We start from the raw sequence: 230,686 nt of genomic DNA on the forward strand, positions 1-230,686 counted from the left end.
GTAAACCTGACGCTTGGTAAAAACGGTATACATGGTAATGTGGGTGACTCAACATACTTGGACAAGATGTCATTTGACATGGTAATGCGTACTGGTCAATTTGTGACGAATGACGCATTCAACGTCGTTGTCACTGCAACGTATTATGGACGACGTGTCCAAAAATTAAGCAATGGAGTTAGGATTATTAGTCAAGAAACTGGACAGAAATATTTAGATTTAAGAAAAATTAAAGAAGACGTTTCATTTATTTTAGGGGCTGACTCTTTTGAAGGCATAAGCGATTTCAGTGCTGTTCGGACTGGGGTAGGAAATGATAATATTACCATTTCGACAGATATTAGTTCATTAGTAAAAGCTGGGAAAGGGAATGATAAGGTGTCCGGTGGAGTTGGAAATGACCGAGTTTTTGGTAATGCTGGGAATGATGAACTGTTTGGAGGCAATGGGAAAGATACGTTATACGGAAATACAGGTAACGATTTATTATTTGGCGGTGCCGATGATGATGGCCTGTTCGGTGGCGGTCATGATGACGAACTAAATGGTGGAGATGGTAATGACTATCTCCACGGTGGTCCTGGGCGAGATACATTTGTCTTGAGTTCAGGATTCGACACTGTTGCAGATTTTAACGTCAAAAAGGATAAATTGAAAGTTCTGGGTATTGCTGCTGGTGATGCTGAAAAGATGATTAAAACAGCAAAAGACACTCAGCATGGCGTAGTTATCACGAGTAATTTAGGGAGAATGATTTTATTGAACGTAAAGTCTTCTGATTTAACATTCGATAATTTTGTTACTAACTAGAAAATTAAGTGGCGCTCATCCCTGAACCAACAGGTCAGGGATGAGCAAATGGAGTTAATATGGAACTGATTTTTAATAGAAGTAAGAAGTCTATATTTATTGCAATATTTCTGCTTTTTCCTTTTTTTCTACTTAGTTTGAAAATGATTTTTAATTTACTGGTTTATGACCTTCAACCTGTGTCTGAGAAATACTACGCGGCATATCCAACCTCTGTTATTCTAGGATTAATACTCTACATTATTTTCTTTAACGAAATAAAAAATAAAGGAAAATACTTAACGTTTAATTACGAAGGCTTTGGAGCAGGATTAAATAAAAGTGATTTTTTCAGTTGGGAAAATGTAAGCCTTGTCCGTTTAAATACTCATCAACATACTATCAGTTTATATAGACCAAACGAGATAATTATAATAGAACAACGTTTAGGAGAGTATTCCGTAGATTACGAAAAACTTTCGTTGTTACTAGAAAAGGTAAGCGCTAAACATATGTTTAAATTTGAGGTTTTTTAATGCCCTGTCCAAACTGCCACTCATTTAAGTTTTCGCTAAAGATGTTTGGGCGTGAAGGAACCGTCTGTAGTAAGTGTGAGTGCTTGTATATTACATTCTTCTCGTTGAATAGGTTCTTTGCAGCTGTAGCGATTATAGCTGTGTTGTATTTTCTGTTAAAATACGTAATCGGTGTAGAGTTTAGAAACATTGACACAGGTTTTATTATACTAATAAGTGCATTTATTTCAGTAAAAAGTAAAGTGGTGAAATTGCCTGGTTAAGTCGAGACCAATACAGCTTATTCGTTTTATTTGGCGTTATTACAGCCGCTTTACTTGTTACTCTTTACAAAAAAGTAACGGCTGCAACCGGCACATATCGGCTGTTTCTATCTAATCCTGATGGCCTAACGTGATACTGTACTGAGCTATAACGCTCGGTATAGCCGCGTTGCTCGGTATTAATATTAGCCAGTTTATGTAACTCGTTTGTCGCACGCTGTGCGGTATAGCCCACTACATCGGCAATAATTTGCTCTATTGGCGCAACTTCAATCACAACCTGTCTGTCAGCACTCACCGAAGTCGCTGAACACATTAGCATTGTTGCTAATAACAATTTTTTTAACACTGCTGATTGCATAGCAAATACCTTATTCGATGATAAAGCGGCCATTGTTACCGATGCAGCTGAATCGCTCCTGAAGCGGCTTACTCCTGAGGGGGTAAGCAGGTCACTAAAACCGCGCCTTAGCGCCCTATGCGCTATTCAACTAAGGCTAAAACTTGATCTAGATCAAGCTTTTTACGGCCAAGCAGATTAAGCTAAAACACAACATATAGTGCAAATATTAAATAACAACACTAGATGAAGGGTTTTATGCTTAACTTTACTGACGAAAACATTGTATTTCAGGAAGTGCCAGATGAAGTGTCACTGGCGTTTACCATTAGCGGTTGCCCTGTTGGCTGCAAAGGCTGCCACAGCAGCTACAGTTGGAATGCTAACCAAGGCACGCCGTTAACCACTGGTTATTTTCAGCAGCGCTTACAAAGCTATCAAGGGCTGATTAGCTGTGTATTGTTTTTAGGCGGCGAGTGGCATCACGATGCCTTAGTCGAGCTATTACACATTGCCCAATCTGCTGGGCTAAATACCTGCTTATACACCGGCTTAGATCAAGTTTCCGCCAAGCTTAAAAACCGTCTTACCTATTTAAAAACCGGCCGCTGGCTCGCAGAGCTTGGCGGTTTAGATAGCCCGAACACTAATCAAAAATTTATTGATTTACGCTCAGGCCACTGCCTAAACCATCGTTTTATTCGTTAATAACCAGCTGAGGGATCATTCATGCACGCGCTTAATTCTAACCAAATTCAACATAAGCTTAACTTTATCGATAAATACTTAAAGGCTAATAATGCTGCCGATGGCTCTACTTTAGATGCCAATGCCAACGTAACGCAAAAAAATATTGCTACGCTTGAAGCCGAAATAATGAAAGACCATTTTATTCAGGTGAATAGAGCTTTAGTCAGTAAAAAAATTAGCCAGCTATTCGGCCAAGACTTAGCAGTAGAATATGTAAGGCAAATAGAACAACATGAAATTTATGTGCATGATGAAACCAGTTTAAAACCGTATTGTGTGTCGGTAACTATGTATCCATTTTTGCGTGATGGTTTAACCAAGCTGGGTGGTGAGTCTAAAGCGCCTAAGCATTTAGAATCCTTTTGCGGCTGCTTTGTTAACTTTGTTTTTGCCGTGTCTAGCCAGTTTGCTGGTGCGGTGGCAACGGTAGAGTTTTTAACCTATTTCGACTACTTTGCCCGTAAAGACTATGGCGACAATTACCTAAACACCCACCGTAAACAAATTGAAAACCATCTACAGCACGTGGTGTATGCATTAAACCAACCTGCAGCAGCTCGCGGCTACCAAAGCGTATTTTGGAATATTTCGGTGTACGACCAGCATTACTTCGATAGTATGTTTGGTAACTTTGTGTTTCCCGATTTTGTTAAGCCAGAATGGCAATCAGTATCAGCTTTGCAGCAATTTTTCTTAAGCTGGTTTAATGCCGAGCGCGAAAAAACTGTACTCACCTTCCCTGTGGTTACCGTAGCCATGTTAACCGAAAACGGTAAATGTAAAGATCAGGCCTTTGCTAATGATATGGCCAAAGAGCTAGCCGCCGGTAATGCGTTTTTTGTTTATCAGTCAGACAATGCCGACTCGCTCGCTAGCTGCTGCCGATTACGCAGCGAAATTAGCGATAACACCTTCTCTTATTCGTTAGGGGCTGGCGGCGTGGCTACCGGTTCAATTAACGTAATTACTATTAATATGAACCGGCTTATTCAAGACGGCCGTGATATTGCGACAGAAATAAGCAAAATTCATAAATACCAAGTGGCCTATCGCAAATTGATGGAAGAGTACAAAGACGCGGGGTTACTAACGGTGTATGACGCCGGTTTTATTTCGCTTGATAAGCAATTTTTAACCATTGGTATTAACGGCATGGTTGAAGCGGCTGAATCGCAAGGTATCACCGCAAGCAATAACCCAGACTATATTGCCTTTGTGCAACAACAGTTAAAGGTTATTTTCGACGCCAACAAAGCGGCCAAAGCTGAATATGGTTATATGTTTAACACCGAATTTGTACCAGCAGAAAACCTTGGTGTTAAAAATGCGAAATGGGATCGCGAAGACGGCTACATTGTTAAGCGCGACTGCTATAACTCATATTTTTATGTCGTTGAAGATGATAACTGCAACACCTTAGATAAATTTCAAATGCATGGCCGCCAGTTACTCGACTATTTAGATGGCGGCTCGGCGCTGCATCTAAATTTAGAAGAACGCTTAGACCAAGCTGGTTACTTAAACTTGTTAAATATTGCGGCGAATACTGGTTGTAATTACTTTTGTATCAATGTAAAAATTACCATTTGTAATCAGTGCGAAACTATTGATAAACGCACGCTATGCGCCTGCCCACGCTGCGGGAGCAAAGATATTGACTATGGCACCCGAGTTATTGGTTACTTAAAACGTGTATCAGCCTTTAGCAGCGGCCGGCGTTTAGAGCATAGCTTGCGCCATTACGAGCGCACCAGTAGCGATATAACCGCACATAAACCACTGACAATGCAACGCCAAGCTTAACTTAATTTAGCTTAGCTTAGCGCACTAAGCCGCCGTATTGCCCAGCTACTAGGCAATACGGCTTAAATTTACCATTAACTAATTTAATATAAAAACGACAACTATTTTCGCTAGATTACTAAGCAAATAGTGTGGGTTTAAACATCGCTAAATAAAAAATACCCGCCAACTGCAGTAATGCAAGTATGGCAGTAACGGAGCGCACCACGGCACTTAGTGTTGGCTTTAACGCCATGATGCCAAAAAGGATATAGCCAATAAGCAGTAAAATTTTAAAGCCTAACCACTGATGGGCAAAAGGCTGCCACGGGCCAATAGCTAACAAGGTAAAAGCCATGGTTAACAATAAGGTATCATTGATATGCGGCAAACGCCGCCACTTGCTATTACGCCAACCGGGCTTGCCGGCCACATCGAGAGCTAAACGCAGCATAAATAATGTGGCGCTTAAATAGGCAAAGGCCATATGCCAATGCTTGACGGGTAAATAAAACTCCATTGCAGCGCCTTTAACAAAGCTATTTTCGCCGCACCTTAAACTAAATGCGCCAACCTGCCTATACAACTAAAGGGGTAGTTTACACCCTGCACCAATAGCATATAGGGTGAATGCAACCCAGATGGTAAAATAAACCCAAATTAAGTTAGGTTTAAATTACCCAGAAAACATTAGACCCCTTATTTAACCAGTAAAAACAAAGCTGTAAATGTCGGCCTAGTTTTTGCTTATACAACAAAAGCTAGGTAAGTACCTGGTAGTAAGTAAAAAAACAGGAGTGAAACATGACACTTTGGCGCGAATTTTTTGGGATCAGGAGGCAGTATGGCTGCATATCGTAAACTCTGGTGGGTGTTAATTTGCACCTTGGCAATAACCTTTGGCTTTTTAGGTTATTTTGGTACGGAAGTATATCGTTCGGCGCCGCCTATTCCGGCAAAGGTAGTTAACGCGCAAGGCAATGTGGTAATGACCAATGAGACCATTTTAAATGGTCAAACCGCATGGCAATCTGTTGGTGGTATGCAGTTAGGTTCTATCTGGGGCCATGGTGCTTATCAAGCGCCAGATTGGACTGCTGATTGGTTACACCGTGAATTGCTCGCCTGGTTAGAACTAGCCGCACAGGACACCTATAGCGCGAGCTATGCGTCATTAACCCCTGCGCAGCAAAACGGCTTACAGTTTGAATTAAAGCAAGCCTATCGCACTAATACTTATGACGTAGCATCTGATACGTTGCAGTTAACTGACCGTCGCATAACAGCCATTGAGCAAACCGCTGAGCACTATATTGCGCTATTTGGTGACGACCCAACGTTAACCGAAACTCGCAATAACTATGCGATGAAAAACAATACGCTACCTTCATTGTCTCGTCGCCAAGAGATGACACAGTTTTTCTTCTGGACGGCATGGGCCGCATCTACTGAGCGCACACCAGATGCAGCAACCTATACCAACAACTGGCCGCATGAGCCGTTAATTGATAATAAGCCGACGGCTGAAAACCTAATATGGTCTTTAATCAGTATTATTATATTAATAGCCGGTGTTGGCGCACTAGTATGGGCGTGGGCTTTCCTTCGCAAACATGATGATGAACAGCCGGTATCGCCTAAAAAAGATCCTATTGCTAGCCTTAAACTAACGCCGTCACAAAAGTCGTTAGGTAAATATATTGTAGTAGTAGTTGCGCTATTTACACTGCAAGTGTTCTTGGGTGGTTTTACCGCGCACTATACTGTTGAAGGTGACGGCTTCTATGGCTTAAATACCACTGAGTGGATCCCTTATACTTTAGCCCGTACTTGGCACTTACAAGCCGCCATGTTCTGGATTGCCACCGGCTTTTTAGCCGCAGGCTTATTTTTAGCGCCGATTATCAACGGTGGTAAAGATCCTAAGTTCCAAAAACTCGGTGTCGACATACTGTTTTGGGCATTGGTGGTGTTAGTTGCAGGCTCGTTTGCCGGTAACTACTTCGCTATTATGCAAATAATGCCGCATGAATATAGCTTCTGGTTTGGTCATCAGGGTTATGAGTACATTGATATTGGCCGATTCTGGCAGATCATTAAATACATCGGAATCTTATTCTGGTTAGTATTAATGCTGCGCGCCATCGTTCCGGCGCTTAAAGCACCAGGTGATAAAAACCTATTGGCTTTATTTGCCGCATCAGTTATCTGTGTTGGTATGTTCTACGGTGCCGGTTTATTTTACGGCGAGCGTACACATTTATCAGTTATGGAATACTGGCGTTGGTGGGTAGTTCACCTGTGGGTAGAAGGCTTCTTTGAAGTGTTCGCCACGGTATCTTTAGCCTTTATTTTCCATAGTATGGGCTTGGTATCACGCACTATGGCTACCAGTGCTAGTTTAGCCTCAGCATCGTTATTTATGCTGGGTGGTATTCCTGGTACGTTCCATCACCTGTACTTCTCAGGCACTACTACACCGGTAATGGCTGTTGGCGCTACCTTTAGTGCGCTAGAAGTTGTACCTCTAGTAGTGTTAGGTTATGAAGCCTTTGAACAATGGCGTATGAAAAATCAGGCACCGTGGATGGCTGACTTAAAATGGCCTCTGATGTTTTTTGTTGCGGTATCGTTTTGGAATATGCTTGGTGCCGGTGTGTTAGGCTTTATGATTAACCCACCTATCGCGCTTTACTATATTCAAGGCTTAAACACTACACCAACCCATGCTCACGCGGCACTGTTTGGTGTATATGGTTTCTTAGCCTTAGGTTTCTGTTTATTGATACTGCGTTATATTCGCCCGCAGCTAAAATTTGATGAAAAACTAATGAAAACCGCCTTCTGGTGGATGAACGGTGGCTTGGTACTTATGCTATTTACCAGCTTGCTACCTATTGGTTTTATTCAGTTTTATGCCAGTGCTAGCCAAGGCTTATGGTATGCCCGTAGCGAAGCCTTTATGCAAAGTGATTTACTGCATACGCTACGCTGGGTTCGTACCATCGGTGACGTTATCTTTATCGTTGGTGCGTTAGCGGTAAGCTGGCAGGTAGTTAAAGGTGTGTTTAATACTAAAGCTGCAGAGCAGAAGCTTTAACCACTAAGTTAGGCATAAAAATTATAAGACACCACGGCCTTTGCTGTGGTGTCTTTTTTTAAATTCTTTATAATTGCCGCCCTTGCTCGCACATTCTGGACACTTAGGTGCAAACCAACGTTAAAAACCTGCTTCGCAACCTTGCCGCACAGTTAGGATTAGTTAAACAAGACAGCCAAACATTATCAGCCATTCCGCTTAGCGAACGCTTAAAAGTAGCGTTAGCGGCTTTTATTGCCCTGTTTGTGGTTACCTTTACCTGCTTACAATTAGCCGATACTACCAGTACTGTCGTGTTACTCGCTTCTATGGGCGCATCATCAGTATTGCTATTTGGTTTACCTAACAGCCCGCTCGCTAAACCTTGGTCGTTTGTCGGTGGCCATTTAATTTCGGCTACGGTTGGCCTCATTTGCTCGCACTTATTTACTGATTTAGCACTAATGGCCGCCACCACTATTGGTTTAGTGCTATTTGTTATGTACATTTTTGAGTGTATGCATCCGCCCGGCGGCGCTACCGCCTTAGTACCGGTTATTGCTGCCAGTGATAAAATTTTAGGCTATGATTTTTTGCTGTATCCGGTAGCGCTTAGCGTGTTTGTCATGCTGGCGGTATCACTAGTATTAAACAAAGTGTTGTTAAAACGTGGCTTACAAAAGCCCAGCCAAAAATTCGACCCCGTGCATTTGCATCATGATAAATCACCGTTAAAACGCCTAGGCTTACAAACCGAAGATTTACTTAGCGCACTTAATAGCTTTGACACAGTAATTGACGTAAGCGAACAAGACTTAGAACGCTTATATCGCCAAGCACAGTTAAATGCGTATCAACGTAAAAGTGGTGAAATTCGCTGTCGCGATATTATGTCGCGCGACCTTATTACCGTAACCCCCGACACTGCCGTTGCTAGCGCATGGCAACTGCTGCGTAAACATAAAATAAGTATGCTGCCCGTAACCGATAGCAATACGCAGTTACTAGGTGTTATCGCCACCGTCGATTTTCTGAAAAACTTAAAGGTGCCGCATTACTGGGGTTTATTGCGTCATCTCAATAACTTATTACTGAAAAACCGCCACAACAAACACTACAAACGTAAAGTAGAAGAAATTATGGTGAGTAACCTTACCGTAGTGCATGAAGATGACCATATTGTCGCTTTGGTACCCATATTATCTGATCAGGGTTTACACCATATTCCGGTGCTTAATGCCCAGCAACAACTGGTGGGTATTATTACCCAATCTGATCTAATTGCTGCACTCTTTAGCAACCAAGTTGCCAGTGCTTAACACTAAGGAACTTACCGCAACAACAAGCGGTGGTCATACCACCCATTCAGAGGTATAGCCACTACTCCCAACTACCATTATTCACCCTGCCTATTTACATTATCATTGCAACTAATAGCTCAGTAGTCGTTCAATGATAAGAGGTAACCTATGAAAAATTTAGCCATATCGCAACTTGCAGCAGGCATTTTACTTGGGCTGGCATCAGTGGCCGCTTGCGCAGCGCCCACATTAAAACATCCCAGCGAATTTATTATTGATGGCATGGTGTTTGGCATGCCTAAGGCCAAAGTTTATACCGAAGATTACCAAGGCCCAGCTGTGGTTGGTGACTACGTTACGGCATTACCAAATTTGAAAAAACTCGACTATCGCGGCAATCGAGAACACCAAGTACGAATGGACGTATTTGCCCAGCAAGTAGAAGTTGCGCCAGGGCAAAGCTATGCCGCTTGGTCATTTGGCGGTTCAGTACCCGGGCCAACATTGCATGTGCGTGAAGGCGACCGCGTGGTATTTACCATGAAAAACCGTTCGGACGAAGAAGTATCGGTCACTAACCCCATTAAAGGTGGTGCGCCTTACTTTGCGCAACTGCAAGCTAACTTATACCAAAACAATAAACCGGTAATAAGCCCCATGCCGCACTCAATGGACTTTCATGCCGGCACAGTAGCCGCTGATGATAAATGGCAAAGCATAGCCCCAGGTGAAACCATTCAGTTTGAATGGGTTGCCAACTATCCCGGCGTTTATATGTACCACTGCGGCACACCAAGCGTGCTAATGCACACAGCCATGGGCCAGTATGGTGCGGTAGTGGTATCACCGAAAAATGGTTATCCAACAGATAAAAAAGTGGACCATGAATATGTCATCGTGCAATCCGAGTTTTATCTAGAAAAATTTGAAAATAACTACATTTACAATCACGACGCGGCCATGGCGCGCAACCCAAGCCACGTTACCTTTAATGGCCATGTTAGTGCGTTATCCGATACACCATTAAAAGCCAATGCTGGTGATCGGGTGCGTATTTATATGCTAAACGCTGGGCCAAGCGGTACCTCTAGCTTCCACGTTATTGGTGCCATTTTTGACCGCGTTTGGTACGAAGGCAATATTGAAAACGAATGGCGTGGTATGCAAACCGTGTTACTTGGCGCCAGCAACAGCGCAGTAATGGAGTTTATTGTGCCAGAAGCCGGAGTATATAAATTGGTAGACCACGAGTTTGCCGATGCCGAACGCGGCGCAGCTGGCGCATTAGTCGCTGGGCCGCGTAAAGCCAAGTAAATGCAGAGGTGCCTACTGATGAAAGCATTAATAACAACGCTAGCTTTTGCCCTTAGTACTGTCGCAGTTGCTGCCGATACTGTTGTCATTGACGCAGGCACCTTTAAACCAGCAATTAGGCTTAATAAAACAGAACAAAATATAAACATTGCTGCTTTTGCCTTAGACCGTAACTCGGTGTCAGAGCAGCAGTTTGCTAATTTTGTGCTAGCTAACCCACAGTGGCAACGTAGCCAAGTACCGATTATTTTTGCCGATAAAGATTATTTACGCCATTGGCAAGATGAAGTAACACCGGCCCACTCTGCCAACGCAGATACGCCAGTAACACGGGTATCTTGGTTTGCCGCCCGCGCTTATTGTCAGGCGCAAGGCGGCCGCCTACCCACACTAAATGAATGGGAATACAGCGTACAACAGTGGCGCGAACAGCAACAATTATCCGACGCTAACTATGCCAAGCTGGTATTTAGCTGGTTTAGCAACCCGCAGCAAACCCTGTTTGCCGAGCAAATAACGGCTGGGCCAGCAGGTTTAATAGGCAAAGTTAATGAATGGGTTGACGATTTTCAGCTACTGCTCACCAATGGTGATGACGTAGACGCCCTTAGTGGTTCGTGTGGTGACACTGCTCGCTTTATGGCCGAGTTTGATACCGCGCACTACGCCAGCTTTTTACGCTATCAATCCCGCAGCAATTACCGCCCACAAAGCACTACCAGCACTCTGGGCTTTCGTTGTGCTTACTCAGTAAGGAGCAACAAATGAATAAACTAGTATTAGCCGTAAGTTTAGCGGCAGCATTTGGTATAACCACCAACGCTGTGGCACAGCAACGCGATGCGCATAGCCAACATCAGGCCGCTGCTACACATAACGAACATAACGAACATAACGCGCACACTATGCACCATACTGCGCTTAAACCTGCAGCGGTTAATTTTGACGACTCGCTGTATCACTTTAACGCCAACTGGCAAAGCCAACGCCAGCAGCATGTTCAGTTAAGCCAGTTTCAAGGCAAGCCAGTAATTATCAGCATGATTTACGGTAATTGCCGTACCGCCTGCCCGCTTTTGGTATTAGATGCTAAAACGCTGATTGAAGCCTTACCTGCGCAGATACGCGCCGATATTAACGTGGTGTTTGTTAGCTTTGACCATGAACGCGATCAGCCACAGGCTTTAGCCGAATACGCAGAGCGCGTGGGCGCACTGGACGATAACTGGCATTTTTTACATGGCGACGCTAACGACATTCGTACCCTCGCAGCCCTGCTTGGTATTAGATACAATAAAAACGATGACGGTAATTTTAACCACAGTAATGTGCTAACCGTGCTTGATCAAGAAGGCCGCATTACCGCACGCCAAGAAGGTTTACGCCAAGATCCAGCACCCGCTGTAGCGCGCATTTCACAACTTATGCACCATTAAGAGGTAAAACTTATGAAACTCCTACTCTCTGGACTCGCCGCCCTCGCCCTTATTTTTACTTTACCAGCACAAGCTGAAGGCAATGCCGAGGCTGGCCAAGCCAAAGCCGGTATCTGTGCCGGTTGTCATGGCCGCGATGGTAATAGCCCAATGCCGAAGATGTACCCAACACTCGCCGGACAAAGCAGTGACGAGCTACAAGCTAAGTTGCATGCTTATCGTAAAGGTGAAGGCAGCGGGCCTATGGTTGCATCTATGATTGCCATGGCTAAACCACTGAGCGAAGAAGATGTTGCTAATTTAGCCGCCTACTTTAGTCAGCAACAACGTCGTTAAACGTCAATTAAATAAAAAACACCGCAACATTTGCGGTGTTTTTTATGCCTATTTTAACAACATAGTTAACCTGTCAAATTAAGCCAACTTAAACCGGTTAACTAACATTTGTAACTGCTCAGCTAAATCGGCTAGCTCATGGCTAGTGCTGGCCATTTGTGTTGCACCGGCGCTAGTTTGTGCAGCAACATCACTAATGCTAAGTATTTTGCGATTAATATCTTCAGCGACGGTACTTTGTTGCTCAGCAGCCGAGGCTATTTGCATATTTTTGTCATTAATACTGTTAATACCTAACAACACACTGGCGAGTATTTCTCCGGTTTCAGCCACCTTATCACTGCCCTCGTGCGCTTGGTCTAAACTTAAACGCATGGCATCCGAGGCTTTTATCGCGCCTTGCTGCAATACTTCTATCATGCGTTGAATGTCGCCGGTCGATTGTGCCGTACGCTGCGCTAACGTTCTAACTTCATCCGCCACCACAGCAAAACCACGGCCTTGCTCTCCAGCACGCGCGGCTTCTATGGCGGCGTTTAGCGCCAATAAGTTAGTTTGGTCGGCAATACCACGAATTACGTCAAGCACAGAAGCGATGGCTTCACTGTCGTGTTTAACACTATCAATTACCGTCGCGGTGCTATCTACCTGAGCCGACAAACGCTCAATCAGTTTAATCGTTTGCTCTAGCTTAGTTTGGCCGTCTGCCGAGCCTTGCTGCACGGTTTCAGACAGCTCTGCCGCTTCTGCCGTGCTGCTGGCCACATCGCGCACAGTTGCGCTCATTTCATGCATGGCAGTAGCTACCATTTCGGTATCTTGTTGCTGCTGTTGCACGCCTTTACTGGTTTGCAAGGTTACCGCTGACGACTCTTCTGCCGCAGTAGCAATTTGAGCGGTAGCTGCACCAATTTCATTAAGTATGCGCTGTAGCTCTTGCGCCATAGTGTTGGTACTTTGGGCAATACGGCCAAACTCATCTTTACTTGCATAATTACTACGTACGGTTAAATTACGCTGCGATAACGCAATTATCGTCGTTTCGATACTGTGTACCGCTTCAGCAATACTGCGCACAGTAATAGTGGCTACCGTTGCCAGTAGGCTAACAATTAACACTATTGCTAAGGCAAATAGCCATAATTTACGTTGTGCTTGCTGATAAAGCTGCATCGCCTCAGCAACAATATGTTGGCTTAACAGCTGTTCAAACTCGCTCATTTTTGCCAAGCGCAGCGTGGCTAAATCAAACCATTGGCCACCATCAACCTGTAAGCTTTGTTCCAATGGCGACGTAGTTGTAAGTTGCTGCAAGCGTGTAACTTCAGTAAAACTATTATGCTGGCTTAGCTGTTGCCAAGCGCTTAACTGCACTGGGCTAAGCATGCGGGTAAAGTTCTCGTAATACGCATTAAAAGCGCCCATATTGCTGCTAACCCGCGCTAGCAATGCACTGTTGGCACTACCACGGTTGAATACTTCACCTAAAATAGCGCGTTCGCGGCCAGCGCGTTCTTTCATTTGGGTGAACTGGTTTAATGTTGCCAGCTGTTGCGCCATGCCTAAATGCGTTACCTCGCTTTCTAGCTTTTGGTTTACGTTAATTAATGCACTAATTAAGGCGGTATAACGTTCGGCCGACAAGGCACCCGTAATAGCTAACTTATCTACCTGGCTGCGCAGCGCCGATAATTGTTGTAACTGTTGCTGTGCCGCTTGCAGTTGCGGCTGCTTTAGCGCAAAAAAAGCCTGTAGTTGCTGATCACTTTGCTGGCGAAGTTGCACCACCCGCTGCTTAAGCTTGTTACCAGAACTCGCTAAGAACACCCCGCTTGCACCGCGCTCAGCTTGTAACGCACTGACTAAATGATTAGTAACAACCGAGGTATCGATCGATGCTCTAACATGTTGTGCTAGGCTAACCTGTTGCCAACTTTGCGTGAGTTGGCTAACTAACAACCATAACGCTATGACTACTGGCAAAAAAAGTAGCAACATCAGCTTTTGGCTGATGCTCAAGTTTCGAACGAATTGCGCCATTATGTTTGTCCTTTAGTGAATATCCTAACTATTTTAGGTGAAAAATACCCAACCGCCTAACAGGTAATGGTAGCTACCTCTTTATGGTTAGCCTTCTACCCTAGTGGGGTCAATGTAAGCAGTAAGTGGGTTTGTTACACTAACAAAAATAGTTACTGGGGCTTAAATATGAATATTGAATCTTATGCCGACTTAATTCGCGAAGCGAGCGTGCAGCCTGAGCCGCAGCGCCTAATGTTTGTATTCGCTAAAGCTGAATTACCACGAGGCTATACCGAAGCGCAGCAGGAAAGGTTCGCCAACCAGCAAGGCGGTACGCTAGCGCCTGTGCTTTGCGTTGATAAATTACCTGAAGAAATCGAAGATTTTTCAGTACTGGTTGAAGAATCTACTCACACCGGTATTGACTGGGATATCGCTTTTGTTGCCGCTTTAGGTGGCCGCGGTGGTTTTGCCCCCAACAGCGATGAAGCTGCTCAGCCATTAAAAATGATGATGGAAAAAATTCAAGGCGGCATGATTGCCGATTTTCTAACTTTTAATAAGCATGGCGAACTCGTCGCGTTGTATTAAGCTGGTTGGTAAATTTACGGAAAAATTTAATAGGGCGCATATTTACGCCCTATTAAATTGGCTTTAAATTCCAATGTTTATCACAGTCTCAGATTTTAAGCGCAATCTTGGCGTAGTTACTCCGACCATACCGCATACTCGTTACTACTGGGATCGCTAAAATGAAATCGGCGACCACCAGGAAAACTAAAAATTTGCTTCACAATCTGCCCTCCAGCGGCTTCTACTTTTACTAGCGTAGCTTCAAGGTTGGAACTATAAAGCACAACCAAGGCACTACCCTTCGCAGTTTCAACAACCAGTTCCGACCTATAAAAGCCGCCATCAAGACCCGCATTCTGCATGGCAATATAGTCAGAGCCATAATCTATAAATTGCCAGCCAAAAGCATCAGAGAAAAACTGCTTAGTACCTTCAAGATTTCTGGCCGGTAATTCGATGTAGTTGATTTTTACAGATGTCATAATTAACCTCGTAGCGCTGAAGAGCTGCTATAACTTGCACAAAATCGCAGAGTTATCTGGGCCAAGTTATTAGCTGTCGCCGGCAATATAAAACTGCCCCACCTTAACCAAATCTACCTCAGCACAAGCTGTTTGTTATATTTGGCTATCGGGTAGCTCAAGCTGCCTCTCACTTCGCCATACTCGAATAAGTACAATCTCGGTCTCTTGCCTCAAGTAAACAACTCGAAAAGGCGAATGAATTAATTCTCGGATATGGTTCGAACCAAACTCGGGGACAATCCGGCCGGCATCAGGGTGACGCAAAAGTATTTCAGCGTGTTTCAGAATGGCTATCACATATTCATCACCGATATGCGGCACACTCTCTTCAATGTAGTGCACTTGAATAGCTTGCAAATCTTCAAGAGCGGACTGTGCAATGCGTAGCTCCATTTAGTTAATGCCCAGTGCTTTCTTCGCATCGGCTAAAGAAACAGTATTGCCCTCACGGACATCCATAAGGCCTTTAGCCACGGCCTTAACGAACCGAAGCTCCTCAGCAGTTTTTTCAAACTCCTCAAGCCCTTGAACAACAGCTACGCCACGACCTCGGCTCGTAAGCAAGATTGGGCGATGTGTATCCTGAGCTCGGTTAACCACCTTTCCCGGATTAATTTTTAGATCTGAAAGAGGAACGACATCTTCTGAAAATTTCACTTGCATGACGCATACTCCAAAGCAAAACAGGCACCATTAATAGCACCAGTTAACAGGTGCGGTCAAGGCAATGTGACGCCAAAATTTAGCGCACAGCGGGTTGACGTCCCAGCGATCAACGGGAGCGAGTGTTACGTATGGTTAGGTGAACACTCATTTACAACCGCAAGCCCAAGATCTATGTATGCAACAATATAACCATAGTGCTTCTTTGATAGTAAACCTTCTTTAAATTTAGCTTTTGCTAGATCGCGGTTCCAAGCATGACCACATGGCGCCTCAGGAACTGATGTATCTAGGTTTACAAGATATTGCTGATTACCATCCAGTTGATGACCTTTATGGACCACACTTTTAGCGCAAAGACTTAACGCATATTCGACAGCAAACTTGTCTACACTGGGAAGGCCAACAAATTCCACATCGCAACCCAGAATACGATTACCAGACTGCTCGGTGTAATAAAGTTTTCCTGTGGTACAGGCTGACATGAAAAATGCGACAGCGAGAACTATTAAAAATCTAAGAATCAAAAAACACTCTTTGTTCACTTAACGCCCAAATTTAGCGCGAAAAACCGCGCAGCGGGTTGACGTCGCAGCCGGCGCTTTTTGCTGGCGATAATATTTGTTTGTTAGTTTTTACAACTTACGATACTGATAACTTACTTTTAAATCAGCACTTTTTCTACCATTAGGATTTATAGTCCGAGCTTTATAAAGATCAGAGACACTGATAACAAGCTCGTTGTCATTAACCCAATGTACCTCAAGCCCTGTTTCTTCAGGACGACCCACAAAGGTAAATAAGTTTTCAGCACGCAGTTTCGGATTGTTACTTTTTACATCAACACTACCAAAAAAGTCTGTAGTCGCCCCACCGCAATCGCCGATGCTTATTTCTGCTACTTGCTCACCATTTGGTGACGAAACCGCATTTACAACGGTATGGTGACAGAGCGTTTGACAACTTTTAAGGATAAGGAATAAAAAACCCCAGCAAACCAATAAAATCCAAAAAGAATAGCCACCAATATTAAACAATATTTTTTTAATTGTAGATTGCATCAACTAACCCTATAAAACTAACGCCGCGCTCTGCAGCAATTTTGTAGCGCAGCGTAAAAATTGTCCGCCAGCAGCGCTTTGTTAGGCATTGTTCTCTCTAACCTGCGCCAAGCAAAGGACTACGTGCACAATTCTATCTGCCGTAGAATAATTAAAAGCACCTACCGGGCTGATTCCATGACATACATCATTTCGCATATTCCAACCGCGTTGGTCAGTAAGTAGCATCCTGAAATAGAACGATGAATCAGTACCAAAACAGTCTTCTACCCTTTCGTCCCTTAGTAAATCGTCAAACGTCCTCAACTGTAGCCCACCCTGCCTATTCTTCCTTAAAGTAGCGCCCCCCATTAACTCCACTAACGTTCGAATAGCTGCCTCTGCCTGGGGAACCAGTATATGTATTGCAGAGATATAATCCTCGGCAAGGTAAGCTTGGATACCAGCATTAACAAGATCCTTTTTAGACTCTTCGAATATAGGTGACTGATATATATATTCGGTCAATTCTTGATCGTCAAATTCGTAAACTTCAGAAGCTTTTCTAAATGAATGCCTGAGAAAAAATGAGTCAATATTCAAATTTTGTGAAAGCTGGTGAATAATATTGCCTTCTAGATCTTCTTCTATACCTCCAATCCTCGCCACAGGTCTTCCCTTGTGATCCTGCAGCGTCTTCGTAAATAAATATGTCAATGGATGATTTTTTGCCAGTTCCAAGACCTGCTGTTCTACTTGACCCTTCTTCGGAATAAATTGCGCTGCAATTCTACTAAGTGTTTTATGAAGCCCACCTTCCGTCATCGAAGCTAGATATGCTTCTAATTTTTCCTTGGGAATCTCCATACTATGAGATAATTCTTGCATACTCTCTACGACACCTGGCCCTACCTCAGATATCTTCTTCGAAACGCGCTCTGCGTTTTCGACCATGTTGAAGCCTATATAAATGTCGTGCACATGTTGGAGCCAAGAAGAGACCTGAATTGGAGCCAAGCCATCACACGCGTCTTCAAAACACTTCCCAACAACTCCAATCACTCGAGTGACATCGTCGTTCATTCCCTTGCTACGATAATAAGTGGCTAAGGGGATAACCGCCGATTCACACACCCATGGTGAATGCCCTTTGGAGACACGTGTTAAACGGGACTCGAGGTCATCCACAAGCTTCTGCTCTTGCGCCTCAGACAAATTCCTATATTTACCTAGAACAAAAAGCTCAAAGCAAAACCCCCAAAGGCCCGCCTTATCATCTTCAGCAATTCTGTCTTCTAGTTTAATCGCGCTTTCAACACATCTTTCTGCCAATTCTCTGTTATTCAGTGCGGTCGCAACTTTGAAAGCCCTAGTGATTTTCGTTATTGCTTCGGTTGGGTGTTCGCAGAGATCGTTATCAGTCACATCAAGAAGTGCATTTAAATAGTCAATAGCAATCCTATAATCAGGCTTTTCGCCCACGGCAGTTTCAGAGAGGTCCCAAACAAGCCCAGCATAGCGAGCTTTCATCAATGGATTATTGGTTTCTTGTGACCGGCTTCTCCAGTGCTCAATAATTTCTTTGGTTACCAATGCAATACTGGGACTTTCATACGCTTTACCGTCATCCCCTACCCAAACCATCATAGGCCCAAAATATGTGCCCCAGCCATTTTGCTTATCCAAATATTCTTCGCAGAATCCAAACGCAATTCTTTCGGCTATGGCCTTTGAGCTTTGATCATTTTCGGTGGCACGATTTATTTTTGACGAAATAGAATGTTCGCTAGTTGCCTCCTTAGAATGATCCAGCTCTTCCATTAATCTTGCTAGCTCTTCATTCATGATAGCTCCTCGTTAAAGTTGCCTAACGCGCGCAGCACGCGCGGCTTTGTAGTGAAGGCGAAGCCGCAACGGAAAAGCCGTCGCCGTGCCTGCGATTGTTAGGCCACATGCTTACATCAAATAGCATGACAGCACCACTAACGAACTCTGTAGTTGGAATCTAGACCAGACGGCCTTTTACGCATTAAGAACAGATCTAAGAATTTATGTTGCTCAATATCCTGATTTTGAAACGTAAACGAAATTAGCTCCTTTTTTTTGTCGTAATTAAGATATCGACACAAGACATTTTCTCGCACTTTTCCAATTCTGCCATCGTATGTCACATCGAGGCTCACAAATGTCTGTGATACATCAATATTTTCTTTCTCATATAAATCCAGAAGACCTTGAGTACCTGAAGGAATATTGCCACCAAATCGCTTGCTATATAACGTTCTTAAATCATCCAAGCCAGCCTTGCCTTCTGTGCGCTCAACACGATTAATAACAAGACCCTCAGGGCTAGGCACAACCTCTTTGAGAAGATCAGCACAAACTTCTTCATCCTTTGGCGTCGATAGTCCACACCCAGATAAAGCAAATGCCACACAGAAAAAAAGTAGAAATCTTCTCATTCGACATCTCCAGATTCGTAAATTGCCTAACGCTTAGCTAAGCGGTGCCCTGCCAAGGGCATCCGGTGTACGGCCGTAGGCCGGGAACGTACTTGAGCGTATTGTTAAGTTACGTCTTTTTGGTAGCTTCCCATTCATCTTTAAGTACCTTCCGACTTAGCTCAAGCAACTTCGTTTTGTTTTCGTCAGATACAAAAGAATCATGATACTGTTTAACAACGATAGATATTAGTTCTACAAGATCCGTATGATCGGACTCACTGGCATTAATATGTAAGCTAATCGAAGCCTCTAGCAACATTAGCTTCTCATAATTTTCGAGATCTCTTTTATTAGCTTTTTCTTTTCTTTCATCATTCCAATGCGTAGACGGGCAATAATTTAGCCTATTAATCGATACAATTGCCAAAATTTCTGAAATTTTATCACGCAAGCTATTTATCCAAGCTTGGCGCATAGGGGCAATAACCTGTCTTTTTGAAATCCTGGCATTTACTATCGGAGCAATAAATAGAGCTAAGAAAGCAATACCTAATGCCCCAATAGAAATAATATCTTTTACCTCCAACTCCAGAAATATGATTTTTTCAGCTTCCAAAATAGTCTCCATGGCGAGGAAAGTAACTTAACGCCGCAATCAACTGCGTAGTAAGCTGGCGCGTCTTTATGCGGTACGCATAAAACGTGACAGTTTACGGAGTCAGATTGGATTGCCTTGTTAGTTTCTGCTATTCGCAATTGCATTTTTTATATATTGAAGCATATCAAATTTCTCCGACCAATCAGCATAATCACTATTTTTGAGATTGCCTTTTACATATTCACCAATAGCAATGGTTTCTGGCGAAATTGTTTCTCCCATAGACCAGCTAATATCCGTCAAAAGAGACAGTGGTTTGAGCAGTATTAGAAAATGTGCCTGGAGGAAATCATTAACTTCTTCAGTTTCATTGAACCACTCTAAATGGGAATGGCTAGATTTTAAAAGTGGATGAATATCTTTATCGGTGTCAAATGTGCCAAAATGAACTCCAACTAATTCAAGCTCATCAGCAGAACCTGTTTGATGTGAGCGTATTCGATAGAATAGTGAATGTGCATTTGATTCGCCTATTTTTACTTTATTTAAAGAAACGCTGCGAACGGCGTATATTACTTTACCCACTTTATTATCTTTAGTCATTTTACCTATCAAGATTTTCAGTGTTCTTTTCGTTTATATGCTGAACCATTGAATTCCAGTCTCTTATTTGTAGGGTATATGAATCTTGATTGAGCTCAGCCTCTACTACTTTATAGTCCAATCCTTGTTCACACATTGAATATATACGCTGCATGATCTCTTGATTCTCTTCCCATGCCAGAACTAAATACTTTGGCTTTACCCTAGAAGGAAGATTGGAATCTTTCAGCTCTAAAAAGGCATCTTTAACCATAACTAACAGCATAAATATACCAAAACATACTGTAAGTATAGATAGCCCTCCAACCCCTAACGTTATTTTATGGGCTATTCGACTGGTGTGTCGATATCCATCATCCAAGTGGTTAGCCAACAATATCCCTAAAATCCCGACAATTATAATCCCTGCTATTGGAAGAATTGCTTTAAAATAATATTTCATGAAACCTCATTCTGATAAGGGAAACTAACGCCCAAAGCAAGCGCGCGGTACGCGTCGCCGTGCCTTTGTTTGTTAGCAGCCTACACCAAAACTTGCGCGGCTTGCCGCACTAGCAAACCTAAACAATGGCAGACTGCTTTTAATTAAAACTAAACCAGTTAACTGCGAAACAGCGAGCCAACCGGAACCTGTAAAACTGTTAAGCGAAGCCAAAAAGAACAACGCTACTGCCACAACCGTTTGCAGCAGACCGACAAACTGGCGAACTTAACCTTTTGGCGCAGCCGCTAAGAAAACGAAACCCGAGCAAGGCCTGAACAAAACTACTGACTAAAATCGTTAAAACCCGAAAACCTGCTAACGCCGCAATAAGCGGACAGAGAAGCTTGGCTATAATTGTGAGCGCAGCGAAACAAGCCAAGCTTTATTGTTCCGTCTTGATTGCTTTGTTATATTTTGCCCATAATAAACCCAAGAATTTTTTCATTGATTCATTGTAATGTGGCGCTTTATTAATAATCTCTTGTTTATCTGTTGCTGACAGGCTATGTAAATAACCATTTCTTAATTGTCTAGCTGATTTTTTGCCAACTAACCCTTTACCACCAGAGAATACAGATTTTAATTCAGAATTATCAAAAGTAAGTGAGAAATATTTTAAGGATGCCGTTAACGCCTGTATTTGAATTTTATCCAGCTCTGGTTTGTTATTATCAGCCCTGTAGTAATTTTGAAGTTTAGTTGCAAGAACCTCACATAATAAGTAAAAACCTATAAATTCACCTACAGCTCCAGCTAAATGAAAATTTGGGTCGAGTGACTGCACATTTTTAAGTGCAGTCAATCTCTTAGAAGAAAGTAGCTCCTTAGTCATAGATAATTACAAATAATCTTTTACGCCAAGCAATAGCTGTTCAACTTGGTATGAAGCAACGGTTACGACTTGTTTTTGATTACCTTCAAACTGAACTTCAAAACCATTTTTGTTTTTTTGTAAAAAAGAAATTGGTAATTCTAAGCCTACATACTCATATAAAGTACAGCCATATTGAGAGCAATTAGTATCAGAACCTATTTTAGTAATATCGTATTTAGCTCCAGTTTCATCGTAAGCCCTGTCAACATGTGCCCATTCACCAAAAACTAACCTTGTGTATAGCTGAACCGTTGGTGTTAAGAGTTTATTTGTCTCAGAGCTTGCCCATGTCCTAAAAAATCTGCCTTTATATTCTGTACCTTTAAATGTAATCGTTTTCTTAAATTTATCACTTTCTAGTTCAAGTGGGCGCATTTCTAATGGTGTTAGATTATTAGCCCCGTATATCAAAATATTATCTGAGAGTGTTAATTTTTCACCGTTTACTCTGGTTAAGTCATCAAAATTAAGATTATCTTTTTTTAACCAGTATGTACTACAACTGGAAGTTACTACCTGAGTAACTTCATTGGGCAAAGTTAATTTATACAAAGTATTATTCTCTAAGCTTAAGTACTCTTTACCTTTATGCAGTATGTCATAGGATGAATATTTATCTTTTTTTTCTGCACTCACGCCTGTTAATTTGAAAGGTTCAGTCTCGATAGCTTTATAATAGTCACCATATTTATATCCTTTACCATCTGGGGAATGAGTAAAGTAACTACTTGTATATAGATCTTTTGATAATTTAAATTCAGGTGAATCAATATTCTCATAGTTACACCCAACAGTATCATTTTTATTAGCTAGCTTTGGCGGCTGGTTACTTGTTGATTGGCACCCTATTAAAGTAATTGAGCTTGCTATCATTAGTGGTAAGATTTTGAATATTTTCATTTAAGTCCCTATTTGAAGTGTAAAAATTTTCTAAGCAAAATATAACGCCTCAATAACCGGCGGCTGTAACGAAGCAAAGCGTAGTGCAAGCCGTCCGGCGCCGAGGGCGCGCAGTTCATTGATTTGTTATGTGTTCTTCAATTGGTCTGGTTAACATCTGCCATATACTAATGCCATAGACGAAAACAATAACTAAGCCAATGACGAGCAACCTTTGGTCCGGAAAGGTAAACCAAGCCGCGACTACCAAGAATGTGCGTAAGATCGCATGAATTATGCCCAGTGGGTGTTGGATTATCCACGACCAAACAACCCAATGCAGACCAAGTCCAATACCCAGGCTCAATGGAACAAATGTTGGGGCATAAAGAAAGAGCGGGATATGAACCGCCCACAGTAAATTAACCATCAGTACACAAATCCCCATCAGCTTTGCTAAAGGGTTATCAGAAGCTAAGAGGCTTTCTCCCCTAAATTTTGCTATTAAAAGAGCTATAGGGAAAATAGCCCCCGACCCGAATAGCAGGACAAGCACACCTATTCGTTCATCAAGCCGCACAGAAAGTAGTGCGATTATAAACCAGACACATGCGCCAGCGATTGGCATCGATACCGATCTTTTTGTGGACGCTTCGAAATCCCTTCTGTACTCTTCTAATGTCATTTCCTTTAATCCTTGTGCGGAGCTGCGCTCACACATAACGCAAAGCACACGGGTGACGACCGCGCAGCGGTTGGCATCCCAGCGGCCGCAGGCCGCGAGTGATGCGCCTTGTTAGCAGCTTAAATTAAAACCCGCGCGGCTTGCCGCACTAGCAAACCTAAACAATGGCAGACTGCTTTTAATTAAAACTAAGCCAGTTAACTGCGAAACAACGCGCCAACTGGAACCTGTAAAACTGTTTAAACGAAGCCTCAAAGAACAACGCCATTGTGCCAACAAAGATTGCACCAAACCAACAAACTAGCGTACTTTAATGGCTTGGTTTTGCTGCTATAGAAAACTAAACACGAGCAATGCCAAAATAAAACTACAAACTAAAACCGTTAAAACCCGAAAACCTGCTAACGCCCAAAGCAAGCGCGCGGTACGCGTCGCCGTGCCTTTGTTTGTTAGCAGCCTACACCAAACTTGCGCGGCTTGCCGCACTGGCAAACCTAAACAACGGCAGACTGCTTTTAATTAAAACTAAACCAGTAAGCTGCGAAACGGTGCGCCAACTGGAACCTGTAAAACAATTTAAGCGAAGTCACAAAGAACAACGCCGCTGTGCCAACAAAGATTGCACCAAACCAACAAACTGGCGCACGTTAACTTTTGGCGCTGCCGCTAAGAAAACTAAACACGAGCAAAGCCAAAATAAAACTACAAACTAAAACCGTTAAAACCCGAAAACCTGCTAACGCCGGAGTTAAGCCGCCGCGCGTAGCGCGGTCGGCTTGAACGAATTGTTAGACATCATTTACCAACTGACTTGATGATCTCGCCTTTCACAAAGCGAATAAATTCTTCCAAGTGATCTGCGCGTGAGGCCAAGTGATCTTCTTTTTGTCCCAGATAAGCTTGCTTAGCTTCAAGTAAGACGGGCTGATACTGGGCAGGTAGGCGTTTTATTGCCCAGTCGGCAGCGACATCCTTCGGCGCGATTTTGCCGGTTATTGCGCTGTACCAAATGCGGGACAACGTAAGCACTACATTTCGCTCATCGCCGGCCCAGTCGGGCTGCGAGTTCCATAGCTTCAAGGTTTCCCTCAGCGCCTCGAATAGATCCTGTTCAGGAACCGGGTCAAAGAATTCCTCCGCTGCCGGACCTACCAAGGCAACGCTATGTTCTCTTGCTTTTGTAAGCAGGATAGCTAGATCAATGTCGATCATGGCTGGCTCGAAGATACCCGCAAGAATGTCATTGCGCTGCCATTCTCCAAATTGCAGCTCGCGCTTAGCCGGATAACGCCACGGGATGATGTCGTCATGCACGACAAGGGTGACTTCTATAGCGCGGAGCGTCTCGCTCTCGCCAGGGAAAGCCGAAGCCTCCATAAGGTCATTGAGCAATGCTCGCCGCGTCGTTTCATCAAGCTTTACGGCCACAGTAACCAACAAATCAATATCGCTGTATGGCTTCAGGCCGCCATCCACTGCGGAGCCGTACAAATGCACGGCCAGCAACGTTGATTCCAGATGGCGCTCAATGACGCTTAGCACCTCTGATAGTTGGTTCGAAATTTCGATGGTCACCGCTACCCTCATGATGTCTAACGCTTATTGGGCGGAAACATCCGTATTTAAACACGGACTTTTCCGCTTTTGTAAATTTAGTGTTCACGACATTACAATGATTTTATATTGGGCACAATAGGTTATAGGAACAACTGAATTTTATGTGGTGGCAAATACGGAAATGTCGGTCTAACAACGCTAATTACGCATTTATAAGCGCATGTATGAAATCACAGCTCTTAGCGATAAAATAAAATATTGAATCACCGCTTTTAATAAAAACGGTGATTCAACTATTGGCGGGGGTTTAATTTACACTACTTTTGAATAGCGCTGCTGGCCTTGGCTTAAATATGCGTCGAAGCAGGCACAAATGCTGCGTACCCATAAGCGCCCGGCGTCACTTACGTTAATGCCTTGGGCATTTACTTCAACTAAGCCGTCTTCAATAAAGGGTTCTAGCCGGGTTAAGGCGTCAGCGAAATATTGCCAAAAATCAGGCAACTGCCATTGCTTGCTAAAAGTAGCGGTATCTAACTTAAAGTGACAAATTAGCTGGCTAATTAATGCCGCTCGTAGCTTATCGTCGGCATTTAAACTAAAGCCGCGATCTATAGGTATGTCGCCCTGCGCTATCGCTTGGTAATATTCTGGTAGCTCTTTGGTATTTTGCCACAGTACGCCCTTAACTTGGCTAATGCTGGATACACCCAAACCAATTAGTGCATCTTGTCCGGCGGTGGTGTAACCCTGAAAATTACGTTGTAACTTACCGGCTTGTTGCGCTTTGGCTAAGGCGTCAGAGGGTTTGGCAAAGTGGTCCATGCCGATAAACTGATAACCCGCATCAACAAAAGCAGCGATGCCCATGCTTTGCAATTGCAACTTAATATCGGGCGTGGGTAAGCTGTCGTTGTCGAGTTTGCGCTGGGCTGGGAAACGCTCTGGCAAGTGCGCATAGCTAAATAGCGAGATACGATCTGGGCTTAAGCGCACAATTTCATCTAAGGTTTGCTGAAAACTTTCCGGATGTTGAAATGGCAAGCCGTAAATTAAATCTAAGTTTATTGAGCTAAAGCCTAGCTGGCGACATAGTTGTACTTGATGGCGAATTAAATCGGTGTCTTGTACCCGATTAATCGCAATTTGTACTTTTTCATCTAAATCTTGCACACCAAAACTAACGCGATTAAAGCCTAAGTAACGTAAATGGCCTAACTTGGCATCGCTACAGGTGCGGGGGTCAATTTCAATACTAATTTCAGCATCAGCGTTAATACTAAAGTGTTTATGCAACAACGCCATTAATTGGCTAAGCTGCACTTCAGTTAAAAAGGTTGGCGTGCCACCACCTAAATGCAATTGATTAATGCGCTTATTAACTAATAAGGGCGCATATAAGGCCATTTCTTGTGCCAGTGCCGTTAAATAGGTATCAGCTTTGTCTTGGTGGCGAGTAATAACTTTATTGCAGCCACAGTAGTAACATAGCTTTTGGCAAAACGGGATATGGATATATAGGCTTAGCTCGTCGGCGCTTTCGCCAATGGCGCGAGTAATTAATGTGCGGTCAAACTCGGTGCTTAATGCCAGCGCAGTAGGGTACGAGGTGTAACGTGGGCCATTAATATTGTACTTACTGATTAACTTTGCATCCCACTGTATTGCGCTCATATTTACCTCTGTTATTTAGTACGCTTGGCTATTAAGCGCCGTTATTATAGTGGTGCCCGTGGTGCTAAACTTTGATCTGCCGCAGCTGTAACTACTTCGCGTTGTTGTTGCACCAGCCAATTTAAACAAGCGGGTAATGGTTTTGGCAAACGCGCAATACCAATGCTATCTAGCAAGTTTTTGCAATACAAACCCAACTCGGTGTCACCTAGCATTAATAAGCGGCGGCGAAAAAACAGCGTATCAGGGTCAACGCTATTGTTAATCATTGCCAAGAAATCTGCCGAGCTAGCACGTATTAGCAAATCTTGCTGCGGGCTTTGCATATCAACCTTAAGCTGCTTGCCTTGTAACTGTATGGCAAAGCTTAACTGATAGTCGCTTACCTCGATTACTACCGTTTTACCGGTTAAAAATGCCAGCTCGCCGGTTTTACATTCTGGGCGAAAAAAGCTGTTCAGCGCCAAGGATAACAGGCTGGCTTGCAGCGGTTTGGGTGCATAGCGGTTAAGTTGTTGCATCAAAGTGGGTATACCCGCTACCAAATTATGGTTAACTCTTTTTATATCAATCATATAGGCTTACTCCGGCGATATAGCACCCTATAATAAAACCACAGTTAACCCCGCCTGCGCTATAACCTGTCAGAGGTAGCAAGGTGGCAGCAACCTCAGGAACACTATGGAACTGTTATGTCCGGCCGGAAGCATGCCAGCCTTAATCGCCGCAATTGAAAACGGTGCCGACGCGGTGTATGTGGGTTTAAAAGACGATACTAATGCTCGCCATTTTGCCGGCTTAAATTTTGATCAAGGCAAATTAGAACAGGCGGTGCGTTATGTGCACCAGCATGGCAAAAAAATACATGTCGCTATTAATACTTTTGCCCACCCCGATAACTGGCAGCGCTGGCAACATGCGGTAGATAGCGCGGTTGCCGCCGGTGTTGACGTGCTTATTATTGCCGACATGGCCGTATTGGCCTACGCCGCCGAACGATACCCTTATGTAGAACGGCATTTATCGGTGCAAGCGTCGGCCACCAATGCCGCTGCTATTGAGTTTTATCGCCAGTTTGGCGTTAGCCGCGTGGTGCTACCGCGGGTGTTATCGTTACAACAAGTGCGCGCTTTGGCCCGTAGCTGCGATGTCGATTTAGAAGTATTTGCCTTTGGTAGCTTATGCATTATGGCCGAAGGCCGTTGTTATTTAAGCTCGTATATGACCGGTGAATCACCCAATACTGCGGGTGCCTGTTCGCCCGCTGCTTTTGTGCGCTGGGACGAGCAAGATGGCCATTTAGAGTCACGTTTAAACGGCATTTTAATTGACCGTTTTGCGCCATATGAAACTGCAGGTTACCCTACGTTGTGCAAAGGCCGTTTTACGGTCGGCGAAGACACCTATCACGCGCTGGAAGAACCTACCAGCTTGAATACCCTAGATATTTTGCCGCAATTACACGCCGAGGGCATTAAGTCGTTAAAAATAGAAGGCCGGCAGCGCAGCCCGGCTTATGTCGCGCAAATTACTCAAGTATGGCGCGCCGCCATTGATGCGGTAATGAAAGATCCTGAGCATTTCGCGGTGCAAAACCATTGGCAGCAAACCTTAGCCGGTTTATCTGAAGGCAGCCAAACTACCCTTGGCGCTTATCATCGAAAATGGAAATAACGCTATGAAATTCTCATTAGGGCCGGTGCAATATTTTTGGCCTAAAGCGCAAATGCAGCAATTTTATCAAGATGCCGCCGATAGCAGTGTAGATATTGTTTACCTAGGCGAAACCGTATGCAGCAAACGGCGTGAATTAAAATTTGAAGACTATATGGCCATAGGCCATATGTTACGTGACGCTGGCAAGCAAGTGTGCTTATCGTCGATGACCTTGTACGAAGCACCGAATGAGCTGCGCGAGCTGCGTAAATATATCGACAATGGTGAGTTTTCAGTTGAAGCCAATGACGTTGGCGCAATTGCTATGTTGCAAGAAAAAGCCTTGCCGTTTGTCGCAGGTGCGGCCATTAACTGTTATAACCAGCATAGCCTGCGCCGCTTAGTTGGCATGGGCTTAACCCGCTGGGTAATGCCGGTAGAGTTATCGCAACATTGGTTAGATACGCTATTAAGCCAAAGTGTTATTCAAGATATTCGCGATTGCTTTGAAACCGAAGTATTGGCCTTTGGCCATTTGCCGTTAGCATGGAGCGGCCGTTGCTTTACTGCACGTTCAGAAAACCGCGCCAAAGATCAATGTGAGCTGTGCTGCATTAAATACCCACAAGGGCGCGAAGTGGCTAGCCAAGATGGGACCTCGGTATTTGTGTTAAACGGCATTCAAACCCAGTCTGGTTACTGTTATAACCTTATAAACCAATTACCTACTATGCAGGGCATGGTAGATGTAGTACGGTTAAGCCCACAAGTAACAGGCACCTTTGCTTGGTTAGAGAAATTTAAAGCCAATCTTAACGGTAACGCCCCCCAAGCACTTTCAAAAACCGATAGCAATGGCTATTGGCTTAGCTTAGCCGGCATGGCCAGTGGTTAATTTTCAGGATAAATAATGACTCAACATAGTACTAAAATTGGCATAGTCACGGTAAGTGACCGTGCTAGCGCGGGCGAGTATCAAGACTTATCGGGCCAAGCAATTATCGACACCTTAAACGACTATTTAACCAGTGAATGGCAGGCGGAATATCGGCTTATTCCGGATGAGCGTGAGCTAATAGAACAAACCCTAATAGAACTGGCTGATGAGTCTGGTTGCTGTTTAATTGTTACCACCGGTGGCACTGGGCCATCAAAGCGTGACGTTACCCCAGAAGCTACCGAAGCGGTGTGTGATCGCCTAATGCCAGGTTTTGGCGAGCTAATGCGTACTGAGTCATTAAAGTATGTGCCAACGGCCATTTTATCACGGCAAACGGCGGGCCTACGTGGCAGCTGCTTAATGATTAACTTACCGGGTAAGCCCAAGGCAATTCGCCAATGCTTAGATGCGGTGTTCCCTGCGGTGCCTTATTGCATTGATTTAATGGATGGGCCCTATTTAACCTGCAACGAGCAAGTAATAAAACCATTTCGGCCGAAAAGCTAATTAGCCCTATTAGCGTCTAATTAAAAATAGAGATATTAACGGCGAATTAAAAATAGCCATACCAATAACAGCAAGGTTACAAACCAAAAGCCTGATAATAGTTGCCAAAACAATAGCGGGTTAGCTTTGCGTTCTTGCTTTACCTCTTCGTGCAAAAATGCGGGGTTTGGCTGCTGCAAGTCACGCAGTAAGCTAGTAATACTTTGATAGCGTTCAGCGAGATCTAGGCTTACACCTTTTTGTAACGCACGGTCAAACCAGGTTGGTATAACGGGGTTAAATTGGCTAGCACTTAGGTAGCGTAATTTGTCGTAATCGCGTGCAGTGCGACACTGCTCTACCTTATCGCCATAGGGTAAATATCCACCGCTAAATAGCTCATAGGTAATGGTGGCTAAAGCGTAAATATCGCCCTGAACACCCGAGTTGTGGCCTAATAAATAATGTGGATCAGAATATACCGCTGTGCCTAAGGCAGCGTCTTGCTGCAGTGGGCTGTATATTTCGGCTAGCCCCGCCACATATACCGAGCCAAAATCGACAATTTTTAAACTGCCATCGGCTAGATAAATAATATTACCCGGTTTTAAATCTTGATGTACCGCGCCCATCCGATGAAAAGCTTTTAAGCCTTCGGCTATCTGTTTTACCAGCTTTATTGCCTGTGACGGTTTTAACGGTTTGGCTTGCAACTCTAGCCACTGCTCAAGATCTTGGCCGTTTAAATGCTCCATTAAATAATATAAAAACGTGCGTGGCCGACATTGGCGAATAACCTTAACCACGTATGGGCTTTGAATGCGCAGGCCAATCCATTCTTCGCGAATAAAACGGTCAATATATAAGGCATCATCGTCGTAGTTTATCGACGGGCATTTCAGCACGTACTCTTTGCCATCAAGTTCATCTGCAACCAAATACAAATGGCTGCGGCTACTGGCAAATAAGGTTTTTATTACTTTATAGCCATCCAGTTTCATGCCAGGGTTTAATGCTGGAGGAAAGGGTAAACGGGTTAGGGTTTGGTTTAAATCATCAAAGCTTTGTTCGGGTATGGCTTCTACGTTTATCACTATGGCACTTAAGTTATCATCGCTGCGATTTGTTTTAGCCAAGGCGAGCAAGCTATCGCAGCACTGCTTGGCATCACTAATTTGCGATAATTGCTGCTGTAAAACACTATCGTTAATAAAGTCGCTGATACCGTCAGAGCATAGTAAAAACCGATCGCCGGCTTGAATGCTAATGCTGCCCTGCTGCGCTTTTACTTGCGCATCCATACCTAGCGCGCGGCCTAAAAACTGGCGCTGTTCAGACAATACCGTGGTGTGATCTTCTGATAACTGCTTTAAAACGCCAGTACGCCAATGGTATAGCCGACTGTCGCCGATATGAAAAAAGTGCGCGGTTTGTGATTTCAACACTAGCGCAGTAAAGGTAGTAAGAAAGCCTTTTTGTTGCTGACTAAAACTATGACTTAGCTCGTATAATTCATTATTAATGGTCGCCAGTAGCTGCTCGGCACTGTAAGTTACCGACCAGCTATCAGGCGTTTGCATATACTCTTGGCAAAAACGCTGCACTGCCGTTTTACTGGCTTGTTGCCCCGCCTCTGCAGTACTAACCCCGTCGGCGACCACAAAACAGGCGCCCTTAAAGGTAAGCAAGTGGGTATCGTCAGGCACATTACAGGCAACCGCATCTTCATTTATCGGCTTGATACCTGCGTTAGTGCCGCTGGCTAGGCTTAGTTTAAGCTGTTGCATACCCACCTTTATTGTTGCTGTTAAAACGGTTATTTATTCCACACTGATTTAGCCTACACTAATACGGTGCACTGTGCCGTCTTCACCAACTTCAGTAATATGACCTTTGGGGTCGTCTAAAAACATTACCGCAAATAGCCCTACCAGTGCTGAAGCTGCAATAACATAGAAAAAGTTACTGTAGCTCACGTAACTTAACACCGTTAAATAAATTACCGCACCAACGTTACCATAAGCACCGGCCATACCAGCAATTTGGCCGGTCATGCTGCGTTTAATCAGTGGCACTATAGCAAATACCGCGCCTTCACCGGCTTGCACAAAGAAGCTACAAGCCATAGTGGCAAATACCGCTAGTGGGATCCACCAATGGCTGTCCATTAAACCCATTACAAAATAGCCCGATGCCAAACCAGCAATTAAAATTAACATACTTTTGCGGCGGCCAAATTTGTCAGAAAACCAGCCGCCCATCGGCCGTGAGACTAAATTCATAAAGGCAAAGCCTGATGCCAACAAACCCGCTTCAATTGCGGTTAAGCCTTCAAAAGTTTCTAAGAAATACAGCGGTAACATTGACACTACCGCTAGCTCAGAGCCAAAGGTAGCAAAATAGGCCACGTTAAGTATGGCGACCTGTTTAAAGCTGTATTTATCGGCCTCGGGTACGCCAGCACGCAAATTCTCGGCGTTAATACGCCATGCTTGTTGCGTTTGTACCAGTAACAAAAAGGCTAACACCGCCCATAATGCATACATCATATTAGTGGAAAATAAATTTACGCCGGCTGGTGATAAGCGCCATGCCAACATACCCAGTGCCAAGTGCATAGGAATATTCATTAGCATAAGCAAATACAGATCGCGCCAGCTGGTTACCACCATAGCGCCAGTTTTTTTCGGTTTAAAATACACCGAGCCTTTTGGCGTATTGCGGGCAAAATAGTAGAAAACTAAGGCGTAAACGGCACTGATCACACCAACAGACGCAATAGCATAGCGCCAGCCATCGGCACCACCAAAGGTTAGCGCTAATGCAGGTAGTGTCATCGCAGCAGCGGCCGAACCAAAGTTACCCCAGCCACCATAGATACCTTCCGCCGTACCTACTTGATGATGCGGAAACCACTCGCCCACTAAGCGAATGCCGATAACAAAACCTGCACCGACAAAGCCAAGTAAAAAACGGAACATCGCAAGTGCTGTATAAGTTTGCGCAAAGGCAAAACCAATACACAGCAGCGCTGAAATAAACAGCACTACGGTATAAATAATACGCGGACCGTAACGGTCAACCAGCATACCCACCACAATACGCGCCGGAATGGTCATCGCTACGTTTAAAATAAGTAAGGCTTTAATTTGCGCATCGGTTAAGGCTAGCGCTTCTTTAATATGAATAAGTAAAGGCGCATGGGCAAACCAGATAACAAAGGTTAAAAAGAATGCAAACCAAGTAAGGTGTAACATTTTGATTTTTTGCTCGGCAAAGTTCAGCAGCTTTATGCCACCGTTATCTTGCCCAGAAGCTGCAGTGCCCATAATATCCTCCTACGGATACCTAAATAAACTTTAGCAAGTGTAAAGACTAAATAAGCCGAAATCATTGATGCAAAACAAAGCCACAACATCACTTTTATTAATAAAAATAGGCAGATACCACTAATTTGGTAAGCAATAACCTAACGTACAGCCACAGTTAATCGCCAGCCGCTACCCACAAAGTGATAGTTAAAAACACTGACGTTTAGTAAATTGCGCGTTAGAGGTACACCCTTAGAAGCTGCTGCGCTACTGCGTTTAGGCGTTAGAATAAAACCACTTACACTGTAGGAGCCAACTATGCTTCTTTCTGCACCGGCCAATACTCTGCCCCAAGCCACGCTTAACGGTGCGCGGCGTGCATTGCTTATGGCAACTTTGGCGTTTGCAGCCTGCTTTTCGGTTTGGACGTTATACGCAGTAATGGGCTTAACACTGCGTCAGCAATTGGCACTATCGGCAACGGAGTACGGCATTTTATTAGCCACACCGATATTAAGTGGCGCGCTGTTTCGCATTCCGCTGGGGCTAATGGCCGACCGCTACCGCGCACGAAACTTATGGGGCTATTTAATGCTCGCCGTATTACCGGCTTTAGCATTGCTGCCACAAATTAGCAGTTACAGCGGCTATTTATGCTTGGGTTTATGGTTTGGTATTAGCGGCGGCGCGTTTACGCTGGGTATACGCTATGTCTCAGACTGGTTTAGTTCAGACCGGCAAGGCTTAGCACTGGGGTTATTTGGTGTGGGTAATGCCGGTGTAGCACTTACCTTTATTTTAGTTCCATTAATACAACATTATGCTGGCTGGAACTGGATTGGCCCCATATACGCAGCAGGTTTAGCTTTTATTGCACTACTGTTTTTCGTACTAGCGCCAACCTTACCCCTAGCCTATCGCGCCACAACCGCACAGCCTAACGCTTCGGCATTAAACTTAAAGCAATTAGTTAGCGATGCTAGAATTTGGCGTTTTGGCCTGTATTATTACTTTGTATTTGGTAGTTTTTTAGCCCTACTGTTGTGGCTACCGCAGTATTATATGCAGGCGTATCAAATGACTGAGCCGCAAGCAATGGCATTTACGCTGTTTTTTGTTGCTACCTCCAGTATGATACGCGCACTGGGTGGCTGGTTTGCCGATCGCTACGGTGGCCGTGCGGTAAACTGGGGCGTATTCTGGGTATGCATTGTCTGTTTGTTTTTCTTGAGTTATCCCCCCACTACTTTAGTGATCCACGGTGTAGAAAAGGACGTGCAACTCGAAATTTCCATGAATGTCTGGTGGTTTACGCTACTTATTTTTATTATTGGCGTAGCCCAAGGGCTGGGCCGAGCTAGTGTGTATAAAGTACTGCACGATTATTATCCGCGCCATATGGGCGCTGCTGGCGGCTTTGTCGGTGCCATTGGTGCACTAGGTGGCTGCACGCTGCCAATATTATTTGGTATGGCACAAGATATTCTCGGTATTGTTACCGGCTGCTTTATGATTTTGTATGGCGTGTTAGCGCTGTGCATGATTACCATGTTTTTTGCTAATCAGGCTGCGCGCTATCAATATAAGCTACACCGCGCTCGCGAACATAATTTTTTACTGGACGAGGATGACTAATGCAAATCACCGATCTCGCCACTGAGCAAAAGCTAACACCGCTGCTGCGTCAGGCGTTTAGACCCATGTTTTTATTTGGCGCAGCTTTTAGCGCCATTGCTATATTACTTTGGGTATTAGCGCTCACTGGCAATATTCAGTTAACGCCATTTCGTGACGTAATGTTTTGGCATAGCCATGAAATGATCTTTGGCTTTGTTAGCGCCATCATCGTAGGCTTTTTACTTACAGCGGTGCAAAACTGGAGTGGCCTGCGCGCCACTCACGGTAAAACACTCTTCGTTATTGTTGCACTGTGGTTTAGCGCTAGGTTGTTGCTGTTATTTGGCGCCGGCTTACCACTATGGTTAGTGGCTGGCGTTGACCTACTATTTTTACCGTTATCCGCCGTTTTACTCGCGATACCGCTAGTTAAAACTGGGCAAAAACGTAACCTGTTTTTTATACCGGTATTATTACTAATCACCGCATGTAACGCGTTAATGTATATCGGCGTGGCGTACAACCGTTATGACATTCAGCAACTGGGCAGCCAAAACGCGGTGTGGTTAATTACCTTGTTAATGGCAATTGTCGGTGGCCGTGTGCTGCCAATGTTTACCGCTAATGGCACACAAACGAAAAAAGCGAAAGCCATAATTTGGGTAGACCGCATTGCACTAACTTCGTTATGGCTTATTTTTGCGCTGCACTTTTTAAACATAGCGACACGCTTACCTAGTTTGGCAATCAGTATCTTGTTTGCTATTAGTGCCATTTTTACTGCGATACGCTGTTTTCGCTGGAAATTTTGGCTCACCGTTAAGGTGCCATTACTATGGTCGTTACATATTGCCTATTGGTGTATTCCGATTGGCTTAGCCTTATACAGCGCACGTTATGCTGGTGTTAATATTAGCAATAGCATAGCGCTACACACACTGACTGCCGGCGCTATGGGTTCAATGATTCTGTCGATGATGGCGCGGGTATCATTAGGCCACAGTGGCCGAGTATTAAAACCTAAAGCTATTATGTCGCTGGCGTTTATCTTAGTTATTATTGCCGCCATTAGCCGCACCGTGCTGATTGGCTTTTGGCCAGAGCAAACCATGCAATGGTTATGGTTAGCGGCTATTGGCTGGGTAACCGCCTATACCTTGTATGTGATAGTGTATTTTCCAGTGCTGACGACACCAAGACCCGATGGTCGTCCGGGTTAAGCCGACAAGACAAAACGCAGTAGCTTACCTATGAAGAGGTAAACACTACTGCGCTTTGATTTATATCAAGCCGCTAGCCTGTAGCGGCTTTACACTGAAATTCATCGTTATATTGCATGGAATTCAGTATGAACACCGAACAGCACCACAAACCCTTGGTTTATTCATGCTCAGGTTGCTCTAATGTAGCGCAGCTAGCTAATGATCTTGCCGTAGTACTAGACCGTGAAGGCTCAGCCGAGATGTCTTGCATTGCGGGTATCGGCGGTAACGTTAAACAACTGGTTAAGTTGGCGAAATCTGGGCGGCCGATTCTAGCCGTGGATGGTTGTGCTTTAAACTGCGTTAAAAAAACACTCGCAACAATAGATGTAGTGCCAACCTGGCATCTTGAATTAACGTCGTTAGGGTATAAAAAACGCGAGCGTGAAGACTGCGGTTTAGCCGAAACCTATGCGCTAATGAAAATGGTACACCAAGATATTCTAGCGCCGATGGCGAACCCTAATTAAACCTGAGCACACACACTGCAAGCAGGATCTTTAGCTAAATTGAATTGCCGCCACTGGCTGTGCATGGCATCGAACAGTTGTAGCTTGCCAAACAACGGGCTACCTAGTTTTGCCAGTATTTTTACGGCTTCAAGCGCTTGCATAGTGCCAACTATGCCTACGACGGGGCTTAAAATTCCGGCTTCCATACAACTCAGTTGCTGTTCACCAAATAACTGACTTAAACAGTGATAACAGGCTTGTTCGCCATTCATGCTAAAGCTAGCAACTTGGCCTTCCAGACGAATGGCTGCGCCTGATACCAGCGGTACTTTAGCGACCACACAGGCCGCATTAATGGCATTGCGGGTGGCTAAATTGTCGCTGCAATCTAATACCAAAGAAAACTGCGGTATTAGCGTTAACAAGTCCTCTGCCGTTAGGCGTTTATTGATTGCTGTTAATGTAATGCCACTGTTCAATGTGGTTAAACGTTGTCGCGCTTGCTCAACTTTTGCCAAACCAATATCGGTTTCACTATATAAAATTTGCCGCTGCAAGTTTGAGCTATCAATATTGTCATCATCAACCAGTGTAATATTGCCGACACCCGACGCCACCAAATAGGGGGCTGCGGCACAGCCCAAGCCGCCCATGCCGATAACAAGCACCTTGCTGGCTAATAGTGCTTCTTGGCCGTGAAAATCTAGCGCCGGCAGCATCAGTTGTCGGCTGTAACGCATCGCCTGCGCAGGGGTTAAAATATCAGTCATGGTTTTGCTCTATCTGTTCGGGTCGGCACCATAGCCATACTGCTACGGCAAGTAAAAATAACGGCAATGCCAGCTTCATGCCCCAAGGCGCGGCCGAAAACTGGAGCATTATGGCACTTAATGCCATCATTATGCTGGCCAGATATTTAGCGCGCCGCGACACGATACCGTGCGCTCGCCATTGTTGTATTGGTGGGCCAAGTGTGGGATGAGCTAATAGCTTTTGCTCTAATGCTGGCCAGCCTTTGCCGGCGGCCCAAGCACTTAATAATACAAAAGGTACCGTGGGCAAACCCGGTAAAGGTATACCAATTAACCCCAGTATTAGGCTAACAATAGCCAGTGTGCGCCATGCTAACACTCGTGTAAACTGCCACATTATTTTAAACCCAGCCGCTGTGCTAATTTATGCAGGTTACTGGGATCTAACTCTAGCTGTCGTGCGGCTTGCGACCAACTCCCGCTATGTTGTTGCAACGCGGCTTCTATCATTTGTCGTTGTAGCTGGCTTACTGCTAACTTAAGTGGAATAGCTAGGTTGTTGCTAGGTATTAAATTTTGCGCACTATGCTGCACCGCTGCTGTTACGCTATCAATATCAAGAAGTTCCGCACCTAGAGTAACAATGTCGGTGCGCGCCACGCCTTGGCTTAAAGCTTTTATCGCCGCGCGGCTAATAACATGCTCTAGCTCTCGCACATTACCCGGCCAATCGTAACTGAGTAACGCCAGTTCAGCTTCTGGCGACAAACGCAGCGCTCTTAAGCCTAAGCGTCCACGGTTTTGCTCAAGAAAATGCCCAGCTAATAGCGGAATATCGTCTCGCCGTTCCCGCAGAGGTGGAATAGGCAGCGGATATACCGACAAACGGTGATACAAGTCAGCACGAAACTCACCCTGCTTTACTTGCTGCTTTAAATCACGGTTAGTGGCCGCAACTAAACGCACGTTTACTTGGCGTGGTTTATCAGAGCCTAAGCGTTGTATTTCACCGTTTTGTAGTACTCGCAGTAATTTAGCCTGCACGCCAAGTGGCAACTCACCCACTTCATCTAAAAATAAGGTGCCGCCATCTGCGGCTTCAAACCGACCAGCGCGTTCAGTATGGGCACCAGAAAATGCGCCCTTGTTATGACCAAATAATTCACTTTCAGCCAAGCTTTCTGGCAAAGCAGCGCAGTTAATGTAAATAAGTGGTTTACCCGAGCGTGACGAACTGCGATGTAAATGCCGAGCAAACAGTTCTTTACCTACACCCGTTTCACCCAGCAACAACACCGGCAAATCGGAGGTGGCTACCACGGTTAACTCTTGCAGAATTTGCTGTAATACTTTGCTTTGTCCTATTAGCTCATAACGCTGTTGTGCTGCAGGCTCAAATTGCTGGCTACCATTTTGATGGTTTAACCTAAGCGCACGATTGGCCTGCTCTAGCTCAGTAATGCGCACCGCCGCTTCGACAAATAAGCTAAAACGTTGTAATTCGAATAGGGTGGCTTGAGAAAAGCTACCGGCTTGTAACGCGTCTAAAGTTAATACACCCCAGCAACGGCCTTCTATGTATAACGAAATGCCCATGCAATCATGCACCGGCAAGGCGTGGCCTGGCTTTTCTGCCAGCAAGCCATCGTACGGATCCGGCAATTCAGAGTCAGGTTCAAACCGCACCGGATTGCGACTGGCTAATATTGCCGCCAACCTTGGGTGTTCAGCCACCGTAAAACGTCGGCCCAACGCATCACGCACTAAACCATACATAGCCACTGGCTTTAACACATCATGTTCTAGCTTTAATAAGCCAACCGCACCGCACGTAAAATGGTTGCATAGCGTGGTTACCAAACGCTGCAACCTAACTGCTGCTGGTAAATCAGTTACCAAATCAACAACTAAAATTTCTTCCAGCATGGTAGTTTTTACCTTTGGGTAAATTAAACCCGAAATTGAGTGGGTGTAATGTACCATGACACATAATAAAGCTATATAAATCAAAGGTGGTAGTTTTGGCCTGACTCTTGCTCTTTAACTGTAGTCGCGTGCAGGACGCGGAATATTTCGTTAAGTATGCAGGAGTTAGTATGCAATTATTAGATCAGTCTTTAGGCCAAATTGCCACATCAGTAGCCGGTGCCACAGCGGTATTTCATCAGCATAAATTAGATTTTTGTTGTGGTGGCCAGCACAGCTTACGCGACGCATTAGCGAAAAAAGGCCTGCCAGAACAGGACATCGTTAATGCGTTAACCGCATTAACGTTACAGCCAGTTCAGTTTACCGATTGGCGCAAAGCACCAACTAAAGAGCTAATCACGCATATTTTAGAACGTTTTCATCAACGTCATCGTTTACAGTTACCAGAGCTTAGCCGCTTAGCGCGTAGGGTTGAGCATGTGCACGGTGATGATCCAAGCTGCCCTACCGGTTTAACGGATCACCTTGATGATATGTATCAAGAATTAGAAAGCCATATGATGAAAGAAGAACAAATTTTGTTTCCAATGCTAGCTGGCGGTATTTATCCTGCTGGCCCGATAAGCGTAATGGAAGAAGAACATATACAGCACGGTGATGCGTTAGAAAAACTTGAGCTATTAACTAACAACATTACGCTGCCAGCACACGCATGTAATACTTGGACGGCGTTATACATTGGTTTAAAAGAGCTTAAAGAAGATTTAATGCAGCACATTTTATTAGAAAACGAAATTTTGTTTGTGCAACCTAAAGCCAAAGCGCACGGCGAAGGTGGTGTGTGCTGCGGTGGTTGTCAGTAGTTTTTAGCCGTATCTAACCTGTGTTAGTGCTTAAGCATTAACACAGGTTTATTCCACTGTTTAGGTCCGCTTATTAACTTAATAATTGCAGTTTGGCTAACTCGCTATACAGCTCGCTAGTTTGCATTAGCTCTTGGTGGGTGCCGCTGGCAATAATCTGGCCTTTATCTAATAACAAAATACGATCAGCGTTAATCACTGTCGCTAAGCGATGGGCAATAATTAATGTGGTTTTACCCTGCATCAGATGATCTAGCGCTTGTTTAACCTGCAGCTCGCTTAACGCATCTAATGCGCTGGTGGCTTCATCTAACAGCAATACAGGTCGGTCGGCTAATATAGCTCTGGCAATAGCAATACGCTGCTTTTGCCCACCCGATAACCTTACTCCTCGCTCACCAAGCTCGGTGGCATAACCAGCACTAAACTCCTGAATAAACTCATCAGCGCGCGCAGCAATACAGGCTTGGCGCACTTCAGCTTCACTAGCATCGGGCCGGCCATAACGCACGTTTTCTAACACAGAGCTGGCAAAAATAACCGAGTCTTGCGGTACTAAAGCAAATTGTGCCCGTAGCGTGGCTAAATCTAATAAGCTGATATCGGTATCATCGAGTAAAATTTGCCCTGAACTTGGCAAGTAAAAGCGCTGTAACAACTGAAATAACGTGGTTTTACCGGCGCCGCTGGGGCCAACTAATGCTACCCGCTCACCGCGTTGTATCGTTAAATTAAGCTGATGCAGCACGGTTCTATCTGCTACTTGTGGGTAAGCAAAGCTAAGTTGCTGCAAACGAATATTCCCTTGCACCGGCAAGCTAAGTGATACTGGCTGCGCTGGTGAGCCAATGTCTACCGGTGCACTGACTAACTCAATTAGGCGATCGGCGGCACCCGCCGCCCGTTGAATGTCGCCAATTACCTCGCTGATGGTCGCGGCTGCACCTGCCACCATCACCGCATAAAACATAAAAGCCGTAAGCTGACCGGCCGTAACGTTACCGTGCATCACATCTCGTGCGCCGACCCAGCTAATTAATACCATGGCACTAATACTTAATAACATAACGCCAGCAATAAGCATGGCACGGTATAAAATACGCCCTTCTGCTGCCTGCATTACTTGCTCAATACGCCCAGCAAACAGCTGTTGATCACGTGGTTCGTGGCCGTATGATTGCACGGTATGAATTTCGTGTATGCTTTCATCAACGTACGCACCAACATCGGCTAGCCTATCTTGGCTAGCGCGTGACAATTTACGCACCTTGCGGCCAAGTAAAATAATCGGCAGCAGCACCAAAGGCACGGCCAGTAGCACCAAGCCGGTCATTTTAAAACTGGTTAATGCCATCATAACCAAGCCACCGACTGCGGTAACAGCCGAGCGTAACGCCATGGATAAACTCGAACCAACCACACTTTGTAATAATGTGGTGTCGGCGGTAAAACGCGAAATGACTTCGCCCGTGCGCATTTGGCTATAAAACGTTGGCGAGAGCTTTAACATATGCTGATATAGCTTATTACGAATATCGGCACTAACCCGCTCACCTAGCCAGCTCATTAAGTAAAATCGGCAGAAAATAGCGGCAGAAGAGAGTAAACACAGCAGTAAGATCAGCAGCGTGATTTGATTAAGCTTATCGGTATTATTGGCAACAAAGCCATCATCTACCAACATGCGCACGCCCTGCCCCAGCGCCAACCAGCCGAGTGAACCAATTAGTAAAAATAATAATGCCAGCAACACACGTTTACGATACGGCTGTAAAAAGCCAACAATCCAGGGCAATACCTTTGGCTGCGACATTAATTAGGTGTCCTTTGTTTATTCGGTATCGGGAATATACCAGTCTGTCCAGCTATAGGTCAGTGAATATACGGCAAAGCTAGAGAACTCAGAGATCAGCTTGCTATAAAAATCAAAGTTAGACAGGTTGACGGTAAACATACAGTTACCGTTACAGTTTAGCTCGCGAAAGGTTTGGCTGGACGTCGATAACACCTTGCTGTGCATATTGTGTTGTTTAACCAGCTGATTTACCCGCCACGCATGAAAATCGCTAGTAACAATATAATCGGGTTTTAATTCAGTTCTTGCCGCTAGGCTATTAAACTCTTGATAAGTATTTTCGCCGCCATCAATACAGTCTACCGCAACTTGTTTATGTTCAATTAACGACTTCAGCTTATTTAAATACGGCTTACAATGCTTACTGGTCATCAGTACGCTTGCGCCCTCTGCTGGTAATAATTCGGCCAAATGTTGTATACGTGCACTAGCGCAGGCCGTTAATTTATCGTCTGTGCCACCGCAGCCCAATAATACCACTGCACTGCCAGGTGCTATAGCATGGCTAACCGTTTGGCCGACATAAAGGCTACGAAATTGATTAGCAATAAAATTATTACCACTTAAATAATAAAACAATAACAACACCAGCAAACCTTTCTTACGATAGCAGATATAGGCTGCCACCAAGCCTAACAACGTAAGATTATGTGGATATAAAAACGGTTCAAAAAAATCTTTCACGCGCTCTCCTTCTGTTGGCGTAAATGATGGCTAACGCCAAGCTTATCCGGTTGCAATAGCAATACCGCGGTTAACGCCCAAGGCAGCCAGAGCATACCGGATGTCATAATATGCCCCACTACCGAGGAGACGGTTAATAACAAAACGTTAAGTAAGATTAGACAACGAGCCATACCGCTCGCCCGGGCTTGCCAGCTACGACGAATAAATAGGCTAAAGGTGAGTAAGAAAGCGAACAATCCGGGTAAACCATGAAATATCAGTAAGTCAAACCAGTCTAATTCAGCAAAGTATTTTTTAAGATACAAACCTACTCCACCCTGACCAACGCCAAGATAGCGCTGCCATTCGCTATAATGTTGGCTGGTAGTTTGCCAAATTTTGCCGGCATAATAATCGCGTGATGACAGCAAGATGCCGCTAATGCCGCGCTGGTGGTAAACAAACGTTAACTTGTCGTAGATACCTAGGCTACGAAGCAAATATTCGCCATTAAGCCATACCAGTAATAATACTAACGCCAGAACTACTGCTCCTGCTAGCAAGCCAAGCCGCTTTTGCTGCCAAAATGGCGCAGGCTGCAACAGTAGCGGAACAAACAACACCAACACTAAAACACCAAAGAGGCCGGTTTTAGTGAGCATAAGTGCCGCTGCCGCCACGGCTAATAAGCTAATGATGAGATAACGTGGTTTGTGTTGGGGCCAACTGAGCGCCAGCACGGCCGCAGATAGCACCAATAGCACTGCAGATAGCTCGTTGGTTGAGTAGAAAAAACCTTTAATACCCAAAAACGATTGCGCTACGCCCTCTAGCGGTTGGTAAGCATTAAAACCCAAACCAGCCAGCCCAGCCAATATGTTCACTAACAAGACTAAGGCGGAAAAATACAAACTGCGTTGGCACAATAACCGACAGTGTTCTGGCATGCGCTGTGACAACGCCGACAAATAAGCAAACGCCAGTAACGGACTAATGATTTTTAGCGCTAACTGTAAATCAGCCTGTATCCAGCGCATTGGTAGCGCTGACCAATGTAACCCTGGGCCGATTAGCAGCAAAACCAACAACAGCGCTAAACCAGCCACGAGCTTTGGCTTTTGTGCTACTAACGAAACCGTCATTAAGCTTAACAGTAGTAATTTATAAATACTGGCTAAGACAAAACTGCTACCGGTATATTGCAGTAATGCGCCATTGACGCAGTCAACTAATAGAAACAGCGGAATAATACGCAGCAGCAGCGCATCACTGTTGCGCTGCCAGTTAGACACGAAATGAATTGGCATTATTTTTTAAATAGCCCACTAACGCCTTTACTAAACATTTTAATACGCCAGCGACTAAGCACACCAAGCTTATGTTTTATATAGTAACGCCACTTTAGCTTTACTAAGCCAAAACGTGTGCTATTTATCAGCTGCATAAAACTAAGCGGAATATGCTCCATACTTTGGCGATAAAACATTTGGTTATGTAAATTACGCTCATTCATTAAAGCTCGGTGTTTCGACACAAACTGCTTATGTGCATCTAAACGCTTTGGTGAATTAGTAATGCGACCTAGTTCATGGCCAACATTAACTTTATACGTCGGCTCGGCAATACGCAGCGCAGGGCCAAAACCTAGCACCACACGCACCCACATGTCATAGTCTTGAAACGCCGCTAACGACACATCAAAACCGCCAAGTTGCATCATACGCTCGCGCCGCACTAAAGCTTGATTAGATAAGCTATGTAAATCAAGCAATTGTGGCAAACTAACCACTTCTCTTGTCGCAAACAGTTGTTTTTGCACTGTGCCGTAATCCCAAATATAGCCCGAGCAGACGCAGCTATATTTGTCATCATAGGCCTGATATAAACTGGTTAAACGATTAGGTAAAAACTCATCGTCGTCGTCAATGCCGGTAACAAAATCGCCTTTAGCCTGTTCAATTGCTCGATTACGCGCAGCACAGGCGCCTTGACCGGTACTCTGACGAAAAAAACGTAGGCGCTCGTCATTAATATATTTATTAGTCAGTACCTGCCAAGTATCGTCGGTTGACGCATCGTCCACCACCAATAGCTCTATATTCGGGTAATCTTGTGCTAATACCGATTCAATGGCGCGAATAGCCATATTCACTCGATTAAAGGTTGGCATGTAAACGCTGATCAAAGGTAAGTTTTGCTGAGTCATATCATTTCATCCGTGACATTAAATTTTGCCAGTCCAGTACCACCACAAATATCGTAGTAAACCTAATTGCCGGCCAATACGGCTGGGCTGAGACAACAAGCGGTAGGCCCATTCTAAATTAAGCTTACACCACAGTTCTGGTGCCCGTTTTACATTACCGGTATAAACATCATAAGTACCACCAACACCCATATAAAAACAATTTGGGTGTTGCGCTCGAATACGCTGGATCAGCAGTTCTTGTTTAGGTGAGCCCATAGCTATACTGACAAAACGCGCACCACTTTGCTTTATTTGCGCAATAAGTTCAGCTTCATCTTTAAAGTAGCCATCTACGGCGCCGACTAAATTGACCTGTTCTGCACGCAGTTTTTCTGCCGTTTGCTGATTTACGTCCGGTTTGGCACCAACAATAAATACTGGCACCTTAAATTGTGCCGCGCGCTTTACCAACTGCTGCCAAAGCTCACACCCCGGAATACGCTGTACGTTTTTCTTTAAACGCTTACGCATTACCTTTACTACACCAATACCATCGGCATAGCGGATATCAGCCGCGTTAATTACCGCTTCAATATCAGGGCTACGCATCGCCGTGAGCACTTTCTCAGGGTTTATCGCAATAGCTGAACCGGCATAAACGCTACCATCAGGGCGAATAATAAATTCCATTAATTGCTGCATATCGGCAAATGCAGATACCATTACTGGGCCAATTTTTACTTCAGCAATAGGTTGCTGTAATTCTGCTACCGCTTGGTTCATAACACAACTCTCTGATATATCTGTTGTAATTCGTTAACTACCTGACCTAGCAAATACTGCTCCGCACTGGTGCGACTATGCAGTTGCATAGTGTGATACTGCTGTGGCGTTTGCTGAAAAAACTGTTCTAACGCGTATGAAAACCGGTTAATTACTGTGACGTCGTCGCCTTGTTGGCTTATAAGTACGCCGTTAACACCGCTAACTAATTGCTCAGCACTGCCATCCGTTTGGCTGGCAATCACTGGCGTATAACAGGCCATTGCCTCTGCCATGACTAAACCAAAGGCTTCATGGCGCGATAAACTAATAAAACACCGCGCTTGCCGATATAGCTCTTTTAACGCTGCGCTATCTTTTGGCCCAACCACCAACACATTAGGAAACTGCTGCGCTGCAAGCTGTAATTTTTCCAACCACGGCCCAGAACCGGCAATGACTACTTTCTTATCTTTTACTACCGGCAATAAAGCTAATAAGCGGTCCATGCCTTTATTCTGATCTAAGCTACCTACATATAAAATATCAATCGTTTTATCCTGCCAAGATACCGGCTCAACCACGCGAAACAACTCGCTAATGCCAGCGGGTAATACCTGAGCCTGTTTTACTGGCAAACTAAAATGTTGCGCCAAGGCTTTACTGGCGAAAATCCACTGGTCAACCTTGGTTGCACACCACGTATACAACTTGCCTGGTGGTTGATATTTATAAATATCACTGCCATGACAGGTAACAACAATTTTAACTTTAGGGTTACGCAGTGCTTTATACAATAATGCTAGCCAAATCGTCGGATAATAAAAATGTACATGGACAATATCAAAACGACGCCGACTAAGCATATAACGCCAAATAAAATCGAGTATAAAAACAGGGTATTTCAATAACTTGTTCAGCAAAGAGTCACTGTGCCAGCGCATATAATGATAACTAGGATGAAGCGCCGCCAGGGCCCACACTTGGTTATGCACAAACTTCCCCTGAAACGGTGAAGATGGCTTGGGCCCCATGTTGCTCACAATCAAGATATTATTATTTATGCTTTGCACGCTGAACTTTCACCCTGACAGCCTGACAGACTGTGTACAATACTTGTTGCTTGATAAAAAAACACTTAGTTTATATCGCTTTGCGTATTAAACCCTGAACTATAGTAATAACCGATTTCAGCTGACGCTTGGCTGAATAAACACTAACACTTGTTAACAACCGGATCGGTAAATGCCAACACACTTACTTTTCGCTATCAGCGCTTTTTTCGCGGCCTGCGCCGCCATCTGGCTATTATATCCATTATCGGTGCGCGTCGGCTTAGTTGATGTTCCGCGTGGCCGTAAACAACATCAAGGTGCGGTGCCGTTAATTGGCGGCATTGCTACCTACTGCGGCCTTTGTATCGCTATGCTTTTATTTGCCGACTCCAGCGTTGAGCCACTATATTACTTAGCCTGCGCCGGTGTTATTGTTATTTTAGGTGCCTTTGATGACTACCTAGATTTAAGCGTAAAGCTGCGTTTAGCGGTACAAACCTTAGTCGGTTTAGCCATGACCTACAGCCTAGATTTACATCTTGCCAGCTTAGGTAATTTATTTGGTATGGGCCAAGTAGAGCTAGGCGTGCTGGGTTTGCCTATTACGCTGGTTGCAGTTATTGCCGCAATTAACGCTTTTAACATGACCGATGGCATCGACGGCTTAGCCGGCATGCTAAGCTTAGTCAGTTTTAGCGCTATCGCGATTTTTATGGCATTGTGGGGGCAGCCTTTACATGCCATGTTCGCTATGGTGATTGTGCTGGCAATGCTGCCTTATTTAGCCTGCAATTTAAATTTAATACCCGGTAAACGTATTTTTCTCGGTGATGCCGGCAGTATGCTGATTGGGTTAAGTGTAATTTGGTTGCTTATTGTTGGCACCCAAAGTGAAAGCGCCAGCTTTCGTCCAGTGACGGCACTGTGGATCATTGCCATTCCACTAATGGATATGATAGCGATAATGGTACGCCGCATCCGCAAAGGTCAGTCGCCATTTCAAGCCGACCGTGAGCATTTGCACCATATTTCGCTGCGTTTAGGCCTAAGCTCGCGTGAATCATTAGCATTAATAACCGCTTTGGCTAGTATTTTTGCCTGTATTGGCATTATTGGTGAGTATTTATTAGTACCCGATATCGTTATGTTGCTGCTATTTTTACTGGTATTTACCGGTTATTTATATTTGCTACAAAACATCTGGCGTATTATTTCGCACGTTCGTAGACAACGGCTACAGCACAAATTTCCTAGGGTTATTAAGTAGTGAAAATAATTAAGAAAATTTTACTGGCTCGCGCCAGCGCAACCAATTATGGCAATTATGGCGCGCACGTAAATCCACTTCACCTAGCTAAAGGTTACTTATGAGCAAACCGTTTTACGTCGAAATTAAAGGTGTTCAGTTTCGCAATAAAGGCGCCTATTTAATGTTACTGGCCTGCCTTGATGGCTTAAAGCAACTGCCGCACCCGATTGAACTGGTGCTATCACCCGGCCCTAACTTGCCCTATCCAGAACGCGCCCGCTTAGGCGCTTGGCAAAAGCTGTCGTTTCGCCGTGGCGGCTTAGATTTAACGGCAGTGATTGGTAAGTTACCAAGCGCAATGCAACGCCTATTTAATCGCTACGGCATGGTAACCGAGCAGCAAATAGATTTAGCACTCGAAGCCAGTGGCTTTGCCTATGGTGATCAGTGGCCACTGCGTTTTTTACAAAACACCGCCAAAGAAGTAGTGCGTTTTGCTAAAGCCGGTAAGCCGTTTATTTTTATGCCCCAAGCTTTTGGCCCGTTTAAAAGCGAAGCCAGTAAAGCGGCGATGCGCGACATTGTTAACCATGCCACACTGGTATTTGTGCGCGATCCAGTATCTCTAGAACACGTAAAAGGCTGTGTTGGCACCCTACCCGATACTGTGGTGTTAACGCCTGATTTCACTGTAGGTTTAACCGCGCGCGCCAATGATGAAATACCGGCAATAACGCAGCCTTATGCTGCACTTATTCCCAATAATAAAGTGGTGTCTAAGTTTAACCACGCCAATGCTGAACAACTACGCAGTAATTATATTAATGCCTTTGCCGGCGCAGCGAATAAACTAAGAGCACAAGGCATGCAATGCGTGCTGGTAAACCATGAGGGCAAAGAAGATGCGCTGTTATGTGACGAAATTGCTGCCAAAGCGCCCTGCACTATAGTGCAAATAGAAGATCCGCTAGCGGTTAAAGCGTTTATTGGTAAAGCCGAGCTGGCTATTAGTTCGCGGTTTCATGGTGCAGTAAATGCACTAAGCCAAGGCGTACCTTGCATTGCTACCAGTTGGAGCCATAAATATCACGCGATGATGAGCGATTTTGGTATGGGCGAATATTGTGTTGCCGAACTAACAGAGCAAAGCTTACTTACGGCGCTAGAGCAGCTATTAACCCACAAAGTCGAACTGGCCAGTGAAATAAAAGTTAAAGCCGCAGCGTTAAAACAGCAAAACCAACAAATGTGGCAGAAGTTATATCAAGCTGTTAGTAAAACACACTAACAGCAACTAAGGCCGGCGCTTTTGCAGTTTACGCTGCAACGTGCGCCGGTGCATGCCAAGCAAACGCGCAGTTTGCGATACATTCCCCTCGTGCTGTTGTAATACTCGCTGAATATGTTCCCATTCAACCTGTTCTGGGCTTAACATTAACGTAGTTTCTTGCTCTGTTGTTAACGTGTTTGTACCGGCTAAACTTTGCAACAAGGTGCTAAAATCGACCGGTTTAGTGAGAAAGTCATCTGCACCTAACTTAATGGCCTGCACCGCACTGGCGATACTGGCAAACCCAGTTAACATAACAATACGTGCTTGCGGTAAGGCTTGACGCAACGGCGCAACAAAATGTAAGCCCGACTGTGCGGCAAAACGCATGTCTAACAAAAAGCAGTGTGCATTGGTGTGTATTAATTGCTGCTCAGTAACAGGTTCAGTAAACACAACCACACTATAATCGTTTGCCGTTAAACGCCGCGCCAATACCTGGGTTAAAGCAATGTCGTCATCAACAATACATAGCTTAGGCAAATCAGTCATATTTTACCTTTACACTGGTAAAGATGATCTGAGTAAGCATGCCACCTTCGGGCAAGTTACTACGGGTAATTTCCCCGCCTAGACTTTCAATGGTCAGGTTAGCTAAGTACTGGCCTAAACCTAAACCTTGCGTGCTTGGCTGCGGTATATGCCCTAGTTCAGCTAAACGCGCATCAGATAAACCTTCACCAAAATCACGAATACTTAGCACTATTTGTTGATACTGCTGTTGCAGTGTTAATTCAAGCTGCGCGTTACCTTGCGCTAAACTGGCGTCAGCCGCGTTATTTAAAATGTTATAAATGGCAGCCGGCAAGTGACAATTTGCATAGTGCTTTTGCCCGTGTTGAACACAAACTAGCTAACACATCAGCACTGGTTTACTTTGGTATTGGCCACACTGAACGCTTTCCCGATTACTGGGAGCTAATAGCCAAAGAAGCGGAACAAAGCATTAGTGGCTTTAATATTAAACCCGAACAAACCACGCAGCTTGATACCGGCATAATGTACCGTAACGAAAAAACTGAGTTTTCCGTATCTGCATTTTATAATCAAGTAGACGATTTTATCTTAGTAAACTACAGCAACATGATGAAAGCCAACGGCTTTGTGCAAAACATTGATACAAGAAGTTACGGCGCCGAGTTAAGTATTGCACACGCGTTAAGTACCACGTGGAAGGCAGAATCCGCGCTATCCTATGTGCATGCCACTAACACTAGCGATAACACGCCGCTACCGCAAATATCGCCATTAGAATGGCGTACTGGGCTAAGTTATAGCCGCGACAACTGGTCAGTAGGCTCGCTAATGCGGGTAGTCGATAGGCAAAATCGTTATACGTTAAACCAAGGTAATATTGTTGGCAAAGACTTAGGTGCCGCGGCCGGTTTTGTTATTTATTCACTTAATGCTAGCTGGCAACTAACCGATAGCACACTGTTTAGCGCGGGTGCCGACAACCTATTTGATAAGAATTATGCCGAGTTTGTTAGCCGTGCAGGCGGCAATGGTATGGGTGGCGGTATTCCAGGGTTTATTCAAACCGAACGTGTTAACGAGCCCGGCCGCACCTTTTGGCTGAAGTTACAACTAACCTTGTAAAGCTAGCCATAGCACCTATAAATTAAGGCTAGCATAGCAATATTTACCGCTACGCTAGCCTTTTATATACCCAGCTACTTAATGCCTTTATCACTATCACTCACTTGCACTTTCTGTTGCATTACCTGCATTTCAATATCGGCTTTTAAACGACATACCGCCAATTGTGCCAAGCGCATGGCTTTAATTTCTGCTAGAGGGTCAACCGTTTGCAGCCGATTATTTTCAGTAGCATAAGATAAACCGTCATTCTTTGTTGGCGCATTATTTTGGTTTTCCATCATCGAAAAATATCTCTTACATCGTTATTTACTGGCATTAAAAGTACTTAGCTACATAGTTAGGTACAACACACTCAACGCGTATTATTGAGTAAGCTCACGCACTAACGGCTTATCAGTAAAGGGTTTAATACCAAGTTTTGGATAAACTTCTGTCGGGTAATAAAACACGCCACTGCGCGAAACTAAGCTAATCGTTTTAATGGCTTTAAGATCTTCAGTTGGGTTACCCGGCACTAAAAAGAAGTCAGCCAATTTACCGGCTTCAATACTACCTCGGTCGCTATGCCCCAAATAGTTCGCCATATCATAGCTGCCTAGTTTTAGTAATTCTGCGGCGCTATAACCCAACTGTTGAAAAAGCTCTAGTTCACGATGCAACGTAAAGGCCCCGCCCAAGTCTGTCGGTAGAGTATTTTGCTGAAAGCTGACGTAACTGCGCTTCTTCAGCTTCAAAACCTTGTCTAATAACAATATATTGTGGTGTTATAAAGGCAAAAAACTGCTGTTTGCTGTCAACCACTAAATAATCAGGGTTTACGTTAGCGCCGGCTAAAGCGTAAGTCATTAAATTCAGTTTACTACCATCGGTATCTATATTCAGGCTTTCTAACTTTTCTAGCGATAACTGCCCAGCTGGCAGTGCCGGCATAGTCTTATTCTCAGTCTGCATTAGCGCTTTAGCTAAGATGTATTGGGTATAAGGGCTACTGTTTTGTGGCACGTACAATGCGCTTTGTTGCAGAGTTTTCTCACCAGAACCGGTTGCATCTTGCCAACTCACTTTCTCCCCTAGGCTGTGCATGTATTCGGTAATGCTATTACCAAAGGTAGTATTACCGCTAATTTGCCAATTGGTTGGCACGCCTTGTTGATCTAAAGTTAGGCTTTCCTGAGAGCCAGGCCCACGGCCATTACTCTTATAGTCAAAATCGACCTTTATCTGGCTGCCACTTGGGATCAGGTTAGTGGTCACATTTAAATGCCCCACTGTATTGCCATTAAGCATTACTGTATAGTTATCCTGACTCGCAACGGGTTCTTTGGTTTGTTCTACTGGATCAGAACAACCCAATACTAAGCCTAACATAGCGCCATATATTAACACTCGCATTACCTAGCTCCTTTAAAGCGGATTATCGTGGTATCAGCTCAAACCAATAGTTAAAGCCCAAGTTGCTGCCCACAGTCAAATATTTAAAATAATTAGTTATTTTTTATCGTGTTAAGCCAACCAACATAGCCTTGTATATATTTATCGAGAAATTCTGCAGTTTTTTGATCAGCTAGTTTACCGTTTTCATCAAATGCTTTATGTGCCGACGCGAGTAAAAATTCAGGCGCCAAATATACCGGTGATAAAGTGCCAAACAAGATATCTCGTAAGTGTATTTGCGCCCTAGCACCCCCTAGCGTACTCATGGACGCACTTACTATACCGCAAGGTTTCTTGGTTAGTGCGGCATTAAAACCCGGCCGTGACGCCCAATCGATGGCATTTTTAAGTACACCAGAAATGCTGTAGTTATATTCTGGCGTTGAAAATAGTAGGCCATCAGCGCTTTTTATCGCAGCATTAAATTTGACTACAGCGTCAGGCTTATTATCAGCATCCAGATCAGAATTATAAAATGGAATGTCAGAAATATCGTATATCTCGAATTTTACACCGGCTTTTTGCGCTAATTCAGCAGCGACCTTTAATAAAGCCGTATTAAAAGAACCTGCTCTTAAGCTGCCACTTATACCTAATATTTTCATCTGTTGTCCTTAGATGTTATCAATGATGGAATCACAATTTTCGTGCTGTTCTAGGTGATAAAATACTGCCGTAATTAAAGCTTTAAAATACGCCTCCATACTGACATTGTCTGTATTTACTTGCATGGCAATGGCAATTTTCTTATCTGGGAAATACGCTAACACACTATTATATCCAGGAAAAAAACCATCATGCCGATAACAGGTGCCAAACGCTGACTTTACGATGTTAACACCTAAACCGTAGCCTAACATGCAACCGGTGTCATCGGCTAACGGCTTGGGGCGCGCTATGGATGTCAGCATCTGTGTTAATAAAACGGGTGTAAGCACCGAGCCCTCAAACAACGCTTTGGCCCAGCGCACCAAATCTGCCGTAGTACTAACTATGCCGCCACCTGTCCATTCCAACGAGGGATGCAGCACTAGCTGCCCATGCTCAAGCATGCGTTTGGGGATCCCGAATAAGCGTCGACTCTGCTGCGCATAGCCTTGAACTAAACGGGGCATGTCAATGCAGTCAAATGCCAAGGTGTCAGCTAGGTGGCGTGGTTTAAGCAAGCGCTGCGATAACGTGGCGTAATAGCTAGCTGAGCTTGCGCGTTCAATTAGCATACCTATCAACACATAGCCTGTATCGCTGTAATGAAAGCCCATACCGGCTAAAAACAACGGCGGGCGATCCAGCGCAAATTGTATTAGTTCTTCGGCTGCAATGGGTTGATGTAGCATTTCATCTACTAATTTTTGTTTAATAAAATTTGAAAAACCGACTCCAGTATCAAAAACGTGGTCGATAAGGCCACTGCTGTGATTGAGCAAATGCCGTAAGGTTATGGTTTTATAATTTGGTAGCCGACAAAACCAGTTGGTATTAGCAAACCATGGTGCAATCGGCGCATCTAATACTAAGATGCCATCAGCAACCATGCTAAGCACCACCGCAGCAACAAAGGTTTTACCAATACTGCCCGCAGGCATTTTTGCAGAAATTGTCATAGGTCGTTGTAATTGCCTATCGGCGTACCCCGCGGCAGCGCTTGCCAGCATGCCATCTGGCATAGCAACTGACACAGTAACACCTGGCAGCCGCTTATTGCTTTGCAGCATGAGTTCACATTGCGTGCGCAAGATTTGTGCTATTTGTGCAGCCAAATGTAATCCACTCCTATCTATTACTCATCTCTAGAGGCATACTGAAATCGTCATACACCAAGTTGTCGGGTTGAAAAGGTCATGACGTAGCTACAGCCATTAAGTTGGCTCAGTTTGCTTTAGATTAAAGAGGGAAATATCATGAGCAAAGGCAAAGACAGTAAGAAAGACGTTAAAAAGAAACCACTTTTAACAGCAAAAGAGAAAAAAGCGGCGAAAGAGTCCAAGAAATCCTCAAAAAATGTTCTAGGCAATTAAACGTAGCATAGCCATCGCAATGTGTTGATGGCTTTTATTTTTTGTAGCATTAATAATATTATTCGCCATCATTAAATTTGCCTTATCCTCACGCTATTTTAAATCAGCATCTTGATCGATTATCTCAGCTATTAGTATAAATTTCAGCTGTTACGGATAGTACTCGAATTCTGCTTTGGAATATCACTATAGCTTGTTTGTATTTATTCTATAGAATCAATGCCTAATCAATATGCCAAGCTAGCGGCAACGAAGATGGATAGAGAAAATTGACGACAGTTGTTGTTACCCTGCATTTGCTTTTAGTTTTAAGCTTTACCACGCGAATTTTACTACGTGATGATTTATCACCACCGGGCCGCTTGGCGTGGTTTATTGTGTTAAACGTAATGCCTTATTTTGGTGTAGTGATATATTTTCTGTTTGGCGAAATTGATATTGGCCACCGAGCAATTAAACGCATTTAAACTCAATGCCACTGCTGCCGCAGCTGGATTTCCCGCACAGGTCATGGGCGTTGGCCCTACTGAACGTCGAGCTGCAACACCTCAACTGTTTGCTAATTTGATTGCCAGTGCAGAAACCCAACTTACTATTTCTACACCCTACTTTGTGCCTGACGCAACGTTACTAGATTCTTTATGCGCGGCGTCACATCGTGGCGTTCGGGTTACATTAATTTATCCCAAAGCGAACGACAGCTGGATTGTCTCAGCCGCCAGTCGTAGTTACTACCATCAACTGCTCGATGCTGGGTGTATTATCTATGAGTTCAACGCCGGCTTGTTACATGCAAAAACGCTGACTATTGATAATTGTGTTAGCTTAATTGGCTCGTCAAATCTTGACCTGCGCAGCTTTGATCTAAATTACGAAAACAATATTTTGCTACAAGACAGTACAATTACCACGGCAATTCGCGAGCGGCAGCAAAGTTATATTACCGATTCTGAGTTGGTTGAACTAAATACCGTGCTTAAATGGCGCTATTCGCGGCGCATCTGGAATAACATTATTGCCACTATTGGGCCTATTCTATAGCAACCCAATTAAAGTAAAATGCCATAAAACAGTTAAGTGGCTTTTGATTATGTTGGCTCAGTAACTTATAGGCTTCGCCATTAATTAACTGTAAAAAGCTTCAACTGTGCCTTTTAGGGTCATTAATAACGGTTGACCACGACGGTCTAACGCTTTTGGTGACGCTGCTTTTACCCAGCCTTCGCTGATGCAATATTCTTCAATATCAAAACGTTCTTTACCGTTAAGGCGAATACCAATGCTATGTTCGAAAACCTCAGCGACATAATGCGGGCTGCGTGGGTTGCTAGAAAGGCGATCGGGTAGCGCCGGTAGAGATTTAGTATCGTTCATGTTTAACCTATAATAAATAAAAGTGCGCTATTGTAGACAATATAGGCCAATCGCTCAATAAGCTAGGCTAACCTCGCGCCATTGGGTAAATTCAGATCAACCGTCGATAGCACCACCGAACCGTCAGCACGATGTAATCCGGTAACTAAACACTCTGACATCATTGGGCCAATTTGTTTAGGTTTAAAATTTACTACAGCCAATACCTGCTTACCTAAAAGCGATTCTTTGGTATATAGCTCTGTTATTTGCGCGCTAGATTTTTTAATACCCAGCTCTGGGCCAAAATCTATCTGTAATTTATATGCCGGGCGGCGGGCTTCTGGAAAATCTTCCACGGCAACTATAGTACCGACACGGATATCAACTTTCTGAAAGTCGCCCCACTCAATATAATGCATCTGCTAGTAAGGCCTCCTAATCCAGTTATAATTTTACATCTAGCCAAGCTAACTAATATTTATCACTAATTCAATGGTGTATTGTTATCGCTATATAAGTAGCTGCGCTGACATAACTGCTGGTAATCGGTTAGTATCGGCGTTTTAAATGTATAAGGCTTACACTTTGACACCTAGGGTAACAACACAACGTTTAGCAAAATGGATTGCACAAAGCGGTTATTGCTCGCGCCGTGCGGCCGAGCGTTTAATTAGCGAGGGCAGCGTTAGCTGTAATGGTCAGCTGGGCAAGCATACCGATTTGGTAGGTAACGCCGATACTATTACCATTGCCGGAAAAGCGTTACCCGCACAAGCCGAGCACCAATACTTGCTATACCACAAGCCAATTGGTATTGACTGTAATAACCGTCCTAGCGATCCAGCCAGTTTATATCAGTTACTAAAAACCTTGCCGCAACGTTTATTCGCCGTCGGCCGGTTAGATAAAGACTCTAGTGGTTTATTATTACTTACCAATGACGGCGAGTTAAGCCAACGCCTAATGCATCCGGATTACTACCATGAAAAAACCTATCAGGTTGATGTCGATAAAGATATTAACGCAGAATTTATACAAAAAATGGCTAATGGCGTTAGCTGGCGATTGGGCGAAACGCAGTATTATTCTCGCCCGTGTCTGGTGCAACAAACTACTACGCGGCAGTTTAATATCACGCTAACTCAAGGCCTGCATCGGCAAATTCGCTACATGTGTAAAACACTAGGCTATCGGGTTACTGCATTGCAGCGCCTTAGTCTACATAACTTACAACTAGGCAATTTGGCCGCCGGTGAACTGCGTGAGCTCAGCGTGGCTGAATTAACTCAGCTGCAAGCGCTTAGCCTGTTGCCACAACCAAAGACATAACAGCAAGGTAACGCTATACATTAATAGCGCGCCAACTACGATGCCAGGCCAGTGTAACCATTGCCAAAACGGCTGCAAATATAAGCTGCCAGTGCTGGCCCCCAGATAATAAAACACCAAATACAACGCACTGGCGCTAGCTTTAGCGCGTGTGGCACATTGGTTTACCCAACTGCTAGCCAATGAATGGGTTAGGAAAAAGCCAAACGCGTTGATAAAGAAGCCTAGCACAATACCCAATAGACTTGGGCTTAACGTTATCAAAGTACCAAACACAAGAATAACAATGCCCAAAGCCATACCCAAAGGTACAGGCATTTTAGCCGCAACCTTACCTGAGATGGCAGAGCCTATGGTGCCGGTAAAGTAGGTGACAAATAACAGGCCAATCCAAAAGCTGGATAAATAATAAGGCGCTTCTGACAACACAAAAGCAATATAGGTATATTGATTTAAAAAAATAAAAAAGCTAAGTCCACCAATAAGATAGGTTAACAGCAATAAAGGCTGGCGTAAGTGATACCAGTTATCGGCTATTGCTTGGCGTGCGTTAAATGAGCTTGCCACAAAACGTCGTGCTGGCGGCAAGGTTCGCCAAACAAGCAGGCAACTAAGAATGCCAAGCACAGTAACCGGCCAAAACACCCACTGCCAATGGCCAATATCAGCCAGCGCGCCAGCCATTAATCGACCACTAATACCGCCTAGCGAGCTAGCACTAATATAAAAGCCGACCGCCGCCACTAATGCCGGCTTAGTATATTCTTCGCCCATATAGGCAATGGCAATAGCTGGCAAGCCACCTAAAAATATCCCTTGTATCGCCCGCCAAAATAATAATGCGGAAAAGCTATCTACCTGAGTTAATGCCAATGTACTTAAGTTCATACCCACTAAGGTGATTAACAGCAGCTTTTTTCGGCCCCAAGCATCTGATAATGCAGCGTAAACTAATAACGACAAGCCGAGAAACAACGTACTAATGGTATAAGCCCAAGAGGTTTGTAACAGGCTTAAGCCAAATTTACGGCTTAATTCAGGCAGTAATGGCTGCATTAAATGCAAATTAGCAAACACCACTACTGCGGCTAAGCACAAGGCAAAGGTACTGCGATAAAACATCGCACTTTTGTACTCAATCACAGCATTAAACCTATTAAAAAATAATGCCTAGTATAAAGCCTATTAGTTTATAAATATAAAAATTAAAGTTTTATTAGTTGCTACCGATAACCTGATAAGCACTATACTAAGGTAAAATTTTAGGAGCATATTATGGCTATCACATCAGGTGGTAATACGTCGATTACAAACGCGGCGAAACCCAGCACTGCGCCGGTTAAACCCGAAGAAAATCAAGAAATTAAAAATCAAGCGGCGCAAGCTAAGCAAGTGCAAAACATCGCCATTATGCGCGCTAATGAACAGGTATCATTGCGCAGTAATAACGATTCGTTAAGTTTATTATATAAAACCGCACTAGATGGTATTAACGCAGAGCTTGAACCTGTTATGGGTGCAAATGCTGCACAAAAAATTTACGACTCGGGTATAGACACGTCACCAGAAGCGACAGCGGATCGCATTGTTGCCTTTGCCACTGGTTTTTATAGCCGCTATAAAGAGCAAAACCCCAATAAATCGGAAGAAGAAAACCTTGATAACTTTTTAAAGGTTATTGGTGGTGGCATTGAAAAAGGCTTTGCTGATGCTAAAAATATCCTTAAAGGTTTACAAGTATACGAAGGTGAAGTGGAAACGGGTGTAGATAAAACTTATGGCTTAGTGATGAAAGGCTTAACCAGTTTTCGCGAAAAAATGCTAGAACTGGCGACCAATCCCGAAAAGGCTGCTGCGGATAATACGCAATAGCAGCCTTACGGCTGCTATGTTATTTAGGCTTTATCGCTAGTTTCAATTGGTGCAATGCGGGTTACTAACAGCTGATCTATCTTGTAGCTGTCAATATCAACTACCTCAAATTTATAATCGCCGTGTAACACAAAGTCGGTACGTTTGGGTATTTTACGCAAAGTAAACATCATAAAACCAGCAATGGTTTCATAGTTTTCTGAATTAGGAAAACCGTCTATATCGAGTACACGCATTACATCTTGTAACGGTGTAAGCCCTTCTACTAGCCAAGAGTTTTCATCACGAGCAACAATCTGGTCTTCCTCTGAATTTACCAGCTCACCCATCACAATACTCATTACGTCTTTTAGCGTAATAATACCCACCACCAACGCGTACTCATTCATAATGATGGCAAAATCAACACCAGCCGATTTAAAATGCTCTAGCACTTCGTATAGTGACAAGGTATCAGGAATAATTAACGGTGCTCGAACTATACCTTCTTTTTTTAGCGATATAGGTTGGTCATGCAATACCTGCATTAAAATATCTCGGGTATCAATATAACCAACCACTTTATCCAGTACGCCTTCTACCACTAAAAACTTTGCATGTGGATGCTCGGCAAGCTTAGCTTTAATACCTTCTTGCGTTTCATCAGCGGTAAAATAAATAAGGCTTTCACGCGCTGTCATTGCTGAGGTTACGGTGCGAGATTCCATATCAAATACATTTTCTAGTAACTGATGCTCATGCTCTTGTAATACACCAGCCTGCGCGCCAGCTTCCATCATGGCAATAATATCATCTGGCGTAATATCATCTTTACGCATCGTTGGCACTTTAAATAAGCTAAAAAACAGGTTGGCTAAGCCGTTAAATAACCAGACAAAAGGCTTAAGTACGGTAATTAAAAACAACATTGGTGTAACAACACGCACGGCAATTTTTTCAGGTGAAATCATCGCCAAACGTTTTGGCATTAAGTCAGCAAATAAAATAAATAATGAGGTAACAAAAAATACTGATAAAGCGAAACCGGCTTTAGGCACCCAACTGCCGCTAAAAAATAATGATAATAAGTGACTAAAGTATGGCGTGAATGCCGACTCACCTAAAATACCGCCCAAAATAGCTACCGCATTTAAACCAATTTGCACAATAGTAAAAAAGTTACCTGGGTGTTCTTGCAGCGCTAATACCTTTTCAGCGTCCACATTACCCTCGGTAGCCATTAGGCGTAAGCGCATTTTACGCGATGCCGCTAAGGCTATTTCTGATACCGAAAAAAACGCACTGCTTGCAACCAATAAAATGATTAGCAGCATATACTCTAGCGTGGACATGTTCACTCCTGTAACAACGAGTCAGCACCATAAACTGAACTACTGCGCTATTATAGCGTTGTTCTGGCATAATCTTGCTAACTTACTGAAAATATTCAAACAGAATTTAGCTTAGCACCAAGCTTACGCCCTAAAGTCAGTCTATACTTTGTCAGCAAATAACGAATTTGCTTGCCATAACATATTCCCTGGAGGGATTTATGCAGAAAGTTGTATTGGGTATTGCCGCTTTACTGTTAACGTCAGCGTTTCATCTGCACGCTAATGATCAGTTAGCAGGCACAATGTGTAGCTATATCAAAGAAGACAACCGTAACCAATTACGCAAGATATTGGCAGATAATAAAATAAACGTACGAACGGTGTTTGGAAGCGTTTTCTGTAACAACGAAAATATGCTGCAGTTTGCTATCAGAAATGATGCCTATGAATCAGGCACTTTTATTGTAAAGCAAATGCCATCAAAAACCCTTGGCGAGTTTGATTACGCAAAATGGGCCAGCGAAAACAATTTTACCGCCTCACCTTTAGTTAACGAAATACGTACCCGTATTGGCGAATAATTTATTAACAAGCAAAGCAGCGTTTGTGCTGCTTTGCTTAATAGCATTGTACTGTGAGCGCCGATTATAATAAGGCAAAGGCTAACGCAAGGCTTCGCCAACTCAATAGTAAACTTACCAACAGCACCAGCAAGCCCAATATATTTTGCTTGCGGTTATTTTTATATTGTCCTAACACCGCATGGTTCATCGCTAACAATAAACACAGACAAATTATGGGTAATAAAATACCGTTTGCAACCTGCGCAAACCAAATAATGCTTACCGGTTTAATTCCCAAAGATGACAACACTACGCCGCAAATAATGATAAATAACCACGTAAGTCGAAATACCGGCTGCTTTAAATTTAGCGGTTTACCTAAGATGCCCGCTAACGCATAGGCGGCAGCCAAAGGTGCAGTAATCGCCGATGATAAACCCGCCGCCATTAACCCTAATGCTAAACACCAGGTTGCCGCGCTACCAAATAACGGCGTTAGTGCCTGCGCTAATTGCGCGACATTATCTAATTGCAATTTACTACCAAAAAAAGCGGAGGCAGCCGTTGAGACAATAGCAATAGAAATTAAACCGCCTAAAGGAATGGCGATGGCGATATCTTGTCGTGCGGCATGCAAAGCTTCGTTAGTGTCTATGCCGTGCCGCGGCCATTTTTGTGCAGCTGCAGCAGCGTGTAAAAATAGCGAATATGGCACAACAGTGGTACCAACTAAGGCCACCACCGTTAATACCGCACCATCTGGCATAGTTGGCCAAAGCGCACCTTGTAACAAGGCAAGCAAATTTGGCTGAGTTAACACCATAGTACCAATAAAGGCCAAACTCATTAGTAGCACTAAGATGATAAGGCTGCGTTCTATTAACTTGTACTGGCCGAACCACAAGATCAATGCGGCTAGCGCGCCAAGCAATAGTGCCCAAAGATTAACGCCGGTAGCAATGCCCCATGTATAAATAACGCTATTATCAGCAAATAGCGCTTCTGCACCTAATGCTGCCCCACTAATATTACCGCCTTGATAAGCCGCATTGCCCACAACAATGGCAACCACCACTAACAATAGTAGTGGCCAACGCAACAAAGGTTGCTGCACCAGCTCACGTAAATTCTCACCCAAGCCTCTGCCTGTAACAATACCTAACCTTGCCGCCATTTCTTGCAACACCATAGTCGCAAATACCGAAAACAACAGTGCCCAAACTAAAGCATAACCGTAATTAGCACCTGCTAATGACGCGGTAATCACTGTGCCTGGGCCGATAAATGCCGCGGTAACTAAGGTCGCTGGGCCAAACAAGGTCTTCTTATGCGTTGCAACTGTTGACATAGATAATAACTGACAAAGATAGTGTGGTATCACCTTAGCATACGCAGGCTGCAATACGATAAACAGAAATATATTTAAAAACCTTGGCTAATTCAGAACAATTACCTCATGCTATTTTTAACGTTTCAACATTTGTATTTAGACAATTTGTTGCAATAATCAAAGGTATATAACAATAAAATAGGTAGTAGATATTATGGTTCAACGCCTAATGACGCTCGTGTTTGCAGTAATACTACTTATCTTTGCGCTGTCGGTAGCGCTAGTGTTTCACCTAAAAACCCAAGTCAATAATCTTGGCGATATGTCGCAATTACGCTACAAATCGTATCAAGCTGCCGATGAATTAAGGCATAGTTCGGATGAACTTACCCGTTTTTCCCGCACTTATGTGGCCACCGGCAATGCGCAATATAAAAAGATGTATAACGACGTCGTTGCTATTCGTAGCGGCAATAAAAATCGGCCCGAAGGTTATGAAGGTATCTATTGAGACCTAGTACTTGATTACGGCGATAAGCCCAGACAAGACGGTAAGACTCAGTCGTTACAAGCGCAGATGCGCGAACTGAACTTTAGCGCTAAAGAATTTGAGCTATTACAACAAGCAGAAAACAATTCAAACCAGTTAGTTGAGCTTGAAGTTAACGCAATGAACATTATTGATAACCCTGCGCACAGCGAACAACAGCAATTAGAGGCTATTAGCTTACTAAATGGCGAAAAACATCATCAAGAAAAAGCGCGTGTCATGCAGCCAATAAATGAGTTTTTTCTAGCACTTGAACAACGAACTAAAACACAATATGAAGCGGCAATGGCATCTGTTGCCTGGTTTGTTATGCTAACCACACTCGTGGTTTGTCTTGGTATCTTGGGCTGTATTATTGGTTATATAATTGTAAAAACCAAAATAACCACACCGATCAGTACCATTTCTCAAGAACTGTTAAATATCAATAAAAGTAAAGATTTAACTAGCCGTTTATCAGACAAAAGCCAATCTGAAATTGGTGCTATTGCTGGAAATTTCAATGAGTTGCTACAGTTATTTCAATCTAGCTATAAAGCTATTAATACCGCAACTAACCAAGTTGCTATTGTTACCGACGTGGTCGCGTCCTTAGCCCGTGATAGTAGCCAACAGGCAACCTCGCAAATGGAAGAGCTAGAAATGGCCGCTGTCGCGATAGAGCAAATGACTACAGCCCTTGCTTCGGTGTCAGAAAGCACGCAAAATGCCGAAATTCAGGCCGCTAAAAGTGAAGATCATGTCGACTCCGGCTTACGCTTATTCTCGGTAGCAGTTAATGAAATGCAGTCACTATCAACCAACTTGGCACATAACAGCTCGTTAATTCAGGCATTATCTGATGAAAGTAAAAATGTAGGTAATGTGCTCGATGTTATTAAGTCTATTGCTGAACAAACTAATCTGTTAGCACTAAATGCGGCAATTGAAGCGGCCAGAGCCGGAGAACAAGGCCGCGGTTTTGCTGTCGTTGCCGACGAAGTAAGAACCCTAGCGCAACGTACTTCTCAATCTACGAAAGAAATTGAGCAAATGATTGCCAATTTACAACAAAAATCTGAACAAACGCGAATTGCCATTAACGACAGTAATAGCTTGATGTTAAGCACCCAAGATAAGGTACAACAAGCATCGGATTCACTATCCGAAATTGGTAATGCCTCAGCCGAAATTCATAATTTAAATACATCGATCGCAGCAGCAACGGAAGAGCAACTCGCTGTATCAAGCGAAATTTCTAGTAATATTACCCGAGTCAAAGATCTGTCGTTAAATATGAAAACAGCCATCACCGGCTTGCCGACAAAATTACATGAGTTAAGTAACAGCATGACGCAGCTGGTAAAAATATCCTCTGAATTTAAAGTGTAAATGCACAAAATAGCGTGCTTGCACCGTAACAATAAAATACCTCGTCGCTGTTTTCGACTTTAAATAACAGCGACTTTACAGTGCCAGTAATAGTCGGTTAAAACTAGCTGTGGTATAACATTACAATAAAAACAACCTTGTAATGGGATACAGGCTATGACGCTGGGTCAATGTTTATCTGCTGCCACACTGCTAGTATTTACCCCACAAAGCTATGCAACCAGTGCTACCGAGCAGCTACAGCAGTTGCTTGCTGAGCACTGGGCACAGGCTAATAAAGAACAAATTTTCTTTCGCAAAGACCCTGACGCATTTCGCATGAATGGCAAATTACCGGATATGTCCAAAGCGGGACGTGAGCGGCGTGAAGCCTTTAATCAACGTATGTTGCAACAGCTCGCGAAAATTAAGCCTGATACGCTCTCAGCCGCGGATAGCATCACTTTACGCTTATTTAAATACGAGCGAGAAACGGAAGCCCAAAGCTATCAGCAATTTGATTATATGTTTCCAATGCAGGCGTATTCTGGTTACCACAGTTATTTTGCCGGCGCACCAGATAATATGTCGTTTTTAACTAAGCAAGATTACGATAACTATCTTATTAGCTTGGCTGATTTTCCGCGCTACAATCAGCAACATATTGACGATATGCGTCAAGCTATTAAGAAAGGTTACACCCAGTACTGTGATAGCTTTGCTAATTACGATAAAACCATTAGCCAGCATATGGTAAACAAGGTTACTGACAGCGTATTTTATGCACCTTTAGCCAAGCAACCGGCCCAGTTTAGCCAAGCACAGCAAGATTATTATCAAGCTAACGGTAAAAAGCTGATTACTGAAACAGTAATTCCTGAGTACGCCAAGCTATATACGTTCTTTAGCCAAGAATATATGCCGGCTTGTCGTAAAGAGGTCGGCATTACTGCTCTAGAAGATGGCAAAGCGTATTATCAGTACCTGATTAACTTTTACACTACAACCAATATGACGCCAGAGCAGATCCATCAGCTTGGTATAGATGAGGTAAAACGTATTCGTTTACAGATGACGAAAATTATTAAAGACGTTGGATTTAAAGGCGATTTTAAAGCCTTTATTAACTTTTTACGTACTGATGATCAGTTTTATGCCAATTCACCACAGCAGTTACTGGAAAAAACCAGCTACATTACCCGTAAAATGGCCGGTCAGTTGCCCAAATGGTTTGCCACCCTGCCCAGAAATACCTTTGACGTTAAAGCCAGCCCAAATAGTGGCGCGTATTATGTGGCATCAGATGGCAGTGGCACCACATCAGGCACCTACTTTATTGGTGCAAATGACTTGCGCAGTGCGCCACTCTATAACTTAGAAGCCCTTACATTTCATGAAGCAGAGCCCGGTCATCATTTGCAAAGTGCTTTAGCACAAGAAATGGATATGCCCGAATTTCGCAAAACCCTATACCATAGTGCTTATGGTGAAGGCTGGGGCTTATATGCCGAAAGCTTAGGGAAAGAAATGGGTTTTTATCAAGATCCGTACAGCGACTTTGGCCGACTAACCTATGAGACGTGGCGTGCTTGTCGTTTAGTGGTAGACACTGGCATGCATGCGATGGGCTGGAGCCGTCAACAAGCTATAGATTATCTAGCCGATAATACTGCGCTAACAATGCCCGAAGTGGAAGCACAAATTGACCGTTATATAACTTGGCCAGCGCAAGCCTTGTCGTACAAAATTGGTGAAATAAAAATTCGCCAATTGCGCCAGCAAGCTGAACAACAACTCGGTGATAAATTTGATATTCGTTTGTTTCACCAACAAATCTTACAATCCGGTAGCCTGCCACTAGAGCTATTAGAACAGCTAACGTTAGAATGGATAGCCAAGCAACAATAAGCAGCCTGTTAGCACAGCACCGGCATATTACACACCATCGAGTAATTGCCGGTGTAACTGTTTTAGCTGCTTAATATCACCGCTATCTGTCATAGCCTGCTCGGTACCTCTATTTGCGGCAACTAAACCACGCTAAGTAATTAAGTACGGTTTATATAAGGCTACACATGCTTGGAATGCGGTAGTTGTTGCCACCACTGTAGCAGCTGCTCAGCATTGCCGCGCATAATTATCGGCACATTGCGTTTTTTTAGCTGATACGCATACATAGGATCGTAATAATCGGTTAATAACCGCTTGATCCAAAGCCGATGTAAATGGATATCGCCGCTTTGCTGCTGCTCAAGCAATGCCTGTTGTAACAATGTTTGTAACTGCGCATATAGTGCCCCGCCTAAACGCTTACGAATACGCAGCATGGCTTGTTGCAACATGTCGCTATAGATAGCAAAGCCTTGCTCTGCATTATGTTGCTGAGCTTCCAGTTGTAAATCGATAATATAGTCTTGCAGTATCACTTCAACCCGCTCGGCTAAAGGCTCTTCTAATAACAATAATGGCCCACGCTGCATAGCTTGGTGTAACAGCGCGGGAATATTACGCTGGCCAATTAATAAGCTTTCATCTTCTAATAACAAGTAGCTGGGGTTGGTTGCCATTACCTGCAAAATAGCGCCGGCTAAATCGTTTTCAAAGCGTATTTGTTCGGGCTGTGCTGATAGCCGGCGGCCAAATGACGAGCCACGATGATTAGCAAGTGCTTCTAAATCTACGGCCTGTAATTGTTGTAACAAACGGGTTTTACCACTGCCAGTTGGCCCGCCCAGTAACAGCAAGTTTTCATACGCAGCTTGGTTAATAACACTTATTGCCTCGTTGCGTAGGGCTTTAAAGCCGCCTTTAATACGCGGGTAAATTATGCCGTTGTCAGCTAACCATTGCTGTGCAATTTGTGAGCGCAACCCGCCTCTGGCGCAATACAGCATGCCATTCGGGTTAGCTTGCGCAAATTGCTGCCAGCTGGCTATTCTAGCTTGCTTAACTTCACCAGTAACCAGCTGATAGCCCAGTTCTATGGCAGCCTGTTGGCCTTGCTGTTTATAGCAAGTACCAACGGCAGCCCGCTCGCTATCGCTCATCAATGGTAAATTATAGCTATGCTTAAATGCGCCTTTACTAAACTCTATTGGTGCACGTAAATCCAGCAGCGCGGGCTGCTGGCGTAAAATGTCATGATAATTGTCAAGCAATGGCAAGTGGTTAGGCTGTTTAGCGAACACGAATAAGGTGGCCTTTTCTCGCTGACTTTAACTCGCCAATTGGGCTCAGTACTAAATCGTGGGCTACCGCCAAATGAATAAACGCCGCTTCAGCTTCGGGGCTTACCGCCACTAGCAAGCCACCACTGGTTTGTGGATCACACAATAACGCTTGTTGTTCTACAGTTAACGCCGAAACTTTACCGCCATAGCTGGCAAAATTACGACCGCTACCACCCGGAATGCAACCCAGCTTAATGTATTCGTTAATATGTGGTAAAACCGGCACAGTATGGCTATCAATCTCGGCGCGCACACCACTGCCTTCACACATTTCAACCAAATGGCCCAGCAAACCAAAGCCAGTAACATCGGTCATGGCCGAAATGCCCTCCAGCTGCGCTATTTCGGCACCAATACTATTGAGTTGCACCATAGAATCGCGCGCAAGGTTCGCATGTTCTGGTTGCAGCTTTTTCTGCTTTTGCGCTGTAGTTAAAATACCTACGCCTAGCGGCTTAGTTAAATATAACCTATCACCGGCTTTGGCCGTATTGTTACGTTTTAACTGAGCAATATTTACTCGGCCAGTAACGGCTAAACCAAAAATAGGTTCAGGTGCATCAATACTATGGCCACCTGCTAACATTATGCCGGCGTCTTTACAGGCTTGTCGCCCACCTTCCAGTACTTGTTGCGCTAACTCTGGCGGTAATTTATTGACTGGCCAGCCTAAAATAGCAATAGCCAGCATCGGCTTGCCGCCCATAGCGTAAATGTCACTTATGGCGTTAGTTGCAGCAATGCGGCCAAAATCAAAGGCGTCGTCAACTATTGGCATAAAAAAATCGGTCGTGCTTAGCACCGCACTGCCGTCACCTAAATCGTATGCTGCCGCATCATCTTTACTGCTATTGCCTACCAGTAAATTAGGATCGGTAAATTGCAGTGAAGAAACGAGTATTTTATCCAATACCTGAGGCGAGATTTTACACCCGCAACCGGCACCGTGACTGTATTCTGTTAAATTAATAGAGGAAAAATCAGACATATATAAACTTGGCTATAACCTAGTGGCGGTAACATAACGAAAGCATGGCTCAAGCACAAGAGCCAGCAGCAATTTCTGATATAGCGGCTAAGGCAAAACCCTAGCCGCTAGTCTATTTAGTGTGTAGCCCTCAGTGAATGGTCCCGAATGGTGCGAAACTCTTTACCCTGATGCCAATTCGGCCAGCTAGAGCTATTGGCTAGCTCGGTGCCTACCTGAAAAAACAAATATAGATCTTGTTGGCTGCCACGTAAATCCCAGTTTGGGTCAAACTCGTCGGTAACTTTATGATAATAATCGCGCACATAAATACGGCGCTGTTCTAAACCCCAATCTTTACCATTAACAAAGCTATCCACACCGCCGCGCGCATATAACATCGGCACGCCTTTTTTCGCTAAATTAAAATGGTCTGAGCGATAATAAAAACCGTCTTGCGGTGTTGGCTCTGGCGCAATATAGCGGTTTTGTTGCTTAGCATATTTCGCTAGTATTGGTTCAAGTTCGGAGCTGCCATAGCCAAATACTAAAACATCACGCATTGGACCGTAGACGTTAAGCACATCCATATTAATACCGGCGACGGTTTTATTCACCGGAAATAGAGGGTTATCAGCATACCAGGCAGAACCTAGCAAACCACGCTCTTCTGCAGTAACAGCAACAAAAGCAACTGAGCGCTTCGGCGGCGGGCCAGCTTTAAATTTTTCTGCTAAAGCTAACAAAGCTGCAACACCACCGGCGTTATCTTGCGCGCCGTTAAATATTTTATCGTCTGGACGACTAAAATCTAAACCGAAATGATCCCAATGTGCCATATAAATAATGGCTTCATCAGGCTGCTCAGTGCCTTTAATATAACCAATCACATTGCTTGAAGTTAACTCACGCAGGTTATTGCTAATACTTACTGCGGCTTTAGCATTTAATGGCACAGGTTTAAAATCGCGTTTCAATGCTTGCTGACGTAGTTGCTCTAATGAGGTGTTATTAGCAGCAAATAGTTGCTCTGCAGCATCTAACGACAACCAGCCATAGACTTCTGAGCGGTCCATGTTTTTATTATCATTTGCTAGCTCAAAGCGTATTGGGCTAGTGCCCGCAACCACGTTCCAACCATAACTGGCAGCGTCGGTTTCGTGCACAATAAGCGCCATTGCTGCGCCTTGGCGCGCGGCCTCTTCATATTTGTAGGTCCAGCGGCCGTAGTAAGTCATGGCATTGCCGGTAAACAGCGCGTCATCTTGCGTGGCATAACCGGGGTCGTTAACTAATATCACCACGGTTTTACCTTTTACGTCTAAACCGGCGTAATCGTTCCAGTTATACTCCGGCGCTACTATGCCGTAACCCACAAACACCACGTCACTATTGGCAACATCAACTTGCGGTACCATCCGCGTAGACCAAGCCATCATATCGGTTTTATAACCTAAGCTACGGGTTTTGCCGCTACTATCCGTTAGCGTTAATGCTGATACCTTAACCGGATCAATTTGCACAACGGGTACTGGCTGGCGATAGCTATCACCGCTGTATGGCGTTAAACCAATACGAGCAAACTGCTGTTCAAGGTAACTTACGGTAACTTCTTCACCCTTGGTTGCAGGTGCTCGCCCCAACATTTCATCTGAGGCGATATGCTGAAAATAACCAGCAAAATTATCACTAAAGTCAGTTTGTACTATTTCCTTATCCGCTAAGAGTGCGGTTTTTTGCTCGGCGCATGACACCGATAACAACGCAGCAGCACCAATTAGTGCTAGCGTATAACCAGAAGGGTGTTTCATTTATTTTCCTTTTACAACAGAAAAAGCCAACGCTTACCTTAACGTATAATGCCAGTGGAAACGACAAAATTGCGACTAGCTGTTACCTTGTAATTATTATTAGTTTGCCAGTACACTGCTTATTCTTATCGTTGCAAGGAAAGAACAACCATGTCTGCTCGACTTATTCCCCTCGCCGCCGGCTTGCTATGCAGCAGCTATGTTATGGCTAATACCGATGCTCATAGCTATGCCAATTATGAGGCTGTTGTCGTAAATCATCTGCATTTAGATTTAAATCTAAATTTTGCCCAAAAAGCCTTAACCGGCTTCGCTGATTTACAACTTAAGTGGCTAGATAACAGCGCTAACAACATCTACTTAGATACGCGAGATCTATTAATAGATCGCATTTACGCAAAACGGGCCGACGGTAACTGGGTAAAAGTGCCATTTTCATTGGCAAAGCGGGACGACATACTCGGCAGCAAATTAAGTATTACGCCGTCATTTAAAGCTCAAACGCTGCGCATTTACTATAGTTCAACCGATAAGGCGTCGGGTTTGCAATGGCTAACACCGGAACAAACTGCCGGTAAAACCACACCCTTTATGTTCAGCCAAAATCAGGCTATTCATGCTCGTAGCTGGATGCCAATTCAAGATACACCAGCAGTGCGCATGACGTACACCGCGCGTATTCATGCGCCTGATAACATACTGGCCATCATGAGCGCCAGCAATGAACCTGGTATGGTTCGCGATGGCGATTACCAATTTGTCATGTCTAAAGCGATACCTGCCTATTTAATTGCCATCGCCGCAGGCGACTTACAATTTAAAGCCATGAGCCAGCAAACTGGTGTTTATGCTGAGCCCTATATTTTAACTGCAGCGGCCGACGAGTTCGCAAGTACGCAAGCAATGATTAATGCTACTGAAAAACTGTACGGAGATTACCGCTGGGGACGTTACGATTTATTAATGCTGCCGCCCAGCTTTCCTTTTGGCGGCATGGAAAACCCAGAACTGTCATTTATTACCCCTACCGCAGTAGCGGGCGATAGCAGCCTAGTCAGTTTAATTGCGCATGAGTTATCACACTCTTGGTCAGGTAATTTAGTGACTAATGCGAGCTGGCGAGATCTGTGGCTAAATGAAGGTTTTACCTCCTACGTAGAAAACCGCATTATGGAGCAGGTATTTGGTACCGACCGTGCGGTAATGGAACAAGCCCTGGCGATACAAGGTTTAAAAGAAGAGATCGCCAATTTGCCGCCAGCCGACACGATGTTGTACATCGATTTAGCCGGTCGCGATCCTGATGATGCGTTTAGTGGTATCCCTTATACCAAAGGTCAGATGTTCTTAATGTTTTTAGAGCAACAGTTTGGCCGAGACAAGTTTGACCCCTTTGTACAGCAGTATTTTAACGATCATGCGTTTCAAAGTATTAATACCGAAGAGTTTATTCAGTATTTACAGCTTAATTTACTGCAAAAGTATCCCAATACGGTAACGCTAGAGCAGGTAAAAGAGTGGATATACGGCACAGGTCTGCCAGCTAACGCGCCAGATCCTAAATCAGATGCATTTAATCAGGTGCAACAACAAGCCAGAGCTTGGCTTAACGGCGAGCAGCCCTTGGCTGATGTTCCGACCAGCAATTGGACGGTGCATGAGTGGTTGTATTTTATTAATAATTTGCCGCTAAATATTAGCGCCGAGCAAATGGCCGAGTTAGATAACACCTTTGATCTTACCCATTCCACTAATGCTGAAATTGCTCATGCCTGGTTTTTAATCTCACTTAAAACTGGCTATCAAGAAATTGCCCCAGCGTTAGAGCAATACTTAATTAAGATTGGTCGTCGTAAACTGATCATCCCGTTATATAAACAACTTGCAGTAACGCCAGAAGGTTTAGCCTTTGCCCGTGCAGTATATGAAAAGGCTCGTCCAGGTTATCACCCGCTATCACAAAGCACGGTTGATGAGCTACTAAAATAGTAAACCAGAGGCCGGCACCATTAAATGGGTGCCGGCGCTGATCCAAGCCCGCCAATAAGCGTATACCCGTTAGCAAAATACGTTTTTCACTTGTATTACGTTTAACCTAACGGGCATAACGATGAAAAAACTTTTTTTTGATGGCAGCTGTAAACTCTGCTTACGCGAAATTTCTTGGTTGGCAGCTAAACTTAGCCCTCACCTGCAGTTGGTGGATATTAGCGACGCTAGCTTTATTGGTTTTGCTGGTGTTACTAAAGCTCAAATGATGCAGCAAATTCATTTATGGAACCATGACCACTTTGTTACAGGTGTAGATGCGACCTTATTCTATTGGCACGTGGCTGGTTATACCCGCTTAGTGCGTTTTTTACGTTTTACGCCCTGCTATTGGTTAGCCAGTGTCGGCTATAAATTTGGGGCGATAAAACGCATACAGTGCAGTGATGGCCAGTGCGAGTTACTTAAAAAGTTAAACCACGCCGATAAAGCAGAATAACGGCATGCTAGGTTACTACTTAATGCGACAGTAAGTACTGCTTGATCCATTGTGCAGTATCAGCGGCTGGTGCGGGTTTAGCATACAGATAGCCTTGGTAACAACGACAACCGCTTTGTTGTAATAGTTGTTGTTGCTCATGAGTTTCGACACCTTCTGCTACTAGTTTCATGCCATAAGTATTCGCAATACCGACAATAGCATCAATAATAACCCAGTCTCGGGGCTGGCCGGTGCTGCCACTGCGGACAAAGTACTGATCTATTTTTACTTCATCAAACGGTAAGCGCGATAAGTACGATAACGACGAATAGCCTGTGCCAAAATCATCCATCGAAAACTTAACACCTAACTGCTTAATTTGCTGCATACGTGCTACAGCATCGTCTAAATCAGCCAATACCAAGCTTTCGGTTAGTTCTAACATTAGGTATTCGGGTGTCAGGTTATATTGGCGTAAACACTGTTCTACTAAGCTAACAAACTCCGGCAAATAGAACTGCTGGGCACTAATATTAACTGACATGGTGATACCGACTAGTTGGGGATCAGTTTGCCATTTTTGTAATTGCTGACAAGCCTGATGTAATACCCAAAACCCGATATCTTCAATTAGCCCTGTTTCTTCTGCCACCGGTATAAAAGTGGCTGGTGATACGGTGCCCAGTTCAGGATGAAACCAGCGTAACAACGCTTCAACCCCGATAACTCTGCCGGTGTCGGTTATTTGTGGTTGATAATGCAAACTAAACTGTTGCTGCTCTATGGCATTAACTAATGCCTGCTCCATATTAAAGCGCTGCTGAATATTCTGATACATTTGTGGTGCAAACATCGACTGGCTATTACCGCCAGCCGTTTTGGCATGAGAAACCGCAATGTCCGCTTGCTTTAATAATTCATCCGCATTGGCGTGCAAATTGTTAAACACCGAATAGCCTAAACTGACGCTACTACTATAGTAATGGCCGCTAATCGCATAAGGCTGTTGCAGCGTTTTACGCAGCTCTGCGGCAAACTGCTTAAGTTGTTGCTCAGCCAGCGGTAACTGCGACGGTAAACTGTTTACTAGCAATACAAACTCATCACTACCTAAACGACCACAAATACTGCCCACCGGCGCAAATTGCGCCAACCTAGCCGCCACTTGTTTTAATAATTCATCGCCTGCTTTATGGCCTTGGGTATCATTTATTCGTTTAAAATCATCAATATCTACCAAAATTACTGAGCCACTTTGCGCCTCACCATCAAATTGTTCGAGTAAATCTTGTAAACATTGCTGAATTTTACGCCGATTAAATAAGCCGGTTAAACCGTCAAAAAAGGCCAGCTGATAAATATGTTGCTCGGTGGCTTTACGCTGCGAAATATCGGTAATAAAGCCGCTCCAACTCACACCAGTTTCATCACGCTCTGGCATGGCATTACCGAGTAACCAACGGATATCACCATTAGTATTTTGTACCCGATATTCGTGATGCCACGGCGACAACTGTTGGGCTGAGTCATAAATAGACTGACGCATAGCGTCGCGATCATCCGGATGTATCGCTAGCATTATCGGCATAGCATCAAGCTGAGCTTGTTCTGGGCTAACACCGTAGTAATCTTGTATAGCATCACTGGCGTAAGGAAAGGTAAAGCTGCCATTATCGTCTAATCTGAATTCATACACTAAGCCTGGCACCCTAGAGGCAATACGCTGTAACCTAATAGCAAGCATTTTGGCATGTTCATTAGCTTTATCTGTGTTGTGCTCGGCACTACTAACGCGTTGTCGCATAATAACGGCAACCGTAGCCAATAATAAAATAGCCACAGCAACCACTACGGCTAATGTGCCTAAAGTAGCTTTGTTCAGTACAATACTGCTAATGGTGTTAGGCGATAATGTTGGTACAAATACCGTAGCGTGCATCGCCACATAATGCATACTGGCAATGGCCATGCCCATCACAACCGAGCTAATAATCTCTAATAGCAGCTTATTGCGCAGTATATTATTAAGACAAGGCCGAACGGCTAACGCCAATACTGCCATGAGTACGGCAACCAAAATAGATAACGCAAAAATTTCCGGCACATATAAACGTTCAGCTTGCAGCACCATCGCTGCCATGCCGATATAATGCATACAGCCGATACCTGCGCCCATTAATACGCCACCCACCAGAATACGCCCGGCACTTTGCTGTGGTGCAGCCACAACATTAAGCGTAACAAAAGCGGCAATAATTGCGGGTAATACTGAGATAAGCGTTAAATCGAGGCGGTAATTTACGTCGACTGGCAGTTGTAGCGACATCATACCGGTAAAGTGCATAGCCCAAACACCCAAGCCCATAGCTATGGCGCCACTGGTATGCCATAAATAACGTGACACCGGCTTAGCAGCCCCCTGCATTAGGTGGCGATGGCTAAAACTAGTATAAGCAGCCAGTATGGCAATGAGTAATGATAATAATACTAAAGCCATCGCATGATGGCCATGATAAGCAACAGACAAGTTAGTGGTGTCAGAGGTAAAGGCAAGCAGCATAGTACGACTCATAAACACGGCTATAGAATTTGACGTCCAGTATTGCCCAGCCTTGGTCTTACCACAAGCGAGAAACTATAAATCACATTGTTAACGAGACCAGCATCAAAACGGTAAGCTATGTTGACGCAAAAACAGCGCGATATCATCTTGTATTGCTGGCGTTAAGTTCAGGGTAAAGGCAGCAATGTTTTGCTGCAATTGCTTCATATTAGTTGCGCCAATAATAGTAGAGGTAACACCGTCTACCTGATTAACCCAAGCTAAAGCTAAACTTGTTGCCGCTAAACCGTGATCTTGAGCCACTCGACTAAATGCCGCTATCGCCTGCTCCGACTGCGGTGTATCGCGAAACAAGCCATTGCGCTGCAACATGCTCCAGCGCGTGCCTTCAGGGCGTTTACCCTGTAAATATTTACCGCTTAATGCACCACCCGCTAATGGCGACCAAGGTAAATAAGCAATATCTTCATGCACACATTGCTCAATTAAATATGGCCAATCTTTAGTGTGTAGCGCACTAAATTCATTTTGAATAGACACCATGCGCGGCAAGTTATGCTCTGCACTTAGTTTAAGATACTGATTTATTCCCCAGGGCGTATCATTAGACAAACCACAATACCGAATTTTTCCAGCATTAACGCAACTTTGCAACGCTTGTAGCAGGCCTAACATCTGTTCGGTGTGCTGCTGTGCATTAACACTAGAAAAATTAAGCCTATTTACGCTGTGACGCGCAAAATGTGGTGTCGCTCTATTGGGCCAGTGTAGCTGATACAGGTCAATATAGTCAGTTTGCAATCTAATAAGCGAGTCATCAACCGCTTGCAGTAAGGTTTCTGGCGTCATATCACCGCCGCCGCGAATATGCGCTAAACCATTACCCGACATTTTGCTTGCCAGCACTAACTCGTGGCGCTTACCAGAACGCGCTAACCAATTACCAATAATACGTTCAGTTGCACCATAGGTTTGTGGTGATGGCGGCACCGAATACATCTCGGCAGTATCGACAAAATTTATACCCTGAGCTAAAGCATACTCTAGCTGGGCATCAGCATCGGTTTGCGTATTTTGACAGCCCCAAGTCATTGACCCCAAGCACACCCGAGATACCCTAACCTTACTACTACCTAATACTGAATATTGCATCTAAAACCCTATTATTCTATTAACTACTGCGTTAACGCGTATTGTGGCACCAGTTTAGTGTTACAACACTAGCAGTGTCGTAACGTTTTGTATCATAATCACAACCATTATTCTTACAGAAAAGAGTTAACCATGAAATTAATCCATTTACTCACCGCCGTTATCTTAACCCTTAGCTTAGCGGCATGCTCTGACAAACCTACCGAAGCCAAATTAGAAAACATTCTTCAGCAACAAGTTGATGAGCGTTACAACGGACTCATATCGGTAGACGATGTAAAAAAACTAAATGGTTGGCAAGACAACGACAAGCATTATGCCGCCGAGGTGTCGTACACTATTACCTTTAAACAATCTTTTAAAGATTATATTGATGCACAAACCACGAAACCCGGTAACCCATTGGAAAAAATGGCTAACGGTATGTCGGCGGGTATGTTGAAGCTGCAATACGGCGATTTTAAAGCCGGCGATCACTATCAGGTGGCCAAAGAAATTATTACACTACGTAAAAGTGAAAACGGCTGGATATTAGATAACTAAAGCCGCTAATCGGGCCATAATGTCGTCGCTACAGGATTGAACTTTAGCGCGTAATCTACTATGGTATCGCTATGCAAACCCTGTTAGTTATTCCAGCCACAATGTTAATTGTGTGCTACCAATCATATATCGCTATTGCCTTCCATTCCTAGGCCGGTTTTGCCCTGCGCGAAACCGGCTGAACAGTTTTAATTTTTAATTTCTTTGCTGTCACAGCTGGCTACTATGCTACTTAGCAACACTTTACAAAGAGAACTCGAACTAACCCTGCTTCGTCAGCGCTCATATTTTGCGTACTAACGAAGCAACATGTAACACATACTTTAAAAGGATTGAATAAATGAACACACCAGAAATAACGCTTTCTATTACAGACAGTGACCGTTTAGAACAGTTATTAGACAACCTAAGCCCAGACGCTGTTGGTGCAGCGACCTTGCGTCAAGAACTAGACCGCGCCAATATTGTGCCAACGGCTGAACTTCCTGCCGATGTTGTGAGCATGAACTCTACCGTTCGCTTTAGCTTCGCCGATGGTAAAAGTAGTTGCTTAACCTTGGTTTATCCAAAAGATTTAGATCAAAGTGGCAGCAAAATTTCTGTGCTAGCCCCAGTTGGTAGTGCCCTGCTTGGCCTGCGTATTGGTAACAGCATTAATTGGCCCTTACCACACGGTGAAATGTCGACTATTACCGTTGACGAAATTGTTTATCAACCAGAACGTGAAGGTGCATTGCATCGCTAAGCTTAACCACTGCCATCGGCCGGGGTTAACCCGGCTACCGCTTTTACGAGGCTTATTGTTAGCTTATTTTTCACGCTTCGCTTATCTAGTAAACTACTATAGAATGCGCCACCGAAAACTGGCCTTAGGTGTGGCGTCGCTATGTTGTTATCTACCTTGTTGCCCAATGCGTTATATACCGATCTGTCCGGTTATTACGATCTTATGTGTGCCGATATTGATTATCAGGCGCAAACCAACACGGTACTAAGGCTGGCTCAAGCACTGGGTAATGGTGGCAAAACGCACCTAGATTTAGCCTGCGGCACCGCACCACATATCTATCATTTTCTTAAGGCTGGTTATCAAAGCATTGGCTTAGATATTAATCAGCCGATGTTAGACATAGCTCAGCAACGCTGCCCACAAGCACAGTTTATGCTACAAAACATGTGTGATTTTACGCTAAACCAACCGGTTGATTTAGTAACCTGCTTTTTATACTCAATTCATTACAGCGCTAGCATTTTACAACTACAACACTGTATTAGTCGCGTGTACCAAGCGCTTAAGCTGGGTGGTGTATTTTGTTTTAATGCGGTAGATAAAGATAAAATTTGTAATAACAGTTCTGTGCGACACAGCGCGCAGCATGATGGTAGCCAGTTTGTGTTTGAGTCAGGCTGGCATTACAGCGGCCAAGGCGAACAACAAGCCTTAAACCTTAGCATCAGCAAAACCTGCAACGTACAAACACAACATTGGCAAGACCAGCACACCATGGTAGCAATCAGCTTTACTGAACTTGAAGCCATACTCCTACCCTACTTTGAAGTGCACATATTGGCGCACGACTACGACAAGCTCACGCCTTGGGACACCCAATCAGGTAACGCCTTGTTTGCCTGCGTAAAACGTTAACGACAAACAAATTCGTAATCTACATATTTTGTATTTACGTATAATCAAAACATAAATTTACGTTTATCATAAAATAATTATTGATAAACATAATTTATTGCGCTAAATTAACCGCATGAACATACAAATTAATCTTGATATACAACTTGCTAAAAACAAGATGTCACTTACCGAATTGTCGCAACAAGTTGGTGTGTCGCTAACGAATTTGTCGCTATTAAAAACAGGCAAGGTAAAGGCTATCCGCTTTAGTACATTAGAAGCAATTTGTCAGGCTTTAAACTGTCAGCCTGGTGATATTTTGCAATACCTACCACAGGACACTAACGCCCAATAGGCATAGTTTAAAAACTCGGAGCTTTTATGATTAAACATAATTATGTTTTACCCGGAATTGCCGCTTTGCTGCTGGCCGTATTATTTCCGGTTTATTGGCTTTATGCCTTTGACGTTGGCGTAGAAAATTTTATTGAAGTATATCGTGCTGACTTACTTAGCCTTAGCTTATCAGACTTAGCTTTTGTACTGATTGGTGCATTAGAAGTGTATATTTACCTGTGTTTACGCCACAGTTTTAATCAGCGTTTAGCAACCAATACGGCCGGTATATTACTGTTACTAATGGCAATATTGGTGGCTATATTTCATGCCACCGTATTAGTTGACGTAGTACTAACGTTTAACGGCTCAGGCATCTCTGAGCAGACCATTAACACTATTTGTGAGCTAACAATAGTTGTTGCATTAGGTGTGCTATTTGCCTATGCGGTAGTGGGTTTCATTCTTAGTATAGTATTGCTACTTAACCGCACTGGCGCACCGAGTGTACTGAAATACTTTTCCGCGGTGTTATTGGTATGCTGCATACTGCAATTAAGTGTTATTTTAAGCCCTATCAATACTTTTGTCTTTCCAGTTGCACTGCTGTTGCTAGCCGTTTATTTTTTAAAACCACCACAGATGCTAGAAGTGGTTTAACCTATACATGAGATAGTACGAAAGCATATCGTACTATCTTGTTTATAGTATTTATTGTGCCGCAAGCTCAGCTTCTAGCATATTATTACAATCAAATGTTTGCCGGTGTAACGTTACACTAACGTCATCACCCAATTCTACTTGATATAACATGCTGAAGTCTTGCTCACTAAGTGGCGCGATATCGATACCACTTAACTGAGTAATAAGCTGTGGAATAGTATTACTATGCCCTACTACCAACACGGGGTTTTCTGCCGCACGTAATAAACCCAATAAGGTGCTGGGATCTCTTGCATCATATAAATAAATTTTACTCTGATGCTGCCGTGCTACCGGGGCACCCGTTTGCTGTGTGCGCTGATAAGCTGTTGCATATACTGCACTTATATCAGCATTAGCAAAATAACCGGCTAAAGCGTCGGCTCTGGCTTGGCCACAGCTGGTTAGCTCTGGATCAGCACCGACATTTTGCTTTTCTGCATGACGCACAAAATACAAAGTATTAGCTGTTACCTGTAGCGATATTAAACACAAAGCACCGCTAAGCAGACCCAACAAGCTAATTTTGCCAAACATAATAATATCTCCCTAGCACACTGATTTAATTCATAGTATGACAGAATAACTAGCGTAAAAAATATCGATGTGTGGTTTGAAGCGAAAAATAACCCGCTAAAATGCTACACGGTTACGGCCTTCACGTTTCGCCTGCATCATTGCTTGATCAGCACTATTTAACAGCTCATCAAACGCATTTTGTGGTAATACATCGCTTGTCGCTTGGGTTAAATCAAGCGTAGCTATGCCAAAGCTTGCGGTGCAATGTATGGTATCGCCCTTAAGACTTATACTTTGTGCATCAAAAGCAAACCGCATGCGCTGCGCCAATTGCTTAGCCTGCTTAAGCATAGTATTGGGGAGTATTATGGCAAACTCCTCACCACCAATTCTTGCTAGCGTATCTGCGGCTCTAACCAGCTGTGTTGCCAAAGCGGCAATATTCACCAACACAGTATCGCCAGCGACATGCCCAAATTGGTCATTAATCTGTTTGAAGTTGTCTAAGTCAAACATAATTAGCGAAAGGTGAGTTTTGCTACGTTGGGTTTGTTGTACTACGCGCTTACCTTGATTAAAAAACGCACGTCGATTATTTAATTGGGTTAACTCGTCAGTATCAGCCAGCTTTTCGGCCAGCGCTTTTGCATCGTATAATGCTTGCTCCATCAATTTACGCTCGGTAATATCAGTGGCTATTTCTAGCCGCACCGTTCGGCCATCAATCCAAGTAATGGCTTGATCTCGACATTGATACCAACGATTATCTTTTGGGTTTTGAATTTCCCAAACATGCGCTCCAAGCAGGCCACCGCTTTCATCGACAAGTTTCTTGTTAGTGCAAAAATCGCAAGGGCCAGTCTGACCAGGCTGAAAAACTTGATAACATTTGCGCCTTGCGATAGCACCCCAAATAGATACACCATAGTCATTTAAATACACTAACTCATGTGTCTGCAGATCTGCGACATATACCAGTGCATCGAGGCTATTAAGCACTCTATCTACGGCTTTATAGCTTTGCGCCGCTTCAGCTGGCAGCAATAATGTACTGTCAATCTCGACGTTACTGGTATCTGGGTTCATGCTTTGAAAACCATCCATGTGAATTCAATAAAAATAACATTTAACAACTGTAGCATACTTTGTATTTGTACTCAGCGGTCCTTAAATTGGAGCGCCTGGCGGTAAGGCTTTGGGTACAAAATTCGCTTGCCAAACGCCTGTATTTACATAACTTTGCCAATCACTGAGTAATTTTTGATGATCGGCATCTTTTTGTTTAGCCAGCCAAACTGCTGTATCAACCAGCTTACTATGCAATAGTGCCCTTGCTTCTGGCGCCAATTCTTTTGCATTAAGACTTTGCATTAGCTGATAAAAAGCAACATGTGCCACTCGCTGCTGTACTAGTAAATCTGCCCCTGTTAATTTTTGCTTAATAGTTGCAGTCAATACGGCATCTACCACATTACCTAATTGCTGCTGGCCGCTAATTCGGTTTAACCGTTGTGGATGCAATATTAGCTTTAGCGTATGGTTTGCCGAGGCCTCGGCTGCTGACAGTGGATCAAACGCTAACCCATAGCGGCCGTTAAAACTTTCGCGGCCGTTACTATCGCCAAATATTTTCGGCGGTATTAGCGCTAACAAACTGTCTGATAACGCCAAATACTCTGCGCTTAGGGTATTAAGCAACGCCTGCAGTGCCTGTTGTTGAGTGTTACTATCGACCCAACGAAAGCCCTTGGGTGTTTTATAATCACCTTTTAGCTCGTACTCATAATAAGCGCCGCCAAGCAATTTACTTACTGCTTCTACTTGGTACCGGTGCAATAAATAAACTGGTACTAACGCTTCTTGTAGCGACGACAGCGCCTGCCCATTAGCAAGGTTATTTAAACCGAAGTTAGCCAGCGCGACTTTACGCACATCGGCTAAGCGGTTTAGCTCAGCTACCGCATCAGCGCCACTATCCCATAAATGGCCAATAGCGCTAACACCGCCTTCTGGTCGTGCATCTTCGTCGGCCATAAACTCTAGCCCTTTAGTTCTAACCTGCGTTACAAGCTGCTGCAGCTGCGTTGTAGAATAGTCACCATAACCATAGGAAATAGCATAGTTGTCCCACTCGGCTAAACCTTCGCGATACGCGTTTTCTAAGCTTATTTTGCCATCGGTTAGTGTTACCTGCGGATGCGGGTAATCCATTACTGTGGATTGGCCGTTAGCACTGCCGGCAAAGTTATGAATAAGCCCAAGGGTGTGGCCTACTTCGTGCGCTGATAGCTGGCGAATTCGCGCCAATGCCATCGCTTTTTGCTTTTCTAGATCAACATTATCGCCAGTAAAAGGTGCCGTAAGGCCGGTGGCAATTAAAAAATCTTGCCGTACCCGCAATGAGCCTAAAGTAACATGGCCTTTAATAATTTCACCGGTGCGAGGGTCAGTAACACTGGCACCATAAGACCAACCGCGAGTGGCACGATGCACCCACTGAATCACGTTATAGCGCACGTCCATAGGGTCGGCATCAGACGGCAAATCTTTTACTTGAAACGCGTTTTTATAGCCTATTTTTTCATACGCGCTATTCCACCACGTTGCACCTTCAATTAGTGCCGTGCGCACAGGCTCTGGCACTCCTGGGTCTAAGTAATACACTATCGGCTCAACCGCTTCACTTAACGCGGCACTAGGGTCTTTTTTTACTAAACGGTGGCGAGGTAATAGCTTTTTCACTATAGGTGCATCAAAGCTAGTGGCGTAATCCATATATTCTACCGGCCAATAACCCGAGTAAGGATGAAACTCACGGCTTTGATAGCCTTCTTCAGGCAAAGCAATTAACGAATGATGTAAATGCACGCTAATAGCATGCGAAGCCGGTGTTACTTGCCTGACATACTCACCGGCATTAGTGCCGCTGTAAGTCACCAAGGCTTCAAGTTCAGTGTTTCGCTCAAAGGCTTTACTACGCGGTAAATATACACCGCTACGTTTACTATCAACGCTATAGCTACCCTGTTTTTGTGCAGCAAGGCTAGCACTTACTTGATGAATATCACTTTGCAAGAAATCGGTATAATCAACTAATACGCTTTTACCATCAGAGGCGACTACCGATAAGCCCGCAATAACCGAGCTAGCAAAGGCTTCTTCGATACTTAAACGCTCAGCACTATTATTAGATTCGGCGCGATAATAGGTGTTCAACTGCTTTAGCATCACTTTATTGCCAAAGCGTTCAAACTGCACTAACCGCGTATCGCCTAGCTGGCCACGGTCTAAACCAATATCGTTTGAACCAATGCCGCGCGGTAATGAACTTTGAAAAATAAACGGTTGGGCTAATTTATCTACTTTTAAATACAGCTTATCGTTAGTGTTATCGTGATAAAAATCAAAATAGCCGCTTTGGTGTGTCATGCCACGGGTAAAGCTAGCAATAGAGGTAAGGTTATTTACACTGGTTTTATCACTATTATTAGCGTTTGCCGCATGTACAGCAGTAACAGGTAACATTCCTGATGCTAGCAATAACAGACTTAGCAGACTGACAATCTTCATGCCTATTCCCTTTATTTTTCTAGTTAGTCGTTATAATTAGTTATCTATATCACGCAGACAGTAGCTCGCGCATTAGCGAACTACTATATAACGACTGGCGCTAGGTTAACAGACACAAAACCGCAGCTGGCCAATGGCAGTAAAATTTATTACGGTAAGTAAGATTAAGCTTAATCAGCTTATTTTTTATTCGCTAACATTCGACGCAGCGTATTATCTTTAAAGCCATAATGGTGAACTAACGCCGCAAAAGCGTGCAAGCCAATTAAATAATAACCAAGAGTACCAATCGTTTCGTGGATCTCTTTTATCTGTTTAGATAAGTCTTTATTTTCTGCTACCAATGCCGGTAGCTCAAGGCCAAAAAATGGAATAGGTTTACCGGCAAAACTGAGTATTAACCAACCGGCTATTGGCATACCCAACATTAAGCCGTACAACGCATAATGCATTAACGCAGCCACTAGTGTCTGCCAGCGCTCTATGGGTGGTGTGATGGTAGGTTTAATGCCCCCAATAAACCGAGCAACTACGCGTAATAACACTAATAACAATACCGACAAGCCCAGCATAAAATGCCAAGTTTTTAGCAGTTCACGTAATTCACTGCCTTTAGGATAAAGTTCACGTAATTCGATACAAGCATAAACCGCCGCTATTAAAATAAACATTAACCAATGTAAGCCAATTGATACCGAACTATAACGTTCAGAGGTATTTTTCCAGATCATAGTTTGCCCAACATGCTCAATAATTAAGATATAAATTTAGTGAACAAAAAGACAAAAAGCGAACCTAGCTGTATTTTTTATGATTTACATCAAACATTAATCTTATTTAATAAAGATATAAAAAAACCCAGCCTTGCAGCTGGGTTTTGTTGTTTTAACCTATTATTTAAACCTTACCGATACGCCTCTGGGCTTGGGCAAGAGCAAATTAGGTTACGGTCGCCGTAAACATCATCGATACGTGATACTGCTGGCCAAAACTTGTTTTCACTAACATAGCTAGCTGGAAACGCCGCATATTGACGCTCGTAAGCACGGTCCCACTCTGGGTCGAAAATGTCTTGCATAGAGTGCGGTGCAAACGCCAATGGGTTGTTATCCACTGTCCATTCACCGGCTACTACTTTGTCAATTTCGGCACGGATGGTGCTCATCGCTTCGATAAACTTGTCCATTTCAGCTTTGCTTTCAGACTCGGTTGGCTCAATCATCAGCGTGCCGGCTACCGGGAAGCTCATGGTCGGCGAGTGATAACCAAAGTCCATTAAGCGTTTAGCAATGTCCATTTCGGTAATGCCGCTGGCTTCTTTTAATGGACGAATGTCGATAATACACTCGTGCGCCACGCGATCGTTTGCGCCGCGGTATAATACCGGGAATAACGGATCAAGCTTATTCGCCATATAGTTAGCGTTTAAAATAGCGTATTCAGTCGCCTGTTTTAAACCCTCGCCGCCCATCATGGCAATATACATCCAGCTGATAGGTAAAATACCGGCACTACCATAAGGTGCAGCTGAAACAGCACCATTACTAGCGCCGGTACCGGCAATATTCACTACTGTGTGGTTAGGTAAAAATGGCGCTAAATGGCTTTTCACACCGATTGGTCCCATACCTGGGCCGCCACCGCCGTGTGGAATACAAAACGTTTTATGCAGGTTTAAGTGCGATACGTCTGAGCCGATGAAGCCAGGTGAAGTTAAGCCAACCTGCGCGTTCATGTTAGCACCGTCCATATACACTTGGCCGCCGTAACTGTGCACTATGTCACACAGCTCGCGAATGTTTTGTTCAAACACACCGTGCGTTGATGGATAGGTAACCATAATTGCTGCTAAGCGATCGCCCACTTCTGCGGCTTTGGCTTTTAAGTCAGCCATATCAATATTGCCGCGTTTATCGCAGTCAACCAATACCACTTCGTAGCTAGTCATAGACGCTGTAGCTGGGTTAGTACCGTGTGCAGACACCGGAATTAAACAGATATTACGATGACCTTCGCCACGGCTTTCATGGTATTTACGAATAGCTACCATACCAGCGTATTCACCCTGTGCGCCCGAGTTTGGCTGCATAGAGATATTGTCATAACCGGTAATATTAACTAACCAATCGCCCAGTTGGCTGATCATTTCGTCATAACCTTGGGCTTGGTCGCGCGGTACAAATGGGTGCAACGAGCCAAATTCAGGCCAAGTGATTGGAATCATCTCAGCGGTTGCGTTTAGCTTCATGGTGCACGAACCCAAAGATATCATTGAATGGTTTAATGATAAGTCTTTGTTTTCCAGCTTTTTGATATAACGCAGCATTTCAGTTTCACTGTGATACTGGTTAAATACTGGGTGGCCCAATACACTGCTGTTACGCACCAAATCGGCTGGAATAGACTTGCTGCCATCTTTAACAATAGCCGCATCTAACGCGTCTACGTTTAAACCGTGACCTGTGCCTAATACAATATCAAACAACTCAGCAATATCATTGCTGTTAGTGGTTTCGTTAAAGCTTACCGCTAAAGTATCGGCAACATCGGTACGCAAGTTAACACCAGCAGCTAAAGCACGCTTAATAACACCAGCGCGGTCGGTAACCTTAAAGGTAATAGTATCAAACCAATGCGCGTTAACAATTTCTATTGCTTTAGCTTTTAAGCCAGCAGCAAAAATATCGGTGCTACGGTGAATACGCTCAGCAATATTCTTCAGGCCTACTGGGCCATGATACACCGCATAAAACGACGCCATATTGGCTAACAATACTTGTGCCGTACAGATATTCGAGTTGGCTTTCTCGCGACGAATATGTTGCTCACGGGTTTGCATTGCCATACGCAGGGCCTGATTGCCGCGACGGTCTTTCGACACACCAATAATACGGCCTGGCATAGAGCGCTTATACGCATCACGGGTAGCAAAAAATGCCGCGTGTGGGCCGCCGTAAGCCATAGGTACGCCAAAACGCTGGGCAGAACCTAATACTACGTCGGCACCTAATTGACCAGGCGCTTTTAATAGCATTAATGCCATAGGATCTGTGGCTACCGCAACAATGGCTTTATTTGCCTGTAACTGGGCAATTAATGCGCTGTCGTTACGAATATCGCCATTAGTCGTTGGGTACTGAATTAATGCACCAAACACGTCATGCGCTGCCGCATCTGCCGCTTTACCTACGATGATGTCAAAGCCAAACATTTCGGCACGCGTTTTCACTACGTCGATAGTTTGCGGGTGTACATCATCGGCAATAAAGTACTGATTAGATTTGCTCTTAGTTACACGTTTAGCCAACGCCATCGCTTCTGCCGCAGCCGTTGCTTCGTCTAACAGTGACGCACTGGCTAATTCCATCGCGGTTAAATCCAGTGTTATTTGCTGGAAATTCAACAACGACTCTAACCGGCCTTGCGCAATTTCTGGTTGATATGGCGTATACGCAGTATACCAACCCGGGTTTTCTAACACATTACGCAGAATAACATTAGGCGTTAACGTCGGGTGATAACCCATGCCAATGTACGATTTGAACATTTTATTCTTGCTAGCGGCTTTTTTAATATGGGCCAGCGCGTTAGCTTCTGTCGTTGCTGGGCCAGTGGCCAGCGGCGTTTTCAAGCGAATGTCAGCTGGTAAGGTTTGCGCAATCAGTGCCTCTAGACTATCAACGCCTAGTTCACTTAACATTGCGGCCGTTTCGGCAGCATCTGGGCCGATATGGCGCTGAATAAATTCTTCGTGATTCGCAAGTTGCGACAGGGTTTTCACAGCGGAGTTGGTCATGCCTTGAATGTCCTGATAATGGTTCTAGAACGACTAAAATTAAACCCCGTGCAATACGGGGTTTAAACGAGGTGTATTTATTGGCTTACTCGTCAATAGAGTTTTTATAGCCGTCTGCATCTAACAACGCAGCAAGCTCAGCACTATCTGATACTTTAATTTTAAAGAACCAGCCATCTTCGTATGGGCTGCTGTTTACCAATTCTGGTGCATCAGCTAAAGCTTCGTTAATTTCAACAATTTCACCCGATAAAGGAGCATAAATGTCTGATGCCGCTTTTACTGACTCAGCAACGGCACAATCGTTACCTTGAGTTACGCTATCGCCTACGCTTGGTAATTCAACAAATACCATGTCGCCTAACAAACCTTGCGCATGTTCACTGATACCAACAGCATAAACGCCGTTACCTTCGTCGCGCACCCACTCGTGGCTGCTGGCATACTTTAAATTATTAGGAATTGAGCTCATTATTTAACCCTCAGATAGTCATTTATTTAATATAGTTCGTTTAGATTACGCTTTTTCCCATACGGACAAAAGCTGGCTTAATGACCTTAACTGGGATCATTTTACCGCGAATATCAACTTCTGCCACATCAGCCGTATTAGCTGGAACACGGGCAATGGCAATGCTAAAGCCTAGCGTTGGCGAGAAAGTACCTGAGGTAATTTCGCCTTCGCCGCCTGCAACCACAACGCGTTGGCCGTGGCGCAATACGCCTTTTTGTTCCATTACTAAGCCAACTAGCTTAAAGGTGCCATCGGCTTTGTGTTGTTCAATGGCTTTACGGCCAATAAAATCACGATCTTCCGGTGCCCAAGCAATAGTCCAGCCCATATTGGCTGCCAGTGGCGATACCGTTTCATCCATATCTTGGCCGTATAAATTCATACCGGCTTCTAAGCGCAGCGTATCACGCGCACCTAAACCTGCAGGTGCAACACCTGCGTCAATTAATTTTTGCCAAAAATCTGCGGCTTGCTCATTTGGTAATACGATTTCATAGCCATCTTCACCAGTGTAACCGGTAGTAGCAATAAATAAATCACCTGCTTGCTGGCCAAAAAACGGCTTCATACCATCGATGGCCTTGCGCTGCTCTGCCGTTAGTAAGGTTGCAACTTTAGCTTTAGCATTAGGACCTTGTACGGCGATATTAGCAAACTCGGTACGCTCAGTTACCTTAACATCAAAGGCTTTAGCATGGGCATTGATATGCGCTAAGTCTTTATCACGGGTAGCTGAGTTTGCCACTACACGGAATAAATCTTCTTGCAGAAAATACACGATTAAGTCATCAATGATGCCGCCAGTTTCGTTTAGCATAGGGCTATAAAGCGCTTTACCTGGCACAGTTAATTTAGCCACATCGTTGGCTAATAAATAACGCAAGAACTCGCGCGTTCTAGCACCGTGTAAATCAATGATATTCATGTGAGAGACGTCAAACATACCCGCGTCACGGCGTACCGCGTGGTGTTCTTCGATTTGTGAACCGTAATTGATTGGCATGTCCCAACTAAAGAAGTCGACCATTTTGGCACCGGCTTCTAGGTGTTTGCCATGTAACGCAGTTTGCTTAGCCATTGTTATTTCCTGCTTATTGTAAGGCCGGTACGGCGCCAAAACGTAGCGCCGCAGCACAGTCTAACTTTATGTTATGCTGCCCTGGCGGATAAAAAGGCGTCTGGATTATAGCGCAAGGTTGCGCCGGTCAACAGCCCCTAATTAATTAGTTTTTGTAATGCGACAACTACTATTACAAAAAAAACTAACTCAGGCATGGTGGCTGGTTTTGCTTTGCTCGCAGGCCAATTTAGGTAAGTCGCCACTATTACCAAGGGCTGCAGCAATGATCTTAGCTTTAAGCCACGGCCATTGATTTACGCCACTCATACCAACAGCTCGAACCAGCTTAAGTAACGGCTGTGAATTGCTGAAACCGCGTTTGAAAACTTCCATACTAGCAATTAAGGTTTGGGCTTCCGCTTTACGCCAACGCTCATAGCGCCGTAATAACCGGTTGTCGGTAAAGTCTTTGTTTTGTTCAACAGCCTCATTTATTAGTTCTGCTAATGCAGTTACATCCATTAAACCCAGGTTCATACCCTGACCAGCAAGCGGATGTACGCTGTGTGCCGCATCGGCTACCAATACTACTCGACCACGCAACCAAGTGCTGGCATAGCGCATTTTTAAGTCAAATGCCGTTGGTTGGTTTTCTAAACTGAGTACACCAAGTACTGAATTGCTCGCCGCTGTGAGTGCTTGATTAAAACCCTGAGCATCGAGCAATAATAACTCAGCAGCACGCTGTGGATTACAGCTCCAAACAATAGAGCACTGCTTAGTATTAGGCAGAGGTAATAGCGCCAGCGGGCCAGTAGGTAAAAATACCTGCCGAGCAATGGCCTGATGTGGCAGCTCGGTATTAATAGTGGCAACTATGGCTTGCTGATCATAATCCCAGTGCGTAACGGGCAGTTGCATAGCTTTACGCACCATAGAGTTAACACCATCAGCACCGACTAATAAACGGCTAAGTAATAACTGCTGCTGATTAATATTTACTAATACATCGCGCTCGCTTTGCACCACACTATTAATAGTGCAGTTAAATTCGCAGCGCACGTTAGTAAAGCTTTTAAGCTGCTGGTATAAGGCCAGGCGAATATTTTCGTTATCGCAAATCCAGCCTAAACTTTCGACGCGCTCGGTTAGCGCATCAAATTCAATGCGGGCGAAGCTGTCGGCATCCCATACCTGCATTTTGTCATACGCTTGCGCCGTTGCGACAATAGCTGGCCAAGCACCAACATGAGCAAGCACACGCTGCGAGGCCAAATTAAGCGCACTAACGCGATGTTGCTCACCTTTGCGCCCTGCTGGTTCGCTGCCCTGCTCTAACACGGCTAACGATAAACCTAACGGCGCTAACAGCAGCGCTAGCGTTAAACCCGCACTACCAGCACCAACAATAGTAATATCGACGTTTTGCATTTTAGCTCCGCAGCCCCATAGCTTGTTCAGCTAATGGGCGTTTTAATTCATCACATAAGGTCATGGCAAGCAGGCCAACATTTCTGGCGAGCGCAACGGTGCGTGAACGATTTGAAAACAGCCGCACCAAGGCATCAGTGGCGGTAGTAACCCGTTCAATATCGTGCTGACGCGCTTGCTGATATGCCCGCAACATAGTGTAACCACCAATATCATCTGGTTTAGCGGTAACTTGCCGCACTAACTCGGCGATATCTCTAAGTGCAAGATTAAAGCCTTGTCCGGCAATGGGGTGTAAATTATGCAAACTGTTGCCTAACAGTGCAACGCGATGGCGTACTATATCACCACTTACGCGCAAGCTAAGCGGGTAACTAGCGCGCGCGCCACTGGCTTTAAAAATACCGGCACGATAACCAAAGGCTTGCTGCACGCTGTGTAAAAAAGCGTCATCGTCAAGTTGCATTAAGCTGCTGGCCATTTCGGCAGTAGTGGTAAACACCAATGAAAATCGTTGTTTAGATAAGGGTAACAAGGCAATGGGGCCGTGTTCGGTAAAGCGCTCGAAAGCGCGGTGTTGATGACTGTGATTAAGCGCTAAGTTAGTAATAACCGCATGTTGCTGATAGTGGCGTTCAGTCACACTAAAGCCGGCCAATGTTCGGCTTGGCGATGCCCCACCTTCAGCAATAAGCAATAAGCTAGTTTTTATGATCACGCCACTATTTAAGGTTAACTGTTGATGTTGCTCAGTAGGCGTTATCTGGCTTATGGTATTGGGCGCAAAGCGTTTAAGTTGCTTACAGTTCGCCAGTTTTTGGCTGAGTAACGCACCTAAATAGTCTACTTCAAGCACATAACCTAATGCATGCTGCTGATATTCGGCAGCGGTTAGCTGGGTTTTACCAAAATGACCACGATCTGATACATGAATATGCTTAATAGCACAGGCGTTAGCCGCTAATTCTGGCCATAGCCCCCATTGCTGCAGTTTATTTACACTACCGGCAGCCAGCGCAATGCTACGGCTGTCAAAACTAACGGGGCTAACCTGTTCAGCTTGCTGCTCAATAATAGCCAGCTTTAACCTCGGCTGCGCGTGCAGTAACGCCCAAGCTAAGGTACTGCCGGCCATACCACCGCCGCTAATAACAATATCGAAATGCTCAGACTCAAACTGTTTATCGGCCAATTCGGCGGGCTCAAGTGGTTTATCACTCAATAGTGCGGGTTCAAACTGCTCATGAGCAAAGGGTTCTGGGCTAGGTTTACTCATTTAATGCAGTGTCTTATTGCTAGCGGTTTGGTGGCCAAACTTTTGCCCAACCTCGGTATAACAGGCCAAAACCATAATCCGAATATGCTCTAACACCAGAAAATAGGCCTCATCATTTTCTTCAACGCTACCATCATCGGTAGTATGAATATCAATACGGGTTACTTCGCTTAATTGATCCAGCGCTTCGCGAACATCGTCAGATACCAATGACAAGTCCGTTTGCTGAATGGCAAAACCAACCAAAAATGCCTGCGTCCACTCTACCATCGCGTCTAAGCGCTCAGGCAAGCTATCGTCATCACTAGGTAATAACAGGCTAAAGCTAAAGTCATTTTGTGCTAATTCTTTGGCGGTACTTTCAATTAAGCTAATTACGTGTTGTTTTACATCTTGGCTTAGCGCTTGACCGTCATGCAAAAAGTCGCTTAACACTGGCAGTATTTGCTGTGGGCTAGCCTCAACGCCAGCGCTAAGTAAACCGGCAATAATGCCGTGTACTTCAGCGGCCGACGCCATCACATAAGATTGATCTAGCTTGTACATCCACTCATCGTATGTCAGTAAAAATGGGCTATTCATATCAGTATTCATGCTTGTATTAACTGCTGTTATGCTACCACCACAGAGAAAAAGCGCCAACTTTCGCGCTAGAGTTTTAATTGCCAGTTTAAAACCTAAACAAAAGTTGCTGTAAAACCATGCAACTAGCAGCAATAATAGCAAAACTGCGATGAATGGCCTTATACAGCTAGAAATGCGGTGTTATACTCAAGCCAGTTCTCTGAATTGTTAGTGATCAGGTGAATGTCCCTGAGCCGATAATTTTTTTCACCCAGGGATTTTTTTGCGTTACCAGTGTGCAAGCCCAGCTAGTACTGGGAAGCCTGAGGTAGCCATCTGACTCCCGCCTTGAACCTAGGGTTCAAGGGCTGACATCAGACACGGCAATTTGGAGAACCCTTTTATTTTTTGCCCATTCAGGCATACTCGATAGTATTCGTTATTAAGCCATTATTACTATTGTGTCTACTCGCATAACCTTACGCCAACAGCTTAGACAACTGATCCGTCAACGACGAAAGCAACTTTCAGTGTTAGAGCAAGCAAGCGCCGCCGCAGATTTAGCAGCACAACTTACACAGAGTACACTTATTCAGCAAAGCCAGCATATTGCGCTGTATTTAGCTAATGATGGCGAACTCGATCCTTTTGCCTTAATTCAGGCGTTATGGCAGCTTAATAAGCAGGTTTATTTACCGGTATTACACCCCGTTGTTGCTGGCTATTTATTATTTGTTAAATACGACCGCGACACACTGCTTTATCCTAACCGTTTTGGCATTCCAGAGCCGCTAGTACAGTGCCATCATATTATGCCGGTGCAACTGCTCGATATTATATTTACGCCGTTGGTGGCGTTTGACGCTGCAGGTAATAGATTAGGTATGGGTGGTGGGTTTTATGACCGTACACTTTCGCAACTGCCGGCTAGCGCGCAGTGTAAAGTAATAGGTTTAGCGCATAACTGTCAGCAAGTAGATAGCGTGCCTACCGAAGCCTGGGATATTCCGTTAACGCAAATTATAACGCCGTCCAAACATTGGAAATTTAGCTAACCACTATTGTCTTGTGTATCATTTCGGCCACAACACCCGCTCTGGCTCGTCACAGCAACTCGCCCTTCTGCCGTTGGCAGGGCTCAGACACTCTGTGACGCCCAGATCGTGTTTCTGGCCTTCATTAAATGCCTGCGATATCCATTGAATTAAAACCGCAGAAAATTGTTTTCATGTTTATTCTACTTTTACCCTTTTGTCGGCAAGCCCTTTCGATATAATATCCATCTGTATGGCTAAATACTCCGCAATACCTGCACATAATAAAGAGACTGCAATGACACAAGATGAGATGAAAAAAAACGCCGCTTGGGCAGCATTAGAATTTATTCCACGCAACACTATCGTGGGTGTTGGCACTGGCTCTACGGTTAATCACTTTATCGATGCCTTAGCCAGTATTAAACAGGATATTAAAGGTGCGGTATCAAGCTCAGTGCAGTCTACCGAAAAACTTATCGCGCTAGGCATTGAAGTACTTGATTTAAACGATATTGCCAGCTTTAGCGTATACGTTGATGGTGCCGATGAAATTAACCGGCAAAAACAGATGATCAAAGGTGGTGGTGCCGCCCTTACCCGAGAAAAAATTGTCGCCGCCGTTGCTGATAGCTTTATATGTATTGTCGATTCAAGCAAGCAAGTTGAGGTACTCGGTAAATTCCCGCTACCGGTAGAAGTTATTCCTATGGCTAGCGCCTATGTTAGCCGGCAACTCATTAAACTTGGCGGCCGCCCTGTTTTGCGTACTGGTGTAACTACCGATAACGGCAATGTTATTCTTGACGTGCACGACTTAGAAATTACTCAACCACAACAGCTAGAACAGCACATTAATAGCATTGTTGGCGTCGTAACCAATGGCATCTTTGCCCAGCGCGCCGCAGATATCGTGTTAGTTGGCAGTGCCGATGGTACCCAGATTATACGCTAGCGTACCGTATTTTAACTTATTAAAGAGACCTAACATGAGCAAGTTTTCGCTAACCAAAGATAAAATTAAAATACTGTTGTTGGAAGGTTTACATCAAAGCGCGGTGCAAAGCTTTAAAAGCCAAGGCTACAGCAATATTGAGTATTTGAAAACCTCGTTACCAGAAGCTGAATTAATAGAGCGAATTAAAGATGCACATTTTATTGGTATTCGCTCTGGCACCCAATTAAATGAGCGCGTACTTGATGCAGCCCAAAAACTCGTTGCCATTGGTTGTTTTTGCATAGGCACTAATCAGGTTGATCTAACCGCTGCATTAAAGCGCGCCATTCCGGTATTTAATGCCCCGTTTTCAAATACACGTTCGGTCGCCGAGCTTGTGCTTGGCCAAATTATTATGCTACTGCGCGGTATTCCGCAGCGTAATGCGGCTGCGCATCGCGGCCAATGGCAAAAAACCGCCACTAACTCGTTTGAAGCTCGCGGCAAAACCTTGGGTATTATTGGTTATGGCCACATTGGTACGCAGCTCAGTATCATGGCAGAGAACATTGGTATGCGGGTGCAGTTTTACGATATTGAAGACAAGTTAGTTTTAGGTAATGCTACCCAAGTTGATTTTGGCACCCTACTTAAAACCTCTGATGTCATTAGCCTGCATGTGCCAGAAACGGCGCAAACTAAAAATATGATTAGCGAGGCTGAGCTAGAACTGATGAAAGCCGGCTGCGTACTCATTAACGCCTCACGTGGCACTGTTGTGGATATTAACGCACTAACCGATGCCCTGCGTAATGCTAAGTTAGCCGGTGCAGCAATTGACGTATTTCCAATAGAGCCCAAGGGTAACGATGATGAATTTATCTCGCCACTGCGTGAGTTTGATAACGTTATCCTAACCCCGCACATTGGTGGCTCTACCCAAGAAGCGCAAGAAAACATTGGCTTTGAAGTCGCAGGTAAATTAGTGAAGTACAGCGATAACGGTTCTACCTTGTCAGCGGTTAACTTTCCTGAAGTATCTTTACCTGAGCATAAAGGCCGCTCTCGCCTGCTGCATATTCATATTAACCAGCCCGGCGTGCTAACTAAAATTAACGAAGCCTTTGCCAAACACAATATCAATATTGCTGGCCAGTATTTACAAACTAATGCAGAAATCGGCTATGTAGTAATAGATATTGATTCAGACGACGTAGAGCAAGCACTTAACGAATTAAAAGCCATACCCGGCACGCTACGCGCCCGAGTATTACATTAAATAGCGCATTAAAATAAAAAACCTGCTTTATGCAGGTTTTTTTGATCTTACAATTAACGCGATATGGTAGATGAACTGATATGTTCTAAGCTGACCGTTGAAGCCCTGGACGGGTGGAAACGAGCCCCCATGGATGGGTTTACGGCGTGTCAACGTGAGCATGTCAGTTCAACCAACTCAGTTAACTTAAATTAAATTAATCTTCCTGCATTTCACTCATTAGCGTGTCGGCTAGCTCTTCTGGTAACACCACCACACCTGGGCCATCAGTGTCTGGTAACACGGCAATCGCCAGTTCATCGCCATTTAAACCAGAGGTCCACTTTTCTAACCAGGTTTCAACATCTACTGCTTGCGCAGTGCAATGTGACCATTCACCTTCAATCCACTGCTCAGCTAGCTCCGCATGCGGCCATACCGGTACACAACGCTCGTCTTCTGCGCTAACTAACACAAAGCCTTCGTCGTCAGTTAAAATCCAGATCTGCTGCAAATCGACTACTGCTTGAATAAAATAAGCATAACGCTGCTCCGCATCTAATGCGGTAATGCGGCTTAGTTCTTCAGTAGTTAATTGGTATTCCATAAATTGTTCCTGTGTTTAAATCAATAATTGCGCTAATGATGACGGATTTAACCGGTTTTTACCAACAATTATTCAGTAACCAAACCACACTAGGCCAAACAAACTTGCCACATAATTCGCAACCATATTGCCCATAACACCGCACAACCAAGCAAAAACACATTAAAGCGTAGTCTCACATTGTTAGTGCCTATATGAATAAAGGTGTGCGCCACCCGCAAAAAGACAAACGCAGCACCTAATGCAACATAAGCGGTATCAGCCAGCCCCAGCTGCAAGGTAAACAATACACTAAACAGATACAGCATCGGCATTTGAAACTGATTATCAAAATTACGGCTAGTCGCAATAACTTGCTCGTTTGCACCGGTTAAATTCATCGTTTTAAATGCGGCTATGCTAATTTCTTTATTTTTTGCTGCGCGGATCCTGCGCCGTCCCATCAGTATCATTACAACGCTGGTTAGCAGTACCTGCACAAATACCGGCAACAATATTAGTTTTTCCATTATTTACTCCTCTAAAAGCTGGCCTGAGCTTAATGTAGTATTGCTAAAGACGCTAGCGCGTTTCAGTAATTGCGCCGCACTTTTATATTTTTATTGCCAATGTTGCTATACTGCGGCGTCTTTTATTAGGTGATGCTATGGCACAATTATATTTTTATTATTCAGCGATGAATGCGGGTAAATCTACCTCACTATTACAAAGCGCGTACAACTATCAAGAAAAAGGCATGACCGTTGCTATTTATACCGCGGCGTTAGATAACCGCTATGGCCTAGGTAAAGTAAGCTCGCGTATTGGCCTAACGATGGACGCCTACATATTTGACCCACACTTTGATTTCGTAGCCCACATTCAGCAATTAAAAACGCAAGGTGCATTAGATTGTGTGCTACTTGATGAAGCGCAGTTCTTATCTAAAACTCAGGTGCGCCAACTTACCACCGTTGTTGATAAGCTAAACATTCCAGTATTAGCCTTTGGCTTACGTACTGATTTTTTGGGTGAAACCTTCGCCGGCAGCGCAGCGTTATTGGCCTGGGCCGATAAGCTAATTGAACTTAAAACTATTTGTCACTGTGGCCGCAAAGCCAACTTTGTGGTGCGGTTAGATGAAAAAGGCAATGCCGCCACTCAAGGCTCGCAAGTGCAAATTGGCGGCAACGAAAGCTATGTTTCAATGTGCCGCGAGCACTTTAAAGCCTTAGTGTGGCAAGATTGCTAATTTAGTTAATCATAAAACGGTGACGTTTGCTCGGTAGCATTAATCAGCGTATTCGGTCGATTAAGTGGTTGACCACCGTCACGGCTAATTGGGATCCACGGCAATTTACCTCGGCCTTTAGACGGGCGTAGTGAGAATAAATCAAAGGGTATAGACACATAAAAGCCTTTGCTAAAACTCCCCTCACCATATTGCTCAGACGACACATCGGTAATAGCAGCATAAGCGCCAACAATAATACCGCTATCAAAACGCTTAGCAAAATCGATATTAACGCCTTTATCTTTAGCTAAAAACTGACCGATGTTAAACGTCAACTGAGTATCAGGTAAAAACTCTGGCTGCCAGTACACATTAATATGCCCGGTAAAGGTTTTGTAATCAAAGAAATCAAAATTGTTTTCATACGAGCGTTGTTGCACGTAGTTAACGTCAAAACCAATAGCAAAACGTGAATCAACTGGTCGGTATAACATCTCGCCGCCAACACCGCCAAACATGGTTTCTAAATAACCGCCGTAGGCTTGAGCATAAATGTTCGGGGCTATTTTGTCTTGCCATTGCAAGTATAGGTTTTCCATACTGATGGTACTGCCAGTTACATACTCGCGCACGTAAGTTCTTACGCGGGGCAAGCTAACCGTTTCTGCGTCAACCTTGTAATTAAACTTATCGAAGTTTTCTAGCAAGGTTACTTTGGCCGTACCATTTAACATCAGGCTACGGTTTAACCTATAGCCGGCGTTAGCAAAAACACCACCTTGATACATATAAAACGCTTCTGGGTTGCCAAAGGTTTGGATCCAAAAGGTTTCAACCCCAGTAAAAAAGCCTGAGTTAGATGGGTAACTAATATGCGCTACGGTATCTGGCTGCAGTTGCTGGCGCACATAAGTTGAGGTTATATCGGGTTGCAACACATCGTAGCGTGCCGCCGCTGTAAAATCTTTAGCGTCAATTACCGTTTCTACTAGTGGTAAATTACCGGCATAATTAACCACGCGATAACGGCTAATATGTGCAGGCACCTCGTTAACCATAATACGGCCAATACGCTCAATGGCTTCTTTGTTATCGCGATATGACACTTGTTCGCCGTAAATAACAAATTCATCATCACTCATATACGAGGTTTGCAATACAAAACCGGCTTCGTACAGCAAGGCCGTAGCTAGTGCACTGCGGTCAGTGATTTCGCTACGGTTTAGCACTTGGGGTATCACGCGCGGTGCCGGTTTTATTTTAACCTGAGTGGCGTTATGCAAATTCATTGCATAGTGCACACCAAAACCAAAGGTATTGCCGCGTTGATAATTAACGTCAAAATTAAAATCACCCCAGCGGTATACCGCGCCAAAATTCCAATTTGAATCTTGTACTAAAGCCCCAGCAAAATCGTTCTGATAATTATTGCCTTCGTACTCTAGTTTTAAGCGCAGCGGTTGCCAAGGTGTTTGGTATTCAATACCACCAAACAGCGATGCTGGGCCTTTAAAAAATTTATCATAATCTATTTTGCCGCCTCGACCGCCATAGCCTTGTGGCCGCTGACAAAAGCTGTCTTTTAGCTCGCAAAACGGATTACTGGTATTTGCACTGGTGCCTAAATAACCCCAGCCCATACCCAAATGAAAATCAAAATTATGCCACTTTTTACTTACACTAATAAATTCGCTTTCAAATAAGCCGGTGCCACCAAAATCGCGAACACCCACCGACACTTGTGGTAAATACATGCCCTCTTGTAACAGGCGAAATTTTACATCAATGCCTTTATCTTTATAGGTTTGCGTGCCACTAAAGCCAGGATCATCACTATATAATCGGTTACGCACATCGGTGTAGCGTACGGTAGATTCCATCCAATCAAATAACTGAATACTTACCGACCATAATCTGTATTCTTGGTTGTCGGTATAGTTTATCGATAAGTCACCCGCCTGTGCCATGCGTGCGGTGGGCGTTTGAATTAAGCCAACGCCACCATGTGCCATTTGCGACACGCCAGCGCCTTGCTGTTGCCAACTACTTGCATTGGCAGCATGCAATGAGGCTGATAGCAAAGCTAGCGTTAATAAAGATAACGTAAAAGAAGTACGAACAACCATCATGGCAAAATCCTATACACAGCAAGTTGCTGTAGCAACGTGTTTAGCTGAGTAATATTACTATCAGCAGTAAGCCTATCTAACAATGGCGGCGCAAATAACACCAATAACTGAGCGCCAGGCATGGCTTCTATTTGTTCAAGGTTCCAATAACTTACTCCGGCTATTTGCACTTGTCCGTTGGTTTGCACCACAGCTAGCTGGCTGCTATCTGCACCGTTAAGCAGTTTAGCACTGGCAAGGTATTCTTTTACTGGCGCACCCGCTTTATGAGGCACAGCGCCAAACTGGGCAATACCCCCCGTTAAATACACCTGCTCAGGTCGTAATTTTAGCTGCAGTAAATACTCGCCATCATCTAAACGCGGGTTTAACTCTGGTTTTACGCGTGCAGCGTCGTAATCTATGGCTAAAACAACACGCTCAGCTAGCTGCCAACTTAACAGTTCAGTACCTAAACTCGCATAGGTTTCGCGTAAACCCAAATCAGAGGTTTGCTGACCAAGCGTATTTAATAATTGCAAAACTCGCTGGCGCAGCTGTTCAGGTTTGTTGCTATCGGTACGATACAGCGTAGCTGCGGGCCAATACCAAGGTTGCTGCAATGCATAAGGCTGTAACACCTCACTAATACGCGGGTTAGTGTCATAACGGCGTGTATCAGTATTTACGGTTACCGTAACGGCCGCATTGGCGTTAATTACAAATATTAACGCTAATAATAAAAGGCTTACTTTACTCATGGGTTATCGCCTTATCTGCTGGCAGTAAACGCGCAATACGGCTGATATAAATCATTTCAATGGGCTCTGCAAAAGGGGCCAGTGTTTGTATGCTTTTTATTAACGTGCCACTGGCTGTGTCGAACCAAAAGTAATTTTTCCAGTTGCGGTCTGTACGCAAAAAATTAGCATCGCTAGCGTAATATACATCTTCGGTCACTAATATCGTGTCAAAACTGTGTTGAAAAAACGGCAAAGCGTGCTGCTCTTGGCGCAAAAATGTCGACTGCAGTGCATAGCCATATTCGCCATGTTGCCAATCGGCAATGCGGTGCCAACTGCTGTTAGGTGTAATAGCTGCAACATTGCGTATGGCATCTGCGCCAGTATTACTAAGGTAAAGTAAATTATCACTAAAGCCGGTAGTTCGCACAATACGGCCCTGCTCTATTATTAACAATGCCTTATCACCCGACACCCATTTATGTTGGCCTGCTTCAATGTGTAGCAATGCCATAGCCGCTTGGCTACGTTCACCGCGCTTTACATACAACAAGTCTGATTTTGCCGCTTGCACGTCAGCTAACGTAAGGCTAATGTCAGTCGGTTTGGCAAATGCTAGCGTTAAGGTATCAATATAGGCATTGTAGGTGCCAGCGCAGGCACTTAACATAGATAGCGCGATAACCGCGACTACACCTTTAATTACTGTCATGAAAATGAGCCTGTTAAGTCAGTGTGAAACCTAATATATAGCAATAAAAAAGCCGCCAACAGGCGGCTTTTTTCTAACTAACTAATTACTTAGCAGCATAAGTAAAGGTTGCTGTTGCAGTAACTGAACCGGTATTGGTGCCAGTACCTGTAACAGTAGTGCCAGTACAAACACCATTAACCGGCGCTGCATCGCCTACATTACAAGTTGGGTCAACTGGGCCTGCGTTAACCGACGTACCACGGTTATTAGAAATAATAGCTGCTGCCACTGCAACACCTACTGCACCCGCAGCAATAGTACTAACGGCTACGCCACCAATTGTACCTTCGCCGCCAGTGTTTTCTTGAGCATTTACGTTAAGCGCTAAGGTTAAAGCTGCAGCCGCAATTAATAATGTTTTCATAGTCATTCCTTTAAAAGACGTTGTGCAAAAAATTTATCCAAGACTATACCAAAATACCACTAAACATCAAGCACTAAATAGCCATCATTTAGTTAACAGGCACCTTGTTCAACATGGCTGCCGCGCTTTGCTGAAATACAATGCCATTAGCGTAAAAATAGCACTGTGCATCACGCCTACCATAGCAAAGGCAGCAATAGCCTTGATCGGATCACCGGTGTGGCTGCCCACAAACCATAACAGGGCCAAACGTAAACTTAATGTCAGCACATTTAATGCTATAGCCCAGTGCTGAACTTGCAGTACCATAACGGCTTTAACGCTTGGCGTATTTACAAAAGCAAAATATAACCAAACCGCCATCCAGCGTGCATAGTCACCACTTTGCTGCCACTGGGCGCCAAATACCCAATCAAATAGCCAGGGGCCGGCAACAATAAACACACTAAACGGAATAAGACCGACAGCCGCCAGGCCTAAGGTTGCCTTAACTAAAATCCCCGCTAATGGCTTACCTTGTTGATATGCTTTGGTGAAATGCGGATAAAATACATCCCCCACAGCTCGCCCCAGCAGTATGGCGGGTAACATCAGAACAGTTTTTGCCAGTGTATAAAAACCTGCGGCGGTACTGCCATACAAAGCTGCCAAAATTAATACCGGTGCGCTTTGCGCTGCAGCATTTAACAAGGCCTGTGGTGTCTGAAACAGCGGAAAGGCCCTGAACTTGCGCAAAGTCCGACGCAGACCCAGCCAATAGCGACGTGAGCCGAGGTGGCGTATTAGGCTAACTGGCTGCCAACTGGGTTCAGCGCGACCACTAAACAGTTGCAAAAGGATGGCATGCAACATGTACCCAAATGCCGCTATGGTAATAAGCACTGCCGAAATACTTTGCCACAAGCCAAATAACAGCCGCGACAGATTAACAAGCAGCGCTTGTAAAACATCGGCTTTTGCCAACACCTTAAATTGCTGTTGCTTAATCAGTATTTGCTGGGCAATCTGCAAACGGGCGGCAAACAACATGGCAAGCGGTAGCAAAAACACCAGATTGCCAATATTCTCTACCGACAACAATACCAACAACGGCTGTTTGAACAGTAACAACAACACAAACAGCAAGCTGCTAAACCCCAAGGCAACCAGCCAGGCTAAGCTGGCAATATGGCGACTTTGTGTACGGTTACGCCCCTGGACCACTGCCATTGGCAGGCACAGCGCAGCCAAGGGAAACAGTATTAACAGCAAAGCATTAAAAGTACCTAGCTCACCAAACTCCGCCGGACCATAAATACGTAGCACCAGCGGCATAAAGCCAAAGTTAATCAGCTGCACCAGCATAGTACCGCTTAACAGCAGGGAAACCTGGCGCACCAGTTTATTAGCAACAATGGATTTTAACACCATCAATCCTGTAAATTAGCAAACAATCTGCGATAAGCGCACACAGACAATTCTCACGCGCGGCAAGCCGCTTAAGTATAAACTGAGTCTGCTTTATCAGCGCAGGCTCGTTAACGATTTATAAGCTCTACAACATGCTGCCACATATCAGCTGAGCGCTGCATTAACGACTCCCGGCCGTTTTTTAACAGTGGCGAATCACTTTGATTGATGGCATGACGTAACTTTTGCTCAAACTCATCCGGTGTCGTCTCTGGAGGCAATATACAATTTTCCAGCTGATACTCCTCGAACAGTCGCTCATATTTATGGCTCCAGCTGGTACTCAGGCAAGGCACCCCCTGAGACAAGGCGCTGACACAACCATGAAAGCGGGAGCATATAACAGCTTTGCTACTAGCAATAATGCCTTTAACGGCAACGGGGTCGCTCTCGTTGATTAGCATTACATCTAAATCACGTTTTAATTGCTGACAAATGGCATCATCAGCGGCCCCCTCGTGGTTAAGCAAAACCGGAGTAAACCCGAAACGTCTTATGCTCTGGATCGCATGTTGCAGCATTGGAATATAGGTTTGTTGCCAAAGCGCCTGTTTATTGCGGCTGCTTACCATATTGCTGTTAGGGATAATTAATACTGTATCAGCAGGCACCATTTGCTCGTCGGCAAGATCTGCTTTCACCAAATTAGTAAAATCAGGGTACTGCACTACATTTTGCGCATCGCCAAGTAATGTTCTCAGGTACTGATAGCTGGTATGTTCACGGGCACAAACTAATGTTGCCAGCGGTAAGGCAGCCTTTAGCTGGCTGATATCTGCCGCTCGGGTAAAAGGGCCAAACGCCTGCGGCAGTAAAATGTATTTTTTACCATGTTTATCTGCGCGCTTAATTTCGTTGCACAGTTGAGTAATCAGCGCAGAAGGCCATTGATCACTGTAAGCAAAACCTGAGACATCTAAAACTACATCTATGTCTGCCTCAGTCACTAACCCCAAACGGCTTTTTAACCAGTTACGCAAGCGTGCCGGTAAAAAAAAACTCAAACCGTTTAAATCCAGCCGCCCTTTACTCAAAGGCAACTTTTGGTAAGCGGCAAGTCGGGCTCTGGCTTTGTAAGGTGAATTAGGGCCCGGCGCCAACGCAATATCAGCTTCTGGCCAGTGCTGTTGTAATTGTTGTAATACTGCGTGTAGCATCAGCTCGGCACCTTTATTTACAAATTGCACGCCTTTTACTTCTATCATCATTTAACAAACATCCTTTACCAGCAACCTATCTGGTTTTTTTTGTGAATAAGCAATGCCCCCTTCAGGATCGGCGTAACCCACAGCCAACAACATAACTACCCGCTGATGATATTCCAAACCAAGTATTTTACTTAACTGTTGCTCGCGCAGTTCTATATCAGGCCAGTTAATTGGGCAACTGGCTAGTCCCAGGGTTTCGAGCGCCAGCATAAACTGCATAGCAGCAAGAGACGCATCAATATAAATAACGTGCCGGTCGCGTTCTGCCGGGTAAGCTGATAAATCTGCAACTATTGCTATTACACAAGGAAAATTCTCGGCAAAACCAATAGTCCCCATAGCGCAATTTGCCATCGCTATGGCTTTTTCACCATGGGCGACCATAAACTGGTATGGCTGGCGGTTACAGGCGGAAGGTGCCAACGACGCAGCCTGAGCCGCAAGTTTAATATTATTGGCATCTACAGCTTTAGGTAAAAACCAACGCACCGACCGCCTGCGCTGTAATAACGTCATCAGTTGGTTGTAAGAGCAATCTGACCTGATTAGTTCTGCATAACAATATGGCACTGCATTAGTGCGATCTGGCTTAAGTACCTGCTGAAATTGCTTTTTAGCCGCCGTAATAGTTGGATGCTCTGCTACTACGGCGAAATATTCATCCAACACGTCAGTGGCCCATTGAAATTCATCGCGGCAAAACTGTGGACTGGCGGCTACTTTTATAAAACAATCTATCGTTTCACCGAGATAGTCCAACGCAAACACTGGCCGGCGCGGACGCATAATCAGGCCCTTTTCCAGCCGGTGGATATTTCGGCGTAACAATGCCGAGCTGAATTTTATGTCGCTGAGTGTGCGCTGGTAAGCTAAACGGCCCTGCAGTACCGCCTTGTGCTCGCGATAAAACTGCCGACTAAAAAAAGTGTAGTAAATAGAAGCTAAAAAGCCGTTAAAGGCGAACAGCCGTAAAAAAACCAGTTCAAGCTGATTGAGCTGGGATTTAATACCAATTCGCCATGAATGCGGGATCAGACGCTTTAACTTATTTAGCAAAGTCAGCCCCTTATTTGACAGAATAAATGCTTGTCTTGCTGAAATCTGTTGAGTACTTGCAGGACTGCGCTGCAGCTCGACGCGGATGGCGAAAACTCAACAAAAAAAAACCCTTAACTACAATATAAGGGTTATAAGGTTTCTTAGAAATTGAGATCTGGCCTAACGAAGAATATTACTACAGCAGATAAGCAAAAGCATCCAAAATATACTGATAAATTGTCAGTTTTTGTCAATTTCCTTTTGCAGGTATTTTTTTATCAATATACCAAACGGCGTTGCTGGCGCTTTACGCAACTTTAGCCGGCAAGCCAGCCAGTGGCTAAAAGGCACAAGGGCATACAAAGCATTGTCGTCGGTAAAGTAATTAAATAACATAGTAATACGCCGCCATAGCGGGTTATTAATAGTTGCCGCATTGCCGGTTACAGCTTTGCCAGGCGCCAGGGCTTGCATTTTCTGGTCAATAAATTGCTTCCATAATTTTTTGCCTAAGCGTTGCTCTAATGGCACTTGCTGCCAAAATGCCAGCAAGGCGTCATCCCACAAGGGCATCCACCAGTCCAACTGTAAATAGTCATAATAACGGTTTGAATTAACAATAAACTTAGCTTGGCGCTCTTGCCAATTCCAGGTTTCAGCAAGTGAAAACATTGGACAATTTAATGGTGAGCTACCGGCTAACAGTTCGGTTAATGATTGTTGCAAATGCTGATATAATTGCTCAGATAACGGATTCCCGCTATAAACAAAATGACGCTTAATTACGGCTTGCGTTAACTCGTCAAGACTATTAACATTTGCGTAATTTTCAACAATATGCCCGCCACTGATAAAGTCACCGGTATGCCCTGGCACCAGCACAGCATCGGGTTTAATAATGCCCCGTTTTAATAACTCACTCAGTGCAGGAAACACCTGAATATTGGGCACTGACACGCTATGATGGCAAAAATCCATATAACGGTTAAAGTCAGGTTGTTTTAATAATGTTCGCCACATACTTTTTGTATACGGTACATAGTGCCAGCTTAAACCTAACGTAGCAGCCACTGCTTTACTCATATTAGCCTCAGGACTACCTGCACGGCCAAACGTAAAACACAGTGTGTTTTTATAACCCATCTGGCTTAAATATAATGCGATAATGCGCGAGTCATAACCACCACTTAATGGAATAACTACTTGCCGGCCGCCGGCATAGTATACTAAGCGCTCAATTGCCAGCGTTAGCGCTTTGTCTAATTCGCTATGCAATGCATTAGCGGTTTTCTTAATCACGTTATCTGCAATGGCTAAGTTTTTAGGTACAAAATAATAATAGCGCAGGCTACTATAACCGCCGGTAAGCCAATTAAGGCTTACCACTTCAGCGGCTTGTACTTGAAATACGTTTTGCTTTAAAGTTAGCTTACCTGGCGTCCAACCCAAATGCGCAAAAGCTTCTGCAGCCAGCTTATCTGTTGGATAACAATTTTCTTTAGTACCTGTGTTATAAAATAATTGCTCGGGCTGATCAGATACCTGCCAACCACTTGTTGTATGACAATAAAATAATGGCCTGCTGCGCACCTTGTCGGTTATTAGGTAAACCTGCTGCTGGTACTGCACTACAATACTAAAAAAACCCTGCAGCTGTTTAAGCTGCTGTTTAAGCGTATTAGTTATAATAGCGTCGAGCACCATATCATGTAATTGTTGTGCCGTTATTAATTGATTATGCAAATAAGCTTGGCCACTCAGCCAAATGTGCTTAGCTTTCTCAAGTTTACCAAAACGCCCTGTTATTGCTATCCGCATAGTGCTCTACCTTATTTAACCTGCCTGAAGCTACATTTAATAATGTATCTAAAACAACGTGCTATTTTACGCAGTTAACACAGGCTTAAAGCAAAAAAAAACGCCCCTTAGGGCGTTTTTATCAACGTTTTCAGTATCAATTACAGACGAACTAAACCAACGTTAGAGTCTGTAGCAATTTCTTTGCGGCCATTAGAATTGTTAATTACTAAGTTACGGTCTTGATTTACGTTGTAACCAGAGTAAATTTCAATTTCAGACGTATCGCCAGAAACAATGAAATCAAATGCGAAGGTTTGTGAACTTGCACCATCCCACACACCGCGTGCAATAAGCGCATCACGTACGTGCTCAGTTAAGCGAGTAACACCTGGCTGAATATCAACATTCATGTTAAGAACATGCGCGTCTTTAAACTTATCGGCTGCTGCACGGTTATGGTTTTGCGTGTAAACATCAACAGCGATTTGACGTGCCGCTGGGCCAGTATTAGTAACAAACAATAACTGGCTAATACCGTTACCGTATGGCATGTAAGGTACAAACACGGTAGTACCGTCATTTGTCCAAGTACCAATATTACGGTTTAAGGTTTTGCTAGCACTGCCAGCTGTACCGCTGTATGACATAACTGCTGATAAGTTAAAGTCTTGACGCGCTAAAACACCTGTAGGCGTCCAAGCGCCTGGCACTGCTAAACCAAAGTCAAAATCAGTACCAACACCACAGTTGAACTTCAGCGCTGCAGGTTGAGCGGCACCAACAGGGAATGTAGGTGCTACAATGTTACCATCTGCGACAACGTTTCCACCGGTTGTACCGTTTAGATTAAAACAGTTAGCACCCCATTGGCCACTAGCAGGAACATATGCACCAGCTACTGAAACAGAAGTTGCACCGGCTACTGTACCACCGTTAACAGGAGCAACAACACCAGCATTATTAGCTGTTAAGAAGTGGCCGTAGTTGCCCGCAACAGTAAATGCGGTTTTGATATCGGCATTTTTCAATGCAAAGTTCCAACCAGTTGCGTTAGGAACAGTAGAGAATTCAAACTTGAAACGGTTACCTACTGAACCTACCAACACGTTAGCGGCTGTGGTCGCAGTAGTAACATCAGGAGCAGCAAAGGTTGCGCCGTAAGCTACTTCGTTAGTACGACCTTGACCGCTACCTGCAACGAAAGCTTGACGTGGCGCATTACCCGTTTTTGCAACGTTGTGATCAAATGTGTTAATACGCGCAGTTAGGTTACCGCTGTAGTTACCATCTAACTGATTACCAGTACGAATAAAGGCAACGTTAGTACGACGAGTACCAACAGTATCAAAAACTCCACCGTTATTCTTGTATTCAGCGCGATATGAAATATCTACACCCTGAGCCGCTTTAACAGCTAAAGAGTTAAATTTGAAGGCAGATGTTGTCCAGTTACTAATAGCATTGCCTGCTGCTGGCATATCTGGTGTAACACCAAAAAACAGCTGTGCATTCTGAGTATTTGCACCTTCAGATACGTTAGTTACACGATATTCAACAACAGTGTTGCCATCTACTACTGTAGAGCCGATACGACCGATAGTAATAACACCGCGAACTGGGTCAGCTACTGATGGAGCAGTTGGAATAATATAGCCTGTGCGTGACAATGGCAAAGAAGCCACGTCAATAGATGTTCCTGAAAACGTAACAAAAATACGGTCATCTACTGAGTACTGATCTTCTACAACAATACGAAAATGTGTGCCTGTTGGTATAAGAGCAGCTTCAGTTGGTGAAGATACAGATAAATTAGTATTAACTTCTAACCACTCGTTAGCTGCTGTTAACACTTCATAACCAGTAGGCGCACCATTCTGATCTAAAAAACCACCTAATACATCAATACGTGCTGCATTTGCAGTTGAGCATACACCGGCCAGTGCTGCTGCAACTAAAGTAACTTTAAACATGTTTTTCATGCTTTCTCTCCGATTTCTAGAAATAGAGTTTTAGGCATCTTGCCCTGGCTCTTGTTTTTTTAACATTAAATTCGACTGCTATTGCAGCACCAATGAATTCTACCTGCGCGTGGTAGCATGTCAATAATTAGTTTTATAAAGCTCATTATTTTTAATGATTTTTATCAAAAAATTATAGACATGTTAGGCACATGCATTCGAATCTAAGTACGCTATTTATTCAGAAATATTTAAATTTGTCAAGCCTTCTGCAATTCGTGCACGCAGTTCAGGCCATTGGTCAACAGAATCAATTACTGTTGGTGTAATAAAGATAATAAGCTCAGTTTTTTCTGATTTTCGTCCAGTACCTTTAAATAAATTACCGATTAAAGGAAGCGCAGATAACAGCGGAACATGGGTATTGGAGCTACTACCATTATCGGAAATTAACCCACCTAACAATATGGTTTGTCCACTTTGTGCCAATACTTCAGTTTTTATTGAGCGTTCAAAAATAGAAGGTGAACCTTGCAAACTTGGTCCTGTTTCCGTGGTATTAGAAATACTTTGATCTATTTGCAGCACCACTAAACCTTGCGAATTAACCGTTGGCGTTACGGCTAAATTAATACCTGTTTTACGATAATTAATTACTGTAGTTTGCCGATTACTTTGTTGCGGATCGCTAATGGTCGCACCTATTGTGGGTATATCATTACCAACACTGATATTTGCCGCTACCCCGTCGCGCACGACTAATGTTGGGTTAGACAAGACATTAATTAACGTAGTACTGGCAGAAAGACCCGCCAATACCTGTTTTAAACCCGACTGCCAATTTAAACTTAACCCGCCAACATTGGCTGCACCTAACGCGCCTAGCGTACCACCACTAAACTTCCCTTCACGAAAAGCAAACTCAAAACCTTGAGCGAATTCGTCGGTTAAGGTTACTTCTGCAATGGTAGCATCTAGCAAAATTTGTTTGGGCATTACGTCTAAGCTGCGAATAATTGGCAACAAAGACTGGTAAAGCTGGCCGGAGGTAAAGAAAATTATGCTATTTGATCTATCATCAACGGTCATTTTAACATCTTCACCGTTAACACTTATTGCGCCGCCTGCCGATTTTGCTTTATTATTTTGCTGGCTGCTTGATGGTTGCGACCCAGCAGCAAGCCTAGGCATTGCCGATTGGGTATCACGGCTACGGTCAACATTAGTATTACCGCTACCAAAATCACCTAAAAGCGGGCCTACTGATTCACCTAAATCTGAGGCTCGGGCATAACGCGGGTGGTAAATAAAATAACGCGCAGCACTACTTTGGCTTGGCTTATCTATCATCGCGGCCCAATATTCCATGCGCTGCATAATGGCGGCATCACCTGAAAATGCGGCTACTGCACTTATTTGACTAACAGGCACAAACAATAACGCACTGCTGTCAGAACTGTTTAAGTTTTTGCCAGCCATAATACCTTCGGCTTTTAGCAAATCGCTTACGGCCGTAACAAATTCGTCTGGGCTAATATAGCTAAGATGATACATGCTAACGTACTTTCCTCTGTTAGCTGGGGTATCTAATAAATTAACTAAATCGATAATACGCAATATTTCACTGCGGTTACCCTCAACAAATAAGGCATTTTGCTCTGTGTCAGATGATATTTTGGCATCTGACAAGCTACGTATAGTGCGTTCTATGCTGTTAGTAACACCAAAACGTAAAGGAATAATTTGTAATATTGGCTGTGCACTTTCTGGTACATCAATTGCACGTCGGCCTTGGCCAATAATAGCTTGGTTACGTATGCCGGTTTGCTTGGTGTTTATATAAAAGATATCTTCACTGCGACTAAGTGTTAAGTCATTTTGCTGTAACAGCTCTGATACCAGCATAACTAATCGGCGAGAGCTCACCGGTTCAGAAATATTTAACGTAATTTTAGCGCTACTGGCACGAGCACTATCAGAAATAATATAATTTACACCAAGTTGTTCAGCAAAAACTAGCTGTACAAATTGACCGATGTTCATTTGGTTGGCCGCTAATTGTAACTGGTCTTTGGTTGATAACCCCAACAACATTCCACTTTGATCTGAAATTTTGTTACTGTCGTTACGTAAGGTTTTGATAGGCTGCATGCCTAAAGGCATCACTTTATCGTCGTCAATAACAATATCAGTATCAATCGCCTGCTCTTGTTTATGAGCAACGGCAAACCGGTTAAGTGGTACATCCAATTTGGTTTGCCTAGTATGGGAGCAACCTGCTAACACGCTAGTTACTGCAATTATCAGCAAGGTTTTACGAAATAACATTAGCTCACTCCACTCATTGTTGTTTTTTCATTAGTTCAAGCAGAGCTTTTAAGTCTTCTGCATCTTGCTCATTGGCACTGTCTAATACAGACAGTAATTTGTCTGCCGGCGTGTCACCTGGTTTACCCGGGCCTGCAGCCTCTGGTTTCGCGTTGTCGGCCGCAGTAAACAGCGGCAAAAGCCGGCTGTCGTCACTATCAACGCTAAGGGCTACACGTTCCGTTTGTATCTCGGTAATTAAAAACTGCCCTAGACTGGCGCCTGGTTGCAGCAAATGTGCTACTACTTTACCAGCGCTGTCGCCCGCTAATAATTGCTGTTCGATTAATGCCAGCCTGGTATTTTCACCAGCATGTTGCCGGATAAATACCGCACGTAAACGTAAACGGCTATCGCCAAATACTTCACTGCCCGGCAGCGCAACAATTGGCTTGGTTGTATCGGCCAGTGCGGCTGAGTCTGCTGTTTTTTTATCTGCAGGATGAATAAAAGCCTGCAGACGCCCTGCTGGTACTGGCGTAGCTAAACTGCTCTGCCATTGCTGCAGATCTGTTGCGATTAAAGCCTGATTGCTTTGCCGCATCGGGGCATAAAGACGACTGCTGAAATCAATATAAAAAATCAGTGTAAGTAACAGCAGTAAGGCTATTACATAAGGTTGGCGAAAAGAGCTTAAGCTCATTTTGGTTCCTCCGCATTATGCTTAACAGCGGCTATTTGTAGCATAACTACCATGCGGCCGTGGCCCGTTGCAGAGCGTTGATCAGGGTACAGGGTGTTTTCAAGTAACTGCACGCCGACTAATTGCTCATGCGCGGCCTGCAAAGCATTTAGCATGCCCGGCAGTGCGCCTTCCAGCGTTAGCCTGGCGCGATAACTGCGCAAATACCCCCCAGCCTCATCCTGCACCGTAAGCCACTCAAATACCGTTAAATTGGCTGCATATTTACGGATATGTTGTTCTAGTTGCTGTTGTGCCTGCAGACGAAATTCTGCGTCATTACGATAAACTAAGAAACGCTGTTCAGTACTCTGGCGCAGCGCTACCAGCTGTTGCAAACTATCGCTTGCTGCCGGTGGTAAGTTCACTACGCGCTTGGCTTTAATGAGCTGTTGCGACGTTAACGCCAGCATATCATGGCTTTGTTGCTGTTGCTGATACCATGGCTGCAATATAAATTTAGCGTAAAGTAAAAAAGCCACTACAAGTAGCAAGGTGGTGCGCTGCGCTGCGCTGGTCTGAGCTACTGTCATTTTGTATCTCCGGGCTGTGGCAGCGCTGCCGGCACTGCACCAGCAGAAGGATAAGGCACAGCGGTGTCTATCGTTAAACGCAAACTAAAGAACTCGCCGTTGCGCCCACGTCGCATGGGGGCGGTGAATTCAATATTGCTCACAGCAGAGTGTGCCGACAGCAGGCTGACCAACTCGGTTGTACTCTCTGTTTCACCGGTCACTGACATAACATCGAGCTCTGACTTAACATTGGCAAGGACAACCCCCTGATTAATAAGTAAGGCCAACAGGTCCCAGTGCTGCAGGGTCAGATTCCAGTTTCCTTTTGCCTCTACCAGGGCGGCGAGTTTGCGCTGTTCTTCGTCCATTGCACTTTGAATAGCCAATTTATCAGCAACATCTGAGCTTAACCGCTCCAGTTGCGATTGACGGCTGCTGTTTAATGCATACAGATAACCTGAGCCTATAACGCCATACAGCGTAACTGCTACTGCGGCGGTAACTAATAACTGCCGGATATTAAACGCCGGTTTGCTATTGCTGCGGCTTTGCCAGTTAACTAATACATTAACGGGTAAGGCAAACAAACTATCGAGTTGTCGCTGTAAAAATGCGTCCCGCTGCCAGCTTTGTAGCTCAGTTGCCGGGCTTATACCAAGGGCAGAACGAATGGCCGATTCGCTTTGCAACAGCCCTTGAGGAAAAAACGATCGCACCAAACCGTCGCGGTCAATATGTATTACCAGCTCGGTGTCGGCGCTAGTGACTTTATGACAAGACCCTGCAGTCTGGCTGGCTGCAAATAACCAGGTTTCTGGTATCAAAATAATACTGTCGGTGGCGACTTCTAATACGGCCGGCAACCAACTGATAATTTGTACCCTTTGTTGGTTGTTGTCAAAACTGCCAATTTTATACAGCACATTTTTACCAAATTCAGACAGAATAATCTTCTTTAAATCACTTTTGTCTGATACCGGGTAGGTTTTGATCAACTCTTTATAGCTGTTTCTTGCAACTACAACTATTGGCCTGGCTTTCTTACCGGCAAACCAGTTGCGCCCGGCCTGGCCGTTAATCGTTGCCAGGGGCGTGCATTGATTACCGTCATAATAAAACGCACTGCGTATCAGAATTGACCGGCTTAGCTTTTCACTTATTTTATTGAACTGGCTTAACATGCTGCTACCAGGTTACCTTTTATCATTGATGATCTGTTATTGACAAAAACTGCAGTGGCTGCAGGCCGTAGGGGCGTAGCTCTATATCTACCTGTCTGATCTGGCGAGCAGCTGACGTATCAGCGCAACATTGCAGCTCCAGCCGCAAATAAGGCCCGGGTGTCATTAGGGTAAAGTCATCGGGTACCAGATCGGCTAAGCTAAAAAATTGTTCAGCAGACAAAACCGCATTATTGCGGCTGACACGAATCATATCAGCTTTTGGTGCAGAAAAAAGTAAATCAAGCATTGCTGACGGGATATATGCCGGACTGTTGCCGGCAAATGGCACTAAGGTAACAAATGGCGCTACTCTGCGCTGCCAGTAACGGTCCCAATGCGGCAAGTTGGCTAACTCAGTTAAATGTTGCACTGGCAAAACAACAGCATTATGGCTAAGTCTGTCACGCTGTAAAAACGGATTTTGCCGCAGTTTAATTTGCTGCACCATGGCTTCAGCTTCATGTTGTGGCTTACCGTGGTACTGCAGCAACTGTTGCAAACCGGCGAAGTCTGCTTGCAGGTTTATCAAGCTTGGTAAGTTAAACAGTCTTACGTCGCTATTTTGCCATACAAAGGGGCTACCGTAAAAATTCCACTGACTCAGCAAAGTGTTATCATTGTTTGTCTGATTGACCAGTGGCTCAGTTAACAAGTTAAAGATCAGCTCATTGGTTTGGCTATACAACATATTTTTATGTTGCAATTGCTGCTGTAGCGCCAGTACTTGTTTTTGCTGCATTTGAGTATGGCCAACGGCGATCATCAGCAAAGCCGCCAAAATGCCGGTAATAAGTAGCACCTGTACTAAGGCAATACCAAGATGTGCTCTGGTTAGCATCGGTTAATACTCCGGGTCAGCACGTGTTTTAAGTAAGTTGTCAGACACATCATGCACCATCACCGGCCATGAAAACTGCTCTACATTAATTTGCACCACTAAAGGGTGTTGCCGACGCTTAATACCATCGTATTCGGTAAACCAGGCTCTGGGTTCAAACTGAACCGAAGAAAGCGGATCGCTGCCGATTTCTCGGTCTGTCAGGCTGGGCCAGCCAAAATACTCGAAATTGATACTTTGCTTGCCTTGAAACAGAACAAGTCTGTACGAAAAGGGTAATTGTTGGCCAGCTTCAGCTAATAATGTCTCTGCAATCACGGCTTCCTCATACACCAACTGGCTGGAGCCGTCAGGCAGGCTTTCTTTGAACAACCGATATACAGCAGGTGAGCCTGGTGCTTGCACAGAGGTATGACTTACAGCTGTAAAACCATCTTCTTTACCCAAAAAATAAAAGGCATATTGTTGTCCGGAAATAACCATGTGCGGAAAGGTTTTAGTCAATACCCGGTTGGTAAGCTGCCAGGCGGCGTAGTCGGTCATCGCGGTTTGAAAACGGATTCGCGTTTTTTGCCAGTTATCCTGAAAATACTGAAACACCATAGCGCCACTTATCACCAACATGCTCAATAATATCAGAGTGATTAACACCTCTATCAGGGTAAAGCCGCGCTGTTTCAAAGTACTTCCTTCAGCTCTGGGACATAGGCAAACTCCAGATACTCAAATTGCTCTTGCGCGCTCAGATAACTGACTGTTACTTTGACACTGTACAACATGTAACGATCCTGATAACGCAGAAACTGGCTGGCTTCAGGGTCAAAACGAGGCACGGGAGGAGCTTTTCGCGACACTTCAGCAGTCCAGTTAAAGCTTACTTCGAGTAAATTATTTGAACCCGATAACGCCGCGCTCGGAGTCTCCTGCTGTGCATCGAGAATAGCTTTTTGTATATGGCTCTTAATCGGCTCAATTCGCGCCAGCAACAGCAGTTTATCGGTCGCTTTTTTAGTACCTTGCATAGCGACCTGAAAGGACAGTAATGCACTGGTTACTGAGGCAAATAATATTACCGCAGCGACAAGCACTTCGATAAGGGTAAAACCTTTATTCCGAGTCAATTCAGAATTCATAGTGAATTCCGACTGTTGGCAATTGATACTCCCGCTGGCGGCTAGGCGCAGAAGCCGGAGCCCAGACAATCTGCGCAACAGACCAAAAGCCGTTAGCGTTTACCGAAAACTCCTGTTTGGCAAAATGCAATGTTTCAAATTCATGCTGACGCGGCACCGGGCTTGTATCTGGCTCGGCTCTGGCGGTTAGCCAATATGCAGGCTGTGGTTTAATGGTCAGTACATTGCCGTTAAGTTCTATCTCAAATGCAGTCTGATTGTTAAGTGCGTTGAAACGTGCCTGATCTAACAGCGAAAAAACCTGTTCAATTTCTTTTAACTGACGGCTGCTGTCCAGTTGCTTGAATGTAATGCCGCCAACCAGGGTAAGGCTCAACCCCATTATTACCATTACAATCATCAGCTCTATCAGTGTAAAACCGCGGCGGCTGCTATTAGAGATCAACATTAGTTACCGCAGATATACTCAGCATCATTACCACCACTACAGTGCCGACTATTATCCCCATTACCATTATCAGTAGCGGCTCAAGCAAATTAAGCAGCCTGCTGACCCATGCATAAAACTGCGTTCTGGAACGATCGGCAATTTCATTAAATACCTGCTCAAGTTCAGCGCTTTCCTCACCTATGGTTAACAAGGATGCAAAGAACGGCGGAAACAGTGACGTCTCGCCGAGACTACTGGCTAACCCATTGCCACGCCTGATATTGTCTAAAGCGGCGTTGGTTTCAAATTTAAAGCGTTGGGTTCGCAAGGTTGCGCTGGCCAACTGCAGCACCTTATCTATGGCTAATCCAGCAGACAACATTGTTGCTATAGCTGAACTAAACCTTATACGCTCGACCATCAGATTAGCCGAACGGACAATAGGCAATCGCTCTTTTGCCCATTGTGTTACCTGCACTATCCGCTGATGATCTCTATATGAATGCGCCATAGCGCTGAGCAGCACAACAACAACACCAAGGTGAATTTGGTAGCTGACGAAAAAATCACTCACATCTAACAGTAACGACGTATACCAAGGCAAATTTCCCGCGTCCCGGAACAACTGGGACATATTAGGTACAACAAAGTTGAAAATAAATAGCAGCGCCAGAATACAGACAAACAAGATTACTGATGGGTACACCAAGGCTTGCTTAATTTTTGCTGACAGTTCAAGTTGATATTTCATTTCCTGCGATAGTTTAGCAAAGGTGTCAGCCAGTTGACCTGTTTCTTCGGCAATTTTGACCAAACCAATATATAAAGAATCAAATGCAGGATTTGCAGCTAAAGCATCTGACAGCGCATGGCCTTGTTTAATTTCCTGCAGAATATTATCCAGCAGATTAGCTAACGCCTGATTTTCAACATTTTGCTGCAAAATTGTCAGTCCGCGGTCGAGGCGTAAACCAGACTTAAGCAACAACGCCAGCTCTGTAGTAAAAAACTCTATATCTTTTACTGTTAGCGTACTATTTCTAAACGCTAGTTTGTGCTCAAAATGCTGTTTTATTTCAATAATTAGCAAGCCATTTGCTTTGAGCTGCTGCTCAGCTTCTTGCTTTGACGCAGCAAACAGGGCAGCTTGTTGTTTCACACCACTTTTGGTGTAAGCAGTATAGGTAAACTTGGCCATTACCCTGCCACCCTTAATACTTCATCCAGTGTCGTAATACCTTTTAGCACTTTAAGAATGCCGTCTTCCAACAGTGTTCTGAAGCCATTTTCTGCATTATGTTGTTGAGCTTTATGAATAAATCCAGGCTCCGATATGTGCGCTTTTATGTGGTCGTCGCAACGCAAATATTCAACAATGGCTATACGGCCAGAATAACCGGTATTTGCACAGTGCTCGCAACCAACAGCATGTTTAATAGTGATGTCCCGCCCCAGAGTGGCGGTGAGTTTTTTCATATTAAATTGGGTAAACACTGCTTCTTTAAACGGTTCAGGCTCAGCACAATGCTGGCAAAGCTGCCTGACAAGGCGTTGTGCTACCACACTTTTAACCGCAGCAGCCAACAGAAAAGGTTCAACACCTAAATCAACTAGTCGCGTGTATGCACTGGCGGCATCATTGGTATGCAAGGTGCTAAAAACCAGGTGACCGGTTAACGAAGACTGCAAAGCGATAGACGCGGTTTCAAGATCACGGATTTCCCCTATCATGATGATATCCGGGTCCTGTCGTACGACGCTTCTGAGTGCTTTTGCAAACGTATAACCGATATCACTTTGTACCTGAACCTGATTTACACCGGTTAACTGGTATTCTACGGGATCTTCAATGGTAATTATTTTAATGCCCGGCTCGTTCCTACGGGTAAGAAAAGAATACAGGCTGGTAGTTTTACCAGATCCCGTTGGGCCAGTGAGTAAAACAACTCCAGACGTTGAGTTGATGTCCTGCATAAGGCACTTTTCGACGTCCGGTTCTATACCCAGCCTGGAAACATCGTATTCGAGTGATCCTTGCAATAAAAAGCGTAAAACCAGGCTTTCCCCAGTAGCAAGCGGAAGTGCTGACACGCGGATATCGAGTGACTTACCATCGACACGCATTTCAATTTTGCCATCCTGTGGCCTGCGTTTTTCTGCAATATCCATTCTGGACAATAGTTTTAAGCGGGTAACAACCGGCAACAGCATGGCTGGTGTCAAAATATCTGCATCTTGTAATACTCCATCTATGCGATACCTGACACGGCCTTTGTTTGCATAAGGCTCAATATGCATATCAGACGCTTTTCTGCGCAAACCTTTAGCTATAAGGCTATTCAGTAAATTTACAGTTGGTGCTTCTGACGCCATTTCCTTAAGGCGCTCTTCTTCTAAACTGGTCAAACCGGCATCAGAAGGTTGCGTTTGCAGGTTCACCTGTGACGCACGTAAAGCATCAAACTGAATTTCGCTGCACAACGCTAAATGCACTTTGTGTGGCAAGGAGGCTATAAACTCGTTGACATCAATATTGGATGGGTCACGTAAAATCAAGTAGAGGGTGTCATCTGCGTAGCGGTAAGCAATAATGTCTAATGCCAGTGCTTCAGCAATTAGCTGCTCAGACAACACCTCTGACATGTCAGTCGTTGTGATTTCATCTTCAATTAAAGGTATACCGAACAAGCGCGCGTAAAGTCCGGGCAAGAGTTCTGATGACAAACTGCCCAAACGAACCAGAATTTGCTCAAGTTTGCCACCATATTTTTCCTGATACGACAGTGCTTTGTTCAGGTCCTGCGAGCTGATACCGAAATCTTCAGATAACAGGCTTTCTAGTGTTTTCATGTTAATTTTTATGCTCTGCTCAGGCGGCTTAAATAACCATTAATTAGTAATTACATCTTCGGCATTAGCTTGTCCTGAAGGACCATAAGACATAATCGTAAAGGGACTGTTGTTCAGTCCTGGCGTTTGATACACATAGGGATTTCCCCATGGATCAAGGGGTACATCTTTAGGTAAGTAGGGACCATCCCAACGTGGATGCTCACTTTTCCTTAACTCGTCAAGACTAACCGGAAAACGCCCTGTGTCTATGCGAAAGGTGTTCACCGCAGTTTGCAGCATGCTAATTTGAGTTTCCGCAGTTTGCACTCTGGAACTGTCTACTCTTGAAAACATTTGTGGCGCAACAATTGACGCCAATAACCCCAAAATGACAATTACAATAAGCAATTCTATTAATGTAAAACCCGCTCTCTTTTGCTTTACCATACCCAAACCTCAAATCAGACTTTTCTAATGATAATTACATCCTGCTATTAACGTAACTTTGCATTGTGATGCATATCGCGTTGATGCTGCTAGGATACCAAAAACTCACGTTATAAGTAACATGCTATTTGCGATGAAAAAAAACGGGCAAGTTGATATACTCGGTAAAAAAGTCGAAGTAGTTTATGCCAGCTCTTAGTATTGTCATTCCGCTGTTTAACAAAGTTAACTCTGTAGCGCGTGCTATTGAGTCTGTTTTGCAGCAAAAGTTTACTGACTTTGAACTTATTGTTGTAAATGATGGTTCTACGGATAACAGCACTAAGGCGGTAGCACAATTCTCAGACCCCAGAATTAAGCTGATTGACCAGCCTAATCAAGGCGTGGCAGTGGCGCGAAACAGGGGAGTGTCAGAGGCCAAAAATGCCTATGTTGCCTTTCTGGATGCCGACGATTGCTATCATCCTGAGTTTTTGCAACGCATAGCTGAACTGGTAAGTATGTATCCGGACGCTGCTCTTTATAGTTGTCGATTTAATATTGCCGATGAAACAGGTCGCATTTTTACGCCAAAAGGTATATTCGCTGATGGCACTGTTGGCGAGTTGCCGGCATTTTTATCTGACTTTAAACGTGACCGGACTATTATCCATCCTTCTTGTATGGCGGTAAATAAAAGCCGGTTTTTAGCTTGTGGCGGTTTCCCAGAGGGCAAAAAAGTTGGTGAAGATTTGCAGTTGATCCTTCGCATGTCTTTGCTCGGTGCCGTCGTGCATGATCACAGCGTATTAGCAACCATACACCGGGATGCAGAAAACAGAACGCATCACCGGCTAAAAGCAGAGCCTGCCTGCCATTTACAATATTTTTTGACCGATGATAACTGGCAACAGAACATTTCTGAGCAACAAATTGCTGCGGTGCATGACTTTGTCAGGCACAACACGCTTTTACATATAGCAGGCGCTGCGCTGCTTGGACAACGCAGCCTGGCCCGTTATTATTGTGCCATGCTGTGGCAGCAAAGTCCGCGGCAAAGTATCGCAGGTTATTGCATATCCATAGCCCCAAAAGCCATCTTACACTGGTTAAAACGGAGGCGTAACAGTGCTTGATCCTCTGGTAACGATATATATACCTACGCACAACCGACCTGAAATGTTAGCGCGGGCGTTAAAAAGTGCCATCGAGCAAGAGTATAGCAATATTGAGATTATTGTCGTTGATGATGGTTCAACTGAAGAAAACTATGTAAAAGTTGCCGAACTGTGCAAGCGCTACAACAATGTAATATTGTTGCGGCAACAAACCTCCGCTGGCGCTTGCGCCGCGCGTAATTTAGCCATTACCACAGCGAGCGGACAGTTTATAACCGGCCTTGATGATGACGATGAATTTCTACCTGGACGCATCAGCGCTTTTGTTGTTAATTGGCATAAGCTAACCTCGCCGTCACTTTTATGTACCGGATACCGCTTTATACTACCTGGCGGTGCTGTTGTCTGTAGCGGAGGCACAGAGCGCAGTATAGATAGAGCCCGCATTTTTCATATAAATGATGTAGGTAATCAGGTTTTTACCCGCACTGCATATTTACGGCAAATTTCTGGTTTCGATACAGCTTTAGTAGCGTGTCAGGATTACGATGTATGGATGAGGCTAATAACAACTTTCGGCACAGGCTACCGGCTCGCGCTTGTCAATTATGTAGTGCATCAGGAACACGACTCACCACGGATCTCGCAATTTGATAAAAGATTACGGGGCCACAACCAGCTAATCAACAAATACCAGGCCGTTCTGACCACAGAGCAATTACGCAGCCAAAGGTTTTTTTGCGCGCTATATGGCGGTGAAAAAAACCTTTGGCGATTGCTTAAACTAAGCGGATGGCGCCATCTGCTGGTACTGGTAAAATTTATGCTGGCGCGCGCAATGATTAGGCACGACAGTTAAATTTTAACAGTTCAGACAACACGTTTGATCTTGCTACTGCTGTTATCGGTATGATGGGTCAGCGCAACCAGATCACAATTGCCGTCAGAGGGCATAAATGCAACTTGCTCATTTAGTAATAGCTGGCGAATAGCCTCAACGTCGTAGTTATTACAGGCTGTTTTTAACATGCCCAATAACTGCTGCATTGCACTCCAGCTTAATGCCGTTTCGTTTGCTTTCATAATCCGCGGGTGATCAGTTTCTTGCTCGTTACCACTAATTAAAAGTTCTTCATACAGTTTTTCGCCTGGCCTTAGGCCAGTAAATTGAATTTCAATATCACCGCTGGCGTGCACATCATCTTTTACTTCTAACCCCATCAAATGCACCATTCTTCGCGCCAAATCAGCTATTTTAACCGGCTCGCCCATATCTAACACAAACACATCACCGCCCTGTCCCATAGCACCGGCCTGAATAACCAACTGTGCGGCTTCGGGTATGGTCATAAAATAGCGAATAATATCTTTATGGGTTACGGTGATAGGGCCGCCACGGCGAATTTGCTCGCGAAATAACGGCACCACAGAGCCACTTGAACCCAGCACATTACCAAACCTAACCATACAAAACCGCGTGCTACTTTGACGCTGTGATAGGGCCTGAAGCACTAGCTCAGCCATGCGTTTAGTTGCACCCATAACGTTGGTTGGCCGTACGGCTTTATCAGTAGAAATTAAGACAAAGGTTTCAACACCAGAGTTAATTGCTGCCTCAGCAGCGCAGTTTGTACCGAAAATATTATTTAGCACACCTTCAGTAACATTAAATTCAACTAAGGGTACATGTTTATACGCCGCAGCGTGATAAACAGTTTGTACGCCAAATGCGCGCATGACATTTTCTAATAAACTCTGCCGTCTCACCGATCCCATAATAGGAACCAACTTAATATCTAATTGTTGCAACTTGATTAACGCAGCAAGCTCCTGTTCAATGCTGTATAACGCAAACTCTGAACATTCAAATAGTACTAGTACTTTGGGTTCATATTTAATAATTTGCCGGCATAACTCTGAACCAATAGAACCGCCAGCGCCAGTAACCATGACCGCCTTATTAGCAATGTTAGCTAACATTAGTTTATTTTTCGGTGCCACCGAGTCACGGCCTAGCAAATCTTCTATTTTTACGTCTTGTAATTCATCAATACGCATTGAGCCATCGATTAAATCACTCATTCCAGGTATTGATTGTACTGGAATTGGCAGCTCTTCTAGCGCATCCAATACTTCTCGGCGTCTTGCTCGACTTGCCGATGGCACTGCCAGCAAAATTCGGTTGATATTGTGGGTTTTTATTAAGTTAGATATTTGGGTTTGTGCACCAACCGGCATGCCTAATATAGTAGAACGATGCAATGTCGTGTCATCATCAACAAAGACTACCGGGTGATACTGTTCACCATTCATTAATGCTTGTGCTAGTTGCCTACCCGATGAACCTGCTCCATAAATTAAAACTCGTTCTTTATAGCCATTATTGCGTTGTACCAGAAACATGCGTGCCAATAAACGTAAACCGCCAGATGACACTAGCGCTAAAATAGCATAAACAAAAATAAGGTTGCCTTTATCGTGGATCTGAAATAAACCAAACAATAATGCAAGAATAAATGTACTACTGACTATCCCCGCTAGCACTGCACCTAGTGCATGTTGGCCGATATAGCGAATAACTGCTCTATACAAACCTAATTTAGTGAAAATAAACAACGTTATTGGCAATGTAATAGCAAAAGCTAGTGCAATTTGCGGTACGTGGTTTAAATTAGTTTGCTGAGTTAAAAAATAACCTGCTACTAATGAGCAAACTAGTAAAACTATATCGGCACAAACTGAAATTAGCCGCTTAACCGAACGCGGCAAGGCTAGTAACCAAGCTAGCATTTAAAGCTCCAAGTATTTTTAGCAATATATTGCAGTGACGCTATTATAACAGCTAATTAGGCATTTCACCGTTATCCGCAAGATTGGCGGCAATTAACTTATTAAGCCACTGCTGAAATTTCGGGCCTAAATTAATATCACGCAAGCCATATTCAACAAACGCCTGCATATAACCGAGTTTATTACCACAATCATGGCTACGGCCAACAATATGGTAAGCATTCACATGCTGCTGTTTCATCAATATCGCAATAGCATCTGTTAGCTGTATTTCATCACCTGCGCCCATTGGCGTATGTTTTAACGCATCCCAAATCAGCGGTGTAAAAACATAACGCCCCACCACAGAAAGATTTGATGGTGCGTCTTCAACTGCGGGCTTTTCAACGATGGCGGTCATATTAACAGAATCTGCCGACAATAAATTATGGCCGCCTATATCAACAACACCATAACTACTAACACTTTCCATTGGCACTGGTTCAACCATCACCTGACTAACACCGGTTTCGCTAAATAATGCACACATTTGCGCCAAATTATCGCGTTTTAGGTTACTGTCATAACCATCTATTAATACGTCGGGTAGTACCACTGCAAAGGGTGCATCGCCAATCAATGGTTTAGCACATAACACGGCATGGCCGAGCCCTTTCGCTTCGCCTTGGCGCACATGCATAATAGTAACGTCTTTTGGGCAAATAGCCTGCACTTCATCTAACAGTTGGCGCTTAACCCGCTTTTCTAGCATTGACTCAAGTTCAAAGCTTTTATCAAAGTGGTTTTCAATACTGTTTTTTGACGAGTGCGTTACCAGTACAATTTCTTTAATACCCGCAGCAATACATTCTTGCACCACGTATTGTATTAATGGCTTATCTACTACAGGTAGCATTTCTTTGGGAATGGCTTTCGTAGCTGGCAGCATTCTAGTGCCTAACCCTGCCACTGGGATCACCGCTTTGGTTACTTTATTGTTGCTGGTCATATTTTTACGTCCTCGTATTACCCGCTCGTCCATATAACTGGCTATATTAGCATTAATGCCCAGTTATAAAAAAGACAACGCTAGGCATAAGTTGATTCATTGGCAACTATATGACCAGATTAACCCTAACCATCATGCCTTAACGTTAACTCGGTGCTAAAACTATTAACGCAACAAGCCAACCGCATCAACTACGGCATTATGGTTAGCCAATTCAGGTTTTATTACGCTAAATGCACTATGGCGCACCAACACACAAATAATATCGGCGTCTAATGCGCTACGTACATCAGTTAATACTACTTCAGGTTGAGTGAACTGTTTCGGTAAAGCAGTTATATTAGGTTCGACAATCAACAGTTGGCAGCCAGTATCAGCTAACTCAAGAGCAATATCTAAGGCTGGGCTTTCACGTAAATCGTCAATATCGGGTTTAAACGCCAAACCTAATACCGCAACTTTAGCATGGCTTCGTCCAGCATCTGGGTTGGCTTTATGCCAAGCATCCAGTTGCTGTTTTACTTTATCTAATACCCACTCTGGTTTACTGTCGTTTACTTCACGGGCCATACGAATAATGCGTGCTTGATCAGGGCATGAGTCAACGATAAACCATGGGTCGACAGCAATACAGTGGCCACCTACACCAGCGCCAGGTTGCAGAATATTGACCCGCGGGTGCCTATTGGCAAGAGAGATCAGTTCCCACACATTAATATCTAACTTGTCGCAAATCATCGACAACTCGTTAGCAAAGGCAATATTAACGTCGCGAAAACTATTTTCAGTCAACTTTGCCATTTCGGCAGTGCGCGAATTGGTAATAACGCAGTCACCTTTAACAAAGGTTTTATACAGCGCTACGGCTGCAGCCGAACAGGCTGGCGTCATACCACCGATAACGCGGTCATTTTGCACTAATTCACGTAATACATGGCCCGGCAATACCCGCTCTGGACAATGCGCAATGCGAATATCTGAACTTTCGCCATGGCTTTGTGGAAAGGTTAAATCAGGCCGCGCCTCCGCCAACCATTCCGCTATTTTTTCTGTGGCCCCAACTGGAGAAGTCGATTCAAGTATAACCAAGTTGCCTTGTTCTAATACCGGCGCTAACGCCTGACAGGCTTTTTCAATATAGGTTAAATCAGCAACATGATTTTCTTTAAACGGTGTCGGTACGGCAATAATAAAGGCATCAGCAGCAGATACCTTAGTAGACGCGGACAAATAGCCTTCAGTAACTGCCGCTCGTACAATAATATCTAAGTCTGGCTCTACAATATGAATGCCACCACGGTTTATGGTTGAAACGGTATTTTCATTAACATCAACACCATACACCCGTACTTTACGTGAAGCGAAAACAGCAGCAGTAGGTAAACCGATATAACCCAAACCAATAACCGATAATGTCTTAAACATCATGAAGAACTCCAAAAGATAAGCGTAAGAGGGTTAGCATACTGCGTCTGGCTGAATATAAACCGAATGAAATTGCATACAATAAAAGAAATATATAACATTTTACTCGAATCCCTCTAATCCCTCCAAACCTCCCTTTATAAAGGGAGGCTTTATTTTCCCCTCTTTCATAATGAGGGGGTACGGGGGAGATTTAGAAGATTAAACCTGATCTCTTTCAACACTGACAACAAATCTGTTGTCACTTTTCGATTAGAGAATCGTAACACTGTCAAACCAAGTGAAGCCATTATATTATCTCGTATAGCGTCATATTCACGTGCATTTGCATGGTCATGTATTTCACCATCAAGTTCAATAACTAGTTTTGCCTTAGCGCAGTAAAAATCAGCTATATAACCAGCAATTGGTTTTTGCCGGTAAAACTGCATACCGCACAACTGTTTTTTTCGTATCGCGTGCCACAGTATGAGCTCAGCGTCTGTCTGGTTAGAACGTAACGTGCGAGAAAATGCTTTCAGGTTTTTATTATATGGCAGCATACAATCCCTCCAATTTCGCCGAGCTTCCTAATCCCTCTAAACCTCCCAATCCCTCCAGACCTCCTAATCCCTCCAAACCTCCCTTTATAAAGGGAGGCTTTATTTTCCCCCCTCTTTCGTAAAGAGGGGGTTAGGGGGAGATTCGGGAGGCTTTACCCCCCTCTTTCGTAAAGAGGGGGCAGGGGGAGATTCGCATTCACCCCTTTCTCCTGCAACAACTTTTGCAGTGTGGCTTTAGCACTATCATCGCCGTGTACAATGCGCACTTGCTGTGGCGGTTTTTTCATGCCTAGCACAAAGCGTAATAAACCTTGTTGATCGGCATGCGCCGAATAGCCCGATAAACTAATAATTTCAGCGCCAATGGTTATCCGCTCGCCGTCGATATCAACATAACCGCCTTTGGGGCCATATTGCGTAATAGCCGCACCTAAGGTGCCGCGTGCTTGATAACCAACAAACACCACCTGATGCACTGGGTCTGGTAATAATGCTTTTAAATAATTAACTACCCTGCCGCCTTCACACATACCACTCGCGGCAATAACAATTGCTGGTTGGCGGGTGCTGGCTAAGTATTGCACCAAGGCTAAATGCTGCTCATGGCTGTCAACAGTATGCAGCTGCTCAAAGCTAAGTGGATGCCGGCCTACTTTTAAACGGTGTTTAGCTTCTTTATCCCAGCGCGATTTTAAGCTGTTATAAGCGTCGGTAAAACGTGCAGCCAAGGGTGAGTCGACAATAATTTGTAGCTCGTCCCAGCTAAGTGCTTGATGAATTTTCTGCCCGCGTAGCCGGTGCATAATGGCTTCAAGCTCATATAACAACTCTTGGGTACGGCCAATACTAAAAGCCGGAAACAACACCGTGCCGTTATCTTGCAACGCATGCAGTAATACCTGCTCTAACTGTTTAACTCGCTCGCGCCTATTGGGGTGTAGCCTATCGCCATAGGTACTTTCTATTACTACCGTATCAGCCGCATACGGCGGTTTAGGTGCGGGCAGTAAAGGTGCGTAAGGTGCGCCTAAATCACCAGAAAACACGGTTTTATACGGTTTGCTTGTTGGTTTACTAGCTGAGCTGTTAGTTGGTACGTTGTGGCGCAGCTCTACATAGGCCGAACCTAAAATATGCCCCGCTGGTTGCAAACGCAGTTGCAAATTAGCATCAGCTAGCACAGGTAAATTAACCCATTGCTTAAACTCACACGCCACTAGCTGCCGGTTAATTTTAGCCAAAAAAGCGGCAATAAGCTTAGTATCTCGGGTTACGCCCACTTTAAGGGCATCTTCCAATACCAATGGCAGTAAGGTAGCCGATGCTACTGTGCAATAAATTGGTCCAGTAAAACCGGCAGCTAATAAATACGGAATACGCCCCACATGATCTATATGCACATGGGTAACAATGAGCGCTTTAATATGCGTAACAGGAAAATTAATTTGTGGTGAACTCGACGAGCCAGAACCAGATACTTCAGCGCCTTGAAATAAGCCGCAGTCAATTAGCAGGCCATAATCGTCACTAATGCGGTATTCATGACAAGAGCCTGTAACGCCATCTACCGCACCGTGGTGAATAAATCTCGGGCTTGAATATATGCTAGACATGCTGTCACTCCAGAAACTAAGCGAAGCTAAATGCTAACAAATTAAATTCAAATTAGTAACATGAGCGGAGAGTATAAACGTAATAAAGATACCGACGTTTAATTAAATACGGCAAAGAAAATCTAACATAGTGCGAACAATTTACGGCAGTTTGGTAAAATAAAATTGATATAATAGTAGGCATCAACTGACACCGAATATCTCTGGGATAACTAAATGGTATCTTAACTAAATCACCAAGGCTGTTGCTGCTTACTTGTTGACGTACAGCTCGGTATGCTGCTCTATCCTTGCATAAAAAATCAATATCTATAGATTCACGATACTCGTTAAGCTCAAGCGCAATACGAGTGCCTCCGCCGAATAATATATTATGCTGCTTAAGGTAATCGCTATTAAAATTATGCAAACAGGTTGCAATTAGCTGGTTCTGAAAACAGCGACTATTTACGCTACAAAACATACACCAGCGCTGGTTATATGTCCAGTTAGGCTAGTCATTACCAAATAAATCGCGGGTATACACCTTAGTATCTACATCAGCTAAAGCATCGCTGCGTCTATTCGCCACAATAACATCGGCGTATTGCTTAAACTCAGCTAAATCACGTATTACTCGGCTGTGGTAAAAATGCTCTTGCTCAAGCTCAGGTTCGTATACAACTACCTCTACGCCCTTAGCTTTTATGCGCTTCATAATGCCTTGAATAGCAGAAGCGCGAAAATTATCTGAACCAGTTTTCATTACTAAGCGAAATATGCCCACTACCTTAGGGTTACGCGACAGTATAGATTCAGCAATAAAATCTTTACGAGTGCGGTTAGCATCAACAATAGCCTGCATAATGTTATTCGGTACATTTTTATAATTCGCCAATAACTGTTTAGTATCTTTAGGTAAGCAGTAACCGCCATAGCCAAAGCTAGGGTTATTATAATGGTTACCAATACGCGGGTCTAAGCCGACACCTTCAATTATTTGCCGTGAATTTAAGCCATGGCTTTCAGCGTAGCTATCCAGCTCATTAAAATACGCCACCCGCATCGCAAGATAAGTGTTAGAAAACAGCTTTATCGCTTCAGCTTCAGTGCTGTCGGTAAATAGTACCGGCACATCTTGCTTAATTGCGCCTTGTTGCAACAACGCTGCAAACTGCTTAGCACGTTCGCTTTGTTCGCCAACTATTATCCGGCTTGGGTATAAGTTGTCATATAACGCGCGACCTTCACGTAAAAATTCTGGTGAAAACAAGATATTTTCGCAGTTAAATTTTTCACGTACACTTTTAGTGTAACCCACTGGCACGGTTGATTTAATTATCATTACCGCTGTTGGGTTAATAGCTAATACGTCAGCAATTACCGCTTCAACACTACTGGTATTAAAATAATGGGTTTGTGGGTCGTAATCGGTTGGTGTGGCAATAATAACAAAATCAGCATCGGCATAAGCTAGCCGTTTATCGAGCGTTGCGGTGAAACTTAAGTTTTTATTCTGTAAAAAGTCACTAATTTCTTTATCGTCAATCGGCGATTTTTTGTCATTTAATAACGCTACCTTATGCGGCACAATATCAATGGCCACAACCTGGTTGTGCTGCGCCAGTAACATGGCATTAGATAAACCAACATAGCCGGTACCAGCAATAGTAATTTTCATTTTTCCATCCATTTTAGTAGCTTATACCAACGAATCGCCATGCTACAGTAGCAAAGCTTAACGAAAAGTTAAGAGCATAATTAATTACAACCGTCTAAACTCTACCATAGCGATCAGAAAGCCGAACAATATCGTCTTCACCTAAATACGCCCCAGTTTGCACTTCAATAATTTCTAGCGGCATATTACTGGGATTCTCCAGTGCGTGCACCGCGCCAATAGGAATATAGATTGACTGGTTTTCATAAAGTAAGGTTTCAGTACCATTAAGTGTTACTTTTGCCATGCCTGAAACCACGATCCAATGTTCAGAACGGTGATGATGCAGCTGCATAGATAACGTCTCACCCGGCTTTACCGTTATGCGCTTTACCTGATACCGCTCGCCACTAGCAATTGCCTCGTACTTGCCCCAAGGTCGGTATACTTCGCGGTGTATTTTATACTCACTGCGCCCTGTTGTTTTTAATTGCTGCACTATAGCTTTTACAGCTTGTACTTTATTTTTTGTTGCTACTAATACCGCATCTTTAGTTTGTACCACCACAGTATCAGTTAAACCTAACGTCGCCACTAGGCCCGTTTCGGCAAACACATAGTTATTGCTACCATCAATATCCAGCACATCGCCTTTATGCACATTACCAGCACTGTCTTTTGCGCTAATGTCCCATAACGATGCCCAAGAGCCAATATCATTCCAGCCGGCATCTATTGGTACTACTACTGTCGCGCGGGTTTTTTCCATTACTGCGTAATCTACTGAATCACTTGGGCAGGCTATGAAAGCATCATAATTAACGCGAATAAAATCTAAATCTGGGTTTACGTCAGCCATTGCGCGCTCGCAGGCGATATATATATCAGGTCGATGCTGTTTTAGCTCAGTTAAATACACGCTGGCTTTAAACATAAACATGCCGCTATTCCAGTAGTACTCACCGCTGGCTAAGTACTGCTGCGCAGAAGTTAAATTGGGCTTTTCCACAAACTGCGCCACGCTATAAGCATCACCTAATGCCGCACCACGCTTTATATAGCCATAACCGGTTTCAGCTGCGGTAGGCACTATGCCAAAAGTCACTAAGTTATTGTTGTTCGCCAACACGTCAGCTTGCGCCAAGGCTTTGATAAACTCCGTATTATTGGCAATAACATGGTCAGCGGCTAGCACTAACAATAATGGGTCAACGCCCTGTTTAAGCGCCGTAAAAGCAGCAAGCGCAATAGCGGGTGCCGTATTACGCCCTGCGGGTTCTAAAATAATATTATGGTCAAGCTGGCTAATTTGCCGTAGCTGCTCGGCGGCAATAAAGCGGTGATCTTCGTTACAAATGACTAAAGGCGGTAAGGTTTTTATACCAGCTAGGCGCAAAATAGTGGTTTGCAACATAGTGTGTTCGCCATGCAGCGTTAAAAACTGCTTTGGCATTAAATCACGCGACAAAGGCCATAATCGGCTACCTGTGCCACCAGCCAAAATAACAGGCAAGATCATGTTTACCCCTTAGCGCTATAGTTAGTTGTGCTAGTCGTAATACTCTGCAGCAGAAAACGGTAATGCCCGCTGATCTTTTTCTGACAAGATTATTTGCGTGGTATTCGGCCAATTTATTGCAAGTTGTAGGTCGTTCCAGCAAATACTGCGCTCACCCGCTGGGCTATAGAAATCTGTCGTCTTATAAAATACATCAGCATACTCTGACATCACTAAAAAGCCGTGCGCAAACCCCGGCGGAACCCATATTTGCTGACGGTTTTCTGCAGACAGGATATTAGCAGTCCACTGACCAAACTGTGCAGAGCTGCGGCGCAAATCAACAACGACATCATAAATCTCACCATGCAATACGCTAACTAACTTTCCCTGCGGTTGAATAATTTGATAATGTAAGCCGCGCAGAACGTTTTTAACTGAGCGTGACTGGTTATCCTGAACAAAGTCAACGCCACTAACCTGTTGATGAAACTCTTGCTGATTAAAACTTTCAAAAAAATGGCCGCGTGCGTCGTTATATATGCTTGGTGTCATTAGTAGAACATCCACTAAAGACGTATGAGTTACCCGCACGTTAGCGCTCCTTAACTGTTTGTTGCCACTCAATAAAGGTCAACGTTAACTGACTCTGCCAACTGGGTAACTGTAAATTAAAGGTTTGTTCAATTTTATTTAAGCTCAACCTTGAATTAAGCGGCCTTACTGCTAGTGTTGGATATTGTGTCGAACTAATAGCGTAGCAACGTTGAGGCTCGAGTTTTAGCTTAACACCTTGCTGTCGAGCTAACGCAAAAATTGCTTGCGCAAAACCATACCAACTAATTTCCCCCTTGGTCGTTAGATGATAAATGCCACTGAGTGCGCGGCCTTGATGTAGTGCTTGAGCAAGTGTCAAAGCAGTAATTTGTGCAATAAGTTTCGCCGGTGTAGGCGCGCCAATTTGATCGGCAACCACATTTAATGTGTCGTGATTAGCCGCCAGTTTAAGCATGGTAAGTAAAAAATTATTACCCCGCGCCGCGTATATCCAGCTAGTGCGAAAAATTAAGTATTTGCTACAGTATTGCTGTATCGCGTTGTCACCGGCTAACTTACTAGCGCCATACACTGACAAGGGCTCTGCAACATCTGTTTCTTGCCATGCACGAGTACCAGAACCCGAATATACGTAATCAGAAGAATAATGAACTAGCCAAGCATTTATCTGCTGCGCCAGTTTCGCCAGCGCCTCTGGTAAATTGGCATTGAGGATAAAGCATGCTTCTTGCTCAGTTTCGGCCTTATCTACAGCAGTCCACGCTGCAGCATTAACAATAATATCTGGCTTATGCTGGGAAATTCGCGCAAGCAACATGTTAATATTGGTAAAATCGACGTCTTGTCTACTTAAGCAATGAACATACCCTAACTCAGCTAAACTGTGCACTAGTTCAAAACCTACTTGCCCGTTAGGTGCAAGTAAAACAATATTCCTCATTGTTTAACCAACTTATGTCAGAGTCATCTTTTTACTCTATCGCCACTACCTTTGCCTGACACTGTCATAATAATGTATTTAAAGTAGTTGGCTATGTTAAGCGATGCCAGCATACGCGCATCAGTTTGCGCGAGTAACTCTGGCGTAGACATATCAATGTCGTTTACCTGTGCTAAACCGGTTATGCCTGGGCGGGCTTTTAGCACGCCGCGCTGTTCGCGCTCGGCTATTAATTCTTGTTGATTAAACAAACTCGGCCGCGGGCCGACTAGGCTCATATCACCGCATAGTACATTCCATAACTGCGGTAACTCATCTAATTTGGTTCTACGCAAAAAGCCACCGAATGGCGTAATTGCGCTGGCGTTGGCTAAATGGCTAGCAACATGCGCCGTATCGGGTTTCATGGTGCGAAACTTTACTAAAGTAAAAGGCTTTTTATTACGCCCTACCCGCACCTGACAAAAAATGGGTGAGCCGGTATCAAATAAGCCGATAACGGTAAGAATAAGCAATACCGGAAAACCAAACACCAGGCCACAAAGGGCAAAAAATATATCTAACAGCCGAATTAACATACAACCTCTAAACTAAAAACTAAATACTGATAATTCGCTCTTTATTCGACAATATCAGCGGTATATTCATTAAACTGCATAATTAGCTGAGCGAGACATTGTTGTAAATACTCAACCAAGCTTAGCCTGTTCATACCGTTATCTCCTCGGCTGTTTGCCGGATCATTTTCACAAAAGGTTCTGAACCATCGACACTGGTGACAATATCTATTTTTTGCTCACCCAATTGCTCCACGATATGCCAACGGGCTGCGCGCTGTTGTTTTTTGTCAAAGCCGTTAGATAACACCAACAAGTCAATGTCTCCGCCACGGGCGGCATCATCCGTACGTGAGCCGAACAAAAATACCCTTGCATTAGCATCTTCTGCTGTTATCGCTTTGAAAATAACTGTTTTTTCAAACTCAGACAGTCGCATACACTCTCCTGGCAACAATAAGCAAAAGTTTACCCAGCTATCACACTTTTAGCCAGTAGCCTTTGTCTGACAAACACTCAACGCATTGCAGTGAAACAGTGTGCGATAGCAGCTACACAGCAAAGCGTAATATTGGAGCTACGACATGTAAATGTCCTGATGAGCCTTCACGACAAAATCTATATCAAAGTTGTTTTCAGCATAAATACGTCCTTGCTGACCAAATTCTACACATTTGTCGTAGTGATTCAGTAAATAGTTAATTTTCTCTACTAAAGGTTTAACCTGTTTAACTGGGACAAGAAAACCTGTTTTGTTGTTAATCACCGCATCTTCGCAACCCGGTACTTCGGTTGTAATAATCGCCCGACCAACAGCCGCAGCCTCTATCAACGCCTTTGGGAAGCCTTCGCGGTAAGAAGGTAGCACAACGATAGTTGATGCTTTTAGCACGCTATAAACGTCTTTCTGAAATCCCAAAAATGTTATACCGTCAATTTTCGACCATTGAGAAACTTCTTTTGTTGTCAACGAAGAAGGATTCGCAGGATCAATATCCCCAGCTAACCAGAACTCAACATCGGTTCTTTGCTGCAGCACCAACTGAGCCGCCTGTAAAAACTCAGATACGCCTTTCTCTTTGAGTAATCTCGCCGTTAGCAGCACCACTTTTTTGTCTGTAGTGGGTAAAGCTGACAGCGAAAACTTGGTTAGATCAACACCAGAACCTCTAATCAGTTTAGTTCTAGCTTTAGGAATAATTTTTCGTTCGACAAAAAAGGCTCTGTCATGTTCGTTCTGAAAAATTGCTGTGAGCTTAGGGTTACCAAGAGCCAGTTTATAAAACCGGATAGATATAAATCTGAGTACACTATTTTTAACGCTGTCTGTAGTAAACACGGAACCCAAACCTGCAATTGCTACCACAACCTTACGAATATTTAATAACCTTGCCGCTAAGCCGCCATACAGAACAGGCTTCACGGTAATACAGTGCACTATGTCCGGCTTAAGCTGCTTAATAAGCTTGAATAAATTAAACAAGCCAATAAGCTCTTTGAACGGATTTGTCCGGCCACGCTCGATATCAACAAAATGAAATTGGTAGCCTAGCTCACGCAGATGCACCGTTGATTCATGATTCACAGAAGCGATATGAATTTCATACCCGGCTTGTGCCAGGTTTTTTGCTAACGCAACTCGGTGTGATAAAAAATAATCGGGACGATTTACGATAAATAACGCTTTAGACATATATAAAACCCGACCTAGAATCTAGACTTCTTTAGTGTTGCTTTTTTGTTCAAAACACCGAGCAATACCCTGCTCTATAGTAAGTGGCGGTGACCAACCTAATAATTGCTTGGTATGTGTTATGTCGACCTGCAGCGAATCACACAATTTCGTTGCCATATTTTTTCTACCAAAACACGAAGCAATAAACTTTAAACACCACACTGGTATTGGGAGTAACATCGCGCCTTTTCCACTTGCCTGAGCGACGAGCCTCACCAAATCTGTGGTCGAAACATCATGATCATCACTGACCATAAAAGTTTGATTTTTTGCTTTAGGATGAGAAATACAAATGCGAATTAAATCAACGAGGTTATCCAAAGATACCAAACTACGTTTATTGTAAATTGCGCCTAGCGGCAACGGTATTCGCTTTTGAGCGAGCTTAAACAGATGTCCAAAATTACCTTTGGCGTTAAGTCCATAAACTAGAGGCGGCCTTACAATAACAAACTCAGTGTTTGTTCCTTCAAGCAACTGCTTCAATCCCATTTCAGCTTCGAACTTTGAAATAGCATAGTCTTCAGCCGGGTTAGGTTCATCAGCTACCGTAAAAGGTTTAGTATTATTTATGCCATTAACGCCAATAGAACTGATAAAGATAAATCGTTTAACATTACTTGCTAGCGACTGACTCGCTAAAGCCATTGTTGCATCAACATTTACAGCTCTAAATTGTTTAAGCGCTTCATTGTGGTTGTCATTAACCGCATGCACTCTGGCTGCGCAGTGTATAACAACATCAATTTCTTTAAGTGCTAAAGACCAGTCTGTTGTTTTTTCTATCGACTCGATATGGATAAGACTTACACCGGAGGGAAAGTTATTAACACGAGATCTTGATACTACTGTCAAGTTGTATAAGCCTGAAGCCAGGAGTTGTTCAACCAGTTTATTGCCTATAAAACCACTTGCTCCGGTAACTAATATATTTTTCATTCAGACTGTTCTGCTTAAAAGTTTATGATACATAAAAAGATAATCGGCTGAAATTTTATCCACATCGAATCGCTGCTCAGCCAGTATTCTACCTCGCTTACCAAACTGCAGCCGTAGCGTGGGGTCTTCAGCAAGCTTTGCTATTGCACCAGCCAAGGCAGTCGTCTGACCTGGTGGGACTAGCAAACCCGTTGTCCCTGGTAAGATAACATGGCGACACCCCGGCACATCGGTTGTCACTATTGCTCTGCCACAAGCAGCAGCTTCCATCAGCACCTTAGGTAACCCTTCGCGGTATGATGGCAACACAACAATATTACTTCTCGATAAAATGTCGGCCATATCCTGCCGAAACCCCAGAAATGTCACCACATTTTCTGTAGTCAATTTATCAATTTCTTGCTGAGACACAGATGCTGGATTGACCAGGTCAGGTAAACCTACAACCCAGAACTCTATAGTATCACCATGAGACGAACGCAGCATTCTGGCTGCAGCCACAAATTCAAAAAATCCTTTGTCTTTTAATAATCTAGCTGCAAAGGTTACAACAGTTTTATTTTCAGGTTCCGTGGTATAACTAAATTTTCTTAAATCAACGCCAGCGCCATGCACAACTTGCACTTGTTTAGGCATAACAATTTTTTTTAACAAAAAATAAGTTTTGTCTGATTCGTTTTCAAAAGTAGCAAAAACATTTTTATGCCGAAACACCGTTTTGTATAGCTGCACTACTACATAACGCAACAGCCTAACTTTAAGTTTTTTGCTAATAAATACAAAACCTAAGCCTGTTATACTAACAACAACTGCGGGTACATTAGCGAGTCTTGCCGCTATTCCACCGTAGATGACCGGCTTAATTGTCATCAAATGAACAGCATCAGGTTTCACTTTCTTCATTAGCCGGAAAATAGCAATTGCGGATAATAGCTCAATAAGCGGATTAGTCCCACTTCGATCTATTGCTAAATCATGACAAATAAAACCCTCGTCAGACATAACGTCAGCTTTTTCGCTGACATTAGTCGCCACATGTACTTCATAGCCCGCACATTTGGCTGCTCTTGCTAAAGGTAGCCAGTGAGAAACAAAAAACCAATCAACGTTGACAACAAATAATAACTTTTTCTGCATTAGTGGTATCTCTGATACCAGGCCTGAAACATAAGAATGTCCCAAAGCTGATATTGCCAGTTACGTTTTCCTGACAGATGCTCCTGCCACATAGTGCGCACGGTGGCGACATCAAAAAAGCCTTCACGGCTAAGGCGTTCCTCAGCCAATAAGCCTTCTGCCCACTGCTGTAGTGGCCCACGTAACCAGGCGTCTAAGGGTACGGCAAAGCCCATTTTCGGCCGTTCAATTAAATCTTTCGGTACATATTTGTACAAAATCTGCCGCAAACACCACTTAGACTGGCCATTGTTGAGCTTGACAGCCTTGGGTAAACGCCAGGCATGCTCCAGCACCTGATGATCGAGAAACGGCACCCGGGTTTCCAGTGATACCGCCATCGCTGCGCGATCCACTTTTACCAGAATATCATCCGGTAAATAGCTTAAGGTATCCTGCGCCATCATTTGCAAAATAGGGTCGGTAAAACAGGCTTTGCGTTGCGGATCAGTCAGCACCGTTAACGGCTCTTTACTGCCAAGCACAACCTGCTCAGGGTTTTGCCAGTGTGACACCAGCCCCAGGTACAAATGTTCGGCATCACGACAGGCCAATACAGCCGCTGCTTTATGTAACTTATCGCCTAAATTACTTAGCCGAGCGCGTAAGGGCAATATTTTACCCAGCGCATTCCAGCCTTTAACCGGTATTGCTGTCATCACGCCAGCGAGCATTTTACGCAGTAACACCGGCACCCGGTTAAGCTTATGCCACAAGCGGGCCGTTAGCAGGTAGCGGTTGTAACCACAAAACAACTCATCACCGGCATCGCCTGACAGCGACACCGTAACGTGCTGCTGGGCAATTTGGGACACCAAAAAAGTCGGAATTTGTGACGAGTCTGAAAACGGCTCATCGTATATTTCAGCCAGTTTAGGCACCACAGCCAGGGCATCCTCTGCCGTAACATACAACTCGGTATGTTCAGTACCCAAATGCTTTGCTACCGCTTTAGCAAATTCAGCTTCGTTAAAACGTGGATCATCAAAGCCGATTGAAAACGTTTTAACCGGCTTGGCCGACTGTGCCTGCATTAAAGCGACAATAAGCGACGAATCAACGCCGCCGGATAAAAAGGCGCCCAACGGCACATCGGCGACCATTTGCCCGGCAACGGCCTGTTTAAGCGTCTGTTCTAGCGCGGCAACTTGCTGCTGCGCCGGCGCATTATCAGGGTTAGCTGCAGCTTGCGCCATGGCTTCGCGTACCGACCAATAGCTGTCAGTGTGCAGCTGCTGATCAGCGCTCAGTGTCAGTATAGTGCCGGGCAACAGTTTATAGATCTGCTGATAAATCGAGTACGGCGCGGGTATATAGTTATGCCGTAGCAATAATGCGATAGCATCGCGGTTAATTTCTGGGGCAAAAGCCGGGTGTGCGCGCAGCGCGTTTAACTGTGAACCGAATAAGAAGCAACCTTGTTGCCAGCCGTAATATAACGGTTTTTCGCCAAAGCGATCACGGGCCAGCTGCAACTGCTTAATGTGGCTGTCCCAAAGTGCCAGTGCAAACATGCCGGTAGCTTTTTGCAAAGTAAGCCTAAGGCCCCACTGCTCTATCGCGGCTAACAGCGTTTCTGTATCCGAGTGGCCACGCCACTGCCGCGGACTAATTTGCTCCAGCTCGTTACGTAATGCCTGATGGTTATACACTTCACCGTTGTAGGCCAGCATATAACGGCCAGAGCCAGATGCCATAGGTTGATGGCCGGCCTCTGACAAGTCAACGATAGCCAGACGACGGTGCGTCAGACCCACTGTATTATCTTCACTGGTCCAATAGCCCGCGCTATCCGGGCCACGATGTGTGATAGCATCAGCCATGGCGACTAGTTGCTGCGACAACAGATTACCGTCGGGTGCTACGACTCCGGCAAATCCACACATTATTAAAATTCCTTTATAACTGCAACGGGCATTACTGGCCGGTAAACATCAGTTTTGTAAACTACTGTACAATTGCTGATAACGCTTAACCATTTGCTCTATAGAAAAGTGTTCAGACACCCGTTTATGTAAATTTTGCCCTAACTGGGCACGGTATTCTGCAGAGTTAGCGAGTATACCCGACAAACACTCAGCCAACGACGCACTGTCAGCGGGTTTTGCTAATGTAACCAAATTACCCGTCATATATTCTACGTCGCCAACATTGGTTGCCACAACAGGCAAAGCTGCACACATCGCCTCGCCTAAAGCCAGCGGAAATGCCTCAGTGCGGGATGGCATACAAAACACATCGATAGTATTGAGCAAAGCGGGAATATCTGAACGCTCACCAAGAGCAAGTATTTTTTCCGGATACGGACAAGCTTTTACCAACTGTTCCATAGCCGTGTTATCTGCATCACAACCTCTGCCAACGAATAAGAAAATAACGTCCGGATTGGCTATCTGGACATGTTTTATTGCCTCAAGCATCAGGTCCTGGCCTTTATCAGCATGCCAACGGGCTATTATTCCGACAATGACAGCTGACGACGGCAATTGCAGTTCCCGGCGTAAAGCCTGTCGTAAGCCTGGCTCAGGCGCATACTCAGAGACCGCAAACCCATTAGGGATAACGCTAATTTTGTTCGCTGCATAACCGCTGCGCACATGTAATTGCTGCGCTGCCTTGGCCACACACACTATTTTATCTGGCACGCGGTGCGATAAAAATGCACAGCATTTCATAATCAGCCAGGTTGCAGGATTACCCTTGGGCAATTGGCAAGTGTGAATACCCCAGACATAGCGAATGTCTTTTAACCAGAACGAACTTAACGATGCAATAAAGTCGGCATGATACAACCAGCTTTGTACAACCTCAGGTTTGATAACCTGAAGTAGCTTAACCAGTTTAATCACTGCAGATGCTAACGAAAAAAGCCCACTGACATTGAGCGAATACACCTGAAAACCAGCATCACGGAGCTTAGCGGCTAAAGCCCCCTCTGGACGCAAGGTTATAACAGAAACATCGGCGACATTATCACGCTGCGCAGACAATAGCCGGTAAAGCACCAGCTCAGCACCACCAATATCGAGAGAAGTGATTACATGACAGACTTTCATTGATAATACTTAGCAAAAATATCAATTAACTGAGTAGAAACAGATGTAACCGAATAATGTGCATCAATTACTTGAGGGCCAGTTTTTGCCATTAAATCCATTAACATCGGCTGCATAACCAATTCATGCAGAGTGGTAGCCCAATCTAGCGGATTATCAACACCAACCCCCACGCGTCCTTTAGCTAACACTTCATTATTATTACCTATCGAAGACACAACGCAAGGCACACCACAAGCCATGTAAAGCAGCATTTTATAACTGCATTTTCCCAGGCTCCACGGATTACTATCGAGTGGCATAATACCAATTGCCATATCCTGGATATCAGCTACTTCGGTAGCTACAGACCATTTACGATATTCAATTTTACATTCAGGAATACTAGTAAAATCGGGTTTTCTATCCGAACAAATAAGTAGTTTGTAGTCAGGATGGCGCTTTAAAAATCCGTTTAACTGCTCCTGAATAGCATACAAAAAAACAAAACCACTTGAGCTACCTGACCAGCCAATATAATTTTTAGAGCCCTTTAACATGGATGGAACGAATCGAGAGTTATCAACAGCAGTGGGGACTATATGAATTTGAGAATTGTACTTAGAAAAATAATCTGCTAAAAACTCATTGCCGCATATAACAGCATCGACATGTTCTGCAATTTTTTTTGCAGCAAAACCCTTCCTATTTAGAAAGATAGCATCATCAACATCAAATAACTTTACACCTTTCACAAAGGGTTCAAATGTTGGTAAAGTCGATATCATTTCACGCTGTATAAAGTGAAAATGACTTTCATTATTCAATAGCTGTTTAGCGCGATGGACTAGCTCTGATGCCAACCATGCAGGCCTCTTAAAGGTCTGCGCAGGCGGGAAAGCAGATACCTTTGCATGATTCAAACTTACCTGGTAACCAGCTTTTTCAAAAGCAGGCAAGTATTGTAAAAGCCGAAACCGGGTACTTGGCGAGAATTCACCTTGTGTGTGTGCGCAAATGTTCTTTGTCATGAAATTCTCTGTAAATATAATTCATAATAATTATCATTATTGGAAAGAAGAAAACAAACCTGTAAGCGACAAGCAGTGGATAACCAAAATCAGATATCAATATAAATGCAAAAAGCATTGAGGCCATCATCTTGCTAGAAACATTACTAAAGCAAAAAAACAAGACTAACACGAGATATATAAAGTAACTTGCAAACCCACCGCGCAATACATATTCTGAAATGAAATTATCACCAAATGCAATATTAGCGTTATATGTAAATCCAACGCCTTGCAGGGGGTTGTCAAAAACATAAGTATAACTACCAGCGAGCCGACTATTCATACTTAACCTGGCAAGTATACCATTGTGTTCACTGGTAAGAACCTCGAGTATTTTTTCATAAGCCAGAGAAATAATATCAGAGTAATTAATGAAAACATAAATAAAACAAGAAACAACAAAGAAAGATAAGAAAAACCTAAAAACAACCCCAGATTTTTTCATAGAAAAATAAAAATAAAAAAACAACATACCGACAAAAAGAAAAAGACCTGTATTAGAGAAGATAAAGACCAACAAAGAACTGTAAAGAATGCTAATTAACAAAAAAGCAAATCGAGAAAAAGAACCTTTAACCTCGTAATACAGAACAAGAAAAACCAACGAAAAAACAAAAAAAACGAAACCTGCAACAGAGTGTGTGGCATAAGTAATAACAGGCTTATTCTCCCAACCAATCATATAATAATACAAATCTGGAACCATCTGATAAAAACTTTCAAAGACAGCCTTCACCCAGGACACTGAGAAAACTATCATAAATGCGACAATCAACTGAAAAATTGCAAACAAGAATAGGAATAAAAGCTGACGCCTAGATAGATATACATTTTTATATGAAACACTGACTATAATAAAAAGAGTAACATAAGGAACCACAGCCCCCAGAGTCACTTCAGAAAAAGGAGATAAGAAAGAAAGAAGAGAAATTGCTATTATAAAAATCAAGCCCAGCACTACGCGCTCTGAGCCTAGAGGCACTTTACAAAAAAACACACCAAGAAGCAGCAAAAAAAGGGCTAAAGAATTACCCAGCAATGATAGCTGCTCGATTATACTCCCGCCTATTGAAGACGGAAAATACAATGATACCAACAGACTGGCAATTAAAAACCACGTAAAACCTGTGCTAGTCTTGAACTGAGTTTCTTTATTCACCAATCTTTAGCCTCACGCTATCGGCCAGTCGTAACAATACACCTAACCAAGCCAATGGATTTATTACCCAGGACAAACTAATTCCTTTTGCACGTGATTCGAAGCGAAAGTAGTTAATTAATGCTTTATATCGATCCCAGTAACCAAGCTCCAGCAGTAGCATTTCTTTATAAACCAGTGCAGCGCCGTTTGGGCTATTAACACGTATTTTCAACATTGACGCAGTCAGCCCATCCTCTCTGGGAGTAAAAATGCGCAAGCCTTCATTAACAAAAAGAGTCGAGTAGTGTAACGACAATCTATTCCAAATCAGACTTTCCGGGACAAAGCGCTCTCCAGGAAACACTGGGAACAGATTATCGCGCATTAATGCTGTTTTGTTGATACCCCACCGCTCAGCCTGGCTTCGCAGCATGAGCTGTTCGGAAGGCGAACTGACAATTTTTTGTTTAAACGCATATTCTGGACCAACATTAGTACCACTGTCGGTAACGGAGCGTACAGAAATAGTAGAAATAGCAGAAAGTTCTGCAGCACTTAGCGTCTGGCATAGCTGATAAAATCGCTCTATCGTGTTCGGCGTGCATTTATCATCTGAGTCAAATATTAAAAACCATTCTCCCTGCGCCATCTCCACACCCAGATTAATAGCGGTGTGTTTTCCGCCATTAACCTTTTTAGCGTAACGAATGCTAATACGATTTTCGTCTATCCAGCTTTGCACTAAGTCTGTTGTATTGTCTGCTGAACCATCATCAACAATAACCCACTCAAAATTCTGCATGGATTGCGCGCACAAACTCTCATATACGTCGCCAAGTGAATAAGCTCTGTTATAGGTAGGTGTAAAAACTGTGATAAAAGGTTTATGCTGTAATTGCGACTGGTCAAACAAAATAACGCTCCTTTAAACGCTGACGTACACCCATATAGTTAGTCAGCAACAACATTCCGGAAAATACCAGCCCACCCAGCAAAACTTTGATGGTTAGCGCTGCCAGCGCAGGAAAATCTGGCACTACACTCACGGTGATAAGCATTCCGATTACTGCCACTGCGACTTTTAGCATACTACCGCTACCAAGTGAGGGCATGCTAAACACTTTTGGCCCGAGATACATACTAGCAAGCAATGCACAGCCAAAACCCGCAACGCTGGCCAGTGCTGCGCCCTTAATGCCTAAGCCTGGCACAAGCACAAAACATGCGATTAACGTTACCCCGGCACCAACGATTACAGTCAGTAACTGCAACATGGTGTTTTTACCAAGCTGAAAGGCATAGTCAAAGTAAAACGACTTTAACACGCTAAGAAAAAGTGCCAAAGCCACCCAAGGCATTATAGCTATTGCACCTTCGCGGTATTCTGCACCTAGCAGCAGGGTAACAATTTCTGTGCTGCACAGCACCAACCCGGCACAAACAGCTGCAGATACCGCCAGCACTAGCTCAAAATTATAGCGAAGCTGGCGCTGTAGCTGTTGTTCTGCGGTGCTGTTAAGTAGCCGTAAAACCAGTGGGAATGCAGCCAGATGAACCACCGCCAACAAAGTGCCGACTATATATTGTACAAACTCATACGCCACTGAGAATACACCAACGGCATCCGGACCATGGTAGCTACTAAGAAATAGCCGGCCACACACATCTATGACAAAGGTCATCAGAAAGGTAAGTGTCAGTGGCAAACCATAAGCGCTCATTTTCCGTAACAGCACTGGATCGTAATGGGTTAGCTTCGCTGCAGACCAATATTCTTTCTGCAACACACTACTGATAACCAGTGCCAATGCCAATGCCAGCAATACACCCTTTACACCTTGTCCGGATATCAATGCAACATAGCCCAGGCCAAGCGCTATCACACTCTTAATTAATGAGCTCATGCCATAGCGCATTGGACGTAAAGCAATATTGTCAAAACGAAGGGCCAGTTCAAACCAGGCTTGTGCCACAGCCACAATACCCAACATAGAAAACACTATGGCAAACTGCGGCAACCAATCATGCAATGGTAATAGCCATACAGCAGTCAGCATAACGCCGGATAAACCTAACCAGCTGAATACCGCCGTTGAAATCCAGCGCTGTTTTAGATCCGACGATTCGCATTCTGGTAAAAACCGCCCAAGCGCGAGGTTTATCCATTGGAAAACAATCGCATTAATCCCCATCGCTACCACAACAGTCAGCGAGTAACGGCCATACTCTGCCGGAGAGAGCATTCGCGTGTACACTGACAGCGCCATTAGCGTTACCATAGCCGGCAACAAGCGGGCTATAAAATAAAGAATGCTGTGCTTAATAAGCATAGATGCGCTTAGAGTAATTTATCTAAGACAGGTGCCAAAGCTTCCAGCCAGTGTCTGTTTTTAACGGCAAAACGCTGGCTGATCCTGGTACTATTTAGCACACTATATGCTGGACGTTGAGCCGGTGTAGGATAGTCTTCAGTGGTGATAGGTTTTAAAGGTACAGCAATTTGCCTGCGCTGCAGAATGTGCCAGGCAAAATCATACCAACTGGCCACGCCCTGGTTAGCAAAGTGATACACGTCGATTGCTGGCGCACTATGCTTTGTAGTTAACAATATCTGTACTATCGCCTGGGCTAAATCACCGGCATAAGTGGGTGCCCCCACCTGATCGGCCACTACAGCCAATTCAGGTTTAGATTGCGCTAAGCGCAGGATGGTTTTAACAAAATTCTGCCCAAACTCGCTATATAACCAACTGGTACGAATTATCGCGCCTTTTTCGCAATGTTTTAATACCGCCATTTCTCCGGCTAGCTTGCTTTTACCATAAACAGACACTGGTGCTACGCTGGCACTTTCACAATAGGGCCGGCAGGCCAAGCCATCAAATACGTAGTCGGTGGAAACATGATATAGCGGCAAGCCAAATTGCTGGCATGCCACTGCCAACTGCTCTGGTAGGGTTGCATTCAGCTTAAATGCCATATCGGCATCTTGTTCAGCTTTATCTACTGCGGTATAAGCCGCAGCATTAACTACGGCATCTACAGCATATTGCTTAATGATGCCAGAGAAATCTGCCGTACAACTTAAATCAAGCTCAGCACGTGGTGGGGCGACATATTGTATACCGCCTAGCCCAAGTTCACGCTTCAGGCAGTTACCTAACTGACCACTACCACCTAATATCAATATCTTCATTTTTTGAATAACTCAGCAAACGTCGGCGCTGCAGCGTCTTTTGCCGACAAGACAGATTGCTGTAATGGCCAGACAATATTCAATGTCTGATCATCCCAACGAATACAAGCTTCATCCGCCGGGTAGTAATACTCGGTGCATTTATACTCAAAGTCTGCACTGTCTGACGTTACCTGAAAACCATGTGCAAAGCCTGGTGGCACCCAGAATTGCCGGGCATTTTGTTCTGATAAATAGACGCCGAACCATTGTCCAAACGAGGGTGAGTCTGGCCGTAAATCTACGGCGACATCGAACACTTCTCCCCGGACAACACGAACTAACTTGCCCTGCGGTTTGCTTTTTTGAAAGTGTAAGCCACGCAGCACGCCTTTAGTAGATCGGGAATGATTATCCTGCACAAAGGCAGCACTGATACCTGCAAGCTCCTGATAGCGTTTAACCTGGAAACTTTCCAGAAAAAAACCACGCTCATCACCAAATACTTTGGGTTCAATAATGACACAATCTTTTAAAGTAGTTTGTATTACGTTCATTTATAACCTTCTGCAACTTTTTTCAGGTAAAGTCCATAACCTGTTTTCGACAGTTGCTCGTAGCGTTTCATTAACATTGCAGCACTTAACCAGCCCTGCCTGAAGGCAATTTCTTCCAGACAGGCTACTTTCAGGCCCTGCCTTTGTTCAATGGTTTGAACAAACTGGCCGGCTTCAATTAACGAATCATGTGTACCGGTATCAAGCCAGGCGAATCCACGGCCGAGTAAGCTGACTCGAAGTTTATTATTGTGTAAATATACATTGTTAACATCGGTGATCTCTAACTCACCTCTGGCTGACGGTTGAATAGTTTTAGCGATGGTTGCAACGTCGTTATCATAAAAATACAGGCCAGTGACTGCATAATGGGATTTGGGCACTTTTGGTTTTTCGACTATCGACAGCACTTTCCCTTGTTGGTCAAATTCAACCACGCCAAAACGTTCAGGATCTGTCACATGGTAACCAAAAATTGTTGCACCAGCTGATTGTCTTGCTGCATCAAGTAATTTCTCTGAAAAATGCTGGCCGTAAAAGATATTGTCACCCAGCACCAGGCAGACACTGTCATTACCAATGAAGGTTTCACCAATAATAAACGCCTGCGCCAGCCCATCCGGACTCGGCTGCACAGCATAACTCAGCGCAATACCAAAGTCGGTACCGTCCCCCAGCAAGCGCTGAAACGCTGCCTGATCTTCAGCTGTAGTAATAATTAAAATATCGCGGATACCAGCCAGCATTAACACCGACAGCGGATAATAAATCATTGGCTTATCGTAAACCGGTAATAACTGCTTAGACACTCCAAGTGTAATTGGGTGTAGCCGGGTACCTGAGCCGCCAGCTAAAATAATGCCTTTCATTTTTCTGAGTTCTCCTGCCCTAAACGCTCCATGGTGTAGCTACCATCCAGTACTGGCTGCCACCAGGCTTTACTTACTAAAAACCATTGCACCGTTTTACGCAGACCGCTGTCGAAGGTTTCTTGCGGCCTCCAGCCAAGTTCATGCGCAATTTTGCTGGCGTCTATGGCGTAGCGTAGATCGTGGCCGGGGCGGTCTTTGACGTAAGTGATAAGTGATGAGTGTTTAGTGTTAACTGGATAACCACGCTGATGCATTGGTGCCAGCTCGTCCATTAGCTCGCAAATGGCGTGCACGACGTCAATATTTTGCTTTTCGTTGTGGCCGCCAATATTATAGGTTTCGCCAACCTTGCCCTCGGTTACCACCTTGTATAACGCCCGGGCATGATCTTCTACGTAAAGCCAGTCACGGATCTGGTTACCCTTGCCATATACCGGCAAGGGGTTACCGGCTAATGCGTTTAATATCATCAGCGGGATCAGCTTTTCCGGAAAATGATAAGGGCCGTAATTATTAGAGCAATTCGTTACCAGCACGGGTAAGCCATAAGTACGGTGCCAGGCGCGCACTAAATGATCTGAGCTGGCCTTACTGGCCGAATACGGGCTACTGGGTGCATAGGGCGTGGTTTCGGTAAATAAGTCATCAGTACCGTGCAAATCACCGAATACTTCATCGGTAGAAATATGGTGGAAGCGAAATGCGGCTTTACGCACTGCATCCAGGCCGTTCCAGTAGCTGCGCGCTACCTCAAGCAAGGTGTAAGTGCCGACGATATTAGTTTCGATAAAGGCAGCCGGGCCGTCTATTGAGCGGTCAACATGGCTTTCTGCCGCAAGGTGCATCACCACATCGGGCTGATGCGTGGCAAACACCCGATCTAATTCAGCACGGTTACAAATATCGACTTGTTCAAAGCAGTAGCGCGCATTATCGGCTACATAGGCAACAGAAGCCAAGTTACCGGCGTAAGTAAGTTTATCTACATTGATCACACTGGCTTTAGTGTGTTCGATTATATGACGTACGACTGCTGAGCCGATAAAGCCGGCGCCACCGGTTATAAGAATCTTCATTTAGAGTACCGTATTTCCACTAACACCGTATGCCCGGTGAAAAGCTGCTAGTCAGCGACGTCGCAGAGCTAAAAACACTATTAAAATAGCAAGTATTGCGCCCAGAAAAGCCGCTAAAACAACTGTTAATGCTCGCATTGGACCTGACTTTTCTTCTGGCACCACGGCTGGATCAACTACCTTAAGTACATACTCGTCCCGGACATTGGCCAACATAAGGGTTTTAGTTTGTTCTTCAATCAGCGAATACAACATAGTACGCACGTCTGCTATATCTGTCGTCTTAAGCTGCTGTTGCAAAAAAGCAATGCTTGATTCGGCTTCAGTAACATTACGTATGCGGATGTCATCATTAAGATCTTTCACTATCTGCATCAACCACTCTGTAGCCAGAACTGCAGAATAATGTTCAAGCGAAATTTTAACCATACCGCTGGCTTTTTCCTGATTGACCGTAAATTTCTTGCGCAGCTCTTTATGCACTTCTAATGCTGAAGGTTTGATGTTTTGAAACGGCTTAGGCTTGCGTACCCAGGTCGCTTTAGCACTGTCATAGAGCTCTTCATCAATAACAAGGGTGTTACTGGCTCTGTCCCAACCTTTAGCTGCAATTACAGGCACATACAAATCGTGCTTCTCAATAAAGCGCATTAGAAAACCACGAGATTTTAATACTTCTATCGCTAAGGCGGTATTTTTACTGCCTGAAGAGCCGAGATTAACCCCGGCCAGGGCAGCCAAACCGCCTAACTGTCCGGGAATTTTCAAACCTGACTCTTCAGTCACGGGTGCCAAGACAGCTTCTGCTTTATAGACATTAGGCAGTTTTAACGCATACCACACGGCTACAGCTGAACAAAAGATGACACAGGCCATAATAAACCACTTGCCACGCCAGATAACGGCAAAAAGCTGCTCTAAAGTGATCTCAGATGGCTGGCCGTGTAAATCGTAATTCGAATTCATGCAAACCTACCAATTTAGAAATTGTTCAGCGCTGCTAAAGCCACCGCACTCTGATAGAAAATTTGTGTTACCTGAGTCCACAGGCTCAGATTATCTCTATATTCGGTATCCAGTGGCGCCACTATGGTATCGCCGGCCTTCAGGTTGTTTTTGCTAACACTAAACCAGTTACTTTCCGGTACCATAACTGAGCCGTCGGCACGAATAACATAGACCCGGTCTTTATCAGCCCGTTTGCGAAAACCACCGGCCAGTTTCAGGTAGTCGTCCAGCATCAGGTCAGTGGCAAAACGGTGGCTACTGGGGTGCTGTACTTCACCGACAATAGAGATAGTGTTGTTTACCCGTGGAATATGCAGTTTGTCGCCATCTTCTACCGGTAAATCGGCTGACGGATCACCGGCCATAATCAGCGGCAGATTGACCACCAGACGCCCGACCGGTTTTACCTTTTCAATCTCATTGATCATGGTTATCGCATCTTCCGGTGAAATCCGTACCGTTTCACTGGATAAGGATTTTGCCGCGATATCCGAACGTAGCTGCTCAGTCAGCTTTTTCAGTTGCTGCGCTTCACGCTCACGGATTTGCTCGCGGGTGAATAAAGGGCCATCTACGAAAGCGTTAGACGTTACGCCACCAGCACGTTTAATGACGTCTGATAACATTTCGCCTTGCTGAATAGAATACACTCCGGGGAAGCGCACTTCGCCGCTGAGTTCTATGGTGCGATCCAGGTTCCACTCTGGCACCGGGAACACATTTAACCGATCACGGCTGTTAAGCGGCAAGCTTTGTCCGCCAGTGAGTATGGCCGCTAAATCGACTGTAGAGTGTTCAACATACAGGCCACGGTTTACGTCGGCGCGGGCAGTGGCTCGCGATAATTCGGCACGACGCAGAAAAGCAGAGTCTTTCAGACCACCTGCAGCATCAATTAAATCACGCACATCACCGTTTTTCGCCAGTGGATACTCGCCCTCTACCAATACTTCGCCGCTCACGCTCACTAACAAAGGTTCAGCACCATTACGCGCCTGCAAACGCAGTTTTTCTAATACCGGATACAATAGCTCTGTACGGGTTAAATGTGGCGTCAGCTGTATTAATTCCGGGTCGTCCAGTACATGCTGTAGTAAATAGCTGAAGTTTTCTTTCAGCGCTTTTTGCTGATCGGGCTTGGCAATATCTTCCGGAAATAAACGCGAACCGGTATTTTTTAACTCTTTAATGTCTTGCGCTAAACGCTCTTCGGTCAGCAGATCCTGTTCAGACAACAAACGAAAGCCTTCTTCGGCTAAGTCCAGCTGATTTAACCAGCGCAGTTCTACTGCAATATCAAACCGTTTTTCCAGCGCATCGCGCAGATACTTGTTAAGCGCAGAGCGCTGATAAGTTTGCAGCGCATTGTGAAATACAATAACGGTATCGCGGGCCTGCAATGCAATATTTTCGCTACTGTCAGGCTGTGCTATGGCATCTGCAAGACGGAACTGCAGCACCTCAACATCACCCAGTGTATTCACTTCGCGCAGCACAATACCGTAGTTCAGATCTGCAGTACGCTGTAAATCTGACCATCTTGAACCCAGTAAGTCTGTCAGGTGCAGGCCCTGACGCCAGGCATGCACCCCAGGACGGGCCACAGCGCCGGCCAGTGTTACTGAATTTCTGATTTGTGGTGAAGTGGCGCCGACTCTGAGCACATCACCGGCGCGGGCTTTAATCTGTTGTTGTGCTTTATCGGTTAAGTCAACACTGAGGTAATCGCGCAGATGCTGATCGTTAAAACGTTGCAATACTGCTTGCTGCGGGTAAGCCCCGGGCTTGGCACCGCCTGCCATGTTCAGCAGGTCCAGTAGTGAATCATCTGCAGCCACTTCGTACAGCGCAGGCCGGTGTACTTCGCCTGCTACTTCTGCAATAGCACTGACTGGGGCGATAAAAATCACATCGCCGTCTTTTAAATGCAGGTTGTTTCTGGCATCGCCTTTTAACAGCAATGCATACAAGTCAAAGGTTGCAACACTTTTACCGGCGCGCTGTACCGAAATCTGCCGCAGACTACCAATATCACTTACCCCACCGGCGGCGTAAAGCGCTTGTGTCACTGAGCTAAGTGCGGGCAAATTATAAGAACCAGGGTATTTGGCTTCACCCGCTATTAATACGTTGATGGTCCGCAGTGTTCCCATGCTGACGGCTACATCAGTGCCGAGCAACTGCTGCCGTACCCGTTCAATAATCAGCTGTTTCGCTTCGGCGTAACGTAAACCTGATACCTGTACAGCGCCCATCTCGGCAATACTTACTGCGCCATCGCGGTTTACTTCAGCCTGTACATCGCGGTTTAGTTTGCCAAACAGTTGCAGTAACAGTTTGTCACCCGGCCCTAAAATATAATTGTCCGGCACCGGCAAATTTTTTGCCGGTGCAAATACTGAACTGGCTTCATCAAACATATTCATACCAAAGCGTTTAGGCTTAGTATCATCGTCTTTTTTCTTTTGTTCGAACTGTTGCTGTTTCCTACGCTGTTGTCGATCTTGTGTTTCAGTGTCGGCGGGCGTGCTGTCTGATACCGCGCTACCCGCTAAGCCAAGATCATTTAAATTTATGCCATACTGCTTAGCCAACTGCTCTTGTTGGGCTTTAGGTAATTGTTTAAATTGCTCTAGCATTGCCGGAGTAACCGTTTGCGCTATAGCAAATAAAGGTATGGTAAATAACCCAAAAAATGCTAACAATCTAACAAATTTAACCACTCGTCACTCCGAATTTATATGTCAACTACCTTGCTACACATTACAACAATGTATGTATTTCATTGCAGCCGCTTTTACTGAAATATAACAACGTCAAGCCAATAACTATGGCTTTGCCTAACAAAAAGCAGCGATTATAACCGTAAATCGCTTTCTGTGGTATTTAATATATATTTTAGATCATATAGTACGCTGTTAGTTTTTGTTAATGCACGAATGCCGGCTGCGCCTAAGTCTCTAAATTGCTTATGGCCTACTGCCAAAACAACACCATCATAGCTATTCGCTTGCGGTGCGCTGACTAGCTTAATACCGTATTCATGCTCAGCCGCTGCGCTATCAACCCAGGGGTCGTATACGTCAGCTTGTACGCCGTACTCTTTTAATTCGGTAAGAATATCAACAACCTTAGTATTACGAATGTCGGGGCAGTTTTCTTTAAAGGTAAGGCCCATAACTAATACCTTGGCGCCATTAACTTGAATACTGCGTTTGATCATGGCTTTAACCAGTTCGCTTACCACATAGCGGCCCATGCTATCGTTAATGCGTCGGCCGGCTAAGATAACCTCAGGGTTATAGCCTATAGTTTGCGCTTTATGCGTTAAATAATATGGGTCTACACCAATACAGTGGCCGCCAACTAAGCCTGGGCGAAACGGCAAGAAGTTCCACTTAGTACCAGCCGCTAACAATACTTCTTCGGTATCGATACCGAGTTTATTAAAAATAACGGCTAGCTCGTTAATTAAGGCGATATTGAGATCGCGCTGGGTGTTTTCTATAACTTTAGCCGCTTCAGCGACACGGATAGAACTGGCTTTATAGGTACCAGCAGTAATTATACTGCCGTATAAAGCATCGACAAAATCGGCAACCTGTGGCGTTGAGCCTGAGGTGACTTTTTTAATGGTGGTTACGCGGTGTTCTTTATCACCTGGGTTAATTCGCTCTGGGCTATAACCGGCAAAAAAGTCGACATTATATTTAAGGCCGGATATACGCTCGATAACGGGAATGCAGTCTTCCTCGGTCGCGCCTGGATATACCGTTGATTCATAAATAACAATATCACCGGCTTTAATAACTTTACCCAGGGTTTCTGAGGCTTTAATTAATGGTGTTAAATCGGGCTGACGGTGCTTATCTATTGGTGTGGGCACAGTAACAATAAATACCGTGGCTTGGCGTAAGTCATTCAGTTCACAGCTATAGCTAAGTTTATCAGCTTGTTTTAGCTCTTCGCTCGATACTTCTAGGGTATGATCTTCACCGCTTTTTAGCTCGGCAATGCGGGCTTTATTAACATCAAAGCCTATTGTTGGGTAATGTTTACCAAATTCTACTGCCAACGGCAGACCTACGTAACCTAAACCAATAATAGCAATGCGACTGTCGGCGATATGTTTCATTCTGTGATCCTGTAAATCCGTTTACGTTGTTAAAATTTATGCACTATTAATTAATGCTGCTGAATATACCATGGCATAGCTAACTTAATACCGTCGTTAATCCGGTACTCTGGAGCGTAACCAAGTTGTTGTTTGGCTTTGCTAATATCCGCTTGTGAATGGCGTACATCACCCGCGCGAAAATCAGCATAGGTGGGTTGTTGCGTATAATGGATATTATTGTCAGCCAAACTTTGTGCTATGGCACTAAATAATTCGTTAAGGGTTGTACGATCCCCTAAAGCTACGTTAAATACGTCGCTGTGCTCAATGTTAGCTAATGCGGCGCGAATATTGGCTTGCACGGCATTAGCGACAAAGCAAAAGTCGCGGCTGGTTTCGCCATCGCCGTTTATGACTACAGTTTGCTTAGCAATCATCGCCGCGGTCCATTTTGGAATGACTGCGGCATAAGCGCCGTTAGGGTCTTGTCTTGGGCCAAACACATTAAAATAGCGCAGACCAATGCTATGAAAACCATAGCTGCGTGAAAATACATCAGCATACAGCTCATTAACAAACTTAGTAATGGCATAAGGCGATAACGGCTTACCAATGACGTCTTCCACTTTTGGCAACGCCGGATGATCGCCATAAGTCGAGCTAGAAGCCGCATAAACAAAGCGCTGAACCTTGGCATCGCGAGCGGCGACCAACATATTTAAAAAACCATTTATATTGGTTTGATTAGTAGCGATAGGGTCGGCAATAGAACGTGGCACTGAACCGAGCGCCGCTTGATGCAATACAAAATCGACACCAGCACACGCTTGCTGACAGTCAGTTAAATTGCGAATGTCGCCATTGATAAACTGAAAGTTAGCCCACTGCTCGGGGCTAACTAACTGCTGCACTTCATCTAAATTACGTTGATGGCCAGTGGCAAAATTATCTAAACCTACTACCTGCTGGTTAGCCTTTAACAAGGTTTCAATTAAATTAGAGCCGATAAAGCCAGCACAACCTGTTACCAACCAGCGCTTTGGGGCCGACTGAAGTTGTTGCAAAACATCCATATTTTTCACTCTACTTTTCACTCTATTAATGACTAACTGCCACTGACGTGCGTTCTAATGACATCGACAATGCGCTGACACGCTTTACCATCGCCATAGGGGTTATGGGCGAAGCTCATACTATCGTAATAGGCTTTGTCAGTCAGTAATTTATTAACTTCTTTAACGATAATTTCTGTATTAGCACCAACTAACTTTACCGTACCCGCGGTTACCGCTTCAGGGCGCTCAGTAGTATCGCGCATAACTAATACCGGCTTACCCAGCGATGGCGCTTCCTCTTGAATACCGCCCGAGTCGGTTAATACTAGAGTACTGCGGCTCATTAAATACACAAAGGGTAAGTAATCTTGCGGTGCAATTAAATGCACATTTTTTGCATCTGACAATAAGCGATACACCGGTTCACGTACATTGGGGTTTAAATGTACAGGATAAACGATATCGCAATCTGGAAATTGCAATGCAATTTGCTTTAATGCCGCACAAATATGCTCAAAGCCACTACCAAAACTTTCACGACGATGCCCAGTAACCAACACTAAACGCCGACCATTTTGGCCATACGGAAACTGCTTACTAAAATCTGCTGTTAGCTCGCTATTGGCTTCTATTTTCTCGACCACTTGTAACAACGCATCAATCACCGTGTTGCCGGTAACAAAAATATCCGCTGGGTTAACCTGCTCTTGCACTAGGTTATGTTCTGAGTTAGTCGTTGGCGCAAAGTGCAAGCGTGTAATAGCGCTAGTGAGCTTACGATTAGCCTCTTCCGGCCAAGGGCTATAAATATTACCGGTACGCAGCCCAGCTTCAATATGGCCTACCGCTGTTTTTTCGTAATAACAGGCTAAAGCGGCAGCGAAGGTGGTACTGGTATCGCCATGCACTAAGACAATATCGGGCTTAAAATCACGCAGTACGGGCTTAATGTTAAGCAGAATATTGGTGGTAACGTCGTATAAGTCTTGGCCGGCTTTCATAATCGCCAAGTCATATTCGGGTTTTATATCAAATAACTGCAGCACTTGATCTAACATTTCGCGATGTTGGCCAGTAACACAGACTCGGCTATCAATATCAGGCTGTTGTTTTAGCAAGTTTACCAAAGGCGCCATTTTTATGGCTTCTGGCCGAGTGCCAAATACACTAAGAACTTTAATCATTACATTACCTTTTATCGCGCGAAAGGCGTAAAGCTTACCAAAAGCCCTTTAAAAGCGATAGAGTGAAAAGGTAAACTACACACAGAAGCTATGGCTAAATAGGATTTTAGATGATTTATTTTAACAGTAAAAATATTCCCGAACTGGCTGGTTTAAATTTTGCTCAGCGTATGGATGTGGTGCGCCAAGCAGCAAATTTATTGCCCGTACCAACTAAAATTACGCTGAACATTATTAAGCTATTAATTTTAACTCCGCTTTTTTTGCTAATGGCAAGAAGCTCTGGCTGGTATATTCTGGGCTACGCGGTGTTACTTGTTGTATTGTACCCAGCCATTACCCGACCTTTAACCTTTGCCTTATGCCGTAAGCATTTTGCTAAAATACGTCAGCAATTAGTGCCTAACCCGTAAAGTTTTGTCATTACTATCGCACTTTTCTCGTAGTTTTTATCGCTTTGCCGCGTCCCTAAGGGTGACAACCGGCTATTTGATCTGCATAATCGGCGCGCCCTAGTGCAAAGTACACTAGGTTAATAATTCTAATAAAACTGGGGTTTTCATGACTGAATCAAGCACTATTGCGGCAGCACCTGCTAACCAACCGCAATTTCTCGGCCATCCGGTCGGGCTATATGTGTGCTTTCTCACTGAGATGTGGGAGCGCTTTTCGTTTTACGGTATGAAATATTTGCTGTTGTTATATCTAACTAAGTATCACTTGTTTAGTGATGCCGGTGGCCTAGACGTATTAGGTAGCTACGCCGGTTTAGTTTACGCGATGCCCGTTATCGGCGGCATGTTAGCCGACCGCTATTTAGGTATGCGCAAAGCGGTAACCTTTGGCGCTATTTTACTGTGCTTGGGCCATTTAGGCTTAGCTTATGAGGGCTTTCAGGCTTACATGGAAAATGGTGCTGTGGTTCGCGACAATCAGGCGATACAAGTATTTTATTTCTCATTAGCCTTAATCATTATTGGCGTTGGCTTTTTAAAACCGAACATTTCAACCATTGTTGGCCAACTGTATGGTAAAGAAGATTCGCGGCGCGACTCTGGTTTTACCATTTTTTATATGGGTATTAATCTAGGCTCTTTTATTGCCACGTTATTAGTTACTTACCTAGGTGAAACCTATGGCTGGGGCTACGGCTTTGGCTTAGCCGGTATCGGTATGGTATTGGGCTTAATTGTATTTTTAACTGGGCAAAAATACTTATTCGGTTATGCCGAGCCAGCTAATCCTAAGCTATTAAAAGAAAAGGTATTTGCCGGCATTAATAAAGAATGGTTAATTTATCTAGCCACATTGCCGGCATTAGTAGTAATTTGGCAGCTGGTGCAATTTAACCCAGTAGTACACAGCACCTTAATTGGCCTGTCGTTTATTGTGTTGGTCGGCATTATTTGGTTTATTGTTACCCAGTGTAATAAAGAAGAGCGCGACCGGATGATTGTACTTATCATCTTAACCATGTCTACGGTGGTATTTTGGGCGTTGTTTGAACAATCGGCATCGTCGATGACACTTTATGCCGACCGTGTACTAGACCGCAATATCTTTGGTTATCAAGCCACTGCAGGGCAATTTGGTGCACTAAATGCGTTCTTCATTATTACCCTAGCCCCGTTATTTGCTTGGCTATGGTTTGCATTGGGTAAACGTAAACTAGAACCTAGTACGCCGGTTAAATTTGCTTTAGGTATTATCCAAGCAGGTTTAGGCTTTGGTGCTTTAGTTTATGGCGCCACGCACCCGAACGATGCCGGATACGTTGCAGCTTGGTGGCTAGTGTTAGCCTATGCACTGCATACTATGGGTGAGTTATGCTTGTCGCCGGTAGGTTTGTCGGCAGTAACTAAGTTAGCCGTGCCGAAAGTAGTTGGTGTAATGATGGGTAGCTGGTTCTTAGCCACCGCCTACTCTGAACTGCTAGCAACACAATTGGCAAAACTGGCGGCTATTGATACTAACGCTGGCGAAGTAGCTGACGTAGGTGAAGCACTCGCGGCGTACACTGAATTGTTTAGCTTCTTATTTTATGTTGGTATAGCCGTTGGTGTGTTTATGCTAGTTATTAGCCCTTGGCTGAAAAAACGGATGCATGGTATATCTTAACTAACTTTGTAACTTTGGGGGTCAGATCCATTTGTTAATTCTGGATCTGACCCCGACAGTGGGTTTTATTGGCCTCGCCACTGGGCGTGGCATAAAGATTCATATTTCTCTCGGCTAAGCAGTATCCGCGCTAAAACGATATCAGCTTCGCCCGCCTCACCCGTTAAACCAATTTGCGCTTCGTAATGCAGCTCTGGCTCTAAATCTTGCATCATCATATCGGCCCAGTCACCGTTAGGAATAACCAAGTCAACATAGCCTCGGTTTTCATAATGTTGCTGGTACTGGCCATAATCTTCAGCCGACAGGTTTTCGCTGGCCAACTCTTCAAAAATATCGAAGGCATGGTCACATAATTCGTCCAACGTCCACAATTCTAAATCTTGCATTGCTGCTCCGGTTATATTGTACTTAGGCCACTGGTCTTGCATTAGGGTAAATGCAATTACCCAAGCTGGTTATTGGCGCGCAGTATAGCAAGGCTTTGGCGAAAACACTGCTGTGCTGCTACACTAGCGGCCTTTTTTCTAAGCAGATTTTATTATGTACCTGTGCCCGCTTTGCCAAACGCCATTATTACTTAATCTTAAACAGTATCAATGCACTAACAATCACAGCTTTGATATTGCTAAAGAGGGTTATGTTAACCTATTGCCGGTACAGCAAAAAAACTCTAAAGATCCCGGTGACAATAAGGACATGATGCAAGCTCGGCGCACGTTTTTACAAGCCGGTTGGTACGAACCTTTGGCCAAAGCTGTAGCCGATATATTAGCCGGTATTAATCCACGTTTATTGCTTGATTTAGGCTGCGGCGAAGGTTACTACACTGGACAAATAGAAACGGCGTTAACAAAAAGCCAAGTTTATGGCGTCGACATTTCTAAAACGGCTGTTAAATGGGCGGCTAAAGCCTACCCGAATATTAACTTTAGTGTCGCCAGCGCGTATCAACTGCCGTTTGCAGAGCAGAGCTTTGATGCCGTAGTACGTATTTATGCACCATCAAAAGCCGAAGAGTTAGCTCGTGTGATAAAGCCTGAGGGCCATTTATTAACAGTGGTGCCCGGGCCAAGGCATTTAATTGAGATGAAACAAGCTGTTTATGCGAACGTGCAATTACATAGCGATGCGATAGCACCAATTACTGGCTTTACGCATTTAAAACGAGAACGCTTGCAATTTCAGCTGCAGTTTAAACACGCTGATGACGTATTAGCCTTGATACAAATGGTGCCTTTGGCATGGAAGTTTACCGCTGAACAAAAGCAGCAGTTTGCCGATACGGTACCGCTGATCAGCGTCGATTTTCTGATCGATGTATATCAAAAGACAACTCAGTTATCTTTGTAAAGCCAACTTACCCAGTGCCAATAAGCGAGAACCGACTTGCTCTAAGCCAACCGTTGAAGGCATGGATGCCTGAAACGAGCCCCCATGGATGGGTTTACGGCGTGTTGGCGTGAGCAACTCGGTTCGTTAACCTAACTAGTCAGCATTAGCCTTTAACTGGTCTTTTTTGTCTTGCTGCTGTTGATGAATGGCTGTTAATACACCTGACCAAAAGTACGTACCTAGCTCGTTAATTAAATTAGATTCGGCATTCATTAGCATGACCAAACCGAGCTGATGCTCGCGCGAATACGCTATTTCCGCCCGAAAGCCTTGCACCCAGCCACCGTGGTAAATTAATTCGTCTTGGCCAAACTGATATACCCGCCAACCTAAAGCATAATGGGCATCAGTTAAATAACGTCGCCATTCTTTACGACGCAAATCACGACGGGTTTTCACCCGTTTTTTAGTAATAGTTTTTAATAATTCTTCAGATAATACCTTAGGGTTATGGCCTAACTGGGCGATTAACCAATAGCCAAGATCAATAGCGCTGGCGTTAACACCTGCCGCTGGACTGAAATGATAATAACTCTCGGCAACCTTAGTTGGGTGCCATTTACCTCGGGCTCGCACATGCGGCATGGCACGATTTTCTGTACTAAAAAATCCATCTAGCCCTACCGATGCCGTGGGTAACTGTAACGGCTTTATAATGCGTTCTTCTAATAATTGCGCGTACGTTTTTTTTGTGGTTTTTTGAATAACTTGATCAATTAAGCTAAACAGTACATTTTGATAACCGTAGCACTGTCCGGGGTTACATAGCGGATCGATTTTACTAAATTGCGGTAAAATTTTATCAAGCGGCACGTTAGCTTCTATTAGGTTATCGTAGGCATTGGCCATTACGCCGGTACTTTGCGATAACAAATGCTCAAGTGTAAGCTGGCTATTGTATTTCTTTGTTTTAAAAGAAAAATCAGGTAAGTATTTTACCAGCTTGTCGTCCCAGTTAAAGTTACCTTCGCTGGCCAAAATACTGGTTAAGCCACCAGCAAAAGTTTTTGATACTGAAGCAATACGAAACACGGTATTGGCGTCAACCAATTCAGGTAGGCCTTTTTCCCTTACACCAAAACCGGCAGTAGCAATAATTTTATTACCTTGCACAATGGCATAAGCTCCGCCAGGAATATCTTGCTCGCTAAGTTTACCGGCATAGTATTGATCAAAGTCGGCGATTAGCGCAGCAAGTTCATTTTCCCCCTGCGCTATAGCGTCATCATCGCTGGCCTGAGCAAAGCCATTAAATGCCAAAGCTAGCACTATAAAAAAAAGCGGTTTCATGTTGACCTTGCTTCTGTTGGCATTAATCTAAGTCGTCCAGTAAATCATCAAATACGTCTTCGTCAATATCAGGCTCTGGCGGTTGTGGTGGGTTGCCGTCAAACACTTTAAATTGTTGATACTGAAAATATGACTCTTTAATAAAGGCATAAGGGTCTAGCGATTCATCTAACATATTTTCCATCGACATTAACTTTTCACGACCATCAAGTGCCGCGATAGCACCGCGCGCTATCGTCAGCGGCGCATTTAACAATGCTAATGGAAAATACAAATTATCGACTACTTTACCTGTGGTATCGCGCACTGTGGTAGGGCCAAGTGCAGGTAACATGAGGTAAGGCCCATTACCTGCGCCCCATACGGCGAGTGTTTGGCCAAAATCTTCGTCTTGTTCGACTAAGCCTATTTTTGTCGCCACATCAAATAAGCCAAATATACCCAAGGTGCTATTAACCAAAAACCGCCCCGCGCTAATGGCGGCACTTTGCGGTTTAGCTTGCAGGGCGCCGTTTAAAAAACTGGCTGGTTCGTTCAAATTGCTGGCCACATTCACTAAGCTTTTGCGCGCAGGTTTAGGCACCACAGCCATATAGCCGACGGTTACTGGCCGCAAAAAATATCGGTCTAAAATATCATAGTTGAAATCCCAGAACGGCCGGTTAATGGTTTCTAGTGGATCACGGTTATCAACGTAACGCTGCTGGGGTGCATTGTTAGCCTCTTGCGCAGGTTGTGCCGGTTTGCTGGCACAACCAACTAATACTGAGACAATTAAAACTAGGGCTAATTTAAATAGTGAAAGCCGCATATTAGGGTTCCAAGGTTAAAGAAATAGTAAGGCTTTGCTGAGTAAACTGTAAAGTATCGGACACGGTTTGAATATCGCCAGGACGCTGTTCAACAGTGCCTGACAATGACATACGTGCTACAACCTGAACCTGATCAGAATTGGCTAAGCTCCACCCGGCTTGCATGGCCATTTGCTCTGTAAGTTGCAGTTCTACCTTGCCTTCAGGTAAGGGAATACGCTGCACGGCTAGCGGCAAGGCCGCGCCATCTACCGCTCGGGCGAATAAAAACAAACTGGCGTCTGGGTTAGCTTGCTTTAGCTCAGGTGCAACGTTTAAACGTACGTTAATAATACGCCCAGCCACTTCAACTTTTACGCCGAGTTCTTTTAAGCGCTGCTGCACCGCACTGTAGCGCGGATCGTCTTGGGGTAATTGCGTTAATAACAACTGCCATGCACTCGTTGCTTCGGCGAGATCGCCTTTTTCATAGGCGATCAACGCCATTAACGATAACGCATCGCTATTTTTTGGCTCTTTAGTTAGTATTTTCGCTACTGCTCGTCCAGCTCTAGCCAAGCTAGCGTCATCGGCCAGCAAAATGAGTGCCTGCGCATAGCTAAGCAATAACGGCGTACGTTCTGGAGTTAAACGCAGCGCGCGCTCAAAGGCAGCAACCGCTTGCTCTACCGCGCCCTGTGATAAGCGAATACGGCCAAGTAACATCCATGCTACCGCATCATCGCCCTCTTTTGCTAAACGCGTGCGAAGCGCTAGTGCAAACCATTCAATTTCTTGCTCAGATAATGGCTCGCCTTGGTTTGATAGCGCCCGCTCACCATACTGCTTTAGGTTTTGCTGTGCTTGTTGCCAGTCAGCTAGCTGTTGGTAATGCCCGCTGAGGCTATAAATTGCACCAACCAGCACTGCAACAATAACCAGCAACACGGCCGGCAATTGCCAGCTTGGTTTGGCTGACAAAACTGCGGCTGACTGTGTTTTCTGCAAAAACTGGCTTTTTAACTCTTGGGCTGCACTATCAAAATCTTGCTCGGCTAGCTCACCGCTATCTCTTGCTAAGGCTAATAGTTGTAACCGCTCTTCAAATAATTGGCTTGGTGTTTGCTGGGGTAAATTAGCCGCACGTCTAGGCCAAAATAAACATAGCGCAGTGAACAACAACATGCATAAAGCGGCAATTAAAACAGGCCAAATCATGGTTTTTTACTCCGGTAACGGGCGATAAGCTGATCAAGCTCGGCCTCTGACGTAGGTTGTACTGCAGCATCTGAACCAATAGTTTGACGAGAGCGACGCACAATACCCGTAACCAATAATGCCAATAAAACCAGTAACGGCAGCAACCATAACCACAAGGTGTAGCGATTAACCGGTGGAATGTAATGCACAAAATCGCCATAGCGATTAATCATATAATCGAGTATTTGTTGCCGACTTTTACCTTCGCGAATTAACTGATAGGTTTTGCCTCGCATATCAACAGACACCACGGCGTGCGAGTCGGCAATATTTTGGTTTTGGCACTGCGGACAGCGTAACTCTGCAGTAAGTTGCTGATACAATTGGCGTTGCTGTTCGTTATCAAACTGCAATACTTCTTGGCTATAGGCATTAACACTGCTAAACAACACCCAGCAGAATAACGCGAATAAACTGAGTAAGCGCATTATGGCGTTCTCCACTGCTGATATAACGGCGCCAGTTTACTGCGCCACACCACAGGATTAATATCGCCAATATGATGCGCTCGCACTATGCCGTTAGCGTCAATAATAAAGGTTTCTGGTGCGCCACTAACGCCAAGATCGAGCGACAAGCTGCGCTTAATATCGAGCATATTAAATTGGTAAGGATCGCCTTGTTGCGTTAATTTTTGCTGTACGTCTTGCTGTAATACCGCAAGATTAAACGGTGCATCAAAGGTGGGGTCACGCGGCAGTTCATAATACAGCCCAACAATTTTTACGCCCTGCTTACGCAATTCGGCTAGATAACCCAGCTCAGCGTTACAGGTAGGACACCAAGTGCCCCAGACGTTTAATAAATAGGTTTCGCCTTTTAGTTTTTCTGGCGTCCAGATTTTTTTTGGCTGCATTAAATCAGCCAAGGCAAAATCAGGTAAGGCTTTGTTTAAACTGGCTGACTCGCGCTCACGCGGATCAGAAAACAGTCCACTAAGTAAAAATAGCGTTAACGCCAAAAATGCAACTAAGGGTACATAAAACAGCACTTTACGCATCAGCTACTCCCGCTACTGTTGCATCAGTCGTTGTCGTTTTTCGCCGATAACGTTTATCGGCCAAAGCTAATAGTGCACCTAGCGCCATTAACAGACCGCCGAGCCAGATCCAACGCACAAAGGGTTTTACTTGAATACGCAGTGCCCAAGCACCACCGGGTAACTCTTCAGCTAGCGATACATAAAGATCACGGCTTAAACGCGCATGTACCGCAGATTCGGTCATTACCGTACGTTGAATACGATAAAAGCGTTTTTCGGCGTGTAAATGGGTAACAAATTGGCCATTTTGCCGTACATCTAGCTCAGCAGCTTGCCCGCCATAGTTAGCACCATTTAAATCGTACACATCGGTTAGTGTAAACTCATAGCCGGCCACTGTGGCGGTATCACCTTCTAGCATGCGAACATCGCGCTCGGTGGTATAGGTTTTGGTCATAGCAACACCGATTACCAGTACCGCAAAACCGATATGCGCCAAGGTCATACCATAGTGGCTCGCATTAAGTTTAGTGATGCCTTTACCAATAGAACCAAATTGACGCAAGCGCAGCACCACCTCGGCTAAGGCGGAAATACCCACCCAAGCACCTAACAACATGCCAAGTAAGGCCAAGTTTGCTTGCACGCTTTGCATGCTAGATAACACGCCCAGAGCAATAGCTAATGCGGCTATTGCCACTAAGCTAAGCGGACGCATTAATGGCATAACCTGCTGTTGTTTCCAACGTACCCAAGGGCCTAAGCCGAGTAAGAGCGCAAAGGGGATCGAAAGATAATAAAACATTTGATTAAAAAATGGTTCACCAATAGAAATAGAACCTAAGCCCAACTCTTTATGAAATAGCGGAAACAAGGTGCCTAAAAACACGATTAAACAGGCAGTAAGCAAAAATATATTATTGCCCCACAGCAGCATTTCACGAGAGAACAACTGATACCTAGCTTGGCTACGCACTGAATTCATCCGACGGCCATAGAGCAGCAATGAGCCACCCACTACCAGCAATAAAAACACTAGCAAATACAAACCGCGACCAGGATCGGTAGCAAATGAATGCACCGATACCAGCACACCGGAACGCACTAAAAATGCACCGACTAAACTTAAGGCAAATGCCGCTAACGCCAATAATACGGTCCAGCTTTTAAAGGTGCCGCGCTTTTCAGTTACCGCTAAACTATGAATTAACGCCGTACCAACTAACCAAGGCATAAAAGAGGCGTTTTCAACCGGATCCCAAAACCACCAACCGCCCCAACCCAATTCGTTATAAGCCCACCAGCTACCTAGCATAATGCCAAGGGTTAAAAACAACCACGCAGCCAGCGCCCAAGGCCGAACCCAACGCGCCCACACACTGTCGAAACGGCCGCTCATCAGCGCCGCGATAGCAAAGGCAAACGCCACAGCAAAACCGACGTAGCCCATATACAACATGGGCGGGTGCATAATCATGCCGAAATCTTGCAATAATGGGTTAAGGTCGCGCCCTTCTACCGGAAAGAACGGTAAACTGCGCAAGAATGGGTTAGACATAAACAAGGAAAAGGCAACAAAACCCGCACTGATTAAACCCAAGATACCCAGTATGCGCCCCTGTAATAACAAGGGTAATGCTTTAGAAAACTGCGCTACCAACGCTGTCCAAAACGCCAACATTAATACCCATAGCAACATTGAGCCTTCGTGAGAGCCAAAACTTGCGGTAACTTGGTAATACCAAGGCAAAGTAGAGCTGGAGTTTTGTGCCACGTTAATAACGGTAAAGTCGTTATTACAAAATGCATACACTAATGCGGCCATTGCCACTAAAGCAAAAGCAAACTGACCAAACGCCAACGGTTTAGCCAACAGCAGCAAACGCTGATTAGCTGTAAAGCTGCCCAGCAGTGGCACTACTGCCAGCAGTAACGATAAGGCAAAAACAAAGGTAAGCGCCAGCTGTCCGGCTTCAACTATCATTTAGTATGATCCTTGCGTCGGTTTATTTGTGCTGGCATCAAGCTGTGACGGCGGCACATGTTTAATTCCTTTCATCGCCTCAGCAACTTCTGGTGGCATATATTCTTCGTCGTGCTTGGCTAATACTTCGTTGGCTTCGATGGTAGTGGCGTCAACTAGTGTACCCTGCGCTACTATGCCTTGGCCCTCACGAAACAGATCAGGCAAAATACCTTTATAAGTAACATGCACTAACGGCCCAGTGTCGACTAAATCAAAGCTCACTTGTAACGAATTAGGATCACGCTTTACTGAGCCGACAACTACCATGCCGCCAATACGCAAGCGCTGGCCGATTTGCGGTTTAACCTTGTCATTGCCCAATCCATCGATTAATTGCGATGGCGTATAAAACAAATCAATATTTTGCTGTAATGCGTATAACATTGCACCAACGGCACCGGTTAACAGGGCAATGACCACGAGGATAGCGAGTAAACGTTTCTGACGTCTTGGCTGCATTATTTTGTTTGCTCCTGATATTGCTTCACACGTTGCTCGCGCGCCAACCTTGATTGCAGTTGACGTTTAAATTGTTTTTGTTGGTAATGGCTATAACCCGTTAACGCTACTAATAACAAATAAGTAATGCCAAACGACAACCAAACAAATAACGCATAGCCACCCATATGCCAAAAATCGGCCATTGACTGAAAATACATCTATTGTGCCTCCACAAGGTTTTTTACCCAGGGTCGGTGTTGCTCATTTAACAAAATGGCGGTGCGTAAACGCAAGCACACCAACGCTAGCATAATGACTTTGAATGCCAATATGCTAATAAGCAACGGCCATAACATACTGGGGTCAATTGACGGCTTGGCAAACTTGGTAAGAGACGCGCCCTGGTGCAAGGTGTTCCACCATTCTACCGAGAAATGAATAATAGGCAGATTAATAACGCCAACAATAGCCAGTAAAGATGCTGCCTTAGCGCCCGTTTGCCGGTCTGAAAACGCGCCACTTAATGCAATGACCCCGAGATACAAAAATAATAAAACTAGCTCTGATGTTAAACGTGCGTCCCATACCCACCAAGTACCCCACATGGGTTTACCCCAGGCCATACCGGTAATTAATGCAATGGCGGTATATATTGCACCAACAGGAGCAATCGCTAGTACTGACCACTGCGCCACCTTTATTTGCCAAACCAAGGCAATAAAAGCAGCAATAGCCATAGCCGAATAGGTGCCCATCGACATAATGGCTGCAGGTACATGAATATGAATGATGCGATAGCTGTCACCCTGCTGATAATCAGCGGGTGTAAAGGCCAAGCCCCAGATATTACCCACTAGCAATAACACGACGCCAAGGGCGATTAACCAAGGATAAAAGCGACCGCATAGCTGGTATACGGTTTCTGGCTTAGCATAAGGGTGCAACCATTTAAACATATCAGCTCACATTCAATTTTAATGCGCCAATCACCGCTAGCGGGATCAGTGCCAAAGCAAATAACAACATCGCTAACATAATTGCTAGCTGTCCATGATACGACATACCCGTTGTGGCTGCTTCCATTGCTGCACTAGCAAAAATAAGTAGCGGAATATACAGCGGCAAAATAAGCAGTGCCAGTAAAATGCCGCCTTTATCGGCGGATACCGTAAGCGCTGCGCCCATAACCCCAAGCAGGCTAAGTAATGGCGTACCTAGCAATAAGGTAAAGAGCAACGCAACAAAACCGGCAGCATCGATATTAAGTAACAAGGCAACTACCGGTGACAACAACACCAAAGGCAAACCGGTGCTTAGCCAATTAGTAAACAGTTTAGCCAGCACAAAACTCAATAACGGCTGGCGCGCCGCAACGAGTTGTTCAATAACCCCATTTCGATAATCATCTTTAAATAAGCGCTCGGCTGCTAACAGCACGCTGAGTAAGGCGGCAATCCAAACGATACCGGGTGCCATTATACGCAGTAAATTAGGCGATGGGCCAACGCCCAACGGAAACAAACAGAGCACGATAACAAAAAATAACAACGGATTTAGCCAGTCTGCTTTTTGTCGGGCTAATAGCCTGAGCTCACGTTTAATAAACTGCCCTAGCATTACCATCGATATGCCAACTCTAATTTGCTTTGATGCACAAAGGCCACGCTTAAACTTTGGTGTGTGGTAAGAATAATAGCGCCACCTTGTTGCAAGTGTGCGAAAAAGTGTTGTTGCAACATCACGATAGCGACTTGGTCTAGTGCCGTAAAGGGTTCATCTAAAATCCATAATTGGCAGTTAGTAAACCATAATCGCGCCAAAGATACGCGCCGCTGCTGGCCTGCTGACAACATACGACAAGGCACATCTTCTAAACCTGCTAAACCCAAGGTTGCCAACAACGCAAAGTCATCTGCTGGGGCAATACCGGAGGCCGCGCGCCAAAAGCTAATATTTTCTAAAGCCGTTAATTGTTCATGAATACCACTATGGTGGCCGATATAACATAAGTTAGCGGCGTAATCAGCGTACACTTTGGCTATAGGTTGTTGTAGATAATATAAACTGCCATCGTCGGCTTGAGCTAGCCCAGCTAAAATGCGCAATAATGAGCTTTTACCCGCGCCATTTTTACCGGCAATCTGTAATAGTTCACCGCTACGCACGCTAACATCAAGCTGTTCAAACAGCACACGATCTTGGCGAATACAGGACAAAGCAGTACCCTGCAATATAATTTGGCCAGCGCTAACAGCAAACGTTTGTGGTTTAATCACTAAGCTCTAACTATCGACAACAGTAAAAATTGGCCGCATATTACCATATAGACGACATAATACGAACGTGGTTATGTGATAAAGTAACAAAAAACGAGCAAAAATATGAACCAGATTAATCTGGATAAACTACTACAACTGGCGCCAAGCGGCAAAGCAGATACCGCTACATTGAAATTAGTGGTTGCTCAGGTCTATCAGGGACAGATTCAACAACTTAGTGGTGGCGGTTTTGGTCTACAGGTGCCTTCTGCGCAAGGCGCGCTGCAAATTACTTTACCTGCGTCGGCTAACATTACATTGCAGCAATTAGTACAACAAGCCAGCCCTGAGGCGATAAAAACCGGGCAGTTAGCCGCACTGCAAACTAACTTACCGCCTCGCTTGCCGGTGCAGGTACAGTTTCAGCCGCTAGCTAATGGCAATATTGAGCTGAATATTCAAACGGTTGCCAAAGCTATTACGCTCAATATACCGCCCGAGCAGTTGCGTCAGTTATTACTGGCGGCTTATAGCGCAAAAACCGCAACGACACCAATGCGCAGTGCAGATAGCAGTATTAGCGCGCTATTAGTTACCGCAAAAATACCCCTAACGGCAAATAACACGTTAATTCAGTTGCCTGCATTAGCGCCATTAGCCTTATCGGGCAAAGCTCAGGCTAATTTAGCGCAGTGGTTAGGCGTGAGCCAATCAAGCCAATTTACTGTTGCCTTACAACTTAAAACCAGCGACAAAGGGGTTGAGCCTAACGTGTTACAGCCGACAAGCCAAGGCCAACAACCTGGCACCGCAATGCTTGATAAACCGCAGCAACAAGCCTTGCTACAGCAATTAATTAAGGTATTTAACCAACAGCCGGTAAATACCGCCGGCAGTAACCATCCTATTCTTAATGCGGTAAAACAGCTGGGCATTGCTCCGCCTGGTGCCTATCAATTACAGTTGCAAGCTAACAGCTCAGGTAGTCTTGCTCAGTTGCAATTGCTGCCACAAAAAGACCAATTGCAGTTAGCCGTATTACCTGAAGACAGTAATCGGCCCCTGCAGTTTATTAGCCGAACAGCGCAAAATACGCCAACCACAACAGCAGGTGCAGCTAGTGGTTTTTTATCTGCCGCGACAGTACAACAAGCGTGGCGACATTTGTTACCCTTATTGCCACAAAAAGGCGATCTGCTCACGGCATTACCAGAGTTGCCCGAGCAGGTACAACAGATATTACAACTCGTTCGCCAAAGCCAACCCGATGGCAGTAAAGTGCTAACGTTAAACCAACTCGCACCACAACTGCAAAGCCTACTGCAATTTCAGCCGCTGCAAAACAATGCCAATGTTCAAACCAGTGGTGGCACATTAGCCGTCGCAATACAGCTATTGTTGGGGCATTTATTGCAAAAACCGCTTAGCGCAGCACAGCAACCTGCAAACCAAAAGCTACTGCAATTAGTAAACTCATTAGAGCCGAGCCAAACAAGTAGCTTATTGCGGCAGTTAGCGGGCCATAGCGGCGCATTACAACAAAGCCAATTAGCAACCTTAGACAGTAATCAGAGCGCACAGCAGAATTTACTGTTACAACTGCCACTGCAGCAAGGCGAGCATTCGGTTTTTAGTCAAATACAATTAGAGCAACGTGAAGCGGACGGCAAAGAAACAGGGGAAAAGCAAACCCAGTGGCAATTAACCATGCGCTTTGACTTACAGCAGCTAGGGCCGTTATTGGTTGTCGCAAAACTACAGCAACAACAATTGCAACTGCAGTTTTATACCGAACAAACCGCAACGAAGCAGTTAGCGGATAAGTTTTTACCCTTACTGAAAGAGCGCTGTAATATGCAAGGTTTAATAGTAAGTGAAGCTGACTGTGTGTTGGGTAAAATTCCCGAAACCCTGCTGCCGCGCGCCAACAGCTTACTTGCGGTTAAAGTATAGGGATCAGCTATGACAGAAAATAAGCAGCAAAAAACCGCCACTGCACTGCAGTACCAAGGTAAACAAGCTCCAACGATAACGGCAAAAGGCCACGGTGAGCTGGCAGACGATATTGTGGCCCTCGCCCGTGAGCATGGTATTTTGGTACATCAAGATGATGAGCTTAGCAAATTGCTTAGCCAACTAGAACTGGGCGAGCAAATACCCAAAGAATTATATATTGTGATTGCCGAGCTAATTGCATTTTCTTATGTGTTACAGGGTAAGTTTCCGGAAAACTGGCACAATATTCATCAGCGTATTGATTTTAAAACGTAAAATAGCGCTTATAACTGCTTTTGCTGGTGCAGGTTAAACAACAGTTCCGCTTCAGCCCGCGGCAATTCACATTCACGCATTATTTCTTCTAGATCTGCGCCTAACTGCACCATCTTCATCGCTCGGCTATAAATTTTTGATTCAGGATCAGTAAGCTCTAACGCTTGCTGCTTATCGGCAAGCTGTTGCATATCGGCACTTAGCTGACTATTAAGCTGAGCTAAGCCGGCATCTAGTTGCAATACGCGCTGGCCAACACCAATAACACCCGCCCGTAGCTCTTCAAGCTCATGTTTACCATGTTCTTGTTGCTGCGCGCTAAATTCAAGCCGCTGTTCTAACGCGGCTAATTGTGCCACAACATTTTTGCGTAGCTTGGCGAACCACAGATATATAACTAGCATAAATGCCAGTAATAATACTGCCTGAATTATTACACCAAGCCACATAGTCATTCCTAGAGCGACGTTACTTCGTCCCACTCTTCATCATTGAGGAGTTTATTTAGATCAACCAGAATTAACAGTTCGCCTTCACGGTTAGATACCCCTTGAATAAAGCGCGCACTTTCTTCTGTGCCTACATTTGGCGCGGTATCAATTTCTGACGATTTTAAGTACACCACTTCGGCAACGCTATCTACCAAAATACCGATAACTTGTTTTTCTGCTTCAATAATAACAATACGCGTATTATCCGTTACATCGGCTGGCTCTAAACCAAAACGTGAACGGGTATCAATAACCGTAACCACGTTACCGCGTAAATTAATAATACCTAATACATAATCAGGTGAACCTGGCACGGGTGCAATTTCGGTATAGCGCAGTACTTCTTGCACCTGCATTACGTTAATGCCGTAGGTTTCATCTTGCAATTTAAAAGTAACCCACTGCAACACGATGTCTGCGGCGTCATTCTTTTTAACTGACTGCTTGGTTAAATTACTCATGCACAGCTCCTGTATAAATACCTTTTCCGCTTAAGCACTGATATCCAGACCGCGGTTTAATAAATCTATCATAGCGTCAACATCAACTAATACACACATATGTTTTTTGATTAAGCCCGCCATCCAAGGTCTTTTACCCTCAGCTTCGCGCCACTTTACATCGTCTTGTTCTAAAACATAGGTATTAATTAATGTTTCGCAGCATAAACCCCAGTTACTGCTACCCAGCATAATAACATACTGATAGTTTAGCTTTTGCTGTAAGGTTTCGTCATATTTTTCTGGCATAACCCAACGAGCGGTATCCACCGTGTTTATTTTCTGTTCGCGGTACAGCATTACGCCTTTAAACCATTCCGGTTTACCAATCAGGCTATTCACTTTACCTAATTGATGAATACCACCGAGTTCCTTTAAAGGTACTGCTATTTTTAACCCAGCAACGTCAAAAAATAAGGCTTGAAATTTGCCTTGTCGATAGTCTTTTTGCTCAGTTGCAACAGATACTGTTGGTACTTCTGCCGCCGCAATGCGTTGGGTTACAGGCACATCTCGTTGCTGTAAGTGCTGTGCTTGTTCTACTTGTACAAATTTCGCTTTAAGTGTAGCTAACGCCGCGGCATCGGCAGCCACTTCAGTTTTAGCTTCAATTTTTTGTGCGGCTATTGGTTCAGCTGGCACTATGGTCGCTTGGGCTAACAACTCATTAAGTTGCTGCTTTTTTTCTTCTTCCAGCATTAACGTTTCACTGGGATCTTCGTCAACCAACAAAGCGGATAAATAATGCTGCATCACTTTTTGACTGGCGATTAAATTACTCATGCCGACTCCGGCGCCTGTTGCAGTAAATAGGTCAGTAAGGTGTTGTAGGCAAATACACCGCGTGAGGCCGAGGCAAATTCACTCGGCGGCGTTTGTGCTAAACTTGCGTCGCGAAACTTAGTGTCGACCGGAATTACCGCAGACCAAACTTTATCTTGATACTTTGCTTTTAACTCTTTGTAGGCTTCTAATGAGGCTTTAGTTCTCTTGTCATACATAGTTGGAATAATAGTGTAGGCATAGTCTCTTTTTTGCGACGTGCGCATTAATGCTAAGGTCGCAATCATTCGTTCTAAGCCCTTTAATGCCAGAAACTCGGTTTGCACAGGAATAAGCAAACGATCACAAGCCGCAATAGCATTGACCATTAACACCCCCATTACTGGAGGGCAGTCAATGACGACATAATCGTACTCTTTTTCGATTTTAAGTAAGGCCTTTTTCAGCATTAAACCCATGCCACCCTTATTACCTAGCGAGCGATCGAGTGTGGCTAAGGCCATTGATGAAGGCAAAATGTCTAAATTGTCCATGCCACTTGGGCATAATGACTGCAAAATCTGTTCGCTGGTAATATCTTTACCACGAATAAAAATGTCGTAAACGCTAACTTCTAACTCTTCAGCGTCAATGCCAAAATAATAGGTTAGCGATGCGTGCGGATCGGTGTCTACCAACAAAACCTTGTAGCCGCGTTGGGCTAATAAGCCACCAAGCGTAACGGTAGTAGTCGTTTTACCCACACCACCTTTCTGATTTGCTACTGTCCAAATAACCACTTCAAGGTTCCTGTTGTTCTGGAGACTTTATGTCAGTATTGTCTTCTCGTGTGGTGATACGAATACCGCCACCGGGCAAAGCAATAACTTTTATACTGCCATCTTTTTGCGATACTTGCTCTAATTGTCGCTGTAATGCCGCGTTTTCAGTCGAACTATCTATCTTAGGTTCGTTACTAGCTTGGTTAGCGAAATAACCAAAACGCGATATCGCAATCACCACTTTACGATTAGCCGCTCTACCTTGAATACTGTCGTTTGCGTTAAACGGATAATACTGACCATAACCTTCTATTGCTAAACGCTGAGGAGTGGTGCCTTGCCGCTCCAGTAACCTAAGTACAGAGGTAGCACGGCTTACCGAGAGCTCCCAATTTGAGGAGAATAATTCATTATTAATGGGCTGATCATCGGTATAGCCGCGAACACGAATAAAATTGGTAATGGGGTTAATAACCTTGGTAATTTCCGCCAATAATGTTTGCGCCGATTGCGTAGCAGTAGCACTGCCGCTAGCAAATAATAAACCACTGCTTAATTCGATAGTTAGCCAATTTTCGTCCTGCTGCAGCTTAACTAAACCTTGTTCTAGTAGATTTGCCAGCGCCTTAGTTAATTGTTGCTCTACAGACTGCAATGGGCTGCCAAGCTTATGTTGGGTAACATCCGACAATTGCGTTGCGTCGGCCAATAGCGTTGGCCCTTTTGCTGGTTCTAAAGACGTGCCGTACAGATCGAGCTCACTTTGTGGTACTGGTGTTGTTAGTACGGATAGCCCTTGTTTGCCAGTACCAGAATGCTCAGGCGTTTCAAATATTTTCGTTAAACTATCCGCTAACACACTGTACTTTTCTTCTTTAACAATGGACATGGCGTATAACACTACAAATAGCGCAAACATTAAGGTCATATAATCGGCATAAGAAACCAACCAGCGATCTAGCTGTTCTGGCTCTACATGCGAATGTTTTTGCTTATGGCGGTACATGTGTTTTACCCCGGATGATAAGCCGAAAGCTTACGCTCTATATTGCGTGGGTTTTCGCCATAGGCAATAGACACCAACCCTTCAACAATAAGCTCGTGATACAACGTACGCTGATGCACTAAATTCTTTAATTTGTTACCAACAGGTATAAATACTAAGTTAGCAAAACCCACACCATAAATGGTGGCAACAAAGGCGGTGCCAATACCTAACCCTAATAGTTCAGGGTCTGAAATGTTCGACATAGCTTGAATTAAACCCAATACCGCGCCAACGATACCAATAGTGGGGCTATAACCACCCATAGCATCAAAAATACGTGCTCCGCGTAATAACCGTTCGCGCTCAAGTGTTAACTCCGCATCCAGTGTATCTTGCAACGCTTTTGGCTCTACCCCGTCGACTAACAAATTTAAACCACGATGTAAAAATGGATCCCGCTCGGCCAAGGCATCGTTTTCTAAGGCTAAAAAACCATTACCTCGCGCGGCACCGCCCCAATGCACAATGCGTTCAGCAGTATGTTGCAGTGGTAAATGATCGGCGCGTATTACCCATGGCAGCATTTTTAGGCCAAGTTTAAATTGTGCTGAAGGTGTTTGCAGCATTACCGCACCCACGGTGCCGCCGACAACGATTAAAAACGCAGGAAAGTGCAACAACGTGGCAAGGCTACCGCCCTCAATAACAAAGCCACCGGCGACAGCCAATATAGCCAGTAAAAAACCACTAATTGCCAGCTTATCCATGCGTTACTTCCGTTATCAAACGTCCGGCGACGTCATTAAGACTTACCTCAACATCCATTAACCCTGCAGCGGCAATAGCTTGAGGCATGCCATATACAACACAGCTGGCTTCATCTTGGGCCCAAACTTTTGCCCCCACTTGTTTTAGTAATCTAGCACCTTCGCGTCCGTCTGCGCCCATACCCGTTAATACAATGGCTAGGACTTGATCGCTAAATACTTTTGCAGCGGTAGCAAAGGTAATATCAACACTGGGTTTAAAGGTAATGCGTGGTGAGTCGTCTTCTTTAATGCGCAGTCTTGCCTCACGCTCGCTGCCTTCAATTAGCATTTGTTTACCACCGGGCGCTAAGTAAGCCACGCCAGGTCGAAGTACATCATTATCTTTTGCTTCACACACTTCAATTTTAGCTAACGTATTTAAACGTTGGGCAAAAGCACCGGTAAATGCAGCAGGCATATGCTGAATAAGGACAATCGGCAAAGGGAAGTTTTCTGGCAATGCTGTAATAATACGCTGCAACGCAACAGGGCCACCGGTTGAGGTACCAATAGCCACTAATTTGTACTGTTTACCACTGGCCTGAAATCGTGTCGAGCTGGTGCTGGTTACTCGCTCACTCAATTTAGGTCGCTCAAAGCTAGTACGGGTTAACGCTGGACGTTCGGCTAAACGCGCAGCGCTGCTGCTGTCAGGCCTTGGTGCAACAGTGCTGCTAAACGTTGCCCTACCAAGCTGACGCTTACGAGCTACCGCTTTTACTCTATCACGCAGTAATTGCCCCGCCTCATCTTTATCACGGGCAATATCTTCAAATTTTTTCGGCAGAAAATCTACTGCCCCAGCTTCTAACGCATCAAGGGTCGCCTTTGCGCCTTCATGGGTTAGTGAAGAAAACATTAAAATAGGAATACGTTGTTGCTGCATAATTTCACGGACTGCTGAAATGCCATCTAAAACCGGCATTTCAATGTCCATGGTAATTACATCAGGTTTAAGCGCTAAGGCTTTTTCAACCCCTTCACGGCCGTTATTGGCGGTGTCTACAACTTCTATATCGCCATCTTTAGTCAGAATTTCTGTTAGGCGGCGGCGAAAAAAGCTTGAATCATCAACCACTAACACCTTAATCGACATAGCGTTCTCTCTTTAGGCGTTGGCTTTATTGAAGCGGTCAAATTTAATTTTTGACTTCTTCGCGTAGTGTTTTAACAAGTTGGGTACGTCAAGAATTAGTGCTATACCACCATCTGAAGTAATGGTTGCGCCGGCCATACCTGGCGTGCCTTGCAGCAGTGCGTCAAGCGGCTTTATGACCACTTCTTCTTGACCAATTAGCGAGTCGACAACAAACCCGACTTGTTGGGTGCCAATTTGCACAATTACTACGTGGCCTTGCTCACGCCGACGTTTTTTATCTGAACCTTTAACTAGCCAATGCTCAAGGAAAAACAGTGGGATAGCTTTATTTCGCACGACAACGGTAAGTTGGCCATCTACCACGTTAGTTTTGTTTAAATCGAGATGGAAAATTTCACTTACACCAGCCAGTGGTAAAGCAAAAGTTTGTTTTCCTACCACGACCATTAAGGTTGGCAGTATAGCTAAGGTTAGTGGAACTTTAATTTCCAGCGAGGTGCCTTCACCCAATTTAGAGTGAATATGCACGGTACCGTTAAGCTGATTAATCTTGGTCTTTACTACGTCCATACCGACGCCACGACCTGAGATATCTGAAATTTGTTCTTTAGTTGAAAACCCTGGTGCAAAAATTAGATTAAACGCTTCGGTATCGGACATGCGTGCAGCAGCATCAACGTCAAGAATACCGCGTTTAATAGCGATACCTTTCAGCTTTTCTGGATCCATACCTGCACCATCATCTTGTATGGTTAACAAAATATGGTCGCCGGCCTGCTCTGCGGCGAGCCGCACTGTTCCTACCCGGGTTTTACCTGATTTTTGCCGCACATCTGGCATTTCTATGCCATGATCGACAGAGTTGCGCACTAAGTGCACTAGCGGATCGGCTAGGGCCTCAACTAAGTTTTTATCTAAATCGGTTTCTTCACCTTCGAGTACTAACTCTATGTCTTTTTGTAAAGCTCGTGCCAAATCTCGTACTACTCGTGGGAAGCGGCCAAATACTTTTTTAATCGGTTGCATACGCGTTTTCATTACCGCGCCTTGAATATCAGCGGTAACAACATCTAAGTTCGAAATGGCTTTGCTCATTTCTTCACTTTGTACGGTAGTCGACAAACTTACCAAGCGATTACGCACTAATACCAGCTCGCCAACCATATTCATAATTTGGTCAAGCCGCTTGGTATCTACCCGCACAGTAGTTTCTGCTTGGGCTGATTGCTGCGCCGCTGCCGCTTTGTCAGCTACTGGCGCAACGGGTGCTTTACTTTCTACCGGTTCGATTACCGCAGGTGCTCTGCTCGGTGCAGCAGGCTTAGTTTCCGCGGGTGTTGCCGCCGTAGCCTTAACTACGGGTGCATTGCCTTTACCGTGCAATTGATCGAGCAGCGCTTCGAACTCGGCATCATCAATTTCGTCGTTAGTTTTGCTATTATTTGTTACCGGAGCTTTAGGTGGTGTAACCGTTTTTTTCTGCTCAGCAGATTCCGGTATAAACGCCCCTTTGCCATGCAATTGATCTAGCATGGCTTCAAATTCATCATCGGTAATATCATCATTGCCGGCCGATGCAGCGGGTGTTACTGGTGAAGAAACGACAGGAGCTGCAGCTTTTTTACCATGCAGTTCATCCATCATTTTTTCAAATTCTTCTTCAGTAATTTCATCGATATTGCTGCTAGATGCCGGCGATGCTGATACCGGTGCAGCAACTTTAGCGGCTACAGGCTCAGCCGCTGCTGCCACAACGGGAGGCGCTCCAGCAGCTTCCGGATTACTGTAATAATGTAATGCATCTAACACCGCTGCCGAAGCAGGTGTTAATGGCTGACGGTTTTGTACTTCAACAAACATCGCATTAATGCTATCGAGCGACTGTAAAATAACGTCCATCAGCTCAGCGGTAACACGGCGCTTACCGGTACGAAGAATATCAAACACGTTTTCGGCGCCATGGCAGGCATCAACTAACTCGGTTAGTGATAAAAAGCCAGCGCCACCTTTTACAGTATGGAAGCCGCGAAAAATAGCGTTAAGTAAATTAGCATCGTCTGGATTATTTTCCAGTTCGACCAGCTGCTCTTGCAGTAATTCGAGGATTTCACCGGCTTCAACCAGGAAGTCCTGCAGTATATCCTCATCCATATCAAAGCTCATGCAAAAACACCTCTGTTAGAAACCTAAGCTGGATAACAAATCATCAACGTCATCCTGACCGCTGACGACATCATCACGCTCTGCTGCATCAATGATAGGCCCTTCGGCTTCATGCGCTTTGGGTTTACTTTTCACTGGTTTAGCGTCTGGTAATGCCGTAAGACTAGACTGACCAAATGCGGTTAATAGGCCGATTAAGCTTTCTTCAACTTCCCGTACTAACTCGATAACACGGCGCAAAATTTGTCCGGTGAGATCTTGGTAGTCTTGTGCCATTAACACGTCAGTAAGTAGCGAGTTAAGGGTACTAGAATTGCCACTCGCTTGGGTAAAAAAACTATCTAATGTATGACATAGCCCTTTAAACTCACCTAACTGCATTTGTCGTTGCATTAATTTTTGCCACTGCGGTTCAATTTTACCTAACTGCTGGCTTAATTCATCAGCAATAGGTAAACACGACTCAACAGCGTCCATAGTGCGATTAGCCGCTTGTTCCGTCATATCGATAACGTGAATTAGCCGCTTTTTCGCATCGGGGATATCTTCTTCGAGTAAATTACTTAACGATGGGTCAATTTGGAAATTTTTTAACGAATCGTGTAACTGACGGGTTAGCTTTCCTACTTCGGCAAATAGCTCTGAAGATCCAGGTACAGCAAGTTGCTGTACCATCTGGTTAGCGGTTTCGTGCTCACCCATTTCAAGCAGTTGCACTAATTCTTTAGCTTGCTCAAGAGAAATTAAAGGCGCCGTAATTGCGGACATGGCTACGCTCCTATGTCAGTTACGATTAGCCAATCCGTTCAAATACTTTAGCCAACTTCTCTTGCAAAGTTGCTGCCGTAAAAGGCTTTACAATATAACCATTCACTCCAGCTTGGGCCGCAGCAATAATTTGTTCTTTCTTTGCTTCTGCCGTTACCATAAGTACTGGAATTTGTTTTAGCTTTGCATCGGCTCGAATGGCACGTAGCAAGTCGATACCTTGCATACCTGGCATATTCCAGTCGGTTACGACAAAATCAAAATCACCATTTTGCAGCATAGGCAACGCTGTGCTGCCATCATCTGCTTCAGACACGTTTGTAAAGCCCAGATCGCGTAACAGATTTTTTATTATCCGTCTCATAGTTGAAAAGTCATCAACTACAAGAATTTTCATGTTTTTATCCAAAATCCCCTCCGGCGAGATATTACTGTTATCTCAGAATAGGTTACAACCAATCCTGCATTCTGGCTTTTAATCTGACCAATGCCTGACTATGGATTTGACTGATCCGAGACTCGCTGACATTCAGCACGGCCCCGATCTCCTTCAAGTTTAGTTCGTCATTATAATACAGCGAAAGCACTAATGCTTCACGCTCGGGTAAACTACTAATTGTTTTTGCTAAATCATGATGAAAACTCTCATGAGCTTGGTTTTCATACAAATGATCGCTATCAGAATCACCCGCTGTTACTAGAACATCTTCAGGTATACCAAGATCTTCTATGCCGATTATTCTACCACTACTAATATCACTTAACATATGATGGTATTCATCCAAAGATATATCAAGTTTTTCAGCAACTTCACTGTCTTTTATATCTCTGCTGTACAGTGCTTCAAGCTCAGCTATTGTTTCTGCTATTAACCGCGCATTACGATGTACCGAACGAGGTGTCCAATCACCACGGCGCATCTCATCGAGCATAGCACCGCGAATACGAATACCAGCAAAGGTTTCAAAGCTTGCGCCCTTGCTGCCATCAAAATTCTTTGCGGCTTCAATTAAGCCTATCATCCCTGACTGAATAAGATCATCAACCAACACACTGGCTGGCAAACGAGCCAACAGATGATAGGCTATTCGCTTAACTAAAGGCGCATGACGCTCGACCAGTTGCTGCATATAGTCAACACCGCCATAAGCTGCAATTTTTCTGCTCACACTCCCCCCCGATCAGCTTTAGGTTGTAACAACTGCTCCAGAAAAAACTCTAAATGCCCAGACGCTACTACTGGCAATGGCCATTTTACTGCCTTTAACGCTAAACCTTTAATTGCCATACTTGCTGGCGTTTTAGGAAACAGTTCGATAAACGCTTTTTGTTTCCGTGCCGCTTTACGTACGTTTTCATCATACGGAATGGTTGCAACCAGCTCTAAACTTACATCTAAAAAACGATCCGTAACTCGAGTGAGTTTGGCAAATAACTCTTGGCCTTCTTTTAAGCTGCGCACCATATTAGCGACGATCTTAAATTTCTCTACGCCGTGATCTCGGCTTAGAATCTTCATTAATGCATAAGCATCGGTGATAGATGAAGGCTCATCACAAACTACTACCATCACATCTTGTGAAGCTCGAGAAAAACTCAACACCATGTCAGATATACCTGCAGCGGTATCAACCAACAACACATCAACTGGCGTTTTTAATTCACTAAAGGCGCGAATAAGGCCAGCATGTTCGGCAGGTGCTAGCTCGGTCATACTTTGTGAACCAGAAGTGGCAGGTATAATTTTAATACCAAAAGGGCCGTCTATTATTACTTCGTCAAGTTCAGCCTCTCCGGCCAAAACATGAGATAAATTCTTTTCTACTCTAAGGCCGAGCATAACATCGCAATTTGCTAAGCCAAGGTCAGCATCTAGTACTAACACTCTTTTACCAAGCTGAGCCATCGACATGGCAAGGTTAAGGCTGACGTTGGTTTTACCCACACCGCCTTTACCTCCAGTAATTGATATTACTTTTACCATCTGCTTATTCATTTTTCTCAAGCCGCTGGCTTGATCATCAGTATTAACATGACTATGCATAGGTTCCATCCGCGCGGTTCACCTCGTTGTTATACCACTGATGAGCCGTGCCTGTTTGTGCAATTCGTAATTGTTCTGCGTGTTGCACCAGTTTTGGTGCATCAGCAACCGCTATATCTTCCGGTACTCGCTGGCCATTGGTTAAATAACTTACTGGCAGTGCGTTCGCAATAGCGACGTTAATAACTTCGCCCAAGCTCAAGCACTCATCAAGTTTGGTGAAAATACAACCAGACAAAGGAATACGTTTGAAATGTGTCACACTTTCTTGCATTACTCTTGCTTGTGCTGTGGCAGACAATACCAGATAACTTTTTATTTTAACACGACTATTGTGCATCAGGCTGGCAAGTTTCTCTGCTAAACGTACATCGCGCTGGCTCATGCCCGCGGTATCTATCAATATTAGTTTGCGTTGTTGTAACTGATTGATTAACAGCGACAGTTCATCGCTGTCTTTGGCCATTTTAACTGGACAACCAATAATACGTCCAAAGGTAGCTAATTGCTCATACGCGCCAATGCGATAGCTGTCGGTAGTAATTAACGCAACCTGATCGGCACCATGGCGTTTAGCAAACTCTGCAGCCAGTTTAGCGACAGTTGTAGTTTTGCCTACACCCGTTGGACCAACCAGTGCAACCACGCCACCGCGACGTAGTATATCATCATTAGTGGTACTTAGCTGGCCAGCCAGTAATTCTAGTGCGGCATCCCAAGCATCTGTGCTGTTTAGCTCTTCCGGCATAAAGCACGCTAACTGGTCAGCAACCTGTTCTGATAAGCCTAACTGTTGCAAGTTTTCAATAATTAGCGCGCGGATTGGTTCACGACGTGCTAGATCTTGCCACATTAAGCCAGACACTTGATGTTGTAATAATTGACGCATAGACAACATTTCATTGCGCATGGCGTCCATTTGTAGCTGTACTAATTTTGCTTGCTGATCTTGCTGTTTCGTTATTTCGCTAAGTTGCATTGAGCTAACATTAGCATTTGTGCCAGAATTTTGACGTTCAAACGCTGCAGCGCGCTGCGGCTCTTTTATCGGTGCAACCTTGGGTGTTGCCTGTTGCGAGCTAACCTGCTGTTTGATCATCTGGCGAGCCAATAACGCCTTTAGTGAATCCGCTGGGGCGTCGGCTTCATCATCAGCAACGGTTGCGGTAAAACGAGGTTCCGCCCTTGGTGCAGGCACAGGCGCGCTTTTAATGGCGGCTATCGGTTCATTATCTATAGCCGCAACAATTTCTACGCCTTCAGGCACTTTTTTATTTGACAGAATAATGGCGTCAGGGCCAAGAAACTCTTTCACCTCAGTTAAGGCGGTACGCATATCTTTTGCTACAAAGCGTTTAATTTTCATGAGTTTACTCCTAACTTGCCTGGCCAATTACGCTGACAATACGAATCTGTTTATCGTCGGGTATCTCTTGATAAGACAATACCCTAAGTCCTGGTATGGTGTACTTCACGAATCGTGCCATTACTGAGCGTAAAATTCCTGACGTGAGTAATACTGCACTATCGCCGCTTAATTCTTGGCTTTGGTGAGCCTCTTGTAACGACTGCTGAATGCGGTCGGCCAGCCCAGGTTCTATGCCTGCGCCATCATTCCCTGCAGCTTGCATTGATTGGTGCAGCATTTGTTCAAGTTCTGGCGCAAAGGTAATAACCGGTATTTCTACTTTGCTACCACCCACCTCTTGTACGATTAAGCGACGCAGCGCAATACGACAGGCCGCGGTGAGTACATCCACGTCTTGGCTTTTTGCACCGTATTCAACAAGGGTTTGTACTATGGTGCGCATATCGCGAATTGGCACCCCTTCATTTAGCAGATTCTGTAATACTTTAACCACAGTAGTTAGCGCCAAAGTGTCTGGCACTAAGCCTTCAACGAGTTTAGGTGAATGCTTAGCTAGCATATCAAGCAGGTTTTGTACTTCTTCATGTCCCAACAAGCTGGCAGCATTATTGGTTAAAATTTGGCTTAAATGAGTTGCCACGACCGTTGCGGCATCAACCACGGTATAGCCTAAGGTTTGCGCATGCTCGCGCTGGTCTTTGCTGATCCATACTGCATCTAGCCCAAACGCCGGGTCCTTAGTTGGTACCCCTTTTACTGTACCAAACACTTGGCCAGGGTTTATTGCCAGCTCATTATCATGGCGTAACTCACTTTCACCACTGGTTACACCCATTAACGTCATGCGGTAGCTATTAGGTTCTAAATCTAGGTTGTCGCGAATATGTACCGCTGGAATAAGAAAGCCTAGCTCTTGCGATAATTTTTTCCTTACGCCTTTAATCCGATTTAGTAACTCACCGCCTTGGGTTTTATCAACCAAAGGTATTAAACGGTAACCTACTTCAAGGCCAATAGTATCAACGCCTTGTACATCGTCCCAGCCAATTTCTTTTACCACATTGCTTTCAATTGGTGCCAAATCGGTACTATTACGGTTAAGTAGTTCGGCTTTAGCTTCGCCTTTGCGCTTATGCATCAAGTAGGCAGCACCACCAACTAGCGCGGCTAATGACAAAAACGAAAAATGCGGCATACCAGGCACTATGCCCATCATCACTAGTACGCCAGAAGACACGGCAAGCACTTGCACGTTACCCAGCTGAGCCGTCATCTGCTGGCCCATATCACCTGATTTATTCTGCCGTGTTACGATAATGGCAGTACCAATAGATAACAGCAGCGAGGGAATTTGTGCTACTAAGCCATCACCAATGGTAAGTAGTGTGTATATTTCCATGGCGTTGCTAAATGACAAACCATGCTGGATCATGCCGATAAATAAGCCGCCAACTAAGTTGATAACCAAAATAACAATACCGGCAATCGCATCGCCTTTTACAAACTTACTGGCACCGTCCATTGAACCGTAGAAGTCAGCTTCGCTAGTAACTTCTTCACGGCGCACGCGCGCGTCTTCTTGGGTGATTAAACCTGAGTTTAAATCAGCATCAATCGCCATTTGCTTACCCGGCATAGCGTCAAGGGTAAAACGCGCCGACACTTCAGCAATACGGCCAGCACCTTTGGTAACTACGACAAAGTTAATGATGATTAAAATTAAGAACACCACTATACCAACGGCGTAGTTACCACCAATAACCACCGAGCCAAAGGCTTCAATAACCTTACCGGCCGCATCACCACCGTTGTGGCCCTCTAATAACACCACGCGAGTACTGGCCACGTTAAGGGCTAAACGCATAATGGTTGCTACCAGCAAAATGGCCGGAAACGCACCAAAATCGAGCGGGCGCATGGTGTAAATGGTCACGAGTAAGACAATTAACGCTAAAGCAATATTGAATGAAAACAAGATATCGAGCAGCATTGGCGGCAGTGGCAGCACCACCATGGCTAGCGCGGCAAGAATAAATATCGGCGTGCCAAGACCTTTAGCAAAGGCCAGCTTTGAGCGATCGAAATTGGTTAAAAAACTGGGTAACTGCATGACAACCCTGACAGTTAATTGGCACTATACAGGGTCAAAGCAAGAAGTGTTCCAAGAAAACCACCGGCGAATTGGCAAACTCAGATTAGTGCCGATAACCTTCTGGGATCGGTAAGTTTTTCGCCAACGATTTCGGCCGACTACTCTTACCTTTTTTGTACATTTTAAGCTGATATACATAAGCCAGTACCTGAGCTACGGCGGCGAATAGCTGCTCTGGTATTGGATGATCTAGCTTAGTGGTATGGAAAATAGAACGGGCTAAGGCCGGCGATTCAATTACCGGCACCTTGTGTTCATTGCCAATTTTACGAATATGCATCGCCACTTCATCTACGCCCTTCGCTACCACGACTGGAGCGCGGAATTTACCTTGGTCATATTTTAGGGCAATAGCGTAGTGTGTTGGGTTGGTAACAATAACGTCGGCATTGGGCACTTCTTGCATCATGCGTTTCATTGACATTTGCATTTGCGTGCGACGAATCCGTGCCTTTATTTGTGGATCGCCCTCGCTACTTTTGTATTCATCTTTAATTTCCTGCAACGACATTTTAAGTTGTTTAATATGGTTCCACTTTTGGTAGGGCGCATCGACCAGCGCTATTATTGACACACTGGAACATAAACCAAAAAATAACCAAGCCAGAAAATGCAAAGCTGATTCAATATTATTAGGCTCACTCATTAGTGACAGCGCCATAATGTCGAAGAAAAACATTTTCAGTAGAAAATAAGCAAAACCAACAACAACCAGCACCTTAAGAAAACTTTTCAGTAGCTCGACTAAGGCTTGTAAGCCAAACATACGTTTCAAACCCTTCATCGGGCTCATTTTACTGGCTTTAAAGCCCGCAGCTTGCCAACTAAAGTTAAAACCACCTAAAAAGGTGTTACCAATAAAGGCGGCAATAACGATGATAAAGAAAATGCCCGCCATAGGAGGAACAAGGTGTTGTGCCACATCTCCCCAAGCGGTAAACATCGAGTTAGTTTCAAAGATATCTTTCGGGTTTAGCCGCAACATGCGCTGGCCAATATCCAGTATTGCCGCCGCTAACATTTTGCCAAATACCAAAATAGCCGTTGCGCTACCAATTAAGACAAATGCGGTGCCCATATCTTTAGACCGGGCAATCTGGCCTTTTTCCGCTGCGTCTTGCAGCTTCTTGGACGTGGGCTGTTCGGTTTTTTCCGCACCATCATCTGCCATTGCTGTCTCCTAGCTTAGCAGCCAATCAGACGGCAGCTAAAATCAACGCTATGCTGCCACTGTTTGTCAAAGTGAAATAAAAACGTATCTAAGGTTAACCACAAAATGACTAAGCCCGATAGCATGGTAATAGGAAAACCGATAGAAAAAATATTCAGCTGCGGCGCTGCGCGCGTCATTATACCGAACGATAAATTTACCGTTAGCATCGAGACTATGGGCGCTAGCGCTATGGCCAATGACGTGGCGAACATCCAGCCGCCAAACTCGATAACGGTCCAGTAACTGGTGATCTCCCACCATTCACCATTGATCGGTAAGGTGTCGAAGCTAAACACCAGCATTTGGATCATAACTAAATGGCCATCAAACAACCAAAATAACAAGGTGGCTAAAATTAAGTAAAATTGGCCTATGGCTGCTACGTTTACGCCGCTTGCAGGGTCGACCATTGAAGCAAAACCCAGCCCCGTTTGCGTCGCTAACAACTGCCCAGCCAACACAAAAGTGGTAATAAACATTAACGATATAAAACCTAACGCGAAGCCGATAAGTAACTGAAAGAGTACTTCGATAAACATTTGTCCCGACATTAAATCCGGCGTAGCAACAGGAGGTAAGGTTGGCATAATAATTAAGGTAATTAACACCACTAAACCGGTTTTTATTCGCATAGGTATATTACGTACACCTATACCGGCCATAATTAAAAACATACCAGTTACGCGGCATAATGGCAGTAAGTAATCAGCAATAGTTTGCATTAAAATACTTAACGGAAACTCCATTGCTGCTTAACCCACTACCGTCGGAATACTTAAGATCAGCTCTTGGGTAAATTCCATAATAACCCGAGTTAACCAATGCCCACCAAACGACAGTGCCAACAAGGTAACAATTAAGCGCGGTAAGAAGCTTAACGTTTGTTCGTTAATTGAGGTCGCTGCCTGAAATATGGCTACCGCAAGGCCGACAAACAAGGACGGCAAAATAATGGCACTAACCAGTAAAATAACCAAAAATAGCGCATCGCGTAGTATATCGACAAAGACTTCTGGGTTCATGTGCCCACCCCGTAACTGGTCGCCAAGGTGCCCATTACCAACATCCAACCGTCTACTAACACAAACATCATCAGTTTAAACGGCAAGGAAATAATCATAGGCGATAACATCATCATACCCATGGCCATTAGTACGCTGGCCACAACAAGGTCAATAATAAGAAACGGGATAAAGAGCATAAAGCCAATTTGAAAAGCCGTTTTTAGCTCACTGGTAACAAAGGCAGGGATCACTACCGTTATTGGATAATCTTGTGGGTTTTCCGCTACTTCTAGCCCAGCTATTTGTGCAAAGGTATCTAAATCTTTAGTGCGGGTTTGGTGCAACATAAAGGCTTTTATTGGCACAATGGCGGCATCAAGCGCCTGCACTGGAGTAATTTCTTCGGTTAAGTAAGGCTGAATAGCGCTTTCATTAATGTTTTTAAACACCGGCGCCATAATAAAGAACGTTAAAAACAGCGTAATACCAATTAACACTTGGTTTGATGGTGACTGCTGTAAACCCATAGCTTGGCGCAGTATAGCTAGTACCACAATGATGCGGGTAAAGCTGGTCATCATAATAACCATGGCGGGAATAAAGCTTAGCGCAGTCATTAGCGCCAGCACTTGCAGCGTTACGCTGTATTGCTGGCTGCCATCGGCACCGGTAGTTACAGTAACCGCAGATAACACAGAATTATCGGCTAAAACACTGGGGCTAAACAGTATTACAAGTACCACACACAACAGTCGCAACATAGTTCACACTATTTTTTTAGCAAAGATTGTAACTGTGTATGAAAGTCTGATGCCAACTTTTCTTCGGGGAGTGAATTTTCTAGTTCAAACAGTAAATTAATACTATGCGCAGTAACACCCAAAACCCGTTGTTTCCCTTGTATTTCAATAACTAACAGCTTTTCTTTTGGCCCAAGTGGCATAGTAGAAATAATTTTAATATGACGACTACCTGGCAAGCGTAGCGTCAATTTTTTGAACAGCCAGCCTAGTGTAATAACAATAGCTACTACGATACTTAACGACAGCGCCATTTTACCCAGACCAAGCCCAGCAGTTGGTCGCTCAGTATTACCCTCGGCCTTTGCTAGGGTTTTGGCCGGCAATGCTACAGTAGTGGTTTCCTGCTTTATTTCATCTGGTTCAACTAACATAGTTTGTGCTGCGGCACTATCGTTAGCTTGCGCTGCCAACGTTATCGGTAACAACAAAAAACCGCATAAAAGAATAGGTAGTAACCGCATTAACGTAATTTCTTAATACGTTCAATTTGGCTAATAACGTCGGTTAAGCGGATACCAAACTTGTCGTTTACTACCACCACTTCGCCATGCGCAATTAAGGTACCGTTTACCAATACATCAAGCGGCTCGCCCGCGAGGCGCTCTAACTCAATCACCGAACCTTGGTTTAGTTGTAGTAAATTACGAATACTAATTTTTGCCCGGCCCACTTCCATTGAAATAGTTACCGGTATATCTAAAATGGTATCAAGCTTACGCTTTTCATCTACGGTAATATCAGCTTTTTCATCACGTAATTCTTCTAACTCTACCGCTTCAGCATCGCCAGACTCGGCCATTGCCGCGGCCCATTCGTCCATGGTGTCTTTATCGTCAGCCATCGTTGTTACCTTCTATCTCGATCTGACAAATTCAGATCAGCTTCTAATTCAGAAATATCGGCATCGCTATCTAAGCGACGCCCACCTTTTGTAAATACATGCATTTCCGACTTAACCGAGTCAGGCCGCTTAATTTTTTCCGTAATTTTAAGCGCAACGTTTTCACGTGAACGGCCAAGCTTTGCGCGGTAAGTTGGTAACTCTTCGATAAGTACCGTGATATGTTCCGGCATTTCTATCGGAATAACATCACCGGCTTTTAGCTCCATAATGTCGCGCAACGTTAACTCTACATCCATCATCTTGGTGCTTAAATCAACCTTAACATCCATAATTTCATCACGAAGCGCTTTACTCCAGCGTAAATCGGTGTCTTCTTTATCGCTTTGCACACCAGCATCAAGTAAATCGCGAATCGGTTCCAACATTGAATAAGGTAAGGCCACGTGAAAATCACCACCGCCGCCATCTAGTTCTATATGAAATGAGCTAATAACTACCACTTCAGTTGGACTAACAATATTAGCCATAGCCGGATTGACCTCAGAATCGAGGTATTCAAACGACACGTCCATTACTGGCGCCCACGCTTCTTTGTAATCTTCAAAAATCAACTTTAACAACATTTGAATAATACGCCGCTCGGTTGGCGTAAATTCACGGCCTTCAATTTTGGCGTGATAACGACCGTCACCACCGAAAAAGTTATCGACCAAAATAAACACTAAACGTGCTTCCATGGTAATAAGGCCGGTACCTTTAAGTGGTCTAAAGCGCACCATATTTAAACTAGTAGGCACAAATAGCGTATGCACGTATTCGCCAAATTTAATCATTTGCACGCCATTTATCGACACTTCCGCGGTGCGACGCATCATATTAAATAAACTAATGCGCATATGTCGGGCAAAACGCTCGTTAACCATTTCCAGTGTTGGCATACGGCCACGGACTATACGATCCTGCGACGAGAAATCGTATTCCATGGTAGAACGGCCCCGGCCATCGCCAGAGTCGTCTACATCTTCTTCTTCAACGTCGTCGACACCGTGTAATAGCGCATCAATTTCGTCTTGTGACAGTAAATCGGTCACGGCTGCTCACTCTTATTGCATAACAAAACCGGTGAAAAGGACTTCATCGACCACCACCGAACCAACGACTTCTATCATTGCCTGCTGCAAATCACTTAGCGCTTTATTTTTTAGCGCGTCACGCCCTGCAACGGTTACTAATTCATCTGCGTTACCCGAACTAAAAGTACTAAGCAAACTCCCCTCAATTAGCGGGATATGCCGCATCGCTAGGGTCTCATTATTTTTGCCACGCACTAATAGCTGTACCTTAATTTGCACCATCCGATCTCGTGCGGCGCCAGGCACGTTAAAAACAAACGGCCGAGGCAATGGCACATAAAGCGCCGTGCCTTTAGCTTCAGTGCTTCCGTCAGCGCTAGCTTTGGCTCCATCTGCACCAGCGGATTGTCCAGTTTGCCCAGAGCCACCTGACAGCATAAAAAACGCCACTATGGCGATTACAACTAACAGCCCAGCACCGCCAGCGATTAACAGTAATTTTTTCTTGCCGCCGCCTTCGGTAATAACTAAATCTTTCTCTGCTGCCATAACTGAATCACCTTCTATTAATCTGGCTTTATTATGCTCATCTGTCAGTGGCAATGTAAATCATCGCGGCTTAAATTCCACGCTTGATGTACTTTATGCGTAATAATCAACCAATCTATCACTAATACTGGTTGCAACCTGCACCACAGCATCAGGCTGGTTAATATCGCCCGCGCTATCATCACCATGTTGATTAGTCGTACTATTGTTATCACGCTGCTCAAATTGTCGTTCTTGTTGCTGCTGAGTTTGTTGTTGCACATTGCTATCATTTAACGCAATACCTTGCTGCTGCAGCATTTCGCGTAAACGTGGCATATGTTGTTCTAATGCTTCCTTGGCTTGCGACTGCTGTACTACAAATTGCACCGACGCTTGGTCTTGTTGCATATCTATTTTTATTTGCATTTTGCCAAGGCCTGCTGGATCAAGCCGAATTTCTGCAATTTGAATATTTTGTCGCAGCATCAGATTAACCCGTTCTCGCAATTGCTCTGGAGCATCTTGATGCAGCATATTTAAACTTTGTTTTATTTGTTCAGCTACGCTTGGCGCTGCCGCTTTATCAACGCCAGCGTGTCGGTGCTGTTCGGCTGCTAATAACGTACTGCTAAACGCACTTTCGCTGCGACCAGCGCTAACATCGGCATTAACTCTAGCGCTCTGATTAAGCATACCATCTGCTAACGGCTGCTGTTGATTTTGCCCTGATGTTTGCTCTTGATTCTGGCGCAGGCTTGGCTGCTGAGTGGCTGCGTCAGTTTTTCCAGTTAGGCTTAGCTCGCCCTTTTCAGACAACACTTTTGTTGACGTTTTTTTATCATTAGCTGAATTATTACTTGCGTTGTTTTCTACTACACCAGCTTGTTGCTTATCTAGCGTCGGTAGTTCAGCCTGTTTGCGTATCATTACCTCGGAGTCTAATTCAACGGGTGTTTTTGCATCAGACTGCTTCAGGTTTTGCTCAGTTTTCAATAGTTCAGCTTTAGCAACGTATTTATCAATTGTCGCTTTATCTACAAGTTCGGTAGACACTTCAAGGCCAGCGTCTGTAGCTACGAGCGCTATTTTTGCCTCTGGTGGCACTGGAGTGGCTGAATCAACTTTAGTGCCCGCTATGAGCGTTGCTATGCCGTCTTTAGCTATACCAGTGCTTTTGTAGCGCACAGCGCTAGCATGGTCTGCTTTTACCCCTGACGCTTCTGCCTCTACTTTAACTTCTAACTCCGCTTTAATCGCAGCATTATCGCTTTGCGCTGTAATGGGTAATTTGGCTGCATTTTGTGTACTCGCATCAGTGGCGGTATTTTCGCTGCTATTTGCCAGTGCGGCATTAGCTAATGGGTTAACATCCTTTGTTTGAGCATCAGCTACGGTTAACGCTTCACTAGTTACTTCATCTGCGGCCGCATTAGTCGTATTTTTGCCGTTATTCGGTGGTGGTTGAATATCATCTTTAGACGCGGCAGCTTTAATCGTGCCGTCTTTTAACGCAATTTGCTCTAAGATGCTTGCCGCAAGCAATGTGTTGTCGTCAGTTGGGTTATTTTCGCTTGCTTCGTCATTAATATCGGTGTTTGTGACTAATAATAAAGCCTGACTAATTACCGATAGCTCACTCACATCGGCAGGCAATAACCTTAGCTTTGCTTCAGTAGGGCTATTTTTTGCCGGTTGCGTAAACTCACTAAGCATTTGGCCAAACATAATGCCTTGGCCTTGCGCCGCGTCATCTGACAAAGCAGCATCTGGCGCCAGCGCGATATCGGATCCTGTCATCAGCAATGATAGCTGTAAGCCTTGCGTCATGGGTCTCTCCCGTAAACGGTCTTTATGCAATGCAACCAGTTCGGTTTTGCTAATTAAGCTAATACGTTACTTAGCCCGTTACTATAATCATTCAATTTTCAGGCCAGCTTTATTCTAAGCTTTGCGCTCTTAGGCGCATAAATTGCTGGCTGGCGTATTCGTCGGCATTTTTTTGTTCTTGTTTTAGCTGCTTTTGCAGTTCAGCAAAGTTATTACGCTCAACCAGTAGCTCTAACGCCTTACGTTTTTTTTGCATAGCTAACCAGGTTTGCTTACGCTGCTCTGCAGCATTTTTAGCCTGCTGTACTGCTCGCCCCTGTTGTTGTATTGCCTGATCTAACTTGCCAATGAAATTAACAAACTGGTTATATTGGCGGCTTTGTATACCTAGGCTACCTTGCTGCTGGCTTTGTTGAATATATTCAGTACGGTAGTTAGCCAAACCTTGATATTTTTGCTCTTGTTGCTGATAAAACTGCTGGGCCGACACAAACTGTGCTTGTAGCCGTTCTTCACGTTCTTGCTGAATTTTAATCAACATATTAAAACGTTGGTTTATCACAATGCATTACTCCTTGGCGCAGGAACTAGCAGATTTAGAGCTTGTAGGCTGTCTTCATAGGTCACGACATCATGCATGCCTTGTTGTAAAAACCGATTGATATTTGGCATCATGCCAATGGCTTTATCCAGTTGGGGATCACTGCCTCGCACGTAAGCGCCTATGGCAATTAAATCTTTGCTTTGCTGGTAACTGGAGTACAGCTGTTTTACAGCGCGGGCCATGTTCTGATGCTCTGCACTGGTAACAGCAGGCATAACACGGCTAATGGATTTTTCAATGTCTACCGCAGGAAAATGCCCGCTATCGGCGAGCACGCGCGATAAAACAATATGACCATCTAAAATAGCCCGCGATGCGTCGGCAATGGGGTCTTGTAAGTCATCACCTTCAGATAACACGGTATAAAACGCGGTAATTGATCCTTGGCTACCACTACCATTACCGGCACGTTCAACTAACGCCGGTAATTTGGCAAATACCGATGGCGGATAACCTTTAGTTGCTGGAGGTTCACCAACTGCTAACGCGATTTCGCGCTGAGCTTGGGCATAACGAGTAATAGAGTCGATTAATAGCAACACATCCAAACCCTGATCACGAAAGTATTCTGCTACCTGTACTGCTGTTTCACAGCCTTTTAAGCGCATTAAGGGTGACACATCGGCCGGTGCAGCGATGACTACCGAGCGAGCTTTACCTTCGTCACCTAAAATTTCGTCGATAAACTCTTTAACTTCTCGCCCACGTTCGCCCACTAAACCAACCACAATAACGTCGGCCGATGTGCCTCGTGTCATCATTCCCAATAGCACGCTCTTACCGACGCCAGAACCGGCGAACAGGCCCATACGTTGGCCTTTACCCACTGTAAGAATACTATTAATTGAGCGCACGCCAACATCGAGTGGCTGCTTAATGGGTCGACGGTGTAGCGGATTTATCGGTTTGCCTTTAGCGCCACCATAATGCTCTGCAGCGATAGGCCCTTTGCCATCAAGCGGTGCGCCAACACCGTCGATCACTCGGCCTAACAAGTTCATACTTAGCGGTACGCCTTTAAAATTGAGCAGTGGCGTAACACGCGCTCCCGGCACTACGCCTGATACATCATCTTTAGGCATTAAAAAAATGCGATCGTTAGCAAAGCCAACGACCTCGGCCATAATATCGCCACGCGCCGTTTCTACCGAACAAGGCTGGCCAATGGCTGCGCTACAACCGGTAGCTTCTAATGTTAAACCAACAACACGCACCAAATGTCCAGAAACTGCTGGTTTAGAGCGATGCACATAACTTTGCTGTTGTTGTAAAAATTGGCTTAAAACATCACTGCCGGCCATAGTTACTCCGTCACATCAGGTGAGGAATTAGCATGCTGCTGTAATTGTAAAAAGTGTTCTAAACTGCTTTGTACCCGCTGCGATAAAGAACGATCAACGCTAGAACGGCTGGTTTCTACTAAACAGCCACCTTGCTCAACAGCCGGCTCGGCCCTTAATTGCCAGCCGCGTTCAGTTAATATGTCTTTACTATAAGCTTGTTCAATAATAGCGATATCGGCTGGATTTAATTTAATCAAGAGCTGCGTTGCATCTAAGGGTAATGAGCTAATGGCCTCTGATAATGCTTGCAGAATAACCTGTTCATTGGTTTTAACTTCAACGCCAATAACAGCTTGCGCCATAGCCAAGCTTAGTTGTAGTAACTGTTGCTTTACCTGCGTATCAACATTAGCCAATGGTTGCTGCAATTGATCTAACATTAGGCTTAATTGTGCTAAGCGCTCTGTTAATTCACTTTCCCCATCAGCAAGCCCCTGTTTTTTACCCTCAGCTTGGCCTTGCGTAAAACCGTCAGTTTGCCCTTGCTCACGCCCTTCAGCGTAGCCTTTACTAAAGCCGTCTTCTTTGCCTTCGGTAAAACCTTCATCGTAGGCAGCCTGATGCATTTGCTCAATATCGCTGGCTGTCAAAGGTTTGACAGTAAGCTCTTCGTTTAAAGGTTGCTGCTGGGCTTTAGCTACAGCTTGCGTTTTATTTAACGCATTAGTTCGGGTATTGTCGCGCAGCCGCTCTGACGTTAGATCCGGAGTTTGCCAATGTTGCAGCTGCTCTTCGGTATCATCGTCAGGTGAAAATGGCTTTTTATACTTAAATGCATCAACAGTCATAGCCAGTCTCGTTTAGCTTACACGAAGTCATCGCCGCCGCCGCTGCCTAGCATAATTTCGCCAGCATCAGACAAACGGCGTGCCGTAGATAATATTTCTTTTTGTGCGGTTTCCACATCGCTTACCCGCACTGGACCCATAGCTTCTAAATCGTCCTGCAGCAATTCGGCCGCACGTTTGGACATATTTTTGAAGATCTTCTCTTTTAAGTTTTCGTCTGTGCCTTTTAAGGCTTTCATTAGTACGTCTTGCTGAATTTCACGCAGTAATACCTGAATGCCTCGGTCGTCTACATCTATTAGGTTTTCAAATACAAACATTAGATCTTGAATTTGCTGCGCCATCTCTTCGTCATGTTCGCGAATAGAGTCCATCAGCTGGCCTTCAAGATTGGTATCCATATAGTTAAGAATATCGGCCGCGGCTTTTAAGCCACCCATCTTCGCAGTTTGCGTGCCTGCTTGACCGGCAAATTGTTTTTCCATAATTTCGTTTAACTCTTGCAGCGCAGCCGGTTGAACTTCTTCTAAGTTGGCAATACGCATGGTTAAATCTAACCGCACTTTTTCTGGGAACTGCGACAAAATCTCTGCCGACTGCTCAGGCTCTAAATACGACAAAACAATAGTTTGAATTTGCGGGTGTTCGTTGCGGATGATGTTGGCTACCTGCTTAGAGTCCATCCACTTCAATGAATCTAAACCTTTAGCGCCACCACCCATTACAATTTGGTCAATTAGGTTGGCGGCTTTTTCTTCACCCAGTGCAGCAGTTAATGCGCGCTTGATAAATTCTTCACTTTGAAAACCAATAGTACTAAAGTTTTGAATTTGCTCAATAAACAAACGATGCACCGCACTGATTTTGGCTTGGTTCAAATCGGTCATCTGCGCCATGGCCAAACCCACTTTTTGCACCTGTTTGGGTTCTAAGTGTTTTAAAATTTGCGCGGCATCTTCTTCTGACAGACTCAGCAGTAAGATAGCGGCTTTTTCAACACCGTCCAGTTTGCCTACATCAAAACTAGGCTTTATCGCTTCTATGCTACTCATCTTCAGCCAACCAGTTCTTAACTACCAGAGAGGATAATTCAGGCTCATTTGCAACCAGTGCCCGAACCGCGCGTAATAAATCTTCATCACCGTGTAAGTCTGGCAGCATTAAGGTGCCGTCTGGTGCAAAGCCTACTGAACTCTCATCAAAACTAGAGTTTAGCATGTCAATAGTGTCATCCCCTAAGTCTAGACCGCTACTAAGCGCATTGTCGTCATAGGCTTCTTTAGTATCTTCAGGGTAAATTAGTTTTCTTAACATTGGCCGAACTACCGCTAAAATAAGTACGATAATAATCAGCCCACCAATGGCTAGGCGCATAACTCGCACAAACCACTCTTCTTCATAAAAGGCTGGCGCGACTACCGGTACCACTTCATCTTTCATAAAGGGTACAGAAATAACTTCAATCATATCGCCACGCTGCACATCAAAGCCGATACCACCTTGTAATAAACGGCGAATATTATTTAGCTCGGCTTGTGCTCTTGGTTGTGGCGCACCGTTCTCACCGGCAACATAATCTATGGCCACTGACACACTTAAACGGCGGATCACGCCACTTTGCTGCGAAATATGACTGATAGTCGTGTCCAGTTCGTAATTGCGCGTCGCTTCTTTATGGTTGCGACCGGGCACTACCGGTTTAGCCGTGCCGCCGGTGGCTTGTTCCGGTATATTCGAGTTTAAAGGCGGCTGATTAGACAACGCACCAGGAATGCCTGAACTTAAACCGCCGACACTGTTTTCTTCTATTGTCATCTCACTGCGAACTGCAGGTAAATCTGGGTTAAAGCGTTTTTGCGTTTGCTCAGTCGCGGTAAAGTCCATATGCAAATCTACCTGAGCGGTATAGTTACCATAGCCCAGTACTGGCATTAAAATAGAATCAACTTTCTGCCGATATTCTTCTTCTCGGGTACGTTGTAGCTCGTATTCTTTACGGGTACGCGCCGAGCTGGCATCTTGTGAACCACTATTTAGTAAGCGACCGTTTTGATCGGTTACCGTAACCCGTGATGGTGATAAACCTTGTACTGCAGAAGCGACAATATCCACGATAGCGTCAACTTCGCTATCGCGTATTACCGTACCGCCACGCGCGGTTACTAATACCGTAGCAGAAGGCAATTTTTCTACCCGCGCAAAGACGTTTTCTTTAGGAATAGCTAATAGCACCCGCGCACGAGCAACACTTTGTAATTCTTCAATAGTACGAGATAACTGCTGTTCGCGGCTATGCTTTAAACGTTCCATTTCTAAACGCTGGCTCACACCAAAGCCGCTGTCTTGTAATAAAAATTCGGTACCATCCGAAGGTGATTTGGTTAAACCAGCACGTGATAAAGATAATTTGATTGCCTGAAATTTATCTTCAGGTACATAAATGGTGTTGCCCTCTAACGAGTAGCCAATTTTCTGGCTATCTAGATGATCGAGGGTTTGAATTAATTCTGCAGTTTGGAACGCACCTAATGGTCGCATTTCTGGCTGCCGCGCCCAAAGAATAATTAAAATAGCGATGGCTAAACAAATAGTTAATGCCACAATCATGGTGATCTGGCGCACCAAATCGGTACCGCCTAACGAGCCCATAAAACCGGGTTTTTGTTCCTGCTGTTCACCACTGCTGTAATCATTATCAGTTAGTGTCAGCTCGGTGGATTGATTTTCAGCCACAACTTACTCCTTCATTACACCGGCATTGACATGATTTCTTTATAAGCTTCAACCAGCTTATTACGTACTTGCACTGTTGCTTCAAAGGCCAGTGACGATTTCTGGCTAGCAATCATTACCTGCGCTAAAGACACATTAGGATCGCCCATTTCAACGGCAGTGCGCATAGTGCTTGTTTCCTGCGCTAAGTTATTTACTTGGCTTAGAGCGTTAGTCAGCATTGAGCTAAAATCACTTTGACTTGGGTTTACCTGCTCAATATTTCTTAATTTAAGCTCAGTACCTACCGCTCTAGCTTGACCGGCCATGGTCTGCATTTCTGCATAAAGAGCCTGACCTTTAATATTCATAGCGTTACCTGTCAAAAAAATGCTGCGATCTATATTACCTTTAATAAAGCAGGAGTCGTGCCAAGTATTAAACTTATAATTTATATAGAAAAAACCCTCTTAAAGAGGGCTATTAACTAGTTTATGCAGGTAGTTCTATACCGGAATCTCGCATTCGAGCTAGCTTGTAACGCAAGGTGCGATCACTGATCCCGAGCTTTTGGGCAACATCTTTGCGGCGGTTATTATAGGCTTTCATGGTAGCTAAAATAATGCGGTGCTCCTGCTCGTACACGCTGTGCTTAAAGCTGCCCTGCTCGTCATTTGCCGTATCATTTAATTCAGGCAGCGATGCGGATATTTCAGCTGGCAATAATGGTTCAGAATACGAGGCTTCATGGTTGGTAACCCTATTCGGTTCATTTATATCCATTTGCTCTAACATAATGTCATCAGCGGTAATACTATCGCCATGAGCAATGATTAAAGCACGCTGGATAACATTATCTAATTCGCGCACGTTGCCGGGCCAATTGTATTGCACCAAGCGCTGACGAGCTTCTTTACTTAAGCTCATTTGACTGCGCCCGCTTATCTGGCAATGCCGCTGTAATAAGTGTTCAGCCAGCGGGATAACGTCTTCAATGCGTTCGCTCAATGCAGGCCACGCTAGCGGAAACACGTTTAGCCGATAAAACAAGTCTTCACGAAACTCGCCCTGCGCTACTGCCTGTTTTAAATTACGGTTACTGGTGGCTAGCACACGCACGTCTAACTTGATCGTTTTTCGCCCACCTAAGCGCTCTACTTCACGCTCTTGCAATACCCGCAGTAACTTTACCTGCAGGTTCAAATCCATTTCGGTAATTTCATCAAGTAAAATAGTGCCTTGCTGCGCTTGCTCAAATTTACCAGGGCAGGCATTAATGGCGCCGGTAAAAGCGCCTTTTTCATAACCAAATAAGGTAGACTCCAGCATGTTTTCTGGAATAGCGGCACAATTAATGGCGATAAAGGGGCCATTACTGCGCTCTGATAACTGATGAATATAACGCGCTAATACCTCTTTACCCGAGCCACTTGGCCCGCTAATCATCACGCTTGCATCAGTACGTGCTACCTTGGCACACAACGCCAATAACTGTTTACTGCCAGCTGCAGCGACAATGGGCTCAATACTATTTTGCGGCTCAGTGCTCACATAGCGGCTTACCGTATTAAGTAGCACTTCGGGTGAAAAGGGCTTAGCTAAATAATCAATAGCGCCAAGCTGTATGGCTTCTACCGCGGCCTGTACCGTGGCATAAGCCGTCATCATTAATACCGGCAACTGTGGGTAATGTTCACGTAAAGTTTTTAATAAAACCAGCCCAGATACGCCTTGCATTTGCACGTCGCTAATGACTAATTGCACTTTATGTTGTTTTAATAGCAATAGCGCCTGCTCTGCGCTATCAGCAGCAAGCACCTGATACTGCGCCAGCATTAAGGTATCCTGCAAGGCTTCGCGCAAACCTGCATCATCTTCTACCAGCAATATACGTTGGCTCATTGGCTGTACTCCTTTGTGCTCAATTGCTGTAACGGCAACAACATTTCAAAACATGCGCCCTGCGCAGTTGGCAAATAATGCACACTACCATGATGCGAATGCGCCACTGCCTGAACTACGGCTAAGCCAAGGCCGGTGCCCTGTGCACGCGAAGTAACAAAGGGTTCAAATAAGCTATCGCGCAGCTCTTGGCTAATGCCGGGGCCGTTATCGGTAAGTTTAATTGATAACATCGCACTATCTGTTTGGCTCACGGCAAATTGCAGTGTAATGCTTGCATCAGCAGCAGTGGCTTGAATACTATTTTGTATCAGATTTTGTATTGCACCGGACAACGCATTTTTATTGCCAAGCAAACGTAGTGAATCATCCGCGCATTGCAAAGTTAAACTGGCGTTATGTTGCTGCAATAATGCCTCAGTACCGGCATTTAACTGTTCAGTTAGCTCAGCTAACGTAAAAACGGTAACTTGCTGCGCACTACCGCTGCGCGCAAACAGCAGCATGTCATTAACTTGCTGCTCTAAATCCTGCAGGCGAGAGAATAATTTTTGTTGAAATTGCTGCTGCATCTGCAAGGTTGTTCGAGGGTTAGCTAAATTTTGGGTATATAACAAAGCCGCTGACAGCGGTGTGCGAATTTGATGCGCCAAGGTTGCCATCATTTTACCCAGCGTTGATAAACGCTGCATATGGCCTAAACGACTTTGCAACTGTCGCGTTTCGGTTAAATCCGTCAACATAATTAGCTGACCCGGCTGGGTATATTCAGAATGCGTAAGTAAGGCACTAATTTGTAATTTAACTCGGCGTCCATCTTTTAACGACACCTCTAAACCATCGTCCTTACGCGGGCTAAAGCAGCGATTAATAACGGTAAACCACGCTTGGTCAATTAACGGTTCGCCCAACATGGCAACTGCCGCCGGGTTAGCTTGATAAACCACACCACGTTGGTCTAGTAAAATAACGGCAGCGGGTAAGGCTTGTAATACCGGATCCAGTGGCGGGGCTGAAAACAATGCCAATGGCTGACGCGCATCGCTAATAGCATCCGGTACATTGTGATGTTTACGGTTAAGCGGCGAAAAATGCAATGCAGCTGCTAAAGTCATACGTCCCCCTGAAACACTAATCTCAGAGGGTATGATGCAGGCTCTGTGCCATAAATTTTCAGTTACATCTTATAGACTTAGCTGTGTCAACTTCCTGACAGCGCTATTTACTCGTCTTTACCAAGATTATATTTTCGCATCTTTTCTACTAAGGTAGTGCGACGTAAACCTAATACTTCAGCTGCACGCGCCACGACAAACTCATGTCGTTCTAGTGCCTGTGATATAAAACGAATTTCTAATTCGGCTAAGTATTCTTTTAAATCTATGCCCTGCTCCGGTAATGCTTCAAAACCATCTAATTCAAAATCAGTAACCGTTGTTTCACTATCGTCGTCATTGTCCGATTGAAACAGCTCGTTAATTAAATCTCGCTCTTGTAAGCTTTCTGGATATTGCGGTACATAACTTTCAACGTCTAAGTGTCGATATTTATGAGGTAACTCAGCAACATCAACTACTTGATCTGGATACATTATTACCATGCGTTCCAGCAGATTAGCCAGCTCTCGTACGTTGCCTGGCCAGCTGTGCAGCTGTAAACTTTGCATCGCATATTCGGTAAATTTAACTCGAGTTTGGCTGTACTTTTCTTGGCGTTTTAGTAGCTCACTAATTAATAACGGTATGTCGTCAACCCGTTCACTTAACGCTGGCGTATCAATAGGAAATACGTTTAATCGATAGTATAAATCTTCACGAAAACTGCCCTCAGCAATCATCTGCTCTAAATCACGATGCGTAGCTGCTACTATTCGCACATCGGCCTTAATCGCCTGAGTCCCGCCCACTCGCTCGTAAGTGCGTTCCTGTAACACGCGCAGTAATTTAACTTGCATCGGTAAGGGCATATCACCAATTTCATCTAAAAACAGGGTGCCTCCCTGCGCCAGCTCAAAACGGCCTTTTCGGGTAGATATTGCGCCGGTAAAAGCGCCTTTTTCATGGCCAAACAACTCACTCTCTAGTAACTCAGCAGGAATAGCACCGCAGTTAATAGGTACAAAAGGCCCATCTGAGCGATGCGATAACAGATGAATATTACGTGCTACAACCTCTTTACCCGTACCTGAGGGGCCAAGGATCAGAACGTTAGCATCGGTTTTAGCAACTTGTTGAATAAGAAAGCGAACTTGCTGCATGCTGTTTGATGTGCCCACCATGCCGTCAAACTTAACTGAACTGTCATGCTGACGCTGCAGAGGCAACAACCGATGATACTGCTGACTGTCTCTTAACAGCTGAGTTAAAGTAGCGTAAGAAAATGGCTCACTGAGCAGCCCCACCGCATTAGCATTGCAAAGCAAAGGCTGTAGTGTTTCACCAAGTAATAAAAATGCGGTGGCCGGAAAGCGTTGTAATAACTCTGCATGCTGCTGGCTTTCCAGTGCACCCAGCAATACTACCGCCGGCGTATTAGTTGCTAGCCGCTGCTGTAAATTGGCTAATGTCAGTAGCTGATGCGATTCATGAATAAAGCTCAGCACAGTACTTAGCCTGCTGCTACGGGGGCTTTGTTCATCAACAATATACAGTAAAGGTGTGTTTGACATGCGACTGCTTTTATTATGCTTTTAATTTCATTGTACTTCGCATAATACAGCTTGCAAGGTAATACGCTATTTTTTTGACGCCGTGTCAAAAAAATAGCGTTAGATAATAGTTTTAGCTTAACAAGTCCAAGGCTTGTTGATGTTGTACTCTAGCTTGTAACGCCACACTAGTTGATGTTTTGCCTAATATATCAGCGGCTACTTTATCGCTAGTAGCTCGGGCAAAATCTAAATCTTCAATTCGGCTGCGTGCTGCTGACGTAGCTATTTGCTGGCCATTTAAACTACTCGCGGCAGAACTAAAGCTATTAATGGATGCGCCAGCTTCGGCTTGTAAGCCCGAAACGTAATCTAAAGAGGTTTTAATATTCTCAAGCGACAAGGCAGCGGCACTCGCCGAGCTTAAATTAATACTAAACGCATTTTGTGCAGTTAAGCCCGCTTCTACATCGGCGGTATTAAAGCTCATATTGCCTGAGCCAGTACCAAAATTTAACGAGCCGTCTTGACCAAACAGTTTTTTACCACCAAATTCAGTGGTATCAATAGTTTGTTTAATATTAGCGGTATATTGATCAGCCTCTGCTTGCAAAGCTGCTCGCTCTTGTGCGCCATAAATACCATTACCCGCGGCAACGGCTAAGCGGTTAAGTTCGCCTAAATTATCATTAATACCTTGCAAGCCTTGTTCATACACCCTAGCTAACGACATGCCGTCGTATAAATTACGCTCTCCCTGCGCACTAGCATTAATACTGCTGCTTAGCTGATTGGCAATCTGCAAGCCTGCCGCATCATCAGCTGCGCTATTAATACGTTTTGCCGTCGCCAATTTTTTCAGCAAATTATCTTGCTGCAATTGCATCTGATTTAAGGTATTTAAACTACCAGGAGTATTCAGTTTCATTATGGCACCACGCTATGGTTAAACTGGTTATAGTTTAGCCAACATGGCTTCTAACCGCCAGAAAATAATATTTTCCTAAATAATACGTCATATACTACTATTAAAGCGTTTAAACTGAATACGTTAGCTGTTTAGGCATCATTTATGCTAGTGTTGAGTTACAACGGTATTGCACAGATTCAGTGCTTTGCGAGGACAAGTTATGTTTAACGGCAAGACAATTTTAATTACCGGCGGTACTGGCTCCTTCGGTCATAAATATACCGAAACGCTACTTACTCGTTTTAAGCCGAAAAAAATTATTATTTATTCGCGTGATGAATTAAAACAGTACGAAATGCAGCAAAAATTTAATCAAAGCTGCATGCGTTATTTTATTGGTGACGTTCGTGACGAAAGGCGGCTTATTCTTGCTACTCGCGGCGTAGACTTCATTATTCATGCGGCTGCACTAAAGCAGGTGCCCGCAGCAGAATATAACCCAATGGAATGTATTAAAACTAATATTAATGGCGCAGAACACGTTATCAACGCCGCGATAGAAAACAGTGTCGAAAAGGTTATTGCCCTATCTACTGACAAAGCGGCAAACCCGGTTAATTTATATGGCGCCACTAAATTGGCATCCGATAAGCTATTTATTGCTGCTAACAATATCTCCGGCGGCAGCAAACCGCGTTTTTCTGTAGTGCGTTATGGCAATGTGGTGGGCTCGCGAGGCTCCGTAGTGCCGTTTTTTCAGCAACTAATTAACAATAATAGTGACCACATTCCGATAACTCACCTTGAAATGACACGATTTTGGATCAGCCTGCAGCAAGGGGTTGATTTCGTTTTAAAGAATTTTGAGCGCATGTTAGGTGGCGAAATTTTTGTGCCGAAAATACCGTCTATTCGTATTGTCGATTTGGCGAAGGCTATGGCACCTAATATACCGATTAAAGAAGTAGGTATACGCCCTGGCGAAAAACTACATGAAATGATGTGCCCCGGCGATATGTCCTATCACACTTATGAATTTGATGATCATTTTGTCATTGCGCCCGCCATCAAGTTTTTTAATCGTAGTAATGATTTTTCGAGTAATGCTTTACACGAAAAAGGTAAGTTAGTCGCTCCCGGTTACGAGTATGCATCAAATACTAACCCTGACTTTTTATCAGTAGAAAAAATGCGCCAACTTAACCAGGAAGCTCAACCGTGATCCCTTATGGCCGCCAACACATTACTCAAGCTGATATTGATGCAGTAACCGACGTACTACACAGCGATTTTTTAACCCAAGGGCCTGCTGTACCAGCGTTTGAACAGCGCTTATGTGATCTGGTTAGCGCGCAATATGCTATTGCAGTAAATAGTGCAACCTCAGCACTACATATTGCTTGCTTGGCGCTGGGTGTTGGCCCAAGCAGCAGAGTATGGACATCACCGATTAGCTTTGTCGCCTCAGCCAATTGTGTACGGTACTGCGGCGCCAGCGTCGACTTTGTTGATATAGAGCCTGACAGTGGCAATATGGCCGTTGATAAATTGCGACAAAAATTAGAGCTGGCACGCAATAATGATACTCTGCCGCAAGTGGTGATACCCGTGCATTTAGCCGGTGCTAGTTGCGATATGCAGCAAATACATTACTTAGCCAATGAATTTGGTTTTAACATTATTGAAGATGCCTCACATGCCGTTGGCGCAAGTTATCAAGACGAAGCCGTAGGTCAATGTCGCTACAGCGATATTACCGTGTTCAGTTTTCATCCAGTAAAAATTATTACTACCGCGGAAGGTGGTGTGGCACTGACCAATAATGCCGAGTTAGCCGATAAAATGTGGTTATTACGCAGCCATGGTATTAGCCGCGATGACAACCTGATGACAGAGCCCGCACATGGCGCCTGGTATTATCAGCAGTTGCTGCTGGGTTTTAATTACCGTATGACAGACATTCAGGCCGCGCTGGGATTAAGCCAGAGCTTGCGCCTGTTGCCGATAATTCAAAAACGCCAGTTGCTGGCGGCAAACTATAACCGCCTGCTGGCTGAGCTGCCTGTCGCCTTACCGGCACTGGATGATATTAATATCAGCGCCTGGCATTTATATATTATCCGGCTGGATGATAAAACCAAACGTAAGGCGGTATTTGATGGCCTGCGAGATGCCGGTATCGGCGTCAATGTGCATTATATTCCCATTCACACCCAGCCGTACTATCAGCAACTGGGCTTTGACTGGGGCGATTTTCCTGTTGCGGAAGATTTTTATGAGCGCATTATCAGCCTGCCGATGTTCCCGGAATTAACTGGCGAGCAGCAGCAATATATTGCCGATACGTTAGCGGAGTTACTGTAGAACTATGATTAGTCAAGAAAAACTGGCAGCCTTGCAAAGTGCCTTTCCTTCATTATCACTTTTGGTTTTAATTGGCAGCCGGGCCAATGACACCGCCAGAGCAGATAGCGACTGGGATTTTGTGTTTGATTTCTCAGAACCGGATTACTTCACCCGGCTGCAATATACTGAACAGTTAAGAGCTGAATTAGCAAAATTAGCCGGCTGCACATCAAATGCAGATATTGACCTGATTGATTTTCAACATACTAATCTGGCCATGAAAGCGGCTATAGCCAACGAGGGCAAGCCTCTTATTATTACTGACCACCGACAGTGGCATAGCTTTTTAACGGTAACCTGGCAACAACTGGAGTACTGGTATTGGGAGCGTGAGCATGCAGCTTGAACTTTATCTGGCGGAAACTGCCAGCCTGGCAGCTGATTACAAACAATTGTTAGATACAGCAGCGCTGGATATTCAACAAGGCAAACCGCTATCAAAGCTTGAACAAAACGGTATTTTGCACTGCCTGCAGGTTTTAGCAGAAAACGCCATAGGCAAAGCCAGGCATCTGCTTAAAGCTGCAGGCCAACCTGTTCCTATATCAGCTTATGATGCGATGCAAAAACTTGCCCAATTACAAAATTGGCCAGCGACGCAGGTACAACAATGGAACGCTATTATTGGCATGCGAAACCGTATAGTGCACGAGTACATGAATATCAACATCGATCTGGTAATGCAATTGGTGGCCCAGCAAAAGTATTTGCTCATTACTGACTTTTTAATGTCCGACACCTTATGAACATCGCTATAATCCCAGCCCGAGGCGGCAGTAAACGCATCCCGCGCAAAAATATTAAAGATTTTTGCGGCCAGCCTATGCTGGCCTATCCAATTAAAGCCGCATTGCAAAGCGGTGTTATCGACAAGGTGGTGGTGTCGACCGATGATGACGAGATTGCCGCCGTAGCTCGTCACTATGGTGCTGAAGTGCCTTTTCTGCGCCGAGCGGAACTGGCCGATGACTACAGCGGCACCAGCGCGGTAGTTCGCGATGCCATTATACAGCTTCAAGCGCTTGGTTGGCCGCTGGATTACTGCGCCTGTATATACGCAACTACGCCATTATTAACGGCCAGCATTATCCGTGACTGCCTGCAGCAGCTTACACAAAGCGACGCAGATTACGTGTTTACCAGCGCCCGCTTTTCCTTTCCTATTCAGCGCGCTCTGGTGATGACAGACAGCGGCGGCGTCGCGCCGTTTGACCCGGCCAGCATAGGTAAACGATCGCAGGATTTACCCCCAGCGTATCATGATGCCGGTCAGCTTTACTGGGCTAAAGCATCGACCTGGCTTGATCTGCAAAAAAGTGTGTTTAGCACTAACTCACAACTTTACGAACTGCCATCGCATCGGGTTCAGGATATCGACACACCAGATGACTGGCGGCGGGCTGAACTATTGTATCAACTGCTGCAACAAGAAGCGCCATAACATGAAGATCCTGTTTCGTGCTGATGCTTCAGTCAGGCTAGGCTCTGGCCATGTGATGCGCTGTCTAACGTTGGCTCAGGAGCTAACAGCGCTTGGCGGCGAATGTCATTTTGTCTGTCGTCAGACCGATGGCAACCTGAACGATGTTATCAGCCAGCTAGGATATCCACTTTATACTCTGACGGGCGCAGCTGACGAGCAACAGGACGCAGCTCAAACCCTGCAGCAACTTACGCAACGCTATCAGTTGCTGATCGTCGATCACTACGCACTGGCGCAGCAATACTGCTCAGCACTGCGCCAGCGCTGCGAATATATTATGGTTATTGACGATCTGGCTAACCGGCTGCATGACTGCGATATGCTGCTTGATCAAAACCTGCTGCCACAGGCTGAACAACGTTATGCTGAATTAGTGCCGGTACATTGCGAAAAATTGCTTGGTCCGCGCTTTGCCTTGCTTCGGCAGGAGTTTTATCAACCGGTAAAACATCCTCTGCCTAATCACATTCTGATTGGCTTTGGTGGCAGCGACGAGCAAAACTTAACCACTATGGCAATTAAAGCGCTAAAACAATTAAAGTCCGGGCTGTTTACGGCCGATATAGTAATAGGGGCAAATAATCCGTGGCGCGCTGATATAACACAGCAGTTAGCGTGCCTGCCCAATGTGCAGTTGCATGTGCAATGTAACTACATGGCAACCCTGATGTACCGGGCACGACTCATGCTTGGTGCGGGTGGAGCCAGCCATTGGGAGAGGTGTATTTGCGGCCTGCCGGGTCTGGTTGTTACCGTTGCCGAAAATCAGCAGGCGGCAACGGCTTATCTCGACCACCTTGGCGCTTGTGTCTGGTTGGGCCAGGCTGCTGAAATGTCAGCAGAGTTCTTTGCAGAGCAACTATGCTATTACCTGTCCCAACCGGCACTGTTAGACGATATTGGCCAGAGTGCCGCAGGCATAGTGCCGGCGGACGCTGGTACACCACTGGTAGCTAAGCAGATTTATGCAATGATTCGAGGGTTAAATGGCAGTAATTAAACTGGGCCAACGCGCGATAGGACCGGGAGAAGCGCCATTTATTATCGCAGAGCTGTCGGGTAACCATGATCAGTCATTAGACAAAGCGCTGGCGATGGTAGATGCCGCTGCAGCTTGCGGCGCTGACGCCATTAAAATACAAACTTATACCGCAGACAGCATGACGCTGAATATTCAACACGGCGATTTTGTTATTCAGGACCAGGGTAATCTGTGGCAGGGACAATCACTTTATCAGCTATATCAGCTGGCCATGACCCCCTGGGACTGGCATCAGGCTATTTTTGCTCGGGCAACACAACACGGTATGCTGGCATTTAGTACGCCCTTCGACCAGACAGCAGTCGATTTTCTCGAACAGTTAAATGTACCCTGCTACAAAATTGCCTCATTTGAAAACAGCGATCACGCATTACTCACTGCAGTAGCTAGAACCGGCAAACCGGTTATTATGTCTACCGGTATGGCAACACAAACCGAGCTGGCTGAATCGGTAGAGGTACTGCGTAAACACGGTTGCAATCAGCTTATCCTGCTGAAGTGCACCAGCCACTACCCGGCCGATCCGGTTGATGCCAATCTGGCGACAATTCCGCATTTAGCCCAACTGTTTAACTGTCAGGTTGGTTTATCTGACCATACTGCCGGCATCGGTGTAGCCGTTGCCAGTGTGGTGCTGGGCGCAACAGTCATTGAGAAACACTTTGTGCTCGACAGAAGCGAAGGCGGCGTTGACGCAGAGTTTTCCCTTGAGCCAGATGAATTTTCCGCGCTGGTGCAGGAATGCAAACGCGCTGCAGTAGCGCTGGGTAAAGTCACTTACGGCGGCACAGACAAAGAGCAGACGTCGCGTAAATACCGTCGCTCGTTATATATTGCCGAAGATATGCAACTGGGTGATATTTTCACCCCGGCTAACCTGCGCTCAGTGCGGCCCGGCTTTGGCCTGGAGCCGAAATACCTGCCAATGTTGCTGGGTAAACCAATTAAAAAGGCGGCGGCCAAAGGCACCGCGATGAGCTGGGAGTATCTGTAGCACTATGGTGGCAGCAAAGCAGTATCCCGTCAGTCAGTTTCGCCCTCTAACTAAGGCCGACCTGGAGCTGATATGGCAGTGGCGTAACCAACCGGATATCCGGCGCAATATGCACAACAACACGCCTATTAGCTGGCATGAGCACCTGGCCTGGTATGAAAAGCTGCAGTGTGATTTAAGCCGTAACGTCTTTGTGTTTTATCAGAATGAACGGCCAATAGGCGTGCTCAACTTTAACCAGCACAGCAGCGGTGTGCTGGAATGGGGCTGTTATCTGGGAGAAACCAATGTCTGGCCTGGTTCTGGCTTATTGCTGGAGATAGCGGCGCTTGATTATGCTGCTATGCAAAACGATCAGCATACATTGTATGCTGAGGTTTTATCTTTTAACCACAGCGTGCTGAAAATGCACCAGTTGTTTGGCTATCACCCGCAACCCGACTTGCCCGGCAAGCTGAGGGATAACGCAACCTATCAGGTTAAGGTGTTTCATTATCCGTTAGCCGCCTGGCGTGCCAACCGCGACGCCGTATTAGCGCGTTTGCCAAAGCAAATTGCTGCAGCGGCCAGTTTTATTCAATTTACTCAGTAGCAGGTTTTAACGTGGAACTGGAACATACTATTCGCCAAACGCTGGATCAGGTTGCCGTCATCGCAAACTGTCAATTGATTGATAACATTACCGATGACACGGTACTGCTGCAAAGCGGGCTCGACTCGCTGGGCTTCGCGATGCTGGTCGCGCAACTGGAAGAAGATTTAGGCATAGATCCGTTCAGCCAGATGCAAATAGCCGTTTATCCGCGCACTTTTGCCGAATTTGTCGGCGTTTATCGCCAGGCACTGGCAAACGGCAACTAAAACCAATGAATCTGCTGCAGCGGCTGCAACAAGCGCACTATAACAGCACGGCCATCAGCGCCGGTGCTGATATCAGCTATGCGCAGTTAATAACGCAAGCGGTGCAACTCAGGCAGCAATATCCGGCGCTGCAACATCAGGCTATCGCCCTAAGCTACACCGACCTGAGCACTTTTACCTGTGCCCTGTTGGCGTTTGACGGCTGGTGCCGGGCACTTTATCTGTTACCGGATAACACTCTTCAACTGCCTGAGCACGTTATCCGCTGGCCTGAAAATACCCCAGCCGGAACTGCAACGCCCACAGCAGAACCTACCCACTGGTATCTGGCAACATCAGGCACTACCGGTACGCCTAAATGGATAGCGCATTCATTTACCAGCTTAAGCCGCGCCGCTAAAGCCTCAGTACAAAATGCAACATTGCACTGGGCATTATGTTATCAGCCAAGCCGTTTTGCCGGCCTGCAGGTGCTGTTGCAAAGCCTGTTATCAGGTGCAGTAATAACCGACTGCAGTAGCGGTGATTCGCAGCAGCGCTATAGCCTGATGCAGCAACACAGTGTCAATGCAGTATCGGCCACGCCCTCTTTGTGGCGGCAGTTACTGATGACAGCGCAATTAAGCGCACTGCCATTGCAACAAATAACGCTGGGCGGTGAAATTGCCGACCAGCCCTTACTTGATACACTGGCAGCGTTATTCCCAGCCGCCCGTCTGCTACATATTTACGCCTCTACCGAAGCCGGTGTGGGTTTTGCCGTTGCCGATAAGCGTGCTGGCTTTCCAGCCAGTTGGCTAAATCAATGTCACAGCAACCTGTTGCTTAAAATCGATGCCAAGCAACATTTATGGTTAAAGCCGCCACAGCTGCCTGATACCCGCCTAGCGTCTGCTGTTGATAGCGATGGCTATCTGGACAGCGGCGATTTAGTCACTATTGTACAAGACAGAGTTGTCTTTCTGGGCCGTGCCAGCGGTGTTATTAATGTTGGCGGTAATAAAGTTCATCCCGAGCAGGTAGAACAGGTATTGTTACAGTACCCTGCCGTGCGCCAGGCAAAGGCGTATGCCAAAGCCAGTAGCGTCCTAGGCCAGTTAGTTATCGCAGATATTGTTGTCGACACCGGTATTGACAGTAAAGCACTGCAAGCTCAGTTGGTGCGGCACTGCCAGCAACAACTGGAGCGCTATCAAATGCCAGCCCGGTTTAATATAGTCAGCAGCTTAGTAACCAATGCGACCGGTAAGTTAAGCCGTAAGGCCGACGTAAAGGAGCCTCATGAGTAAATTAGTGATTGTTACCGGTGCCAGCCGGGGTTTGGGCTTAGCGATATGCCGCCAATTACTGCAGGCCGGTTATAGTGTGCTGGCATTGGCAAGAACGCAAAGCGAAGAGCTAACGCAGTTACAACAGCAAGGCTTACACTTTTGCGCAGCTGATTTATCTGCACTGGATAACATTCCGGCCCTTTGTAGCGAACTAACTAAGCAATATGGCCGGCCTTATGCGCTGATTAACAACGCAGCTGTTGGTTATGATGGTGTACTGGCAACGATGCACAACACTGAGATAAACAGCTTACTTAACCTGAACATTCAGGCGCCTATCTTGCTTAGCAAGTACTTGCTAAGGCCAATGTTGTTAAACCAAAGCGGCCGTATCGTCAATATTTCGTCGATTATCGCCCGCACTGGTTTTAATGGACTAAGTGTGTACGCCGCCAGTAAAGCCGCGCTGGAAGGTTTCAGCAAATCGCTGGCGCGGGAAGTTGGCAAAGCAGGTATTACCGTGAATTGCGTTGCACCCGGCTATATGCAAACTGACATGACCAATAGCCTGCAAGGCGATAAGCTGGAAAGCGTCAAACGCCGCAGCCCGCTGGGCCGACTGGCTACACCGGATGATGCTGCGGCTGCAGTGTTATATCTACTCAGCGAGCAAGCCGCCGCTATCACAGGTACTGTGATTACTGTGGATGCTGGTAGTACGGCCTGAATACTCAATAAGTATAAAGATAGATATCAACGCGGACATTAATCTTTGTTTACAGTGCCCATAAAGCCTGAAAAAGGCTTCAAAATCCAAAAGGAGCAACGATGGACAAAATATATATCTACGGCACCGGCAGTGGTGCTCGCAAATATTACAACAACAACCATCAATATGAGGTCCTAGGTTTTGTTGACTCAAATGCAAGAGTTAATAGCGCCCCCTTTTGCAATTTGCCGGTAATTGCTCCAACAGAATTAGTGCAGAGCGAATATGACTATGTCGTCTTAGCAAACGAGTACGCAGCTACATTTTATGTGTTACGAGATTTATCCATTCCTTTACAAAAAATTAAGTTTATTTATCACAAATCCTTACTGGAAGTGATGAGCAAAGAATCTCAACTCTACTTTGGGCAATATGAAAATCCAGAGCTACCGCTTGCAGCCTACTATTCTCTGGCAATGTCGTATCAGGATGCGGCTAACCAAGAGGCCATATATAGCTCTGAATATGATTATGTTCGGTTCAAATTACTTGAGCTACTGACAGAACAAATCCAGCAGCAAAATATCAGCGGCAACCTGGCTGAAGTAGGAGTATTCAGAGGTAACTTTGCCAGAGTTATCAACACGCTGTTTGCCAACAGAACTTTATACCTGTTCGATACTTTTGCCGGTTTTGATCCCACAGAAAGGGAAACCGATATTCAAAACGGCTATTCCGCCCCTGAATTTTTTACTCGTAATAATAATTTTGTCGATACTAGTGTTGAACTGGTTATGCAACGAATGCCACATCCTGAACGTTGCATTCCCAAGGTAGGCTTCTTCCCTGAGTCACTGCAAGGACTGGAAGATAAGTTTGCCTTAGTGTCCATTGATGTGGACCTGTATACACCGATGTATAACGCCATCGAATACTTTTATCCCCGTCTGTCCGCCGGTGGTTATCTGCTACTGCATGATTACAACCATTCTGAATTCCGAGGAGTCAAACAAGCTGTGGCCGATTACGAGACCAAACACGGTAGACTGGCTAAGGTACCGGTGCCAGACCAGGGCGGTACTATCGTCATTACCAAGTTGTGATGAGAAAACATACCTGACTTTCATCAGCGTTCAAGCCAGCGGTCCGTCCGCTGGCATACCGTTTTTCAAGGCCCCCTGATAAAGGGTATGTTGGCCAGCAAAGCCCAGCTCTCGGCTTGTTTGTTGCCACAGGTAGTATCCAACATCCTCTCTCCCCCTTCATTCTGTTCGTTCAATCAGTTTTACACAATTGTCAGGTTTACAAACAACACTGTCATGGCCGGAGTCTGCGCCCTTCAAAACATGACAAAACCCTGCCATCGTCATTGAGAAAAATTACAGATAAAGTTTTCGGAACACCGCAGCAAACAAAAGATGATAGTGTTCAAATTAGAGTTTGAATCATGCAAAAGCGTAGCAGCTCCTGATGGCAGCCAAATGTCTTAGCTCTTTGCTGTCTACTGATAACATTCAGTTCTACAGGCGCTTCAGGAAACCACCTGCAGCCACTGTAATTAAAAGTTTCGAGTCAATATCAGCGTCAACAACAAATTCAGAATGCTGCTGCAAATAAGCACTGATCGCAGTTTTTGGGCTGTTTCCAGGGTGCCATGGCCGGTCAGTAAACAGCCCTGCTGGCATATCTTCTATAAGAGTGTCGAATACGATGCAATAACTGCCTTTACTCACCAACGGTCCGTAGGCTTCCAATTCTGCCAGCACATGTTCATGGGTATGGTTAGAGTCAAGACAAACCAGAATCCGCTGATAACCGGTCGCTGCAGCTTTCACTTGAGCAATAATTTCAGGAGCAATACTGGAGCCTTCGATCATCTCTATCTTGTGTGATAACGGATGTTGCTCGATCGCGTCTCTGTTATGCTGACGAATATCAATGTCGATTCCAATGACTTTACGTCGGCTGCTTTTTGGATCTAATACTTGTCCGGAATTAACCGCGTCAGTGTAATCTAATAAAGCCAGCAATGACGCGCTTATCATCAGAGAGCCGCCATGTGCAATACCGGTTTCAATAATTAGATCTGGTTTTATCTTCCAGACAAGCTCCTGTAATGCCCAAGCATCATTTGGAAACTGAATAGCTGGCCGGCCTAACCAACTAAAATTATAGGCCCACTTGTGCGGGGTTACCTCTCGAATCCAGATTCTGGACAACGCCTGCAAATCGCTATCGGATTTCAGACTTTCAATGTTGTTACGAACTTCCTGCTCAAACTTTTCAACTTCATTCATTTAAAAAATCCCTCCAGCATTTTGTTTTTGAGCAAATAAACCTCCGACCTTCCGCTCCCACATTCGCAACAAGATCTAAGCTTGTTACATAAGGAGTAAAAGCACCATACAACTGTGGATATGGCTCGCACATATAATTCATGTATCTCACCTGAATCCCCTCGTTTTCAAAGGCATGGTGGTTAAGGTAATTCGAAGCGCCATGTCCGGTAATATAATTATCTGCTCCAAGTTTCTTAACAATGTCCAGCACTCTTTCGCTGCCGCTCCCACTGATATCCAGCGCATCAATGTCAATAAATTTTTTACCTTCTGAGAGCCCAAAATATTCAATAACACTCAGCATAGATTTTTTTGCAATGTCACTAATAGTCATCAATTGAGTATCATTGCATACATTTTCTATCAAGCTGAGCGCATGTTCAAAATGAAGGCTTGTTCCAAGACTTTCGGTTATCAGTATTTTATGATGTTCTCTCCAATCCATATGACTACTTGGCTCAACCATATTGATTGGAGTTCCCAGTTTAAATTTTTTCAGGGGGACAGTCAGCCACTGAGGTGTATCCGACATCTTTAATTGCACTCGGTTGACAAAACTACCTTTTGAAAATTGAACGTCATCATAAAAGACAACGATATCTGCTAGTTTAATTTGCTCTAATAGTCCGACCCAGGGGAACAACATTGGTTGAGTAATGACTACACTTTTTGTTGAACCTGCCATTCAATCGCCTCAGACATAACAAAACAAGAAAACAAGCGCTCCAACTCAACAGAAAGTTGTGGTACTTCATTAGCGCAATAGCCCAAAGTCATTTCAAACCAAAGTAAAGTGAGATAGACCTTTTGGGAAAACGATACTCTCAACCAGTCATCCAATCCGATGGAATGATTCATTGGATGCCCCAGTTGAGCTACAATTTCGCCCCCATCCATCGTTTCATCAACTTTATGCAGCGTTGCGCCAAGCCTACCGTGCTTTGCTGAATACGCTCTTTCGACAGCCTTAAATCCAGGATACTCAGGCAATAGCGAAGGATGAATATTAAACACTTGCATTTTTCCAAAGAGATCAGCGGTAACCATACGGCTGAATAACAATAAACACGCCCCTATATTCTCATCATTACACATTTGATAAGCACGCTTTGAGAATGCAGTGGCGTCTTTCTCTGCGATTCTTTCATGCCTGAGACTGAGCTCAGCAGCAACATCTTCCGCTTGGCATTTCCGATCGGTGATCATCATTAAATCCAAAGGCCTGCCCGCTTGTTGCCAAACTCTGACTGCATATTGAACCGTCGCACCACCACCAGAACATATAACTGATAGTTTCACATTCCCCCCTTGCAGAATTGTCTGAGATATCCAGTTCAACCACTAATCAAAGAAGAACAGAGAACGTTGCAGAGTAATCTGCGATGGTAATTGCGCGATGACATTTCTGGCGATGGTCGGATTTAATCCAACTAAAACCCCCTCCACTTCAGGTGTAATTTCAGTGGGAGATACTATTGGAACATTTAGTATTTTCCTGTTTTGCAAAAAAGTATTGTTGTCCAAAAACATTTTTACACGTTCTCTTTGGATCAGACATACATAGCTAAACATACCATAGAATCCAGCGCCAAAAATCGCTAAAGCGCCGGACACAGCTAATTCCGCTTGCCGTACCCGATTCGCATAACCAGTCCAGAACTCGCTAATCTTTCTGATCTGCGTTTCAACATGGGGTGCAGCGACTGGAACTACTGTCTTTTGGATTTTCCCTTTGGTTGCGATGACAACCAAAGCCCCCCTGTGCGCATCCTTATCGATCTGAACATCGCAAAATCCAGTATCCTCAAGTACATACTTTAATGATTCCTGAGTAAAATGATGTACATGGTCTATAACCACTAAGTCTGCAATATTACCAAGCACATAAGGAACTATCGCATAAAGTTTTCCACCATCTGCTATCAAAGAAATCATATGCTTTAATGCGGCGCGAATATCAACTATATGCTCCATAGAGAAAAAAGAGGTTAACAAGTCAAATTTGTTATTCCAATGAGAAGGCGTCTCAGATACCGCACAGTTTCCTTTATCAACCATTCTCTCCCAGTAAGTTTCATAAGCAGAACTCACATCGAACAAACAGAGATCCAATGTCTTGTGCAACTCTAATAACTTGCTTCCCATACTTGACTTAGCACAACCATAATCTAAAACATGTGTACAGCTACCAATATCAATTTTACTTGTTAACACATTTAATTGATGCTCGGTTCTATATACTTTCCGTTCACCATTCATTTCATATAACTGATCTTCATCTTCATGACTAAGATTAATATTGTAATCTTCCGAATAATAGTCTGCCGTATCTACCATACCCTCAGTATGCACATGGCAGCAAGACGGGCAATAATAGACCTGCGTTCTACCCGAATGAATCTGGCTTACCGAGGTTACACTAACCCCCTTGCCAGAATCATAAATTAGGTACAATGAATTCGAATCACATAAAGTACAACGATGAATCATTCTATTCTCCTTGATTTAACAAGAGCTCTGGATGAAATTTGGAAAAATCTACTCCCGCACCAAATGACCCGACCCAGCCATTTTTCCGACCAACACTTTCAGTAAAATCGAAGAGTCGGTATTGCATGCTCCATAAGGCCCGATTTGAAATATTTTTACCACTACGATGGATGACATCGAAGTTCATTACCAATAAATCCCCCGGCGCAGTGCATGGCGATTGCATAGGGAATTTTTCGGCATAGTGCGATTCATTTAACAGACGCATAGCATAAGTGCCTGCCTGTGCATCCGGTCCACTCGAGATTTTTGTCATCGGCAGCATGCCTTCTGCATGCGAGCCAGATAAAATATCGACCGGCCCCATGTCAGGTTCAACCTTGAGTAACGGAGCCCAAAATACAATGCCGTTACGACTTCTCAACTGATGTGGATATTCCTGATGCCAGGAGGCTCGGAATTTCTCTTCTTCCGGGTTATTGATCCTAATACCAAAACCATTCCCTGCCAGCCCAGGCAGCGATTCTCGCCTCAGCAACTTGAAAAGCTGCTCATTTCGCCGATCTGCAACCAATCTGACAAATGCTGGAATCTGTTTGACAGCATCATAAATAACACCACCAAGTCGCCGGTCACACCTGATAATCTCAATATATCCATCGTCAAATCTAGTTGGATGGTAAGGCAATCGCCCTATCATCAGACCATGCTCATCGATAACCTCGCCAATGATTAGATAAATAGCGTGACATATTTCATTGATATCGTCTTCCGCATAAAAATCATTCAACAGCAGATAACCTTCCATCTCAAACTGTTTTATTTGCTCTTGACTAATATGCACTGACCCCTTCTTCATAAAGAAACCTCTGCGCAGGTAATATTAATTAATACCTGACATACTCTTTTTTGCTGCTCATCAGTCATATCAATAAAGCTAGGTAAATTAATAGCTCTGTTGCAGATACCATAGGCATAGATATTTGACAGCTGCTGCGTAAATGATGGTAAGCTGCTTAGCGGCCAGAAAAATACCCGCGCATCGATGTTTGCCTGCTGAAACGCCTCCAGTAACTGCTGCCGGGTGATACCACTCTCCTCTGAAAACACCACAGTAGGCATCCAGGCTGAGTTTATCGTGCCAGCAGGTTCTGGATTCATTTGCAAGTCCGGAAAATCCTTTAGCAACTCTTTGTAGCGGGCAAAAATAGCACGTTTTGCACTAACCAAATCATCAATTCGTTCCAGTTGTGCACAGCCAAGCGCCGCCTGAATATTGGACATTTTGTATTTGAAACCCAGCTCGTCAGGCCAGAACTGCTTGCTCTGCCCCCGTTTCCGGCCATGGTTACTCAGAGTCAGCACTTTTTCATATAAATTTGCGTTATTGGTGACAAAGATGCCGCCCTCGCCTGTGGTCATGGTTTTGGTGCCGTGGAAAGAAAACACACCAAAATCAGCCATGCTGCCCGCTTTTGCCCCGTGAAACTCTGAACCCAGTGCTTCAGCCGCATCTTCTACCAGCAACAATCCATGCTGTTCGGCCAGGGTTTTCAGGGCGTCCATCTGGCACAGATTGCCATACAGGTGCACAGCAATGATCGCTTTGGTCTTGCTGGTGATAGCTTTGGCGACAGCAGCGGGATCGACACACCAGCTGTCTGGCAGAATATCCACAAAGACCGGTATCGCACCAAGATGTACCACAGGCGCAACACTCGCGATCCAGTTAGTATCGGCCAGAATGACTTCATCGCCCGGACCAATGCCTGCAGCAGCCAGGCCCAAATGCAGCGCCCCGGTACAACTGGATGTCGCTATTGCGTGGTTAACCCCCAGATAAGCAGCGAATTGTTGCTCAAGACGTTCGATATATTCATAACAACGTGCCCCCCAACCGTTTGTGACCGCATCCGTCACATAAAGAATCTCCAGTTTAGTAATAGAGGGTTTGGTGTAAGCAATAGGAGTACTCATGAAACGTATAGCTCCGGAATCAACGTGACATATTGCGTAGTGTTGCGCAAAACCTGTTGTAGCTGTGAGACGATTTCATGCCGGATATTCCACGGCAGCACCAGCACATAATCCGGTTGTAGATCAGCCAGCGAGTCCGGGGCGACAATCGGAATATGGCTGCCAGGCAAATATTTTCCTTGTTTTGACAGCGCCGCATCTGCCACCACAGGCAGCCAAAAGCGGGTAACGCTGGCATAATTAAGCAGTGTGTTGCCTTTTGCTGCTGCGCCATAAGCAACCACTTTACGGTCTTGTTGCGCGCATTGCTGAAGAAACTGGCGCAAACGCTCGGCAATAGCGTCAACTTTTACCTGAAATCCAGTGTACGCATCCACTGACCGCAATCCGGCAGCGTCTTCTTCCGCCAAAACTTCAGCGACCGCTTTGTTGGTTGCGCGCTGAGCATGCTGATGACACAGCCATAATCTGAGACTGCCGCCGTGTGTCGGCAGTTTTTCGACATTGTAGACTTTTAAGCCGATACCTGAAAATATGTGGCAAGCACTGTGCAGTGATAAATATGAATAGTGTTCGTGATAGATGGTATCGAACTGCGATAATGCTAACAGATTCAATAAATGCGGAAATTCAACACTGGCAGTTCCCTGCTCTGCTAGCAGCAACGCAATACCTGCCACAAAATCATTGATGTCCGGCACATGCGCCAGCACATTATTGGCAATGATTAAGTCGGCTTTGCGATAGTCGCTGACGAGCGTAGTCGCCAGAGTCTGGCCAAAAAACTCGGACACCACATCAATACCCAGCGCTCTGGCAGCCGTGGCGGTGGCGTCTGTTGGTTCCACGCCAAGACATGGTATGCCGGCTGCCAGATAGTTTTTCAGCATATAACCATCATTTGACGCAATTTCAACAACAAAGCTCTGGGTATTTAGTTCTAAATCCCGGATTGAATTTTCCGCAAATTGTTTTGCGTGAGCCAACCAGCTAATTGATGTGGACGAAAAATATGCATAATCAGCTGTAAACAATTCATCTGCTTTGGTGAAATCCTCAGTCTGAACCAGCCAACAATGCTGGCAAACCCAGACCTTCAGTGGATACACCTTCTCTAATGCAAACTGATCAGGACTGGACAAATAAGCATTCGAAGGAGGCATAACACCTAAATCAACTAAAGGTAAAATAAGATCATGCTGGCAATGCCGACATTTCATAGCACAATTCCGTTAAAATCTTTGTTAAGTAGCGGAAAACTTGCATCACGCTCCGATAGCAATATTATCGGCAATGGCCAATTTATCTTGAGTGAAGGATCATCAACTCTGCAGCCGCCGTCATAGTTTGGCTGATAATCTGCAGTGTGCAGATACAATAATTGGCTATTATCCTCAAGTGCCTGAAAACCATGTGCACATCCCGGCGGGATAAGCAGCATACTATTATTTTGCGTATTCAGCTCAAAGCTCAGGTGCTGCCCTAGAGTCAAAGAACCATGACGAAGGTCCACCACAACATCAAATACTTTTCCCTGTATACAGCGCACTAATTTATATTCCGCAGCCGGTGGGTACTGAAAATGTAATCCTCGGGTTACACCTTTAACAAGGTTCACAGAATGGTTAATTTGACGGATCTCAGAGCCTGCTAATACATGTTGTAATGTTTCTTTACAAAACCAACGGCTAAAAAAACCACGCTCATCACTAAAACGACAGGATTCGATAAGGTAAACACCGGCAAATGCAGTCTCAGTAATATTCAGTTGTTGGCCCATACCAACCCCTGACGTTTCGCATCCTCACCGTATTTCGTCAATTGCTCAGTAGTCACGACTTGCTGTTGTTGGTAATAGAGTTGATACCATTGAGCTGTATAGTATGCAGTTTGCTCAAAATCCCATACTGGATCCCATTTCAATTTCCGTTGGGCTTGCTGGCTGTCAAGTGTCAATACTATGGCTTCAGAGGGCTGTTGTGTTGTTTCAACTTGCCAGCAAAGCGCAGGCCAATGTTGTTGCATATGGCAGAGCACCTCATTCACTGTTTTACATTGCGCAGAGTCAGGACCAAAATTCCAGGCTATAGCATTATCTGATTGTCCAAGTAATAAACTCTGAGCCAAACACAGATACCCTGACAACGAATCCAGAACATGCTGCCAGGGACGGACAGCATTGGGATAGCGGATTTTCAATGGAAACTCCGCATGGGAAGCCCTTACAATATCAGGGATCAACCTATCACTTGCCCAGTCCCCACCTCCGATAACGTTACCAGCTCTGGCGCTCGCTAATAGCACACCTCGTTCAGCAAAAAAACTTCGCCTGTAACTTTGAACAACTAATTCACAAGCAGCCTTGGAGGCACTGTAAGGATCATGTCCACCTAGTGGATCCCCCTCTTTAAAATCTGCTGTATCTCCCTTATTTTCGTAAACTTTATCTGTAGTGACTACTACGATAGCTCGTACAGAATCGACATTACGGCATGCATCCAATATATTCACTGTACCGCTGACATTGGTATCCCAATTGTCTATCGGATTCGTATAAGATGCCCTTACGAGTGATTGTGCGGCTAAATGAAACACCAAGTCAGGCCTGATGTCTTGCAAAAGAGTTCGCATCTTTGTAGCATCACGAATGTCCGCTTCAATACTTTTAACATCCATGTTTAATAACTGCCAATGTGATGGGGAAGTATCAGTTGGTAGTGCAATACCAGTTACATCTGCCCCAAGTTGCTTCAACCAACAGGCCAGCCAAGTTCCTTTAAAGCCGGAATGCCCAGTCAGAAGTACTTTTTTTCCTCTAAATATATCGTTAAACAACGGCGTCACCATATCTTCCAAGGCGCATTGCCCTGCAACCACAAGCTATCCAAATAATTTTTATCCCGTAAAGTATCCATCGCCTGCCAAAAGCCTTTATGCTGATAAGCATTTAGTTGTCCTTCACGGGCAAGCCTCATTAATGGGTCAGCTTCAAAGCTATCGGAATCACTTTGTAGATAGTTAAAGATGGAAGGTTCCAATATGAAAAAACCACCGTTTATCCAGGCGCCATCGCCAGCAGGTTTTTCCTGGAAACGTTTCACCAAATTATTTTCAATATCAAGAGCACCGTAACGACCAGGAGGTTGAATTGCTGTGACTGTGGCAATTTTACCTGCCTCTTTGTGCGCTCTGATAGCTTGGGCAATATCGATATCAGACACTCCATCCCCATAGGTAAAACAAAATGGGCTATCAGACAAATACTCTTTGACTCGCCTCAGACGTCCACCGGTCATGCTATTTTCGCCGGTATCAACTAGCGTTACACGCCAGGGTTCGACGTGTTTTTCATGCACTTCCATTTGATTAGTTTGCATATCAAAAGTGACATCTGACATATGCAAAAAGTAGTTAGCAAAATACTCTTTGATAATATAGCCCTTGTAACCAAGGCAGATAATAAAGTCATTGATACCATGTGTAGAATAAATCTTCATGATGTGCCATAAAATCGGCTTACCACCTATCTCGATCATAGGTTTTGGACGTAAATGCGACTCTTCACTAATTCGAGTACCAAGTCCCCCAGCAAGAATTACAGCTTTCATAATTAGCCTTCCTCACTTAATGCCAGCAACCTAGATGAATGTTGGTTGTACTGGTAAAAATAATCCAAAGCCTCAACGAGCTCCATTGGCACCGTATTAACCGGTTTTCGTGGAGGAGCCAGATTATCGAGCCAATGAATATTTGCTAACTGCTCAGCTGTCGTGCCAGCATTTAAATGCTCTGTCTGTTTGAGACCCGAATGATAAATTTCATTGATTGAAGGCTTAATACTAGTTTTTAGATTCTGTTCTAGCTCTTGCCGCCGCTCACTATCAAGGTTTCCTAAAAACAGACCCAGCAAGCTTTGGAACGCCTCAAGTTCGTTGGATTGCCAATCTTTGATGTATCCAAGGTCTAGCTCAGCCCAAAATGCCAGAGCTCCTTTGTCAATTTCCATCCCCTTCACAGGGCCGTCATCAGCCAAAGTTCGAATAAGTTCAAAGTCAGCGGCAATATTTACATGATGTCCAACCCAAAAACCAGGAATAGGTAAACGCTGTCCGTGATTGTTAACATCTAAACCAAAGCTTTCAAAACTATGACGAGTGAAATTAACAGAAGCTTTTGTTGCTTCACCATTAGACACCCCAGCTATATTGATTAGCAGCATAAGCCCCTGATTCATATCAATACATATTTTGCTTTCGTTAAGAATAGCGACCATAGAAGTAAAATCAGGGCTGAGTGGGTGGAAGATTCTACCGTAGTTAGTTTTTATCTTTGCAAGAATGTCTCGATTAACAGCACCGGAATATATTTTTCCATAGTTGTCTTTTGGTTTATTTTGTCGACAAAATAACGGAAAGTTGAACTGAAACCGGCGTGTCAACTCTGAGACAGGATCGTAGTTTATAGGCCTACCTGGTTTGATAAGTGGGTGATAGTCACCATAAAAATTGGAGCCATCGCTAAAACGAACATCAAATACTTCATATTGCCAAGTCAACACATCTGGCTTGGAACGCATTATCTCCTTAGCCATTAATGCCAAAGCATCAGGACGCAATATGAACTTTTCGGAAAAGACTGTTATATATTGTCCATTTGCTCCTTCCAGAGCAAAGTCCCAGTGCTTACACATGTCCATTGGTTGAGAGGGCTTTTTGTAATGAAATCTCTTGTCACCTAAAAAACGAGCGACCTCAGTTAAACACGGAGAGTTAACTGCGTTATCTGACACTATCACTTCAAAATCAGTGAAAGTTTGTGCGGCCAAAGACTCTAATACGCGACTCACCAGATTAGGGCGGTCTCTCGTAGGTAAAATGATACTGAATAATGGTTTTGGCTTCATCTGCAGCCCTCCGAGAATCGTGCTACGCTACTATCAATATACTCATTTAATTCAGATATGAGCCGTTCTGATAAAAATCGGGCAGTGACATCCCCTGCTGCACGAGCTCTGCTTTCCATTAAGTTAGGAGTGGTTAACAAATCAGAGAGTTCATGAAACAACGCTTCATCTGAGTTTTCAACCAAGCCATGTCTGCGATCTAGCAATACTTCGGCGCTACCTGCGGTCTGAGTCGCTACCACTGCTTTCCCCAAAAAACATGCCTCAATCATAGTTAGTCCAAATGATTCAGCGTAAGAGGCAGAAACACAGATATCTGCTCTATTCATCCATGCATATGGATTATCTTGGAATCCCAGCAGCAAGGTTGAATCTTCTATTTTTAGTCTCTTAATTTCTGTCTTTAACTTCTCAGACAAGACCCCATCCCCAACAATCCACAACTTATGCTCAAGCCCGCGAGCCAACAAACGAGCATGAATTGCCAGCATTCGTTCAAATCCTTTTATCGGATGAAGACGCCCAACGAGCAAAATAATAGGGACTGTTATTAAACTTACATCCAGCGGTATAGGTTTTTCAGCTAAAGTCTTTATGTGTTTACTGTCGACTATGTTATATATCACCGGGTTCATACTCGCAGCTGGCATATCAAAAAATCTTGAAAAAGATTCCCGCACATTTTTTGAAACAAAAACTATCTGCCGAAAGCTGTTAAAACAAACTCGCTCCTCTGTTGAATCAAAATATGGGTGAGTCCAATGATCTGATTCAAAATCAGTGTGGATCCAAGCAACTGCACCTTTTTTCGGATGTCCTGCCAAGACTCTAACGGACAACCCCTCTATAAAAGAAATCTCTAAGTCGAAGCGTCTGCGGATTAACGTATTGTAGAGCCTAGGTGGTGGCTCTGAGGAAAGATACAACATAGCCTCTATTCGTTCGCTTTCTTGATCAAAAAGTCCCAAAACCTTTACCCAAGAAGGTATACGTGAGAGAAGTTCACCATGAGGAAACAGCACAACAAGAACGACTTCGTAGCGATTTTCATCCAGAACATTTAACAGAGATAACAGCGCTTGCTCAACTCCGCCACAAACCATAGAATTTATAACAAACAGCAACCTAACTCTCTTAACAGGTGAATCAATAGCTGCCCATTTCTGCTCTATCTTTGCTTTGAAGCTTGTTGTGTCAAATCGTTCGAGTCCTAAGGCCGGATAAATCTGATTAAACAATACGATCTTGCTCTGAGGTACTCCCCGAGAAAGAAAAATATTAGCTATCTCCTTAGAAAACATACTCGTGATCAAAATAAAATCCCAGCCATCAAGCTGCATTTGCTCACAACTATTTATTTGTAAGCTGTTGTATATACTTCCTTGCTTACTGGGATCGTTGTCACACAAAGCAACAACTTTATAATCTCTAAATAGAGTAGCTTCAAGACAACGAAATACTCCGCCTAAGCCTACGATCGCAACTCTACAACCAGGATCCAACATCATATAGTGCCTAAGCCTCCATCTTCATAGGTGACGAACCTAAATAAGAAATAACGACGGGTTCATACATAGAATATGTATGCTGGATTTCAGAGATAATCTCATTTGCAAAGACTTTAGATGCGACCGCAAACACTCTCTCTCCACGACTGAAAGCTTCGGCAAGTGTAACAACGGGCAAACCGTCAAGTTCAAAGCAACCTGCGGCAGCCCGCCGGTCAATCACTATACTCACAGTGATTCCCTGCTCTCTTAATAACTGCAAGACTTGTGCCCCTAACTCCCCTGCACCATAAACTGCTGTGTGAGTAATATGACTATGCTGTAGATTTGCCAATAATAATGGAGCAACAATGTCGTCACCTGCACTCATTCCAAGCTCGCCTAAGAGTCCTGTGCTGCCGGGAAATGCCTGAGCTATAGCTCCTTCATTCCAAAAACCACGAAGAGAAGAAGCCAATCGCCCCAAGTTGACGTCTGCAGAGGCTTCATCAGCCCTTGAGTAATGTTGCTTAAATGCCTTCACTACGTCTTCGCAAATCAGTGTCGTTGTCACACCTGAAGATAAAGGTACTTGAAGCTGCCCCAAGCAAATAGCCTCTGAAGATAGTGGATAACGGATAAGTCGATAGAGTATAGAGGCGATAGCTTTTCGGGATGAAAAATCAATGAGTGGAACAATACCGCTTTTTATGGCCAGCGCTACAAACGAATGTACAGCACGTCGAAAATCATTGATCAAAGCGGAGTGAGACATTGTCATTGTATGACTTGGTACTAACTCAGGATAGATTACGCCTCCTTCTGCATGATAAGCACGGGTTGAGCACAGAGAACCATTTAGCAAAATCTCAGAGAGTTCGGGAGCTTTGCTCAAAGCGATTGCACGTTCATCTATAGGCAGAAAGACTTCTAAATGATGTAGTAAAGAGAATGCCTCTGATTTAGCGCTGGCGTAAGTCATGAAGAACCGAGACTGTTCGAGTGGCATTAATCTAGCCAAATTAGTAAACATACTGGCACCACAACCCCAATCCCATAATGCGATTCCGGACCGGTTTTCTAATCCTATATCCAGAAGATAGCTAAGCAATAACTGGCGCTGTGATTGCAAATACTCTCTAATTACATCTTTTTTATCCGCCACTGTAGTCAAGAGCTCATCCCATAGTTGAGTTCCTACCAGAGCCGAAAGACAAGTCGTAGCCATCGATTGCCAATGATCAGGCAATTGAAGTCCTAAATCTTCAGTACATTCAAAAAGAGTGTAACCTCGCCGCTGGCTCAGTTGATGTAATACTTCAGGAGTGACCTCAAGGAGCGCAGGTAACAAGCTTGAGCGACGCGAAATATAAACAGTTTTAACGTCAAGCCCCGGGCAATTCATTGATGCCAAAAGTGAAGAGATAACTTCTCCCTCCCGCAGAAGACAAAATAGAGTGTCAATACCCAACGCCTTACAACGGATTTGTAACCAATGAATAAGGTGGAATAAGAATGGGCCGTAAACTAAAGCACTGATATTGGCCGCAAAACTTTCATCGGGATAATGCCAGAGCCAGCGTCGTCTAAGTGCATCAACGTCATAAGGAGTGGTGCCTAAACGATGCTCATAGTTTGTCAGTAAAAGAAAGTACTCGGGAGGTTTCACAACCAGATTATGAATGCCGGCAGCGAGCGCCATCTGGCCATCTGTTATTGCATTATCTCCAATGTGAAGTATGTTTGTAGCTCTGACACCACACCTATTTATTAATGTAGCAAACAAGCCTCCATCTTGTTTGCTGCAGCCCGACTCACCAGAGACCAAAACTAAATCCAGCACGAGCGATGGAAGCTGTGTTTTGATAAACGATACGATAAGATCCGAATCAAGATACATATCAGATACAAGAGCAACTTTTTTACCTTCAGTAAAAGCCTCTTCAAGCCAGCAAATCGCAACAGGATTTATGATCCAGCCGGCCAACTCTAATTCAGCTTCCAGCACACAGAGTTCTTCCCCCGCAATAGAAGGCCAATTGCTATATATTTCTGCCAGCGTAACTTCTCTATGGCCACTTTTCGCAAAGCGGGCACGGCGAGCACTATCTTCAGCTTTTCGACGAAGCTTTACAAAACTCTGGTTATCGTCCTGTGGCCAAAGCCCCTTATTTTTAGCTTCATGAGCAAGATGAAAGAAAAAATCGTCTGGGGTTCCAGACTTGCGGAAAATTAAAGTATCGAAGATATCAAAGCTGACCAACTGGATAGTATCTTTCAGACCCTCAGGCCAAGGCAACAGAGGCAAAGTCATAACTGAATATCCTTCTTCAATATTGATTCTTGCAAACAGAAGAATCGTTCAAATGCATTATCCACCGCGTAATCCATATCAAATAGGCATATTTAGCTAGCCGCTCCAGCAAGATATATGATGACAACGCTTCGGAGTGTTAACCTCATCGTAAACAACCTTAGCCATAAAGGCTGCGCAACGGCAGTCCAGTGCTTGAAGGAATAAATAACCATCATATTCACCCTCGTTGCCATCTTTACACAAAAATATGTATCCATGAGTCACTGACGAATGTTGACAACATCAACCTTATTGTATGCCGAACCAACATCTATGATAAAAAATCAACGCCACAAAAAGACTGATATAACAGACCATCCATTGTTTCACGGTCATATTAAAAACTGCTGCAATTGCGTCTCAGACCTCGTTATTCTCTCAATTTTCTAACTATTGCAATACCGTAGTTGGTGGGAGCGGTCAGCATTTCAACGAATTGATATTGGTCAGGGGCACACATAATAAAGTTATCGAGCACAAACCTTGGTCCCTCATGTCCACAGACTGCAGGAAAAACATCGTGGAAAATAATATATCCACCAACCGCTACGAGAGGGGCATATAGCTCAAAATCAGATGTACACCCGCTGATACTATGATCTCCATCGATAAATAACAGGTCTATCTCATTATGACCAAGCCATGAATCAAAATGGCTTGCTGCATTTTTAGAGTCCGATTCTACCAAATGAATGATATCTGAAAACCCTGAACTCTCAATTGCCTGTACAATCAATGCCTTAGGATTAACAATGCAAGAGTAATGAAATGGTGGCCACGGGAATTTTGGGACATAGGTATCAATAGCGTATAAACGACCACGCTTGGTAGAACTTGCCATACCCGCAGCTAACCACAATGTTGATATACCGATATAGCAACCGATCTCCACCACCGTTTTAGCAGAAATATTAGCCAATATTGCTTTGAGTAATTCTCCCTGAGCAGGAGATAAAGATGCAGGATTAGCCACCGGCATTTGGTAAAGCTTTTTTAAAGTTAACAACCAGGGGGAACTTGAAGACTCCATCTCATCAGAAAAGCTATAGTTGTTATCATGAGACACAATATTTCTGTTAAAGGTATATTGCTCAAGAAAGGTATTAATGGTTTCCTGTGTAAGCCAATGTTCGCCGTCAGTCCCAGCAACAGATAACTCAATTAATGAGTTTGTCTCTGCCTCACTCAATTTTAAGTCACGTATAAATCGAGAAAGCCTGACTTTATCAGTTTTCATATTTACCACCAATTCTCTATAGTTCAGCAAAGGACTTTAAGGCATTCAATACGGCATCGTCCATATTGAAGTACTTATACTCTGCCAGTCTGCCAAGCGGGATTAGCTGAGGATATTGAGCTGCCAGCGCTTTGTATTGTCCAAACTTTTCCTGATTATCTGCAGTAAACACCGGGTAATAAGGAATGTTTTTTTGTGGATCGTTTTTATCGTAATCTTGAGGGTACTCTGTAACAATAGTAGTGCTGTTGCATTGTTCTGTGAGAATATGCTTAAACTCGGTTATACGAGTAAAAGTGTCTTCGTTTGGATAATTAACTGTGGTCGCAGTCTGAAAATACGGAAAATCCAATTGCTTAAACTCAAACTGTAAAGAGCGGTACGGTAACTCACCAAACTGATAAGCAAACAACTGGTCCAGCATCCCCGTATAAATCAACTTACCTTTGAAAATTTCTCCATCCAGCCAGATTTCCCCTTGTGAGAGCTTGAGCCTTTGCAATGCATCTTGTTGCAAATGAACGTCAACGCCTGGTTGTGATAGTAGTCTACCGATCAAAGCCGTATAACCATCAACAGGAATAGCTTGGTACTGATCGTGAAAATACCTGTCGTCTCGACTAAGCACTACAGGAACCCTTGCAAGTACTTCTGGCGCGATATCTTCAGCCTTGATACCCCATTGCCGCATGGTGTAATTGACAAAAATATTCTGGTAAATCCAATCGGCCAGTTGACGCAATTCGGGTTCATCGGTCTGCTTTAATTGCAAAATAGGTACTTTGGCACCAGCACCATAACGTTGTATTAAAAGCTGTTCCAACTGCTGCGCATGCTCCGCAGGGTACAACCGATAAAGTGAATTTAGATTAAACGGCAGCGGTAATAACATATCACCAACCCTAGCCAGCACCTTATGCTCATAGGGCTGCCACTCGGTAAATTGTGATAAATAGTGCCAGACTTCAGGTTTATTTGTATGAAACAAATGCGGTCCATATTGGTGAATACGAATGCCATTAACGTCTGTTTTATCGAAACAGTTACCCGCCAGATGATTCCGTTGCTCTAGCACTAGCACTCGCCAACCGCGTTGACTGGCAAGCCGTTCAGCCATCACTGCACCTGAAAAACCAGCACCTACGACAACAGCATGATAAGTACTCATGATGACCATCCGAGCAGCTGTTTTACCTGTTCGGGCTGATCACGCTGTTCATACACCAAGCTATGGCGCTCGTCAAAAAACTGCGCATTTACCGCCGATAATTCAATCATTTTTAAAAAAAATTCCGCTTCATCCGCCTTTAAAAAATACAGTGCGGCAGAAAAGTACACATGATTGACGCCAAGTTGAATAATGCTCTCTTCCACCCCAAACTGCTTACCTAAACGGCAGGCAGAAGCCAGCTCTTCGGTGACTTTTATCCGACGTTGATGGTTCTGTTGGGTCTGGGCACCAAAACTGTTGCTATGAATGCGGTAACGCCCCAACACTGCGTCCAGTCTATCTATGGTCCCCCCCAATAAACCAACATTCATAATATGCCATGGGAAATCACAAATAATCTTGCAGTCATGCTGTAACGCTTGTGTCAAAGAAGCATGACGACGGAACATGACGCTGCTGGCCTGTAGGAAAACTGTATAACGGATCAAATGAGTAATATCAGCTTGCTGAGGAATATAGTGATAGTTGTAGTAATCTCTGGAGTACCACTTCAAACGCTGACCTGTTGCACTATCGAACATCTCTGACTCATGATAAACCATACTACAGTCAGGGTGCAGTTCCAGGTAATTTACCTGCTGCTGTAATTTTCCCGGCAAGGCAATATCATCACCATCAACATAAGCAATATACTGGCCTTTAGCTGTTTCGAGCAAGCGACGCATCGTTCCTACCAGCCCGAAGTTAACCTCATTGCGTAGCACTACCAGATTGGCAAAAGCCGGTTGCAAATAGCAAATAACATCATAAGTGTTATCAGGCGAGGCGTCATCACAAACAATAACCTCAAAATCAAAATCTGTCTGCTGAGCAAGAATACTTAACAAACATTCGTGTATGTAGGGTGCCAACTTATATGCTGGGACAATAACAGATAATTTCATAGATGCTCTCAGATCTAAATCGCCTCGTGATACAGCTCTGTATCGGCCAGTTGGGCGGTCAGCTTTAGCTTTCCTTAACAGCCTGGTGGTCCTGTGTCAAACAAATCTGTTTTAAGATAACATACAAACTAGGGTACATTAGGAGCATCACTTGCCAATACCGCCAGATGCGTTCAAAAACAAAAGGAACACTTAATAGCAATGAGACTCCTAGCAAACAACTTGACAACGAAATATCCTGTGAAAAGCCTGCAAGCTCAAGAAATAGCTAAAAAAGCCGCCCAGCAGTTTCAAAAAAACATGTTTGCTTTTAAGCAACACATTCCTAACATAGCTATTTTTTTTGAAAACTACACAGAACAACAATTCTCAATCACCATAACTGATGACGGAGAACTTAATCTCTTGTGTAAAGTAACCGGCTTAGTCTTATACCCAATACCCGCGAGACAAAATATCAACAAACATATGAAAAAACTAGAGTTGTTAGAACAACCAGGCTCTCTCGATAAAAACCATAAAGCGTTAGTTATTAGTGGAATAGGTTTAGGATACCATCTAAAAGAGCTAGTCGATAAAATTCAACCGCAGTTTTTACTCATTTATGAGCCGCAAAATGACCTTTTTAAGGCTTCACTCTATTCTGCACCTTGGTTTAAACTGCTAACATACTGCAACATCAAGCAAATACAAGTTTTTATTCAGCATGGCGATGCAGCTAATAACCTTATCGAAGACCTTAACGAATTATTGACTGCCTTTCCAACGCTAAGGTCTATTTATACCTATCGACATTTAGCAAATGAACCGCTAGACAGTCAATTTTTTGAGCTCGGCCTGCTATCAGCTCATTATCCCGCAACTGCAGATTTACACTCTTTTTTAACTTTACCAACAACCAGTATAAATGCAAAACCAAACATTGATGAAAATGTACTATCTAAGGCAATGCTTCAGAAAAACTTAATTTTTTTTCAAAAGCATGAGCCGGTATTGCATCAACAGCTATTTTCGCTGTTGAACGAACACCAAAGTCAGTTAAAAAACTTATTATTATCTTATTTAGGTACAGATAGTTTAGAGAATTTCCTCGCATACTCTACACCTTCTCCTGCGGAGGAATTTGAGAACATCTGCAGAGATCCTGCAGTTTACGGGCTAACACTTAGCAAAAAAAATATTGATACACCATTTCTTAAACTCGTAAATAGTGTCCGCAAAGAAATTGAAAAATCTATATTTAATTTAGAAAATACAAAATTAAAATTTTCCGAAGTCTTTCTTTTAGGCGTTCTAGACCCCAAAGCTTGTATAAACGCAGTTTATATGACTGACAAACTTGTTGTGATCGAAAAAAACGTAGGCAGATTTTTAATTTCTTGCTTTACGACACCTTGGTACAGTATTACAAAAAATAAAAAGCCACTTTGGTTAATTGGTGATAATGCTAAAATAGACTATATAGAGAATGCCTATCGACAGCTCCGACTGAATTTAATAGACTGTTACATATTTCAACCTTACTATACCAAAACGCATTCAAAACTGTATCAACAACTAG

The 230,686-nt window shown here is 44.5% G+C and carries 229 protein-coding genes, 1 other RNA gene and 1 pseudogene (2 of these 231 cut by a window edge); 61 read left to right on the top strand and 170 right to left on the bottom strand.

Going from position 1 to position 230,686, the window contains the following annotated elements; all coding sequences use genetic code 11:
* Both E0Z06_RS15740 and E0Z06_RS09230 read left to right on the top strand, forming a co-directional pair.
* Positions 1-810, top strand: partial view of a calcium-binding protein gene (locus E0Z06_RS15740; protein ID WP_132583984.1) — the 3' portion only. Its footprint begins 1,245 nt before the window's first position; only the last 810 of its 2,055 coding nucleotides appear in the window; the start codon falls outside the window, past its left edge; it ends in the stop codon at positions 808-810.
* Positions 811-869: 59 nt separating this feature from the next.
* On the top strand, positions 870-1,325 hold the full coding sequence (locus E0Z06_RS09230) for a hypothetical protein (protein ID WP_132583986.1): 456 nt from the start codon (positions 870-872) through the stop codon (positions 1,323-1,325).
* 327 nt (positions 1,326-1,652) lie between these two features.
* On the opposite strand, the gene E0Z06_RS09235 is transcribed toward E0Z06_RS09230, so the two are convergent.
* Positions 1,653-1,949 carry a hypothetical protein gene (locus tag E0Z06_RS09235; RefSeq protein WP_132583988.1) on the bottom strand — a complete coding sequence of 99 codons (297 nt, stop codon included), beginning with the start codon at positions 1,947-1,949 and terminating at the stop codon, positions 1,653-1,655.
* Between the two features lie 237 nt (positions 1,950-2,186).
* Here E0Z06_RS09235 and nrdG point away from each other — a divergent pair, with 237 nt between their 5' ends.
* Both nrdG and nrdD read left to right on the top strand, forming a co-directional pair.
* Positions 2,187-2,636: an anaerobic ribonucleoside-triphosphate reductase activating protein gene (nrdG, locus tag E0Z06_RS09240; protein ID WP_132583990.1), complete on the top strand. Its 450-nt coding sequence runs from the start codon at positions 2,187-2,189 to the stop codon at positions 2,634-2,636.
* 21 nt (positions 2,637-2,657) lie between these two features.
* Positions 2,658-4,481 (top strand): anaerobic ribonucleoside-triphosphate reductase, encoded by a 1,824-nt coding sequence (nrdD, locus tag E0Z06_RS09245; protein ID WP_132583992.1) that lies wholly within the window; start codon positions 2,658-2,660, stop codon positions 4,479-4,481.
* 118 nt (positions 4,482-4,599) lie between these two features.
* Here nrdD and E0Z06_RS09250 read toward each other — a convergent pair whose 3' ends face one another.
* The gene (locus E0Z06_RS09250; protein WP_132583994.1) at positions 4,600-4,980 is read right to left on the bottom strand and encodes a SirB2 family protein; all 381 of its coding nucleotides are present in this window, start codon (positions 4,978-4,980) and stop codon (positions 4,600-4,602) included.
* Positions 4,981-5,304: 324 nt separating this feature from the next.
* Between E0Z06_RS09250 and E0Z06_RS09255 the strand changes: the two genes are divergently transcribed.
* The 6 genes from E0Z06_RS09255 to E0Z06_RS09280 all read left to right on the top strand — a co-directional run bounded on the left by E0Z06_RS09255 (position 5,305) and on the right by E0Z06_RS09280 (position 11,926).
* Complete coding sequence (locus E0Z06_RS09255) at positions 5,305-7,560, top strand: nitric-oxide reductase large subunit (protein ID WP_132583996.1); 2,256 nt, start codon at positions 5,305-5,307, stop codon at positions 7,558-7,560.
* 107 nt (positions 7,561-7,667) lie between these two features.
* The gene (locus E0Z06_RS09260) at positions 7,668-8,858 is read left to right on the top strand and encodes an HPP family protein (protein ID WP_132583998.1); all 1,191 of its coding nucleotides are present in this window, start codon (positions 7,668-7,670) and stop codon (positions 8,856-8,858) included.
* 150 nt (positions 8,859-9,008) lie between these two features.
* Complete coding sequence (locus tag E0Z06_RS09265; protein WP_132584000.1) at positions 9,009-10,154, top strand: multicopper oxidase domain-containing protein; 1,146 nt, start codon at positions 9,009-9,011, stop codon at positions 10,152-10,154.
* Positions 10,155-10,172: 18 nt separating this feature from the next.
* On the top strand, positions 10,173-10,922 hold the full coding sequence (locus tag E0Z06_RS09270; protein WP_132584002.1) for a formylglycine-generating enzyme family protein: 750 nt from the start codon (positions 10,173-10,175) through the stop codon (positions 10,920-10,922).
* On the top strand, positions 10,919-11,590 hold the full coding sequence (locus tag E0Z06_RS09275; protein ID WP_132584004.1) for an SCO family protein: 672 nt from the start codon (positions 10,919-10,921) through the stop codon (positions 11,588-11,590). Before E0Z06_RS09270 ends, E0Z06_RS09275 begins: the two co-directional genes overlap by 4 nt.
* 12 nt (positions 11,591-11,602) lie before the next feature.
* Positions 11,603-11,926 carry a cytochrome c gene (locus E0Z06_RS09280; protein ID WP_132584006.1) on the top strand — a complete coding sequence of 108 codons (324 nt, stop codon included), beginning with the start codon at positions 11,603-11,605 and terminating at the stop codon, positions 11,924-11,926.
* Between the two features lie 78 nt (positions 11,927-12,004).
* On the opposite strand, the gene E0Z06_RS09285 is transcribed toward E0Z06_RS09280, so the two are convergent.
* Positions 12,005-13,966: a methyl-accepting chemotaxis protein gene (locus tag E0Z06_RS09285; protein WP_132584008.1), complete on the bottom strand. Its 1,962-nt coding sequence runs from the start codon at positions 13,964-13,966 to the stop codon at positions 12,005-12,007.
* 168 nt (positions 13,967-14,134) lie between these two features.
* On the opposite strand from E0Z06_RS09285, the gene E0Z06_RS09290 reads away from it, so the two are divergent.
* On the top strand, positions 14,135-14,539 hold the full coding sequence (locus E0Z06_RS09290; RefSeq protein ID WP_132584010.1) for a ribonucleotide reductase subunit alpha: 405 nt from the start codon (positions 14,135-14,137) through the stop codon (positions 14,537-14,539).
* Positions 14,540-14,655: 116 nt separating this feature from the next.
* Here E0Z06_RS09290 and E0Z06_RS09295 read toward each other — a convergent pair whose 3' ends face one another.
* The 16 genes and pseudogenes from E0Z06_RS09295 to E0Z06_RS09370 all read right to left on the bottom strand — a co-directional run bounded on the left by E0Z06_RS09295 (position 14,656) and on the right by E0Z06_RS09370 (position 27,121).
* Entirely contained in the window at positions 14,656-15,003 is a 348-nt protein-coding gene (locus tag E0Z06_RS09295) for a VOC family protein (RefSeq protein ID WP_132584012.1), read from the bottom strand.
* Positions 15,004-15,138: 135 nt separating this feature from the next.
* A complete protein-coding gene (locus tag E0Z06_RS09300; RefSeq protein ID WP_132584014.1) occupies positions 15,139-15,438 on the bottom strand; it encodes a type II toxin-antitoxin system RelE/ParE family toxin in 300 nt (99 codons plus the stop codon).
* Positions 15,439-15,708, bottom strand: a complete 270-nt coding sequence (locus tag E0Z06_RS09305) for a type II toxin-antitoxin system Phd/YefM family antitoxin (protein WP_132584016.1) — start codon at positions 15,706-15,708, stop codon at positions 15,439-15,441.
* A gap of 125 nt (positions 15,709-15,833) precedes the next feature.
* A complete protein-coding gene (locus tag E0Z06_RS09310) occupies positions 15,834-16,235 on the bottom strand; it encodes a hypothetical protein (RefSeq protein WP_132584018.1) in 402 nt (133 codons plus the stop codon).
* Between the two features lie 108 nt (positions 16,236-16,343).
* The gene (locus E0Z06_RS09315) at positions 16,344-16,769 is read right to left on the bottom strand and encodes a hypothetical protein (RefSeq protein WP_132584020.1); all 426 of its coding nucleotides are present in this window, start codon (positions 16,767-16,769) and stop codon (positions 16,344-16,346) included.
* 81 nt (positions 16,770-16,850) lie between these two features.
* Positions 16,851-18,593 (bottom strand): DUF4209 domain-containing protein, encoded by a 1,743-nt coding sequence (locus E0Z06_RS09320; protein ID WP_132584022.1) that lies wholly within the window; start codon positions 18,591-18,593, stop codon positions 16,851-16,853.
* A gap of 137 nt (positions 18,594-18,730) precedes the next feature.
* A complete protein-coding gene (locus E0Z06_RS09325; protein ID WP_132584024.1) occupies positions 18,731-19,210 on the bottom strand; it encodes a hypothetical protein in 480 nt (159 codons plus the stop codon).
* A gap of 109 nt (positions 19,211-19,319) precedes the next feature.
* The gene (locus E0Z06_RS09330) at positions 19,320-19,808 is read right to left on the bottom strand and encodes a hypothetical protein (protein WP_132584026.1); all 489 of its coding nucleotides are present in this window, start codon (positions 19,806-19,808) and stop codon (positions 19,320-19,322) included.
* Positions 19,809-19,928: 120 nt separating this feature from the next.
* A complete protein-coding gene (locus E0Z06_RS09335; protein ID WP_132584028.1) occupies positions 19,929-20,393 on the bottom strand; it encodes a hypothetical protein in 465 nt (154 codons plus the stop codon).
* 1 nt (position 20,394) lies between these two features.
* On the bottom strand, positions 20,395-20,835 hold the full coding sequence (locus E0Z06_RS09340; RefSeq protein WP_132584030.1) for a hypothetical protein: 441 nt from the start codon (positions 20,833-20,835) through the stop codon (positions 20,395-20,397).
* A 424-nt stretch (positions 20,836-21,259) separates the two neighbouring features.
* Positions 21,260-21,709 carry a hypothetical protein gene (locus E0Z06_RS09345; protein WP_132584032.1) on the bottom strand — a complete coding sequence of 150 codons (450 nt, stop codon included), beginning with the start codon at positions 21,707-21,709 and terminating at the stop codon, positions 21,260-21,262.
* Positions 21,710-21,715: 6 nt separating this feature from the next.
* Positions 21,716-22,651, bottom strand: coding sequence for a hypothetical protein (locus tag E0Z06_RS09350; protein ID WP_132584034.1), 936 nt, complete (start codon positions 22,649-22,651; stop codon positions 21,716-21,718).
* Between the two features lie 115 nt (positions 22,652-22,766).
* Positions 22,767-23,315 carry a hypothetical protein gene (locus E0Z06_RS09355; protein WP_132584036.1) on the bottom strand — a complete coding sequence of 183 codons (549 nt, stop codon included), beginning with the start codon at positions 23,313-23,315 and terminating at the stop codon, positions 22,767-22,769.
* Between the two features lie 748 nt (positions 23,316-24,063).
* A pseudogene (locus E0Z06_RS09360) lies at positions 24,064-24,902 on the bottom strand (AadA family aminoglycoside 3''-O-nucleotidyltransferase).
* 282 nt (positions 24,903-25,184) lie between these two features.
* A complete protein-coding gene (gene hemN, locus E0Z06_RS09365) occupies positions 25,185-26,546 on the bottom strand; it encodes an oxygen-independent coproporphyrinogen III oxidase (RefSeq protein ID WP_132584038.1) in 1,362 nt (453 codons plus the stop codon).
* A 44-nt stretch (positions 26,547-26,590) separates the two neighbouring features.
* Positions 26,591-27,121, bottom strand: a complete 531-nt coding sequence (locus E0Z06_RS09370) for an SCP2 sterol-binding domain-containing protein (protein ID WP_132584040.1) — start codon at positions 27,119-27,121, stop codon at positions 26,591-26,593.
* 106 nt (positions 27,122-27,227) lie between these two features.
* On the opposite strand from E0Z06_RS09370, the gene E0Z06_RS09375 reads away from it, so the two are divergent.
* The 3 genes from E0Z06_RS09375 to mog are packed head-to-tail and all read left to right on the top strand — an operon-like array spanning position 27,228 to position 29,649.
* Entirely contained in the window at positions 27,228-28,220 is a 993-nt protein-coding gene (locus tag E0Z06_RS09375) for a peptidase U32 family protein (protein WP_132584042.1), read from the top strand.
* Positions 28,221-28,224: 4 nt separating this feature from the next.
* Positions 28,225-29,097: a U32 family peptidase gene (locus tag E0Z06_RS09380; protein WP_132584044.1), complete on the top strand. Its 873-nt coding sequence runs from the start codon at positions 28,225-28,227 to the stop codon at positions 29,095-29,097.
* Positions 29,098-29,112: 15 nt separating this feature from the next.
* Positions 29,113-29,649: a molybdopterin adenylyltransferase gene (gene mog, locus E0Z06_RS09385; RefSeq protein WP_132584046.1), complete on the top strand. Its 537-nt coding sequence runs from the start codon at positions 29,113-29,115 to the stop codon at positions 29,647-29,649.
* Positions 29,650-29,684: 35 nt separating this feature from the next.
* On the opposite strand, the gene E0Z06_RS09390 is transcribed toward mog, so the two are convergent.
* Positions 29,685-31,415 (bottom strand): bifunctional protein-serine/threonine kinase/phosphatase, encoded by a 1,731-nt coding sequence (locus E0Z06_RS09390; RefSeq protein WP_132584048.1) that lies wholly within the window; start codon positions 31,413-31,415, stop codon positions 29,685-29,687.
* Positions 31,416-31,463: 48 nt separating this feature from the next.
* Positions 31,464-32,957: a NarK family nitrate/nitrite MFS transporter gene (locus tag E0Z06_RS09395; protein ID WP_132584050.1), complete on the bottom strand. Its 1,494-nt coding sequence runs from the start codon at positions 32,955-32,957 to the stop codon at positions 31,464-31,466.
* Positions 32,958-33,257: 300 nt separating this feature from the next.
* Here E0Z06_RS09395 and E0Z06_RS09400 point away from each other — a divergent pair, with 300 nt between their 5' ends.
* The 3 genes from E0Z06_RS09400 (at position 33,258) to E0Z06_RS09410 (ending at position 36,288) form a co-directional block, all read left to right on the top strand.
* Positions 33,258-34,574 carry an MFS transporter gene (locus E0Z06_RS09400; RefSeq protein ID WP_132584052.1) on the top strand — a complete coding sequence of 439 codons (1,317 nt, stop codon included), beginning with the start codon at positions 33,258-33,260 and terminating at the stop codon, positions 34,572-34,574.
* Positions 34,574-35,776: an NnrS family protein gene (locus E0Z06_RS09405; RefSeq protein ID WP_132584054.1), complete on the top strand. Its 1,203-nt coding sequence runs from the start codon at positions 34,574-34,576 to the stop codon at positions 35,774-35,776. The genes E0Z06_RS09400 and E0Z06_RS09405 overlap by 1 nt, the downstream gene beginning before the upstream one ends.
* Before the next feature lie 128 nt (positions 35,777-35,904).
* Positions 35,905-36,288 carry a putative zinc-binding protein gene (locus tag E0Z06_RS09410; RefSeq protein ID WP_132584056.1) on the top strand — a complete coding sequence of 128 codons (384 nt, stop codon included), beginning with the start codon at positions 35,905-35,907 and terminating at the stop codon, positions 36,286-36,288.
* Here E0Z06_RS09410 and moeB read toward each other — a convergent pair.
* Genes moeB through norR form a run of 3 tightly spaced genes read right to left on the bottom strand, consistent with a single transcriptional unit; the run spans position 36,285 to position 38,948 of the window.
* Positions 36,285-37,040, bottom strand: a complete 756-nt coding sequence (gene moeB, locus E0Z06_RS09415) for a molybdopterin-synthase adenylyltransferase MoeB (protein ID WP_132584058.1) — start codon at positions 37,038-37,040, stop codon at positions 36,285-36,287. The two genes, E0Z06_RS09410 and moeB, sit on opposite strands and share 4 nt — an antisense overlap.
* A complete protein-coding gene (locus E0Z06_RS09420; RefSeq protein WP_132584060.1) occupies positions 37,033-37,419 on the bottom strand; it encodes a YbaN family protein in 387 nt (128 codons plus the stop codon). The genes moeB and E0Z06_RS09420 overlap by 8 nt, the downstream gene beginning before the upstream one ends.
* Positions 37,419-38,948, bottom strand: coding sequence for a nitric oxide reductase transcriptional regulator NorR (gene norR / locus E0Z06_RS09425; RefSeq protein WP_132584062.1), 1,530 nt, complete (start codon positions 38,946-38,948; stop codon positions 37,419-37,421). The genes E0Z06_RS09420 and norR overlap by 1 nt, the downstream gene beginning before the upstream one ends.
* Positions 38,949-39,118: 170 nt before the next feature.
* Here norR and ytfE point away from each other — a divergent pair, with 170 nt between their 5' ends.
* A complete protein-coding gene (gene ytfE / locus E0Z06_RS09430; RefSeq protein ID WP_132584064.1) occupies positions 39,119-39,814 on the top strand; it encodes an iron-sulfur cluster repair protein YtfE in 696 nt (231 codons plus the stop codon).
* 73 nt (positions 39,815-39,887) lie between these two features.
* Here the strand turns inward: ytfE and E0Z06_RS09435 are convergent, their stop codons facing one another.
* The 6 genes from E0Z06_RS09435 to E0Z06_RS09460 are packed head-to-tail and all read right to left on the bottom strand — an operon-like array spanning position 39,888 to position 46,280.
* Positions 39,888-41,627 carry an ABC transporter transmembrane domain-containing protein gene (locus tag E0Z06_RS09435; RefSeq protein WP_132584066.1) on the bottom strand — a complete coding sequence of 580 codons (1,740 nt, stop codon included), beginning with the start codon at positions 41,625-41,627 and terminating at the stop codon, positions 39,888-39,890.
* Between the two features lie 18 nt (positions 41,628-41,645).
* The gene (locus tag E0Z06_RS09440) at positions 41,646-42,353 is read right to left on the bottom strand and encodes a hypothetical protein (protein WP_132584068.1); all 708 of its coding nucleotides are present in this window, start codon (positions 42,351-42,353) and stop codon (positions 41,646-41,648) included.
* A complete protein-coding gene (locus E0Z06_RS09445; RefSeq protein WP_132584070.1) occupies positions 42,350-43,642 on the bottom strand; it encodes an O-antigen ligase family protein in 1,293 nt (430 codons plus the stop codon). Before E0Z06_RS09445 ends, E0Z06_RS09440 begins: the two co-directional genes overlap by 4 nt.
* A complete protein-coding gene (locus E0Z06_RS09450) occupies positions 43,642-44,541 on the bottom strand; it encodes a glycosyltransferase (protein WP_132584072.1) in 900 nt (299 codons plus the stop codon). The genes E0Z06_RS09445 and E0Z06_RS09450 overlap by 1 nt, the downstream gene beginning before the upstream one ends.
* Positions 44,542-44,559: 18 nt before the next feature.
* Positions 44,560-45,306 (bottom strand): WecB/TagA/CpsF family glycosyltransferase, encoded by a 747-nt coding sequence (locus tag E0Z06_RS09455; protein ID WP_132584074.1) that lies wholly within the window; start codon positions 45,304-45,306, stop codon positions 44,560-44,562.
* Entirely contained in the window at positions 45,303-46,280 is a 978-nt protein-coding gene (locus E0Z06_RS09460; protein ID WP_243695483.1) for a glycosyltransferase family 4 protein, read from the bottom strand. The genes E0Z06_RS09455 and E0Z06_RS09460 overlap by 4 nt, the downstream gene beginning before the upstream one ends.
* Before the next feature lie 250 nt (positions 46,281-46,530).
* On the opposite strand from E0Z06_RS09460, the gene wecA reads away from it, so the two are divergent.
* Both wecA and E0Z06_RS09470 read left to right on the top strand, forming a co-directional pair.
* Positions 46,531-47,607 (top strand): UDP-N-acetylglucosamine--undecaprenyl-phosphate N-acetylglucosaminephosphotransferase, encoded by a 1,077-nt coding sequence (gene wecA / locus E0Z06_RS09465; RefSeq protein WP_132584076.1) that lies wholly within the window; start codon positions 46,531-46,533, stop codon positions 47,605-47,607.
* 100 nt (positions 47,608-47,707) lie between these two features.
* Positions 47,708-48,877 carry a polysaccharide pyruvyl transferase family protein gene (locus E0Z06_RS09470; protein WP_132584078.1) on the top strand — a complete coding sequence of 390 codons (1,170 nt, stop codon included), beginning with the start codon at positions 47,708-47,710 and terminating at the stop codon, positions 48,875-48,877.
* A 6-nt stretch (positions 48,878-48,883) separates the two neighbouring features.
* On the opposite strand, the gene E0Z06_RS09475 is transcribed toward E0Z06_RS09470, so the two are convergent.
* Positions 48,884-49,411 (bottom strand): response regulator, encoded by a 528-nt coding sequence (locus E0Z06_RS09475; RefSeq protein WP_132584079.1) that lies wholly within the window; start codon positions 49,409-49,411, stop codon positions 48,884-48,886.
* On the bottom strand, positions 49,404-49,727 hold the full coding sequence (locus tag E0Z06_RS09480) for an ATP-binding protein (protein ID WP_132584081.1): 324 nt from the start codon (positions 49,725-49,727) through the stop codon (positions 49,404-49,406). Before E0Z06_RS09480 ends, E0Z06_RS09475 begins: the two co-directional genes overlap by 8 nt.
* Positions 49,728-49,735: 8 nt before the next feature.
* Here E0Z06_RS09480 and E0Z06_RS09485 point away from each other — a divergent pair, with 8 nt between their 5' ends.
* Positions 49,736-50,518, top strand: a complete 783-nt coding sequence (locus E0Z06_RS09485) for a TonB-dependent receptor (RefSeq protein WP_165907389.1) — start codon at positions 49,736-49,738, stop codon at positions 50,516-50,518.
* A gap of 74 nt (positions 50,519-50,592) precedes the next feature.
* Here the strand turns inward: E0Z06_RS09485 and E0Z06_RS09490 are convergent, their stop codons facing one another.
* The 5 genes from E0Z06_RS09490 to E0Z06_RS09510 all read right to left on the bottom strand — a co-directional run bounded on the left by E0Z06_RS09490 (position 50,593) and on the right by E0Z06_RS09510 (position 53,715).
* A complete protein-coding gene (locus E0Z06_RS09490) occupies positions 50,593-50,802 on the bottom strand; it encodes a hypothetical protein (protein ID WP_132584085.1) in 210 nt (69 codons plus the stop codon).
* An 81-nt stretch (positions 50,803-50,883) separates the two neighbouring features.
* Positions 50,884-51,180, bottom strand: a complete 297-nt coding sequence (locus E0Z06_RS09495; protein WP_165907390.1) for an amidohydrolase family protein — start codon at positions 51,178-51,180, stop codon at positions 50,884-50,886.
* Positions 51,170-51,913 carry a hypothetical protein gene (locus tag E0Z06_RS09500; RefSeq protein ID WP_132584089.1) on the bottom strand — a complete coding sequence of 248 codons (744 nt, stop codon included), beginning with the start codon at positions 51,911-51,913 and terminating at the stop codon, positions 51,170-51,172. Before E0Z06_RS09500 ends, E0Z06_RS09495 begins: the two co-directional genes overlap by 11 nt.
* A gap of 92 nt (positions 51,914-52,005) precedes the next feature.
* Positions 52,006-52,560 (bottom strand): NADPH-dependent FMN reductase, encoded by a 555-nt coding sequence (locus tag E0Z06_RS09505; RefSeq protein WP_132584091.1) that lies wholly within the window; start codon positions 52,558-52,560, stop codon positions 52,006-52,008.
* Positions 52,561-52,569: 9 nt separating this feature from the next.
* Positions 52,570-53,715 carry a serine hydrolase domain-containing protein gene (locus tag E0Z06_RS09510; protein WP_132584093.1) on the bottom strand — a complete coding sequence of 382 codons (1,146 nt, stop codon included), beginning with the start codon at positions 53,713-53,715 and terminating at the stop codon, positions 52,570-52,572.
* Positions 53,716-54,242: 527 nt separating this feature from the next.
* Between E0Z06_RS09510 and E0Z06_RS15635 the strand changes: the two genes are divergently transcribed.
* A complete protein-coding gene (locus tag E0Z06_RS15635; protein ID WP_207903065.1) occupies positions 54,243-54,440 on the top strand; it encodes a PLDc N-terminal domain-containing protein in 198 nt (65 codons plus the stop codon).
* Positions 54,412-55,014 carry a phospholipase D-like domain-containing protein gene (locus E0Z06_RS09515; protein ID WP_207903067.1) on the top strand — a complete coding sequence of 201 codons (603 nt, stop codon included), beginning with the start codon at positions 54,412-54,414 and terminating at the stop codon, positions 55,012-55,014. Before E0Z06_RS15635 ends, E0Z06_RS09515 begins: the two co-directional genes overlap by 29 nt.
* A gap of 84 nt (positions 55,015-55,098) precedes the next feature.
* Here the strand turns inward: E0Z06_RS09515 and E0Z06_RS09520 are convergent, their stop codons facing one another.
* Complete coding sequence (locus E0Z06_RS09520; protein WP_132584095.1) at positions 55,099-55,347, bottom strand: DUF3297 family protein; 249 nt, start codon at positions 55,345-55,347, stop codon at positions 55,099-55,101.
* Between the two features lie 62 nt (positions 55,348-55,409).
* Positions 55,410-55,748 carry a tRNA-binding protein gene (locus E0Z06_RS09525; protein ID WP_132584097.1) on the bottom strand — a complete coding sequence of 113 codons (339 nt, stop codon included), beginning with the start codon at positions 55,746-55,748 and terminating at the stop codon, positions 55,410-55,412.
* Between the two features lie 148 nt (positions 55,749-55,896).
* On the opposite strand from E0Z06_RS09525, the gene E0Z06_RS09530 reads away from it, so the two are divergent.
* Positions 55,897-56,658: a pseudouridine synthase gene (locus E0Z06_RS09530; protein ID WP_132584099.1), complete on the top strand. Its 762-nt coding sequence runs from the start codon at positions 55,897-55,899 to the stop codon at positions 56,656-56,658.
* Here E0Z06_RS09530 and E0Z06_RS09535 read toward each other — a convergent pair.
* Positions 56,611-57,801 (bottom strand): MFS transporter, encoded by a 1,191-nt coding sequence (locus tag E0Z06_RS09535; RefSeq protein ID WP_132584101.1) that lies wholly within the window; start codon positions 57,799-57,801, stop codon positions 56,611-56,613. The two genes, E0Z06_RS09530 and E0Z06_RS09535, sit on opposite strands and share 48 nt — an antisense overlap.
* 132 nt (positions 57,802-57,933) lie before the next feature.
* On the opposite strand from E0Z06_RS09535, the gene E0Z06_RS09540 reads away from it, so the two are divergent.
* A complete protein-coding gene (locus tag E0Z06_RS09540; RefSeq protein WP_132584103.1) occupies positions 57,934-58,530 on the top strand; it encodes a DUF5610 domain-containing protein in 597 nt (198 codons plus the stop codon).
* 23 nt (positions 58,531-58,553) lie between these two features.
* On the opposite strand, the gene E0Z06_RS09545 is transcribed toward E0Z06_RS09540, so the two are convergent.
* Positions 58,554-59,861 carry a hemolysin family protein gene (locus tag E0Z06_RS09545; RefSeq protein WP_132584105.1) on the bottom strand — a complete coding sequence of 436 codons (1,308 nt, stop codon included), beginning with the start codon at positions 59,859-59,861 and terminating at the stop codon, positions 58,554-58,556.
* 200 nt (positions 59,862-60,061) lie between these two features.
* Between E0Z06_RS09545 and E0Z06_RS09550 the strand changes: the two genes are divergently transcribed.
* On the top strand, positions 60,062-60,424 hold the full coding sequence (locus E0Z06_RS09550) for a DUF3718 domain-containing protein (protein ID WP_132584107.1): 363 nt from the start codon (positions 60,062-60,064) through the stop codon (positions 60,422-60,424).
* A 64-nt stretch (positions 60,425-60,488) separates the two neighbouring features.
* On the opposite strand, the gene E0Z06_RS09555 is transcribed toward E0Z06_RS09550, so the two are convergent.
* The gene (locus E0Z06_RS09555) at positions 60,489-61,754 is read right to left on the bottom strand and encodes an Nramp family divalent metal transporter (RefSeq protein WP_132584109.1); all 1,266 of its coding nucleotides are present in this window, start codon (positions 61,752-61,754) and stop codon (positions 60,489-60,491) included.
* A 211-nt stretch (positions 61,755-61,965) separates the two neighbouring features.
* Here E0Z06_RS09555 and E0Z06_RS09560 point away from each other — a divergent pair, with 211 nt between their 5' ends.
* The 3 genes from E0Z06_RS09560 to E0Z06_RS09570 all read left to right on the top strand — a co-directional run bounded on the left by E0Z06_RS09560 (position 61,966) and on the right by E0Z06_RS09570 (position 65,544).
* The gene (locus E0Z06_RS09560; RefSeq protein ID WP_132584111.1) at positions 61,966-62,247 is read left to right on the top strand and encodes a hypothetical protein; all 282 of its coding nucleotides are present in this window, start codon (positions 61,966-61,968) and stop codon (positions 62,245-62,247) included.
* 66 nt (positions 62,248-62,313) lie between these two features.
* A complete protein-coding gene (locus tag E0Z06_RS09565) occupies positions 62,314-63,657 on the top strand; it encodes a methyl-accepting chemotaxis protein (RefSeq protein ID WP_132584113.1) in 1,344 nt (447 codons plus the stop codon).
* Positions 63,658-63,813: 156 nt separating this feature from the next.
* Positions 63,814-65,544, top strand: a complete 1,731-nt coding sequence (locus E0Z06_RS09570) for a DUF885 domain-containing protein (RefSeq protein WP_132584115.1) — start codon at positions 63,814-63,816, stop codon at positions 65,542-65,544.
* A gap of 161 nt (positions 65,545-65,705) precedes the next feature.
* Here the strand turns inward: E0Z06_RS09570 and mnmH are convergent, their stop codons facing one another.
* The 3 genes from mnmH to E0Z06_RS09585 all read right to left on the bottom strand — a co-directional run bounded on the left by mnmH (position 65,706) and on the right by E0Z06_RS09585 (position 69,644).
* Positions 65,706-66,800 carry a tRNA 2-selenouridine(34) synthase MnmH gene (mnmH, locus tag E0Z06_RS09575; RefSeq protein WP_243695484.1) on the bottom strand — a complete coding sequence of 365 codons (1,095 nt, stop codon included), beginning with the start codon at positions 66,798-66,800 and terminating at the stop codon, positions 65,706-65,708.
* 13 nt (positions 66,801-66,813) lie between these two features.
* Positions 66,814-67,854 (bottom strand): selenide, water dikinase SelD, encoded by a 1,041-nt coding sequence (gene selD / locus E0Z06_RS09580; protein WP_132584119.1) that lies wholly within the window; start codon positions 67,852-67,854, stop codon positions 66,814-66,816.
* A 116-nt stretch (positions 67,855-67,970) separates the two neighbouring features.
* The gene (locus tag E0Z06_RS09585; protein ID WP_132584121.1) at positions 67,971-69,644 is read right to left on the bottom strand and encodes a M28 family metallopeptidase; all 1,674 of its coding nucleotides are present in this window, start codon (positions 69,642-69,644) and stop codon (positions 67,971-67,973) included.
* A 150-nt stretch (positions 69,645-69,794) separates the two neighbouring features.
* On the opposite strand from E0Z06_RS09585, the gene E0Z06_RS09590 reads away from it, so the two are divergent.
* Entirely contained in the window at positions 69,795-71,633 is a 1,839-nt protein-coding gene (locus E0Z06_RS09590; protein WP_132584123.1) for a M1 family metallopeptidase, read from the top strand.
* A 121-nt stretch (positions 71,634-71,754) separates the two neighbouring features.
* Positions 71,755-72,132: a DCC1-like thiol-disulfide oxidoreductase family protein gene (locus E0Z06_RS09595; protein WP_132584125.1), complete on the top strand. Its 378-nt coding sequence runs from the start codon at positions 71,755-71,757 to the stop codon at positions 72,130-72,132.
* A gap of 19 nt (positions 72,133-72,151) precedes the next feature.
* On the opposite strand, the gene E0Z06_RS09600 is transcribed toward E0Z06_RS09595, so the two are convergent.
* The gene (locus E0Z06_RS09600; RefSeq protein WP_132584127.1) at positions 72,152-74,686 is read right to left on the bottom strand and encodes an EAL domain-containing protein; all 2,535 of its coding nucleotides are present in this window, start codon (positions 74,684-74,686) and stop codon (positions 72,152-72,154) included.
* A gap of 93 nt (positions 74,687-74,779) precedes the next feature.
* Positions 74,780-75,829 (bottom strand): aldo/keto reductase, encoded by a 1,050-nt coding sequence (locus tag E0Z06_RS09605; RefSeq protein WP_132584129.1) that lies wholly within the window; start codon positions 75,827-75,829, stop codon positions 74,780-74,782.
* A gap of 132 nt (positions 75,830-75,961) precedes the next feature.
* Here E0Z06_RS09605 and E0Z06_RS09610 point away from each other — a divergent pair, with 132 nt between their 5' ends.
* The 5 genes from E0Z06_RS09610 (at position 75,962) to E0Z06_RS09630 (ending at position 78,995) form a co-directional block, all read left to right on the top strand.
* On the top strand, positions 75,962-76,372 hold the full coding sequence (locus E0Z06_RS09610; RefSeq protein WP_132584131.1) for a hypothetical protein: 411 nt from the start codon (positions 75,962-75,964) through the stop codon (positions 76,370-76,372).
* Positions 76,373-76,712: 340 nt separating this feature from the next.
* Positions 76,713-77,117 carry a nucleoside diphosphate kinase regulator gene (gene rnk, locus E0Z06_RS09615; RefSeq protein WP_132584133.1) on the top strand — a complete coding sequence of 135 codons (405 nt, stop codon included), beginning with the start codon at positions 76,713-76,715 and terminating at the stop codon, positions 77,115-77,117.
* A 141-nt stretch (positions 77,118-77,258) separates the two neighbouring features.
* On the top strand, positions 77,259-78,017 hold the full coding sequence (locus E0Z06_RS09620) for a class I SAM-dependent methyltransferase (RefSeq protein WP_132584135.1): 759 nt from the start codon (positions 77,259-77,261) through the stop codon (positions 78,015-78,017).
* 115 nt (positions 78,018-78,132) lie between these two features.
* Positions 78,133-78,354 carry a helix-turn-helix transcriptional regulator gene (locus tag E0Z06_RS09625; RefSeq protein WP_132584137.1) on the top strand — a complete coding sequence of 74 codons (222 nt, stop codon included), beginning with the start codon at positions 78,133-78,135 and terminating at the stop codon, positions 78,352-78,354.
* 26 nt (positions 78,355-78,380) lie between these two features.
* Positions 78,381-78,995: a hypothetical protein gene (locus E0Z06_RS09630; protein ID WP_132584139.1), complete on the top strand. Its 615-nt coding sequence runs from the start codon at positions 78,381-78,383 to the stop codon at positions 78,993-78,995.
* Positions 78,996-79,046: 51 nt separating this feature from the next.
* On the opposite strand, the gene E0Z06_RS09635 is transcribed toward E0Z06_RS09630, so the two are convergent.
* The 10 genes from E0Z06_RS09635 to E0Z06_RS09680 form a co-directional block, all read right to left on the bottom strand.
* Positions 79,047-79,574, bottom strand: coding sequence for a phosphoglycerate mutase family protein (locus E0Z06_RS09635; protein ID WP_132584141.1), 528 nt, complete (start codon positions 79,572-79,574; stop codon positions 79,047-79,049).
* Between the two features lie 96 nt (positions 79,575-79,670).
* Positions 79,671-80,660: a GGDEF domain-containing protein gene (locus tag E0Z06_RS09640; RefSeq protein WP_207903069.1), complete on the bottom strand. Its 990-nt coding sequence runs from the start codon at positions 80,658-80,660 to the stop codon at positions 79,671-79,673.
* 63 nt (positions 80,661-80,723) lie between these two features.
* A complete protein-coding gene (locus E0Z06_RS09645; protein WP_132584143.1) occupies positions 80,724-83,126 on the bottom strand; it encodes a zinc-dependent metalloprotease in 2,403 nt (800 codons plus the stop codon).
* Between the two features lie 179 nt (positions 83,127-83,305).
* Positions 83,306-83,857, bottom strand: a complete 552-nt coding sequence (locus E0Z06_RS09650) for a cytochrome b (RefSeq protein WP_132584145.1) — start codon at positions 83,855-83,857, stop codon at positions 83,306-83,308.
* Between the two features lie 173 nt (positions 83,858-84,030).
* The gene (gene gcvP / locus E0Z06_RS09655) at positions 84,031-86,922 is read right to left on the bottom strand and encodes an aminomethyl-transferring glycine dehydrogenase (RefSeq protein WP_132584147.1); all 2,892 of its coding nucleotides are present in this window, start codon (positions 86,920-86,922) and stop codon (positions 84,031-84,033) included.
* An 85-nt stretch (positions 86,923-87,007) separates the two neighbouring features.
* On the bottom strand, positions 87,008-87,394 hold the full coding sequence (gcvH, locus tag E0Z06_RS09660) for a glycine cleavage system protein GcvH (protein ID WP_132584149.1): 387 nt from the start codon (positions 87,392-87,394) through the stop codon (positions 87,008-87,010).
* Positions 87,395-87,434: 40 nt separating this feature from the next.
* Complete coding sequence (gene gcvT, locus E0Z06_RS09665; RefSeq protein ID WP_132584151.1) at positions 87,435-88,514, bottom strand: glycine cleavage system aminomethyltransferase GcvT; 1,080 nt, start codon at positions 88,512-88,514, stop codon at positions 87,435-87,437.
* Positions 88,515-88,703: 189 nt separating this feature from the next.
* Positions 88,704-89,927, bottom strand: a complete 1,224-nt coding sequence (locus E0Z06_RS09670; RefSeq protein WP_132584153.1) for an FAD-dependent monooxygenase — start codon at positions 89,925-89,927, stop codon at positions 88,704-88,706.
* A gap of 1 nt (position 89,928) precedes the next feature.
* Positions 89,929-91,203 (bottom strand): 2-octaprenyl-6-methoxyphenyl hydroxylase, encoded by a 1,275-nt coding sequence (gene ubiH / locus E0Z06_RS09675; RefSeq protein ID WP_132584155.1) that lies wholly within the window; start codon positions 91,201-91,203, stop codon positions 89,929-89,931.
* Positions 91,204-91,797, bottom strand: coding sequence for a UPF0149 family protein (locus E0Z06_RS09680; protein WP_243695485.1), 594 nt, complete (start codon positions 91,795-91,797; stop codon positions 91,204-91,206). It lies immediately after the preceding gene.
* Positions 91,798-91,981: 184 nt separating this feature from the next.
* Between E0Z06_RS09680 and ssrS the strand changes: the two genes are divergently transcribed.
* The 4 genes from ssrS (at position 91,982) to serA (ending at position 95,017) form a co-directional block, all read left to right on the top strand.
* Positions 91,982-92,166: non-coding RNA, 6S RNA (gene ssrS, locus E0Z06_RS09685), on the top strand.
* Positions 92,167-92,228: 62 nt separating this feature from the next.
* Positions 92,229-92,822 carry a 5-formyltetrahydrofolate cyclo-ligase gene (locus E0Z06_RS09690; protein ID WP_243695486.1) on the top strand — a complete coding sequence of 198 codons (594 nt, stop codon included), beginning with the start codon at positions 92,229-92,231 and terminating at the stop codon, positions 92,820-92,822.
* Between the two features lie 277 nt (positions 92,823-93,099).
* On the top strand, positions 93,100-93,756 hold the full coding sequence (gene rpiA, locus E0Z06_RS09695) for a ribose-5-phosphate isomerase RpiA (RefSeq protein ID WP_132584157.1): 657 nt from the start codon (positions 93,100-93,102) through the stop codon (positions 93,754-93,756).
* A 34-nt stretch (positions 93,757-93,790) separates the two neighbouring features.
* Positions 93,791-95,017: a phosphoglycerate dehydrogenase gene (gene serA, locus E0Z06_RS09700; protein WP_132584159.1), complete on the top strand. Its 1,227-nt coding sequence runs from the start codon at positions 93,791-93,793 to the stop codon at positions 95,015-95,017.
* A gap of 196 nt (positions 95,018-95,213) precedes the next feature.
* Here the strand turns inward: serA and E0Z06_RS09705 are convergent, their stop codons facing one another.
* Both E0Z06_RS09705 and E0Z06_RS09710 read right to left on the bottom strand, forming a co-directional pair.
* The gene (locus tag E0Z06_RS09705; RefSeq protein ID WP_132584161.1) at positions 95,214-95,603 is read right to left on the bottom strand and encodes a DUF2750 domain-containing protein; all 390 of its coding nucleotides are present in this window, start codon (positions 95,601-95,603) and stop codon (positions 95,214-95,216) included.
* Positions 95,604-95,692: 89 nt separating this feature from the next.
* A complete protein-coding gene (locus E0Z06_RS09710; protein WP_132584163.1) occupies positions 95,693-96,112 on the bottom strand; it encodes an MAPEG family protein in 420 nt (139 codons plus the stop codon).
* A gap of 137 nt (positions 96,113-96,249) precedes the next feature.
* Here E0Z06_RS09710 and E0Z06_RS09715 point away from each other — a divergent pair, with 137 nt between their 5' ends.
* Positions 96,250-96,834, top strand: a complete 585-nt coding sequence (locus E0Z06_RS09715) for a thymidine kinase (RefSeq protein ID WP_132584165.1) — start codon at positions 96,250-96,252, stop codon at positions 96,832-96,834.
* Between the two features lie 5 nt (positions 96,835-96,839).
* Here E0Z06_RS09715 and E0Z06_RS09720 read toward each other — a convergent pair whose 3' ends face one another.
* The 20 genes from E0Z06_RS09720 to gspG all read right to left on the bottom strand — a co-directional run bounded on the left by E0Z06_RS09720 (position 96,840) and on the right by gspG (position 118,705).
* Positions 96,840-98,945, bottom strand: a complete 2,106-nt coding sequence (locus tag E0Z06_RS09720) for a YjbH domain-containing protein (RefSeq protein ID WP_132584167.1) — start codon at positions 98,943-98,945, stop codon at positions 96,840-96,842.
* Entirely contained in the window at positions 98,942-99,685 is a 744-nt protein-coding gene (locus E0Z06_RS09725; RefSeq protein WP_132584169.1) for a capsule biosynthesis GfcC family protein, read from the bottom strand. Before E0Z06_RS09725 ends, E0Z06_RS09720 begins: the two co-directional genes overlap by 4 nt.
* Entirely contained in the window at positions 99,678-100,379 is a 702-nt protein-coding gene (locus E0Z06_RS09730; RefSeq protein ID WP_243695487.1) for a YjbF family lipoprotein, read from the bottom strand. The genes E0Z06_RS09725 and E0Z06_RS09730 overlap by 8 nt, the downstream gene beginning before the upstream one ends.
* 85 nt (positions 100,380-100,464) lie before the next feature.
* The gene (locus E0Z06_RS09735; RefSeq protein WP_132584173.1) at positions 100,465-100,785 is read right to left on the bottom strand and encodes a hypothetical protein; all 321 of its coding nucleotides are present in this window, start codon (positions 100,783-100,785) and stop codon (positions 100,465-100,467) included.
* A 108-nt stretch (positions 100,786-100,893) separates the two neighbouring features.
* Positions 100,894-102,195: an oligosaccharide flippase family protein gene (locus tag E0Z06_RS09740; RefSeq protein WP_132584175.1), complete on the bottom strand. Its 1,302-nt coding sequence runs from the start codon at positions 102,193-102,195 to the stop codon at positions 100,894-100,896.
* Between the two features lie 107 nt (positions 102,196-102,302).
* Entirely contained in the window at positions 102,303-103,442 is a 1,140-nt protein-coding gene (locus tag E0Z06_RS09745) for a polysaccharide pyruvyl transferase family protein (RefSeq protein WP_132584177.1), read from the bottom strand.
* On the bottom strand, positions 103,443-104,498 hold the full coding sequence (locus tag E0Z06_RS09750; RefSeq protein WP_132584179.1) for a nitroreductase family protein: 1,056 nt from the start codon (positions 104,496-104,498) through the stop codon (positions 103,443-103,445).
* Between the two features lie 222 nt (positions 104,499-104,720).
* Positions 104,721-106,298, bottom strand: a complete 1,578-nt coding sequence (locus E0Z06_RS09755; RefSeq protein WP_132584181.1) for an asparagine synthetase B family protein — start codon at positions 106,296-106,298, stop codon at positions 104,721-104,723.
* Between the two features lie 140 nt (positions 106,299-106,438).
* On the bottom strand, positions 106,439-108,259 hold the full coding sequence (locus tag E0Z06_RS09760) for a hypothetical protein (protein WP_132584183.1): 1,821 nt from the start codon (positions 108,257-108,259) through the stop codon (positions 106,439-106,441).
* 216 nt (positions 108,260-108,475) lie between these two features.
* Positions 108,476-110,566, bottom strand: a complete 2,091-nt coding sequence (locus E0Z06_RS09765) for a secretin N-terminal domain-containing protein (protein WP_132584185.1) — start codon at positions 110,564-110,566, stop codon at positions 108,476-108,478.
* 13 nt (positions 110,567-110,579) lie between these two features.
* The gene (locus tag E0Z06_RS09770) at positions 110,580-111,248 is read right to left on the bottom strand and encodes a hypothetical protein (protein ID WP_132584187.1); all 669 of its coding nucleotides are present in this window, start codon (positions 111,246-111,248) and stop codon (positions 110,580-110,582) included.
* Positions 111,245-111,820, bottom strand: coding sequence for a hypothetical protein (locus E0Z06_RS09775; protein WP_132584189.1), 576 nt, complete (start codon positions 111,818-111,820; stop codon positions 111,245-111,247). Before E0Z06_RS09775 ends, E0Z06_RS09770 begins: the two co-directional genes overlap by 4 nt.
* The gene (locus E0Z06_RS09780; RefSeq protein ID WP_132584191.1) at positions 111,817-112,983 is read right to left on the bottom strand and encodes a hypothetical protein; all 1,167 of its coding nucleotides are present in this window, start codon (positions 112,981-112,983) and stop codon (positions 111,817-111,819) included. The genes E0Z06_RS09775 and E0Z06_RS09780 overlap by 4 nt, the downstream gene beginning before the upstream one ends.
* A gap of 22 nt (positions 112,984-113,005) precedes the next feature.
* Positions 113,006-113,863 (bottom strand): hypothetical protein, encoded by an 858-nt coding sequence (locus tag E0Z06_RS09785; RefSeq protein ID WP_132584193.1) that lies wholly within the window; start codon positions 113,861-113,863, stop codon positions 113,006-113,008.
* A 3-nt stretch (positions 113,864-113,866) separates the two neighbouring features.
* Complete coding sequence (locus tag E0Z06_RS09790; protein ID WP_132584195.1) at positions 113,867-114,544, bottom strand: prepilin-type N-terminal cleavage/methylation domain-containing protein; 678 nt, start codon at positions 114,542-114,544, stop codon at positions 113,867-113,869.
* Positions 114,541-114,996: a type II secretion system protein gene (locus E0Z06_RS09795; protein WP_132584197.1), complete on the bottom strand. Its 456-nt coding sequence runs from the start codon at positions 114,994-114,996 to the stop codon at positions 114,541-114,543. Before E0Z06_RS09795 ends, E0Z06_RS09790 begins: the two co-directional genes overlap by 4 nt.
* Positions 114,986-115,444, bottom strand: a complete 459-nt coding sequence (locus tag E0Z06_RS09800; RefSeq protein ID WP_132584199.1) for a type II secretion system protein — start codon at positions 115,442-115,444, stop codon at positions 114,986-114,988. Before E0Z06_RS09800 ends, E0Z06_RS09795 begins: the two co-directional genes overlap by 11 nt.
* Positions 115,431-116,624: a type II secretion system F family protein gene (locus E0Z06_RS09805; RefSeq protein ID WP_132584201.1), complete on the bottom strand. Its 1,194-nt coding sequence runs from the start codon at positions 116,622-116,624 to the stop codon at positions 115,431-115,433. The genes E0Z06_RS09800 and E0Z06_RS09805 overlap by 14 nt, the downstream gene beginning before the upstream one ends.
* Complete coding sequence (locus E0Z06_RS09810; RefSeq protein WP_132584203.1) at positions 116,624-118,276, bottom strand: ATPase, T2SS/T4P/T4SS family; 1,653 nt, start codon at positions 118,274-118,276, stop codon at positions 116,624-116,626. Before E0Z06_RS09810 ends, E0Z06_RS09805 begins: the two co-directional genes overlap by 1 nt.
* Before the next feature lie 39 nt (positions 118,277-118,315).
* Positions 118,316-118,705 carry a type II secretion system major pseudopilin GspG gene (gspG, locus tag E0Z06_RS09815; protein WP_132584205.1) on the bottom strand — a complete coding sequence of 130 codons (390 nt, stop codon included), beginning with the start codon at positions 118,703-118,705 and terminating at the stop codon, positions 118,316-118,318.
* Between the two features lie 185 nt (positions 118,706-118,890).
* Between gspG and E0Z06_RS09820 the strand changes: the two genes are divergently transcribed.
* Both E0Z06_RS09820 and E0Z06_RS09825 read left to right on the top strand, forming a co-directional pair.
* Positions 118,891-119,820, top strand: coding sequence for a glycosyltransferase family A protein (locus tag E0Z06_RS09820; RefSeq protein ID WP_132584207.1), 930 nt, complete (start codon positions 118,891-118,893; stop codon positions 119,818-119,820).
* Positions 119,813-120,661: a glycosyltransferase gene (locus tag E0Z06_RS09825; protein ID WP_132584209.1), complete on the top strand. Its 849-nt coding sequence runs from the start codon at positions 119,813-119,815 to the stop codon at positions 120,659-120,661. Before E0Z06_RS09820 ends, E0Z06_RS09825 begins: the two co-directional genes overlap by 8 nt.
* Positions 120,662-120,672: 11 nt before the next feature.
* Here the strand turns inward: E0Z06_RS09825 and E0Z06_RS09830 are convergent, their stop codons facing one another.
* The 30 genes from E0Z06_RS09830 to wecB all read right to left on the bottom strand — a co-directional run bounded on the left by E0Z06_RS09830 (position 120,673) and on the right by wecB (position 154,495).
* Positions 120,673-122,592, bottom strand: coding sequence for a nucleoside-diphosphate sugar epimerase/dehydratase (locus tag E0Z06_RS09830; RefSeq protein ID WP_132584211.1), 1,920 nt, complete (start codon positions 122,590-122,592; stop codon positions 120,673-120,675).
* Positions 122,593-122,644: 52 nt separating this feature from the next.
* A complete protein-coding gene (galU, locus tag E0Z06_RS09835; RefSeq protein ID WP_132584213.1) occupies positions 122,645-123,580 on the bottom strand; it encodes a UTP--glucose-1-phosphate uridylyltransferase GalU in 936 nt (311 codons plus the stop codon).
* Between the two features lie 165 nt (positions 123,581-123,745).
* Positions 123,746-125,008: a UDP-N-acetyl-D-mannosamine dehydrogenase gene (gene wecC, locus E0Z06_RS09840; RefSeq protein ID WP_132584215.1), complete on the bottom strand. Its 1,263-nt coding sequence runs from the start codon at positions 125,006-125,008 to the stop codon at positions 123,746-123,748.
* A 164-nt stretch (positions 125,009-125,172) separates the two neighbouring features.
* Positions 125,173-125,547, bottom strand: a complete 375-nt coding sequence (locus tag E0Z06_RS09845) for an endonuclease domain-containing protein (protein ID WP_132584217.1) — start codon at positions 125,545-125,547, stop codon at positions 125,173-125,175.
* A 152-nt stretch (positions 125,548-125,699) separates the two neighbouring features.
* On the bottom strand, positions 125,700-127,160 hold the full coding sequence (locus tag E0Z06_RS09850; protein ID WP_132584219.1) for an MBL fold metallo-hydrolase: 1,461 nt from the start codon (positions 127,158-127,160) through the stop codon (positions 125,700-125,702).
* A gap of 52 nt (positions 127,161-127,212) precedes the next feature.
* Positions 127,213-127,623, bottom strand: a complete 411-nt coding sequence (locus tag E0Z06_RS09855; RefSeq protein WP_132584221.1) for a nucleotidyl transferase AbiEii/AbiGii toxin family protein — start codon at positions 127,621-127,623, stop codon at positions 127,213-127,215.
* Positions 127,624-127,653: 30 nt separating this feature from the next.
* The gene (locus E0Z06_RS09860; protein ID WP_132584223.1) at positions 127,654-128,820 is read right to left on the bottom strand and encodes a nucleotide sugar dehydrogenase; all 1,167 of its coding nucleotides are present in this window, start codon (positions 128,818-128,820) and stop codon (positions 127,654-127,656) included.
* Positions 128,821-128,914: 94 nt separating this feature from the next.
* The gene (locus E0Z06_RS09865) at positions 128,915-130,318 is read right to left on the bottom strand and encodes a mannose-1-phosphate guanylyltransferase/mannose-6-phosphate isomerase (protein ID WP_132584225.1); all 1,404 of its coding nucleotides are present in this window, start codon (positions 130,316-130,318) and stop codon (positions 128,915-128,917) included.
* 30 nt (positions 130,319-130,348) lie between these two features.
* Complete coding sequence (gene rfbC, locus E0Z06_RS09870) at positions 130,349-130,891, bottom strand: dTDP-4-dehydrorhamnose 3,5-epimerase (protein WP_132584227.1); 543 nt, start codon at positions 130,889-130,891, stop codon at positions 130,349-130,351.
* 1 nt (position 130,892) lies between these two features.
* The gene (gene rfbD / locus E0Z06_RS09875) at positions 130,893-131,795 is read right to left on the bottom strand and encodes a dTDP-4-dehydrorhamnose reductase (protein ID WP_132584229.1); all 903 of its coding nucleotides are present in this window, start codon (positions 131,793-131,795) and stop codon (positions 130,893-130,895) included.
* 23 nt (positions 131,796-131,818) lie between these two features.
* Entirely contained in the window at positions 131,819-132,373 is a 555-nt protein-coding gene (locus tag E0Z06_RS09880) for a sugar transferase (RefSeq protein WP_132584231.1), read from the bottom strand.
* Positions 132,374-132,503: 130 nt separating this feature from the next.
* Positions 132,504-132,791: a nucleotidyltransferase domain-containing protein gene (locus tag E0Z06_RS09885; protein WP_132584233.1), complete on the bottom strand. Its 288-nt coding sequence runs from the start codon at positions 132,789-132,791 to the stop codon at positions 132,504-132,506.
* Positions 132,792-132,929: 138 nt separating this feature from the next.
* On the bottom strand, positions 132,930-134,045 hold the full coding sequence (locus E0Z06_RS09890) for a glycosyltransferase family 4 protein (RefSeq protein WP_132584235.1): 1,116 nt from the start codon (positions 134,043-134,045) through the stop codon (positions 132,930-132,932).
* Positions 134,046-134,066: 21 nt separating this feature from the next.
* Positions 134,067-135,026: an NAD-dependent epimerase/dehydratase family protein gene (locus E0Z06_RS09895; protein ID WP_132584237.1), complete on the bottom strand. Its 960-nt coding sequence runs from the start codon at positions 135,024-135,026 to the stop codon at positions 134,067-134,069.
* Entirely contained in the window at positions 135,027-136,163 is a 1,137-nt protein-coding gene (locus tag E0Z06_RS09900) for a glycosyltransferase family 4 protein (protein WP_132584239.1), read from the bottom strand.
* Positions 136,163-138,088: an asparagine synthase (glutamine-hydrolyzing) gene (gene asnB / locus E0Z06_RS09905; RefSeq protein ID WP_132584241.1), complete on the bottom strand. Its 1,926-nt coding sequence runs from the start codon at positions 138,086-138,088 to the stop codon at positions 136,163-136,165. The genes E0Z06_RS09900 and asnB overlap by 1 nt, the downstream gene beginning before the upstream one ends.
* Positions 138,089-138,136: 48 nt before the next feature.
* A complete protein-coding gene (locus tag E0Z06_RS09910) occupies positions 138,137-139,258 on the bottom strand; it encodes a glycosyltransferase (RefSeq protein WP_132584243.1) in 1,122 nt (373 codons plus the stop codon).
* Entirely contained in the window at positions 139,255-140,268 is a 1,014-nt protein-coding gene (locus tag E0Z06_RS09915; protein WP_132584245.1) for a glycosyltransferase, read from the bottom strand. Before E0Z06_RS09915 ends, E0Z06_RS09910 begins: the two co-directional genes overlap by 4 nt.
* The gene (locus E0Z06_RS09920; RefSeq protein ID WP_132584247.1) at positions 140,234-141,469 is read right to left on the bottom strand and encodes a hypothetical protein; all 1,236 of its coding nucleotides are present in this window, start codon (positions 141,467-141,469) and stop codon (positions 140,234-140,236) included. The genes E0Z06_RS09915 and E0Z06_RS09920 overlap by 35 nt, the downstream gene beginning before the upstream one ends.
* Positions 141,462-142,364 (bottom strand): glycosyltransferase family 2 protein, encoded by a 903-nt coding sequence (locus tag E0Z06_RS09925; RefSeq protein ID WP_165907392.1) that lies wholly within the window; start codon positions 142,362-142,364, stop codon positions 141,462-141,464. Before E0Z06_RS09925 ends, E0Z06_RS09920 begins: the two co-directional genes overlap by 8 nt.
* Positions 142,357-143,781, bottom strand: coding sequence for an oligosaccharide flippase family protein (locus E0Z06_RS09930; protein ID WP_132584251.1), 1,425 nt, complete (start codon positions 143,779-143,781; stop codon positions 142,357-142,359). Before E0Z06_RS09930 ends, E0Z06_RS09925 begins: the two co-directional genes overlap by 8 nt.
* An 8-nt stretch (positions 143,782-143,789) precedes the next feature.
* Entirely contained in the window at positions 143,790-144,647 is an 858-nt protein-coding gene (rfbD, locus tag E0Z06_RS09935; protein ID WP_132584253.1) for a dTDP-4-dehydrorhamnose reductase, read from the bottom strand.
* Positions 144,644-145,183, bottom strand: coding sequence for a dTDP-4-dehydrorhamnose 3,5-epimerase (gene rfbC / locus E0Z06_RS09940; RefSeq protein WP_132584255.1), 540 nt, complete (start codon positions 145,181-145,183; stop codon positions 144,644-144,646). Before rfbC (E0Z06_RS09940) ends, rfbD (E0Z06_RS09935) begins: the two co-directional genes overlap by 4 nt.
* On the bottom strand, positions 145,180-146,052 hold the full coding sequence (rfbA, locus tag E0Z06_RS09945; RefSeq protein WP_132584257.1) for a glucose-1-phosphate thymidylyltransferase RfbA: 873 nt from the start codon (positions 146,050-146,052) through the stop codon (positions 145,180-145,182). The genes rfbC (E0Z06_RS09940) and rfbA overlap by 4 nt, the downstream gene beginning before the upstream one ends.
* Positions 146,049-147,131, bottom strand: coding sequence for a dTDP-glucose 4,6-dehydratase (gene rfbB, locus E0Z06_RS09950; protein ID WP_132584259.1), 1,083 nt, complete (start codon positions 147,129-147,131; stop codon positions 146,049-146,051). Before rfbB ends, rfbA begins: the two co-directional genes overlap by 4 nt.
* Before the next feature lie 51 nt (positions 147,132-147,182).
* Positions 147,183-148,097 carry a Wzz/FepE/Etk N-terminal domain-containing protein gene (locus E0Z06_RS09955; RefSeq protein WP_132584261.1) on the bottom strand — a complete coding sequence of 305 codons (915 nt, stop codon included), beginning with the start codon at positions 148,095-148,097 and terminating at the stop codon, positions 147,183-147,185.
* Positions 148,098-148,111: 14 nt separating this feature from the next.
* Complete coding sequence (locus E0Z06_RS09960) at positions 148,112-150,862, bottom strand: SLBB domain-containing protein (RefSeq protein WP_243695489.1); 2,751 nt, start codon at positions 150,860-150,862, stop codon at positions 148,112-148,114.
* Between the two features lie 134 nt (positions 150,863-150,996).
* On the bottom strand, positions 150,997-152,274 hold the full coding sequence (tviB, locus tag E0Z06_RS09965) for a Vi polysaccharide biosynthesis UDP-N-acetylglucosamine C-6 dehydrogenase TviB (protein WP_132584263.1): 1,278 nt from the start codon (positions 152,272-152,274) through the stop codon (positions 150,997-150,999).
* Positions 152,275-152,324: 50 nt separating this feature from the next.
* Positions 152,325-153,329 (bottom strand): SDR family oxidoreductase, encoded by a 1,005-nt coding sequence (locus E0Z06_RS09970; RefSeq protein WP_132584265.1) that lies wholly within the window; start codon positions 153,327-153,329, stop codon positions 152,325-152,327.
* Between the two features lie 32 nt (positions 153,330-153,361).
* Positions 153,362-154,495, bottom strand: a complete 1,134-nt coding sequence (gene wecB / locus E0Z06_RS09975; protein ID WP_132584267.1) for a UDP-N-acetylglucosamine 2-epimerase (non-hydrolyzing) — start codon at positions 154,493-154,495, stop codon at positions 153,362-153,364.
* A gap of 110 nt (positions 154,496-154,605) precedes the next feature.
* Here wecB and E0Z06_RS09980 point away from each other — a divergent pair, with 110 nt between their 5' ends.
* Both E0Z06_RS09980 and E0Z06_RS09985 read left to right on the top strand, forming a co-directional pair.
* Entirely contained in the window at positions 154,606-154,908 is a 303-nt protein-coding gene (locus E0Z06_RS09980; protein ID WP_132584269.1) for a DUF6170 family protein, read from the top strand.
* Between the two features lie 148 nt (positions 154,909-155,056).
* Positions 155,057-156,613 carry an oligopeptide:H+ symporter gene (locus E0Z06_RS09985; RefSeq protein ID WP_132584271.1) on the top strand — a complete coding sequence of 519 codons (1,557 nt, stop codon included), beginning with the start codon at positions 155,057-155,059 and terminating at the stop codon, positions 156,611-156,613.
* Between the two features lie 65 nt (positions 156,614-156,678).
* Here the strand turns inward: E0Z06_RS09985 and E0Z06_RS09990 are convergent, their stop codons facing one another.
* The gene (locus tag E0Z06_RS09990; protein WP_132584273.1) at positions 156,679-157,002 is read right to left on the bottom strand and encodes a DUF440 family protein; all 324 of its coding nucleotides are present in this window, start codon (positions 157,000-157,002) and stop codon (positions 156,679-156,681) included.
* A gap of 154 nt (positions 157,003-157,156) precedes the next feature.
* Here E0Z06_RS09990 and rlmA point away from each other — a divergent pair, with 154 nt between their 5' ends.
* The gene (gene rlmA, locus E0Z06_RS09995; protein WP_132584275.1) at positions 157,157-157,966 is read left to right on the top strand and encodes a 23S rRNA (guanine(745)-N(1))-methyltransferase; all 810 of its coding nucleotides are present in this window, start codon (positions 157,157-157,159) and stop codon (positions 157,964-157,966) included.
* 135 nt (positions 157,967-158,101) lie between these two features.
* Here the strand turns inward: rlmA and E0Z06_RS10000 are convergent, their stop codons facing one another.
* Genes E0Z06_RS10000 through ccmA form a run of 11 tightly spaced genes read right to left on the bottom strand, consistent with a single transcriptional unit; the run spans position 158,102 to position 167,074 of the window.
* Positions 158,102-159,298 (bottom strand): serine hydrolase domain-containing protein, encoded by a 1,197-nt coding sequence (locus E0Z06_RS10000; protein WP_132584277.1) that lies wholly within the window; start codon positions 159,296-159,298, stop codon positions 158,102-158,104.
* Between the two features lie 22 nt (positions 159,299-159,320).
* Positions 159,321-160,109: a VacJ family lipoprotein gene (locus tag E0Z06_RS10005; protein WP_132584279.1), complete on the bottom strand. Its 789-nt coding sequence runs from the start codon at positions 160,107-160,109 to the stop codon at positions 159,321-159,323.
* 1 nt (position 160,110) lies between these two features.
* Complete coding sequence (gene ccmI / locus E0Z06_RS10010; RefSeq protein WP_132584281.1) at positions 160,111-161,307, bottom strand: c-type cytochrome biogenesis protein CcmI; 1,197 nt, start codon at positions 161,305-161,307, stop codon at positions 160,111-160,113.
* Positions 161,304-161,777, bottom strand: a complete 474-nt coding sequence (locus tag E0Z06_RS10015) for a cytochrome c-type biogenesis protein (protein WP_132584283.1) — start codon at positions 161,775-161,777, stop codon at positions 161,304-161,306. The genes ccmI and E0Z06_RS10015 overlap by 4 nt, the downstream gene beginning before the upstream one ends.
* Positions 161,777-162,349, bottom strand: coding sequence for a DsbE family thiol:disulfide interchange protein (locus tag E0Z06_RS10020; RefSeq protein WP_132584285.1), 573 nt, complete (start codon positions 162,347-162,349; stop codon positions 161,777-161,779). Before E0Z06_RS10020 ends, E0Z06_RS10015 begins: the two co-directional genes overlap by 1 nt.
* Complete coding sequence (locus tag E0Z06_RS10025; protein ID WP_132584287.1) at positions 162,342-164,315, bottom strand: heme lyase CcmF/NrfE family subunit; 1,974 nt, start codon at positions 164,313-164,315, stop codon at positions 162,342-162,344. The genes E0Z06_RS10020 and E0Z06_RS10025 overlap by 8 nt, the downstream gene beginning before the upstream one ends.
* The gene (gene ccmE / locus E0Z06_RS10030) at positions 164,316-164,816 is read right to left on the bottom strand and encodes a cytochrome c maturation protein CcmE (RefSeq protein WP_132584289.1); all 501 of its coding nucleotides are present in this window, start codon (positions 164,814-164,816) and stop codon (positions 164,316-164,318) included. It lies immediately after the preceding gene.
* Entirely contained in the window at positions 164,816-165,016 is a 201-nt protein-coding gene (ccmD, locus tag E0Z06_RS10035) for a heme exporter protein CcmD (protein ID WP_132584291.1), read from the bottom strand. Before ccmD ends, ccmE begins: the two co-directional genes overlap by 1 nt.
* Positions 165,017-165,754, bottom strand: a complete 738-nt coding sequence (locus E0Z06_RS10040; protein ID WP_132584293.1) for a heme ABC transporter permease — start codon at positions 165,752-165,754, stop codon at positions 165,017-165,019.
* A gap of 1 nt (position 165,755) precedes the next feature.
* Positions 165,756-166,421, bottom strand: a complete 666-nt coding sequence (gene ccmB, locus E0Z06_RS10045) for a heme exporter protein CcmB (RefSeq protein ID WP_132584295.1) — start codon at positions 166,419-166,421, stop codon at positions 165,756-165,758.
* A complete protein-coding gene (gene ccmA / locus E0Z06_RS10050) occupies positions 166,415-167,074 on the bottom strand; it encodes a cytochrome c biogenesis heme-transporting ATPase CcmA (protein WP_132584297.1) in 660 nt (219 codons plus the stop codon). Before ccmA ends, ccmB begins: the two co-directional genes overlap by 7 nt.
* A gap of 105 nt (positions 167,075-167,179) precedes the next feature.
* Between ccmA and E0Z06_RS10055 the strand changes: the two genes are divergently transcribed.
* The gene (locus E0Z06_RS10055; RefSeq protein ID WP_132584299.1) at positions 167,180-169,009 is read left to right on the top strand and encodes a flagellar hook-length control protein FliK; all 1,830 of its coding nucleotides are present in this window, start codon (positions 167,180-167,182) and stop codon (positions 169,007-169,009) included.
* Positions 169,010-169,018: 9 nt separating this feature from the next.
* Positions 169,019-169,327, top strand: a complete 309-nt coding sequence (locus tag E0Z06_RS10060) for an EscU/YscU/HrcU family type III secretion system export apparatus switch protein (RefSeq protein ID WP_132584301.1) — start codon at positions 169,019-169,021, stop codon at positions 169,325-169,327.
* Positions 169,328-169,335: 8 nt separating this feature from the next.
* Here the strand turns inward: E0Z06_RS10060 and E0Z06_RS10065 are convergent, their stop codons facing one another.
* From E0Z06_RS10065 to E0Z06_RS10225, 33 genes are all read right to left on the bottom strand, one after another.
* Entirely contained in the window at positions 169,336-169,776 is a 441-nt protein-coding gene (locus E0Z06_RS10065; RefSeq protein WP_132584303.1) for a DUF2802 domain-containing protein, read from the bottom strand.
* 8 nt (positions 169,777-169,784) lie between these two features.
* Positions 169,785-170,279 (bottom strand): chemotaxis protein CheW, encoded by a 495-nt coding sequence (locus tag E0Z06_RS10070; RefSeq protein WP_132584305.1) that lies wholly within the window; start codon positions 170,277-170,279, stop codon positions 169,785-169,787.
* Positions 170,280-170,309: 30 nt separating this feature from the next.
* Positions 170,310-171,101, bottom strand: a complete 792-nt coding sequence (locus tag E0Z06_RS10075; RefSeq protein WP_132584307.1) for a chemotaxis protein CheW — start codon at positions 171,099-171,101, stop codon at positions 170,310-170,312.
* Positions 171,098-171,880 carry a ParA family protein gene (locus E0Z06_RS10080; RefSeq protein WP_132584309.1) on the bottom strand — a complete coding sequence of 261 codons (783 nt, stop codon included), beginning with the start codon at positions 171,878-171,880 and terminating at the stop codon, positions 171,098-171,100. Before E0Z06_RS10080 ends, E0Z06_RS10075 begins: the two co-directional genes overlap by 4 nt.
* Before the next feature lies 1 nt (position 171,881).
* Positions 171,882-172,868: a flagellar motor protein MotB gene (locus tag E0Z06_RS10085; RefSeq protein ID WP_132584311.1), complete on the bottom strand. Its 987-nt coding sequence runs from the start codon at positions 172,866-172,868 to the stop codon at positions 171,882-171,884.
* Between the two features lie 5 nt (positions 172,869-172,873).
* Positions 172,874-173,617 carry a flagellar motor protein gene (locus E0Z06_RS10090; protein ID WP_132584313.1) on the bottom strand — a complete coding sequence of 248 codons (744 nt, stop codon included), beginning with the start codon at positions 173,615-173,617 and terminating at the stop codon, positions 172,874-172,876.
* On the bottom strand, positions 173,610-174,755 hold the full coding sequence (locus E0Z06_RS10095; protein WP_132584315.1) for a chemotaxis response regulator protein-glutamate methylesterase: 1,146 nt from the start codon (positions 174,753-174,755) through the stop codon (positions 173,610-173,612). Before E0Z06_RS10095 ends, E0Z06_RS10090 begins: the two co-directional genes overlap by 8 nt.
* A 12-nt stretch (positions 174,756-174,767) precedes the next feature.
* Positions 174,768-176,921: a chemotaxis protein CheA gene (locus E0Z06_RS10100; RefSeq protein ID WP_132584317.1), complete on the bottom strand. Its 2,154-nt coding sequence runs from the start codon at positions 176,919-176,921 to the stop codon at positions 174,768-174,770.
* Between the two features lie 15 nt (positions 176,922-176,936).
* On the bottom strand, positions 176,937-177,689 hold the full coding sequence (locus tag E0Z06_RS10105) for a protein phosphatase CheZ (protein WP_132584319.1): 753 nt from the start codon (positions 177,687-177,689) through the stop codon (positions 176,937-176,939).
* A gap of 25 nt (positions 177,690-177,714) precedes the next feature.
* Entirely contained in the window at positions 177,715-178,098 is a 384-nt protein-coding gene (gene cheY, locus E0Z06_RS10110) for a chemotaxis response regulator CheY (protein ID WP_132584321.1), read from the bottom strand.
* 40 nt (positions 178,099-178,138) lie between these two features.
* Positions 178,139-178,819, bottom strand: a complete 681-nt coding sequence (locus tag E0Z06_RS10115) for an RNA polymerase sigma factor FliA (RefSeq protein WP_207903200.1) — start codon at positions 178,817-178,819, stop codon at positions 178,139-178,141.
* Positions 178,820-178,854: 35 nt separating this feature from the next.
* Complete coding sequence (locus tag E0Z06_RS10120; RefSeq protein WP_207903201.1) at positions 178,855-179,685, bottom strand: MinD/ParA family protein; 831 nt, start codon at positions 179,683-179,685, stop codon at positions 178,855-178,857.
* 40 nt (positions 179,686-179,725) lie between these two features.
* Positions 179,726-181,099 (bottom strand): flagellar biosynthesis protein FlhF, encoded by a 1,374-nt coding sequence (gene flhF, locus E0Z06_RS10125; protein ID WP_132584325.1) that lies wholly within the window; start codon positions 181,097-181,099, stop codon positions 179,726-179,728.
* Positions 181,100-181,109: 10 nt separating this feature from the next.
* Positions 181,110-183,212, bottom strand: coding sequence for a flagellar biosynthesis protein FlhA (gene flhA / locus E0Z06_RS10130; RefSeq protein ID WP_132584327.1), 2,103 nt, complete (start codon positions 183,210-183,212; stop codon positions 181,110-181,112).
* An 85-nt stretch (positions 183,213-183,297) separates the two neighbouring features.
* A complete protein-coding gene (gene flhB, locus E0Z06_RS10135; protein WP_132584329.1) occupies positions 183,298-184,425 on the bottom strand; it encodes a flagellar biosynthesis protein FlhB in 1,128 nt (375 codons plus the stop codon).
* A gap of 14 nt (positions 184,426-184,439) precedes the next feature.
* Positions 184,440-185,213 carry a flagellar biosynthetic protein FliR gene (fliR, locus tag E0Z06_RS10140; RefSeq protein WP_132584331.1) on the bottom strand — a complete coding sequence of 258 codons (774 nt, stop codon included), beginning with the start codon at positions 185,211-185,213 and terminating at the stop codon, positions 184,440-184,442.
* A gap of 6 nt (positions 185,214-185,219) precedes the next feature.
* The gene (gene fliQ, locus E0Z06_RS10145; RefSeq protein ID WP_132584333.1) at positions 185,220-185,489 is read right to left on the bottom strand and encodes a flagellar biosynthesis protein FliQ; all 270 of its coding nucleotides are present in this window, start codon (positions 185,487-185,489) and stop codon (positions 185,220-185,222) included.
* Positions 185,486-186,232, bottom strand: a complete 747-nt coding sequence (gene fliP, locus E0Z06_RS10150; protein ID WP_132584335.1) for a flagellar type III secretion system pore protein FliP — start codon at positions 186,230-186,232, stop codon at positions 185,486-185,488. The genes fliQ and fliP overlap by 4 nt, the downstream gene beginning before the upstream one ends.
* An 8-nt stretch (positions 186,233-186,240) precedes the next feature.
* Positions 186,241-186,735: a flagellar biosynthetic protein FliO gene (gene fliO / locus E0Z06_RS10155; protein ID WP_132584337.1), complete on the bottom strand. Its 495-nt coding sequence runs from the start codon at positions 186,733-186,735 to the stop codon at positions 186,241-186,243.
* Complete coding sequence (gene fliN / locus E0Z06_RS10160; protein WP_132584338.1) at positions 186,735-187,115, bottom strand: flagellar motor switch protein FliN; 381 nt, start codon at positions 187,113-187,115, stop codon at positions 186,735-186,737. The genes fliO and fliN overlap by 1 nt, the downstream gene beginning before the upstream one ends.
* A 5-nt stretch (positions 187,116-187,120) precedes the next feature.
* On the bottom strand, positions 187,121-188,209 hold the full coding sequence (gene fliM / locus E0Z06_RS10165; RefSeq protein ID WP_132584340.1) for a flagellar motor switch protein FliM: 1,089 nt from the start codon (positions 188,207-188,209) through the stop codon (positions 187,121-187,123).
* A 12-nt stretch (positions 188,210-188,221) separates the two neighbouring features.
* On the bottom strand, positions 188,222-188,740 hold the full coding sequence (fliL, locus tag E0Z06_RS10170; protein ID WP_132584342.1) for a flagellar basal body-associated protein FliL: 519 nt from the start codon (positions 188,738-188,740) through the stop codon (positions 188,222-188,224).
* Between the two features lie 93 nt (positions 188,741-188,833).
* Positions 188,834-190,549, bottom strand: a complete 1,716-nt coding sequence (locus E0Z06_RS10175; protein ID WP_132584344.1) for a flagellar hook-length control protein FliK — start codon at positions 190,547-190,549, stop codon at positions 188,834-188,836.
* Between the two features lie 109 nt (positions 190,550-190,658).
* The gene (fliJ, locus tag E0Z06_RS10180; RefSeq protein ID WP_132584346.1) at positions 190,659-191,111 is read right to left on the bottom strand and encodes a flagellar export protein FliJ; all 453 of its coding nucleotides are present in this window, start codon (positions 191,109-191,111) and stop codon (positions 190,659-190,661) included.
* Complete coding sequence (fliI, locus tag E0Z06_RS10185; RefSeq protein ID WP_132584348.1) at positions 191,108-192,454, bottom strand: flagellar protein export ATPase FliI; 1,347 nt, start codon at positions 192,452-192,454, stop codon at positions 191,108-191,110. The genes fliJ and fliI overlap by 4 nt, the downstream gene beginning before the upstream one ends.
* Positions 192,455-192,456: 2 nt before the next feature.
* On the bottom strand, positions 192,457-193,284 hold the full coding sequence (fliH, locus tag E0Z06_RS10190; protein WP_132584350.1) for a flagellar assembly protein FliH: 828 nt from the start codon (positions 193,282-193,284) through the stop codon (positions 192,457-192,459).
* Between the two features lie 17 nt (positions 193,285-193,301).
* Positions 193,302-194,336 carry a flagellar motor switch protein FliG gene (gene fliG / locus E0Z06_RS10195; protein WP_132584352.1) on the bottom strand — a complete coding sequence of 345 codons (1,035 nt, stop codon included), beginning with the start codon at positions 194,334-194,336 and terminating at the stop codon, positions 193,302-193,304.
* Positions 194,329-196,017, bottom strand: coding sequence for a flagellar basal-body MS-ring/collar protein FliF (gene fliF / locus E0Z06_RS10200; protein WP_132584354.1), 1,689 nt, complete (start codon positions 196,015-196,017; stop codon positions 194,329-194,331). The genes fliG and fliF overlap by 8 nt, the downstream gene beginning before the upstream one ends.
* Positions 196,018-196,031: 14 nt before the next feature.
* The gene (gene fliE / locus E0Z06_RS10205) at positions 196,032-196,367 is read right to left on the bottom strand and encodes a flagellar hook-basal body complex protein FliE (RefSeq protein ID WP_132584356.1); all 336 of its coding nucleotides are present in this window, start codon (positions 196,365-196,367) and stop codon (positions 196,032-196,034) included.
* A 121-nt stretch (positions 196,368-196,488) separates the two neighbouring features.
* A complete protein-coding gene (locus E0Z06_RS10210; RefSeq protein WP_132584358.1) occupies positions 196,489-197,898 on the bottom strand; it encodes a sigma-54 dependent transcriptional regulator in 1,410 nt (469 codons plus the stop codon).
* A complete protein-coding gene (locus tag E0Z06_RS10215; protein ID WP_132584360.1) occupies positions 197,895-199,013 on the bottom strand; it encodes an ATP-binding protein in 1,119 nt (372 codons plus the stop codon). Before E0Z06_RS10215 ends, E0Z06_RS10210 begins: the two co-directional genes overlap by 4 nt.
* 107 nt (positions 199,014-199,120) lie before the next feature.
* Complete coding sequence (locus tag E0Z06_RS10220; protein ID WP_132584362.1) at positions 199,121-200,566, bottom strand: sigma-54-dependent Fis family transcriptional regulator; 1,446 nt, start codon at positions 200,564-200,566, stop codon at positions 199,121-199,123.
* A 112-nt stretch (positions 200,567-200,678) separates the two neighbouring features.
* Positions 200,679-201,473 (bottom strand): flagellin, encoded by a 795-nt coding sequence (locus tag E0Z06_RS10225; protein ID WP_132584363.1) that lies wholly within the window; start codon positions 201,471-201,473, stop codon positions 200,679-200,681.
* 202 nt (positions 201,474-201,675) lie between these two features.
* On the opposite strand from E0Z06_RS10225, the gene pseB reads away from it, so the two are divergent.
* The 12 genes from pseB to E0Z06_RS10285 all read left to right on the top strand — a co-directional run bounded on the left by pseB (position 201,676) and on the right by E0Z06_RS10285 (position 211,324).
* The gene (gene pseB, locus E0Z06_RS10230; RefSeq protein ID WP_132584365.1) at positions 201,676-202,677 is read left to right on the top strand and encodes a UDP-N-acetylglucosamine 4,6-dehydratase (inverting); all 1,002 of its coding nucleotides are present in this window, start codon (positions 201,676-201,678) and stop codon (positions 202,675-202,677) included.
* Positions 202,674-203,819, top strand: coding sequence for a UDP-4-amino-4,6-dideoxy-N-acetyl-beta-L-altrosamine transaminase (pseC, locus tag E0Z06_RS10235; protein WP_132584367.1), 1,146 nt, complete (start codon positions 202,674-202,676; stop codon positions 203,817-203,819). The genes pseB and pseC overlap by 4 nt, the downstream gene beginning before the upstream one ends.
* Positions 203,820-203,823: 4 nt before the next feature.
* Positions 203,824-204,207, top strand: coding sequence for a nucleotidyltransferase domain-containing protein (locus E0Z06_RS10240; RefSeq protein ID WP_132584369.1), 384 nt, complete (start codon positions 203,824-203,826; stop codon positions 204,205-204,207).
* Entirely contained in the window at positions 204,197-204,607 is a 411-nt protein-coding gene (locus E0Z06_RS10245; RefSeq protein WP_132584371.1) for a DUF86 domain-containing protein, read from the top strand. Before E0Z06_RS10240 ends, E0Z06_RS10245 begins: the two co-directional genes overlap by 11 nt.
* Complete coding sequence (pseF, locus tag E0Z06_RS10250) at positions 204,604-205,302, top strand: pseudaminic acid cytidylyltransferase (protein WP_132584373.1); 699 nt, start codon at positions 204,604-204,606, stop codon at positions 205,300-205,302. The genes E0Z06_RS10245 and pseF overlap by 4 nt, the downstream gene beginning before the upstream one ends.
* Before the next feature lies 1 nt (position 205,303).
* Complete coding sequence (gene pseG, locus E0Z06_RS10255; protein WP_132584375.1) at positions 205,304-206,344, top strand: UDP-2,4-diacetamido-2,4,6-trideoxy-beta-L-altropyranose hydrolase; 1,041 nt, start codon at positions 205,304-205,306, stop codon at positions 206,342-206,344.
* Positions 206,331-207,380: a pseudaminic acid synthase gene (gene pseI / locus E0Z06_RS10260; protein ID WP_132584377.1), complete on the top strand. Its 1,050-nt coding sequence runs from the start codon at positions 206,331-206,333 to the stop codon at positions 207,378-207,380. Before pseG ends, pseI begins: the two co-directional genes overlap by 14 nt.
* Positions 207,381-207,384: 4 nt before the next feature.
* Entirely contained in the window at positions 207,385-207,972 is a 588-nt protein-coding gene (pseH, locus tag E0Z06_RS10265; RefSeq protein ID WP_132584379.1) for a UDP-4-amino-4,6-dideoxy-N-acetyl-beta-L-altrosamine N-acetyltransferase, read from the top strand.
* A gap of 11 nt (positions 207,973-207,983) precedes the next feature.
* Positions 207,984-208,241: a phosphopantetheine-binding protein gene (locus tag E0Z06_RS10270; RefSeq protein WP_132584381.1), complete on the top strand. Its 258-nt coding sequence runs from the start codon at positions 207,984-207,986 to the stop codon at positions 208,239-208,241.
* Positions 208,242-208,246: 5 nt separating this feature from the next.
* Positions 208,247-209,530, top strand: a complete 1,284-nt coding sequence (locus tag E0Z06_RS10275) for an AMP-binding protein (protein ID WP_132584383.1) — start codon at positions 208,247-208,249, stop codon at positions 209,528-209,530.
* A complete protein-coding gene (locus tag E0Z06_RS10280) occupies positions 209,523-210,239 on the top strand; it encodes an SDR family oxidoreductase (protein WP_132584385.1) in 717 nt (238 codons plus the stop codon). Before E0Z06_RS10275 ends, E0Z06_RS10280 begins: the two co-directional genes overlap by 8 nt.
* Before the next feature lie 101 nt (positions 210,240-210,340).
* Positions 210,341-211,324: a TylF/MycF/NovP-related O-methyltransferase gene (locus E0Z06_RS10285; RefSeq protein ID WP_132584387.1), complete on the top strand. Its 984-nt coding sequence runs from the start codon at positions 210,341-210,343 to the stop codon at positions 211,322-211,324.
* Positions 211,325-211,741: 417 nt separating this feature from the next.
* Here E0Z06_RS10285 and E0Z06_RS10290 read toward each other — a convergent pair whose 3' ends face one another.
* From E0Z06_RS10290 to E0Z06_RS10365, 16 genes are all read right to left on the bottom strand, one after another.
* Entirely contained in the window at positions 211,742-212,518 is a 777-nt protein-coding gene (locus E0Z06_RS10290) for a cephalosporin hydroxylase family protein (protein ID WP_132584389.1), read from the bottom strand.
* Positions 212,511-213,245, bottom strand: coding sequence for a WbqC family protein (locus E0Z06_RS10295; RefSeq protein ID WP_132584391.1), 735 nt, complete (start codon positions 213,243-213,245; stop codon positions 212,511-212,513). The genes E0Z06_RS10290 and E0Z06_RS10295 overlap by 8 nt, the downstream gene beginning before the upstream one ends.
* On the bottom strand, positions 213,221-213,859 hold the full coding sequence (locus E0Z06_RS10300) for a formyltransferase family protein (RefSeq protein WP_132584393.1): 639 nt from the start codon (positions 213,857-213,859) through the stop codon (positions 213,221-213,223). The genes E0Z06_RS10295 and E0Z06_RS10300 overlap by 25 nt, the downstream gene beginning before the upstream one ends.
* 42 nt (positions 213,860-213,901) lie before the next feature.
* The gene (locus tag E0Z06_RS10305; RefSeq protein ID WP_165907393.1) at positions 213,902-214,897 is read right to left on the bottom strand and encodes a class I SAM-dependent methyltransferase; all 996 of its coding nucleotides are present in this window, start codon (positions 214,895-214,897) and stop codon (positions 213,902-213,904) included.
* Between the two features lie 154 nt (positions 214,898-215,051).
* Entirely contained in the window at positions 215,052-215,909 is an 858-nt protein-coding gene (locus E0Z06_RS10310; RefSeq protein ID WP_132584398.1) for a phytanoyl-CoA dioxygenase family protein, read from the bottom strand.
* Positions 215,906-217,027 carry a DegT/DnrJ/EryC1/StrS family aminotransferase gene (locus E0Z06_RS10315; protein ID WP_132584400.1) on the bottom strand — a complete coding sequence of 374 codons (1,122 nt, stop codon included), beginning with the start codon at positions 217,025-217,027 and terminating at the stop codon, positions 215,906-215,908. Before E0Z06_RS10315 ends, E0Z06_RS10310 begins: the two co-directional genes overlap by 4 nt.
* Positions 217,024-218,247, bottom strand: a complete 1,224-nt coding sequence (locus E0Z06_RS10320; protein ID WP_132584402.1) for a class I SAM-dependent methyltransferase — start codon at positions 218,245-218,247, stop codon at positions 217,024-217,026. The genes E0Z06_RS10315 and E0Z06_RS10320 overlap by 4 nt, the downstream gene beginning before the upstream one ends.
* Entirely contained in the window at positions 218,244-218,807 is a 564-nt protein-coding gene (gene rfbC, locus E0Z06_RS10325; RefSeq protein WP_132584404.1) for a dTDP-4-dehydrorhamnose 3,5-epimerase, read from the bottom strand. Before rfbC (E0Z06_RS10325) ends, E0Z06_RS10320 begins: the two co-directional genes overlap by 4 nt.
* On the bottom strand, positions 218,792-219,904 hold the full coding sequence (rfbG, locus tag E0Z06_RS10330) for a CDP-glucose 4,6-dehydratase (protein ID WP_243695490.1): 1,113 nt from the start codon (positions 219,902-219,904) through the stop codon (positions 218,792-218,794). Before rfbG ends, rfbC (E0Z06_RS10325) begins: the two co-directional genes overlap by 16 nt.
* A complete protein-coding gene (rfbF, locus tag E0Z06_RS10335) occupies positions 219,868-220,635 on the bottom strand; it encodes a glucose-1-phosphate cytidylyltransferase (protein WP_132584406.1) in 768 nt (255 codons plus the stop codon). Before rfbF ends, rfbG begins: the two co-directional genes overlap by 37 nt.
* A 2-nt stretch (positions 220,636-220,637) precedes the next feature.
* Positions 220,638-221,930, bottom strand: coding sequence for a glycosyltransferase family A protein (locus tag E0Z06_RS10340; RefSeq protein ID WP_132584408.1), 1,293 nt, complete (start codon positions 221,928-221,930; stop codon positions 220,638-220,640).
* Entirely contained in the window at positions 221,927-223,438 is a 1,512-nt protein-coding gene (locus E0Z06_RS10345) for a glycosyltransferase (RefSeq protein WP_132584410.1), read from the bottom strand. Before E0Z06_RS10345 ends, E0Z06_RS10340 begins: the two co-directional genes overlap by 4 nt.
* Positions 223,439-223,445: 7 nt before the next feature.
* Positions 223,446-225,731 (bottom strand): HAD-IA family hydrolase, encoded by a 2,286-nt coding sequence (locus E0Z06_RS10350; protein WP_132584412.1) that lies wholly within the window; start codon positions 225,729-225,731, stop codon positions 223,446-223,448.
* Between the two features lie 412 nt (positions 225,732-226,143).
* Positions 226,144-227,010: a class I SAM-dependent methyltransferase gene (locus E0Z06_RS10355; RefSeq protein WP_132584414.1), complete on the bottom strand. Its 867-nt coding sequence runs from the start codon at positions 227,008-227,010 to the stop codon at positions 226,144-226,146.
* Between the two features lie 16 nt (positions 227,011-227,026).
* The gene (gene glf / locus E0Z06_RS10360; protein WP_132584416.1) at positions 227,027-228,178 is read right to left on the bottom strand and encodes a UDP-galactopyranose mutase; all 1,152 of its coding nucleotides are present in this window, start codon (positions 228,176-228,178) and stop codon (positions 227,027-227,029) included.
* On the bottom strand, positions 228,175-229,125 hold the full coding sequence (locus tag E0Z06_RS10365) for a glycosyltransferase (RefSeq protein ID WP_132584418.1): 951 nt from the start codon (positions 229,123-229,125) through the stop codon (positions 228,175-228,177). The genes glf and E0Z06_RS10365 overlap by 4 nt, the downstream gene beginning before the upstream one ends.
* Before the next feature lie 240 nt (positions 229,126-229,365).
* On the opposite strand from E0Z06_RS10365, the gene E0Z06_RS10370 reads away from it, so the two are divergent.
* Positions 229,366-230,686, top strand: the 5' portion of a protein-coding gene (locus E0Z06_RS10370) for a 6-hydroxymethylpterin diphosphokinase MptE-like protein (protein ID WP_165907394.1). The gene runs 1,238 nt beyond the window's last position; 1,321 of the gene's 2,559 nt are visible here — the first part of the coding sequence; its start codon is at positions 229,366-229,368; its stop codon lies beyond the right edge, outside the window.

Origin of the sequence: Rheinheimera sp. D18 (assembly GCF_004345025.1) — a bacterium.
Lineage (GTDB): Bacteria > Pseudomonadota > Gammaproteobacteria > Enterobacterales > Alteromonadaceae > Alishewanella > Alishewanella metallidurans.

Bases quoted from the DNA above. Each gene is read 5' to 3' on its own strand.
- E0Z06_RS09230 (WP_132583986.1), top strand. From the start codon at position 870: ATGGAACTGATTTTTAATAGAAGTAAGAAGTCTATATTTATTGCAATA.
- E0Z06_RS09235 (WP_132583988.1), bottom strand. From the start codon at position 1,949: ATGCAATCAGCAGTGTTAAAAAAATTGTTATTAGCAACAATGCTAATG.
- nrdG (WP_132583990.1), top strand. From the start codon at position 2,187: ATGCTTAACTTTACTGACGAAAACATTGTATTTCAGGAAGTGCCAGAT.
- nrdD (WP_132583992.1), top strand. From the start codon at position 2,658: ATGCACGCGCTTAATTCTAACCAAATTCAACATAAGCTTAACTTTATC.
- E0Z06_RS09250 (WP_132583994.1), bottom strand. From the start codon at position 4,980: ATGGAGTTTTATTTACCCGTCAAGCATTGGCATATGGCCTTTGCCTAT.
- E0Z06_RS09255 (WP_132583996.1), top strand. From the start codon at position 5,305: ATGGCTGCATATCGTAAACTCTGGTGGGTGTTAATTTGCACCTTGGCA.
- E0Z06_RS09265 (WP_132584000.1), top strand. From the start codon at position 9,009: ATGAAAAATTTAGCCATATCGCAACTTGCAGCAGGCATTTTACTTGGG.
- E0Z06_RS09270 (WP_132584002.1), top strand. From the start codon at position 10,173: ATGAAAGCATTAATAACAACGCTAGCTTTTGCCCTTAGTACTGTCGCA.
- E0Z06_RS09275 (WP_132584004.1), top strand. From the start codon at position 10,919: ATGAATAAACTAGTATTAGCCGTAAGTTTAGCGGCAGCATTTGGTATA.
- E0Z06_RS09280 (WP_132584006.1), top strand. From the start codon at position 11,603: ATGAAACTCCTACTCTCTGGACTCGCCGCCCTCGCCCTTATTTTTACT.
- E0Z06_RS09285 (WP_132584008.1), bottom strand. From the start codon at position 13,966: ATGGCGCAATTCGTTCGAAACTTGAGCATCAGCCAAAAGCTGATGTTG.
- E0Z06_RS09290 (WP_132584010.1), top strand. From the start codon at position 14,135: ATGAATATTGAATCTTATGCCGACTTAATTCGCGAAGCGAGCGTGCAG.
- E0Z06_RS09295 (WP_132584012.1), bottom strand. From the start codon at position 15,003: ATGACATCTGTAAAAATCAACTACATCGAATTACCGGCCAGAAATCTT.
- E0Z06_RS09300 (WP_132584014.1), bottom strand. From the start codon at position 15,438: ATGGAGCTACGCATTGCACAGTCCGCTCTTGAAGATTTGCAAGCTATT.
- E0Z06_RS09305 (WP_132584016.1), bottom strand. From the start codon at position 15,708: ATGCAAGTGAAATTTTCAGAAGATGTCGTTCCTCTTTCAGATCTAAAA.
- E0Z06_RS09315 (WP_132584020.1), bottom strand. From the start codon at position 16,769: ATGCAATCTACAATTAAAAAAATATTGTTTAATATTGGTGGCTATTCT.
- E0Z06_RS09320 (WP_132584022.1), bottom strand. From the start codon at position 18,593: ATGAATGAAGAGCTAGCAAGATTAATGGAAGAGCTGGATCATTCTAAG.
- E0Z06_RS09325 (WP_132584024.1), bottom strand. From the start codon at position 19,210: ATGAGAAGATTTCTACTTTTTTTCTGTGTGGCATTTGCTTTATCTGGG.
- E0Z06_RS09335 (WP_132584028.1), bottom strand. From the start codon at position 20,393: ATGACTAAAGATAATAAAGTGGGTAAAGTAATATACGCCGTTCGCAGC.
- E0Z06_RS09340 (WP_132584030.1), bottom strand. From the start codon at position 20,835: ATGAAATATTATTTTAAAGCAATTCTTCCAATAGCAGGGATTATAATT.
- E0Z06_RS09345 (WP_132584032.1), bottom strand. From the start codon at position 21,709: ATGACTAAGGAGCTACTTTCTTCTAAGAGATTGACTGCACTTAAAAAT.
- E0Z06_RS09350 (WP_132584034.1), bottom strand. From the start codon at position 22,651: ATGAAAATATTCAAAATCTTACCACTAATGATAGCAAGCTCAATTACT.
- E0Z06_RS09355 (WP_132584036.1), bottom strand. From the start codon at position 23,315: ATGACATTAGAAGAGTACAGAAGGGATTTCGAAGCGTCCACAAAAAGA.
- hemN (WP_132584038.1), bottom strand. From the start codon at position 26,546: ATGAGCGCAATACAGTGGGATGCAAAGTTAATCAGTAAGTACAATATT.
- E0Z06_RS09370 (WP_132584040.1), bottom strand. From the start codon at position 27,121: ATGATTGATATAAAAAGAGTTAACCATAATTTGGTAGCGGGTATACCC.
- E0Z06_RS09375 (WP_132584042.1), top strand. From the start codon at position 27,228: ATGGAACTGTTATGTCCGGCCGGAAGCATGCCAGCCTTAATCGCCGCA.
- E0Z06_RS09380 (WP_132584044.1), top strand. From the start codon at position 28,225: ATGAAATTCTCATTAGGGCCGGTGCAATATTTTTGGCCTAAAGCGCAA.
- mog (WP_132584046.1), top strand. From the start codon at position 29,113: ATGACTCAACATAGTACTAAAATTGGCATAGTCACGGTAAGTGACCGT.
- E0Z06_RS09390 (WP_132584048.1), bottom strand. From the start codon at position 31,415: ATGCAACAGCTTAAACTAAGCCTAGCCAGCGGCACTAACGCAGGTATC.
- E0Z06_RS09395 (WP_132584050.1), bottom strand. From the start codon at position 32,957: ATGGGCACTGCAGCTTCTGGGCAAGATAACGGTGGCATAAAGCTGCTG.
- E0Z06_RS09400 (WP_132584052.1), top strand. From the start codon at position 33,258: ATGCTTCTTTCTGCACCGGCCAATACTCTGCCCCAAGCCACGCTTAAC.
- E0Z06_RS09405 (WP_132584054.1), top strand. From the start codon at position 34,574: ATGCAAATCACCGATCTCGCCACTGAGCAAAAGCTAACACCGCTGCTG.
- E0Z06_RS09410 (WP_132584056.1), top strand. From the start codon at position 35,905: ATGAACACCGAACAGCACCACAAACCCTTGGTTTATTCATGCTCAGGT.
- moeB (WP_132584058.1), bottom strand. From the start codon at position 37,040: ATGACTGATATTTTAACCCCTGCGCAGGCGATGCGTTACAGCCGACAA.
- E0Z06_RS09420 (WP_132584060.1), bottom strand. From the start codon at position 37,419: ATGTGGCAGTTTACACGAGTGTTAGCATGGCGCACACTGGCTATTGTT.
- norR (WP_132584062.1), bottom strand. From the start codon at position 38,948: ATGCTGGAAGAAATTTTAGTTGTTGATTTGGTAACTGATTTACCAGCA.
- ytfE (WP_132584064.1), top strand. From the start codon at position 39,119: ATGCAATTATTAGATCAGTCTTTAGGCCAAATTGCCACATCAGTAGCC.
- E0Z06_RS09435 (WP_132584066.1), bottom strand. From the start codon at position 41,627: ATGTCGCAGCCAAAGGTATTGCCCTGGATTGTTGGCTTTTTACAGCCG.
- E0Z06_RS09445 (WP_132584070.1), bottom strand. From the start codon at position 43,642: ATGCCAATTCATTTCGTGTCTAACTGGCAGCGCAACAGTGATGCGCTG.
- E0Z06_RS09450 (WP_132584072.1), bottom strand. From the start codon at position 44,541: ATGACTCAGCAAAACTTACCTTTGATCAGCGTTTACATGCCAACCTTT.
- E0Z06_RS09455 (WP_132584074.1), bottom strand. From the start codon at position 45,306: ATGAACCAAGCGGTAGCAGAATTACAGCAACCTATTGCTGAAGTAAAA.
- wecA (WP_132584076.1), top strand. From the start codon at position 46,531: ATGCCAACACACTTACTTTTCGCTATCAGCGCTTTTTTCGCGGCCTGC.
- E0Z06_RS09470 (WP_132584078.1), top strand. From the start codon at position 47,708: ATGAGCAAACCGTTTTACGTCGAAATTAAAGGTGTTCAGTTTCGCAAT.
- E0Z06_RS09475 (WP_132584079.1), bottom strand. From the start codon at position 49,411: ATGACTGATTTGCCTAAGCTATGTATTGTTGATGACGACATTGCTTTA.
- E0Z06_RS09490 (WP_132584085.1), bottom strand. From the start codon at position 50,802: ATGATGGAAAACCAAAATAATGCGCCAACAAAGAATGACGGTTTATCT.
- E0Z06_RS09500 (WP_132584089.1), bottom strand. From the start codon at position 51,913: ATGCGAGTGTTAATATATGGCGCTATGTTAGGCTTAGTATTGGGTTGT.
- E0Z06_RS09505 (WP_132584091.1), bottom strand. From the start codon at position 52,560: ATGAAAATATTAGGTATAAGTGGCAGCTTAAGAGCAGGTTCTTTTAAT.
- E0Z06_RS09520 (WP_132584095.1), bottom strand. From the start codon at position 55,347: ATGAACGATACTAAATCTCTACCGGCGCTACCCGATCGCCTTTCTAGC.
- E0Z06_RS09525 (WP_132584097.1), bottom strand. From the start codon at position 55,748: ATGCATTATATTGAGTGGGGCGACTTTCAGAAAGTTGATATCCGTGTC.
- E0Z06_RS09530 (WP_132584099.1), top strand. From the start codon at position 55,897: ATGTATAAGGCTTACACTTTGACACCTAGGGTAACAACACAACGTTTA.
- E0Z06_RS09540 (WP_132584103.1), top strand. From the start codon at position 57,934: ATGGCTATCACATCAGGTGGTAATACGTCGATTACAAACGCGGCGAAA.
- E0Z06_RS09545 (WP_132584105.1), bottom strand. From the start codon at position 59,861: ATGTCCACGCTAGAGTATATGCTGCTAATCATTTTATTGGTTGCAAGC.
- E0Z06_RS09550 (WP_132584107.1), top strand. From the start codon at position 60,062: ATGCAGAAAGTTGTATTGGGTATTGCCGCTTTACTGTTAACGTCAGCG.
- E0Z06_RS09555 (WP_132584109.1), bottom strand. From the start codon at position 61,754: ATGTCAACAGTTGCAACGCATAAGAAGACCTTGTTTGGCCCAGCGACC.
- E0Z06_RS09560 (WP_132584111.1), top strand. From the start codon at position 61,966: ATGACGCTCGTGTTTGCAGTAATACTACTTATCTTTGCGCTGTCGGTA.
- E0Z06_RS09565 (WP_132584113.1), top strand. From the start codon at position 62,314: ATGCGCGAACTGAACTTTAGCGCTAAAGAATTTGAGCTATTACAACAA.
- E0Z06_RS09570 (WP_132584115.1), top strand. From the start codon at position 63,814: ATGACGCTGGGTCAATGTTTATCTGCTGCCACACTGCTAGTATTTACC.
- selD (WP_132584119.1), bottom strand. From the start codon at position 67,854: ATGTCTGATTTTTCCTCTATTAATTTAACAGAATACAGTCACGGTGCC.
- E0Z06_RS09585 (WP_132584121.1), bottom strand. From the start codon at position 69,644: ATGAAACACCCTTCTGGTTATACGCTAGCACTAATTGGTGCTGCTGCG.
- E0Z06_RS09590 (WP_132584123.1), top strand. From the start codon at position 69,795: ATGTCTGCTCGACTTATTCCCCTCGCCGCCGGCTTGCTATGCAGCAGC.
- E0Z06_RS09595 (WP_132584125.1), top strand. From the start codon at position 71,755: ATGAAAAAACTTTTTTTTGATGGCAGCTGTAAACTCTGCTTACGCGAA.
- E0Z06_RS09600 (WP_132584127.1), bottom strand. From the start codon at position 74,686: ATGAGTCGTACTATGCTGCTTGCCTTTACCTCTGACACCACTAACTTG.
- E0Z06_RS09605 (WP_132584129.1), bottom strand. From the start codon at position 75,829: ATGCAATATTCAGTATTAGGTAGTAGTAAGGTTAGGGTATCTCGGGTG.
- E0Z06_RS09610 (WP_132584131.1), top strand. From the start codon at position 75,962: ATGAAATTAATCCATTTACTCACCGCCGTTATCTTAACCCTTAGCTTA.
- rnk (WP_132584133.1), top strand. From the start codon at position 76,713: ATGAACACACCAGAAATAACGCTTTCTATTACAGACAGTGACCGTTTA.
- E0Z06_RS09620 (WP_132584135.1), top strand. From the start codon at position 77,259: ATGTTGTTATCTACCTTGTTGCCCAATGCGTTATATACCGATCTGTCC.
- E0Z06_RS09625 (WP_132584137.1), top strand. From the start codon at position 78,133: ATGAACATACAAATTAATCTTGATATACAACTTGCTAAAAACAAGATG.
- E0Z06_RS09630 (WP_132584139.1), top strand. From the start codon at position 78,381: ATGATTAAACATAATTATGTTTTACCCGGAATTGCCGCTTTGCTGCTG.
- E0Z06_RS09635 (WP_132584141.1), bottom strand. From the start codon at position 79,574: ATGTTTGGCAAAATTAGCTTGTTGGGTCTGCTTAGCGGTGCTTTGTGT.
- E0Z06_RS09640 (WP_207903069.1), bottom strand. From the start codon at position 80,660: ATGGATGGTTTTCAAAGCATGAACCCAGATACCAGTAACGTCGAGATT.
- E0Z06_RS09645 (WP_132584143.1), bottom strand. From the start codon at position 83,126: ATGAAGATTGTCAGTCTGCTAAGTCTGTTATTGCTAGCATCAGGAATG.
- E0Z06_RS09650 (WP_132584145.1), bottom strand. From the start codon at position 83,857: ATGATCTGGAAAAATACCTCTGAACGTTATAGTTCGGTATCAATTGGC.
- gcvP (WP_132584147.1), bottom strand. From the start codon at position 86,922: ATGACCAACTCCGCTGTGAAAACCCTGTCGCAACTTGCGAATCACGAA.
- gcvH (WP_132584149.1), bottom strand. From the start codon at position 87,394: ATGAGCTCAATTCCTAATAATTTAAAGTATGCCAGCAGCCACGAGTGG.
- gcvT (WP_132584151.1), bottom strand. From the start codon at position 88,514: ATGGCTAAGCAAACTGCGTTACATGGCAAACACCTAGAAGCCGGTGCC.
- E0Z06_RS09670 (WP_132584153.1), bottom strand. From the start codon at position 89,927: ATGCAAAACGTCGATATTACTATTGTTGGTGCTGGTAGTGCGGGTTTA.
- ubiH (WP_132584155.1), bottom strand. From the start codon at position 91,203: ATGAGTAAACCTAGCCCAGAACCCTTTGCTCATGAGCAGTTTGAACCC.
- E0Z06_RS09680 (WP_243695485.1), bottom strand. From the start codon at position 91,797: ATGAATACTGATATGAATAGCCCATTTTTACTGACATACGATGAGTGG.
- rpiA (WP_132584157.1), top strand. From the start codon at position 93,100: ATGACACAAGATGAGATGAAAAAAAACGCCGCTTGGGCAGCATTAGAA.
- serA (WP_132584159.1), top strand. From the start codon at position 93,791: ATGAGCAAGTTTTCGCTAACCAAAGATAAAATTAAAATACTGTTGTTG.
- E0Z06_RS09705 (WP_132584161.1), bottom strand. From the start codon at position 95,603: ATGGAATACCAATTAACTACTGAAGAACTAAGCCGCATTACCGCATTA.
- E0Z06_RS09710 (WP_132584163.1), bottom strand. From the start codon at position 96,112: ATGGAAAAACTAATATTGTTGCCGGTATTTGTGCAGGTACTGCTAACC.
- E0Z06_RS09715 (WP_132584165.1), top strand. From the start codon at position 96,250: ATGGCACAATTATATTTTTATTATTCAGCGATGAATGCGGGTAAATCT.
- E0Z06_RS09720 (WP_132584167.1), bottom strand. From the start codon at position 98,945: ATGATGGTTGTTCGTACTTCTTTTACGTTATCTTTATTAACGCTAGCT.
- E0Z06_RS09725 (WP_132584169.1), bottom strand. From the start codon at position 99,685: ATGAGTAAAGTAAGCCTTTTATTATTAGCGTTAATATTTGTAATTAAC.
- E0Z06_RS09730 (WP_243695487.1), bottom strand. From the start codon at position 100,379: ATGACAGTAATTAAAGGTGTAGTCGCGGTTATCGCGCTATCTATGTTA.
- E0Z06_RS09735 (WP_132584173.1), bottom strand. From the start codon at position 100,785: ATGAAAACATTATTAATTGCGGCTGCAGCTTTAACCTTAGCGCTTAAC.
- E0Z06_RS09740 (WP_132584175.1), bottom strand. From the start codon at position 102,195: ATGGTGTTAAAATCCATTGTTGCTAATAAACTGGTGCGCCAGGTTTCC.
- E0Z06_RS09745 (WP_132584177.1), bottom strand. From the start codon at position 103,442: ATGATGATAGAAGTAAAAGGCGTGCAATTTGTAAATAAAGGTGCCGAG.
- E0Z06_RS09755 (WP_132584181.1), bottom strand. From the start codon at position 106,298: ATGCGGATAGCAATAACAGGGCGTTTTGGTAAACTTGAGAAAGCTAAG.
- E0Z06_RS09760 (WP_132584183.1), bottom strand. From the start codon at position 108,259: ATGAAAAACATGTTTAAAGTTACTTTAGTTGCAGCAGCACTGGCCGGT.
- E0Z06_RS09765 (WP_132584185.1), bottom strand. From the start codon at position 110,566: ATGTTATTTCGTAAAACCTTGCTGATAATTGCAGTAACTAGCGTGTTA.
- E0Z06_RS09770 (WP_132584187.1), bottom strand. From the start codon at position 111,248: ATGAGCTTAAGCTCTTTTCGCCAACCTTATGTAATAGCCTTACTGCTG.
- E0Z06_RS09775 (WP_132584189.1), bottom strand. From the start codon at position 111,820: ATGACAGTAGCTCAGACCAGCGCAGCGCAGCGCACCACCTTGCTACTT.
- E0Z06_RS09780 (WP_132584191.1), bottom strand. From the start codon at position 112,983: ATGTTAAGCCAGTTCAATAAAATAAGTGAAAAGCTAAGCCGGTCAATT.
- E0Z06_RS09785 (WP_132584193.1), bottom strand. From the start codon at position 113,863: ATGCTAACCAGAGCACATCTTGGTATTGCCTTAGTACAGGTGCTACTT.
- E0Z06_RS09795 (WP_132584197.1), bottom strand. From the start codon at position 114,996: ATGAATTCTGAATTGACTCGGAATAAAGGTTTTACCCTTATCGAAGTG.
- E0Z06_RS09800 (WP_132584199.1), bottom strand. From the start codon at position 115,444: ATGTTGATCTCTAATAGCAGCCGCCGCGGTTTTACACTGATAGAGCTG.
- E0Z06_RS09805 (WP_132584201.1), bottom strand. From the start codon at position 116,624: ATGGCCAAGTTTACCTATACTGCTTACACCAAAAGTGGTGTGAAACAA.
- E0Z06_RS09810 (WP_132584203.1), bottom strand. From the start codon at position 118,276: ATGAAAACACTAGAAAGCCTGTTATCTGAAGATTTCGGTATCAGCTCG.
- gspG (WP_132584205.1), bottom strand. From the start codon at position 118,705: ATGGTAAAGCAAAAGAGAGCGGGTTTTACATTAATAGAATTGCTTATT.
- E0Z06_RS09820 (WP_132584207.1), top strand. From the start codon at position 118,891: ATGCCAGCTCTTAGTATTGTCATTCCGCTGTTTAACAAAGTTAACTCT.
- E0Z06_RS09830 (WP_132584211.1), bottom strand. From the start codon at position 122,592: ATGCTAGCTTGGTTACTAGCCTTGCCGCGTTCGGTTAAGCGGCTAATT.
- galU (WP_132584213.1), bottom strand. From the start codon at position 123,580: ATGACCAGCAACAATAAAGTAACCAAAGCGGTGATCCCAGTGGCAGGG.
- wecC (WP_132584215.1), bottom strand. From the start codon at position 125,008: ATGATGTTTAAGACATTATCGGTTATTGGTTTGGGTTATATCGGTTTA.
- E0Z06_RS09845 (WP_132584217.1), bottom strand. From the start codon at position 125,547: ATGCTGCCATATAATAAAAACCTGAAAGCATTTTCTCGCACGTTACGT.
- E0Z06_RS09850 (WP_132584219.1), bottom strand. From the start codon at position 127,160: ATGTCTAGCATATATTCAAGCCCGAGATTTATTCACCACGGTGCGGTA.
- E0Z06_RS09855 (WP_132584221.1), bottom strand. From the start codon at position 127,623: ATGTTTTGTAGCGTAAATAGTCGCTGTTTTCAGAACCAGCTAATTGCA.
- E0Z06_RS09860 (WP_132584223.1), bottom strand. From the start codon at position 128,820: ATGAAAATTACTATTGCTGGTACCGGCTATGTTGGTTTATCTAATGCC.
- E0Z06_RS09865 (WP_132584225.1), bottom strand. From the start codon at position 130,318: ATGATCTTGCCTGTTATTTTGGCTGGTGGCACAGGTAGCCGATTATGG.
- rfbD (WP_132584229.1), bottom strand. From the start codon at position 131,795: ATGAGGAATATTGTTTTACTTGCACCTAACGGGCAAGTAGGTTTTGAA.
- E0Z06_RS09880 (WP_132584231.1), bottom strand. From the start codon at position 132,373: ATGTTAATTCGGCTGTTAGATATATTTTTTGCCCTTTGTGGCCTGGTG.
- E0Z06_RS09885 (WP_132584233.1), bottom strand. From the start codon at position 132,791: ATGCGACTGTCTGAGTTTGAAAAAACAGTTATTTTCAAAGCGATAACA.
- E0Z06_RS09890 (WP_132584235.1), bottom strand. From the start codon at position 134,045: ATGTCTAAAGCGTTATTTATCGTAAATCGTCCCGATTATTTTTTATCA.
- E0Z06_RS09895 (WP_132584237.1), bottom strand. From the start codon at position 135,026: ATGAAAAATATATTAGTTACCGGAGCAAGTGGTTTTATAGGCAATAAA.
- E0Z06_RS09900 (WP_132584239.1), bottom strand. From the start codon at position 136,163: ATGCAGAAAAAGTTATTATTTGTTGTCAACGTTGATTGGTTTTTTGTT.
- asnB (WP_132584241.1), bottom strand. From the start codon at position 138,088: ATGTGTGGATTTGCCGGAGTCGTAGCACCCGACGGTAATCTGTTGTCG.
- E0Z06_RS09910 (WP_132584243.1), bottom strand. From the start codon at position 139,258: ATGAAAGTCTGTCATGTAATCACTTCTCTCGATATTGGTGGTGCTGAG.
- E0Z06_RS09915 (WP_132584245.1), bottom strand. From the start codon at position 140,268: ATGACAAAGAACATTTGCGCACACACACAAGGTGAATTCTCGCCAAGT.
- E0Z06_RS09930 (WP_132584251.1), bottom strand. From the start codon at position 143,781: ATGCTTATTAAGCACAGCATTCTTTATTTTATAGCCCGCTTGTTGCCG.
- rfbD (WP_132584253.1), bottom strand. From the start codon at position 144,647: ATGAAGATATTGATATTAGGTGGTAGTGGTCAGTTAGGTAACTGCCTG.
- rfbC (WP_132584255.1), bottom strand. From the start codon at position 145,183: ATGAACGTAATACAAACTACTTTAAAAGATTGTGTCATTATTGAACCC.
- rfbA (WP_132584257.1), bottom strand. From the start codon at position 146,052: ATGAAAGGCATTATTTTAGCTGGCGGCTCAGGTACCCGGCTACACCCA.
- rfbB (WP_132584259.1), bottom strand. From the start codon at position 147,131: ATGAAGATTCTTATAACCGGTGGCGCCGGCTTTATCGGCTCAGCAGTC.
- E0Z06_RS09955 (WP_132584261.1), bottom strand. From the start codon at position 148,097: ATGAATTCGAATTACGATTTACACGGCCAGCCATCTGAGATCACTTTA.
- tviB (WP_132584263.1), bottom strand. From the start codon at position 152,274: ATGAAACATATCGCCGACAGTCGCATTGCTATTATTGGTTTAGGTTAC.
- E0Z06_RS09970 (WP_132584265.1), bottom strand. From the start codon at position 153,329: ATGGATGTTTTGCAACAACTTCAGTCGGCCCCAAAGCGCTGGTTGGTA.
- wecB (WP_132584267.1), bottom strand. From the start codon at position 154,495: ATGATTAAAGTTCTTAGTGTATTTGGCACTCGGCCAGAAGCCATAAAA.
- E0Z06_RS09980 (WP_132584269.1), top strand. From the start codon at position 154,606: ATGATTTATTTTAACAGTAAAAATATTCCCGAACTGGCTGGTTTAAAT.
- E0Z06_RS09985 (WP_132584271.1), top strand. From the start codon at position 155,057: ATGACTGAATCAAGCACTATTGCGGCAGCACCTGCTAACCAACCGCAA.
- E0Z06_RS09990 (WP_132584273.1), bottom strand. From the start codon at position 157,002: ATGCAAGATTTAGAATTGTGGACGTTGGACGAATTATGTGACCATGCC.
- rlmA (WP_132584275.1), top strand. From the start codon at position 157,157: ATGTACCTGTGCCCGCTTTGCCAAACGCCATTATTACTTAATCTTAAA.
- E0Z06_RS10000 (WP_132584277.1), bottom strand. From the start codon at position 159,298: ATGAAACCGCTTTTTTTTATAGTGCTAGCTTTGGCATTTAATGGCTTT.
- E0Z06_RS10005 (WP_132584279.1), bottom strand. From the start codon at position 160,109: ATGCGGCTTTCACTATTTAAATTAGCCCTAGTTTTAATTGTCTCAGTA.
- ccmI (WP_132584281.1), bottom strand. From the start codon at position 161,307: ATGATTTGGCCTGTTTTAATTGCCGCTTTATGCATGTTGTTGTTCACT.
- E0Z06_RS10015 (WP_132584283.1), bottom strand. From the start codon at position 161,777: ATGCGCTTACTCAGTTTATTCGCGTTATTCTGCTGGGTGTTGTTTAGC.
- E0Z06_RS10020 (WP_132584285.1), bottom strand. From the start codon at position 162,349: ATGCGTAAAGTGCTGTTTTATGTACCCTTAGTTGCATTTTTGGCGTTA.
- E0Z06_RS10025 (WP_132584287.1), bottom strand. From the start codon at position 164,315: ATGATAGTTGAAGCCGGACAGCTGGCGCTTACCTTTGTTTTTGCCTTA.
- ccmE (WP_132584289.1), bottom strand. From the start codon at position 164,816: ATGCAGCCAAGACGTCAGAAACGTTTACTCGCTATCCTCGTGGTCATT.
- ccmD (WP_132584291.1), bottom strand. From the start codon at position 165,016: ATGTATTTTCAGTCAATGGCCGATTTTTGGCATATGGGTGGCTATGCG.
- E0Z06_RS10040 (WP_132584293.1), bottom strand. From the start codon at position 165,754: ATGTTTAAATGGTTGCACCCTTATGCTAAGCCAGAAACCGTATACCAG.
- ccmB (WP_132584295.1), bottom strand. From the start codon at position 166,421: ATGGTAATGCTAGGGCAGTTTATTAAACGTGAGCTCAGGCTATTAGCC.
- E0Z06_RS10055 (WP_132584299.1), top strand. From the start codon at position 167,180: ATGAACCAGATTAATCTGGATAAACTACTACAACTGGCGCCAAGCGGC.
- E0Z06_RS10060 (WP_132584301.1), top strand. From the start codon at position 169,019: ATGACAGAAAATAAGCAGCAAAAAACCGCCACTGCACTGCAGTACCAA.
- E0Z06_RS10065 (WP_132584303.1), bottom strand. From the start codon at position 169,776: ATGTGGCTTGGTGTAATAATTCAGGCAGTATTATTACTGGCATTTATG.
- E0Z06_RS10070 (WP_132584305.1), bottom strand. From the start codon at position 170,279: ATGAGTAATTTAACCAAGCAGTCAGTTAAAAAGAATGACGCCGCAGAC.
- E0Z06_RS10075 (WP_132584307.1), bottom strand. From the start codon at position 171,101: ATGAGTAATTTAATCGCCAGTCAAAAAGTGATGCAGCATTATTTATCC.
- E0Z06_RS10085 (WP_132584311.1), bottom strand. From the start codon at position 172,868: ATGTACCGCCATAAGCAAAAACATTCGCATGTAGAGCCAGAACAGCTA.
- E0Z06_RS10090 (WP_132584313.1), bottom strand. From the start codon at position 173,617: ATGGATAAGCTGGCAATTAGTGGTTTTTTACTGGCTATATTGGCTGTC.
- E0Z06_RS10095 (WP_132584315.1), bottom strand. From the start codon at position 174,755: ATGTCGATTAAGGTGTTAGTGGTTGATGATTCAAGCTTTTTTCGCCGC.
- E0Z06_RS10100 (WP_132584317.1), bottom strand. From the start codon at position 176,921: ATGAGCTTTGATATGGATGAGGATATACTGCAGGACTTCCTGGTTGAA.
- E0Z06_RS10105 (WP_132584319.1), bottom strand. From the start codon at position 177,689: ATGTCCGCAATTACGGCGCCTTTAATTTCTCTTGAGCAAGCTAAAGAA.
- E0Z06_RS10115 (WP_207903200.1), bottom strand. From the start codon at position 178,819: ATGCAGCAACTGGTCGAGCGTCATGCGCCTTTAGTTAAGCGAATAGCC.
- E0Z06_RS10120 (WP_207903201.1), bottom strand. From the start codon at position 179,685: ATGAATAAGCAGATGGTAAAAGTAATATCAATTACTGGAGGTAAAGGC.
- flhF (WP_132584325.1), bottom strand. From the start codon at position 181,099: ATGAAAATTAAACGCTTTGTAGCAAAAGATATGCGTACCGCCTTAACT.
- flhA (WP_132584327.1), bottom strand. From the start codon at position 183,212: ATGCAGTTACCCAGTTTTTTAACCAATTTCGATCGCTCAAAGCTGGCC.
- flhB (WP_132584329.1), bottom strand. From the start codon at position 184,425: ATGGCAGATGATGGTGCGGAAAAAACCGAACAGCCCACGTCCAAGAAG.
- fliR (WP_132584331.1), bottom strand. From the start codon at position 185,213: ATGGAGTTTCCGTTAAGTATTTTAATGCAAACTATTGCTGATTACTTA.
- fliQ (WP_132584333.1), bottom strand. From the start codon at position 185,489: ATGAACCCAGAAGTCTTTGTCGATATACTACGCGATGCGCTATTTTTG.
- fliP (WP_132584335.1), bottom strand. From the start codon at position 186,232: ATGTTGCGACTGTTGTGTGTGGTACTTGTAATACTGTTTAGCCCCAGT.
- fliO (WP_132584337.1), bottom strand. From the start codon at position 186,735: ATGCGGTTACTACCTATTCTTTTATGCGGTTTTTTGTTGTTACCGATA.
- fliN (WP_132584338.1), bottom strand. From the start codon at position 187,115: ATGGCTGACGATAAAGACACCATGGACGAATGGGCCGCGGCAATGGCC.
- fliL (WP_132584342.1), bottom strand. From the start codon at position 188,740: ATGGCAGCAGAGAAAGATTTAGTTATTACCGAAGGCGGCGGCAAGAAA.
- E0Z06_RS10175 (WP_132584344.1), bottom strand. From the start codon at position 190,549: ATGACGCAAGGCTTACAGCTATCATTGCTGATGACAGGATCCGATATC.
- fliI (WP_132584348.1), bottom strand. From the start codon at position 192,454: ATGGCCGGCAGTGATGTTTTAAGCCAATTTTTACAACAACAGCAAAGT.
- fliH (WP_132584350.1), bottom strand. From the start codon at position 193,284: ATGACTGTTGATGCATTTAAGTATAAAAAGCCATTTTCACCTGACGAT.
- fliG (WP_132584352.1), bottom strand. From the start codon at position 194,336: ATGAGTAGCATAGAAGCGATAAAGCCTAGTTTTGATGTAGGCAAACTG.
- fliE (WP_132584356.1), bottom strand. From the start codon at position 196,367: ATGAATATTAAAGGTCAGGCTCTTTATGCAGAAATGCAGACCATGGCC.
- E0Z06_RS10210 (WP_132584358.1), bottom strand. From the start codon at position 197,898: ATGAGCCAACGTATATTGCTGGTAGAAGATGATGCAGGTTTGCGCGAA.
- E0Z06_RS10215 (WP_132584360.1), bottom strand. From the start codon at position 199,013: ATGACTTTAGCAGCTGCATTGCATTTTTCGCCGCTTAACCGTAAACAT.
- E0Z06_RS10220 (WP_132584362.1), bottom strand. From the start codon at position 200,566: ATGTCAAACACACCTTTACTGTATATTGTTGATGAACAAAGCCCCCGT.
- E0Z06_RS10225 (WP_132584363.1), bottom strand. From the start codon at position 201,473: ATGAAACTGAATACTCCTGGTAGTTTAAATACCTTAAATCAGATGCAA.
- pseB (WP_132584365.1), top strand. From the start codon at position 201,676: ATGTTTAACGGCAAGACAATTTTAATTACCGGCGGTACTGGCTCCTTC.
- E0Z06_RS10240 (WP_132584369.1), top strand. From the start codon at position 203,824: ATGATTAGTCAAGAAAAACTGGCAGCCTTGCAAAGTGCCTTTCCTTCA.
- E0Z06_RS10245 (WP_132584371.1), top strand. From the start codon at position 204,197: ATGCAGCTTGAACTTTATCTGGCGGAAACTGCCAGCCTGGCAGCTGAT.
- pseF (WP_132584373.1), top strand. From the start codon at position 204,604: ATGAACATCGCTATAATCCCAGCCCGAGGCGGCAGTAAACGCATCCCG.
- pseG (WP_132584375.1), top strand. From the start codon at position 205,304: ATGAAGATCCTGTTTCGTGCTGATGCTTCAGTCAGGCTAGGCTCTGGC.
- pseI (WP_132584377.1), top strand. From the start codon at position 206,331: ATGGCAGTAATTAAACTGGGCCAACGCGCGATAGGACCGGGAGAAGCG.
- pseH (WP_132584379.1), top strand. From the start codon at position 207,385: ATGGTGGCAGCAAAGCAGTATCCCGTCAGTCAGTTTCGCCCTCTAACT.
- E0Z06_RS10275 (WP_132584383.1), top strand. From the start codon at position 208,247: ATGAATCTGCTGCAGCGGCTGCAACAAGCGCACTATAACAGCACGGCC.
- E0Z06_RS10280 (WP_132584385.1), top strand. From the start codon at position 209,523: ATGAGTAAATTAGTGATTGTTACCGGTGCCAGCCGGGGTTTGGGCTTA.
- E0Z06_RS10285 (WP_132584387.1), top strand. From the start codon at position 210,341: ATGGACAAAATATATATCTACGGCACCGGCAGTGGTGCTCGCAAATAT.
- E0Z06_RS10290 (WP_132584389.1), bottom strand. From the start codon at position 212,518: ATGAATGAAGTTGAAAAGTTTGAGCAGGAAGTTCGTAACAACATTGAA.
- E0Z06_RS10295 (WP_132584391.1), bottom strand. From the start codon at position 213,245: ATGGCAGGTTCAACAAAAAGTGTAGTCATTACTCAACCAATGTTGTTC.
- E0Z06_RS10305 (WP_165907393.1), bottom strand. From the start codon at position 214,897: ATGGTAGATACGGCAGACTATTATTCGGAAGATTACAATATTAATCTT.
- E0Z06_RS10310 (WP_132584398.1), bottom strand. From the start codon at position 215,909: ATGAAGAAGGGGTCAGTGCATATTAGTCAAGAGCAAATAAAACAGTTT.
- E0Z06_RS10315 (WP_132584400.1), bottom strand. From the start codon at position 217,027: ATGAGTACTCCTATTGCTTACACCAAACCCTCTATTACTAAACTGGAG.
- E0Z06_RS10320 (WP_132584402.1), bottom strand. From the start codon at position 218,247: ATGAAATGTCGGCATTGCCAGCATGATCTTATTTTACCTTTAGTTGAT.
- rfbC (WP_132584404.1), bottom strand. From the start codon at position 218,807: ATGGGCCAACAACTGAATATTACTGAGACTGCATTTGCCGGTGTTTAC.
- rfbF (WP_132584406.1), bottom strand. From the start codon at position 220,635: ATGAAAGCTGTAATTCTTGCTGGGGGACTTGGTACTCGAATTAGTGAA.
- E0Z06_RS10340 (WP_132584408.1), bottom strand. From the start codon at position 221,930: ATGAAGCCAAAACCATTATTCAGTATCATTTTACCTACGAGAGACCGC.
- E0Z06_RS10345 (WP_132584410.1), bottom strand. From the start codon at position 223,438: ATGATGTTGGATCCTGGTTGTAGAGTTGCGATCGTAGGCTTAGGCGGA.
- E0Z06_RS10350 (WP_132584412.1), bottom strand. From the start codon at position 225,731: ATGACTTTGCCTCTGTTGCCTTGGCCTGAGGGTCTGAAAGATACTATC.
- E0Z06_RS10355 (WP_132584414.1), bottom strand. From the start codon at position 227,010: ATGAAAACTGATAAAGTCAGGCTTTCTCGATTTATACGTGACTTAAAA.
- glf (WP_132584416.1), bottom strand. From the start codon at position 228,178: ATGAGTACTTATCATGCTGTTGTCGTAGGTGCTGGTTTTTCAGGTGCA.
- E0Z06_RS10365 (WP_132584418.1), bottom strand. From the start codon at position 229,125: ATGAAATTATCTGTTATTGTCCCAGCATATAAGTTGGCACCCTACATA.